Genomic DNA, 230,686 nt, shown 5'->3' on the forward strand with positions numbered 1-230,686 from the left:
CGAAGATCTTAAGGCTGCTGGAAATGTGCGAGAGCTTCAATTTGTTGTCGCCGACGTCGAGCTCGCCGTCTCAAAAGTTAAGCTTCTTACAGAAGAGACCGAAGCTTAAAATATCTCTCACGTTACCGCACCTATCCGGTTAACGAGAAGATGGGGAGAACACCGCGTTTTAGCAGGTGGTGTTCTCCCCATCTTTGTTTTCTTAGTTCTTTTCAAAATTTTGGATTTTCTTATGTCGGATTCTTCTCCTCGCCCTTTTGACGCGCAGTACCCCAAATATCGTGGAGATCCCAATAACGTCAGCAAACAACGCTATTTTATGATGAATATGGGAAAGCGAGTTCTGGAAGGGTGGGCCGATAAACTTTATTTTGTGTTTGCTGGAATCGCCTCTATCTGGCTTGCGGTGGTAGCGCTGATTGATTCGTGGTATCACAGCTGGTGGGGTATTCTCATCGCCTTTGGTTTTTGGTTCTTCTCTGCTTATCTCACGTTGCCTCGTTTTCATCGCATCATGACAGACCTGTATGTTCCCGACTATTTTATTGGACGAACTCGCACAGGCGATGGTCTTCTCGGAGACCCCGTCAATATCGGACTCCGTGGAACAGCAGACGAGATTCATACTGCGATGAAAAAAGCAGGATGGGTCAAAGCAGACCCCGTTACGTTGGCATCTTCATGGCGTATTATCGTCAATACGCTCAGGAAGCGTCCTTACCCAACGGCTCCGGTTTCGCCTCTTTATTTATTTCATCGTTCTGAGAATTTTGCCTATCAGCAAGAGGTAGATGGCTCCCCTAGCAAACGTCACCATGTTCGTTTTTGGAAAGCACCTGAAGGCTGGAAATTGCCAGGTGGCGAACCCGTTGATTGGCTTGCTGCAGCAACTTTTGACAGAGCAGTAGGACTCTCCCTATTCACTTTTCAAATTACTCATAAGATTGACGCTGAGACAGATAAAGAACGTGACTATGTCGTTGAAACAGTGTTGTACTGTAATCAGAAGGCACGCTCTGATCTTATCGAGGATTTCTCTTCTGGGTATCATTCCCGTAACGGTGGCGGAGACACCATTCTTACCGATGGAGATTTACCTATCCTCGATTTGACGTCGGTATGCAATCATCAAGATGAAAGTCACAACGCCCAACGACATGAGCGCATGCATCGTCGTAGGCCTTGGGAATTAGTAGAACAAGCGCCGTTGAGTGTGTGGCTTGCTTCTGCTTTTACATCTTTAGTGATTCTTCTGCAAGCATTCTTGAGCGTTACACATTTAGGTGTTCTGATTACCCCGAAAGATTCCTTTGAAGTAGATGTTCAAAGGTTCTGGCAGATATACATTGCGCCGGTTGTTATTGTTGTTATCTTATGCATCACAATTATTCAGATTTTCCTCGTGGTATGGACGATTCGAGGAAGTCAGTTAGCGCGTAAAATTCTCCTCGCATTATTGTGTTTTTCTTTTATCTCTAATGCGTTGAGTCTTGTTTTTGGTACGGAACAAGATATTAGTACTACCTATACCATATATGTACTCATGGCATCTCAAGTGTATGCACTCTTAGAGTTCACCTCCGATGGTGCAGTAAACTATACCTTCAATATCACTCGGCAGAAATCTCGTCGTTAAGACAAAAGGTGAGGGGTTGGGGCACAAAAGATATTGTGCCCCAACCCCTCACCTTGAGGAAAGTCGTGTTACTGGTTATTGAAAATTGGCCCGACAGTGCGAGGGCGCTTCAATTCAAAGAAACCTGGATAAGAAGCTAAGGTGAGGGCAGCGTCAAAAAGCTTTCCTGCTTCTTCTCCAGTAGGTGCGGGGCTAATCACTGGACCAAAGAAGGTTACTCCGTTAATGCTCATCAGAGGAACACCGATGTCGTCTCCCCCAGCATGTTCTAGCCCACGACGAGTAGAAGAACGCATCTGCTCATCGTATTCGTCATGATGGGCGTACTGCGCGTAGTCTTCGGGTAAACCGACAACGGCTAAAGCAGCAACAATAGCTTCTTCGTAGCGGGTACCGCCATGGTTCTGTTGGTGATGGATTTGTTCACCTAAAGCGGTGTATAGTGCATCAACTTCTTTTTGAGAGTAGTTTTCAGCGACTGCAGTGACAACTCGAGCTGGGCCCCATACTTGTTGCATGTGTTCATGGTATTTTTCGGGAAGTTCACGTCCCTCATTTAATACTGAGAGAGAAAAAGGGTTCCATACGATGTCGATGTCACGAACCTTTTCGACTTCTTTAATCCAGCGTGAAGTAATCCAGCACCAAGGGCATGTTGGGTCAAACCAAAATTCTACGGATGCTTTATCTGCCATGATGACTCCTTAATGTTGAGAGATAAGGTTTAGTCCTTATACTGTAGTCTTCTCGTTTTAAGAGAAAAATTCTTTGAACTCTTAGGCTGATTTTTGAGAGTTATCTCCTGCACCAAGCACTATTATCGGTTCTTTATCCCCTTGAACGACTTCAGCATCAATAATGACTATCGATACGTCCTGACGTGATGGAATATCGAACATGACAGGAAGTAAGAGTTCTTCCATAATTGCGCGTAGCCCACGTGCACCGGTCTCACGCTCAATTGCTAATCGTGCAATAGCCGATAGTGCAGAATCCTCAAAAACAAGTTCCACACCGTCCATGGCAAACATTCGCTTGTATTGTTTAACTAAAGCATTTTTAGGTTCTATTAGGATTCTTGTCAGGTCTTCTTCGTTCAAGGTGTTTAAGGTAGCAAGAACTGGTAGACGACCAATGAATTCAGGGATTAGACCAAATTTGAGAAGGTCTTCTGGCATCAGTTTTTGGAGTAGGTCAGTGTCCTGCCCAGCATTATCAATGCGTGCACCAAAGCCGATGCCTTTTCGTCCAACACGTCCGCTAACAATCTCTTCAAGCCCAGCAAATGCGCCAGCAACAATAAACAAGATATTTGTTGTGTCAATGTGCATAAAGTCTTGCTGAGGGTGTTTACGTCCTCCTTGTGGAGAAACTGCTGCTACCGTTCCTTCAAGGATTTTCAGTAACGCCTGCTGAACTCCTTCTCCAGAAACATCTCGAGTAATTGACGGGTTATCAGCTTTTCGTGAGATTTTATCGATTTCGTCAATGTAGACGATACCCTTTTGTGCTTTTGTGATGTCTCCATCGGCGGCTTGGATGAGTTTAAGCAAAATGTTCTCGACGTCTTCGCCGACGTATCCAGCTTCGGTAAGCGATGTTGCATCAGCAACAGCAAAAGGAACGTTCAGTTTCTTCGCGAGGGTCTGAGCAAGATAAGTTTTTCCAGAACCGGTAGATCCCACCAGAAGAATATTAGATTTAGCGATATCAACGTCTTCCCCATCGGTTGCAAGAAGTGTGTTTGCTTCGGTAACGGGGTTTTCCATCATACGGATACGTTTGTAATGATTGTAGACTGCAACAGCGAGGACTCGTTTAGCAGCTTCTTGTCCAACAACATATTCTTGAAGATGATCAAAAATTTCTCGTGGCGTGGGTAGCTCCAGCGGTTCGTTATCTTTGCGAGTTTCTGATAATTCTTCCTCAAGGATTTCATTACACAGCTCGATACATTCATCGCAAATGTAAATATTTGGCCCCATGATGAGTTTGCGAACCTGTTTTTGGTTTTTGCCACAGAAGGAGCATTTGAGAAGGTTGGTTGCCTCGCCGATTCTCGCCACGCTGCTGTTCCTTTCCGTCGGATTCTGTCAGTCTCTAGGCTACCTTGATTCTCTCAGAGTCCAAATTACACACAGTTTTAAGTCTTAACTACGGTTGTATTACAGAGTCTTGACTTCTATCATAACGACACTTGAGGTGTTTGACGTAAGACTATACTATTGTTTTCTTTTTTATTGTGAATAAAGAAGTGAGCCCCTTGAACACTCATATCAGGTTGAGGGTTCAAGGGGCTCAGCACAACTTGTTAGCTGTAGTCTTCGGCAGTATTAAATTTTGGTTTTACGGCTTTACGTGATTCAAGTACTTGATCGACGAGACCGTATTCAAGGGCAGCTTGCGCTGTCATGATGTTGTCTCGTTCAATGGAACGATCTACTTCTTCGGGGTCTTTATCACAGTGTAGTGCGAGAGTGTCTGCAAGCCATTGGCGCATACGCATTACTTCGTTAGCGTGAATTTCGATGTCTGAGGCCTGTCCACCTTGTTGTCCACCTAGCGCTGGCTGGTGAATCAGCACACGAGCGTTAGGAAGAGCTAGACGTTTTCCGGGTGTTCCAGCAGCTAGGAGCACAGCTGCTGCAGAAGCTGCTTGACCTAGGCAAACAGTTTGCACCTCAGGGCGAATGTACTGCATGGTGTCGTAGATTGCTGTCATTGCGGTGAAAGATCCACCGGGAGAATTGATGTACAGGGTGATGTCACGGTCTGGGTCTTGGGATTCGAGTACGAGCAGCTGAGCCATAATGTCATCGGCTGAAGCATCATCGACTTGGGTTCCAAGGAAGATAATACGGTCTTCAAAGAGCTTAGCGTAAGGATCTTGACGCTTGTACCCGTAGGGCGTGCGCTCTTCAAAATTTGGCAGGACGTAACGGTTGCTAGGCATGACGTGAGCAGGCATTGATGTGGGATTATAATTCATTTTCTTCTCCTCAAAATTTTGTTGATACACAATTATTTTTGTGCTGAGACCTGTGTTCCTGCGCTGGTAGCAATATGGTCAAAGAAACCGTAGGCAAGACCTTCTTCTGCGGTAAACCAGTTGTCGCGGTCATTATCTTTGAGGATAGTTTCCAAAGTTTGTCCAGTGCGCTCTGCAGTAATCTGCGATAGGCGTTTTTTCATGTCCAAGATAAGTTCTGCTTGAATGCGAATGTCTGAGGCGGTACCTCCTAGACCGCCGGAAGGCTGGTGCATGAGGATTCGAGCGTTAGGAGTTGCATAGCGTTTTCCTGGTGCTCCTGCGGTCAGGAGGAACTGCCCCATAGATGCAGCCATACCTGTTACAACAGTTACGACGTCGTTAGGGATTAGTTGCATGGTGTCATAGATTGCCATACCTGCAGTAACAGAGCCGCCGGGTGAGTTGATGTATAGATAGATGTCGGCTTCAGGGTCTTCTGCAGAGAGTAGAAGCATTTGAGAGCAGATGCGGTTTGCGTTGGAGTCACGAACTTCAGATCCAAGCCAGATAATACGTTCTTTGAGCAGACGGTTATATACGTAGTCGTCTTGTCCCCCTGCGGGAGTTTCGGCATGTGAAGTAATGCCAGCAGAGAACGACGGCAGAGGCAAAATATGAGACATAAGTTCTTTTTCCTTACTCGCTGATACCGAATGCGTCCGGTTCATTGAAAATATCGGTTACTTAGAAGATTAGCGAACTTTTCATCACTTCGGGTGTGAGTTCACGTTCAACGAAACATCTCGTGTCATGCCTGAACTGTTCATACTAATGTTTTGGTGGTGGTGTTTAGAGAATACGCTTGTGGGGCACCCTCCCGAAAGAGAATGCCCCACAAGCGTATGAGAAGATTATTCTGCGTCTTTCGCAGTTCCTAGGTAGGAAGACAAGTCAACGACGTTACCCTTGGTATCTTTAACTTCTGCTTTTTCAAGTACAGAAACAAGAGCCTTGGAACGACGTACTTCGCCAACCATAAGACCAGCTTGACCAGAGCCTTCTAGCATCTGAGCGAACTGGTTTGGATCCATGCCGTATTGAGAGGACATGGTAATGATGTAGTCGATGATTTCGGACTGTTCAACACCGATTTCTTCAGCCTCAGCAATAGCATCGAGAACCATTTCGTTCTTGAATGCTTCGGTTGCGTTCTTGCGGATTTCTTCACGGTGTTCTTCGTTATCGTGGTCAGCTTCAGTACCAGCAGATTTGAAGTGCTGTTCTAGCTGATCTTCGATGACCTTCTCAGGGACAGGAACTTCCGTTAGTTCGACAAGTTGAGCGAGAACTTTGTCGCGAGCTTGCGCGCCTTGTTCTGCAACCTTAGAGTCGAGGGCCTGCTTCTTGAGGTCTTCTTTGAGTTCTTCAATGGTGTCGAATTCTGAGGCTAGCTGAGCGAATTCGTCATCTGCTTCTGGAAGTTCACGTTCCTTGACTGCGGTTAGCTCAACTTTGACAACAGCGTCTTTACCCGCGTGCTCACCACCAGCAAGTTTGGTCTCGAAGGTTGCGTCCTCGCCAGCAGAAAGTGCAGTGAGAGCTTCGTCTAGACCTTCAAGCATGGTTCCTGCACCAACCTGGTAAGAGAGGTCGTTTGCAGCGTCTACTTCTTCGCCGTCGATAGAGGCAGTAAGGTTGATGGTGACAAAGTCTTTGTCTGCAGCGGGGCGGTCGACAACTTTGAGGGTGCCAAAGCGTGCGCGAAGATCGTCAAGAGCTTTCTGCTCATCTTCTGCAGAAACAGTTGCTTCTTCAACTTCTACGCTTAGACCAGAGTAGTCAGGAAGTTCAATTTCAGGGCGAACGGTGACCTGAATGGAAAGTTTCACATCGTTTTCGCGCGCAGATTCCTCTGGCTTGCTGATGATTTCCAATTCTGGCTGAGCAAGAGGGATAAGACCGTTCTCAGCGAGTGCTTTCTGGTAAAACTCATTGAGTCCTTCGTTGAGAGCGTTCTCTACAACAAAGTCGAATCCAGCGCGCTGTTCAATAAGCGCACGAGGAGTTTTGCCCTTGCGGAAGCCGGGAACCTGGATCTGCTGAGCCAGAGACTTGTAGGTACGGTCAAGATAAGTCTTGAACTCTGCGAAAGGAACCTCGACCTCAATTTTTGCGAGGGTCGGGTTGATCTTCTCGACGGCAGTTTTCACGTCCGCTGATCTCCTGAATATTTAGTCGGTTATCCGCAAGTATTGTTGACTCGCAGATTCTTGTAATGGTTCTTATGATAAAGCAAAACCCGTCGAAAGAATACTTCGACGGGTTCTGCTAACTCATGTCGGGGTGACAGGATTCGAACCTGCGATCTCCTGCTCCCAAAGCAGGCGCGTTAGCCAAGCTACGCCACACCCCGTTCAGCACAAGGCGTTATCCAGTGTATAACAGTTTTTTAATCCTCGCTACTCGAAAAACTTTTTTAAGCAGTTTTTAACCCCCAAAAACACCAAAAATAACTCCCGAAGACCATCATTTCCACTAGTAAAAAGCACTTTTCTACCTCGTGAAAAAATCTCAAAAAAAATTTTCTACAACCCCTCAAAGACCCTCTTTGAGAAAAGAATCAAAAAAAATTCCCTTTTCGAGTTGACAGGGCATCAAAACTAGTGTTTACTAGATTGAGTCCCACGGGGATGTAGCTTAATGGTAAAGCCTCAGTCTTCCAAACTGATTACGCGGGTTCGATTCCCGTCATCCCCTCCATATAAAATATCCTGAAGCGATAAAGCTTCAGGATATTTTTTTATGCACGGAAACCTTTATACTCTCAAGCAATCATAAAATCCCCTACACAACGCTCATAAAAGCGCTATGCAGAGGACCAAATCAACCCATCTTTACCGATAGTTTTCATCAAAAAATTCGTATTCACGATCAACAGCTTCACACCACCGAGCAATAATCTTCTCGTCAGCGCCACCACGTAATTGAAGAACACGCTCTAACTCATCCACCAAAAATTGTGCCCACTGCGCAAAATCTTCACCACGATGCAGCTCTATCCAGCCACGATGCAAACGACGTTCAGGCTCTGGAAGCCCAAGAGAACCCCAATCTAAATATAAAGCTTCAGCAATCACCAACATCACCAATAAATGCGCATAATCCTGCGACGCAACCGCAGAATACATAAGCTTCTCAAAAGCACTCGTATTCTCCGTCAGCAGTGGAGCAATACGATCTTGCTCAGAAACACCCAACTCATCAAAAGAATCCTCAAAATAAGTATTTTCAGATTCTGCCAAAAAACCTAGCTGACGAGCAAAACGCAATTTTACGGAAGCCTCATCCGCACACGCTACGCACTCCCCCAGCATCGACAAAAAAGCATCAAAGAATTGATAGTCCTGAACAAGGTAATTTCGCAAGACCTGATCTTCAATAGTCCCCGCAAACAACTCATGGACGAAACGATGTTCAACCGTTTCCTTCCAACGTTGCGAAGTCATATCTAAAAGCTTTTGGACGTTTGCCCCACAAGTAAATGATGATGTTACGGGAACGCGACAAGACATAAATCCACCTTTATTGCCAGTAGGTACCAATACCGAAAGTATAGATTCCCTCCAACCCATAAAGAATGAGCTAGGACACATAGGGGATATATGTCAAAACTATTACACCGCCAAAGAACACTGACATTGAGGACACCAATACAACTTACGCCCAGCAAGTTCTTTCATCGCGATAGAAGAGGAACACAACAAACAATTCTGCCCCTGCCTCTGATACACATAATATGCAGCGTTCGGCCACGCATCTTCTAACGGAATACCAGCACGATGCTCATCACGAGTTGTCACAATCTTCCCCAAACGAACACCGACACGAAGAAGATCTGAAAGATCCTCCCATAACAATAAGGCTTCGTCTAAGGAAAGGTCTCGAGCAGGGCGCATCGGGTCAATCCCCTGCCGAAACAGCGATTCCGCTCTAAAAATATTTCCGACGCCCGAAATAATTTTCTGGTCCATCAGCACTACCGCAATAGGGCGGGAGGTGCGTTTCAAAGACCCATAAAACGTCTCGACAGAACTGTCCTGAGAAAGAGGGTCTTGCCCTAACTCAGCACGAACGTTCGCTACTTGTTCAGGAGTCAGCACTCTGCACGTCATAGCACCAACAAGATCAGCCCAACAAGTATCAGCAATAATCCGTGCCCGAGTTGTAGGAGCAACCTCCGCAGGGGCCGTAGCAACCAAACGTTGCCCAGTCTGTTCTATCTCTTGAGCTTTACGCGGAGCACCAATAGCAGTAGAGCCTATAAAATGTTCACCACCAAAAGTCCAAGCACCATAGATTCCCAAATGGACGTTGAGTGTTAAGTCATGATCAAAACATATAAAAAGATGTTTCCCATGAGCATAAGCACCGGTGATAGTCTGCCCATCAAGCAACCGGGCACCATCACTAAAACGCCCCTGAGGACTAGTAACAGCAACAACTTTCCCCGAAAATAGCTCCGTAAATTGATGGGCAAGACGATGAATCGAATGACCTTCTGGCATAATAATCGTGCTAATTTCTCAAAACGCTAGGAGTTAATTTCTCGACCAGTAATAGCACCAGTAGCCTCGTACTCTGCCATCTGGTCGATACGGCGTTGATGACGTTCTTCACCAGTCCAAGCAGTCGTCAAGAAAACGCGAATAATTTCCCATGCTTCCTCAAGGCTGTGTTGACGCCCGCCAATAGCCACCACCTGAGCATTATTATGTTCACGAGCCAAAGCAGCAGTATCATGGTTCCACGCCAAAGCGGCACGGATACCAGTTACTTTATTTGCTGCCATCTGTTCGCCATTTCCCGAGCCGCCCAAAACAATCCCTAAAGAATCCAGCCCCTCTTCTCTATCTTTCCGAACACCAAGAGCCGCATTAATACAGAAACTTGGATAATCATCTAGCGGATCATATTCGCTTGGGCCGTGATCAATAACCTCATATCCGTTCTCTGTTAGCTTCTGAACAAAATACTGACTCATCTCTAAACCAGCATGGTCAGTCGCAATATGTACGCGCATAGTAAAAGCTCCTTGAAAGCGATAACGCCAGCAGAGACGAGGAGTTCTTCTGCTGTCGTGCAGTAGTTATTCAGGCAGCGCCTATTTCATCTTTGTGAACTAGGGCATTAGACTTTGAGAGAAGAGCTTCTAGCTCATAGTTCTGCTAGGTCTTATCTAATGATTCTAGTAACGATTGAGGAGTAGCGCATTCTACGCGTCTGCGTTGCACCCGTATTTTTGAAAAAGAGAGGGCTATATGCCGGGAATGAACCTTACACGCGCTGAGGCAATTGAACGCGCAAACGTTGTCACTCACGTTGATTCTTATACCATCACTGTGGATTTGACCCAAGGCGAAAGAATTTTTACTACCCACGCAACCATCGTTTTTGATGCAGTAGCTGGCGCCTCAACTTTTATTGATGCCATTACCGACACCGTTCGTTCCATTAACCTCAATGGTGTTGACCTTCCAGTAGACCTCGCTGATGGCGTGCGTATTCAGCTACCAGAACTAGCAGAAAAAAATACCCTCATCATTGATGCAGATTTCCTCTACACCAACACCGGTGAAGGGCTGCACCGATTCGTCGACCCCGCTGACCAAGAAGTTTACCTCTATTCCCAATTTGAGGTTCCAGATTCCCGCCGAGTCTACCCTGTCTTTGAACAACCAGACCTCAAAGCATCCTTCGTTTTTTCGGTCAAAGCTCCTCAACACTGGACTGTTATCTCGAACCAGCCTGAGACTTCTGTTCACAAACAACCAGACAGCACACTCTGGAGTTTCAAGCCCACACCTCGTATCTCCTCATATATCACCGCAATTATTGCTGGCCCCTATGAAAAGGTCACAAGTTCTTTAGTCAATTCCGAAGGACGAACCATTGCATTAGGTGCTTTTGCCCGTAAATCTCTCATGCCGTATCTAGATACCGAAGACATCTTCACCTTGACGCGTCAAGGATTTGAGTTTTACGAAAAGATATTCGACACACCCTATCCTTTCGAAAAGTATGACCAGCTATTCGTGCCAGAATTCAACGCTGGCGCCATGGAGAATGCTGGTGCAGTCACCTTCTTAGAGAACTATATTTTCCGTTCAAAACCCACTGAAGCTCTTATCGAACGTCGTGCTATTACTATTCTTCACGAACTAGCACACATGTGGTTTGGCGATCTTGTCACCATGAAATGGTGGAATGACCTCTGGCTCAACGAATCTTTCGCTGAGTTTATGTGCACTCTCGCAGCAGCGGAAAATACTCGTTTCTCCTCTCAAGCGTGGGCAACCTTCGCCGCATCAGGAAAAACTTGGGCATACCGTCAAGACCAACTTTCATCGACACACCCCATTGTTGCGCCTATTCGTGACCTCAACGATGTGCAAGTGAACTTCGACGGTATCACCTACGCCAAAGGTGCTTCTGTTTTACGTCAACTTGTTGCATGGGTTGGACAAGAGAACTTTATGTCCGCACTCACCCAATATTTTGCAAAACATTCTTGGGGTAATACCGTCCTCGATGATTTACTCGTTGAGTTAGAGGCTACCTCCGGACGTGACGTTCGCTCATGGTCTGCACTATGGTTAGAAACCGCTGGTGTTAATACGCTAACTAGCGAAGTTGAAGAAGATGAAAACGGTAACATCTCATCGTTGAAAATTCGTCAAAGCTATGCGGAAGGGTACGAGACACTACGTCCGCATCGTCTTGTCGTCGGGTTCTATTCTTTGCGTGAAGGAAAACTAACACGTACCAAGCGTATTGAGTTAGACGTTAATGGTGAACTTACAGACGTGGCTGAAGCCTCCGGCGTTGAACGACCTGATTTGATTCTTCTCAATGATGAAGATTTAGCTTATGCAAAGATTCGTCTAGACGAACGCTCTTTGCAAACAGCTATTGACCATCTTGGTGATATCGACTCCCCCACTGCCCGCAGCGTTGTATGGGGCTCATTGTGGGATACAACTCGTGATGCGCAAATGCCGGCACACCATTTTGTTGAGCTTGTTCTCAATAACATTGGTGCAGAAACAAACTCGACATCAATGCGTGTTCAGTTGCTTAACCTCGAGCACACGCTCTCATTTTATGTTGCTCGCTCTCATGCACACGATTTACGTATCCGTGTTGCAGATCGTCTATGGGACATCACACAGAAAGCCCAACCTCATTCTGACCAGCAACTACAGCTTGTGCGCGCTTTTGCGCGTCTTGCAAAGTCAGATGAACAGCTCGATCGTGTTCAGTCGTTGATGGACGGTTCAATAGTTCTTGAAGGTATCGTCGTAGACACTGACTTGCGATGGTCTTTCATTCAGTCTCTAGCTGCCGGTGGGCGATACAGCGCAGAAGAAATTGCGCAAGCTCTCGAACAAGACCGCACATCAAATGGTCAGCAGGCTGCTGCTACTGCTGAAGCGTCTATTCCTACAGCTGAAGCTAAAGCTAAGATGTGGCATGACATCGTAGAAACCGGTGAGCTCTCGAATATCGTTCAGCGCTCTGCTATTGCAGGATTCTTTACCGGTGCAGACGAACAGCTCATGGAACCCTATGTTGAACGCTATTTTGAGGCTATTGAGCAGGTTTGGCGTTCTCGCAGCCATGAAATTTCTCAGCAAATTATTGGTGGACTATTCCCCCAGAATTATTCTGCACAATTGCTTGAACGTACCGAACAGTATTTAGCATCGTTACCAGAAGATGCGGGTTCTTTACACCGTCAAGTTGCAGAATGTCGAGATTCTATGGTTCGAGCGTTGAAAGTCCAAGAAGCAGACGCTCGTTCATAAACTCAACAGCTTTCTGATCAAAAGCTTGGTCAACAAAAGACCCCTTAACGATGATTGGTGCTTCTCTTAGCATCAGCACATTGGTTGAGGGGTCTTTTGATGTTTCAACGGTTCTTTTCTCTTGGTAGGCTAGTGAACGTGAGTTCCCATAATCATCCAGCAGAACAACAATCTTTTTATCATCAAGTTGGAGGCGCCCCAACTTTTGAAAAGCTCTGTTCAGAGTTCTATCAACGCGTTGCTTCAGATCCTGAATTTCGAGCCATGTATCCGGAAGAAGACCTTGCGCCAGCGGAGCGTCGGCTACGAATGTTTTTAGAACAGTATTGGGGTGGTCCGACTACCTATCAGCAAGAACGGGGTCATCCACGTTTAAGAATGAGGCATTTCCCTTTTGCTATTGGAGCCAAAGAACGAGACACTTGGTTGCAGTATATGCGGGAGTCGGTCAAGACGCTTGGGCTATCTCCTCTTCACGAAACAGTGATGCTTGACTACTTAGAGCGTGCAGCCCATGCAATGCAAAACCGTGCTTAGCTCCCCCCACGTGTTTTCTGGAGGTGCATCACCGAGGTAGAAAATATTTTTTATGTTTTGCTTTTTCAGAGGGTTCTAGGGTTCTAGGGTTCTAGGGTTCTAGGGTTCTCAAGAAGTTTATTCTGAACTTGCAGATTTTTTACACAAGACATGTCCCATGGGGCACGATAGTCTAATCCACCCCTCAGAATGATAGATATAGACTGGCATATGCGCCACGGGTGGCAAAAATCCTAGTACTTCTGCAGCAAAAGCAATACCACTAGGAAGCGTATAGTTTTCTGGAGTGTAGCGGTATTCTTGATTCTCTATTGCTTCCCACGGCATAGGAGATGACCAAATACGAGAACGGACGGTTGCTAGAACAGCGTGTCCGGGGTTAGCCGGAAGAGCACTATCTACAGCATTCATTCCGTCAAGAGCTATTTTTTTGAGCTCTCCTACTGTGGTTCGACCGATTTTCGCCCAGTCACTAAAAGGCGGCAGCTGACCGCTCCATGATGCTGTTGTAACCACCGGTGGGATGAAAAGATAATTTTTCTGTTGATCAATACGAGCAAGCCGATCAAGTACCGCGCTGATTTCTACCGTTGTATCTAGTGTTTGGGCAGAAGCAATGTTGAGTGCTCTTAGCCCAAGGATGGTAGGTGTGGTATCGATGAGTGTTTCAGGTGCCAACGCACAGACATAGGCGCCGACAGACATGCCACGAGTAATGAGCCGTACTGAGGCTTGTGCATCTAAAGATTTTGCGCGGGCGAGATAGGTTTTGAAGTCTTTAATTTGGTTAACATCTACCAGCTGAAGGTACGAAGCATTTTCTGCTGTTTTGTTAAGCATTCTTCGGTTCTACCTCTTTATCATATGTTGTAGGTTCTAGGGTTTACCCTATACCGTAGTTTTAGCGCAATCCTTATCTATAAGAATATCGTGTACAGAGGATAAAGAACGAGAGTCTAGATAAGTTCTCTCAGCTTTTCTTCAGAAGAACTCTTCAAGAAAGAGGGGTGTCACAACACTATTTAGTGTTGTGACACCCCTCTTCTACAGTTCAGAGTCTATTGCTCGTTGTCTCAGAGCAGATGATGAACTTATCGAGTCAATTTACGGTGAATGACACGGTGCGGTTTTGCCGCTTCAGGGCCGAGACGTTCAACTTTATTAGCTTCATAAGACTCGAAGTTACCTTCGTACCAATACCAGTTATCTGGGTTTTCGTCGGTACCTTCCCACGCAAGGATATGGGTTGCAACGCGGTCGAGGAACCAACGGTCGTGGGATACGACAACGGCACAACCGGGGAATTCAAGCAACGCATTTTCAAGGGATGCAAGAGTTTCTACGTCAAGGTCGTTTGTTGGTTCGTCCAAGAGCAGAAGGTTTCCACCTTGTTTGAGGGTCAATGCTAGGTTGAGACGATTACGCTCACCACCAGAGAGCACTCCAGCTTTCTTTTGCTGGTCGGGGCCTTTGAATCCGAAGGCCGAGACATACGCGCGTGAGGGCATCTCTACTTGACCTACTTGAATGTAGTCTAGTCCGTCAGAGACAACTTCCCAGAGCGTTTTTTCAGGGTCGATGTTCGCACGGTTCTGATCAACGTATGAGATTTTGACGGTTTCACCAATTTTGAGTTCTCCACCGTCTAGTTCTTCAAGTCCAACAATTGTTTTGAAGAGGGTCGATTTACCCACACCGTTTGGCCCGATGACGCCGACGATACCGTTACGCGGCAGGCTGAAAGACAGTCCGTTAATCAAAGAACGTCCATCAAACCCTTTTTGAAGGTTTTCAGCTTCAATGACGACGTTACCTAGGCGTGGACCTGGAGGAATCTGAATTTCTTCGAAATCAAGCTTACGAGTTTTCTCCGCTTCAGCTGCCATTTCTTCATAGCGTGCAAGACGAGCTTTAGATTTTGCTTGACGGCCTTTAGTATTCGAGCGGACCCAGTCGAGCTCATCGTTAAGACGCTTTGCCAATTTTGCGTCTTTTTTGCCCTGAACTTCTAGGCGGGCGCGTTTCTTCTCGAGGTAGGTTGAGTAATTGCCCTCATACGGGTAGAGGTTTCCACGGTCAACTTCAGCGATCCACTCCGCAACGTGGTCGAGGAAGTAACGGTCGTGCGTTACAGCAATAACAGCACCTTCGTAGGATTGTAGGTGTTGTTCGAGCCAGAGCACAGATTCTGCGTCAAGGTGGTTCGTGGGCTCATCGAGAAGAAGGAGGTCTGGTTTTTCTAATAGCAATTTGCAAAGTGCAACGCGTCGTCGTTCACCACCGGAGAGTTTTGTTACTGGTGAATCTGCTGGTGGGCAGCGGAGAGCGTCCATCGCTTGTTCAAGTTGGGAGTCGAGGTCCCATGCGTTGGCTGCATCAATAGCTTCTTGCAGTTTGCCCATTTCTTCCATGAGCGAGTCGAAGTCTGCATCGGGATTTGCCATTTCTTCTGAGATGGCGTTGTATCGGTCAAGTTTTTCTTTAATCTCGCCGACGCCTTCTTCGACGTTACCTAGGACGGTTTTCTCTTCGTTTAGTGGTGGCTCCTGTAGAAGGATTCCTACAGTATATTCGGGGGAAAGACGGGCTTCACCGTTAGATGGAGTGTCTAGTCCTGCCATAATTTTGAGGATAGTTGATTTTCCGGCACCGTTTGGGCCGACCATACCGATTTTAGCGCCTGGGAAAAATGACATAGAAACGTCATTGAGGATGACTTTGTCGCCCACTGTTTTGCGGGCTTTGCTCATCGTGTAAATAAATTCTGCCATGGTCTCTAGGCTACCGTATTCGGGTTTTTCTTGCTGTTCTTTAGTGTCAGTGTGTGGAATGTTCTTGGGTGTTTTGTTCTATCAGCTTATGTTGAGTGTGGTGTGAGACGTTGATGAGAGAACTGCCCCAGATAGACGGTTCGCTATCTGGGGCAGTTTTGGTCGATATTATTTTTAGTATCCGGACTCTTCAAGCTCTGGTAAGTCAACTACTTCAAAGCTGAGCGTTCCTTCAGCTCGTGAAACAGTGGTATTTGGGTCTCGTGGGGAGCGTTTTGCTGCCCATGCTTGGAAACTTTCTTCATCCGCCCAGCGGGTAATGACGAAGTAGTGTTCTTGTCCTTCTCCAGTTGGACGTAACAGCTCGAAACCTTCAAAACCTGGTTCTTGATCGACAGAGTGTTTGCGTTGGGCAAATCGTTTTTCGAGTTCAGCAAAGTTGCCGTCTTTCACAGCAAGCTTGTTAATTTTAAGGATGGTCATGATAGCTCTCTTTCTTCGTTGTTGAGCTATTTCCAGTATATGCTTGGTGACAGATATTACCTATAGATTTTTCGCATTATAGGTACTTTCTTTTTGCTCCTCTACGAATCTGGATGTATCATACAGAAAGGTTATTTTTGACCTTATTGCCTCAGTAGCTCAGTGGATAGAGCAGGAGCCTTCTAATCTCTTGGTCGGGGGTTCGACTCCCTCCTGGGGCACCCAGCAAAAGAGGCCTTGCAACGCTATATAGCGTTGCAAGGCCTCTTTTCTTTTGAATGCAATACCTATTTAGACCACCATTAGGTAGGTAGCAGGTTGGCGTCTTTCCCGTAGAATTTGACGTGTTGCAGCGTCGATAAAGACTAAATAACAGGCATACCCGAAGGAAACAATGACGGCGAGAAGTCGCCCCATGTTGGTGTCAAAATCTTTGAGATAGGGTGATACGTCTAGCTGGTCACTTACCGCATAAATCATGAAAAATAGTGTGGTAATGAAGTAGAAGTCCAACTCCCAGTTGTTTTTGATGCCGGTGACAGCAAAGAACGGTATCACCCATAGTAAGTACCACGATTGGATCATAGGAGAGAAGACAACAACAAGTCCTAGAGATAGCCCTGCTCGTCGAACAACTTCAGGCCATGATTTACAGAACATGATAGCGACAGCACTTCCCATACCGATATATTTGCTGATACTGCCAATAGTGTCTTTGACGAAGTCTGCAGTTTCTGACGATGAGAAAAAAGCAACAATAGATGAACCCACTACCATAAGGAAGCCCATCGGCGAATACCAAATGTATTGACCTCCGGTCGTCGAGAGTGCACCAATCCACCCGAACCCGAAACCGCTGAGTAGCCCCATCACGGTCAGTTCTGTAAGGGAGATGACACCAACATAGAACCACGTAATGAAGATTCTTCTCCACGAGGCATCTTCTCCGGCCCAAAGCAGCCCGATAAACGGTAGGAGCACGAGAGCAATGGGTTTGATAGCAACAGCTAAAGTCACCAATGTTGCCCCGAGAATACCGCCTCGATAGTTACGGTTTTTTGTAGCGTAGTAAAATCCGGCTAGGGCGATACCTGTCATGAGAGCGTCGTTGTGCGCGGCGGTTACGAATTGAGCAATAAAGAGTGGGTTTGTGACAACAAGCCATAATGCACGTGTGTGATTGATATCGTGAAGAACTGCAATTTTAGGTACATAATAGGCAATTAACGCAACTCCGAAAAGTGCAATGAGCCTAAACAAGATAATGCCTAGGTCAATATTTGATCCAGCAATTCTGACAACAAATTCTTCAATCCACAAAAAGAGCGTCCCATAAGGTGGTGGCGATTGCGCCCAGAGGGGATCTGCCCCGTATTGGAAGAAATTGTTGATGGTCGAGACGCCGTTTTCGTAGGGGTTTAGCCCGGCAAGCATGACTCGTCCTTGCGCAAAGTAGGAGAAAACGTCTCGACTGAAGAGTGGGAATGCAAATAGTTGTGGCGTTGTCCAGCAGATAATGGCTCTCCACGTCCATTGGCTGGCGTCACCGTCCCAAACTCCAAGCTTTTGAGAAAGCCTGAGCCATTCCCTGCACATCATCATTCCACCGACTGCTAATAGCAAGATACAGGTGACAATGCCTGCAACGTTATATCGCAAGGCAATAATCAGCGGCTCTCTGTTCAGAGGTGATGCGTCACTAATCCAGCCAACACCAAAGGAACCTATTGTCATAAGCATAGAGCCTATGGTTCCCATGATGATCGTGCGCATTGGGTTTTTATAGACGTAACGTTTTCCGAGATTGCGCCGATACTGACTAGATGCGCGAGAAGGTTTTTCTACTGTTTGATTCATAGGGTTCCTGATAAGGGGTGCCGGTTATTGACGTTAATTTTACCTGTTATTTGTTTTTGGCAGTATGGGCTACGAGATGCGTCAGCTAATTCTTGAGAAGTTTTTAGTTAAGGTTTTCTTTTTCTTCGTTCTTGAGAGTAGATTAGAGTTTGTGTCTATTTCTAATGAACGAATTGTATGGATTGATTGTGAGATGACAGGACTGTCGTTGCAGCAGGATGCTCTCATTGAGGTAGCGGTTATTGTTACTGATGCTGAGCTGAATATTGTTGATGACGGGTTAGATGTTGTCATTAAGCCTGAACCAGAAGCATTTGAGCAGATGGACGATTTTGTGCGGAATATGCACGAAAATTCTGGCCTGCTTAAGGAGCTTAGTTCTGGTCTTTCGTTGAGTGAAGCTCAAGCTCAGGTGCTTGAGTACATTAAAAGATTTGTTCCGGTTGCAGGCAAAGCTCAGCTAGGTGGCAGTTCTGTGGGAACAGATAAGGCTTTTTTGACCCGCGATATGCCAGAGGTCATTGAGCATCTTCACTATCGGGTGATTGATGTATCTACGATTAAGGAACTTGCTCGCAGGTGGTTCCCTGCTGCTGCGTATAGTGCTCCACAGAAGACGGGGAACCATCGCGCGTTGGGAGATATTAGGGATTCTATTAACGAGTTAAGGTACTATCGTCGGACAGTTTTTGTTCCAGCTCCGGGCCCTGATTCCGTGGAATCCGCCAAAATTGCTCAAGAGTTTTCTTCGCAAACCCCTAAACAGTGTTAAGCATCACACTGTTTCAGTTTTGGTTTTATCGTATTAGTCGGTAAGCTATTATCTGTTGCTAAAACAAAGTCCTTATACAACACTTTGGGTTAGTAGCTTATGGTGGTCGTAGCTCAGTTGGCAGAGCGCCTGGTTGTGGTCCAGGAGGTCGCGGGTTCGACCCCCGTCGATCACCCCAGAGAAAGGGTCGTTATGGCATTAGCCGTAACGACCCTTTTACTATATGTTGCTATTTTCTAGGATTCCACGTTAAGGAGTTTTGATGACAACCCTTCCCATTGTTATTCATGGAAACCCTGTTCTACACCGAAGAGCAGAACCTGTCACAGCATTCGACGACACCTTAGCCGAGCTGATTGACAACATGTATGAGACTCAAGAACTTTCTCACGGTGTTGGGCTCGCTGCCCCGCAGGTTGGCGTAGGACTCAGACTTTTTACTTATAAGTTTGATAATGACGACGGAGTCCCTCCCCTAGGTGTTGTTATCAATCCGGTACTAACTCTTGGAAAAATTTCCTCTGCTGACCCTGACCCTGACGAGGAAGAAGAAGGCTGCCTATCATTTCCTGGATATGGATTCCCTCTCAAAAGAGCAGAATGGGTAGGGGTTCGAGGTCTTGACGCCCAAGGTCAGCCCCTTGAGTTTGAAGCAACTGGCTGGTTTGCCCGGGTGATGCAACACGAAACAGACCATCTAGATGGCAAACTATATGTCAATCGTCTTAATAAGAAGTGGACAGCAAAAGCTAAAAAAGTTATTAAACGTGAAGGGTGGACTATGGAGGGGAATTCATGGCTGCCGGGGGTTGACCCAGATCCTTTTGGCCATTAAAAGTGGAAATCCAACCATCTGAGCGGGGTACGAACGGGACGCTCGATAAGCCGGGTTTTGTACTTAATGTTAAGTGGCAATTATCCATCTAGACCTAGAATTGCTTCTAGGCTCAAGCAGCTTACCCGAGCACTTCAGCGCACTACTTACTACGTGCTCTATTTAGCCTTGCTCCGAATGGGGTTTACCAAGCTGTTATAGTCACCTATAACACTGGTGGTCTCTTACACCACCTTTTCACCCTGACCTAGAGTTCTAGGCGGTCTATTTTCTGTGGCACTTTCCTGCAAGTTACCTTGAGTCGACGTTATCGACCATTCTGTGCTATGGAGCCCGGACTTTCCTCGTGGTGGTTTACCACGCAATTGCCTGAACGTCCCGTTCGTACCTTGATTCTACTACACTTAAAGCATGCTTATTTTATTTCCTCCTTCAGAAGGCAAAACAGCTCAAAATACAGATCGAACTGTCGATTTAGCGGATTTGAGTTTTCCTGAGCTCACTCAGTCACGTGAGGAGTTGATGCAGCAGCTCCAGATAGTCAGCGATTCTGAGGGTGCTTTGGCTCAGCTTAAGGTAGGGGCATCCTTGACTCAAGAAGTAGAGCGCAACACACGATTATGGCGAGAGCCTGCAGCTCAAGCGTCTGAAGTTTATAGTGGCGTATTATTTGAAGCTTTTAATTTTTCTTCTCTAGATGAGCAGGCTCAAGAACGCGCTATCAATTCTGTGGTGATTATTTCTGCTCTTTGGGGAGCTGTCCGTTTCTCGGACGTTATTCCTGCATATAGGTTGTCTATGGGTGTAAAGCTTGGTGAGATTGGAGATCTTGCAAAGTATTGGAAAGGTGAACTTCCAACAGTCTTGAACCGTCACTATGACGGCGAGTTGGTTATCGATTGTCGATCTGCAGCATATGTGAAGGCTTATCCTACGCCGGTAGAGCGGACTTTAAGCGTTCGTGTTGAGAAAGTTCTTGAAGGCAATGAACGTAAGGTTGTCTCCCACATGGCTAAGCATTATCGAGGTGAGCTAGGACGATACCTTGTCCAGAAAGGCTTAACTGAGATTAATGTCCTAGACGAGCTGATAAATGAATTGTCCAAGGACTGGGAAATTGAGTTTTCCCCTGCCACAGCAAAGTCTGCAGGTATTCTCACTCTCGTAGTTCGCTAGTTTTCATGGGATAAAACACACCAAAAGAACATATCTGTTTTTACCGGACAATTTTAGTTCGAAACTATAGAATCTAAACTTTAGTTAAGTGTAAGATAAGGCTGTCCTTATCCGACACATTTCTAAAGGTAGGCCCATTTTGCCTCACTCATTCTCTTTTAAGAACTTTCAGCGCAGAGCTTGTGCGCTGAGCCTTGCTGGAGCTCTTCTTGTCCCCGCGGCTGCGGTAGCATTCGCACAAGAAAACGCCCCTGCAACAGCAGTTATCGCCAGTGACGCCCAAGTTCAGCAACTTGGTGCGATGCACTGGGGAATCCGTCCTTCATTTATCTCTTATGTTGGAGGACACTACAGCATCAGCGACGATGTTACTGAAGAAAACGGAATCTACAACTTCCCATTTAACGAAGTTGAAGAAAAAGATGGTGTAACAACCATTACTGGTTCTGGTCAGGTTCGTTTCGCATCTCATTGTTCAGATACTGACAATGTAGATACCTGCGAATTGGATCTTTCTCTTTCTGAGCCTCAGATTGTGCTCAACCCAGAAGGAACTTCTACACTCAGCTTTGTCGTGCGTACCCGCAATTATCAGTCCAAGCAAATTGAGGGCCCTTCTCGCATTGTTATGGCAGACCTCAAACTGGATGGCGCAACACAGTCTGAAAATGATGGTGTTGTCGTTTGGGATAATATCGCAACGGAACTTACTGAAGAAGGTGCTCACGCATTCTCCAACTTCTACAACGCGGGCACCGCTTTGGCTCCGTTGAGTTTTTCTTATCAGGGAAAGACTGTCAAAGTTGCAGAATCAGACTACTCTATTGGCAAGAGCTGGAATACTGGCCTAGATTACAGTGACGTTCACAAAGCTTCACGCATTGGCAAGTACGTCGTCCATGGATACGCAGAGTATTGGGGAGATTCCGCTCCTAAATTCACGGTTCTTGATACCGAAACTATGGAGCCAGTATCTTCAATTGAGGTTCCAACTGTTAAATCTTTGCCGTTCACCACTGATGCAAATCGTGGAATCTTCTATGTAGTTAACTCCGAAACTCGCGCAGTAGACAAATTCGTTGTTAATGAGTCCGGCACACTCGTAAATGATGGTGTTGTTGATGGACTTGTTGCTCCTGAAAATGAGCGTGTCTCTGCTTTGGGTTACAATCCTTTCAACGATAGTTTAGCTTTGCTCACTGTTGATGATGAAGGTAGCGGAACCATCCAGTTTGTGGATGCCTCTGGCACTGTTTCTTCTCACAAGTTGCCTGACCCTTACGAGGTTTCTCCTGCACTTAAAGGTGTAAAGGCATATTCTGTCAAAGATTATTACGGTGATAAGTGGACTAATAATTCACGCATTCTTGAGCCTCTAGCTGATGGTTCCTTCGTTTTTTCACCTTCTACCAGTCTTTACGAAGAAACAGGTAATGAGTACATTCTTCGTGGACACATTTTGCAGTTCTCTAATACAGATACCCCTGTATACGAGATAGCAGAAGCACAGCCTGCAGAAGGTCTTGGAGCGAGCATGCGCAACGTTCGAACTTCTGATGATGGAAAAACTATTTTCCGTTGGAATGGTTTCTGGGGAAGTTCTTCTCGTTGGCAAGTACTCGGTTATGAAAATGGCCAGTTCTCTGTTATTAAACCAACTGAGGTTCCTCCTGTAGATATCTCTTCCATCGCGTCAGTATTCTCTGACGGCGATCGTGTTGCTGTCTTGGACGGAACTCATAGCAAGGTTGTTTGGTTTGATAGCAATTATGAGCCTGTTATGGAGTTAAGCGTTCCTAATATGGAGCGCACTGCTCAGGATAATCCTCTTACTGTAGTCATGGAAAATGGCGACATTATTATGCCAACTGTTGTGCGTAATAGTGATTATGATGATGAGCAGTTCTTGACTCGTCTTGTCAAGAATCAAGAAGCCGTAACACCTACTGAGCCTGCAGAACCCACTGAGCCAACTGAGCCAACTGAGCCAGCTGAACCAACTGATCCTGCAGAACCCACTGAGCCAGCTGAACCAACTGAGCCAGCTGAACCAACTGAGCCAGCTGAACCAACTGAGCCAGCTGAACCAACTGAGCCAGCTGAACCAACTGAGCCAGCTGAACCAACTGAGCCAGCTGAACCAACTGATCCTGCAGAACCCACTGAGCCTGCAGAACCAACTGAGCCTGCAGAACCAACTGAGCCAGCTGAACCAACTGAGCCAGCTGAACCAACTCAGCCAGCTGAACCAACTCAGCCAGCTGAACCAACTCAGCCAGCTGAACCAACTCAGCCAGCTGAACCAACTCAGCCAGCTGAACCAACTGAGCCAGCTGAACCAACTCAGCCTGCAGAACCAACTCAGCCTGCAGAACCCACTGAGCCAGCTGAACCAGCAGAGCCAACTCAGCCAGCAGAGCCAGTTCATAGCCATGAAGCAGTTCAACAGAAGAAAAAACTTGCTTACACTGGCTCCCACGTAACAGGTCTTGCCCTGTCAGCGCTCTTTATGACTGCTGCAGGTGGCATACTCGTTGCCCGTTCACGCCGTCAAACTCGTTCATAAAATCCTAAGCGAGTAAGACAAAACGAAGAGGCCTTGTTGTAAACATGAATGTTTACAACAAGGCCTCTTCAGTGCATTCCCTACAGAATTCTGCTAAAAAGTACTTGCAGAACCAGCAACATTACCGGTAGAAACCACAAAATCCCATGGATCAGTATTTAGCTCAGAAACGTAGAAAGAAATATCGTATCCCTGTTTAGATAATCTCTGTTGTAGAACTCTTCCAACCCCCTCTAACCAAAGACTTTCACTAGCATAATGAGAACAATCAATCAGGTATGGTGAACCACCCGCCAAGGAAGCGCCTTCACGGAACTCTGAGGCAGGATGATGTCTTAAATCAGCAGTAATATACACATCCGCGCCCTGCTTGCGAACCTCACCGAGCAGAGAGTCACCAGCACCTGTACACAGTGCAATCTTCTGAACATACGCTGTTCTAGGCCCCGCTACACGCAATCCCCCAGCCGTCGCAGGAAGAAAGTCAGCAATACGATGGGATAAATCTTCTAAAGTCATAGGTTCTGGTAGCTCACCGATACGACCAATGCCTACGCAATGCTCTTGCCCATCAATCTCAACATATTGAGAGTCACTGAGCACTTGTGCCTGCTCAATGCCAAGAAGCTTCATGAAAACATCATTCGTGCCCAACGGTGAAGAATCAACATTCGTATGAGCACCCAATAAAGCACATTGTCCCTCGATAAGAGTCTGTAAAACTTCTCCTTTATACGTATCATCCGCTATAAAATGCACAGGCCGCAATAGCAAAGGATGATGAGTAATCAATACATCTGTTCCACGTTGCACAGCTTCACGCGCCACAGCAACAGTAGCGTCTACAGCAAACCCAATAGAACGCACAGGCTGTTTCATTCTTCCCGAGATGAGACCGCTAGCATCCCAACTTTCAGATAGATGAGGAGGAAACAACTCATGAAAAGTTCGAACCACATGTTCTAGCGAAGGTATTTTTTGCTCTGTCATACTCTTATCGTCTCATGAGTTCTAAGCATCAACATATACCAAAACCAACCAAAAGATACAGAACTTTAGCTCTCATCTCAGCAGTACACTAGATATAACAGTAAAAATATTGAGACCAATAAGGTGGTAACGGTGCAGACTCTCGTTCTTGGCGGAGGTTGTTTCTGGTGTTTAGAAGCAGTTTTAAGAAATTTCCGAGGAATTACCGATTGCGTTGTTGGATATACAGGAGGAATATTATCTTCCCCCACATATCCTCAAGTATGTGACGGGAATACCGGGCATATTGAAGTAGTCAAAGTACATTTTGACCCTCAGATAATTCCAGCAGATATTATCCTTGATATTTTCATGGCTTCTCATAATCCAACCAGTTGGGATCAGCAAGGTGCAGATGTTGGTTCACAATACCGTTCTGCGCTGTTTTATTCGACAGATGAAGAACATCAGCTCATAACTCAGGCTATCCAACGAGCACAAAACCTATGGGATTCACCTATCGTCACAGTTGTTGAACCGTTGGGAACCTTTTGGGAGGCAGAAGACTACCATCAAAATTATTATGCGAAGAACCCAGAACAAGGGTATTGCTCAGCCGTTATTAATCCAAAAGTGTCTAAAGCTCGACAAGCATTTTCCTCATATCTCAAAGACCAATAATAACGTTACGATATGTTTCAGAGTTGATATAAATCTATGAGTCACCCCGTAAAGTGATACATACGTGATAGAACTTCTCAAGAAAATCAGAAGAGGACCTATGTCGAAGATATACCAGAATGTTACAGAAATTATTGGTGGCACTCCCCTCATCAAACTTAACCGTCTTGATGCAGATTTGCCAGGCAATGTTGCTGTCAAGCTCGAATTCTACAACCCCGCAAATTCCGTAAAAGATCGTATCGGTAAGGCAATTATTGATGTCGCAGAAAAATCAGGGAAGTTACAACCTGGCGGAACTATTGTTGAAGGTACTTCTGGAAACACCGGTATTGCTCTGGCAATGGTTGGTGCAGCTCGTGGATATAAAGTTATCCTCACAATGCCAGAAACAATGTCTAATGAACGCCGCGTTATGCTTCGTGCCTACGGTGCAGAAATTATTCTAACTCCCGGGGCCGATGGTATGCGTGGAGCAGTAGAAAAAGCCCAAGAAATTGTTGAACAAACAGAGAACGCAATTCTTGCTTCACAGTTCTCAAATAGCGCTAATCCTGAAATTCATTACAACACTACTGGTCCCGAGATTTGGGAAGATACAGCAGGAAAAGTCGATATCTTTGTTGCTGGAGTTGGCACGGGAGGAACGGTCTCTGGTACAGGGAAGTTTCTTAAAGAAAAAAACCCTCATATTCAGGTTATAGCCGTTGAGCCAGAAGATTCTGCACTATTATCCGGTGGTACCGCTGGACCTCATAAGATTCAAGGTCTTGGAGCAAACTTTGTTCCTGATACTCTAGACCGCGATATTTATGATCGTGTCATTCCAGTAAGCACCCAAAATGCAGTCTCTACGTCACGAGCTCTTGGAACTCAAGAAGGCATTCTTGGAGGTATCTCTGCCGGTGCAGCGGTATGGGCGGCTCTTGAAGAAGCAAAGAAATCTGAAAACCAAGATAAGCTTATCGTTGCGATAGTCCCAGACTTTGGTGAACGCTATATCTCCACCATCTTATATGAGGACATTCGTAGCTAATATAAGGCTCCTCTAAAATAGCCTATCTGCAGGGAATCATATGTTTAGCGGTTCCCTCAGATAGGCTATTTTTTGTGGAACGTCCTAAAAATATTAGTCTTAGGGAATAACCTGTTATAGTACAACAGTTGTACTGAACGTACATATTTCAGCATTTCCAGAAAGACGTTCATTGAGCTTCATCAAACGGCTACAAGAAGATATACAAACCGTGCGCACGCATGACCCTGCCGCACGCAATACCTTAGACATTATCCTTAACTATTCAGGGATGCACGCAGTGTGGTTTTATCGTATTGCTCATCGTCTCTGGCAAAAAGAACACACTAAGTTAGTAGCTCGTACACTCTCCCAGTTTGCGCGGTTTCTCACGGGCGTTGAAATCCATCCTGGAGCCAAAATTGGGCGTCGTTTCTTCATTGATCACGGCATGGGTATCGTTATTGGAGAAACAACTGAAATTGGTGATGACGTCATGCTTTATCACCAAGTGACTTTGGGTGGGCGGTCTTTAGAAAAGACAAAACGTCATCCTACTATTGGTCATAGGGTCACTATTGGGGCGGGTGCAAAAGTTCTTGGGCCGATTTATATCGGTGATGATTCTGCGATTGGAGGCAATGCAGTAGTTGTCCATGATCACCCCGCAGATTCCATCATTACGGGTATTCCAGCACGTTCTAAGCCTCGTACTCCAGAGAAGAAAAAACCACTCGTTGATCCTGTAGAGTATATTGACCCAGCCATGTGGATATAAATACTTGTTATAGAAAAAATCGAGTTTAAATATCTAAGGTTCCGCACCATGTTAGTGGTGCGGAACCTTAGATATTTTATGAGGCGATAGGCCTCAATCATGATGAAGCAGCAATATACCTACTACTAGTGGGTGTGTGAATCCGCTGCATTAATCTCAGAACGGTCACCGCTCCATAGAGTGTGCCACATTCCTTCGCTGTCTACTCGTGCGTAGGTGTGTGCGCCGAAGAAATCGCGTTGCCCTTGAATGAGAGCTGCCGGTAGGCGGTCTCGTCGTAGCCCGTCGTAGTATGACAGTGATGAGGCAAAGACCGGAACAGGGATACCTAATGCTGTTGCTTGAGAAACAACGCGACGCCATGAAGGAAGTAAAGACTCCATCAGAGATTTGAATCCTGGCGCTAGAAGCATGTTAACAGGCTGTTGCTCCTGAGAGTAAGCTTGCATAATCTCGCCGAGTAGCTCTGCACGGATAATACAGCCGGCACGCCACAAACTAGCGATTTTATCGAGTTGAAGATTCCAACCGTATTCTTTTCCGGCAGCAACAATCTGGTCTAAGCCTTGAGCATATGATACAAGTTTTGATGCGAAGAGCGCTCTGCGCACATCCTCGATGAACGCGGGGTCTCCGGCAGGAATCTCCGTCGTGTTGATGAGTCCTGCTGGTAATTCTTTTTGAGCTTCTTTGCGAGCCTGCGTATTGGAAGAAGAAAGTGCGCGCGCAAAAACAGATTCTGCGATGCCGGTAACGGGTGAGCCAAGGTCTAGAGCAGCTTGAACAGTCCAACGTCCTGTTCCCTTCTGACCAGCTTCATCAACAATAACGTCAACTAGAGGTTTACCTGTCTTAGCATCAACCTGAGCTAGAACTTCAGATGTAATTTCGATGAGATAAGAGTTCAATTCAGTGTTATTCCACGACTTGAAGATCTCTGCTTGTTCAGCAGGTTCTACCCCCGCCACTGAACGAAGAAGGTCATAGGCCTCTCCGATAACCTGCATATCGGCATATTCGATACCGTTATGAACCATTTTCACAAAGTGGCCGGCGCCATCGGTAGAAATCCAAGAACAGCAGGGCGTCCCGTCAGGAGCTTTAGCTGCGATACTTTCGAGCAAGGGACCTACAGATTCATAAGATTTAGCAGAGCCACCAGGCATAATAGAAGGCCCCAGAAGAGCTCCTTCTTCACCGCCAGAGACACCAACGCCAACAAAGTGCAGACCTTGTTCGGCAAGTTCTCGTTCACGACGCATGGTGTCGGGGAAATGAGAGTTACCGCCGTCAATAATAATGTCGTCTTTATCTAGAAGTGGAACAAGTTGAGCGATCACCGCATCAACAGGAGCACCTGCTTTAACCATGATGAGGATGCGACGCGGAGATTCCAAGGAGTCAACAAGTTCTTGCAAGGTTTCTGTTCTGATGAATGAACCTTCGTCACCATGTTCTTGAAGAAGTGCGTCAGTTTTTTCAACGGAGCGGTTGTGCAAAGCCACGGTATATCCATGACGAGCAAGGTTTCGAGCAAGGTTTGCGCCCATCACAGCAAGACCTGTGACGCCGATTTGTGCCTTCTGTGCAGCATTTTTTTCAGTCATAGCTTAACTCTAAGCTCTCGACCGTGCAGATGGGTACTTATTGACTTCACTTTTTTGCAAGCGAACATTGTTACCCCTATGTCAGCACTCTACATGCACAAATTTTTGAGAGTGTTATCACTCTATCCGGTCGGTCAGCAATACCCAGAAGGATAAGACGCACCAAAGGTGCGGAGAATACTGCAAACATTGACCACATGGCCGTGTATGTATCTTGAGTAAAAAAGTATAGGGAGATGAGAAGCCAGACGAGGCCCATGATAACGGCACTGAGGTGCCGTGGTTTATAGGAGTTCACAGTATGTTCCTTAAGATACAAAAAAAGACCCTGCCATAAGCAAGGTCTTGATTTTGTGGGTCCTACCGGGATCGAACCGATGACATCCACGGTGTAAACGTGGCGCTCTACCAGCTGAGCTAAAGACCCTTATCACTGCGATTCTTTATCTCCCGCGGCGACATATAAAACTATACACAGAAAGATTCTCAGGGCGCAACTCAAAACAGCATGTTCTAGCTCACATTTACCCAAGTGTGCTTAAAACATTGCTACAACAAGCCAAAACAATCAATTCTTTACACAAAAGCGAGGTAGGCGCTTCCTTCGCACACTACCTCGCTCACCATATAAAACTAACGTTGCCTCGCAACCAAACGCGTAGCAATCCAGTCAGGACCAACCGTAATACTAGACGTCGGATACAATCCAGCAGTGCCACTCAAAGACCGAATATCCGCAGGATTGAGATGCCCTTCCCTACCAGGCTTAAGAGTGAGAAGCCAAATAACTCCCCCCTCATCTAGGTTCACTAACGTATCAACGAGAGCATCACTTAAAAAAGCGTCGTATTCTTGACGCCACCAAAGAAGAACTCCGTCAACAACGTCTTGATCATCCTCGTCAAGAAGATCCGAGCCAATATGATCCATCAACGCATCCCGTAGATCAAAGTCCACGTCATCGTCATACCCAAATTCTTGGATGAGATCCCCATCCTTGAAACCAAGTTGGACAACTGCTTGTTCCGCAGCGGTCTTGGTCTCGCTCACTGACATCCTCCTGAAAATAAACCGGACATATATCCGTCATACACTTATCAGAATCAGCTCAGTATATGTCGAAACATATACCGCTAATTCCTAAACACAACTGAACACGGCAACGAACAAATAAGCAACTAAACACGCTAATTTTCGCCACATTTCTTAGAATCAAGCAACGATGTGACTCAAACTACCCAGCGTTTTAGTGGAAGTATCCCCCCACAATGGCTAAAAAACGGTGCAGGTGTGACAACATAGAAGAAGAAAGTATCAGACCTTCGAGAACTCGATAGTCTGTACCGAGGAAGGCACGAACTGTACTAACAGTTCACACGCCACACCCTATAAACATCAACAAAGAGAGGTTGACTAGTGGGACCCTCCAATACAAACGACCATGTCTTAAGCGCACTCACCAATAGCTTCAAAGACACCGACACCGAAGAGACAGCCGAGTGGCTAGAATCTTTCGACGAACTGGTAGAAACCCAAGGCACTGAACGTGCACAGTTCATCGTTCGCTCTCTATTGCAGCGAGCAGGCAGCCGCAGTGTCGAGGTGCCAATGGTCACTACTACTGACTACATCAACACCATCCCCGTTGACCAAGAGCCTGAATACCCTGGCGACGAGCAGATGGAACGCCGATACCGCGCATACCTACGCTGGAACGCAGCAATCATGGTTCAGCGCGCACAAAAATCAACCATCGGCGTTGGTGGACACATTTCATCCTATGCCGGCATCGCGACACTCTACGAAGTTGGTCTCAACAACTTCTTCCGAGGCCCAGAACACCCCGGCGGAGGCGACCAAATCTTCTGGCAGGGACACTCATCCCCCGGTAACTACGCGCGAGCATTCCTCGAAGGACGCATCACTGAAGAGCACCTCGACGGATTCCGCCAAGAAAAAACCAAGGGCGACAAAGGTATCCCTTCATACCCGCACCCCCGTTGCATGCCAGAATTCTGGCAGTTCCCAACCGTTTCACTCGGCCTAGGCCCCATCAACGCTATCTGGCAGGCACAGTTCAACCACTACCTCCACGACCGCGGTATCAAAGACACCTCAGAACAGCATGTCTGGGCATTCCTCGGTGACGGCGAACTCGACGAAGTCGAATCGCGTGGCGCACTACAGGTTGCAGCAAACAACAAGTTGGATAACCTCACCTTCGTTGTCAACTGTAACCTCCAGCGTCTTGACGGCCCTGTACGCGGTAACGGAAAGATCATCCAAGAGCTTGAGTCCTTCTTCCGTGGCGCAGGCTGGCACGTCATCAAAGTTATTTGGGGTCGTGAATGGGATTCGCTCCTCCAAAAAGATAAGAGTGGCGAACTCGTTCGCATTATGAACGAAACCCTCGACGGCGACTACCAGACCTACAAGGCAGAAGACGGCGGATTCGTTCGTGAGCACTTCTTCGGCAAGACACCCGAAACCAAAGAACTCGTTGCTGATATGACCGACGACGAAATCTGGGCACTCAAGCGAGGCGCACACGATTATCAGAAGGTCTACTCCGCATACAAGGCTGCTTTGGAGACCAAGGGTAAGCCCACCGTCATTTTGGCTCAGGGCATTAAGGGATACGGTCTCGGCACTCACTTTGAAGGCCGTAACGCAACCCACCAGATGAAGAAACTCACCATGGAAGACCTCAAAGCTTTCCGTGATCACCTTCGCATCCCCATCTCTGATGAAGAGCTTGAAAAAGATCTTTACAACCCTCCTTACTACCACCCTGGTATGGACGCCCCCGAAATTCAGTACATGCTCAAGCGCCGCCAAGAACTAGGCGGTTTCTTGCCAGCACGTCGCCAGATTCAGCCAGAAATTGAACTCCCTGGTGAAAAGGCATACAAGGGCACTAAGAAGGGCTCCGGTAAGCAGATGGCTGCTTCCACCATGGCTTTTGTTCGCTTGATGAAAGACCTCATGCGTGAAAAAGACTTTGGTAAGCGCATCGTGCCGATTGTTCCCGATGAGGCACGTACCTTCGGCATGGATTCTTTCTTCCCCTCTGCAAAGATTTACAACCCCTTGGGCCAGAACTATCTTGCAGTAGACCGTGAGCTCATGCTTGCATACAAGGAATCTCCTGCCGGTCAGATTCAGCACGTTGGTATTAACGAAGCTGGCGGTGTCGCTGCGTTGACAGCGGCAGGCTCCTCATATGACACCCATGGTGTTCCTATGGTTCCGATTTACATCTACTACTCGATGTTCGGTTTCCAGCGCACTGGTGACGCATTCTGGGCAGCAGCTGACCAGCTTGTTCGTGGCTTTATCGTCGGCGGTACGGCAGGTCGTACTACCCTTACCGGTGAGGGCCTACAGCACATGGACGGGCAGTCACCCATCTTGGCGTCACAGAACCCATCTGTGATTCATTATGATCCAGCATATGGCTACGAAATTGCACACATCGTTGAGCGCGGTATCGAGCATATGTACGGTCAAAAAGATGAAGACCATGACGTCATGTACTACCTCACTGTCTACAACGAACCCATTATTCAGCCTGCAGAGCCTGAGAATGTTGACGTTGAAGGCATTATCGGTGGTATCTACCGAGTCAAAGAAAGCCAGCTTGAAGGACCTCGAGCTCAGCTACTAGCTTCTGGTGTTGGCGTTCCTTGGGCGATGAAAGCATCTGAGCTTTTGGCTGAAGACTGGGGAGTTTCTGCAGACGTTTGGTCTGTCACTTCTTGGACTAACCTCCGCCGTGACGGTATTGAAGCTGAGCGTGAAGCTTTCCTCAGCGGAAAAGAACCTCGCGTACCATTCGTTGCGCAGCAGCTTGATGGTGCGATTGGTCCTATTGTTGCAGTGTCTGACTACAACTCTGATTTGATGGATGGCATTCGCCAGTATGTTCCTAACGATTTCGCAACCCTGGGAACAGACGGCTTCGGTTTCTCTGATACCCGTGCTGGTGCACGTCGTTTCTTCAACGTTGACGCAGAGTCCATCGTTGTACGCACCTTGCAGATGCTTGCAAAGCGCGGAGAAGTTCCTGCAGAAGCTCCAGCTCAAGCGTTCGCTAAGTATCAGCTTGATGTCAATGCTCCTGCAACACTGGCGCAAAACGCTGAGTAATAGTGACATGTGCTAAAGGGTCATTCCTTTAATACATGAACATTCATCAAGGCGGGCTGTTCTCTCCGATTAGGGAAGAGAACAGCCCGCCTTGTCTTGTTCGTTGACTTTGACGTTGCATTGTACAGAGTTTTTGATGATAACTTTTCAAAGGCTTTAGTTGAACGGAGAGTCTAAAGAACTTAAAAAATATCCATCAGAATACGAAATATCTTGCTCTTATACAGGTAATAGGCACTCTTTTATTCGCATAACATAGGTAGGATTTTGGTGAGAGCGTGTTGAACGTTTTCTCGTATCAACACAGATTTTTAGAGGAGAGGGACTCCATGATTGCAGTTCTCTGCCCTGGACAGGGCTCACAAAAACCAGGTTTTCTTCAACCATGGCTAGAACTTCCTGGAGTGCAAGCCCATCTTCAGAAGCTTTCTGATGCAGCAGAACTCGACCTCATCCATTACGGAACAGTCGCTGACGAACAAACCATTAAAGATACTGCTATCGCCCAGCCTCTTATTGTTGCTGCTGGCATTATTGCTGGAACACGTTACCTAAAAGCCACATCTAACCTTCAAAAAAATATAGTTTTTGCAGGTCACTCCGTTGGAGAGATTACAGCTGCAACCCTCAGCGGCGTTCTAACAGAAGACGAAGCAATGGCCTTTACTCGAGTACGAGCACACGGCATGGCGCAGGCTGCCTCCGAAGAAAAAACAGGTATGGCAGCAGTTCTTGGGTCAGATGAGAAAAGCATCACTGAAGCCATTAAGGAAGCATCATTATATGTTGCTAACATGAACGGTGCCGGACAAATTGTTGCTGCTGGTGCTGAAGAAAATCTCCAGAATCTAGCGCACAACCCTCCAGCTAAAACCCGTGTTATTGCCCTTAAAGTAGCTGGAGCTTTTCACACCCCCTATATGGAACCAGCACAAACACCGCTTAACGAATACGCGCAGACTATTAGCCCGTCAGCCCCACAAGGAATCCTTATCTCAAATTACGATGGGTCAACCTTAGACACCGGAACAGAATGTATAGAGCGTCTTGTCAGACAGGTAACAGCTCCTGTTCGATGGGACTTGTGCATGGAATCTCTGAAAAAGTATGGTGTGCACACAGCTGTTGAGCTATCTCCGGCAGGAACACTTCTTGGCTTAGTTCGTAGAGCTATTCCTCAGGTTTCTCGCGTAACGTTGAATACCCCAGAAGAATTAAAACTACTAGTAGAGGCTTCACAGGCCTAAAACAGCGTAGGTGCAAAAACTTTTATGACAACTCTTAACCAATACCAGCCACAACAATTTTCACGAATTCTTGGCTATGGAGCTTTTCGCCCTGACCTGTCAGTGCCTAATAGTGAGCTAGTTGAAGCCATCGACTCTTCAGATGAATGGATTAAACAGCGCACCGGCATCTGCACACGACAACGAGCAAGTGAAGCCATTTCTGTACAAGATATGGCTTGCGGTGTAGCAGCTGATGCTCTTGAGAACTCTCACGTAGAAGGAGAGGAAATTGATGCTGTTATTGTTTCAACAATTTCGCATCCTTACGCGACCCCATCATTAGCTACCCTTGTTGCCGATAGCATTGGGTCAAAAGCCCCCGCCTATGATATTTCAGCTGCTTGTGCAGGATTCTGTTATGGCATTGCTCAGGCTGACGCATTAGTTCGCTCAGGTATGGCAAGGAATGTTCTCGTCGTTGGTGTTGAGAAACTTACCGATTTTATTGATAACACAGACAGGTCTATCTCCTTCCTTCTTGGAGACGGCGCAGGTGCAGCCGTTGTTGGACGTAGCGATATTGCCGGAATTGCTCCTACTATTTGGGGTTCAGATGGTTCCCGATGGGGAACTGTAGGGATGACGCATTCTCTTCTAGAGTTACGTAATCGAGATTTCCTTAAAAACCCCGTACAAGAGGGAGAAAAAATTTGGCCAACCCTGCGACAAGACGGCCCTTCTGTATTTAGGTGGGCTGTGTGGGAGATGGCAAAAGTTGCTCAAGAAGCGGTCAAAGCCGCAGGAATTAATCCAGAAGATTTAGGCGCTCTCATTGCTCACCAAGCCAATGAACGTATCCTCGATCAGTTAGCAAAAACTCTTAAACTTCCTGAAAACGTCATTGTTGCTAAGGACATTGTAGAAGCGGGAAATACTTCTGCTGCTTCAGTTCCGTTAGCGGCTCATCGATTACTCAAGGAACGTCCAGAGCTCTCTGGTACATTTGCTTTACAGATTGGTTTTGGAGCAGGCTTAGCATTTGCAGCTCAGGTTGTTGTCCTCCCCTAATCCCCTAGTTTTCGGATGTGCTACGGTGCAGACGATGTTAGTCCCTCCATCAGGGAGAAAAACTGCATTCATGGTTCAATAATCATGATTGCCTACTAATAAGTAAAAGGAGCCACCATGGCTAACACAGAAGAGATCCTTGCAGGTCTTGCAGAAATTGTTAACGAAGAAACCGGTGTTGAGGTTGCTGATGTACAGCGCGAAAAGTCCTTCACTGAAGATCTCGACATCGATTCCATCTCTATGATGACCATCGTTGTCAACGCTGAAGAAAAATTCGGCGTTACTATCCCCGATGAAGAAGTACAGAACCTCGTCACTGTAGGCGACGCTGTTGATTTCATCGCGAACGCAAGCTAACTAGCTCATGTCAAAAGATGGACGCGGTTCCTCCTTGGTTGATGTTCCGCGTCCGTCTTTTTCTATGAACTATCCAATTCTAGAAGAAAGTATGCACATGTCTCGAAAAATCGTGGTCACCGGTTTAGGTGCAACCACTCCCATCGGCGGAGATGTTAGCACCACTTGGAACAACGCCCTTAACGGGGTTTCGGGGATTAAACAACTTGATAAAGATTGGGTAGAACGTTACGAGCTGCCTGTCTATATTGCTGGGCAAGCAGCTGCTGCTCCCCTAGATTCAGGCCGCTTGACGAAGGTTGAAGCAAAACGTCAAGATCCCTCTGCACAGTTTGCTCTTGTTGCAGCTCGAGAGGCTTGGGAAGATGCAGGTTTTAGCGCAGATAACGCAGAAGATGCTCAGGGACTTAATCCTGAGCGCGTTGGAGTTGCTTTCGGAACTGGAATTGGCGGAGTGTGGACTCTTCTAGATTCTTGGGACACACTCCGAGAAAAAGGCCCTCGTCGGGTGTTGCCGCTTACTGTTCCTATGCTCATGCCTAATAGTTGTGCGGCAGCTGTTTCTATGGCGCTCAATGCGCGTGCAGCAGCACAAACGGTGGTTTCTGCGTGTGCTTCTTCAACTGAAGCGATGAGTCTTGCTGTTGAGATGATTCGTAGTGGAAAAGCTGATGTCGTTATCGCAGGTGGCGCCGAAGCAGCCATTCATCCACTTCCTTTAGCTGCTTTCGCTAAGATGCAGGCCCTGTCAACTCGCAATGATGATCCGGTCTCTGCTTCACGTCCCTATGATGTGGATCGTGATGGTTTTGTCATGAGCGAAGGTGGTGCAGCTTTGATTCTTGAGTCAGAAGAACACGCTCGAGCTCGTGGAGCACGTATTTATGCAGAATTAGCGGGAACGGGTGTTTCTGCTGATTCGTATCATATTACTTCTCCCGATCCGGAAGCTCTCGGAGCAGTCCGTGCATTGAATCAGGCTTTAGCTGACGGCAATATTGATGCTGAACAAGTAGTTCATGTTAATGCTCATGCGACGTCCACCCCTGTAGGAGACGTTCCTGAGTCCTCCGCTTTGCACCAAGTTTTTGGTGACCACACGAAACACATTGCAGTTTCTGCAACAAAATCAATGACCGGTCATCTTCTTGGGGCAGCTGGTGCTTTAGAAGCTGTTTTGACAGTATTAGCTGTTTTTCATCGTAAAGCACCATGCACTATTAATCTTGAGCATCAAGACCCTCAAATTGATTTAGATGTCGTTACGGAGGCACGTGATTTACCAGCTGGAAAGATTACGGCCCTGTCTAATTCTTTCGGATTTGGTGGGCATAACGCAGTAGTTGCGTTCCGTTCTATTGAAGAATAAAGCCTTATCCTGATAAAAATACGCCGGTTTTTAGCTTCACCTCATCACAGATAAGAAGCTAAAAGCCGGCGTATTTTTTGAAAAGGAACTATAGGTTAACGTGACGTTCTAGCAGGACGGGAGGTTGCCGTTCTAAGTTATTTTCTCGAAGTGGTTCAAGCTCATTATTCCAAGGTTCACCAAGTGCCTGAGAAAAAAGCTGTAAGAGTTCGTGTGGCTCCCCACCACTTTGTTCGTAGATGGAACGTACACGGTCTTCACTCATCAGAAAATTTCCGGCAGTGTCGGTAAGGGCATAGAATGTTCCAAGTTCAGGAGTGTACATCCACCAGCTTGGCAGTTCTTGTTCGTCACCGTAGAAGCTCACTTCAAACCAAATTTTTTTGAGTGGTATCAGAGCTGAGGTGATTTGCGCAGCTCGTTCTTCGGATCCGCTCCATTCCAAGGCGGCACAGTAATATTCAGGTTTTTGGGTTTGTTGTTCCCAGGTGATGGAAGATAAACCGTCAATAAGGTTTTCTAGAGACCATTTTAGGTGTGGTATAGCCACAGCAGGTACTGCATGGATATAGAGTATTCCCCCACTTGTCATAGGACACTTCCCGTAGACGGCATTTCATTTGGTTACTAGTAGTAGAGTACCTCAGTTTATGAGCGCGGATGCGCTTTTTCATAGATTGCAGTGAGTCTTTCCATCGAGACATGCGTATAAATTTGTGTTGTGGCAAGAGAGCTATGGCCTAGAAGTTCTTGTACTGTGCGAATGTCAGCGCCAGCATCAACCATATGGGTTGCTGCACTATGGCGAAAGACGTGTGCACCACGAGCATTGGTGTTTTCTAAAAGAGCTAAAAGCTGGTTAATACATTCACGTAGTTGTCGAGGATTTGCGCGAGCACCTTGCGGCCCGATAAAAAGGGCTTCTTCGATGGGTGCTTTTGAATTTTTGAGCCATTGTGGACGCCCGTAACGTATCCATTGTTCGATGGCCTCTAGTGCGGGTTTCCCGAAGGGGACAATTCGTTCTTTGTTGCCTTTACCGATGACTCTTAGGGTGCGTTGTGTTCTATCGATACTCGAGAGGTTGATGCTGCATAGTTCGAAAATTCGCAGTCCGCTAGCGTAGAGGAGTTCAATAACAGCGCAGGTTCTTAGCGTGTGTGGGTCGTGTGGGTTTTGGGTAAGTCGTTCTTCCAGCTCTCTAAAGAGCGTTTGAAGGTGTTCTTTAGTGAGGACGGTAGGTAGTCGGTGTTCTTTTTTGGCGGTTGCTATTGCTAGCGTCGGGTTTTGGTGGATGTAGTTTTCTTCTTTGGCCCATGAGAAGAAAACTCTTAGGGTGGAGAGCCTTCGTGCGGTAGAGTTGCGGGACTGGCTGCATTCGTGTTGGTGAGAGAGCCACGCACGTAGGAAGCTGAGGTCAACGTCGTTAATGTTGTGTAGGCGTTGTTCTTGGGCGTAGGTGAAGAATGCTTTAAGGTCGCTACGGTAGGAGTTGATGGTGTTTTCGGAACGAAATTTTTCGTAGCGTAAGTATCGTGTGAAGTTCTCGATTAGTTGTGAGAAGATTTGTTCTTCTAAATGTGTGGATGGTTCCAGGCGTAGGGTATCTTCCGTTTCTATGGGTTTGGTGTTCTCCATGTACGGTGTTTTCCTTTTCTGTTGGCTCTCTTCTGTTGATTCTACCGTTTCTTTTTATGCCAGAGATGATTGGTGTTTTCGATGAGTTGGTGGTGGCTAAGGTATCCGAGCGCACTCATAATATTTCGTGGGTTAGTTCCAATGAGCATACTAATTTTTTCGATGCTTATGCCTTGTTGTAATGGTAGTACGTCCCAGATGCGTTGGTGTAATTCTGTTAGTAGAGGTTCTTTTGCTAGGTGTTGTATGTTTTCGGTGTTTAATGTGGCGGAGAAATTTTCTAGGTGCAAGTCTTCGATAACTTCTTGGGCGCAGGTGATAGGTTGTGCGAGTCCCTCACGTAGTAGTTTGTGGCATCCTTGTGAGGTCGGACTAAAGATTGATCCGGGTACGGCTCGCAGTTCTCGGCCTAGTTCGAGGGCGTGGTGTGCGGTGTTTAGTGCGCCTGAACGCCAGCGTGCTTCGATGATGATGGTGAGTTCGCTGAGGGCAGCGATGATGCGGTTTCTTTGGAGAAACCGCCATCGTGTTGGTGGCGTTCCCAAAGATACTTCACTTAGGAGTAGCCCTCGGTTGATGATGTGTTCGTGTAGTTGTTGATGTTGTTTCGGGTAGGGTCGGTCTACTCCGCAGGCCATCAGCGCAATGGTTGGCAGGTTACTGAGCGAAGCTTCTAGCGCTTTGTTGTGTGCGATAGCGTCTATTCCTAAGGCTCCCCCAGAGATAATAGGTGTTTTTGTTGCTACGAGGTCTTGAACGATATGGTTAGTTGCGCTGTGCCCGTATTGGGTCGGTTCGCGGGAACCAACAACAGAGATGGCGGGTATATGCCGTAGTTCTTGTAGGCGTTTTCGTTCGCCTCGTCCCCATATAGCGTAGGGTCGTGAGCTGCCGAGGTCGTTGAGCGTTTCAGGCCAGTCCTCGTCTTCAGGTGTACAAATCCAGCTGTTGAGGCTTTGTGCTGAACGGTGTTCTTGTTCAGGGCTAAGAGTTTCGGCTCGTTGAGACCAGCGCTGAATTCTTTCTTGTAATGCTAGGTATGTTTCTTCGGAGCTTTTGTGGAGTGTTTCGCTCATAGATGAGTGGCTTTGGGACAGAGCTTTTTGCCATTCTTTAAACTTTAGTGGTGTTTTACGGCTGAGAATGTATGCGGTTTGAGGTGCCCCTAGAATCTCGATGGCGTGGTGAATATATGGGTCTTGTGGCTCTGCGATACGTAAAATTTGGGCGTAAGCGTGGTGATGTTCCATGGATATTTTTCTTGGTTGAGTGTTTTTCTTAGGTGGTGAAGGGTTCTTGGCTGAGGTGTCGGAAATATAGTGCGGTATCGATGTGCTCTGTTGTGGGACTGGTGGCTCCGTCGAGATCTGCTAGGGTCCATGCTGTTCTAAGGATTCGGTCGTATCCGCGAGCGCTGAGGTTTCCTTGATCCATGGCGTGGTTGAGTCCGGTAGTGAGTCGGGTGTCGAGTTTGAAAGTGTCGCGGAGCAGTTGTCCGTTCATGTCGGCGTTGGTGAGTAGCCCATAAGGTGATAGGCGTTCTTTTTGGAGGTTGCGTGCTTGCTGGACTCGTTGGGAGATAGTTGCACTATTTTCAGGTTTTTGGTGGTGTACTAGTTCCCGAGAGAGGATTTTAGGGATGGTGATGTGTATGTCGATGCGGTCAAGTAGTGGCCCAGAGAGTTTTCCGAAGTAATTTCTGCGTTCTTTAGAGGTGCATCTGCAGTCTAGACCTTGTCCAATGTTGTTTCCGCAAGGGCAAGGGTTTGCGGCGAGGATGAGTTGGAAACGTGCAGGGTAGGTTGCGGTTGCGGTTGCTCGGTGGAGGGTGATGTGTCCGGATTCTAGTGGTTGTCGAAGTGAGTCGAGTACCGTTCTTTTAAATTCTGGTGTTTCGTCAAGAAAGAGCACTCCCCTGTGTGCTTTAGAGATGCTTCCGGGGCGTGGTATTCCTGAGCCTCCGCCGAGTATGGATGCGGTGGAGGCGCTGTGGTGTGGGGCTTGGAAAGGTGGTGTTCGGATGAGTTCTTGGCAGGGTTTTTCTCCCATGTCTAAGGAGTGTATGGCGGTTACTTCCATAGCGCTGACATCATCTAGTGGCGGTAAAATGCTCGTTATCCGTTCAGCAAGCATTGTTTTGCCGGAGCCTGGCGGTCCTTTGAGCAGTAGGTGATGTCCACCTGCAGCTGCGATTTCTAAGGCAAGGCGGCCTTCTGTTTGTCCTGCGATATCTGCCATATCTGCGGTGAGTTGAGGTGTTGCGGTTGTGTTGTGGTGTTCTTTAGGTGGCGTTTGTGCCGATTCTTTGAGTGTTGTGGGGTCTGCCCCGAGGAAAGTAAGAACTTGGGCGAGGGAACGGCATGCTGTGATGTGAGCGCCGGGGATTAGCTGAGCTTCTTGGGCGTTTTCTTCGGGGACTACGATATGAGAGAATCCTGCTTCTATTGCGGCTTTAACAGATGGGAGTACCCCCGGTATCCTTCGTACGCTACCGTCGAGTCCGAGTTCCCCGAGGAATACGGTATTGGAGCTGCTACGTATTTTTTGGTCTGCGGTTAAGGCTGCTACTGCCATAGCTAGGTCGAAGGCTGATCCGCGTTTAGGTAAAGTTGCGGGGCTAAGATTTACTGTGATTTTTCGTTGGGCTAGTGACATCCCAGAGTTTTTGACGGCGGAGCGTATTCTGTCTTTAGCTTCGCTCAAAGAGGTGTCAGGTAAGCCTAAAAGGATGAAAGATGGTAGTGCTTGAGAGATATCAGCTTCAACTTCGATGATATGTCCGTTGATTCCTACTAATGCTACAGAATAGGTTTTTGCGTATGCCATTAGCTCACCTTTTTGAGGTGCTCAAAGGTGAAATGTTCTGGTGTGCCGGTAATAGCGATAGCGTCTAATTGGATATGTGTGAAGTCGTGTACGTCGTGTGTAGCGCACCAATAATAGGCTAGTTGTTTGAGCTTTTTTGTTTTGCCGTGGTGAATCGCGGTGAAGGGGTGTCCGTAGTTTTCTGTGCTGCGGGTTTTTACTTCGAGAAAGATAAGGTTTGCGTCGGTGTCGAGTAAAACAGCGTCGATTTCTCCACGTAGTTTAGGTTCTCCGGGGAGGGGCTGTGGTCGCCAGTTTTGTTCAAGGAGGGTGTAGCCTTGGCTGGTGAGTATCTCAACGGCGAGATGCTCGCCCCATCTTCCAGTTTCGAGGTGCTGTGCCATAAAGAATCTGGTGTCCGTTCATTGCCAGTAACATTTTCTTGGTTACTAGCATGCGACAGTAGATACTTTTGGAGTATGGAGAAAAAGATTCTGGGGATAAAAGTGGATGTTGAGAAGAATAGAGGATGTTCTCCACAGTCATATGGTGGGTGGGTTTATTGTCCGCAGTTTTAAACCAGGTTCGAGGGACTATCCTTCACCAAATCCAGGAATTTGCGGAACAACAAGTTCGGCGTCGGCAAGACGCTCTTCAACATTCACATCTTTAAAAGAATAGACGTGTACGTTTTTGACAAAACGTGAAGCACGAAAGAAATCCCATACCCATACGTCGTTCATCATCACCTCAAAGTAGACGCTTCCCTGTTGTATATGTGGGGTAACTTCCACACTATTAGCTAGATAGAAACGCCGATCGGTCTCTACCACATAGCGGAAAAGTTCATAAACCTTCTGGTATTCCTCATATAAGGCCAGTTGTGCCTGAGTTTCGTATTTTTCAAGATCTTCTGCACTCATGATGTTTCTACCATTCGTTGAATATATGCGTCTTTGAGTTGTTGCGGTTCAAGACCCAAATTCCAGCTAAGCCGGTGATGGGCGCTTGCCCCATACATTGCTAATGCTTCGCGGTGAGCTTTTGAACCATACCCTTTGTTTTTCTCCCAACCATAGGAGGGATTCTCTGCCGCTAAATTTTCCATCAGACGGTCACGATGGACTTTAGCTACGACCGATGCAGCTGCAATACATGCGCAACGGTAGTCACCTTTTACAATCGTTGTGACCGGTATGTCCCACGGTTGGTGTCGAGGATATTTTGAAGAGGCTTGTTCTTTCCACGTCTCATGAGCAAGCTCTTGGTATAGTTTTTGCGCTTCATCTAATTCGCTCAGCAAATCGGGAGTATTCGGGCTGAACCAGTTATGAGAACCATCTAAGAGAATCCTCTCAGGAAAAGAGGTAATACGCTGGTCTAGAAGAGCTTGAGATAAAGCTCGTTGACCAGCTAAACGTAAGGCCAACGTCATACCCAGTGCATCAATCTCTTGAGCTGAAGAATATCCAAGACCAGTAGCACACCAATCTTTGATGAGAGGGACGAGAGCTTCTCTCCTTTTGGTGCTGAGCGCTTTGGAGTCGGTGAGCCCTTCTACCATATGTTGCTGTTGGGCGGTAAGAATTGAGACTCCAACACCTACAGGCCCAGCTAAAGAGCCTCTGCCGACTTCGTCCATGCCTACGATGAGTTGAACACCTTGAGAGAAATATTCTTGTTCAATCTCGAGTGAGGCAGTATGCGAGATAGCGTTCACTTCTCTGAAGCTTTATTTCTGGGAACGTCTGCGAAGACATCATGCGCTCCACCAATAAATTGGAAACGGTTAAGCGGCCATGCACGTACAAAGACTTTACCTTCAACATCGCTATCACTAATAAATTCGTGCCCGTCTTCGATATGGTATCGAGAATCGGCTGAATTATTACGATGGTCTCCCATAACAAAATATGAATTTTCAGGGACAATTACGTCAAAAGGAATCTCAGAGGGCTTCGCACCTGGGTAGAGGTATGTTTCGTCAATAGCTACACCGTTGACCATGATTCGACCGTTTGCAGAACAACAGACAACGTGGTCTCCTCCGACACCGATGACACGTTTAACAAGGTACTTATCAGAGCTGTCGGGGAGGATACCGACGAAGGCTAGAGCAGAAGCGACGGGGTTAGAACGGTGAGGAGAAGAATCAATCCAACCTTGAGTATCTTTAAAGACGATAATGTCTCCACGTTCAGCTTGGCTAAACATTGAACCAGCAACATTAACAAAGACACGATCATTAACTTCGAGGGTGTTTTCCATCGAACCAGAAGGAATGTAGAACCCACGAATAACGAAGGTTTTGAGGATGAACGCAATGACCAACGCATAGAGTATGACGATACCAAATTCTTTAACTTGCCCAAGGAATCCGGTCTGCTCTGCAGGCGGGACGTCTTGATGTAAGAACGTTGCGTCTACAACATCCTCTGCGGTGTTTAGTGTTTGAGGTTCTTCATGTTCTGGAGACTGAGACATACCGTTCTTTCTGCCTTCTATAAGATTATTAAATTAAGGATACGGGAAAACACTTGAGCAATAGGCCCATATTGAGAAGGATATTTACTGAAAATCCGCTGTATATATTGGGTTAATGAGTTGCTATGTGTTCAAGAGCTCCAAAATGTTGGAGGGGAAGAATACGGTAAATGGGTTTACCGATAATTTTTTCTTCACGAATCATCCCCCCGCCCGGTGCAGCTAACAAAGCACGAGAATCTTCTGATACTGAACGGTGATCTCCCATCACCCAGATACGCCCTGGCGGCACAATAACATCAAAATTGACGGTGGAAGGGTCATCTCCGGGAAAAAGATAGGGTTCTTCAAGTTCTTGACCGTTAAGCAACAAAGTACCAGTATCTGAACAACAAGTTATTCTATCTCCGGCAACGCCGATAACACGTTTAACATAAATCGTTTGAGAACTTTTCAGCCCCACCCATTGCTCTAAAGTTCCTAGCGGGTCATGTAGCCAGGGGTTGGTACTTCGGTACGGGTCAAAAGAGCCTGTTCCGTCAAAGACAACAAGGTCTCCTCGTTGTGCTTGGGTATCTAATCTGCTGACGAGGATACGGTCACCGGTATTTAGTGTTGGTTCCATCGACGCTGAAGGTATATAAAAAACATCAACGAGGAAGCTCCTTATCAGGATGACGCACAGAAGAGCTAACGAAAAAATAACAGCGAACAGGCGCCTCCACCCGTAGCGGATGGGGCGCCTGTTCGTTGGTTGTGACCTTAAAATGTGGTCCATCCGTGAAAGATTACGCGGTCTTCTCGCGCTTTTCGCGGATACGTGCAGCTTTACCGTGGCGATCACGCATGTAGTAGAGCTTTGCACGGCGAACGTCACCGCGGGTAACAACCTCAATTTTGTCAATAACCGGGGAGTGTACTGGGAAGGTACGCTCAACACCAACGCCGAAGGATACTTTACGGACGGTGAAGGTTTCGCGAACGCCAGCACCCTGACGGCCTACAACGAATCCCTTGAAAACCTGAACACGAGAACGGTTACCTTCAACGATGTTAACGTGAACGTTGAGGGTATCGCCAGGACCGAATTCGGGGATGTCGTTACGAAGTGACTTGTTGTCAATGAAGTCAAGAGTCTGCATTGAGTTCTCCATGAGCTACCAGCCGTAGGTCTAATAGTCTCGTGATACTTCTGCCTACTATCTCTATGTGGCAGAGTTCCAAAATACGTAGACCCCGCTGGGTGGTGTCTACGGTTCATTTTGTTATGGTCGCTCATCCCCCTACGGCAGGGGCGTCCCCAAAATGAACACAAGAAATAATTATGACATAAATACGGCTCTGCGACCAGAACTTTAGAGGATTAACATATCAAGAGCTCATAAAAGATTTTTTAGTTTTGCTCTCGTAACTCTTGGAGTAAGGATAAATCCTGTGTATCTAATTGTTCTTCGGACAACGACTCAATCATGTCATATCGGCGGGTAAATGTCCGTCGAAGCTGTTCATCACGACGCCATCGGGCGATAGCAGCATGGTTGCCAGATAATAAGATGTCTGGAATATGATGCCCACGCCATTGAGACGGTTTCGTGTAGACGGGGTATTCTAACAATCCTCCCGTATGCGATTCTTCTTCTAAGGATTGGGGGTTTCCCATCGCGCCAGGAAGTAAACGCGTAATCGCTTCAATCATCGTAAGGACGGCAACTTCTCCCCCGTAAAGAACGTAGTCTCCTAACGATACAGGCATCACCTCAAAAGACGTTTCTGCCCATTCAAAGACTCTCTCGTCGATACCTTCATATCGAGCTGGCGCGAAGACAAGGTGTTCGCGTTCTGAAAGTTCTTCAGCTAAACGCTGGTTAAAAACTACTCCAGCTGGGGAGGGCACTAACAACAGAGGACGTTCTTGAGAAGTTTTTGTCGTCAAAACTTCTTCTAGGGCTAAAGCCCACGGTTCTGCTTTCATCACCATTCCTGCGCCACCACCATAGGGGGTGTCATCTACCGTTTTATGACGGTCAAACGCATAGTCACGAAGGTCATGAATGCGGATATCGACAATTCCTTGTTCTTGAGCTTTACCTAGTAGCGATAGCCGTAGAGGTTCAAGATATTCAGGGAAAATAGTGACAACATCATAGCGCATTCTATTGTTCCTCTGATTCTTCGCTACCTAGAGTTAAAAGCCCCTCTGGCGGGTCAATGAGGACGAAGCCTTCTTGTGTATCTACTTCAGGAACAATTTGTTCCACAAAAGGAATCATGGCTTCTTCCCCATGATGCAAACGAACTAAGAGTAAATCTTGAGCAGGCATTGTTTGTAATCCAATAACTGTACCGATTCCTTCACCTTCGGGAAGTTCCCCTTCGGGAACATCATGGTACAAATAGACCGGAAGATCTACTAAATCGTGTTCGTAGTATCCTTCAGAAGACTCTGCTTCAGAAGCGTCGAACGTCAATCGTGTGTTTCGTAGAGTTTCAGCCTGGTTACGTGATGTGACTTCTTCAAACCGAACCACCAGAATTTTTTTGTTCCATCGGCTGTGAGCTACGGTTAAAACACCGTTGGGGGCAATAGCACCAACGGGAGTTTCAGGCTGATAATTTTCAATGTTTAGCTGTTCTCCGCAGGCAAAACGTTCTTGAGGAGAATCAGTAAAAAGTTCGACGGTCACTTCTCCACGAATACCGTGTGGTTTACCGATACGCGCAACTAAAATCTGCATGAGGTTCTCCTCGTATTATCTTTCAATAGCAGTAAAAAATATTAGGTGTTAGTTCTTCTGTGGGTTCTAGTTTATCGTGTTTGGGTAATAACGGGATAATGCAAAGGAGTCCCAAGCCTGATTCAGGCTTGGGACTCCCCCGATAAACATGCTTTGTTTATAAAATTTTTAGCGTTGGCGATCAGTATCGACGACGTCTACACGAATGTGGTCGCCGTCGTTGATTGCGTCAATAACGGTGCGAATATTATTCGCGGTGCGTCCTTGACGCCCAATCACACGACCTAAATCTTCAGGGTTAACCCGAACTTCTAGGAAGTCACCACGACGACCGCTACGAGAACGAACTTGAACGTCGTCGGGGTTGCTGACTATTCCTCGAACGAGGTGCTCAAGGGCATCGGCCAACATAATTACTCAGCTGCTTCCTCAGTAGCTTCTTCAGCTACCTGAGCTTCTTCTTCCTTAGCTTCAGCCTTAGGGGTGATAGCTTCAGGAAGAATAACGGATCCCTTTTCAGGGACAACGAACTCAGGCTTAGCTTCTACAGGCTTTACAGCAGATTCTGCTTTTTCACCCTTGAATGCTGCCAAGTCACCGGTGAGTTTGAGCAATGCGCGTACCTGCTCGGTTGGCTGTGCGCCAACAGATAGCCAGTACTGAGCACGCTCAGAGTCAATCTGGATAAGGGAAGGGGTCTCGGTCGGATGGTATAGACCGATTTCTTCAATCGCACGACCGTCACGTTTAGTGCGTGAGTCCATAACGACAACACGGTAACGAGGATCGCGGATTTTACCCATACGCTTCAGACGAATTTTAACAGCCACTGTAGTGGACTCTCCTGTTTCTTTGTTTCAGGCGAAATCGTATTTCTGCTCCGGTGGGGCCGGCCATCCATACAATCTCTAAAATGAACACAATATGATGCGGTGAGAGGCCCGCACCTATCGGGTACCTGTGCAAGTATGCCAGAGCTGTGAACGTTAATCCAGAACTTCGCAGGTATTTTCACGATGTTATTAATAAAGTCACAGACTATTTCTGTTCTTTTTTCAAAAGAACTTGCTTCCACGTAGCGGCACTGCCCGAACGCATCACCTGATGACGATAAATCTTGGCACCCCATAAGGTCATGCCCCACGTCGCTATCAAAGCAAATACCAGAGACAGCACTGGTTCCCAGAAAAAGACATCTTCTCGCAACATCCTCATGGGCATTGCAATAGAAGACGCAATAGGAATATATGAGACAACGGTTAGGACAGCCCCCGAAGAGTAAATACCAGCAAAAAACGCAGCCATCAGAACAATGGTCAAAGGGGAAGCTAAGGAACCGATATCTTCAACGCGTGAAGACATGGCACCAACAGCAGCCCAGATAGTTGCAACTGCCGCAAAACCAACCACATAGAACACCGCAAACCAACCGGCAGACGGAAGAATCCACGCATATTCTTGGGCAAGGTTAAAGACATTCAGACCCGTTAGAGCAACAACTCCGTAGAGTAACATTTGCCCAATTGCGAGAATCACGTTACCAAGAACTTTTCCTGCCAAAAGTTGAGAAATCGGAATAGCGGTAGCAATAATCTCAACAATACGATTTTGTTTTTCCTCAACCACGCTCATGGCAATCAGCTGACCAAAAATGAGCGATGACATGTAGAAAATCAGGGCAAAAATAACACCAACCAACAAGGCAATACCACGATTATCAGAGTCCTTAAGCATGGAGACTTTCAGCGATGTCCCCTGCTGCAACTCTTGCCAAGAGACACCGGCTTGAGCAGCATTCTGTTCTATTTGTTGCGTGAAGATAGTATCTTCAAGAACACGTGTCAACGTATTCTGTGAAGAATCCTTATAAACCAATTCCCAGCCCTGTTCGGAAGAGAGTTCTTTAAGGTATGCATCTACATCATCTTCTTCTAGCGCATGCTGAGCTGACTGTTCAGAGTCAAATAGCTGAACGTCTAAAGAATCATCAGGGTCTTGGTCCTGAAGAATTTTCGTAGAACTTTCCACTAAATGTTGAGCTTTTTGGTTAGTCACAGCAACGGTATAGTGAGTATTTTTCTGCCCTAACCATATGTTAAACCCCATGCTGAGGACAATAATTACGACAGAAAAAAGCGTGCTGAAGATAAAAGTTTTATCTCGAAGCTTTGTGTTGATTTCACGTACCATGACGATACGCCAAGGTGCAGGTGCTTGATTCATTGTGCTGTCACTCCTCGATAGATATCTCCTAATGTTGGTAGTACGCGCGAGAACTCCGTCATCCCCTGATCAACGGCATAGCGAAGCAGTTCAGGTCGAACCTGTTCGATAGGGTGTACGAATTCTAAAAGCGCCTGAGTTCCTTGGAAGTCAAGCACACGTATCCCTTCATAGCTTCGAAGCCATCCCAAATCTGTTGTTGACTGCATCCTAAAGTGTTGAGGCGACTCCTCACGAAGTTGCTGAGCATTCCCCGCCGCACAAATAATGCCTTGGTGCAAAATCACAACTTCTTCACATAACCGGTCGATCAAATCCAACTGATGTGATGAGAACATCACAGGAACACCAGAGCGAGCAATCTTGTATAACAGTTGAACCATGTTCTCAACACCTTGGGGGTCAAGACCAGAAAACGGCTCATCGAGAATTAAAGCCTTCGGTCGATGCAAAATAGATGCAATAATCTGAACGCGCTGTTGATTACCTAAAGACAAAGATTCTAGTTTACTGTTCAGGTGTTCACCTAAGCCCATGAATTCTAGGTAATCGGTAGCTTCACTTTTTGCGGTACTAACATCCATTCCATGCAACTGCCCCAAGTACACTAGCTGAGACAGAAGAGGCTGTTTAGGGTATAGGCCTCGTTCTTCTGGCATGTAACCAAACGTTTTACGATGTTGGCTGGTAATCTTCTCACCGCAATACAGAATTTCACCCTGACAAGGCTCTAAAAGCCCCATGATGATACGCATTGTTGTTGTTTTACCAGAGCCATTTGCTCCCAAGAACCCCGTAAGAACACCAGCATTAACGGTGAAGTTAATGTCCTCTAGAACTTTTTTCTCTCCAAAGCTTTTACTTACATGAGAAATTTCAAGAGAACCATGAGGCGGTTTATGAGTGTCTACATGTTCGACCATAGTGACCCTTTCGTTGTGTCACCCCTACCGGTGGTCAGGGATGGCACCGTTATTATTACTCACTACGAGTCTAAAAAATTTCAGAAAAGCAGAACTCCCCCATAGGACTGATTTCTAGAAGGTTTCCCCTCATATCAGTGAACAAGACCTGTACGATACGCAAAAATTACCGCGTTCACTCGGTCTCGAGAATGAGTTTTTGCCAAAACATTAGATACGTGAGTTTTCACGGTAGATGAACCTAAAAACATCTGCTCCGCAATTTCGGCGTTGGTGAGGCCTTTCGCCAAGTAGCTAAGAGTCTCCCGTTCACGAGCGGTCAAAGACTCCACACGCAGACGATCTTCGGCAGAACATCCTGATACGTTTGAGGACGCACCAGAACTCATAGCTGAAGAAGTATTCAATGATGAAAAGTCAGAGGCGACAGTAATCTTTTGAATAACAGGTAAAGTCACCTCCGGGCTGAGCAAAGCTAAACCTCCATGCACTTGTTCAATGGCTTCTACAAGTTTTTCGGCAGTGCAAGTTTTCAACAAAAAACCACTCGCGCCAGCGTTAAGCGCACCAAAAAGATAATCATCACGGTCAAAGGTGGTCAGCACCAGAACCTTTGACTCCGTCTGTTGAACAATCTGTAATGTCGCGTTAATGCCATCAAGAACAGGCATCTGCACATCCATTAACACGACGTCAGGCTTGAGTTGAAGGCACAAATCTACAGCTTCTTGGCCGTTATGGGCCTCTCCTACGACGTGGATGTTCTCTTCGACAGAAAGAATCATCGAGAACCCGTTACGGACAAGGTCTTGATCATCGGCTAAAAGCACGCGAATAGTCTCTGCACTCATGTATTTTCACTATGTCTTTCTGGTATACGAATATAAACGAACCACCCTTGAGCATTCGTGCGGTGTCCGTAAGTTGCTGAACCTCCTAAAGCCTCAGCGCGCTCTTTAATACCGCATAAACCGTAGTTTGAGGAAGACTTATCTGCAGGTTTCTTCTGAGAGCAACCATCATCAATGACTTCTATTTCAATCCATACTCGCTGGTTGACCTCTACAGAACGAAGAATCACGTGCACTGTACGTGCCAAAGAGTGACGACGCACATTATTCAAAGATTCTTGAATCATCCGATAAATAGAATTCTGCGTCCCCTGCGGGATTTTTGCCAAAAACTTTTCTTCATGTTCAGATTTCAGATACTCTACCTGAAACCCAGAAGCTTCTACTTCAATAAAAAGTTGTTGTAGTTGTTCTAAGGTCGGTTCACTATAGCTGATATTTCCTTGAGCTTTTGACGGCTCTCTATCCTGACGTAGAAGACGTACGATAGAGCGCATCTCTGTAATAGCTGTACTCGCGCTTTGTTCAACGTTTTGTAACGCGTCAACAGCTTTATCGGGGTAACGGTTGAGAAGACGCCGAGCAGCACCAGACTGGACAGAAATAACAGAGATATGGTGACCTACCGAGTCATGCAGTTCGCGTGCTACACGTAAACGTTCGCGCACCACCCTATCTTGTGCAATCTGTTCACTTTGTTGTTCTAGCTCATGACGCTGATTTTCTAATATCTCACTTTGGTAGGCTCGAATCCACGAGATACGGCCCAATGCGATACCTGAGCCAAAATACATCCCATTATTTATGCATAAGGTCAGCAACGTGGCAAGTGAACTATCGATAGGCCCGTTCTGCGCCATCTCGTTGACGTTAAAAAGTGCAACACCGTGAAGAGTCCACGCAATAATAATCCACACAATCGTCAAGAAAATCACGATGTAAACAGACATCCAAGCAAGTTTTCGGTCTTGTCCCCAAGCAATCACCGTATACAGCAAAAATAAGTACGTCACTTGAAAAATTAACGTGAAATATATCGGTGGTGAAACCGTTAACGACGGTGGAACAAAGAATATCAACGTTGCAACAGCAAAGGCCGTTAAAGGGTAGCGTCGTCGAACGGTCAAGGGTAGCACCATCAGCTGAGCCAAGATATAAGACCACAAAATTTCTTGATGGTCATCACCAAAAAGACCTAAGCTCTGGTAGCTGGCCGAAGAGATTAAGGCCAATAATGAGGTAGCCAGAGACAACCAAAGGTCGTAGCGAAAAGACTGTTCAGAAGGAACAGGACGTTGCCAGTCAGGATCAATATCAACGCTCTTTCGCAGGTATTGAGCGATACCATGATGCTCCATCAGCCCTCCGAAAACCGTGAACGCAAAGAACGAAATAACCTTTTAACATGCTTCTTTGCACCTTGATGTTGCTGTTGTTTTTTCTCCTGTTGCTGTTTCTCTACCTCAAGGGCATATTCTCGCAGTTCTTCAAGAACAGATTTCTGAGGTTTAAAAGGTTCAGCAGTTGGCTCTAGCTTCTCCTGTTCTATTTTTTTCTGGTGAAGGTATTTCTGCCCCCAAAGAAACTCTGCGGTTCCCATTCCAGCACATGCCAAAGAAGCTAATGCTTTCAGAGGTGAAGAAACACCAGAACTTTTATCACGATAAGCTAGAACTCCTAGAACCGCTGAAATGCTCAAAGTCAGGGCAGCATCTGCCCGCAATATCCAAGGGTTCTTCTGAAGAATCTCAAACGCATCTTCTTCTATATTTTCTTCAGGTTCTGAAGAAGAGGAAGGCTCAGCAAGTGAGCTTTGAACCAGCAGAGAAAGAGACTCAACTATTTTTTGGGTTTCAACCTCGTTCATCGGTTCAGTGGTAACAAAAATTGCTCGTTGAAGGTCATCTTTTAGAGGTTCTATCTCTTGTTGATGTTCGTGAGCTCTGAAAAATGTTGCATCACATATTTCACGGAAGAATTCTTGTAGCTCCGCAGGCGCACACAAAAGTTGTATCACGGATTCGGCGCTTAGTAAGGACCCATAATCTTGTAAATATAGGTGAAGCCGGTGCATAAAGTTCTCATCGACGTTATACGCCCACATGAATTGTTCAAGTTGTTCTAAGATACGCTGTTTTTGAAAAGGTTCAGGAAGAATACCAGAAAGCTGTTGCATCATTTCTGAAAGGAACGTACCTTTTGCGTATAAGGATTCAGGCAGATGAGGGTTAATGTTTTTTGATGCCCCCCAGAAAAAATCGATAAGGTACCCTTCATGTACGTCAAACAACGGAAGTGGTCTTCTCAAACCATCACGAAGTTTCTCCATCCACGTATCCCATAGGGGGTTGTGCCAGTCATGGTTCTTTTCGTGTGCTGGGATAAAACAGGCTATATGTACGCCGTGAGCAGATGACGTCACCATAATAGCTGGTTGTTGTAGCTGGTATAGCAGTTGTGCAATCAGAAGAGATTTTCCCCAAACAATAGACCAACCAGATTCGCAGTCTTTAACGTCGAGCTGTTCTGTTGCTGACATACGATGTATCTGTTCACGAAGAACATCGGCGCAGACAGGGAAAGTAGCAGCCGTTCCCACCGCAAAAGTGTTAATTTCTAGGCTCTCCCCTAGTGAAGTCAGCTCAATAGAATAGTCTCGCTCTCTCGGTAAAATAATGCTCATCATATCCGCGTCAATACGTTCTTGTATCTGTTGAGCATAGTTTTCAAGAGTTCTCCCGAGCGAGAAGGATCCATCTTTTTCGGGTGTAACAACACGAAGGCCTTCAACAGTCTCAGAACTATCAGGTACGCAAAGAACATGAGCAACTACAGCAGTCATCGTTCTTTCATACACAATGATTTCTGGAGTGTCACTCAGAATATCAGTGAAACTTTGATCAAGCTGATCGTCGGCGTAGAAGAGTTCTTCATCATCTTCGTCTTCTGCCGTATCCTGTTCGAGCGGTTGTTCACTCTCATGTGATGGCAGTTGCTCCGCGTCAGGAATTTTCACATCATCACATTTCAATGAAAAAAGTTCAGTGAGCTGTTCATCAGTGATTCCGGCGTCAAGAGGACCATCTTGATCAAGACCGTATTCTGTTTCGTAGTCAGGCACTGCGCAGTAGCTAAAATGGATTTCTGCCCAAATAACGTTATCTTGTTCCCAAGACACGTTTCCTTCTGAATCTTTAGGAAAAATATTCGACGTCATCACGTTCTTTCTACGCACATTTATGATCGGTAACAGCACCTTCTCACAAGAATACCGTGAGAAAACACCTTCTATGAATCTTCAGAACTCAGTTCAATCATCTGGCCGGTCTCCAAAGCCTCATAACAGGTGCGAAGACGATCCGCTAAAGAGTGTTTAAAATATTGTGTGGCATCGTCTAAAGCTACCCAACGATACCCTAAAAGCTCTTCTGATTGCACGTTGATAGGAGTATCAGAGTCAATGACACCACCATCGTAGAAATAATATGAAGAATCACCCCACACACCCATTTGCAGCCCATGAAAAATGACGAGCAAACGCCCAGGGGTAAGGTCTAACCCGACTTCTTCGAGCACCTCACGAAAACAGCCTCGTTGTGGTGCCTCACCTGTTTCGACGGTCCCACCAGGAAGAGCCCACCCGTCACGGTAATTAGGTTGTACCGCGAGAAACTCATTCTTTTCATTCCGGATTAACGCCCCCGCAGCCATACGTCGTGTCGGTAAAGTCGCAATAAATTGGATAAGTTCTTCTTCAGAAAGATAAGTATCAGCCATCATCGTCTCCTGACCCTTTAGCCTTAAGAACCCTCACGTAGGTTCTTAACGGTATCTATGTCTTAGGCACAACACTACAGGCATTACCGCTCAGCTCTCTCATTTTGGTATAAGAATAACAGGTCTTATTTTTCTTGTGTAACCGTGGAGCAACAGTACGTCAACGACAAGAGCGTGTTGAGCTTTTGATAGCCAAAAACAAAGAAGTCTTTAGTGTTTTTGATATCCGTCATGATGCCACAAAACACTAAAGACTTCCGTATGAGTCACGTAACCGTAGCTCACATATAGTCAAGAAACTTTATTTATCTGAACCTAAAAATTTCTCAAAACCTTTAGGAAGGTTCAGCTCTGAGGCGTCGAAGTCTTGCCCGGTGTTTCCAAAGGCAGAACCAGCAGGCGCACTCTGTTTCTTCTGAGCTGCAGCTAATTGCTGTTCGCGCTTTGCGGGATTACCAGAACGTGCTTTCTTCGCGTTCTTGCCTTTCTTCTTATTGGCTTTACGCGCCGCACCAGCGGCAGCTGCCATCCCCGGCATTTGCATACCGCCGGGCAAACCAGCCATATTGCCAGAGGCAAGTTTCTTCATCATCTTTTGAGCCTGAGCAAAACGTTCCATCAGCTGATTCACTTCAGAAACAGTAACACCAGCACCACGAGCGATACGAGCCCGTCGTGAACCGTTAATAATTTTGGGAGCAACGCGTTCATGCGGTGTCATCGAACGGACGATTGCCTCGACTCGGTCAATTTCACGTTCGTCAAAGGCCTCAAGCTGCTGACGAATCTGAGCGGCTCCAGGCATCATCATCAGCAGTTTTTTCATGGAACCCATTTTGCGAATCTGCTGCATTTGCGCTAAGAAGTCTTCAAACGTGAAGTCCTCTTGGTCAGCAAATTTTTGGGCCATACGGTCGGCTTCAGCTTTATCCCAATTAGCTTCTGCTTGTTCAATGAGAGTGAGCACATCACCCATATCCAAGATGCGAGAAGCCATACGGTCAGGATGGAACTGTTCAAACTCGTCGAGGTTCTCACCTGTAGAAGCAAACATAATCGGTTTGCCCGTCACCGATGCAACAGAAAGCGCTGCACCACCGCGTGCGTCACCATCAAGTTTTGAGAGGACAACACCGGTAAAATCGACACCTTCGTTAAAGGCAAGTGCAGTATTGACAGCGTCTTGACCAATCATCGCGTCAATTACGAAAAGAACTTCATCCGGTTCAATCGCGTTACGGATGTCTCGTGCCTGTTGCATCAATTCGGCGTCGACACCGAGACGACCTGCAGTATCGACAATGACCACGTCATGCAACTTTGCGCGGGCCTCTGCCACACCATCACGAGCAACTTGTACAGGGTCGCCAGTGGGCACATCAAATTCAGAAGTGACGCCGGGATGTGGAGCATAAACGGGTACTCCGGCACGTTCACCAACAACTTTTAGCTGGTTCACTGCGTTAGGACGCTGAAGGTCAGAAGCCACCAGCATCGGCGTGTGTCCTTGGCTCTTGAGCCAGTGCGAGAGTTTTCCAGAAAGGGTGGTTTTACCAGCACCTTGAAGACCGGCAAGCATAATGATGGTAGGCCCAGACTTCGCCATATTGATTCGACGAGTCTGACCACCCAAGATGTTGACAAGTTCTTCATTAACAATTTTGACAATTTGTTGGCTGGGGTTAAGCGCTTCAGAGACTTCTTGCCCCAAAGCACGTTCTTTAACGTGAGCGGTGAACTCTCGTACCACCGGCACTGCAACGTCAGCGTCCAAGAGCGCACGACGGATTTCCCGTACGGTAGCGTCAATATCGGCTTCGGAGAGGCGACCTTTGCCGCGGAGGTTTTTGAAGGTTGCTGTCAACCGGTCAGAGAGTGAATTGAACACGAGTCGTGAACCACTTTCGCTATTTGGGTAGATCGAGGAGAACCTCGTAATTTTTCTGAATCAACTTCTAAGGATAACGCACTTAAAGAAGATGTGCCCTCTCATCATTCATATTCTGGTGAAGAACTTACGCTAAATAGCAAAGAATCTTCACTACCTTATACGGTAGTGAAGATTCTTTGTCTCAGATAAACCGAGTTTTAATCTAAGAGTGCGTTGACAAATTCTTGCGCATCGAAGGGTGCAAGATCGTCGGGGCCTTCGCCCAATCCAACAAGTTTGACAGGGACGCCAAGCTCTTCTTGAATAGCGACCACGATGCCACCTTTAGCGGAGCCATCTAATTTAGTCAGTACGATGCCGGTAATATCAACAACGTCGGAGAAGACTTTTGCTTGCATCATACCGTTCTGTCCGGTTGTTGCATCAATAACGAGTAGAACCTCTGTTACGGGTGCTTCTTTTTCGACAACTCGCTTGATTTTACCGAGTTGATCCATCAGTCCGGCTTTATTTTGTAGACGTCCAGCCGTATCAATCATCACGGTATCTACGCCACGAGAAACACCCTCACGAATCGCTTCATAAGCTACTGAGGCGGGGTCAGCACCGTCTTTTTCAGAACGTATCGTTTCGACGCCGACTCTATCGCCCCACGTTTGTAGCTGGTCGGCAGCCGCTGCACGGAAGGTATCGGCAGCACCCAATAAGAGTTTTTTCTCTTGAGCGACCATCACACGAGAAAGCTTTCCGACAGTGGTCGTTTTGCCAACGCCGTTGACACCCACCACAAGAACTACACCGGGTTTACCGTTCTCTCCCGTGGTGCGTAGAGAACGGTCAGTATCAACACCAACAATCTTTAGCAGTTCTTCGTTGAGCATCTGCTTGACCTGTGTGGGGTTTTCGGTGCCTTCGATGCGTACACGTTGTTGTAGATTTTCTACTAACCGCCCAGATGCATCAGCTCCTAGGTCTGCAAGAAGTAAAGTTTCTTCTACTTCGTCCCACACGTCTTGATCAATTTTGTCTCGTGAGAGAAGAGAAAGAAGCCCTTTTCCAAGGAGATTGTTTGAGCGAGCCAGACGGGCACGTAACCGCACGAGACGGCCAGCTACCGGTGCTGGACGGTCGATAGTAGGTTGCCTGTCAGCGTCTGCAGGTTCACGGTCGTTCGCGTCTCGGGTGGAGTCGTAGCCTTCTGGTGGAGCTTTTGGCCCACGCAGTAACACCGCCAAAACACCGGCGAGGACGAGAACACCAAGGACTATGTACAAGATAAGAGTCAAGGTATCGTTCACTCTTCTAGCTTCTCATACGTGCCCCGCTCATCGGAAAACTTCACCATAAGTTTTCATAAAAATATTGGGGTCAGTGCACTCCCCTTGAGGGCATCTCACATATTTTATCGGCCGGTATACCCTTTTTCAGCAAGGTCTTTCGGGAACCGTGGAGAGCGCCAAGGTAACCACCCGAGCATCATCACCAACAGCAGTGCACCGGACACCCCAAAAGCCCAGTTATAGCCCCAGTGGTCGGCAATCCACCCAGCCAGTAACGGACCAATAATTTGTCCAAGGTCAGCAAACATCTGGTAGGTGGCAAGAACGGTACCACCGGAACGTTCGTTTCCTACGATATCGGCAATAGCAGCTTGCAGGGACGGCCCTAATACGCCAGTTCCAACGCCTGTTGTAATAGAGAAAATGATAAAGAGTACGGGTGAACCAGAAACGCCCACCAAAATAGTAGAAACACCGGCAAGAAGTAGACCATAGAAAATGAGGTTTCGGCGGCCATGCTTATCAGAAAAACGCCCCGAAATGTTTTGGGTAATAGCGTTACCGCCGGCGTAGAAGGCCATCGCTAAACCTGCGAGAACAATCCCACCGTTATTTGGGTCGTAGTTTTCACCGTGATGATAGCTCGCTAAAAGGGCTACGGCAGCAAGAGGCATTAACGCCACACGTAAGCCCAAAGCTGCCCATCCAATAGCAAAGTTTGTGCCTAGACCGGCACGGAAGTTTGTAAACTTCCACGCATTTTTAAGCGATAGTTCAGGTTGTGTTTTAGGCGGAATGGAACCAGCATATTGAGCTTCTTTGAGGTAGAAGAACACCAGAATACATGCAATCAGCAATGCTACCGCGTAAATGACGAAAGGTAGACGCATCCCTAACCCCACCATGAGGGAGCCTACCACTGGCCCTAAAATATTGCCAAGAAGGAAGGCTGTTGCGTAGTACCCAGAAATTTTTCCACGCAAATGCGCAGGAGAATAACGCACTAATAGTCCCATAGCAGAGACGGTAAACATCACAGAGCCGATACCGCCTAATGCACGAAATGCCATCAGGACAGGATAATTCCATGAGATGGCAACGCCGAGAGAGCCTAAGGCAACAATGATCAACCCTGCCATATAGATGGGGCGTTCACCCCAGCGAGCAACGAGTTTTCCAGAAGCCGGAGCAAATAGTAAACGGGTGGCAGCGAACATGCTCACCACAGCAGAAGCGGCTTGTACACCCACATTAAAACTTGCAGCGTATCGAGGAAGAACGGGAGCGATGAGCCCAAAACCTAACGCAATCACAAAAGCAGCAAGAATAAGAACTTTCAAAGGCCCCGGGATGGGAGTTTTTGAACGTTTCTGGGAAGTGCCAGTTTCAGAAAGATTCTGGTATTGTCGAGCTGCTGTCGGGTGTGCCGCCGTAATAGGAATAGCGCCGGTATCAAGATGATTATTGCGTTGATAGGAATCAGACATGGTTCTTTATCTTACTCTCCTCAAAAGTGTTTAGGGTGATGTGATAGTGATAAGACAACAGGTCTTCTCTCTAGGATTCTAAAGCATCACGAATAGATTGGGCGTCTTGGCTGATGACGTTGCTAACCCCTTGAAACATCGTAATGCCGTAGAGAGTCTGGGCGATTTCCATGGTGCGAGGTTTATGCGTAATAATCAGCAGCTGACTCGTCTGACCTAGACGTTCAAAGACTGGTAGGACACGTGAGAGGTTACGGTCGTCTAAAGCAGCTTCGACTTCATCAAGTACATAAAACGGTGCAGGTCTAGCCTCAAAAATTGCAGTCACTAGTGCTAAAGATGCTAACGCACGTTCCCCGCCAGAGAGCAAAGAGAGCCTTTGTACTTTTTTGTCTGCAGGTCGCGCATGAATTTCAATTCCGCAATTGAGTAAATCTTCGTCATCAGTTAGCGCTAAGGTACCTTCTCCGCCGGGGAAAAGTTCTGCAAAGATTCGTTCAAAGGCGTCTTTAGTCTGCTCAAATGCCTCAACAAAAGCAGTTTTCATATGGCGGTTTAACTCTGCCATCAGCGAGCGCATTGAGGCTCTGGATTTCTTCAGATCAGTGATTTGGGTGTGCAGGTATTGTTGGCGTTCGTCTAGGGCTTGGTATTCTTCTAAGGCTAGAGGGTTGACGGTTCCTAGTGTTTTGAGTCGTTGTTGTTCTTGGTGCAGGTTTTTTTCGAGTTCGGCACAGTGGGGTGTGTTGTTCTGGAGGTAGTTTTGGTGGGTTTCGAGGAGTTCTTCAATGGTGCAGCCGAGTTCTTCGTTAAGACGTTGGTTGAGGTTTTCGTAGCGGATACTGCTCTGAGCTTTTTTGAGGCTGAGTTTTTGTAAGGTGTTGGTCAGTGTTTGATGTTGGTGTGTGATGTCTGCTAGTTCGTCTTCGATGTTCTGGCAGGTGTGGTTGAGGGTGCTGAATTCTTCGCTGAGGGCACGGTAGTGCTGCTGTTGTTGAGAGTGTTCTTGGGTGAGTGTTTCTAGGAGTTTTTGGGCGCATTGTGCCACAGTGTTAGCGCGTTGTTGTTGGAGTAGGCGTTGTTGTTCGTGTTGTTGTTCTTGTGCGGTGTGTTCTTGAAGTGTGTTGAGGTGGGTTTCTAGTTCTTGAAGTTTTTCTTGGTTTAGCTGTAGGTATTGTTGGGTGTGTGTGAGTGAGTTTTGGGCGATGGTGCGTTGGTGTGAGAGGTGCTCTAGTTCTTCTTTAAGGGTGTTATGTTCTTGGAGCTGTTGTGGGTTTTCAGGGGGTTGTTGTTTTTGTAGGGTGGTGATGGTTTGGTTGAGGTGTTCTAGTAGTTGTGCGTGTTCTTGTTCTTCGGTGCGGTATCGTGCGAGTTTTTTCTGTTGGTATTGGTGTTGTTCTTGTTCGTGGCGGTGTTGTGTGGTGAGTTGGGCGTGTTCTGTTTCTAAACGGTGGATAGTTTTTTGTATTTTTCCGATGTGACGTGCTGTTTCGTGTTCTTGTTCTTTGATTTGAGCAAGTTTTTGGGTGTGGCGGTCGTGTTGTTTTTGGGCTTCTTGTTCTAGCGTTTCTGCGTGGGTGAGTTCTTGGGTGAGTGCGCTAATCTGTGCCGCTATTTCGAGGTGGTTATCTTCGGGTTCTGCGGTGTTGTAGCTGTAGTTGGTGTAGCGTCGTCCCTGCGAATCGTAGATGACGATGTGTGGATGTTGTTCTAGAAGATGGTGTTGGTCTTCTGTGAATTCTGGGGTGAAGTAGATGTGGGTTAGGGCTTGTTGAAGTATTTGTTGTGCGTTGGGGTGTTCTGTGCTGACACAGTGTATTGCTGGGGTAAGCCCGTTAATGTTTTCGGTGTGAGTTGTTGGGGTGTTGTGTGGGGCGAAGAGTGTGTTGTGGGAGGTGTTGTAGGTAGGTTTTTCGTAGAGGTAGCTTTGCGCATATTTTCCTAGTGCGTGCGCTATGGCTCGTTCTTTTCCTTGCTGAATCTGAATGAGACGGTGAAGAGGGTTGCCGGTGTGTTCTGGGGTGTTCTCTTCAGGTGTTTGAAGGAGCTGTTTAAGGCTTGTAATGCTTGCTTGTAGGGTGTGTACGGCGATGGCTCGTTGTGTGCAGATGTTTCTACTGTGTTCGCTCTTGCGGGCGTATTCTTCGTGTTTTAGGCGTAGCTGTTGCTGTTGTTGTTCTTCGTGTTGCAGAGTTTTTGTGTGCTCTTGCAGGGTGTGGGTGAGCTGGTCAAGATTCTGGGCGTAGTTTTGGTGTTGTGTTTGAGCGTTTTTAAGTTCTTCTCGGTAGCGTTGGTGTTCAGCGCGGATTCTTTCATATTTGGCGCGTAGGCTGGCTCGTTCGGTAATGCTGTGGGTTAGGCGTTCTTGATGTTCTTTGCGGCGGTGTTGCTGTTGTTGTATCTGTTCTTGGCAGCGTTCTATTTTTTGGTGTTGTTGCTCGTATCGTAGGGTGAGGTCTTGCAGAGTGTGGGTCAGGTCTTCGCATTGTTGGCGGAGTTGTTGTTCTTCTGCTTTTTCTTGGGTGATGGAATCTTCGGTACGGTGAAGATGCTGTTGGTAGCTTTCAAGAGAGTTATTTTTTTCGGTGAGGCGGGTTCTCTCCTGTGCTAGTGCTCTAAGAGATTGTGTTGCTGCCATGATTTTTTCGAGTTCTTGAAGGTTCTCGTGCTGTTCTTGACGGCGTTGGTCAAGTTGTGTTTGCAGAGCGTGGTGTTGTGTTTTCTTGTTGTGGCAGGTGTTGAGAGTCTCGGTAAGTTTTCGGTGTTGGATCTGTGTTTTTTGGTAGAGGTCTTCGTCTTGGGTGTGTTCTTGGTGTTGTGTGAGTGCTTCGTGTGCGAGAAGTTTTTCGCGTAGTTCTCGTATCTGTGCTTGGATTTCGTAAGCGGTGCGGGCGTTTGTGGCTTGTTCGCCGAGTGGTTTGAGTTGGTTGGTGAGTTCTTTGTTGAGGTCTTCGAGACGGTTGAGGTCGGCTTTCATCGCGTGGAGTTTACGTTCTGTTTTTTCTGCTCGACGACGGTAAGTGAGGATTCCGGCGGCTTGTTCGATGAGGGCTCGTCGTTCGGTAGCTGAAGATTGGAGGGCTTTGTCGATGTGTCCTTGCCCGATGATGGAGTGTTCTCCTTTAGCGATGGACGCCGTGTTAAAAAGTTCTTGAACGTCGCTTAGTCGTACGGTAGTACCGTTAATTTCGTATTCTGAGCCGCCTCCGCGGAAGAGGGTTCGTGATATTTCGACGGTGCTATGAGGTAAAGGGAGTTCGTGCTCTGAATTGTCGAGAACGAGAGTGACTTTCGCTCGTCCTAGTGGACTTTTGTGGGAGGTTCCGGCAAAAATGACGTCTTGCATGGCTGATCCACGGAGGTTTTTGCTGCCTTGTTCTCCTAACACCCATAGGAGTGCGTCTACGACGTTGGATTTACCTGAGCCGTTAGGTCCGATGATGGCGTTGATACCGTCGTTAAAGTCAAAGACCGTGGTTGAGGCGAAGGATTTGAATCCACGTAAGGTCATAGAGATGAGGCGCACAGGATTCCTTTCTCCAAGGTGCTATAGGTTGGTGGTAGCCAAAAAATTTGATTCTTTACTAGCACATATAGTGTGAGATTATCCCTTGAGCTAAATATGTACTAGAGGTGTTTTTGGCACCTAGAATGTTCATAGGTTGCCATCAAGGGTTTCCTCTCCCCTGGTGTTTGTGTTGGGTTTATGAGATGTTCTCTCAATAGATAAGTCTAAGACATACACCCCGAACGTGGACGAAAGCAAGTATCGCATTGACCGCTAACTCTGATATCCGTCATTCTGATGTGGCGTTATTATCCATTGAATATGAAATCCCTTCTGAGGTTGTCACATCAACCTATTTTGATGAAAAACTCGCTCAAACATATCAAAGGCTGAGGCTTCCTAAAGGTCTGTTAGAGCGTTTAGCAGGCATTTCTGAACGTCGTTCATGGGGTGCGCAGATGACCTTTGAAGATGGTGCCGTATCTGCGGCGCAAAAGGCGTTAGATGCTGCCGGTATTTCTGGCGATCGTATTGGTTTGATGATTAATGCTTCTGTCACTCGAAGTCATTTTGAACCAGCCGTTGCTGTGGGCATTCATGATCGTTTAGGGCTTCCGGCACACACCTTAGAGTTCGATATGACCAATGCGTGTTTAGGGTTTGTTAACGCGATGACAGTTGCCGCTACCATGATTGATGCTCATGCTATTGATTATGCGTTGGTAGTTGCGGGGGAAGATCCTTCACCGTGGCATGAGACAGCATTACGTATCCTCGACAAGCCTGAAACCACACGTGATGATGTGTTAGCACAATTTGCGACGTTAACTCTTGGTTCGGGGGCGGCGGCAGCTGTTTTAGGTCGCCATAGTTTACACCCGCAAGGGCATCGGCTGGTAGGTTCTGTCTCGCGTGCAGGTACGGAGCATCGTCATCTTTGCGTCGGTGGAAATGCCGCTGAAGGGATGAACACCGATGCTGCAGGCCTGTTGAAACATGGTTTAGAGTTGGTTGCTCAGACATGGGAAGAGGCTCATCATCGAGGGTGGGATTGGACTGATATGAATTCTTATGTGACACATCAGATTTCTAATGCTCACACGAACGCCATTATTGAAGCTGTTGGTATTGATTCGGAAAAGATCCCGATGACTTTCCCCTATTGGGGTAATGTTGCGGCGGCGGCTTTGCCCATGACATTAGCGCAAGAAGCCCCAACATATCGTGTTGGGGATCGTATTTTATGTATGGGGGTTGGTTCTGGTTTGAATACGTCGCTGATGGAGATTCTCTGGTAGTTCTGCCCTGTTCTTGTATCTCAAAAAAGAATAATAGTTTTCTATCCTTCTCCTCCGTGAGAAGGTTCCTCTTTCCCTACATAGCTGGGGTGAAGAAACTCCATGAAAGGTTCCGTTGCAGTGACTCATTCCCTTTTTTCTTCTGCCGCACAATGGCCCGGTGTTGACCCTCAATGGTTGCATCGTCTTGAAGTGTGTTCTACGAGCGCTGTAGATGCTGGACAGCGTCGTTCGTGGAGTTATCTGGATAATCTTCCAACGTTGGAGAAGAATTCTTTGGAGCCGGTGGGCACGATTCTTGCCGTCCATGGAAACCCGACGTGGTCATATATTTGGAGAAATATTCTTCAAGCGGGTGCTCACCCTGAGAATAGGTGGCGTGTTATTGCCGTTGACCAGCTAGATATGGGGTATTCAGAGCGTACCGGCACGGTGCGCCGTCTTGAAGATCGAGTGCAGGACTTATCAGATTTTACGAAAACAATCGGATTAGATGATAGTACACAACCGGTAGTGACTCTTGCCCATGACTGGGGCGGGTTGGTCTCTTTGGGGTGGGCTTTAGAACACCAAAATATTTTGAGCGGAATCTTATTAACAAATACTGCAGTCTTTCATGCTGAAGGTTCAGCTATTCCAGCACCATTACAGGTTGCCCTTGCCCCTGGGGTACACCGTTGGGGTACACAAAAAAGTACCGCGTTCTTAGATGTGACTTTATCTTTGGTGGGGCAAAACCGATTATCTCAACAGGTTCGTGCCGCGTATCGTTCGCCTTATACGTCGTCGAATCTTCGTGAAGGTATCCGCAATTTTGTTGTTGATATACCCGCAACGCCTCAGAGCCCTTCCTATGCAATGATGCAGAACATTGCAGAGGGCATCCGTCACCTTCAAGTGCCAGCTTTTTTTCAGTGGGGTGTTCAAGACCCTGTCTTTACCCGTCCCTATTTAGCAGACTTGATGCGCAGAATGCCGCATGCAGATGTTCATTGTTATGAGAATTCTTCACATTTAGTGATGGAAGACCAAGATGTTGCTACCCCATTTTTTGAATGGCTTCATGAACATTTCATGCAAGAACACACGTTACGTCAGCAGCATGTTCAGCGTCGTGCAAAGAACGTTCATAGTAAGAGTTTCGTTCCCATGGGTGCACAACTTGAACAACGGCGTGAAGAAAAGACGCTAGCTGTTGTCGATATGCATCCCAAAGATTCTACGCGCATAGCACGCCACTATACGTGGGCAGAACTTGCTCAGAATGTAGAACGTGTTGCTAATGGGCTTGAAGATTTAGGTGTTCGACCTCAATCACGAGTGAATTTGATGATTCCCCCCGGCGCACTACTGACAACATGTATGTATGCGTGTCTAAAAATTGGGGCTATCGTTGTTGTTGCTGATACTGGTCTTGGAGCCAAAGGCCTGACTCGGGCGCTGAAGGGGGCAAGACCAGATTATCTGATTGGTATCCCTCAAGCATTAGCAGCAGCAAAGGCTTTCGGTTGGCCAGGGTTCAGAATATCGGCGGAGCCACTCACCGGTGTGATGAAAAAAGTTCTTGGTGTTAGAGCGACTCTGGCAGATTTTACCGATACTAGTGTTCGGTCTCGCCCCGTTCGAGATGCTCAAGAGCATGCAGCAGTGCTATACACTTCGGGTTCAACAGGGCCAGCTAAGGGAGTGCTCTACACTCAACAACAGCTGAGCGCGATGCGAGATGCCATTATGAGCACCTATCATCTGCACCAAAATACGGGACTTGTTGCAGGATTCGCACCCTTTGCCTTATTAGGACCAGCCCTTGGCGTAACAAGTGTTACCCCAACAATGGATGTGACCCAACCTAAGACTCTTACCGCCTCAGCATTAGCTCACGCGGTAGAAGCAATTTCCGCACAAACGGTGTTTCTCTCCCCTTCCGCATTAATGAATGTGGTCAGAACCTCCGTAGCATTAGGAGAGCAAGAAAAACATGCTTTAGCTCAGGTACGCACCGTACTTTCTGCAGGTGCCCCATTGAGCACCTCGCTCTTAGAAGCTGTTCATGCGATTCTTCCGCACGCAAGCATCCACACCCCCTATGGTATGACAGAGGCTCTACCCATCACAGATATATCCTATGAACAGATACAAGACGCAGCCGCTGACGCTGCATCTAAAAATGTTTTAGGTGCAGGAAATGGTGTCTGTGTTGGAACGCCGATAGCAGGTGCACAGGTGAGTATAGCGCCGCTAGACAAAAACGGTGTAGCGGGGGTAGAACATCATCAGATTCCCGGTGTGACCGGTGAGATTCTGGTGCGTGCACCTCACGTCAAAGACCGTTATGACAGGCTGTGGGTCACAGAGCACCAATCAATAGCCACACCGGGCTGGCATCATACTGGAGATGTGGGGCATTTAGATGAGCACGGCAGACTATGGGTTGAAGGAAGACTCTCACATATTATTTTGGGTGCTCAAGGAATATACACCCCTGTAGCGGCTGAGCATGCCGCCGAAAAAATTATGGGCGTACGACGTGCAGCGGTCGTGTCTGTTGGCCCTGCCGGTTGTGCTCAAGCTATTGCGGTGGTTGAAACAGACCCACAGACCCGTAAAAATGGTCTTGCCAGTGTAAAGCTGACACAAAAAATTCGTAACCAAGTGTTTGAGGAAACCGGAATTAGCCTCTGCGCGGTACTTGCCGTGAAAGAGCACCCAACCGATATCCGTCATAATTCAAAAATTGACCGTACATTACTGGCACAGTGGGCAGAGAAGGTTCTCTCTGGAGAGAAAGCGAAAGTATCGTGGTAAAAACACCGGTTTCTTTACATCCTTTACCAGATATTGCACCGGTAAGAGAACGTCAAGAGCGTGTCCTTGTGACCGGCGCTTCAGGGTTGTTAGGTCGAGAAGTTGCCCTCGACTTTTTACGACGCGGATATCAAGTGCGTCTTGTTCAACGCCGCGATGCACAGCTTCAGAAGATATTACCACCGGCTTTAGCTCAAAACCTTTCCCAGATACGCGCCGACTTAGGTGACAAGAACCGTTTAGAAGAAGCTGTTGACGGTTGTGATGGGGTGGTTCATCTAGCTGCTAAAGTATCTTTCGCTGGAAGCTGGGAAGAGTTTTATCAGACGAACGTTCAAGGCACACAGAACCTTCTTCAAGCCGCGGCACATCACTCAATCACCCGTTTTTTGTATATTTCTTCGCCCTCCGTAGCTCATACTGGGGTGTCTTTTATGGGTGCAGATAATACTGCTGCAGCACCCGAACGCACTAGAGGATATTATGCGCGTTCAAAAGCTATTGCCGAACACCTCGTACTCGCAGAAAATAGTGAACGCTTCCACACGGCAGCGCTACGACCGCATATTGTGTGGGGCCCATCCGATACACAACTTGTTGAACGTGTCTTAGAACGAGCTGCAGCAGGAAGGCTTCCCCTGCTGAACGACGGTACAGCACTCATTGACACCACCTATATTGACAATGCGGTAGATGCTATCGTAACCGGTTATGAACGGTTAGAGAATATTCAGGGACAAGCACTCGTGATTACTAATGGACAGCCGCGACCGGTGGCAGAAATAATCCACCACATGTGCACGGCCGTGGGTATTGAACCGCCCAAACGCTCTGTACCAGCAACATTAGCCCGCGCCCTCGGTAGCGTCATTGAGAAAGTATGGGAAAAATACCCTGGAGAAGACGAACCGCCCATGACACGTTTCTTAGCAGAACAGTTATCAACTGCTCATTGGTTTGACCAACGACGAACCCAAGAACTTCTCGATTGGGCGCCCAAAGTATCGTTAGAAGAAGGATACGAACGGTTAGCGCAGTTCTATCAAGACCGATACCGACACTAAAAAGTGCCCTGAAGCGTATCTGCTTCAGGGCACTTCTCTACGATGAAGTTTTCTTTTGACGCGGGGCACGTTGGCATCTCGGGCAACGATAACAGCTCCGTTTCATCATCACCTCACGAATGATGGTACTCTCTACCCCATTTTCTTGGCACCGGTAGCACAGCTGTCCTTCACGCCCATAAGCGTTCAAAGAACGATCAAAATACCCAGATTCCCCGTTAACGTTGACATAGAGGGCGTCAAAGCTAGTTCCTCCAGCTTCTAAAGCCTGTGAGAAGACCTCTTGTATTGAGTGAACGAGTTCTCGGGTCTTTGCCAGGCTCATAGTTTTTGCTTGTTTCGCGTAGTGAAGACGCGCTCGCCATAGCGCTTCGTCAGCGTAAATATTGCCGACTCCTGAAATAGTTGACTGGTCCAGTAGTAGACGTTTGATGGCGCTGGATGTTTTGAGCATTTTCTGTCGAAACTCGTCAATATCAAAATTCGTATCTAAAGGATCTCGTGCAATATGGTTCAGACTTTGCGGAATATACGGTAACGATAATGTGCTTGCGCTAGATGCGGATACAGGGTGTTGTCGTGTATCCGATACGGGAATAAGCGTATCAAGGTACATTCCACCAAAAATTCTTTGATCCACAAAACGTAGCTGTTCAGCAGCAGGTTCTGCTGTGGAGTGATGGTCTTGATTCCCTAGAGTTACCGTGATTTTGAGGTGTTTTTCTGGCGGGAACTTTGAGGTTTTAAAAAGGATTTGACCGCTCATACCTAGGTGTATGACAAGAGCTGTTTCAAGACGGGTACCATCAGCGTTTTCGAGGATGATCCAGAGGTATTTTCCGCGTCGTACGACGTCAATAATTGTCGTATCTTTGAGGGTGTGTGCAAACTCTTCAGGCGTATTCTCGCTACGGCGGATAGAGCGGGTATCGTGAACGTTCACGCCTGTAATACGTTTGCCCAGCGCGTGTGTGAGCATTCCACGGCGTACGACTTCAACTTCAGGTAGTTCAGGCATCCTGATGGTGTGATTGTAGTTCTTTACACGTTTTTTGGGCTGCTAAACGTTCTGATTCTTTTTTGGAGCTTGCAACACCTTGATGATAAGTGGTGTTAGCGATATGAACGGTAGCAGTGTATTCGGGGGCGTGTTCAGGCCCTGAGACGGATACTTCGTAGCGGATGTCCCCGAGTTTTTGGGATTGCACGATTTCTTGAAGTTCGGTTTTCCAGTCTCGTCCGGCGTCAAGGATTTCTTGATCATCGAGCATAGGTGCGATGAGTTCGAGGACGAGGTCACGGGCACGGTCACGTCCGAGGGTGATATAACACATTCCGAAGATGGCTTCGAGGGTGTCGGCGAGAATGGAATCTTTATCTGCTCCGCCAGTTTTTTCTTCGCCTTTTCCTAACCAGAGGTAAGCGCCTAGGTTTAGGGTTCGTGCAACTTTTGCTAGTGCCCATGATGAGACAACAACATGGTGTCGGCGTACGAGTTCCCCTTCAGGCTCGTTGGGGAAACGACGATAAACGTCTTCGGCAATAGCCAGTGAAAGCACGGAGTCACCGAGGAACTCTAGTCTTTCGTTGTGGGGTGTTCCAGGGTTCTCAAAAGAGTAGGAACGGTGTACGAGTGCTTGCTGAAACGTCTCGGTATCAATATTGAGACCGAGACGTTTCAACAATTCTGATGAATCAGAGTTATTCATACTAACTTTACGCGTCAGCTACCTTGCGACCCTTGTACTCGTAGAACAAGGCGTTACCTGCAGAGTCAGTAACTAGCTTTGCCTGGTGAGGCAAAGAATAGGTTACGCGACCGTTTTCAACGGTCTTAACCAGCTGAGGTACGGACGCCTTCCACTGGGAACGGCGTGCGCGGGTGTTAGCACGGGACATTTTCCGCTTGGGAACAGCCACAGCTATCTCTCTTCTCTAGAAAATACGGTTATTAAGTTTATTTATCCTCGTTGAATATGCCGGTTAAAGCACTCCAGCGCGGATCAAGCACCTCATGGTGATGCCCCGGCTCTTCTTCCAGGCGGATTCCACATTCGGAACACAATCCCTGACAAGAGTCCTTACAAAGGGGCTGGAACGGCAGTTGTAAAATGACTGCGTCCCGTAGAGCCGGTTCAAGGTCGATATAATCGTCCTCTACCGTGTACTGCTCATCTTCTTCGTCTTCTGGGCCACCAGCGGGTGCCTTCTCAAAGACGAAGAGCTCTTGAATATCTGCTGACACGGTTTCAGAAACCGGATCAAGGCATAAACTGCAGTCACCGCTCATGTCGGCGGTTGCAGTGCCACTAACCAGAATACCATCTACAACGGATTCTAGCCGGAGATTGAGTTCAATGTCCGAACCTTCTTCCGCTCCGATCAGAGCATTGCCAAAATCCTTTGGCGCTGGTATCACTTTATCGAGGGTTTCCATGGTCCCAGGTTGATGACTCAGGTTCCGAACAGAAACCTTCAGGGGCGATGAATCTTTTCGTGAAATGACGAACTCCCTTATGATAAGTTTTGACCAACTACAAACTCTAGTTGCAGTTCGGCTACATAGCAACTATTCCAGCTTCACGTATTCTATTCAAGCACCGTTAATGTGCTGTTAAGCTCACTTTTCGCGTGATATTTTCTGTGTTAAAGCACGTTGTACAGGCACAGGCACAAAAGAATCAAGCTGTCCCCCATAACGGGCAACATCACGAACGAGCGTCGACGACAGCTGAGAATACCGCGAATCCGAGACCAAAAAACTTGTCTCCACACCACTAAGATGACGATTCATCACAGCCATCTGCGATTCATACTGCCAATCTAAAGAATTACGGACACCTTTAACGATTAAATGCGCGCCACGAGACTTCGCGTAATCAGCAAGTAACATAGACGGCATCAACTCCACGCTCACGCCGTCCAAAAAACCAAAAGTCTCTTGAACGAGCGCAACACGCTCCTCATCACTAAAAAGATAGGTCTTCGCCGAATTACGAGCAACAGCAACAATCACGTTGCCATAGAGTTTGGCGGCACGAGTAATCACATCAACATGCCCATTATGAATAGGGTCGTAAGAACCAGGACAAATAACTAGCTGCATACCCTATAGCCTAACAGTGGAAGCACCCATAAATAGTATCCAGAAACTCTCTACGACACTAACTGCACATAGTACAGAATAGTCTCACCATATTTTTTCTGACGGAACTGCTCCAAACCAGAAGGAATTTCTACCGGCTCCATACGAGAAGAACGCTCCAGAACTACCACAGCGTCATCATTCAAATGTTCTTTTAGGAGGATTAACAGCGTGTGCACCTGCTCATTAGGCATATCATAAGGAGGATCCACAAAGACAACATCCCACGGCTCCCCCTGATAACGCTCCAAAAAACGTTGGGCATCCGATGTATAAATCATGGTGGACGCAGCAGAACTCAACCCTTGAGAAACACGCGCCACATTCTCACGAATCGTCGCAATAGCCGTCGAAGACGAATCTACAAAATCAACATGGCGAGCACCACGGCTCAAAGACTCACACCCTAAAGCACCAGAGCCACCAAATAAATCAAGTACACGCCCCTGCGATAACACCTCGTACCCCTCCAAACTAGAGAATAAAGACTCTTTGACGCGGTCTGTTGTCGGACGTGTCTTATTCCCTGGCACATGAGACAAGGACAAACTACCGCATTGACCGGCGATAATTCTACTCATGTTCTGACGTCCTCCGTTCTTGACCATATATGCACATATCAACCATCATATAAAACCCCGTTCCATCATCCTCGTGAGAGGAATTGTTCATGTTCAGCACCCACAAAACGTTCAATCCATCTCGCCACATCAGGATGTTTACCTAACGTGGGGTCTTCTTCAATGAGAAGACGAGCATCTTCACGGGCCTTTTCAATAATGTCGGCGTCATCAATCGCTCTTAACAATTTAAGGGTGCTCTTTTTGCCCGATTGGGCAGCACCAAGAATATCTCCCTCACGGCGCTGACGTAAATCAATCCTTGAAAGCTCAAACCCATCTGTTGTAGAAGCTACCGCGTCTAAACGATCTCGTGAAGGGCTCCCCTGCTCTTGCTCCGTGACCAAAAGACACGTTCCCGGAAGCTGCCCACGCCCAATACGACCGCGAAGCTGATGCAAACCAGAAATACCAAAACGATCCGCATCTAGAATCATCATAAGCGTTGCGTTCGGGACGTTAACACCAACTTCAACAACAGTAGTACACACTAAAAGCTGAATATCGCCTTCGCTAAAGCTCTGCATCACGTGAGCTTTTGTCTGAGTATCCAAACGCCCATGAAGCATATCGATACGCACACCAGAAAGCACCGGCATATGAGAAAGTTTCTCGAGAACTTCTATCGCCGAATGAAGCTTCTTCTGAGAACTACCCTGATCTGTCGAGAAAAGATGTTCGGCCTCAGAAGACACCTCATCTTCTGAAATGTCCTCACCAACTTTAGGAACAACGACATACACCTGATGCCCCGCATCGATTTCTTCGCGAGCGCGTTCCCAAAGACGGTGCTCCCAGTGTGGGTGTTCTGCTAAAGGAACAACAATACTTTTAATTTTTTGGCGACCTGCTGGTAGTTGGTCGAGTATAGAAATATCGAGGTCGCCAAAAACTGTCATAGCGACGGTACGCGGAATGGGTGTTGCTGTCATGACTAAACGGTGCGGCAGTTCTCCGTCTGCGTTGCGTAAGCTATCACGTTGTTCAACGCCGAAACGGTGTTGTTCGTCAACGACAGCTAAACCGAGGCGCGCAAAGTTCACGTCAGAACTTAGTAGCGCGTGAGTGCCGATGACGATATCAGCTGCACCAGATGCGATGTCAAGAAGAACCTGTTTTTTCTCCGAAGCGGGCATGGACGCTTTGAGCAGACGCACGCATACAGGTGGTTCATCGTCGTTGTGGCTGGTGAGCGGGCGTAGGATTTCGCACACCGATTGGTAATGTTGTTCGGCAAGGACTTCGGTGGGGGCAAGCATTGCGGCTTGTCCGCCGGAGTCTATGACTTGAAGCATGGCTCGTAGCGCCACAACGGTTTTTCCGGAGCCGACGTCGCCTTGTAATAGGCGATTCATGGGGGTGCGTTGGCTGAGGTCTTGACGTATTTCTTCTCCTACATTTTTTTGTCCGTCTGTTAGTTGGTAGGGCAAGAGTTCGAGAAGACGTTGTGCGTACCCGTTTTTGAGGTATGGCCACGAGTCGGTGGTGTGTTCTGCGCGTTGAGCGCGGATACGAGCCAGCGCGCTTTGGAGGATGAAAGCTTCTCGATAGCGTAAGGAATGTTGAGCTTGTTTCCAGGTGTCGTCACTATCGGGGGTATGTAGAGCACGGTACGTCCATGCCAGTGTCGGTATTTTTCGTTTGTGTCGTGTTTCTGGTGGGAGTGGGTCTTCTAGTTCAGATAATGGCGCGTGGTCAAGGAGTTCTGCGATAGCGGCGCTGATTCTATCGGTTGGAAATTTAGCGTTTGCGCGGTAGACGGGAATGGGTGCGTGTGCTTGAGTGTAGGCGTGTGATGAGACGTTGTCTCCGGTAGCACGATGATATTCGCCGATCACAGCATAGTGGGGGTTGGTGAGGGTCAGTTCTCCTTTGTAGGCACCTACTTTTCCAGAGAAGAGGACATGATCTCCTGTTTGCATGTCTCGTGCTGCAGACCACGCGTTGAAGAAGGTGAGGGTCATACGGTGGGCGTTACTGGGGTGAGCGTATCCGTGTAGTTGGTGTGCCGGTGAGGGTAACGTACCGTAGCTGTCAGAGTATCCGCTGGCAGAACCTGTGAGCAGCGGATGGCTGGGTTTTTGGGTTCGGTAACTGTAGACAGTGCCAAGGGGCGCTTCGTCGTTATGGTCTTCTTCGTCAGAGAGTTGGTCACTAATAATAATTTCGGTGATAGAACCTCGACGAGAACGCATGGATCGGGTACGGACGTCGACCACTTGTGCCATGAGTGTGACGTCTTGTTCGTATTCTAGTTCGGAGAAGGGCGTGAGTTTGCCTCGTGGGAGGTATTTTTTGGGGTGGTAGTTGAGCAGTTCTTCAACGGTGTGCACGCCAAGGTGTTTTGATAATTGCGCGGCAAGAGTTTTTCCGAGGTAGACGCTAAGTTTTGTGTTCTCGAGGCGTGCTTCTTGGTGGTATTTTTGGTGAATTTTTTGGGTGAGTTCTTGATGTTCGGTGGCGGTTTGAGCCGTATTTTGGGGTGTTCGACGAGTCTTAGGTGTTTTTTTCGCCGGTTTTTTGGTGCTTTTCTTGGGTGTTGTAGCCGATGTTTGTGAACGTTTTGGTGTTGATGAGGTTGTTTTCTGTGTTTCTGCAACAGCGTCGAAAAGTGTTTGGTCTTTGGGTGTTTTGGTCATAGTGCTAGGATTTCGAGGTTCTCAACGGTGCCGTATTGTTCGAGAAGTTCTTTCACTTGTTGTGGGTCTTTCACGTGAATGTGGATACGCCAATGAGGGATGTCCGCTGTTTGATCAATCATAGCGACAGCTAGACTCTGACCAGATACTTCTAATTGTGAACGCAAAAACATCATTTTTTCTAGAGGTAACGCTATTTCGCAAAGGAGTTCGCGCAGTTCATCAGGCGGTGTATCCGGCTCACCGAGTAGTTCGGCAGGTATTTGAAACAGGTCGTTCGTCGTTGTCTCGTCGATGCTTTTTCCGTTTAACACGCTACTGAGCGCGTTGATGACCAAGAACAGTCCGACTGCCCCAGCATCTGCACTACCGTGTACGTGGCGGGTTGAGGCGGCGCTCTGATAGGCACATTCGGCGAGGAAGAACATGTGTTCTTCAGTATGCGAGGTTGTAATAGGTGCCCGCGCAATATCCGACATGACCGTGAGCATAGTTGCTTCGGCAGGTTCTATCATGGTGGCATGGGCGTGTTCTTGAGCGATAAATAATCCAAGGTGCAACGCTTCGGGGGTGAGTTCTCCGTCGTTTCCTAGTGAGCGGGTCAGAGCGTTGAACCATGCTGAGAGTAATGTTCCGGAGTTGCCGCGGCTTGTCCGTAAGGTTTCTTGTGCTGCGTCAGTGGGGTCGCATCCGTTGTGTAGATGTTCGCAAAGAGTACGGCAGGTAGCTAGTAGGTTAGAACCAGTATCGCTATCAGGGACGGGGAAGAAATTAATGTCGTTGAGTTGTTGGCAGTATTTGCTCAATATTTGTGTAGATTCTTGACACCATTGAGGCCACACAGATATGACGTTGAGAGTGTTCTTCATCGCGCTCATTGACTCTTCCTCATGTGTGGGTGGTGCGTTATCTAAGAGACATTATAGAAACGTATCAGGCAGAACCATAATCTTTATTTCGCATAAGGTGCAAGGTTATGAGAAGTGATCCCACCCGTATTCTGTTGCAGGTTCGTGATTAATAAAAAGTTGTGGTGTGGAGGTGGCAATAGTGCATGTGCCAACGGCTCTAAAACCTTGAGGGAGCTTTTCTGACGATGAAAAAGTTGCCAGCATAGAGTGGTTTTCTCCCCCGTATAGAACCCATTGTTTCGCCAGGTGCTCGGGGGTGGATGTTGCGTATTTTTGAGTATGTTGGCAGAGCCACTGGGCGGCGGGGAGAAGCTTCTTCAGGTCTTTTTCTAGAAGGTGAAGAGAGAAATCCATCGAGACTTTTGACGCTTTGGCGATACGTTGCCCGTCACGTATAAGCCCATCTGAAATGTCCATCATGGAATGAGCATTTTCTGCAGATAACCCAAGTGTTAGAGGCGTGCTGGGACGTTTTTGGGTATATACAAGGTCTAATAATTCAGGGTTATTAACCCCTAAAAATTCGGGACTATCAAGGAGGGCAAGCCCCGCCGCGGCAGTGCCAAGTTCACCGGCAACGGCGATAACGTCGGCAGGACGTGCGTTATTACGTCGTACCGGTTCGCCTAGACACCGTCCTACCGCGGTGACGGTAATAGATATTTCTGTTGATGCGCCAAGGTCTCCCCCAGAGATTGTGCATTCTTGAGCTTCGTTATGGGATAAGGCATCGACAACTCCGTGTGCGCAGTCTTGTAGCCATTGGCAAGGTGTCTGTGGTGGAAGGCTAAGACTTATCAATAGCGTTTGAGGTACTGCACGCATGGCCACAATATCTGCAATGTTTTGGGTGACGAGTTTCCAGCCGACATCGTATCCGCTACTTTGGTGGCCACTCACCCATTGGGTGCGAAAGTCTTGATTCTCTGTTTGAGTATCAATACTCATCACGGTTAGCCCCTGGTTAAAAGAGAAGATGGCGCTGTCATCTCCTGCACCAAGAATACAGGGGTTCGGTTTGTGAACCTTTTCGAGTCTTTGTGCAACACGTTGATTGTGTTCTTCAAAGATGGGTAAGAACATTTCTAAGAGTTGTTCTTCGTTAAAGTCTTTGACGCGCGAGGTAAGGTTCATAGGTCTTTAGCTGTTGATTCGCGCATAAATTGACGGATGACGTAGAAGATTCCGCCAAGCCCAAAAAGAGAGAATAGGACGGTGGGTATATATCCTTCGATGATGGCTTTACCGCGGGTGCGTGCGCTTGAAGCAGTCACCGTATTTGAGCTATGTTCTGCAGATTCAGTGCCGAATACGCCTAAACGTTGAGCGTTCTTTTCAGTATGAGCAGTTTTATGACTGTTATTGAGGTAGTCTTCCACCCATTCTGCAGTATTAGGTTGAGCGTTTTTTCGGTCATTATTGGCGAAGTTGGGTGAGTTGTTTCCCGTAGAGTTTGTCTCTGCGAAAGAGGATGGCTCTAGTGGTGTTCCTAAGCTATTGAGCTGTTCTTGCATAGAGAAGGTTCTATCTTGAGTAGCTTCTTCAGGTAGCTCGTTTTGAGGTGTGTTGTTAGGAAGTTCGGGTGTAACGGTCTCGTATTGGTGAAGTTGCTGATAAGTTTCTTCACGGTCAGCTGTGGTATTTCCTTCTTGCCCAGTTGCAGGTGAGTTTTCACGTTCAGGTGTTGTTGGTGCTGGTGATGGGGCAACTGTCGGTTCTGATGTTTGAGGTGGCGCAGGAGTAGTGTTGGCGCCAGCGCCAATTCCCTCATCAGGCTTTTTGGGTGTTGGATCTTGAGATGGGCTAGGTTCTGTTGGTTCACTAGGTTGAGTCGTCTCAGGTGTTGGTGTTTGAGGTGCACTAGGCTCTGATGAGGCGGAAGGTGTGGGTGCTGGTGATGAGGAGGGACTGGGGGAAGGAAGAATGCCCCCTCCCTCAGCGGGGGCAGATGGTGTTGTTGTAGGCTCAGAATTTATGGGTGGTGTAGGTTCTTCTCGGTCCGCTGGCACGGTAGGTTCTGCCGTTGGTGTTTGCGTGGTAGGAGGATTGAGCGGAGTCGATGGTAGCGCCGTTGGAGAGGCTATTGATTCATGAGTAGGAGGTAAAGCGTCTTGGGCATCTGCCGGAAATGTCATAAAAGATGTAGCCAACGCGCATAGAGCGCTTGCGGTAACAGCAAGAATACTGTGTTGTTTAGCCATGTAAACCTCCTTCATTCTTCCATAAAATGTCAAGCTTTTTACCCACACTATCAGGTGTCTGGGAGGGTACGCGAGTAGTGTGAAGAGGTATTTTCGTGAGTACGACGATAGAATGAGAACGTGAGTATCTTGAAGAAAACCTCTGTTCGTGTCACCTCTGCACTCTGCCTAGCGACTATGCCGCTCAGCGGATGTGGTGCTGGTGCGGTGTACCTGACCCCTGCAGAAGATGCAGCGAACCCACGTTGTGCGTATGCGATGGTGGCGATGCCTCAAGAACTTGGTGGTTTTTCTCAACGGGAGACTACCGCTCAAGCGACAACAGCGTGGGGGAATCCAAGTGTTGTGGTTCTCAAATGCGGGGTGAGTGTACAGGAGCCGGTGTCAGACCCTTGTGTTTCTGTCAATGGCGTAGATTGGATTCTTAAACCTTCAAAAGAACAAGAACAGGCTCAGCAGTCGGTTCAGCAGCCAACAGGAACGTGGGATGCTACAACTTTTGGACGTTCTCCAGCCATACGTGTCACTTTTGACGCCGAAAAAATTTCTTCCTCGACGTTATTAGTTCACCTTAGTTCGGCGGTGAAACAGCTCCCCCAGACTAAGGTGTGCACGAACCTTAGTGACGAGCTCCGTTTAGATTCTTAAACATCATCAGGAGTTTGGCTAACGTCTCTGTGTTAGCCAAACTCCTGATTAAAAGCTTGTTGCCATGATGAGAGGAATTCTTAGGTTTTAGCGCAAGCCTAGTGGGCGCTCAAGGGCCAATGCAATAAGACGATCTACGAGATCTGTGTATTTGAGTCCAGTTTTCTCCCACATTGTTTTATACATGCTGATAGGAGTAAAGCCAGGCATCGTGTTCACTTCGTTGATAACGAGCTTTCCTTCTTGAGTGTAGAAGAAGTCTGCACGAGCAAGACCTTCGCAGTCTAGGGAGAGGAAAGCCTGAACTGCTAGAGCACGAAGACGTGTATGGGTGTCTTCATCTAATGTGGCAGGACAAACTGTTTTGGTCTTGCTCTTAGGATCATATTTTTCTGTGCTGTCATAGAATTTTTGGTCCTCATTGATAATTTCACCAACATATGAGCTGATGGGAAGTTCCGTAGAAGACACTTCAAGTACGGCACATTCGAGTTCGCGACCGTCAATACCTGCTTCAATAATAATTTTGGGGTCGTGTTTTTGTGCTTCGGCAATAGCGGCGTCTAGGTCTGCTTCACATTCAACTTTGCTAATTCCGTAGGAGGAACCAGCACGCGCTGGTTTGACGAACACGGGGTATCCGAGTTTGTTAATCTCTTGTCGAGCTTGTTCAGGGTTCATTTTCCATTGGCGGTGTGTGACGACGACGTAGGGTCCAACATCCAGTCCAGCAGATTCAAACGCAACTTTCATGAAGTGCTTATCCATACCGATAGCAGAAGATGCAACACCACATCCAACGTATTTGAGGCCTGCACTTTCGAGGAGACCTTGCACCGTTCCGTCTTCGCCAAAGGGTCCGTGCAGGACGGGGAATACGACGTCGATGCTAGGGCCTAGACGAAATTCTGTAGCGCCTTCTGAGCATAGACGAAGTTTTGAGTCGCCTTCACCGAGGGGAAGGAAAACTTGTTCTTGTGAACCGCGGAAGTATGCTTTGACTTCTTTGCCTGTTTGAGCTGTTTCTTGTGCCGCTTCGTTCACGAGTTTGTTGATTTCTTCAGGAGAGCTTAAATACCAGCGGCCTTCTTCGGTGATGCCGATAACGACAACATCGTAGGTTTGAGTATCAATGGCGTTGAGTACACCCGATGCGCTCACAAGAGACACGGAATGTTCTGAAGATGTTCCACCGGCAAGTACTGCAACGGTGGGTTTGGTAACGGTGCTATTAGACATGTAACTCTCTCAAAGTCTCTTTTAGGGGTGTCGGGGAAAAGTAACAACACTTATTCTAGCGTTGTGTATGGTTTTCGTGTTTGAGGGTTCTGCCAAGAAGTCGTGGGGCAAGAGTTTCAACGGTCAGGGTTCCGTTCAATACTGCCACGACAGCTTCACAGATAGGCATTTCAACGTGGTGTTGATGGGCAAGTTCGACGACGGCTGCAGCCGACTTGATAGATTCTGCAGTTTGTGTCATCACTTCATTGAGTTGTTCTGGTCGTACTCCCTCAGCCAGTAGTCGCCCGGCAGTGTGGTTTCGTGAGAGAGAAGAGGAACAGGTTGCGATGAGGTCGCCCATGCCGGCTAGTCCGCTCAATGTTTGGGGGTCTGCACCGAGCGCTACTGCTAAGCGGGTAGTCTCGGCAAGGCCACGGGTCATCACTGATGCTTTGGAGTTATCTCCGTAGTCTTTTCCTTCGCAGATTCCCACGCATAAGGCGATAATGTTTTTGACAATTCCGCCTATTTCTACACCAATAATATCGGTTCCTGTGTAGGGGCGAAAATATGAGCAGTTGCATAGTTCAGCCAGTAGCGCTGCAGTAGTTTCGTGGTGTGCGGCGATAACAGAAGCTGTCGGTTGTTCTGCAACAATTTCTCGGGCGAGGTTGGGGCCTGAGAGCACAGCTACGCGTTCGATGGCGTGAGGGTCTCCAGCTTCTTCAAGAACTTGAACAATCACTTCGGACATTCTTAGCCCAGTGTTTTGTTCTAACCCTTTAGCAAGTGATATCAGAATCGCATGTGGAGGGATGTGTGTGATGAAGTTTTTGAGCTGTTCGCGCAATGATTGTGCTGGTATTGCTAGCACAATGATGTCGGCGCCGGCTAAGGCTTCCAAGATGTTGGAGGTGTACTCTAGGTTCTCCGGCAACACGAGCTGTGGAAAGTATGCGGTGTTCATCCGTGTAGCACGGCATTGTTCCATACGTTCGGGGTTTCGTCCCCAGAGGATGGTTTGTATTCCGCTGTTCTTTTCGCGTGCGGTGTCTGCGGTGATTTTAGCAAAAGCAGTGCCCCAGCTACCGGCGCCAAGAACAGCAATTTTGCGGATGTTGTTGGTGTTTTGGGCTGTGGTAGCTGGGGCAACGCTCATGGTTCTCCTAATGTTTTTCTCCGGGTAGTTCGCGCCGTCTGGTGATGGGGTTCCATCGCCCTTCTGGCTCTTTTTCACCTCGGATGTCTTCTAATAGTGCGGTAATGGCTGAGACCATACGCTCTGTGGCAGTGGTGAGGTCTTCTCTAGTGGGTGCCGCTGCTGGGCTGCTTCCTTGAAGGTCAGAGAAGTCGATGGGGTCACCGATTTTAACCTGCACTTTTTTACGAGGGAAAGGGCGGAACTTACCTGTTGGGGATAGAAATTCTTGGTCTCCCCAGTGGGCGATGGGGTAGACAGGAACTCCTGTTGCGAAGGCGAGTCGTGCGGCGCCGGTTCGTGCTGCAATCATCCACCCTTGGGGGTCTTCGGAGAGAGTTCCTTCAGGGTAGATGACCACAGCTCCCCCAGATTCGAGCACGTTTTGCGCGGTCTCTAATGATTTACGCGCGTCGATGGATCCTCGTGCCACGGGGATGTGAGCAAGTTTGCGAAGAATCCAGCCGATGACGGGTGCTCTAAAGAGTGATTCTTTTGCTAAGAATCTGGGTAAAGTTCCGGTGAGGAACACAGGGTAGGCAATCGTAATGGGGTCTACTTCTGAAAGGTGGTTAGAGACGACGAGGTATCCGCGGTCTCGTGGGAGTTTTTCAATTCCCTCGATTTTCAGTCCCATTAAGCAGTGGTAGAGCACTCGTGCACTGTGTCCTAGTACGCGGTATAGTGCGTCACCAGAAGGAGTGGGTTTAAGTCCTGTCAATGCTTGCCGTGGCTGTGAACCTGCCATTTTAGTCGATAACCTCAAATTTTGCGCCAAGGGCTGTGAGCTTGTCACCAAAGTGTTCGTAACCGCGGGAGATGACAGATACTCCGGTGACGTTTGAGGTGCCTTCTGCAGCAAGTGCAGCGATAACGTGGGAGAAGCCACCGCGGAGGTCTGGGACGTTGATGTCTGCGCCACGAAGTTTTGATTTTCCGGTGATGATTGCGGAGTGGCGGAAGTTCTTATTTCCGAAACGGCATTCGGTAGGGCCAAGGCAGTCGCGGTGAACTTGTACGGTTGCGCCCATCTTGATGAGTGCGTCGGTGAAGCCGAAACGGTTTTCGTAGACGGTTTCGTGAAGTACAGAGACGCCTTGTGCTTGGGTCATCGCGACGACGAGGGGCTGTTGCCAGTCTGTCATGAAGCCAGGGTGAACGTTGGTTTCGAGGAAGAGCGGGTTCAGCTCAGTACCGGGGTGATAGAAGCGGATACCGTCGGTGCGGATGTCGAGGCCACCACCCATTTTGCGGAAGACGTTGAGGTAGGTGCTCATGTCTTTTTGGTGTGCGCCACGGACGAAGATGTCGCCACCGGTTGCAAGAGCGGCGGATGCCCATGATGCTGCTTCGTTGCGGTCTGGTAGTGCGTCGTGCGTGTATCCTTCGAGACGGTCGGTGCCTTCGATGATGATTTGTCGGTCTGTTTCGACGGTGATGACCGCGCCCATTTTCTGTAAGACGGCAATAAGATCCATGATTTCAGGCTCAACGGCAGCGTTTTTAAGCTCGGTTTTACCTTGTGCGAGGACAGCGGTGAGCAGAACTTGCTCGGTGGTGCCTACAGAAGGGTAGTCGAGTTTGATGGTGTTACCTTTGAGACCGTCTTTAGGGGCTTTAATTGAAATGCCGTTTTCTTGCTTATCGATTTTTGCGCCGAAGTCTTGAAGTACTTTGAAGTGGAAGTCTACGGGGCGGTCGCCGATACGGCAGCCGCCAAGGTCTGGGATGAAGGCTTCGCCGAGGGTGTGTAGTAGTGGTCCGCAAAGCAGGATGGGGATGCGGGAGTCTCCTGCGTGTGCGTGGATGTCTGCGTTTTCGGCGCGGGAGACGTTGCTTGGGTCGAGTGTTAGTTCACCGGTTTCGCGGTTGTGTTCGACGGTGACGCCGTGTAGTTCTACGAGGTCGGTAACGACCTTGACGTCTTTGATTTCTGGAACATTGCGCAATAGAGAAGGTGAGCTGCCTAAGAGAGCAGCAACCATTGCTTTAGGTACGAGGTTTTTAGCTCCGCGTACTTTCACTTCACCTACTAGTGGGGTTCCACCTTCAATTCGCAGTGCGCTGATCATATGCTTCCAATCGTATAAGTAAGAACCGGATGTTCTTTATGTGCGAGCGATCCGGCATAGCTTGGTGCTGTGCCTATGTTTTTGGACTCTCGTATGAAGAGTCGTCCACATAAAACTACAGTGAACTTTACTTAACAATAAGTCATGAGAGCCCTGTCTTTGTGTTTAGTTTGAGTGTTCAATATCAAAAAGCGGTTCTCATGACATTTTTTCACGAGTTTTTAGGGGTTTTGGGTGCTATTCGGTACACTGTGAACTTTATCAAGAGGGTAAAGCTTGTCCCCTTTTATGTTGGCACAAAATGGTGTTACCTATTTTATTGGGTTTTAGGTAGCCATGCTGGACGGTTTTTTTCGTATTCGGTGATGGCGTCCTCGTGTTGGAGTGTGAGCCCGATATCGTCGAGTCCTTCCATGAGACGCCACCGGACGTAGTCGTCGATGTGGAAAGGTACGGTCAGTGCCCCGCAAGTAATGGTTTTAGTTTCGAGATCTACGGTAATTTCTGTACCGGGTTCGTTATCGAGGGTTTTCCAGATAAGTTCAACGTCATCTTGACGTACTTGGGCGGCGACCAGTCCTTGTTTTCCGGAGTTTCCGCGGAAGATGTCGGCAAAGCGTGCGGAGATAACGACTTTGAACCCATAGTCTTTGAGTGCCCATACGGCGTGTTCACGGGAAGAACCAGTGCCAAAGTCGGGGCCTGCAACTAGTACGCTGCCGTGTTTGTAGGGTTCTTGGTTGAGGATGAAGTTTTCGTCTTTGCGCCAGTTGGCAAAGAGTGCGTCGTCGAATCCTGTTTTGGTGACGCGTTTGAGGTAGACGGCGGGGATGATTTGGTCGGTGTCTACGTTGGAGGCGTGTAGTGGTACTCCGATTCCGGTGTGTTTGATGATGGGTTCCATCGGTGTTGTGTTCCTTGTGCGTTGGGCGGCTTATTTGTGTGGTGTTGGGCTTAGAGGTCGCTGGGGCAGCTAAGTGTACCGCGGATGGCGGTGGCTGCTGCGACTAATGGTGAGACGAGGTGGGTGCGTCCACCTTTGCCTTGGCGTCCTTCAAAGTTTCGGTTGGAGGTGGAGGCGCAGCGCTCCCCTGGTGCGAGTTGGTCGGGGTTCATGCCGAGGCACATGGAGCATCCGGCAAAACGCCAATCTGCACCAAAGTTTTGGAAGATTTTGTCGAGGCCTTCGGCTTCTGCTTGTGCACGTACTTTTTGGGAACCGGGGACGACCATCATACGCACACCGGGGGCAATTTTTTGTCCGTTAATGATGTCTGCTGCGGCGCGTAGGTCTTCGATGCGGGAGTTGGTGCAGGAGCCGAGGAATACGACGTCTACAGGGATGTCTTTCATGGGGGTGCCTGCGGTGAGTCCCATATATTCGAGGGCTTTCGCTGCGGCTACTTTGTCGTTTTCTTCTGCGAAGTCTTCGGGGTGTGGCACGTTGTGTGATAGTGGTACGCCTTGTCCGGGGTTGGTTCCCCAGGTGACGAAGGGTTCTAGTTCGTCTGCGTTGATGAAGATTTCTCGGTCAAAGACAGCGCCTTCGTCGGTGGGTAGGGTTTTCCAGTAGGCGAGCGCTTCTTCCCAGTCTTTTCCGGTGGGGGCGTGTTCGCGTCCTTTGACGTATTCGAAGGTGGTTTCGTCGGGGGCGACCATTCCGGCGCGTGCTCCGGCTTCGATGGACATGTTGCACATGGTCATGCGTCCTTCCATCGAGAGTGAGCGGATGGCGGAACCGCGGTATTCGAGGACGTAGCCTTGTCCTCCGCCGGTGCCGATTTCGGCGATGACGGCGAGGATGATGTCTTTGGCGGTGACTCCTGGTTTGAGGGTGCCTTCGACGTTGATGGCCATGGTTTTGAAGGGTGCTAGTGGCAGTGTTTGTGTTGCCATGACGTGTTCGACTTCTGAGGTTCCGATACCGAAGGCGAGTGCGCCGAATGCTCCGTGGGTGGAGGTGTGGGAGTCTCCGCAGACGATGGTCATTCCGGGCATGGTGAGTCCGAGTTGGGGGCCGACGACGTGGACGATGCCTTGTTCGATGTCTCCGAGTGAGTGGATGCGTACGCCGAATTCTTGGGCGTTTTTGCGGAGTGTTTCGATTTGGGTGCGTGAGGTGAGGTCGGCGATGGTGGTGAAGATGTTTTCGGTGGGTGTGTTGTGGTCTTCGGTGGCGATGGTGAGGTCGAGTCTCCGTAGGGGGCGTTGTTCGAGTCGTAGGCCTTCGAATGCTTGGGGTGAGGTGACTTCGTGGACGAGGTGGAGGTCGATGTAGAGTAGGTCTGGTTTTCCGTTGTCTCCGGTGACGACGGTGTGGGCTTGCCATACTTTTTCGGCGAGGGTGCGGGGTGTGTGTATGTGGGCGTCTGGGGTGCTTTCTTTCATGGTTTTTCCTTGTGCTGTGGTGATGTTGTTTATATTTTGTCGAGAAAGAGTGGAACTTTCCATAAAATGAACTTGCATATCACATATTGAGAATGTAATAATTTTACCTACACATGCATAAATATCTATCATGGTGCTGATTAAGTAGCATCTACCTATGAAGCACCTATCAAGCGTCCCCCACGCTACACACTTGGAGGAATCCATGACCAACGACAAACCAGAACTCAAAACATCCTCAGGGGTAGGAGTTCTCGACAAAGCAGCAGCCATCCTCAACCGACTCGAGTCTGGCCCTGCATCCCTCTCCCAACTCGTTGAAGCAACCGCGCTCGCTCGCCCTACCGCACACCGCCTAGCAGTAGCACTCGTCCACCACCGGCTCGTCTCACGAGACTCCCAAGGACGATTCGCCCTCGGCCCACGTATTGGCGAGCTCTCCTCCGCCTCCGGCGAAGACCGACTCATTAGTGCCGCCGGCCCTATCCTCAACAACCTCAGAAACGTTACCGGCGAAAGTTCTCAGGTGTACCGCCGTCAAGGAGACTGGCGTGTATGCGTCGCCTCAGCAGAACGCCCCATCGGACTACGCGACACCATCCCCGTAGGAACACAACTTTCCATGAAGGCAGGCTCCGCCGCACAAATACTCACCGCATGGGAAGATCACTCTCGACTTCTTGAAGGCCTACGCAACGCACGCTTTACCGCCACCATGTTAGCGGCAGTTCGTAGACGTGGCTGGGCACAATCCGTAGGAGAAAGAGAACGCGGCACAGCCTCAGTTTCGGCACCTGTACACGGACCAACCGGTAAAGTCATCGCCGCTATCTCTATCTCTGGCCCCATTGAACGTCTCACCCGTCAGCCGGGGCGACTCCACGCAGAAGTTGTCTGCCAAGCCGCAGCACAACTAACTGACGCGCTACGCAACGCCTCCTAAAACACTACGAGACAAAAAACTACGGCACCCCCAAGGGTGTATCTTCCAAGAAACTTTCACAAAGGAAAATACACGCCAACAGGGGCCGTAGCGTTATCAAAAAGTTTTAGCACACCTCTACATATTCGGTGAAGTCTCAGGTTGTAGATTCAACTCATAGCCACGCACCTCATGGATACGGTAGCTGAGCCGCTCTAACTCTTCACGCGCTTCACAAGGGGCCTCAAAGTTCAGCGAACGAATATGCGGAAGATACTTCCACGAATCTTCAATACCAGGTAGCAAGTCACTCATCTGTCCCTTGCTTATAAGGCCTCGCGCAAACACATTCAAATGCGCGGTAAATTGTTCAAATCCTTGAGTACGGTACCAAGAGTTCGCGGGAACATCGTCTTGAGTCCACGCTTGAATACGAAAAACGCCGACAGCGCGTAAACGTTCACACGCGAACTCAAACATTTTCGTGGCAACACCCATCTGACGGTATTCTGGCAAAACACCAAGATGCCACATCACACCGCCACGCTCCCCCTCGGTGCTACACACTTGCCCAGCGACTTCTTCATACTCAATATCTAAAAATCCCACGATCTGTTCACCACGAGTGGCAACCACACAGACGGCAGGGTTTTCGTAGAGTTCACGGTAGCGGTGTACGTCGTCAAAATAACTGCAATCTAAAAAGGAGAGGAGACGACAACGCACCCAAGAAAGCTCATCGCGCTCTTCATATAAGCGGATAGAAAGCTCCTTCGGTAACGTTATCTCTTGTTCAGGCACGACGGCTCCTCAATATTTTTAGCGTTGCCCCTGCTCTAAAGATTCACAGAACAAGGCATGTCTGCTGACCTCCGAACGTACAGGATCAACAATGTACTCTTCAGAGACATGGGCAATGTTACCAGCAATCTGACGAGACACTTTTCGCGCATAGAACTTCTGCCCTATCCACGAGAAGAAACGCCCCAATAACCCAACACACAAACCCAAACCAATACCGGTCAACACTAATAATGTGGGGAGCGGGAACGGGAACCCTTCCACATAGGGTGGGGCTGGTAAGCGTAGCTGAAAATATCCGGCACACGCTAAAACGGTAAGCCACAGCAGACCAGCAACCGCGCTAAAGAGCGCAAGCCACTGCACTATGTTCAGCAGATGCCACCACCATTGTTTTTTCTGAGCCTGATAGTCGGTAGTGGCAATACACCGTTCAAGCGCTTGAGGAAGTTCTTCTTGACGGGAGCGAGCCGCTTCACGAATACTATGACTCCACGGCTGCCCAACCCCTTCCGAGACGCCATCTGCAAAACGGCGAATCCCCGAACTCATCACTGACTTTTGCGTCTCATTCATCGGTGGCAACGATGAACGGGTGAGCGTTTTCTCTTCACCAGCACGATGCAAGTTGAGTCGTTTGAGAGGGTCTGGTTTGAATTTGAGCATCCAACGGGTTGCAATCCAACCGGTATGTGCGCTTGCGTGCAGTCGATAAGATTTTTCAGCAACTTTCACAACAGCAGGTGCACCACTAGCTTCGTAGAGCGCATGATCTAGCAGACGTACACCAGTGCCGGTCACACCGTCGGGGTATCCTCCACCGTCGTATTCACCAAGTTTTTGGTGGACAGCGTCGAGGTCTGCGTCGATACGTTCTAGAGCCGCTGATTTTTCGGCAGCAACTCGCCCAAGCGCCCCGCGTAACGATTCGATACCATAACCGGTTCGTGCCGAGACCGCCAAGGGTTTGCTCAAGAATGAACGACTCAGCCCGTCTTCTGCAAGTAGACGTTCGAGAGAATCGAGAACAGCAGGTATTTCTTCAGCATGTAGCTTATCGGACTGGTTCATCACAGCCATCATGACCGCGCCGTGTTCTGCCATGGGTGCAATGAACTCGTGGTGAATGACGGCGTCAGCATATTTTTGTGGATCAAAAACCCAGACGAGCACGTCCACGCACCCTGCCATACGTTCCACGATACGGCGGTTTGCTTTTTCGACGGAATCAAAGTCTGGTAGGTCAAGGAGGATGAGCCCGCCAGAGCGTTTTTCGGTGGCGCTTTTACCGATGGCAGAGCGCACTTTATTCCACAGCCCGTGCGATAGCGGAATATCAGCTTGGTTGAGTGCTTGCACAGCGTGTTCGGGGTGGGTGTCCATCACGACACGGTGTTCTACTTCTAGCCAGTTCAGTAGTTGTTCGCTGCCTTCTTCACCCCAGATAGCTGCTTGCGCGGTGGAGGTGGTGGGGCGTCGTGCTGCACTACGGGCAATATCTTCACCAATGACGGCATTGAAAAGGGATGACTTTCCCGAACCTGTTGCCCCAAAGAACCCAACGACGGTGTGTTCTGAGGAGAGTTCTCGGCGGCGTTTAGTGCGGTCGAGAACGTCTTGGGCGTAGGTGAGCGTTTCGGGGGCGACCCTTCCGGTGCCTTGTTCTACAGCATGGTTGAGTGCGTCAACTCTAGCGGAGAGTGTGGTCATGTGGTTTTCTCGTGTTGCGGGCATCGTTTAGCGTCCCCTTTTGAGTTGTTGAGCAACCTGCGCAACAGTGCGTGCGGCTTCTTGCACTTCGTTGGTGGATGCTCCGAGGTGGTTCTCATCAATTTTTTGGATGAAGGTGGTGGCGTGTTCTGAGAAGATTTTTTGGATACGTAGTTCGAGGTTTTTACGTGCCCCTTGAGCCATACGTCGTACGGCGTCTTCTCCGAAGACTGCTTCGAGGAGTTTAGTGCCAACCACGCCAGAACCGCCGGCAATACCGGCTTCAATTCCGGTCAGTCCGCCGGTCATAGAGAAGACAGCAACCATGAGAATAACGGCTGTGGCGTTGATTCCAAGTGAGAGGAAGCGGGCGCGTTGTCGTTTGCCTGCGCCTTCTTCTGTCATCATTTTCATGATGTCTTGTTGCCATTGGCGGATTTCTTCGGCAACAGTTGCGGGGAGGTCTTCAGGGAGTTTTCCGAGGTCTTCTCCGGCAAGGAGTGCTCGCCCTGCGCGTTCTTCGTTCCAGCGGCGTTGCACGTTTTCTGCCGCTTGTGCGCTCTGTTCTACGATCACTGAGTGCAAGCCGACTTCGAGTGCTTGTTCAACGACGATGGCTTGGCTGGGTTTTCCTCTGAAGATCCCTGAGACTCTGTCGCGCAGTCGTCCGATACTGGTTTCGATGTTGCGGAAGAATTCTCCGGTGCCAACGAAGTCTTGCCAGCGTGAGAGTACTTCTCCGCGAAGGAGTGCGCCGTCTTGTGTGGATTCTATGACGTTTTTGACGGCTTGAATATAGGAGTCTTCGACGATGTAGGTGAGCCGTTGAGCGGTGTCGTGTTGTTGTTCTTGGGCGTGCGCGAGGGTTTTGATGCGTTCACCGGCGGTGCGTACTGCCCCTTCGAGGGTTTGTTGTGCGATGCGGGTGCGTTCTTCGGAGTTTGCGCCGAGTTCGCTGAGCCAGTAAATCAGTGAGGTGATGCTCATGCGTGAGAGCATGCCCTGTTCGTCGCGTTCTTGTTCGTTGACGGTTAGTAGGTGTGCTGGGGTGATTCCGGCACGTTGTAGCATGTGGCGGAGGTCTTCTTCAATTTCTTGTTCCGCGCCTTCTGGTACACGGTTGAGTACGACCGCGATAGTGATGTCGCGTGCAGCGGCTTCGGTGAGTAGTTCCCAGGGTACGGCGTCGGCGTAGCGGTTTGCGGTGGTGACGAAGAGCCAGAGGTCTGCGGCGGAGAGTAGTTGTTTTGCGAGTCGGCGGTTGTCTTCGCTGACGGAGTCTACGTCGGGTGCGTCGATGAGGGCGATACCGGCGGGTATGTTCTCTGTTTGGACGGTGTAGATTTGGTCGGTGAGTGTTGGGTCTGCGCCGACGAGTTTTCCGTCGTGGGTTTGGATGCGTTCGAGGTGTGGCAGGATGCGTTCTGGGGCCAGTGCCGGTGCGTCTTCTTCGCGGTGGATGAGGACGGGTTGGCGTGTGGTGGGGCGTATTGCGCCGGAGCGTGTGATGGCCTGCCCGAGGAGGGTGTTAACTAGTGTTGATTTGCCGGCGCCTGTGGAGCCGCCTACGACGACGGTTAGTGGTGCGTCGAGTGTGGCGAGGCGTGGTAGTACGTAGTCGTCGAGTTGGGTGCGTGTTTTTTTCAGTAGTGCACGGTGTTCGTCGACTTCGGTGGTTTCTAGTGGCAGTGTGAGGTTTTCGAGTGTGTCTCGTGCTCGGCGCATGGCGTCGAGTTCTGCGGTGATGTTTGGTGCGGTGCGAGGTGTTGTGTTTGTTTTTTCCACAGCTTTATCTTACCGGCTGTTGAGTGTTCTGCTGTGGTTCTTGGGTGGAGGTTTTTTGTTTGTTAAAACATATAAGAAAAACCCTCCAACACTATGGTTGGAGGGTTTTAGTGTGTGACCCCAACCGGATTTGAACCGGTGTTGCCGCCGTGAGAGGGCGGAGTACTAGGCCGCTATACGATGGGGCCGTATGGTCTGTGACCTACCTGTGTAGTCTACTAGGTGTTTTGTGTTTGCTACAACTCAGACCCTCATGAACTGCGTCACAAGATGTTAGGTGTTGTGAGGCGTGCCGTTTTTTAGGGGTATAGAAAAACCCTCCAATGAGAACATTGGAGGGTTTTAGCCTGTGACCCCAACCGGATTTGAACCGGTGTTGCCGCCGTGAGAGGGCGGAGTACTAGGCCGCTATACGATGGGGCCGAAAATATTTTCTTTCACAAAGGATAGAAAATATCGCTGGGATACCAGGACTCGAACCTAGAATGACGGTACCAGAAACCGTAGTGTTGCCAATTACACCATATCCCATTATGTGTTACTCGGATGAACTCATCTTTGCAACGAGTAATAACTCTATACGAGTTTTTGTATCCGCGCAAATCAAAAAGCATAGACATGTGTCACATTTTAGCGGTGAAGGTGAACAGCCCCTCATAACAGGAGTGCCCTCATGCCAACGTAGGCATGAGGGCACTCCCCTATTACCCGCACTTATTCGCTGTGCTGTGCAATAGGTGCGGTTGTGTTTTTATGCGCTGAGGTCTGTGTGCAAAGCACGCAAACGATTCAACGAAGATTCTTTACCAAGAATCACCATTGACTCAAATAATGGTGGGCTAACACGCGCACCCGAAATGGCGGTACGTAACGGGCCGAACGCCAAACGAGGCTTAATCTCAAGGCCCTCGACGATGGCTTCACGAAGCACCTGCTGAATGTTCTCAGCCGTAAAATCTTCGAGAGGTTCGAGCACCTCTAGCGCAGCCTGCAACACGGTGGGGGCAGACTCTTTGAGCTGTTTACGAGCATCCTCAGCAATAGTGACCTGCTCATCAGCAATGAACAAGAACCCGAGCATACCGGGTGCTTCGCCGAGCAACTGCATACGCTCTTGAACCAGTGGCGCAGCTTCGGTCAAAATGTTCTGCTGTTCTGCTGAAAGCTCTGCAAACGTTTCAACGGGTAGCACTCCCCCAGCGTGTAGGTATGGGACAAGTCGGTGGCAGAAGTCTTCGGCGTCGAGACGGCGAATATGCGTACCGTTAATGGACTCAGCTTTTTTCACGTCAAAACGTGCCGGGTTAGCGAGAACATCTTTAACGTCGAAGTGTTCTACGAGCTGATCAATGGTGAAAATGTCTTCATCGTGTGAGAGCGACCAGCCGAGCAGGGCAAGGTAGTTGAGCAGGCCTTCTTTGATGAAGCCGCTATCGCGTAGCAAGAACAGGTTTGACTCTGGGTCTCGTTTAGAGAGTTTCTTATTGCCTTGACCCATCACGTATGGAAGGTGCCCAAATTCGGGGATAAACTGTGCCACACCAACCTGCACGAGCGCACGATAAAGCGCAATCTGACGCGGTGTGGAAGAAAGCAAGTCTTCACCACGAAGCACATGAGTAATACCCATAAGAGCGTCATCAACAGGGTTAACGAGAGTGTAAAGCGGTTTACCGTTGGCGCGAACCACCACATAGTCGGGTACGGTGCCGGCTTTGAACGTGATTTCGCCACGTACGAGGTCGTTGAAGGTGATGTCTTCATCGGGCATACGCAAACGCAGAACAGGCTGGCGCCCTTCAGCACGGTATTGCTCTTTTTGTTCTTCAGTGAGGTTGCGGTCGAAGTTGTCGTACCCAAGTTTTGGGTCTTCACCGCGTGCACGGCGACGTTCTTCTACTTCTTCTGGGGTGGAGAAGTCTTCATAAACGTATCCGCCGTCTACAAGTTTTTTGATGACGTCTTGGTAGATTTCTCCACGTTCTGATTGACGGTAGGGGGCGTGCGGGCCACCGACACCAACGCCTTCGTCCCATTCGATTCCGAGCCAGTGCAAGGATTCGAGTACTTGGTTGAAGGATTCTTCGGAGTCGCGTGCGGCGTCGGTGTCTTCGATACGGAAGATAAGTTTACCGCCGGTGTGGCGTGCGTACGCCCAGTTGAATAATGCGGTGCGCACCATGCCGACGTGGGGCGTGCCTGTTGGTGAGGGGCAGAATCGTACGCGGGTTTCGGTGGGGTTGTTGAGTTTGACGGTCATATCTGTCATGGGGTGTTTTTACAGTTCTTTCTTAGTCGATACAAGATGGTGAATATACCGCGAACAGTGTGTGTTAGCGGCGAACGATGTTAATCAGTGAGCCGATACCTTCGACTTCAATCTCAATTTCGTTTCCTTCGTGCAAGGTGCCAACTCCTTCGGGTGTTCCGCTGAGGATGACGTCGCCGGGTAGGAGCGTGAACATTTCGGATGCTGCGCAGACGAGTTCGGTGGCTGAGAAAATCATGTCTGAGGTGGTGCCGTCTTGTTTGAGGTCTCCGTCAATCCACGTTTTGATGGAGAGTGCGTCTGGGTCGAGGTCGGTTTCGATCCATGGGCCGAGTGGGCAGGAGCCGTCGAATCCTTTGGCGCGCGCCCATTGCAGGTCGGTTTGTTGTACGTCGCGTGCGGTGAGGTCGTTAGCGACGGTGTACCCAAAGATGACGTCACGTACACGTTCTGGGGTGACAGATTTGGCGATACGCCCAATGATGATGGCGAGCTCCCCTTCGTAGGAGACGTCTTCGGACCATTCTGGCAAGGTGATGGGGTCTGAAGGGCCAATGACGGAAGTATTAGGCTTGAGGAAGAATTGTGGGCTGGTGGGGGTGCTGTTGCCGAGTTCGGTGGCGTGGTCGTGCCAGTTTCGGGCAGCACCGATAATTTTGGAACGCGGAATGATGGGTGAGAGCAGGCGAACGTCTTGAAGCGGGTAGCTGGTGTTAGAGCGTTCGATTCCGCGGTAGAACGGGTCTCCGAGGAGTTCGGTGATGGTTTCTTCTCCTTCGGCACCTTCTACGACGCCGAAGTGTAGTTGGTCTTCTTTGGTGTATCGAGCAATGCGCATAGTTTATAGGCTACCGCGTTTGAGGCGCGTGCGCATAGTGCTACGAGTTTTGAGGAGGATTATTCTTCCGTACTTCTTGAATTTTTAGGGCTTCTTGGATGAGGTTTTTGAGAGCGCGGTCTTCTTCACCGTATTCATAAAAGTCCCAATCCCATTCTCGCGTTTCAACAGATTCGATATTCTGAGCTTGCGCAAGCTGTTCAGAACTAAGCCGTTCGGCCGTTCCATAGAGGTTTGCGTCCTGAAGGTCTGCACTCTGAAGGTCTGCGTCCTGAAGGTCTGCACTCTGAAGGTCTGCACCCTGAAGGTCTGCACTCTGAAGGTCTGCACCCTGAAGTTTTGCGTTCTGAAGGTCTGCGTCCTGAAGGTCTGCACTCTGAAGGTCTGCACTCTGAAGGTCTGCACCCTGAAGTTTTGCGTTCTGAAGTTTTGCGTTCTGAAGGTCTGCACCCTGAAGGTCTGCATTCCAAAGTTTTGCATTCCAAAGGTCTGCATTCCAAAGTTTTGCGTTCTGAAGGTTTGCGCGCCAGAGGTTTGCGTCCTGAAGGTTTGCGTACGGAAGGTCTGCGAGTAAAAGTTCCGTGTTCTGAAAGTTTGCACCTCGAAGGTTCGCGCCCTGAAGGTCTGCGCACAGAAGGTCTGCGTCCTGAAGGTCTGCGTCCTGAAGGTCTGCACGCCAGAGTTCTGCGTTCTGAAGGTTTACGCCTTGAAGGCGTGCACATTGAAGGTTTACGCCTTGAAGGCTTGAGCAAATGAAATCTGCATGAGATAAGATTGACCTATCAGGAAAAAACACCTCATCGAAGGTCAACCCTGACAAATCAGCATACTGTAAATCAAAAGGCTCAAAAGACTCCTTATACTCATCAGTATCACTGACCTTTGGGAAAATATCAGCAATAACAGAGTTCAAAGTCCTTATCTCAAGAAAAGAACGAGCATTCTTCTTTTGCTCTTGTTCTTCCGTCTGCGAGACCGTACCAAAAATCAGCTTCAATATGTTCTTTTGCTGAACCTTCCGCTGAGCCTCAATAATTTTAGAGTTCTTCCCTAACAGTCCCCAGTCTTTATACAACCCTGCTAACTGGAAGTAGCTTGAAGCGCGCACACCATCATCGCTATCATGCCTATTTTTCAGAATCTCGTGCAAACGTTCATTGAGATCTTTAATCGTCTCGTTATCGCGCCGAGTGTTCTCTATTTTTTGTTCAGTCTTGCGTCGTTTACGTTCTATCTCAGATTGAATGTTGCGATTTTGTTCATGGTTTTCGTAGTTTACGGCAACTGTTACAAAAACACCGATAGCGCCGATAAGACCAGCAAATACAGTAATAATTCCTTGCTGGATATTTGACCACGTTCCATCATATTTTGACCAGACAAGAGTCCAAATACCGATAGAAATAATAAAGGTGAATAGAGGAACTATGTAGTAAATAATTTTACCAATATAGTTTAGTTTTTCTTTCTGACTTATAAAGAATAATTGTAGAGTACATCCTATAACACCAAGACATACAATCCGAATGTCACTAAACCAAAACTGCAAGTCAGACCACGGTTTTTGATTTTCTCCACCCCTGCTGGAGAATACCCATATTCCCCCTATAAGAATTCCACTAACACAGGATAGAACCGAATAAAAAACATCAGATAATGATAATCTTTTATTAAGATAGAAAATGAACATTAGTGGTATAACACCTACACCACTAAACATCCAAATCCTATCGTCACTAAACCAAAACTTCAGGTCAGACCACGGCTTTAGACCTTCTCCACCCCTACTAGAGAATACCCATATTCCTCCTATAAGAATTCCACTAATTAAGGATAGCAACGCATAGAAAATATAAGACAGCTTTATCTTGCTAAAAGATTTTTTTATGCACAGAACAGGGTTCTCTCTGAAATTTTCGTACTTTTCTTTTATTGTTTTACGATTTTTTTCTACCATGGTTTTATTTTCTACGCATCAGGCTGACTATTTTTATGTTGTTTTTGGATTTCTAAGGCTTCTTGGATGAGGTTTTTGAGAGTTTGGTCTTCTTTGCCATATTCACCAGTCTCCAAGTTCCATGCTCTTGTTTCAACAGACTCGATATTGTTAGCCGAGATAAGTTGGTCCACAGTCAGAGATTGCCCTGTGCCGTGGAAGTTAGCCTCCCAAAAATCTGATTCGTGAAAATTAGCTTTGTAGAGATTTGCAGATTGAAGATTTACGCCCCAAAATTTTACACCAGAGAGATTAGCATACTGAAAATCCGAAAAACTAAAATCAGCACCCCGAGCGTCGGCATATTGAAGGTCCGCATTCTGAAAATCTACATTTTGGCATAGTGCGTCCCAAAGGCAGGAATTCTGAAGATTTACATTCCACAATTTTGCATATTGGAAACAAACGTCCTGAAAATTCGCATACTCACATTTTGAATACAGAAATACTACATCTCGAAGAGTAGCCCCACTAAAGTTTACACAAGTCAAATTCGCCGATCTAAGGGTTGCATGAGTCAAATCAGCATGGGATAAATTAGACTCTTTAGGAAAAAACACACCATCAAAATTCAGCCCCGACAAATCCGCATACTGCAAATCAAAGAGCTCAAAAGACTCCTTATACTCATCAGTATCACTGACCTTCGGGAAAATATCAGCAATAACAGAATTCAAAGTCGTTATTTCAATAAAAGAACGGACACTCTTCTTTTCTTCTTGTTCTTCCGTCTGCGAAACCGTACCAAAAATCAGCTTTAAAATATTTTTCTGCTGAACCTTTCGCTGAGCCTCAATAATTTCAGAGTTCTCACCCAGTAGCCCCCAGTCTTTATATAGCGCCGCTAACTGGAAGTAGCTCGAAGCGCGCAGGTTCTCATCGGTGCTATGCCTATTTTTGAGAATCTCGTGCAAACGTTCATTGAGATCTTTAATTGTCTCGTTGTCGCGCCGTTCTTGTTCTGTTTTATATTGTTGTTCTCGCGTCTTACGTTGTTCTTCAAGCTGTTTTTCTATATTTTCTGCTTGAGCAATACGGTTTTCTTCATGATTTTTATAATTGACTGAAACCGTTGCGAGAACACCTACCGCGGCAACAAGACCTGTAAAGCCAGTAATAATGCCTGGGCGCACATCATTCCACTGTTCGTTGCCACCGTAGGTTGCCCAAATGAGCACCCAAATGCCAATAGAAATAGCCCATAAAAAGATGGGAACAATATAGTTGAGCACCTGCGGAATATAACCGAGCTTATGCGGGCGAGAAAGAAACTTATACTGCCCAAATGCAAAAACACCAAAGGCAAGGAGGAGAATAAGCCAAGACCAGCCCCAATAGCTGAGGCTTTCCCACGGCTTATCACCTTCGCCAACACCGCCACCAGAAAAAGCAAAAACAACGATACCCGCGAATAATACCCCACTTATACCCGTCATCAGGGTATATAACCATTTTCCCCAAGGAGGTAACAGCTTTGTGGTAGAGGAGTTATCTTTAGTTTGGTTATTCATCAGTTTTTACCTTGATTGATGTGATGTTCTGAACCTCAGAAAATTTAACTGTATAGATATTTCTGTTGTTTCCGTATACCGTGCTGGTTAAATCCGCCCCACGGAGGTCTGGTTCGGACCGCCACTCCCCCCCACGGAAGTCTTCTTCGGTCAAATCCGGCCAACAGGGCTCTGTATCAATCAAATCCAGCAAACAGGGCTCTGTATCAATCAAATCCAGCAAACAGGGCTCTGGCTCGGGCCAATCTTCCTCATCAACGTCTGCATTGGTCCAATCCGTCCAATGGAGGCCTGTCGCAATCAAATCCGCCAGGTCGAGCTTTCTGTCAAACAAATCTACCCAAAAGCGCTCCGTGTCGGTCAGCTCTGCCTCAGGGAAGGTTATGTCGGGCAAATCCGCCTCAACGAGGTATGCGTCGGTCAAATCTGCCTCATAGAGGTTTGCGTTGGTTAAATCCGCCCAATAGAGGTTTGCGCTGGTTAAATCCGCCTCAACGAGGTATGTGTCGGTCAAGTCCGCCTTAGAGAGGTTTGCGCTGGTTAAATCCGCCTCAATGAGGTATGCGTCGGTCAAGTCCGCCTTATAGAGGATTGCGCTGGTTAAATCCGCCTTAGAGAGGTTTGCGCTGGTTAAATCCGCCTCAATGAGGTATGCGTCGGTCAAGTCCGCCTTATAGAGGGTTGCGCTGGTTAAATCCGCCTTAGAGAGGTTTGCGCTGGTTAAATCCGCCTCATAGAGGTTTGCGTTGGTTAAATCCGCCTTATACAGGAAGACACCGACCAAATCCGCCTTAGAGAGGGTTGCGCTGGTTAAATCCGCCTCATAGAGGGTTGCGCTGGTTAAATCCGCCTCATAGAGGATTGCGTCAGTTAAATTCGCCTCATAGAGGATTGTGTCAGTTAAATTCGCCTTAGAGAGGTTTGCGCTGGTTAAATCCGCCCAATAGAGGATTGCGTCAGTTAAATTCGCCTCATAGAGGATTGCGTCAGTTAAATTCGCCTCATAGAGGATTGCGTCAGTTAAATTCGCCTCAACGAGGTATGCGCTGGTTAAATCCGCCCAATAGAGGATTGCGTCAGTTAAATTCGCCTCAGAGAGGATTGCGTCAGTTAAATTCGCCTCAGAGAGGTTTGCGCTGGTTAAATCCGCCCAATAGAGGATTGCGTCAGTTAAATTCGCCTCAGAGAGGATTGCGTCGGTCAAATACGCCCCAACGAGAATTGCGTTGGTTAAATCCGCCTCAGAGAGATTTGCGTCAGTTAACTTCGCCTTATAGAGGATTGCGTCGGTCAAATTCGTCTCGATGAGAGTTGCATCGGTCAAATTCGTCTCAATGAGAGTTGCATCGGTCAAATCGGCATGAGATAAGTTAGACCGCTGAGGAAAGAATACTTCACTAAAAGTCAGCCCTGACAAATTAGCATACTGTAAATCGAAAGGCTCGAATGACTCCTTATCGTTGTCATGAATATTCGGAAAAATATCAGCAATAACAGAATTCAAAGTCGTTATTTCAAGAAAAGAACGGACTCTCTTCTCTTGTTCTTGTTCTTTCTGTGGAACAGTACCAAAAATCAGCTTGAGAATGTTCTTCTGCTGAGTATTCCGTTGCTTCTTAATAATTTCAGAATTCTCCCCCAATAGCCCCCAGTCTTTATATAGCCCTGCTAACTGGAAGTAGCTCGAAGCACGCAGGTTCTCATCGGTGCTATACCTATTTTTGAGAATCTCATGCAAACGCTCATTGAGATCTCTAATCGTTGTATTATTCCTCTCCTCTTCATCGCTTTTATACTTGACTGAAACTGTTGCAAACACGCCAATAGCACCAATAGAAGCACCCAACGCCTTAACGATAGACTCACGCATACCACTCCAGTCACCATGCAAATTTGCCAGAGCTAAGAGAAAAGAAAAAATAGAAATCACAAAAAGAATAAATGGAATTATCAGACGTAAAACATATACAACATACCCTTCAGATATATCAGCAGTTTTACTATTTTTATTACCAAAATCATTTTTGGTTTTATAAATACAAAAAACGGCTACAGGCAGTAATGCAAGAATTACATATAAACACAATCCACAAATAACTCTCCCAAAGAATATTAAAAAAAGAGCTAAAGAGAACAGGAGTGCAGTAAAATAGTTTATTTTCCTAGAATTATCATTTATCACAATAACACCACACTAAAAACATATATTTATTTTATTTATTGACAATATTGCGCAATCTGTTAATTTCTTCTACATCCTTACCTATTGAACTTTCAATAGATGACATTTGAGATAATCCATGCACCTTCTTCTCGTGAATCTCCACTGCTTTCTTGAAAGAATCGTTACCTTTTATGGAGCCATTCCCGTCAATACCTTGGATGTACATAATATTGGCACCGTCAAAATTAACACCCTCAAGTTGTGAATTAGAAAAATCTGCACCGTTAAGATTAGCCTTGGCGAAATTTACACTGATTAAACGAACGCCGGAAAAATTAGATCTATTGAGATTAGCACCAGCAAAAGTGCAGTTAGACAAACTCTTAACCTTAGAAAAATCAAAGTTATTTAGATTCAGTCCAGAAAAGTCAAAGTTCTCAATTTCTTCAACATCTATTTTTGACCATATTTTCTTAAGGAAAATATTTATGCCTCTACGATGAAGCTCGTCATTTTTTGCTTTTGTAACAAGACCCTCTTTTTCATCAAGTATTTTCCCTAGCAGGTGTTTACGTGACTCTTGGTAGTTGCCTAACATATAAATTCTAGAAAGCTCAAGGTAACACCTGATTGCTTCTGAAACCGTTGAGCCGAAGGACCTCCAGATATTTATTTTTAGTGTCGTTGATTCCCCCAGGTCCTTACCAATCTCTTCTAAAATCTCCTTAACCCTATTTTTCAAGTCCTCATGGGTACGAGCGTCTTCCTTCTTCGCCACAACACATCACCTTTCTCAAAAAACAATAATAAGAACTAGAAATAATTATCGCCCACCACCAGCAAAAACACCACATACTTTCACTAATATGACGCATAAAAATGTGGTGTGCCCTTGCCACCCCTTCAGTCACAAGAACACACCACAAACCTCACACAACACCCTCCCCAATAAGAAGGGTGCTACTACTATTTTGGGTGTTACACCAAACGTGTTAACCAACCATGACGGTCCTCAACCACACCAGTCTGAATACCCACCAGCTCCTGACGCAAACTCAACGTCACCTCACCAGCAGCACCATCACCAGGGGCAGCAATCACACCATCAGCAGACTTCAACGCACCCACAGGAGAAATCACCGCAGCAGTACCACACGCAAAAATCTCAGAAATAGCGCCAGAAGCAACACCCTCACGCCACTGATCAAGAGTAAACTTACGCTCCTCCACCGTCATGCCGCGGTCTTTCGCCAACTGAATAATCGACTGACGAGTCACACCCTCAAGAATGGTTCCCGTCAGCTCAGGGGTTACCAGCTTATTCTCATCACCAAAAACAAAGAATACGTTCATGCCGCCCAGCTCTTCAATCGCATCATCACGGTGAGGATCTTTAAAAATGACCTGCTTGCAACCATGCTGTTCACCCTCAAGTTGAGCAATCAACGACGCAGCATAGTTACCGCCACACTTAGCGGCACCCGTACCGCCCACACCAGCACGCGCATACTGGGTAGACAACCAAATATCTACCGGCGCAACCGTACCAAAATAGTTACCCACCGGAGAACCAATCACCAAATACTTCACCTCATGGGCAGGGCGAACACCCAAATACGCCTCGGTAGAAATCATGAACGGGCGCAAATAAAACGCCTCGCCCTCACCGCGAGGAACCCACTCACGGTCAATACTCACCAACTGTTTCAAAGACTCTACAAAAAGCTCTTCAGGTAGTTCTGGCATGGCAAGGCGACGAGCAGAACGCTGCAAACGCTGAGCGTTAACCTGCGGGCGGAACGTCCAAATAGAACCATCGGCATGACGGTATGCTTTAACACCCTCAAAAATTTCTTGCCCATAATGCAACACGCAAGAAGCAGGGTCAAGGCTCAACGGTGCGTACGCGCTCACTCGCGCGTTAGACCACTCTCCGCCGTCAGCATATGTGCCTTTCCAATCAATGCTGACCATGTGGTCAGAGAAAAAGTCACCAAAACCAGGGTTAGCGAAGACTTTTTCGCGGTCAGCTTCGGTAGCTGGTGAGGGGTTGGGTTCAACACTAAAAGTTAAAGACATCGTCGTTTCTCTTCTCTCAAATTATTCTTCATGCCACACCGGCAGTTAGCCTGCTCGTGTGAGGGGTTGTAGGTTCTTCACGTTCACAAGCGGAGGACGCCCTGTGCGAAGTGCCTCACATACGGTGTGTTCTCTCTATCAAAGCACACCGCACCTACTCAACACTAGATTTTCTCTAAAGCCGTCACAATATCTGCACCAATCACATCCGTGTTACGGCTCTGACCGGCATGTTCTGCCAAGTCATGCTCCACTGCCCGTTCAATACGCGCCGCAGAATCCTCTAACCCAATATGTCGTAACAACATGGCAGCAGCAAGAATTGTTGCCGTAGGGTTCGCAACATTCTGCCCCGCAATATCTGGTGCAGAACCATGAACCGGCTCAAACATGGACGGGTACTGCCCCGAAGCATTGATATTTCCGCACGCCGCATACCCAATACCACCGGTAATAGCACCAGCCTGATCAGTCAAAATATCACCAAAAAGGTTATCGGTTACTATCACATCAAAACGTGACGGGTCAGTTGTCAAAAAGATAGTTGCCGCATCCACATGGCAATAATCCACGCTCACCTGCGGGTATTCGGCACTCAATTGTTCTAAAGTGCGAGTGTATAAACCGCCCGCATGCACCAGCACGTTATTCTTATGTACCAGCGTTAGCTTCTTGCGTTCACGCTGTGCCGCCAGTTCAAAGGCATAACGCATTAGCCGTTGCACACCATACGCCGTGTTCACCGACACTTCGGTTGCGATCTCAGCATCCGTACCAGCACGAATCACACCACCATTACCCACATACGGGCCTTCAGTGCCTTCACGTACCACCACAAAATCAATGTCACCAGGGTCAGCTAAAGGAGAGCTCACACCCGCAAATAGTCGTGAAGGGCGCAGATTAATAAAATGGTCAAACGAAAACCGTAATTTTAGGAGAATCTCACGTTCAATCAGCCCAGAAGGCACCTGAGCAGAACGGGGGTCGGCACCTACCGCGCCAAAAAGAATCGCATCATGCCCACCTAGTTGTGTCAACGTCTCGTCAGTGAGAGTTTCGCCGGTAACGAGCCAATGCTCTGCACCTAAAGAATACGTAGTTTTGGTGAGGGTAAAACCGTCTCGTGTAGCAACAGCGTCAAGGACGCGTTCTGCTTGTGCCACAATTTCTGGGCCGATACCGTCGCCCGGAATAATCGCAAGGTTGAGGGTGCGTTGTTCAGTCATACTACTTAAAGTAGTACGCCGGTTCGTAGCATGGCAGAATACCCACCCAACGTTTCATAATATGAAATAGTACGAACCGGCGCACCCACACGAAGCGGAAAAACTACACCCTAAAAATCAGTACCAAGACACTGCACAATATACTCCTGCACTGCCTGAACACTACACGGCATATCCTTCACGCGACGCTCAGCCTCAAGAATAGAGGCAAAACGTTCAGGAACCTCCGGCTCCGTACCAGTCGCCTCATAAATCGTTTCAGCAAATTTCACCGGCAACGCCGTCTCAAGGCACACAATCGGAGTAGACACCTGCTCACGAAGCCCGCGAGCAACCTTCACACCGTCTGCCGTATGAGGGTCAAGCAGCACACCGTAGCGTTCATAACAATCACGAATCACCGCAATACGATCCTCATGAGTAGACTTCCCAGAGAGGAAACCATAACGGCCACTCACCTCAGAGAACGCCTCATCATCAGCAAGGCAGAACCCGCCAGAAGCAACAGCCGTACCAAACAACTCCCCGACCCTTGCCGCGTCACGGCCCAACACGTCAAAGATAAAACGCTCAAAGTTTGACGCCCGAGAAATATCCATCGACGGGCTAGAGGTCTTATACGTATCAGCCGAAGAACGCACACGGTACTGCCCCGTACGGAAAAACTCGTCTAATACGTCATTCTCGTTGGTGGCAACGATAAGACGGTCAATAGGTAGCCCCATCTGACGGGCAATATGCCCGGCACAAATATCACCAAAATTACCGGTTGGCACGCAGAACGAAACACGCTCAGTGTTCTGGTCGGTAAGGCGAATCCAACACGAAACGTAGTACACAATCTGAGCCAGAAGACGAGCCCAGTTAATCGAATTGACCGCACCAATACGGTACTTCTCTTTGAATGGTGCGTCAGCAGAAATTGCTTTGACAATATCCTGACAATCATCAAAAACACCATCGAGCGCAATATTAAAAATGTTCGGCTCATCAAGACCAAACATTTGAGCCTGCTGAAACTCTGTCATACGTCCAGCAGGAGTCAGCATAAAAACGTTAATGTTCTCACGCCCACGCATCGCATACTCGGCAGAAGAACCCGTATCCCCCGAGGTTGCACCCACAATGCTCATGCGTTCGCCACGGCGTGCAAGCTCATATTCAAAAAGCTCACCCAAAAGTTGCATTGCCATATCTTTAAACGCCGCCGTTGGCCCCTGAGACAAATGCCCCAAGAAAATACCGTCTTCTAACGTGGAGACAGGAACAATCTGCTCATCAGAAAACTTAGGGTACGTGTAGGCGCGGGCTGTGATGGCACGAAGATCCTTGGCAGGAATATCGTCCACAAACAGTAGAAGCACCTCAGCGGCGAGTGCCGCATACCCTTCAGTGTTAAGGACGGTACGCCAACGAGTCAAGGTAGCGTCATCAAGCTGTGGGTATTCGGTGGGTAGGTAAAGCCCACCATCAGGTGCTAGCCCGCTAAGAAGAATATCGGTAAAACGGGCAGGAGTTCGGGTGGTATCTCGCGTCGATATGTACTGCATAGTCTCAAGTCTAGGGGTTTTTATCAGGTTTATGGGTTCTCTTATCTCTATCGGTGAGATATTGCGTTGCATGTCGTGAGGTTACACGCCCTCACAAGAGTCGCTAACCGTGTGCAGTAGCAGAAGCTCCCGCTGAGGCAGTATCAGGCTGTGCCGTAGTATCTGTCATGCTGCTACTTGGTGTTGGAGAAGGCTGTTCAATCGGAGAAGAATTCTGAGGGTTCTCACGGTCATGAGCAACATTCTCTAACGCTCGCTGGTGAATCTTTTTAATCTGAGAAGACACCTGCTTGAGACGCTGATACACCGCCTCATAATACCCGTTCTCAATATCATGAGTTTTCTGATCATAACTAATATCGGTACGGCATCGGGCGTCAGCTTGCGCAATATCTTTTTGTTGCTGCTCAGTACTAGAAGACGCTACATCTTCTGCAGCCTCTACCGTATGCAAATCAGCATACCCAGCTTTTTCCATGCACACAGACCACTGTTCCACCAGTTTTTGATAGTCCTTATCCTGATGGACATCATCACGAATAGTCTGCGCAAAAGTAGGTGCTAATAAGGCAACATTCATGCCATCTTGAACAGTGCCATAAATATACTGGTAGCTTTGCGCCATGCACCCATCACGAGGAATATCCCCACTGTGATAATCCATAAAATCGGTGCTAACCGTACCATTTTGAGCATCCCCAAAGAATGCCGCTTTACCAGCCGTATCATAGTGTGCTTGCGCTAATTCTTGTGAGCTTGGACGGTAGCCACGTTCACTAATTTCTTGTGCGGTCAGTCCCCCAGCAAAAGATATTTTAAGCTGGTATTCTCGTGCTGGTTCTTCGTACACTCCGCCACGTGCTTGCACGCATCGTGCCGTAAATTTACGGCGTGCCTGTTCTGCTTCGTGAGGAGGGAAAATCCACTCTTTAAGTTCGTTGAGGTGTTCTTCTTGAGCTGGAGTATATTTCAGTTCTTCAAAATTTTGTGGTGGCGGTGTGCAACCAGTTAAAACCGTCAGTACAATAGTAGACAGGATGATAAGGCTTCGTTGTGAAGTCTTAGGGTTTTGGGACACGCTCACTCACTCTCAAAAATTTTTACTATCTTAGTATAGTGACAAACTCATTCCGAAACATACTACTCACACCCATAGAAAGGGTGCTTTAGGCAATACCTATGCACAATACACCAGATTTTTCGTCCTCTCGTCGAGGTTTGTTCCGTATGGGCGCGCTAGGTGGCGCTGTCGCTGGGGCAACTGTTCTCACAGCCCGCAGCGTTGCACCCGCACAAGCTACACCTACGGCACACAACTTCCCTGAGAAATTCATCTATCCGGCTATTGCAGGCCCCTCCTTAGCGTTATGGGGTAGCTCCTCTATTGAGGGGGCACGAGCCACAGAAGGTGTTGTTGCCGGTTACGATGTACGCCTGAGCACCCTACTCACACGATACCTTCAAGTGCCCGTCCTCAACTTTGGTCAAGGCTCCGAAACCTCCACCAACATTCTGGCGCGTCGAGGTGCACCACAGTTCACCATGACACTCAAATTCCCTGAAGACCTCATCCCCGCAGAAGGTTCTGTCACCGTACAACAAACAGAATCTACCGCCGTCGAATGGAATGACGCCTCCTACTACCCCGGCTATATTCAAGATATCCCCGGCACATTACAAGCTATCAAAGGCGCACCCGGCTCATATACGTTCACACGCACCATCGCCGGAGAACCACGCTACGCACCCGCAACAGTAGCTAAAGCTTCAGTATTTTCCTCCTATCAGCAGATGATTTCTTATTCATCGCACCACCTTGTGCAGATAGGACGCAACAACATCACCGAACTCGACCGCATCAAAGAACACACCCAACTCGCTGTTGATATGGCACCAGAACGCACCATCATTCTCGGGCATTTCGCGGTAGATGGAGACGGCCCCGACTCAGGGCGTGCCAAAGCAGTTCGCGCATACAACGAGTGGGGACGTCAAACCTACGGTAACGCATTCATCAACCCTCAAGAATACCTACGAGAAGTCACCCAACAACCGTGGCTACGCTACGGCGACTTGAACGGTTCTGGGGTGTGGAACAGTAAAGAAGACGCAGACGACTACCAACAAGGCAGACTCCCCCGCTCCCTCTACGCCACCGACGGTATTCACCTCAACGGCTGGGGCTATCTCGCATTAGCCCGACAAATTCAAGCTGTAGTCACCGAACTCAAATGGTTTAGCTCCTAAACCCCTACATATTAAGTATGGTGTCTCTCATGTTCTAGAACATGAGAGACACCATACTTTCTACGAGCTTTCTATCGCCAGTACTTTACTCTTTGTCGTCCTCATAACGAGGGAACACAGGAGAAGGCTTCGGCAACTGAGCACCAGCAACCAGCACCTGATCAAAGAAACTAAAAGTACGCTCCGACTCGGCAACACCCAAAAGGTCAAGCATTTTAGACATCGACTCTGGCATCACCGGCTGAACCAACAACGCCACACGACGCAACGTCTCAGCAGTCACATACAAAACAGTGTTCATGCGTTGCGGGTCAGCCTTCTTCAACTTCCACGGCTCTTCAGCAGTGAAATAACGGTTACAATCAGCAACAACTTTCCAGATACTCTCCAACGCACGGTGGAAAGCCTGCTCCTCAAAGTCAGCACGCACACTTTCATATAAAGCAGAAGCATCATCAAGCATCTTCTGGTCAGTATCCGAGAACTCACCAAATTCAGGAACACAACCGCCACAATTCTTTGCAATCATCGACAAAGAACGCTGCGCCAAGTTTCCTAAATCATTCGCCAAATCAGCGTTAATACGGTTCTTAATCGCCTCAGGAGAATATGAGCCGTCCTGACCGAAAGACACCTCACGCAACAAGAAGAAACGGAACGGATCAAGACCAAACGTCTTCACCAAATCAGCTGGACCAACCACATTACCAACAGACTTCGACATTTTCTCACCATCAACGAGCAAGAACCCGTGCGCAAAGACACGCTGTGGTAGCTCAATACCAGCAGACCACAAGAAAGCAGGCCAATAAATAGCGTGGAAACGAGAAATGTCCTTACCAATCATGTGAACGTTAGCAGGCCAATACTTTGTGAACATCTCACTATCAACATCGGGGAAGCCTACACCCGTCAAATAGTTGGTGAGAGCGTCAACCCACACATACATCACATGTCGATCATTACCGGGGACAGGAACACCCCAGTCAAAAGTTGTACGAGAAATAGAAAGATCGTTCAATCCCCCACGAATAAAGCTTGCTAGCTCATTACGACGAGTCTCAGGATAAATAAAACCTTCATTCTCATATAGTTCAAGCAAACGATCCTGATACTTAGACAAGCGGAAGAAATACGACTCTTCTTCCGTCCACTCCACCTCAGTGCCAGTCGTCTTCGCATAACGCTGACCGTCACGAAGCTCCGTCTCGTCCTCCGCATAATAGGCTTCATCACGCACAGAATACCAGCCAGCATATTTATCAAGATAAATATCGCCATTTGCTTCCATACGCTTCCAAATAGCCTGTGAAGCCTCATAATGATCTGCGTCAGTAGTACGAATATAACGGTCATACGAAACGCCCATCATATCGTCCATCGCACGGAAACGAATAGCGTTCTGATCAGCAAGCTCTTTAGCGCTCATACCAAGCTTAGCTGCGGTAGTCTGCATCTTCTGACCGTGCTCATCAGTACCAGTCAAAAAACGGACGTCATAACCGTCAAGACGTTTAAAACGCGCCATGGCGTCAGTAGCAATATGTTCGTATGCGTGACCAATATGAGGGTCACCATTCGGGTAAGCAATAGCAGTGGTGATGTAATACGGGGTTGAACTCATACCCATTACTTTATATGGCGCTACAGATAAAACGGAACTTTTCACAGTCTTTATCCATAAATAGCCCATAATTCACATCAATATACAACAGCACCACCAACACAAAGAAGGGAGTGAACACCCAAAATGGTGCCCACCCCCTTCTACTGCTAACGCTTAGCTATTGTGCAAGGTTCACACACGCAGCACGTGAAGCATTCACAATATTCTTAATGCTATTGACAACTTCTGCACTAGGAGCAGAATCAAGCGCCAACACAGCCACCGCCTGATCGCCCTTATCCCCACGAGAGACCTGCATACCAGCAATATTGATTGATGCCGTACCCAAAAGCGTACCCATCGCAGCAATCATGCCTGGGCGATCTTCATACTCAAGGATGAGCATATAATCCGTAATCGGAATCTCAAGGTCATAGCCACCAATATTTGTCAGCTTCTCAACAAGTTTAGGGCCAGTAACCGTACCCGAAACTTTAACAGTGCTACCTGATGCAAGTACCGCCGAAAGAATCGTCTCATTACGGAAGTATTCTGTCTCCTCCGTAGTAGTAAGCTCCACCTCAATACCACGTTGTTGAGCAATCATCGGCGCATTCACATAAGACACCTTCTCCGAAACAACATCAGTGAAGACACCCTTCAACGCCGAAAGCTTCAACGAAGTCACATCTTTTGTAGCAATTTCTCCAGCAACCTTAACCTCAACATGAGTCATCGCCTCACCACTGCTAAGCGCCGTCACAATACGCCCAAGCTTCTCAGCCAAAGGCACACCTGGGCGAACATCCTTATCGATAGCGCCACCGGCAACGTTAACAGCGTCAGGCACGAGGTCACCTTCAAGCGCAAGACGCACCGAACGAGCCACCGACACACCAGCTTTTTCTTGAGCCTCAGCGGTAGACGCACCCAAATGCGGGGTACACACCACGTTCGGCAACTCAATAAACGGAACGTTCTTTGCAGGTTCTTTCACGAACACGTCAATAGCGGCACCAGCAATCTGGCCAGAACGCAACGCAGCATCTAACGCAGCCTCATCAATAAGCCCACCACGAGCAACGTTAATGACGTAGGCGGTGTTCTTCATCTTCTTAAAAGACTGCTCATTAATCATGCCCATAGTCTCTGGTGTACGTGGCATGTGAATCGTCAAAAAGTCAGCACGCTCTAATAGTTCATCTAGCTCAACAAGTTCAACACCCATTGTTGCTGCACGAGAAGAGGTCACAAATGGATCGTACGCAATCAATTCAGTGCCAAAACCTTTAAGACGTTCTGCAACCAGACTGCCGATACGTCCCAAACCAATAATGCCAATGGTCTTTTCGTAAAGTTCTACACCAGCATATTGCGAGCGCTTCCATTGGCCTTCTTTCATGGAGGCAGATGCTGGTGCGATGTTGCGGGCTAGTCCGAGGATGTGTCCGACGGTGAGTTCTGCGGCGGAGATGACGTTTGAGGTGGGTGCGTTGACGACCATTACGCCGGCGGCTGTTGCTGCTTTGATGTCGACGTTGTCGAGTCCTACTCCGGCGCGTGCAATCACTTTGAGGTGTTTTCCGGCGGCGATGGCTTCGGCGTCGACGTGGGTTGCTGAGCGGATGAGGATGGCGTCAACGTCGGCTAGTGCTTTGAGTAGTTCAGGGCGGTTGGTTCCATCGACGGTTCGGATGTCGAAGTCGGGGCCGAGTGCTTCGATGGTTGCTGGGGAGAGTTCTTCTGCGATGAGAACGACGGGTTTATGAGTCACGAAAATGTTCCTTAAGGGGTATTCAAGGCAGTCTTGAAGGGGCGGTACCGTTCACCCGATACGGCGGTAACGCTCATGGTATGTTGGTGAGCTTTTGCGCTCATGTTTGTTGTGGAGACGGTGCTGTCAGTTCACCCTGACGGCCAACAGCACCGGTTAGTAGACTATCTTACCGTTGAGTTTCTTGATGGTGCTACTGTGTCTTAGCCGTTACGTGGGATGTTGCCAAGACCATGAGCAGAGCCGATGAGGGCGGTGGCTCTCATCGGCTCTACTTTTTGGGGGGTGTTTATGGTGTGTTAGCGTTGGGTGCTTCCGTCGGTGTAGTCGTCTTGGACTTTGTTCCAAGAGAAGAGTTTGCGTAGTTCACGTCCGGTTGCTTCGATGGGGTGAGCTTCACCTTTGGCACGTAGTTCGAGGAATTCTTGTGCACCGTTGGCTTGGTCGTCCATGAAGCGTTGTGCGAAGGTTCCGTTTTGGATGTCGTTGAGCACCGCGTTCATGTGTTCTTTGGTTTCTGGTGTTACAACGCGTGGGCCGGAGACATAGTCGCCGTATTCTGCGGTATCGGAGCAGGACCAGCGTTGTTTGGTGATGCCGCCTTCGTTGATGAGGTCAACGATGAGTTTGAGTTCGTGGCAGACCTCAAAGTAGGCGATTTCTGGTTGGTATCCGGCTTCGGTGAGAGTTTCAAAACCATATTGGATCAGTTGTGATACGCCACCGCAGAGTACTGCTTGTTCGCCGAAGAGGTCGGTTTCGGTTTCTTCGGTGAAGGTGGTTTCGATGACGCCTGCACGGGTTGCGCCGAGACCTTTTGCGTAGGATAGCGCTAGTTCTTGGGCGGTTCCGGATGCGTTGACTTCAACGGCTACGAGTGCTGGTACGCCACGTCCGGTTTCATATTCGCGACGTACGGTGTGTCCGGGGCCTTTAGGTGCGACCATGGCGACGTCAACGCCTTGGGGTGCTTGAATGTAGCCGAATCGGATGTTGAATCCGTGTGCGAAGAAGAGGGCATCGCCTTCTTCAAGGTTGGGTTCGATGTCCTGGGTGTAGACCTGTGCTTGTACTTGGTCTGGAGTGAGGATCATGATGACATCTGCGTCTGCGGTTGCTTCTGCAACGGTCATGACGGTGAAGCCTTCTGCTTCTGCTTTAGCTCGTGATTTGGAGCCTTCTGCGAGTCCGATGCGTACGTCAACGCCGGAGTCGCGCAGGTTTTGTGCGTGCGCTTGACCTTGGGAGCCGTAGCCGATGATAGCGACGGAGCGTCCTTGGATGATGGATAGGTCTGCGTCATCGTTGTAGAAGATTTTTGCTGCCATGAGAGGTGTTCTCCTTGGTGTTAGTGTGTGGTGACTGTTCTGGTGTTGAGCAGTCGTATCTAAAAACTTGCGTCGGGGTGCGCCCGTGTTGGGACGCCCCCCTGTGGTGGTAAGTGGTTTAGCTTCTGAGAGCTTTTTCACTCATGGAACGTGGCCCACGTGCGAGTCCGAGTGTTCCGGCTCGGATAATTTCTCGAATGCCGAAAGGTTCTAGCACGTCGAGCAGGGCACCGAGTTTTTCGGCGGATCCGGTTGCTTCAATGATGACGGACTCTGTAGAGACGTCAACCACTTGGGCGCGGAAGAGGTCTGCTGCTTGGGTGACTTGCAGACGTGTTTGCGCATCAGCTTTAACTTTGACCATGATGTGGTCTCGTTGCACTGAGGTTTCTGGTGTGAGTTCAACAATTTTGAGGACGTGAATGAGTTTATTGAGCTGTTTGGTCACTTGCTCTAATAGGTTTCCTTCAGCGTCTACCACAATGGTAATACGTGAGATGCCGGGAACTTCTGTATTACCAACGGCGAGGGACTCAATGTTGAACATTCTTCGGGCGAAGAGTCCGGAGACTCGTGCCAGCACGCCGGGTTTGTCTTCAACTAAGACGGAGAAAGTGTGGCGGCTCATGGCTTAGTCCTCTCTTTCAAAGATAGGTGAGGTGTCTTTGGCGATTTGGATGAGGTCGTTGGAGACGCCGGTGGGCACCATGGGCCAGACCATGGCGTCGGGGCTGACGGTAAAGTCTACGACGACGGGGCGGTCGTTGATAGCAAGCGCCTGTTGGATGGTTGCATCAACATCGGCGTCTGATTCGCAGCGTAGTCCGACGCAACCGTAGGCTTCTGCTAGTTTGACGAAGTCTGGGATACGTACGGTGCCGGCCCCCGTGTTGAGGTGGGTGTGTGAGTAGCGTCCGTCATAGAAGAGGTTTTGCCATTGGCGCACCATGCCCAGTGAGGAGTTGTTGATAATAGCAACTTTGATGGGGATGTTGTTTTGTGCGCAGGTGGCTAGTTCTTGGTTGGTCATTTGGAAGCAGCCGTCTCCGTCGATGGACCAGACGATTGCGTCGGGGTGTGCTACTTGTACGCCCATGGCGGCGGGCACGGAGTAGCCCATGGTTCCGAGGCCTGCCGAATTGATGAAGTGGCGTGGTTTTTCGTGTTTGAGGAAGTGGGCACTCCACATTTGGTGTTGTCCAACACCGGCAACGTAGTAGGCTTCGGGTCCGCTCAACGCTGAGATGCGTTCGATGGCGTATTGGGGTGAGCCGAGTCCGTCGTCGGTGGTGGTGTATCCCAGTGGGTAGTTTTCTTTGAGGGCGTTGAGGGTTTGCCACCAGGGTTCGAGCGGGCTGAGTTCTGTTGCGTAGTCGGTTTCGAGGAGGCTGTTGAGTTCGGGTAGTACTTGTGCGAGGTCTCCTACGATGGGTACGTCTGCGTAACGAATTTTTGAGATTTCGGCGGGGTCGATGTCGATATGAATGACTTTCGCTTCGGGTGCGAAGGATGAGAGGACGCCGGTGACGCGGTCGTCGAAGCGCGCTCCGAGTGAGAGCAGTACGTCAGCTTTTTGGAGTGCGGTGACTGCTGGTACGGTGCCGTGCATGCCGGGCATTCCGAGGTTTTGTGGGTCGGAGTCGGGGTATGCGCCGCGTGCGGTGAGTGTGGTGACGACGGGTGCATGGGTGTTTTTTGCGAGGCGTTGCAGTTCTTCTGGTGCGTTGGCGCGTACCATTCCCCCGCCGACGTAGAGTACGGGACGTTGTGCTTGTGCGAGCAGTTTTGCTGCTTCACGGATTTGTTTGGAGTGTCCGCGGGTGACGGGTGTGTATCCGCGGATTTCGACGGTGGGTGGCCATGAGAAGTCCATCATGCCTTGTTGTGCGTCTTTGGTGATGTCTACGAGCACGGGGCCGGGGCGTCCGGTGGAGGCGATGTGGAAGGCGGTGGCGATACAGCGCGGGATTTCTTGGGGGTCACGGACCATAAAGCTGTGTTTGGTGATGGGCATGGTCATGCCGACGATGTCTGCTTCTTGGAAGGCGTCGGTGCCGATGACGGAGCTTGAGACTTGTCCGGTGATGGCAACGATGGGTACGGAGTCCATGTTTGCGTCGGCGATGGGTGTGAGGAGGTTGGTGGCTCCGGGGCCTGAGGTGGCGAGGCAGACTCCTACTTTTCCGGTGGATAGTGCGTATCCTTGGGCTGCGTGTCCTGCGCCTTGTTCGTGGCGTACGAGGATGTGGCGAATTTGGGTGGAGTCAAAGAGTGGGTCGTAGGTGGGGAGGATGGCTCCTCCGGGTAGGCCGAAGATGTCGGTTACGCCGAGTTTTTCGAGGCTGCGAATAATCGCTTGTGAACCGGTCATGCGTTCGGTGTGGGTTTCGGTTGCGGTGCTGTCGTTGTGTTTGCCAACGTTTTGAGCGAGTACAGCTGGTGTCATCGATGGACCCGTGGTCATTTTCTTTTGCCCTTTGACGTTTTAGTGGTGGTGATGCTTTTCATGGTCGTTGACGGGTGTGTCTGCCGATCATGTTCGCAACAGGTTTTGGTGTTTTCCTGATACGAAAAAACCCTCCGCCTGAGTGGAGCGAAGGGTACGCATGCATGGAACACAACAAAGTTTTGCCTAGGCTAGCGCGCCCTATCTGACGACTAGAAGGCTAATAATGTGTTGTGAACTGCGTTGCATTTGCATAGCTATAATATTTGTCGTGATGGGCGGTAAAAGTCAAAGACATCTCATCATCCGACACGTTATTGTGAGGTCTTTCGTCTTTTTGGGCGGATTATGCGCTGTTTATGTCGTCTTTTAACGAGCGTGACCTTATGTTAAATATGACGTGCAAAACATCAATAATGTTTTAATAGTCGCGTTAGAGGGGCGTTTACCCTAGACTGGGGTTCATGACCACACATACGCTTTCTAGCGAGTTCATTACGGCAGCTTTGCACCCAGTATTTGATGAGCAGATTATCAACTATGGTGCTTATAACCTTATTTTTGCTACAGGTCATGCGTTGTATCGCAATCCTGATATTGCTATTCAGCAGCAGGATTCTCAAGAGTATTTCATTATTGGGTATCGTGACACTCCGCGAGAGGTCATTGTGGCTCCCGTACTTTTGCCGCAGGCTTTACCGGCGGGGACTCCTACCTCTATTGATAATACAAACGCGATTCGTGCCTATAGTTTGAATGAAAATACTTTTGGTTTGGAGTCTACGACGGGTACGTCTTTTATTTTGACGATTCCTCAGAGTATTGAGATTGTTTTAGAGAATGGTTCGGGTGTCTTAGAGCAGTCTAGTGATATTCATGATTTTCAGAGTTTTCTGAGTGAGTCGTGGCTTGAGGACTAATATTTTGATGTTTTCTGCGTGTTGATACGCTCTACAGATGTAGAAAAGGGTGGTTACCGTTTTTGTTGGTAACCACCCTTTTTGTGTGGTGCGCCCCGTGGGACTTGAACCCACAACCCATTGATTAAGAGTCAATTGCTCTGCCAATTGAGCTAGAGGCGCATTCTCGTTGCCGAAGCAACGAATAAAAACTATACCTCGGTGAGGAGGAAGACGCAAATTTTCAGACAAGAGATATGTGGCACACCGCGTATCGGGTGAGTCAGCGTTAAAGCATTGAGGGCCTGACTCGTTCGAGTCAGACCCTCAATATTATGTGGTGCGCCCCGTGGGACTTGAACCCACAACCCATTGATTAAGAGTCAATTGCTCTGCCAATTGAGCTAGAGGCGCATTCTCGTTGCCGAAGCAACGAATAAACTATATCCGACATTATGAAGATATAGCAAACCCTACACTCTCAATGTTGCATAAAACACAGTTGATGGGGTTTATTTTTCTCGTTGAGCACGAGCAGCGTCAAGAAGTTCAGGGGTAACAATGTCAAGCACCGCAGTTGTTGGGCCAACAACTTGAGACACCTCGACGGGAGCTTCCCCTTCAGGTTGTACGGGTTCAATGTCTCCGGTGAAGTCGGCAAGTCCTACGGCGGCACGATGTTCTTCGTGAGCACCGTGAAGAACGATATCGTTGCCTTCTTCCTCCGAGAGTTTACGTACAATATCGACGAGCATCTCACGAAATTCAGGGTTAGCTAATGCACCCAAGGAGGCGAGATTCTTATCAATTTTTTCAGCGCGTGCAAGTACGTCTCGTCCCTCGTCAGTAATATCTAAAAGATAGCTACGCCGATCATTGGCGTTGCGCACCCTGTAAACATAGTGATGAGACTCTAGACGGGATAAAGTCTTTCCCATGGTTTGAGCCTGCACTCCAACAATGGAGGCGATACGAACTTGTGAAGTTTTTCCTTCACGAGCAATGACACCAAGAGCAGTAACTCCGGCGTGAGTTAATCCCAACTCACGCAGGCGGTTATTCCAGCTATGTTCAAGCATACGAGCAGACGTAGATAACAAACGATTAATTGACCAATTACCAATATCAGGCATGTATCCAGTATAGGTAAAGTCTTTACATATTTTGACGGAATCTATACTTTGGCAAGCAAAGAATAATCACATTCAGACCTCACACACGGCCTGTGTACATAGTTTCATCAAGCAAACCTCAGGTTTTTAAGAACGCTCTCAGAACACCGAGAAAAACCGTAAAGCCTCAAGAGATGAGAACATCACACCTAAGCGTTTCACATATTGGACACAGGTTTGGTTTTAGTGACTCCCCCACCCTAAACAATCACCCACGCGCACCTAGTGCAAAACATCTGCCACCCGATAAGATAGACCCCTAAACAACACCCACCCCCTATAAATAGTAGGAGCATTCAATCATGGCAGAACGCCTCGACATTGGAACACCAGCACCAGCATTCTCACTCAAAAACAGCAACGGAGAAACCGTCTCCTTAGAACAATTCTCCGGACAAAAAGTCGTACTCTATTTCTACCCCAAAGCAAATACTCCCGGCTGCACCAACCAAGCCTGCGACTTTCGTGACAACATCACCTCACTACAAAGCCACGGATACGTCGTACTCGGAGTATCCCCCGATTCCCCTCAAGCACTCCAGAACTTCACCCAAAAACAAGAACTCAACTTCGAACTCCTATCAGATGAGGACCACACTGTAGCGGAGTCTTATGGTGCATGGGGAGAGAAAAAGAACTATGGAAAAACCTATATTGGGCTTATTCGCAGCACCTTCGTCATCGACGAAAACGGAAACATCAGCCTCGCTCAATACAATGTGAGAGCTAAAGGACACGTTGCAAAACTACGCCGTGACCTCGGTATTGACCCCAGCTAACGCACATTCCAGCGCCCTCATCTCAAAAATTCTGCATTATTTTCTCTGCCGATTTGCACAGCCAAAATATATCGTGTACTATTTCTAGAGTTCGCTCAGCTGAACATGCGCGAGTGGTGAAATTGGCAGACACGCAGGATTTAGGTTCCTGTGCCTTCGGGCGTGAGGGTTCAAGTCCCTCCTTGCGCACTGCATAACATCATAGAAAAGATAAAGCCCGGTATATACTGGGCTTTATCTATATCTACAGGTCAATACAGCTCTTTCGTCGACCTTACCGCTCACAAGGGAAGTGTGTTTCTGTGTCTTCTGGTCTCAACCGCCGCAAACTTTTCCGCTACGGGTCACTCTTTGCTGCCGCAACAGCATTCAGCGCCTGTTCTGCACAAGAGCACCAAGACACCACAACACCACACACCAACGACACAAGTACCTCCCCCACACCCACCAAACACCAGCCGGTCACTCTTCGATTCGCAAACGCAGCACCCACCTCATCATTAGATGTCGCCACCAGTGGCACACTCGAAACAGCACGCATCTCAGCACAAGTTCTCGAGCCCCTCCTCAGAGCAAACGTCGACACCGGACTACCCGAAGCATCCCTTGCAACCAAATGGGACGTATCCTCAGACAGACTCAGCTACACTTTCACCCTACGAAACAACGTCACATTCCACGACGGAACACCCTTCAACGCAGATGCCGTCCTCAAAAACTATCAACGATGGGTCCACGCAGCAGCCGACACCACAGCATACTCCCACACCGATTACCTACAACTTTTCAGTGGAGTCACCGCACCAGACCAAAGAACACCGCTAGTCACAGACTGCAAAGCCGTCGACGAAAAAATTATCTTCACACTTTCACGCCCCTCAACATCTTTTATTAAGGCACTCACCCAACCAGCATTTGGCATTGCCTCCCCCGCCTCACTCAATGACGAATACCATTTCAAAAAACTACCCGTAGGAACAGGCGCATACACCCTCAAAGAATGGGACGGGTCCACAGCAACCCTCGAAGCTTCCCCCACCTATTGGGGAACAGCACCTGTTATTGAACGGCTCATCATCAGCACCATCTCCGATTCTGATAAACGCTACTATGCTCTACGCAACGGAGACATCGACGCCTACGACCTCGTAGCCATCGACAACTATGTTCCGCTAGCACGCTCTGGCAACCTCATCCAACCACGAGACCCTTACGCCATCTGCTATATCAGCATTAACACGGATCACCCCGTCCTCAACAAGGCGCTCATGCGTCAAGCCATAGCTCACGCCCTCGACCGCCACGAAGTGGTACGCAATAACTTTCCTCAAGGAACAAACGTCGCAAACGACTTTTTACCAGCGCTATTCATGATGAAAAATGATGACACACGCGCCTACTATAACTACGATAAAAACCGCGCCAAAGAACAACTCGAAGCAAGTGGATACAACGGCGAAGAACTCACCTTCTACTACCCCACAGGTGTTTCTTTAGCAACCATGGAATCTCCCGAAGCCATCTATGCCTCTTTAGCCGCAAATCTCGTCTCTATTGGTCTCAACATCAAACCAATGCCCGTCCCGTGGAACGAAGGGTACCTCGACGTTATTAGTCAACACAGCACAGAACGTGCCCTAGCATTGACCGGGTTCGTAGGCTCCTACCGCGACCCAAATGCCTTTATCTCAAGAGTTCTAGCGCCCACCTCAGAAATCGTGCATTCAGCCGAACACAGCGAAGCCACCTATATCGAAAACGGCGAATTAGAAATCCTCGAAGAACCAGCACCCGAAAACCACAAACTCGACGCACCAACTGACGAACAACCCAAAGACGATACAGAAGCTCCAACAACAGAAAAAGACGACGCCCCTGCACCAGATAGCACTTCACTGGCAGAATTACCGCGAGAAAAAATAACCTATCCACAAATTCTCAGCGCGATGAGAGCAGCAGATCAAATCAACGACGTTGATAAACGCCGTATCGCATACCAAGCAATTAATCTGCACATCGCATTATTAATGCCTGCTATCCCTATCGCGTACCCTATTTCTTCGGTAGCTCTTGGCCCACGCGTCGATTATTACCCGCTCAGTGCCACAGGCATCGCAAATTTTGCGTCGGCAAAGGCTCACTCCTAAAAATTATCGTGTCTTTTTCAGGTTGCAAGCAAAAGGGTTCACCGTTGAAGGCACCGAATAAGTTAGTCTAAAGCTCAGAGGTTTTTGTGCATCACCATATGCCTCAAAAATCTTTGTGGTAAGTCAAAGAAGACTTACCTCGTATTGACTTATCATCTCTTGGGAGTAATAACCGTGGCTACAACGGAATCGACTGACGTCGTACTCGTCGGTGGTGGCATTATGAGCGCAACCCTTGGTGTTCTGCTCAAAGAATTAGAGCCATCATGGAATATCATCATGTTTGAGCGTCTAGACCGCGTAGGTCAAGAATCTTCTAGCCCGTGGAATAATGCCGGCACCGGACATGCTGCACTATGCGAACTCAATTACGCACCAGCAGGTGCAGATGGTACCGTCTCTACCGCAAAAGCATTAGGCATCAACGAACAGTTTTACACTTCTCGACAACTATGGGCCTCGCTCGTCGCCGAAGGAAAACTCACAGATGCCTCCTTCATCAACTCTGTACCGCATATGTCTTTAGTCTTTGGTGAAGAGCACAGCGCCTACCTCAAGGCACGTTTTGAGGCGTTCCGTCGCGAAAAACTCTTTGAGAGAATGCAGTTCTCTACAGACCACCAAGAAATACACCAGTGGGCGCCACTGACCATGCAAGGACGTCATGCTGAACAAAAAGTAGCAGCAAACTGGTCCCCCGAAGGAACAGACGTCGATTTTGGGTACTTGACCGAACAGCTCACCAACTACCTCACCTCACAGGGAGTGAGCGTACGATACGGTCACCACGTCACTCAACTCGTCCAAGACACCAACGGGCAATGGAAAATTACGGTCAAAAACCGTTTGAACTCCGAAGAACACCTTGTGGTTAATACTCGTTTTGTGTTCTTAGGTGCTGGCGGTGGAGCATTAAAACTCCTCCAAAAATCTGGTATCCCAGAAGGAAAAGGCTACGGAGGGTTCCCCGTATCTGGCCTATTCTTAAGAAACACCAACGAAGCCACCGCAACAGAACATTGCGCCAAAGTGTACGGTCAAGCTTCTGTCGGCGCCCCACCTATGTCGGTGCCTCACCTTGACACCCGCTATGTTCGCGGGCAACGTTCCCTACTCTTTGGGCCTTACGCCGGTTTTAGTACAAACTTCTTAAAACAAGGATCATTTTTAGATCTTCCGCTATCGGTACGCCCCGATAACCTCTACCCCATGATTCGTGCAGGCCTCGATAACCTCTCTCTCGTAAAATACCTTGTAGGGGAACTTGCAAAGAATCAGTCAAGCCGTATTGACGCGCTACACGAATATTATCCGTTAGCTCAAACCGACGAATGGGAACTAATTCAAGCAGGTCAGCGTGTACAAGTCATGAAACGTGACAACGCTAAAGGCGGCATCCTCCAATTTGGTACAGAACTCATTTCTGCTCACGATGGCTCTCTTGCTGCGCTTCTTGGCGCTTCCCCCGGTGCATCTACAGCTGTTCCTATCATGTTGAACCTACTGCAACAATGTTTCAAAGAACAGTTCCCAGCATGGGAGTCTCGTATCCGTGAACTGATTCCGGCTTTCGGCGTTCGACTCAACGAAACACCAGAACTTGCCGACGAAGTACTAGAACACACCTCAAAGGTTCTAGGACTCTCGTACTAACACCCACAAGATACAGACGATCCATGTATATCAGAGTAGAAGGCGTGCAAAGATTTTTTGCACGCCTTCTACTCTATTGCCACTTGTCATAACCCTTATCAACATAAAAATACAGTATCCCAGTATTTTTGAGGGAAGCTAACAGCTAAAGCCCAAGAGTTCTAGAAGCACACTGAACAAACATGTTAAGCTTACGTAGCAACTCATTCGCATCGACTAGGAGTTCGGATGTCTTTAGAGGAACAAACAATCACTCGCGCTCAAGAAGCCCCCGCACCAGAAAAAGTTCATAAACGCTACACCATCAAAGAAGTCACCAAATTTAACTGGGGGTACGTCATCAAACGCGCCTTTAACAAGTTTGGTACTGACGGTTGTACCGATATGGCAGCAGCGCTCACCTACCATGCAGTGCTCTCTATCTTCCCTGCTCTACTAGCAGTAGTTTCTCTCCTCGGTGTCTTCGGACGTGGACAAGAAACCACACACGCTATTATCGATTTCATCAGTGGTATCGCACCAGCAGAAGTTCTTTCTATCGTCGAAGGACCCATTTCACAGCTCACATCTTCTAGTGCAGCTGGTTTAGCTCTAATCACTGGTGTTGTCGGTGCGCTCTGGACAGCTTCCGGATACATCGGCGCTTTTGGACGTGCACTCAACAGGCTTTATGGCGTAGTTGAAGGCCGTCCCATCTGGAAACTCCGACCGCAAAATCTCTTAGTCACTACAATTCTCGTCTTCATGCTTGTTCTCATGCTCATGGTACTGCTCATGAGTGGTGGAGTCCTCACCTTCATATCAGATAGCGTCCCAGGGCTCGACCTCACCGCCTTTACCAGTGTATGGCTCTGGTTCCGTTGGCCTATTATCCTCTGCCTCGCCGTTGCACTCGTAGCATTGCTCTACCACGGCACGCCCAACATCAAACAACCCAAATTACGGCTCTTCTCTGCTGGTGCAACCTTCGCACTTGTCTCTATGGGACTTGCCGGTTTAGGCTTCTCATTCTACGTATCAAACTTCGGTAAATATAACGCCACCTATGGTCTAATCGGCGCTGTCATCGTCATGCTCTTATTCATCTGGATTATGAACAATGTGCTACTTCTCGGTGCAGAAATTGACGCAGAAATTGAACGTATGCGCGAACTACGTGCCGGTATTTCGGCAGAAGAATTCATTCAGCTTCGCCCACGCGATAATACTCAAGCCATCAAAATTATTGAGACAAAAGAGAAATTTATTGCTGAGGGGAAAGCGATTCGCCTATCCCAAAACGGTTTAGATTATCAGGCGCTCGCTCAAAAACTTGAGAAAGAGAAATCTTCACCTCAACAATAGGTGCTTATTTTCTGCCCTCGTACACCCTGATAAAGGGATGGGGTGTACGAGGGCAGAACGTTATCTTCCTCATTTTCTTTGGTCACCTATAGCGGTGCGCACTACAGTGGACTGGTGACTATTTTTCCTCCTCTTTCGTATCGGATATTCCCTGCTGCACAAAACAGCCCAGAACATTCCCCTATCATCTTTTTACACGGCTTCGCCGCAACCGGAGAACAATTATGGGTGCGCACCGGATGGGTCAAACGGTTCACCGCTGAAGGGTATCCTTGCATCATCGTTGATTTGCCATATCACCGCAATGAAGACCTCAAAAATCCAGACCCATCACTAACCTATACGGGTGATATTCCATTATCTGAAGAACACGGATTCTTCGTATCAGCAGCTCACGCCGTGGCACAATTTATTGACGAGCTTGACTCCCCTGCCCACCTTGTAGGGTTTAGCGCTGGTGCCCGTATCGCGTGGGAAGCTAGCTCCTACGCAGGTCATAACGTGCTCTCTACAAGTATCGGTGGGCTACCTCAGCACGATCATCTACCGCTCATCGCACAATATCTTTTAGGTTCCTTAGAGCAAGAAAATATTAATCCGACATTCCCCGCCGTCATCAATCATTCGCTCATACGAGAATCATCACTCAAACATTTTGCGTGTTTGCCGTTAGCTTTTGATTTTGACCCAACACTTTTACACCCGCTCTGCCCTATTCTGCTGGTGCGCGGCAGTGAAGATAGCGTAGCCGGTGATTATTCGTGGCTTACTGAGGCTCTGACCGAAGCCCACGTTCCCTATGAACAGCTCATCTTAGACGGACGTAACCACGTCAATGCTCTTACCAGCGGAGTCTTTAAAAAACGTGTGTTAGCGCTCGTTCAAGAAAGCGAAGAAGCCTTTATCATCTAGAGCAGATTCTCTATCTCTTAGTACAAGAAACATGGGTGTGCCCCTGCCGAACAGAAAAGCTCAGCAGGGGCACACCCATATTTTATGGGGAAGAGCCTTATGAGGTTGTCGACGACGGAGGGTCAAAATCTTCTAAGAGTGGAAGACGTTCTTCGTAGGTTGCTCTCCATTTGGCACCATATACGTGAGATAAGAGCGCAAAAAGAACAGCAGCAAATAGCGGAATAAGCATCGCTGATTGTTGCCCTAAACGCTCACCCACGGTTGCCGCCCACACATACCCTAAAGCAAGCCCGCCAATATAGGTGGTTTGTATTGCAGATAAGGCTAAGCCCACGTTGGCACGCGCCGCAATAGCAGTCATAATCGACTCCATGCACATCAGCGATGCGCCAAGTAGTCCACCGTAGATGGCAAGAACAACAGTAATCCAGAATTGAGATTGTGGGATAGACAGAATCAAACCCACCAATAACAGTAGATGAGCGTCTAAGAGCCAGCCCTGCCATGTGCCTAAACGTAACCGTAGAACCGTCAAAATAACGCAGGTGCAAGCGCCAGCAGTTCCCATCATGCCAATATAAAACCCCACAAATTCGAGGGTGTCAGAATGTAGACCACGAATCACCAATGCGGTCTGTGTCGAGCCGATTGCTGTACCAATGCAGGCGATACCAAGCATCGGCAAAGCCCCCAAAGGAGGTGGATTACGTACAGTAATAGGTGTCGTCTCAACAGACGAGTGCGAAAATTTGAGCGTTACGATGGCTTTAGGAAACCATAGAATAAAGAAGATGGCGAAGACGTCGATGAAGATAACAGCATACAGTGACGATAATGCTCCCGAAAAAATAGCAATAGCGCCCACACTTGCTGCAGCCAGAGGCAACGCAATAACATCAAGCATAGATTCTAAAGCGATAGCAGAGTTTAGAAGCCTACGATCTTGAGTAGCCGTATAACGTTCACTCCAATAACTGCGCATCGCAGCGCTCAAGGGGATGGTAGTTGCCCCTGCTAATGCAGAAGCTATCAAGAAGATAGGTATTGATCCGCTGGCACGGTTAGGAGCAAATTGCACCGTTTGCACCATCAAGAACGCTACGGCCGGAATATTCAATGTTGCCGTAATACACACCACCGAGCGGTAGCCAAAACGTTGAGCCACACGCCGGTGAGTTCTTTGCATCACCGCTGAGCTCATGGTGATAAGCCCCGCCGCATACGCTCCAAGAGTAATCTCGCTCGTACGTGTTCCCATACTAATGAGCACCGCGAGCGCCACCATGTAGGTGGGAAGTCGTCCAAAAAGTGAGAAGATGATAAATTTTTTGCCGACAATTGAGGTGAGGTAGATGAGGCGGTTTTGCAGGTAGCGTACGGAGTGTCGTATACGCAGTGTTCTGGTGTAGCTCGGTGTTTCGGTCTGTTTAGGATATTTGGGTGACAATATCTGACCCTTCTGGTGAGCTGACCAAGGTGATGTGTTCTGGTATTCGGGTTTTGAGTTCGTTCACGTGTGAGATGAGTCCGATGACGCGTCCTTGTTCGCGTAGTCCGTCGAGTGTTTCCATGACGTTGTTGAGAGTGTCTTCGTCTAAGGTACCAAATCCTTCGTCGACGAAGAGGGTGTCTATTTCTATTCCTCCGTGTCGGTGTTGTACGACGTCGGCTAGTCCGAGTGCGAGGGAGAGTGATGCCATGAAGGTTTCTCCTCCTGAGAGTGTTTCGGGTGAGCGTTGTCTGTCGTGCCAGTGGTCGTATACGGCTAATCCTAGACCAGATTTGCTCTGTGTTTTGTGGTCGCTGTGTTGGAGTTGGTATCTTCCGTGTGTCATGGCTTGGAGGTGTTCGCTGGCTGCTTGTGTGATGTCTTCAAGTTGTGCAGCAAGGATGTAGGTGGTCAGCTGCATTTTGAGGGTGTTGTCGGTAGATGTTGCGTGCGCAATTTTAGCGAGTTCTTGTTTCATCTGTGCTTGAGATGTGAGCTCTTCGCATGTTGCACGGTGTTCTCGGTATTGTGCGAGGAGTTGTGTGGTGGTGTTTTGGGCTTGTTCAAAGGTGAGGGTGTGTCCGAGGAGGACGTCTTTATAGGTGCTCAGGTTTTTGGTTTTGTGTTGTTGGTGTTCGAGGTCTTTGGCGCTTGGTGGTTGGTGTCCTTGTGCTAGTTCGTTGGCGACGGCAACCATGTGTTCGTGGGTGAGGGCTTGTGTAATGTAGTGGGTGTTTGCATCGTGGTTTGCGATGTCTTCTTCCCATTGTTGTAGTTGTGTGGTGGGTATGGTGGCGTCTTGTATTGTGTGGATGCTGGTGAAGGATGATTCTTCTAGTTTTTGGTGCCATTCATCCTGATTTTTTTGGTGTTGTTCGCTGATGTTTTGTGCTTGTGCATGGGCTATTTTGAGTTCATCGAGAATACTGTTGAGTTTGTTGAGGTTTTGTATTCTTTCATTCAAGGTGTAGTCGGTGTGGTGTTGTTTGAGGGTGTTTTCTTGGGTGGTGATGTGTTGGTGTTGTTCGTTGAGAGTTTTTTGGTGTTCTTCGTAGCTGGTGTGGTGTTGGATGGCTTGTTCTTTGAGTTCTTGAAGCTGGTGTTCTAGGGAGTCGAGTTGTTCTTTGAGGGTGTTGCGTTGGTGTTGGCGTTGTTCTGCTTGGTCTTGTTGTTCGCGGTGTGTGGTGAGGTTTTCGTGGGCTTGGTGGATGGGTAGTGCGCCGTTGCGGGTGAGTTCTTCGAGGTGTTGGGTGATACGTTGAACGTTTTGGTGGCTGTTTTTGGTGTTTTCGGTGGAGTGGTTTAGTTGTTGTTGTGCTTGGTCAATGTCTCGTTGTTCGACGAGTTCTTCGGTGGCGTTGTGGTGTGCTGGTGCGGGGTGTTCGCAGGATCCACAGACAGGGCAGGGTTCGTTGGGTGTGAGGTTGATTGCGAGGCTATAGGCGGCTTGGTTGTAGCGTAGTTGTTGTAGTTTTTCGAGCTGTTGTGCGTCTTTTCGTCGTTGTGTTTCGTAGGTTTTGTAATGTTCTTGTTCTTTGTTGAGGTGTTCTTGTTCTTTTTCGTGTTCTTGGGATAGCGCAAGGATGTTTTGTGCTTGGGTGTATGCCTGTTGGGCGTGTACGAGTTCTTCTTCGGTGTCTGCTAGTTGTTGGTATTGTTCGTTGAGTTCTTCGTAGCGTTGTTGTGTTTTTTCGTGTTGTTGTTGGGTTTGTTCAACGGCTGCGCTCAGTGTTTTTTGGCGGGTGAGTAGCTGTTGGTAGTGTTTTTTGGCGTGGTTGAGTTGTTCTTCTTCTCGTGCGAGTTCGTGCAGTGTTTGGAGTAGGTGTGGGAGTTGTTCACCATATTTTTTGAGGTTGGTGTTGTGTTTTAGTGGGTGTTCGCAGAGTTCTGTGATGAGGGGCAGTTCAATGCTTTGAGGGTTGTGGTGGATGTGTTGGTGGTGTTCGGTGCAGAGTTGTTGTATATGTTGGGCGAGTTTTTGTTGATGTTGGGTGTTGTGTTCTTGTTGCTGTTGGGTGTCGATGAAGCGACGGTAGAGAGGTAGGAGTTGTTGTGCTTCTTGTGCTCGGCGTACTTTTTGGCGTTGTTCCTTGATGTGACTGGTTTGTGCGCTAAGTTGCTGTTGTTGTTCTTGTAGCTGGGTGTAGTGGTGGTGGTGTTCTATACGGCGTTGGAGCTGGGTTTTGTGTTCGTGGTTGCGTTCTAGTTCTTCTGCAATGTTTTGGTGTAGTTGACGTACTAGTGGCAGTACACGTTGGATGATGGTGTGGTGTTGTTCCATGTGTTCTTGACGTTGGTCAAGAGTGTATGTGTCGTCATCTTTTGGGGTGGTTGGGGTGTGTTGTTGGGTGAGTTGTTTGAGCTGTTGTAGGTAGGTGTTGTGTTGTTCTTCGGAGAGTTCGTCTATGAGGTTTTGTGCAGCGTGGTTGAGTTCTTCTTCGAGGTGTTCGATACGGCAGTGTTGGTAGGTGTTGAAGAATTGTTCCTCAAGGTGGCGGAGTTGTTCCGTTATCTGTGTGGTGTGTTCGTTGGCTTGTTGTGCTTGTTCTTTGAGGAGTTCTTGTATTTTTTCGAAGGTGTCGATGGGAAATAGTTTTTTGAGGAGGGTTTCTCTTTCTGCTGATTTTGCGTTGAGAAACTTCGCAAATTCGCCCTGTGGTAGGAGCATGATTTGGGTGAATTGTTTTTCGTCGAGTCCGATGAGCCCGGTGATATAGGTGGCAGCGTCGTTGATTCGTTCGGCGAGGGTGTCCCATTGGTGTGTGGCGGTATTGAATTGTTGGACGTGAACTCGGTGATGGTTTTTTGTTTTTTTCTGCGGGTTTTGCCATTCGGGGCTACGCCAGATTTTTAGTCGAGTGTTGCTGATAGTGCATTCTAGTTCGACGGAGGGAATGGCTTCTGGTGTGGCGAAGTGGCTTTTGAGGTCTGCTCGTGCGCTAGAGGTTTTTCCGTAGAGCGCGAAGCAGATAGCGTCAAAGATAGTGGTTTTTCCTGATCCTGTGGGCCCTGTAAGGAGGAAGAGTCCGCTTTCGTTAAGTTTTTCGTAGTCGATGCTGACGGTGTGCGCAAACGGGCCAAAGGCGGTCATTTCTAGTCGATGTAGTCTCATCGTTAGCCTTCTTTCGCTTCGAGTTCTCGCTGTGCTTGTTGGACGATGCCGTTGACGTATGTTTTTTCTGTTTCGGTCAGTGGATTTTGTCGGACGTGTTCGAAGAATTCGGTGCAGGTCGCAACGACGTCGTGACTTTTTTTGATACGTTCGCGGTATGTTTTTGGTTCTGTTTCGCTGCGTTGTTCTGGTTCAAAATGGAGCTCAGCGATACTCTGATATTTTTGGCGTAGTTGTTCAAGAGCACCAGTGGGGCGGGGTGTGTCGGTGATGTAGATTCTGCAATAGTGCTCATAGTAGGCGCTGTATTCGGGGTTGTTGAGTAGTTCGTGTAGTGTGCCTCGAAGGGTTTTGAGGTTAACTGTTGTGCGCCAGTGATGTTCTTGGATGTTTAGTGCCCCGTCGTCAGTAATGTCGAGAATCCACGCCCCTTTACGATGTTTTTCCTCTGAGTAGGAGTACGCCAATAGTGATCCGCTATAACGGATGGTGTCGGTAATTTTTTGGGGACGGTGTAGATGCCCTAACGCGATATAGCTGAACCCTTTAAAGGTTTGAGCGCCTACGGTGCCTAACCCGCCCACATGGATGTTGCGTTCTGATTCTGAGGGTTCTGCGCTGGTCACAAAACAGTGCGCCATCATGATAGAGGCCGTGATGTTTTGTTGTTTTTGTAGATTTTTTTGGGCTTGTTTACTAGCATATTCGAGAACGTGCGCGTGGGTTGGTTCCACCTCAAAGCGTGCGCTGGCGCTTCGTGGTTCGAGGTATGGGATAGCGTAGATAGCTACTTTTTGGTTGTCACGTTCGATGATGACCGGCTGGTCAATGTTGTCGATACTGGTGCGCATGTAAACTTCGGAGCGTTCAAGAATTTTTGTTCCAAACCCTAAACGGATAGAGGAGTCGTGGTTACCGCTAGAAATGACGATAGCGCACCCTAAAGCGTTAATAGTTTCGAGGGTTTGCGACAGCATTTTGACGGTATTCACACGTGGCTGAGCCTGATCGTAGACATCTCCACTGAGAAGAAGCACGTCGATAGATTCGGTGCGGATAGTATCTATCAGTTCTTTCAGAAGTTCTTGGGTGTGTTCTTCTAGGGAGAACCCGTGGAATGAACGTCCAAGATGCCAGTCAGAAGTGTGCAGAATACGCATATCCCCTAGTTTACCTATTGGCGCTTAACACTGCAGAAGTTTTTCTTCAAAGTAGTTCACTGTTGAGTTATCTAGAGTTTAGAATGGCAGTTATGATTTCTGCAGAAGGTATTATTGCCCCTAGCCCCGAGTCGCCTACGTATCGAGATTCTCTTCGAGGTGTCTTATGGGGTACCGCTCTAGGAGATTACGCTGGTAGGCAGGTTCTCTCCCCCGAGTCTTCTTCAGAAGAGGACATTTTAGAAGATGCGGTGGTCCGTCATGAGATTTTACGTTCACTCTTCTCGCATCACATCACCTGTTTTACTATCTCTCAAGATACTCAGTTGACTCTTGTCACATTAGATGCTCTTACAGAAGTTCTTGAATGGAATAATGAGGGTTCTTCAGCGGATGAACTAGCGTGCCTGTGGTTAGCGTATTTGCGGTGGTATCGTGGTACCGGACATGTTCTCGAGTCTGAGGCGCCGGTATCTTTACCACGTGAGATTGATAGCCACCCAGCCTTACAAAAAGCTCATGCTATTGACCCTGCTATTTCTCGTTCTTTGAATACCGGTCAGATGCAAACTGTAGACAAGCATGTTTGCCCCGATGAGCAAACCACCGGTGCGTTAGCACCTTCTGCTGTTTTTGGTTTTCTTCCGATTGAGCAAGAAAGTACTGTCATCTCGTTGAGTGCACGAGCTGCAGCTCTTACCCACGGGCACCCCGAAACAATAGTTTCTTCTATTGCGTATGCATTGTTAATTCGTTATGCCATTGCGTATCGTGACGTGGTGGAGCAACCCATTCGGCAGGCGGTTCTTTCGGTCTTGGAATGGATTGATTCTCTTCCGCAGCGCGGTATTCCCTCTGACGGTGAGAAGATTCGTTGTGTGTTACGCCAGGCAAAAGCATTATCTGAGCAGGAAGTTCCAACACATCTTTTAGACGAGGCGTTTCGTCATGAGCAGGTTTCTTCTGCGGTGCTCGGTCGTGGTGTGTTGTCTGCTTTGGTTGCGGAGAATCGTGAAGAAGTTTCTGCTCTTGACGCGATTGCTCATGCGGTGCGTGTGCCGTTGGTGTCTGATTCTTCTGCAACGATTACGGGCGCTCTTTTGGGTGCTGGTTATGGTTCGAGTATTTTTTCGCCAGAATTTACGTCGCGTCTTGAAGTGCTTGATGTGATAGATGAGGCGCTCAATCGTTGGTGTGCCCAGTTGGGTGGTTCTGCTGTTCAGCAGAAGAGCTAGATTACAGTTCTCATATTTTTGAGTTGATAGTGGCTTGTTTGTGGGTTTGTCTCATCGACAAGCCACTATTTTCATAGTGAACGGCTCTATGTACGTAGGTTCTGATGTTTTGTGAGGTTTAGTTCTGTTGTATGAGGCTTTGACGGTGCGTTTGTAACCAGTGGTCGGCTCTTTCGACGGCTAAACGGATAATACCGCCGCCTTTACCGTTATGAATGGCGTACGCTACCGCTTCTAACGCCACCAGACGAGAGATAATTTGTGCCCGATGAATCTCATCTTCTCCTAAGAATGAGCTGAGGCAGTCCCACCCGTACCAGTTCCCTAAGGACGCGTAATCGTAGGCGGGGTCGGCAAGAGTCGCGTGATCCCAGTCGATGACGCCAGTAAGTTTATCCCCGTTCCAGAGGATGTTATGCCCTGCAAGGTCATTATGGATGAGTACGGGTTCAACCTCGGGAAGGTCATGTACTTGTTGAATAATTTTCTGCGCTGTTGAACGGTTCGTTTTGAGAAGACGCGGAAGCACATCGTGTTCGAGGGCACTCAGCCCGTCTTCTCCGCCCCAATGCTGGTGTGCAGAATCAAGGTATGGTTCCATCCCCTCATAATCAACACGGTGTATTTCGCGGACGAGTTGCGCTAAATATTTTGCTGGTGCAGGCCCGGGGTTTCTTGGTTCGCCTTTAATCCACCGTAGCCCTACTGCGGTAAAGCCTTGGCGGGTGATGGTTCGAGTAATGGGGCGAGGAACTTCAAAAGAAAAATGGTGCGGTAAACGGCGAAGCACTTCTGTACGACGCGCCACATTGCGGGCAACTTGGTCACTTTTTGCCACGCGAATACTCAGTTCTCCACCCATATTAATCACAATATGGGCGGAGCCGCTGGTGCGAATATCCCACCGATCTTGTGAGATATTCAGACCGGCTTGAGCCATCACAGCTTGAACCACTGGCAGGTATTGTGCCTGCTCTAGATACCCGTGATGTGGTGTCATCGTTTACTCCTACGCCGCTAACATCTGAAGAACTATTGTTCGTCTGAACCGTGTTCGTCAGATAACAGTGCAATCAGGTGAGGAATCAGCGCTTCAAATGCGCGAGCGCGGTGACTCATCGTGTTTTTGACCTCGCGTGGTATTTCTGCGCAGCTTTGCCCCACGTATGGTGCTTCGAGGTCTTCGGGTACGAGAATGGGGTCGTATCCGAAGCCTCCTTCTCCGCGTGGTTCACGTAGTAGCGTTCCGCGCATGTACCCGTGTTCGACGTGTTCTTCGCCGGTGGGTGTGACGACGCTTGCGGCACAGCAGAATTGTGCTCCACGATGTTCGTCGTCAATATCGGATAGTTGGGCAAGTAGTAGGTTGAGGTTTGCGGTGTCGTCGCCGTGGTGTCCGCACCAGCGTGCCGAGAAGATACCGGGGGCACCGCCGAGCACATCAACGCTTAGTCCGGAGTCGTCGGCGATGGCGATAAGCCCTGTTGCCGTTGCAACGGCGCGCGCTTTTTTGAGGGAGTTTTCTGCGAAGGTTACGCCGTCTTCGACGACGTCAACAGCACCTATGGTTGAGGCGTCGACGACGTCTTCGTCGACGTTGAGTCCGCTAATTTTGTCGCGCAGAATCTCTCGTAGTTCGCGTAGTTTTCCGGTGTTGTGTGAGGCGAGGACGATGCGGGCTGGCATGTTTATTCTCCTAGTGTTTCACGCTGAATACGGGTGAGTTCTGCTGTTCCTTCTAATGCTAGGTCAAGGAGTGCGTTAAGTTCGTCTCTGTCGAAGGGCGCGCCTTCTGCTGTTCCTTGTACTTCGATGAATTTTCCGTCACCGGTGACAACAATATTCATGTCGGTTTCGGCGCGGACGTCTTCTTCGTAGGGTAGGTCAAGCATGGGTGTTCCGTCGATGATGCCGACGGATGTTGCGCAGACGCTTCCGGTGATGGGTTGTGCGTTGCGGTTGATAATGCGTTCTTTTTTAGCCCATTCGATAGCTTGTACGAGGGCGATGTATGCGCCGGTGATGGCGGCGGTGCGGGTTCCGCCGTCTGCTTGGAGTACGTCGCAGTCGAGGACGATGGTATTTTCGCCGAGTGCTTGGGTGTCGATGACGGCGCGTAGGGAGCGTCCGATCAGTCGTGAGATTTCGTGGGTGCGTCCACCAATTTTTCCTTTGACGGATTCGCGGGTGGAACGGCTGTTGGTGGCGCGTGGTAGCATTGCGTATTCTGCGGTGACCCATCCTTTGCCTTGTCCTTTGAGCCAGCGTGGTACGCCTTCGGTGAAGGATGCTGTGCAGAGGACGCGGGTGTTTCCGCATTCGATGAGGGCTGAGCCTTCTGCGTTTTGTGACCATCCGCGGGTGATGGTGATGGGGCGTAGTTCGTTGTGTGCGCGTCCGTCTTTGCGTGTTGTCATGAGTTGTTCTCTTTTCTTGTAGGTGGTTGGTGTGCGGTTTTTAGAGTCGTTTTCCGATGACTTTGAGGGTGGTGGTGTGTGCTGGTATGTGTTGTGGTCTGGGGTGTACGACGTAGGTTGCGCTGGCTTCTGCTATTCCGATTCCGCCGTCGTATACGGTTTCGGCTTCGGCTCGTATGGTTTCGGGGTTGTTCCATACGGGTAGGTGTGTGAGGAGGAGGTTGCGTGCGCCGGCTTCTTTGGCGGCTTCTGCTGCGCGTTTTCCGGTGAGGTGGATGCCGCGTAGGTGGTCGTCTCGTCCTTCTTGGTAGGCGGCTTCGCAGAGGAAGAGGTCTGCTTGGTGTGCGGCTTTGACGAGTCCGGGGCAGGAGTCTGTGTCTCCAGAGTATGCGATGATGGTGTGCCCTTGGTCTGAGTCGCATTCGATACGTAGCGCGTAGGGTGCTACGACGGGGTGGACAACATCATAGGGTGTGACGGTGAATGGGCCGATGTTGACGGGTTGTTCTGCTTGCCATTCGTGGAAGGTGAATTCGGTGTCCATGCTGGTTTCCATGGTCAGTCCGTGCGTGTTGAGGAGGTATTCGTGGATGCCTTCGGGTGCGTAGAGTGGGATGGGTGGTTTGTTCCATCCGCGGGGGTCCCATTTGACGGCGACGTGTACGCCGGAGAGGTCGATGCAGTGGTCTGGGTGGAGGTGGGAGATGAGGATTGCGTCGATGTCTTCGAGTTTGACGTGACGTTGGAGGACGCCTAATGCCCCGTTGCCCATGTCTACGAGTATTCGCCAGGTTTTGCCGTTGAGGTCTGTTGCTGAGATCATGTAGCAGGATGCTGGTGATGTGGCGCTAGGGAATGAGCCGGAGCAGCCGATGACGGTCAAACGCATAGATGATGAACCTTATTTGTTGTGCTCGTTCATGGCGGGTGAGACGCTGAGACGCGGGGTTTCTGGTGTCATCACTGCTAGTGAGCCGGTGGGGTATTGGTGTGCGATGGATTCTGTGTGTCGGACGCTGGTGACTTCTGGGCCGAGGAAGCGTCGGGCAAGTTTTTCGAAGGATTCTGTTTCTCCGGTGGCAAGGAATTCGTGGGAGGTGCTCAGCCCTGCTTCTCGTTCCATGCCGTGGTGTACGAGTGCACGGTAGACGTCTTTTGCTGATTCTTCTGAGGATGAGACGAGGGTGACGTCCTCCCCCATGATGTATGAGATGACGCCGGTCAGTAGCGGGTAGTGTGTGCATCCTAGGACGAGGGTGTCGACGCCTGCTTCTTTGAGGGGTGCGAGGTATTTTTGTGCGGTGGCGAGGAGTTCTTCACCAGAGGTGATACCGTTTTCGACAAATTCAACGAATCGTGGGCAGGGCACGGAGTAAATGTCGCAGGTGCTCACGGCGAAGGTGTCTTCGTAGGCTCGTGAGTTGACGGTTGCTTCGGTGGCGATAACGCCTATTTTTCCGTTGCGTGTTGCTGAGACTGCTCGGCGTGCTGCTGGTTGGATGACTTCTACGACGGGTATCCCGTATTTTTTGGTATAGCGTTCGCGTGCGTCACGTAGTACGGCTGCTGATGCGGTATTGCAGGCGATGACGAGCATTTTGACGCCGGAGTCTACGAGTTCGTCCATGATGCGTAGGGCGTTGGCGCGTACTTGTGCGATGGTCAGTGGCCCGTATGGGCCGTTTGCGGTGTCTCCGACATAGATGATGTTTTCGTGTGGGAGCTGGTCCATTACTGCGCGTGCGACGGTGAGTCCGCCGACTCCGGAGTCGAAGACTCCGATGGGTGCGTTGGAGGTGGGGGTTGCTGGTATGCGAGTTCCCCAACTCGTTTGTATGGTGGCGTGTTTTTGGTCAGTCATGGTGTTTTCGAGAATACTGTGTGTGGGTGTTGTTGTGGTGTTCCTGAGTGTTATGTTGTGGGAAAGAGGATAAATCTCACGCTGTGGTGTGAGCCGGGTTAGTTTTCGTCGGGTAGTTGGCTGAGCATTGCTTCCATGAGGGTGTCTTGGAGCCATGTGATGAAGTTGTAGACGAAGGACATGTATTCTTCGACGGTTTCGACGGTGTTGTTGTTGGTGTATTCGCCGATTTTCTCGGCTTGTTCTTCACTGTGGATGTTGAGTCTTTCGCCGAGGGTGAGGCGTACGTCGTTGAGTGCGGAGGCCCATGCTTGTGCGTGTTCGTCGTTGAGGGTGATGTTTTGGTGTTGTACTTGCATGTGTGCAAGTTTGAGGTTGCCTATTTTGTGTTGGCGTAGTGAGAGTTCGGTGTAGCGTCGGTATTCGTCGGCTACTTCTGGGTCGTCGGATGCGACGGGGAGCATGCGTGCGACGGCTGGGTCTTCGGGGATGTCGGTGTTTTCGGTGATGCCGATGAGTGCGGCGAGGGGGTCTTTTTCTGGTTGTTCGTCGGGGGTGAGTGCGGTGGCTACGTCGTTGAAGAGTTTGCCGAGTAGTTCTGCTTCGGTGGCGGAGAATTGTGCGGTGTATCCGCGTGGTGTGGCTTTGAATCCTTGTGCCATGTTAGTTTTCTGCCCTTTCGAAGGTTGCCCAGAGTCCCCAGCTGTGTAGTGCTTGGGTGTGTTTTTCGGCGGTTTCTTTGGTGCCGGTGTAGACGATGGCTTTTCCGTCGTTGTGTACTTGTAGCATGAGGGTTTTGGCTTTGTTGGTGCTGTAGCCGAAGTGTACTTTGAAGACGTATGTTACATAGCTCATCAGGTTGACGGGGTCGTTCCAGACGATGACGTTCCAGGGGGTGTCTGGTTGTTGGTGGGTGCTGGCCTCTTGGTGTGGGGCTTCTTGTGGGGCAATTGACATGGTTGCTCCTTACGTCCTGGGGTGGGTGAGCTCTCGTGTGGATGGGTGGTCGGTAGCTACTGGTCTATCCTATCGGTTGAGCTGTCTTTGGCCAGTGTGGTGTGGAGTGTGGTGTTGTTTTGTGTCCAGCAATCTACTTACATGCAATTTTACCTTATGTATTTAGCATAAAGTTCGTGCTAGAGGTTATATAACGTTCTTTCAGGCAGTAAAGTTAGTGTCGTGTCTACTTCAACAGCTTTATTAACTGACCATTATGAATTGACGATGCTTCAGGCAGCGCTTAAGTCTGGTACGGCGCACCGTCACAGTGTTTTTGAGGTCTTTACTCGCCGTCTTCCTGCAGGCAGACGCTACGGTGTTCTTGCCGGTACAGGACGTTTCTTAGAGGGCCTTGCAGATTTTCGTTTTACCACCGCAGAGCTAGATTATTTAGCGGATGCGCAGGTGGTCAATGATGAGACGCTCTCGTATTTAGAGAATTTTCGTTTTAGCGGAAACATCTATGGTTATGCTGAGGGTGAGGTGTTCTTCCCTCATTCTCCAGTGTTGCAGGTGGAGGGCACTTTTGCTGAGGCCTGCATTTTAGAGACGTATCTGCTGTCTATTTTGAATTATGATTCTGCGGTGGCTTCGGCGGCGTCTCGTATGTCTGTTACCGCAAACGACCGCCCGTGCCTTGAGATGGGTAGCCGACGCGCCCACGAACAGGCGGCGGTGGCGGCTGCTCGTGCCGCCGTCATTGCCGGTTTTGAGGGGACGTCTAACCTTGAGGCAGGCAGACGCTACGGTTTGCACACGATTGGTACGAGCGCTCATTCTTTCACTCTTTTGCACGATAGCGAAGAGGAAGCGTTCCGCGCACAATTAGCTTCTCTTGGTAATAAGACCACTCTTTTGGTGGATACCTATGATGTGGAGAAAGCTGTTCGTTTAGCAGTTGATCTTGCTGGTCAGGAGCTTGGCGGTGTTCGTCTCGATTCTGGCGATTTGGTGGTTCAGGCGCGTTGGGTGCGCGAACTTCTTGACTCTTTAGGAAATACGAACACGAAGATTACGGTCACCAGTGATTTAGATGAGTACGCTATTGCGTCCTTAGCTGCTGCCCCTGTTGATTCGTATGGTGTGGGCACTAAGCTGGTGACTGGTTCTGGTGCTCCTACCTCATCAATGGTGTATAAGGTTGTTGCCCGCGAAAATAGTGATGGTGTGATGGAGCCTGTTGCTAAGGCTTCTCGGGGTAAGGGTTCTCATGGTGGGCGTAAGTCTGCTGTGCGCCAGTTGAATTCTCGTGGTGTTGCTACGGCAGAGCTGATTGGTGTTGGGCCGACCCCGTTGAAGGTTGAGAGTTCTCGTGAGCTACTTGTCGAGTTCGTCAAGGACGGGCAGCTTCTGCCTGGTTTTGTGGGTGCTGAGGGTGTGCGTCGTGCGGCGGAGCGTCATCAGCGTTCTATTCAGGAGCTTCCGTATGCGGCGCATCGTCTTTCTGCTGGTGATCCGGTGATTCCTACCGAGTTTATTGACCAGAAATAGGGTTTTTGCTTTTTTGATATGGTGTTGCCTCACCTCCGTAGCCGGCTGGTTGTGTGGTGAGGCAACATGTACACACAGCATAGATGTCTAGAAAAGAAACGGGTTTATACCATGTCTAAAGCGTTGATTATTGTCGATGTTCAGAACGATTTTTGTCAGGGTGGTTCTTTAGCTACTGAGTCTGGTGCGGAGGTTGCGTCTCTCATTAGTGAGTATGTGGAGAACAATCATCATAAGTACAGCACGATTGTGGCGACCTTGGATTGGCATATCTCCCCTGGTGAGCATTTTAGTGATACTCCTGATTATCAGGTGTCGTGGCCGGTGCATTGTGTTGCCGATAGTGAGGGCGCGCAGACCCACCCTAACCTTGATACCGATTATATTGACGGGTATTTCCGTAAGGGTGCGTTTGAGGCTGCTTATTCTGGTTTTGAGGGGCTTCTTGCACCGGAGGATACTGTGATGACCGGTGAGCGTGATGCTCAGGCTCAGCAGGTGGATGATTCTCCGAAGGTCTCTCTTGATGATTGGCTTCAAGAGCATGAGATTGCTGAGGTTGATGTGGTGGGTATTGCCACCGATTTTTGTGTGAAGGCTACGGCGCTTGACGCTATTGATGCCGGCTATGACACTCGTGTTCTGTTGGGTTTGACAGCACCTGTGAGTGAGCAGGGTTTGTCTGATGCTGTTGAGCAGTTAGAGGACGCGGGCGTTACCGTCGTAGAAGACTAGCACTCCCCCGCTTTTTCTGCCGTTAGAGGCTTTTACGGTGAGCGTACTACGCACCCCACATAGGATGGTGTGTAGTATGCTCACCGTATTTTCTTTAATGTTTTATGGTCGCTCTACACTTATACCCGCCTAGTGGGTGTTGTTATTTTCTTCCAATAAACCAGTCAGCCAGCTTATCGATGCGTGCCCTAATTTGGTCGGCAGTTGCTTGTGCAACCGCTGGCCCACCACAGGCGCGACGTAGCTCGTTATGAATCACCCCGTGCGCTTTTCCAGAACGAATAGCGTAGGCAGAAACATTCTTCGCTAACTGATTTCTGAGGTTCTTGAGCTGCCGGTGATCAACCACGGTGGGTGTGCTGCCTTGTGGTTTACGTGCAGCGTGTTCTTTTTGGCGTGCTTGAAGTAGCGTGCTGACTTGTTCGGCGTCTAGTAGCCCGGGGATGCCGAGGAAGTCTTGTTCTTCTTCGGAGCCGAGTGCTACACCGCCGGTGCTGTATTCTGCGCCGTCATAGAGCACCCCATGAAAAGACGCTTCAGAGCCGAGTGCCTCAAATTTTCCGCGGGTGAGTTGTTCGCTGGCGCGGTCTTCACGGTTGGCTTCGTCAATGAGGTGGTCATCGAGTCCTTCGTTGAGCGGGTCAGCGGGTGTGTTTGCGGTTTTTCTGTCGAGTGCGTGGTCTCGTTCGGTTTCCATTTCGTTGGCGAGAATCATCAGTTGCGGTACTGATGGGAGGAACACCGACGCGGTTTCTCCTCGTTTGCGTGCACGCACAAAACGTCCGACGGCTTGTGCGAAGAAGAGCGGGGTGCTGGTTGATGTTGCGTAAACACCGACGGCGAGGCGGGGTACGTCGACGCCTTCGGATACCATGCGCACGGCAACCATCCAGCGTTGGTTTCCGGCAGAGAATTGGTCAATTTTTTCGGATGCGGTTTTGTCGTCGGAGAGTACAACGGTGGGTTTTTCGCCGGTAATGGCGTGGAGTTTTTCGGCGTAGGCGCGTGCATCTTGGTGGTCTGTGGCGATGACGAGTCCGCCGGCGTCGGGTACAGTTCGGCGTACTTCGGTGAGGCGTTTGTCGGCGGCGGTGAGCACGGTGGGTATCCATTGCCCTTGCGGGTCTAATGCGGTGCGCCATGCTTGTGCGGTGACGTCTTTGGTGAAGCCTTCACCGAGTTGTGCCGCCATTTCTTCGCCGGCGGAGGTGCGCCATTGCATTTTGCCGGAGTATGCCATGAAGATGACGGGGCGCACGACGTGGTCTTTGAGTGCTGGGCCGTACCCGTAGGAGTAGTCGGATGCGGAGCGTCGTATACCGTCTTGGTCTTCTTCGTAGCGGACGAATGGGATGGGTGAATCGTCGGAGCGGAAGGGTGTGCCGGTGAGGGCGAGTCTGCGTGTGGCGGGTTCGAATGCTTCGCGTAGCCCGTCTCCCCATGAGAGAGCGTCGCCGGCGTGGTGGATTTCGTCCATGATGACGAGGGTGCGCCCGTTTTCGGTGCGGGCACGGTGTAGTAGGGGTTTGTGTGCTACTTGTGAGTAGGTCAGTGCTACGCCTTGGTATTCTGCCCCGTGTGAGCCGTCGGAGTTTTTGTAGTTGGGGTCGATGGCGATGTGTACTTTTGCGGCGGCGTCTGCCCATTGTTTTTTGAGGTGGTCTGTGGGGGCGACGACGGTGAGCCGGTTGATGACTCCGCGGTTGAAGAGTTCTTTGGCGACGGTGAGCGCGAAGGTGGTTTTACCTGCGCCGGGGGTTGCTACTGCCATGAAGTCGCGCGGATTTTCGCTGAAGTATTTGTTCATGGCTTCTGCCTGCCATGCGCGTAGTTTGGTGGCGGTGCCCCATGCTGCACGATTGGGGTATGCGGGTGAGAGTTCGGTGTTGGGTGTGTTATGTGCGTCGAATAGTGATTCTTGTTCGTTGTTTTCGCTCATGGTGTTCTCTCCCCCTGTGTTTGTGGTGGCGCCCGTGTGCTTTATGTGCGTGGGTGCTCTGTTGAGTTTAGTGCGCTTGGCTTGTTTTCTCTACTTGCGCACGAGTTCACGTACATCACAAGGGAAGGCAGGTGGTGTGTTTTTGTGGTGTACGTGAACTCTTCATAGGTGGTGAGATTCTGTGCGTTTACAGGGGTGAGCTGGAGTTTAGTTGGTGTGTTGTGTTGTGCTCCGGTTCAGCCGTTCCTTTATTGTTCGGATGATTTTCTGAAGTCTTTTTTCGGTAGTTTCTGGCTCCATCCCAGAGGCTTGGTTCTCCGCTTGGTTCTCGAGGTGATGATTCGTTTCCCTTTTCGTGGAGGTTCCGCGGCAATAATTATCTCACGGTATTGTTCACATAAATTCTTTTTTTCTAGAAAAACTTTATCATCTAGAGCTGAGAATCTATTTATGGAAATAAACAAAAGGAAAATAGAAAAAATATAAAATAAGGAAAAAATAAGAACTCCAAAACCTATTTCTCTTAAAATTTCACTACCCAGGCTTGGAAGACCAAATCCTATAGATAACAGTATACTAATTAAAAGCGGGTGAATCACGAAAAAAATTCCCTGCGCGACCTCAAAGACAATTCTTTACCGACAGACCACACCAAAAAATACAGACCCACAGTTAACAAGATTAACACCCCAGTTAATATCAAAAAGATTAACAGCCCAGTTAATAGATTCCATTTTAAACAACCATAGATTCCGAATAACATAACGGCATAAAAAACATCCCTAGAACTATTGTAAAAAAAAATATATAAAAAATTTCTCAATCTTAGGATGCTTTTTAACCTTTTCTACAAGAAACTTATCCACCCCTTTTTCTGGCAGATTATCAGAATAATAATAATCCAACACAGAAAAACATGCGAAAAATTTAGAAACGAACCAGATAGAAATTATCACATAGAAGATTATCCAACACAAAAAATGAGGGGTACTTGCTGATATTATTAGGAGTAATATTAATAGAAATAAAGTAGAAACAAAATTAAGAAAATCCCATGCAAGATAAACTAAACCTTCATTTCTCTCAGAACATGTTTTCGCATTTAAATGCAAATTTTGCACAGAGGGAAACTCTTTAGTCCAAAAAAATGGAAATTCCTTAGTCGGCAAATAAGATTTTTTTAGAAAAGACCGAAAATTTCTCCAGAAATAAATCTTGCAATAATTGTTCGAATTATTAATGGTGACATTTTCATTTATTTTCCCTTCAAGAAATTTCCATACTTCATATTGGCTAACCCTATATTTATCTGCTTTATTCTTGATATACTTCCGCATAGCAGTAAGACCTAAGAACTCAGCATTAGCAGCCTGTCCTTCTTCTATGTATCCACTCTTTTTAGCTTTATCTATTTTTTCTTTATCGCGCCCAGAAATAATCTCAAAATCAGTTTTCGCATTAAACTCTTTTTTGAGGTCTTCTTTCCAGTCTTTATGTGCAGAATCTGCCATAAGAACTCCTTACTAGAAATATAGCGAAACCTGCAGAGAACACACCGCCTCCACCTAACCAGCCTTATTATAAGCTGAACTAAAATTTTCAGCACCTACACTTCGTCACAAAAGCGCACACAAAAAATGACCCTACCCAGCCACATAGCTAGATAGGGTCACCTCACAGCTTCAGCTAATTCTCGCCGTCGCCATCATCCTTACCCGGACGCAAACCATCATAAATTTCCTGACACTGCGGGCACACCGGAAACTTCTCAGGGTCACGCCCCGGAGTCCACACCTTACCGCATAACGCACGCACAGGATTACCCGTCAGAGCAGACTCCATAATCTTCTCTTTACGCACATAATGGCTAAAACGCTCATGGTCACCCGGCTCAACAGTCTCCGTCAGCTCACGCTCCAACAACGCAGTGCCACCACGCGTATCCGGCGCAAAAGGATCTTCAACTCCAGGAATAGAAGACATCTCTCCTCCTCACAAACAGCAATACATCAATAACCACATACTACACAAAAGAAAAGTATGTTACCTCTTCAACTGAGCAAAACACTCAGGAGCATGACGCTCATACCGGCGAGCGCTCACACGCATCACACACCACACGCACAGCACACCATACACCAGTGACACTGCGCCCGTGCACCATGCCCACATGTCCTGCCCCGTCAACAAGTAGACGCCGTACAGCACAAAGGTTGGTATCAGCGCCGCAAAAGTCAATAACGAGACACCTAAACGTGCCAGAACCAAACCAGCACCGCCCGTATTCTGCGGTGTTTTGAACGGGCCAGAACCAGGTGGCGGAGTCGGCGGCGGCAACGTCACATCAAATAATGAGCTAATAGCAGCAGCCGTACAAAAAGCACCAACAGAACCACCAGCAAGAGCGAAGAACTCCACAAAACTAGCGCCACGATACCATAAGAAAAATGTTAAACAGAAGAGCAGAATCGGTAAGAAGAGAATGCTCAAACCATAGAAACGGCCCCAGCGGTCATCTTTTCCGCTCAGTGGAGAAATAAGATGCGTGGCCAATGCAGAATCATCATACGCCACCAAATAATAGAACGTAGAGCCTATCATCAACGCAATAAACAATGGCCCAATATCAGAAAAAGCGCCACTATCCCTGCCGGCAGAAGCTGAGAACGCTTCACCAAAAGTCATCAACACATAGAATGCAGGCGGAATCACCAAAAATGCACTCATGCGAGAATCGGTGAAGAAAGAATGTATGGTGCGAGCGGCAACAACCCAACGTGCATGAGCTGGAAAATGCGCAAAAATACCGATATTCCCTGCTTCTTTAGTGCGTGTACCGGTTTGCGCTGTTGAAGCACCCAAATATTCCATCTCATGGGTGAGCAACTTATTCCATAGCGTCCAACCAGCCACAACATACACAGCAGTCAGAGCACAACGACCGGCAGCTAACCCCCATGCGCCGTCAAGAACATCACCGGGAACAGCCCATATAACGCCCAGTGGGCTCCACGCCAAAATGTTAAAAATGGTTGGAAGATAATCCCAGATAGACGCCACAGCACCAGCAATCAGCATGAGAAACGGGACTAAACAAATCATCAGAATAACCGTGACTACCGACATCACGTTACGCAGCATACGATTCTGGTAAATGCGCTGTCCCACCATATTAATCAGGCGAGACATCATCATCATTAACAGTAGCCCCACCGGAGCACACAAAACATAGCTAACCAGCACTAACGGCTGATGAATGAAAGCACCAGCAGTCACAAGTGTGGCAAGAGCCGTTAAAAATCCGGGAACACCTATGAGGTTGCCCCACAATTGCGCCCATTGAATATCTCGTGCCGACAACGGGTACGGGGCAAGCTTATCGAGGTCAAGGGCATTATCAACCCATGCAAAGAACAAGGGCACCACCAGCCAGATAAGACTAGCCACCACACCAAAGCACAGCGCCCATATCTGCTGTTGGGGTGATTCTGTGCCGGCTGTCAGTGACGCAAAAGCCCACACGGCAAGAAGACCAACCCCATAGAGCAAGGCGATAACGGTGCCAACGATAGCCCACGTATTACGTTTAAAAGAGGCAAGAAAATCTGCCCATTTTAGTTTGAGGAGGACTTTAACCATGAGATTCCCTCCGAAACAACACGTCCGCCAACCAGTTCAATAAACCGCTCTTCTAAAGTCTTGCCGGCACACACATCATCTAACGTGCCAGAAGCAACAATACGTCCCTCGTTCATCACTGCCACGTGGTCGCATAGGCGACCCACCAAATCCATCACATGTGACGAGAGCACAATCGTTCCACCCGATTGGATATACCCGCGCAAAATATCCTGAATATTCGACGCAGAAACAGGGTCTACCGCCTCAAACGGCTCATCAAGAATCAGAAGTGAAGGGGCGTGAATCAGCGCGCACCCTAACCCAATTTTCTTTGTCATACCAGCAGAATAATCGCATACGCGACGCCCACCAGCATCACCCATTTCAAGGACGTTCAACAAGTCGGCACTACGTTCTTTAACCGTCTGACGGTCTAAACCATGTAACATGCCCGCATAATATAAAAGTTGTTCGCCGGTGAGCTTATCAAAAAGACGCACACCATCAGGAAGAACACCCACCTGCTTTTTAGCGGCAATAGGGTCTTCCCAAATGTTTATTGCGCCAATATGCGCTGTTCCAGCGGTAGGACGCAACAACCCTGTTGCCATGTTCAGAGTGGTCGTTTTACCAGCACCGTTACGTCCCACCAGCCCAAAGAAGGAGCCACGAGGAACGTCCAGATTAATACCGTCTACAGCCACCTTGTCTCGGTATTCTTTGACCAAATAGCGTAGGCTCAACGCCATGGACTGTGACGGAGCAGAATGCTCTGGTGTTGGAATCTGCTCGCTCACTTGGGTAAGGTCGCGTTCTTCGGTGTCTGGTTGAGAAGGTGTATTCCACGGAATCTGATCTGTCATGAAGCGTTCCTCTCGTTGCGAGCGCATACTATTTCGGCACATCATCTAACAGTTAAATAATAAATGCTGTGGTTCACAGTCTAGGTGTTCTTGTCAACCACAGCAAATATTCGTCGCTCATACTACGCGCCCAACACCGTACCGGTGCAAGCGGTTAGGCGGTGTGTGGCGCTCTCTTTTAGAAGAGGGCGGTCATTAAAGCAGTGCGCGCTTTAACCACACGAGGATCAGCAGAACCAACCACATCAAAGAGCTCTACCAGACGTTCACGCACCGTGTTCTGAGCAGAGGCATCCACCTGTTTAAACACGTTAATAAGACGGTTAAACGCATCCTCAACATGCCCACCCGAAATATCAAGGTCAGCAACAGCCAACGCCGCATCAACATTCAACGGCTCTTGTGCCGCCTGAGCACGCACCTGCACCGTATCATAGGCAGACACCCGTGATAGCAGATTCACCTGAGACAACCCCAGCTTAGCGTCCTTATCCCCTGGGTTCTCGGCTAAAGCACGCTGATACGCTTGCTGAGCAGAAGCATAATCACCACGGTCAATAGCGTCTAACGCCTCTTGATGTAACGGAGGTAAAGGCTTCTCGGCAACCTCACCCGCCGAAGGAGCGAAACCGCCTGGAAGCTGGTGCTCTGCAGCAATCTGAAGAACCTGTTGCAACAGCTCTGTCGCCTGCGCAGTATCAATCGGAGCGTTAAACAAAGGTGCCGGACGCCCAGCAAGAACTGCTACACCTGCCGGAACGCTCTGCACCTGAAATGCCTGAGCAATCTCAGGGTGAGCACCCACATCCACCGACGCCAACAACAAATTACCGCCAGCAGAATTGACGACTTCCTCAACGGCACGCAACGTCTGCTCCGAAGCGGCAGACTGTGCAGACCACAGCACAAAAATAACAGCACCTTGCGAAGACATCTGAACATACTTCTGAAAATCCTCGCCACTGGTAACCTCATACCGGTAACTCACCACAGTATCACCAGCAGGTGCAGAAGACTCAGCAGAAGCCGGCTGTTGAGCCAACTGAGATAAGTCAGGTGCACGACGTACCGAGGACGGAATAAAAGGTTCATGAGAAGAAGCCACAGTTTACCTCCTACAAATAAAAGAATGTTGCGTTATCTAAAATCTACCGTTTTTTCTCGTCATAAAGCAGTGTTTCTAGCCGTCGGCTGAATCCTACTCTCAGGAATAAGGTATAAAGTTGTCTCAGATACACCGTACATCAAGACGAAAATAAAAAATTATGCCCAAAGAATCTGCAGTCGAGAAAACTTTCAAACATCTCAAAGAAAAACTCAACCAATGCAAAAATAAACGCGTAGGCTTACCCAGCCCACAACCTCGCCCACGCTTTGAACCACCAGAAGAGCCCGAAACGTTAACAGAAGAAACTAGCATCGACACCATCGAAAACACGGCAGAAGAAACCGACTCTTCACCCAACACCTTCGAAGCGCCCGCTATCGCTATCGCTAACCCAGTCCGTGTCGGCTTCCTCCTAACCGTCGGTGTCGGTGCAGCACTACTAGCACTCTACTTCCTCACCAATATCGGTCCACTCGCCGGCTGGATTGTTGGGGCGCTCTTTATCGCCCTCGGACTCGACCCCGCCGTACGCAAGCTAGAAAGTCTCGGCCTTCCACGTGCAGCCGCCGTACCCGCCGTCGTCGTCACCTTCGCCCTCATCGTTGTCGGACTCATCTCATGGGTTATCCCAAAAATTGCGCGACAAACCATCCAATTCGTCAATTCTTTCCCCAACGACTTCGCAGACTTCCTCAACTCACCACTTTTCACCTCCATCGACGAAAAATTTGGTATACGTAACTGGGTCACACACGAAGTATCAAAAACATTCCAAGGACTCACCTCAGACTCCAACGTTGTCAGTTCCTTCTTCAACACCCTCGTCAACGCTGGCTCAACCGTTGCCAACATTCTTACCGGAACAATTATTGTGCTCTTCTTGAGCCTCTACTTCCTCTCATCACTACCCCTGATGAAAGCATGGTTTGTTCGACTCACTCCCGCCTCAAAACGTGAAACCGTCAGCAAACTCACCGACAAAATCACCGAATCCGTTGGTAACTATGTTCTCGGGCAAGCAGCCGTAGCCTTACTCAACGGCACTTTTGCACTAACCGTCATGCTCATCGTAGGGGTTCCTTTCCCCGAGCTCTTCTCACTCATCGTCGTCATCCTTGCCTTTATCCCCCTTATTGGTGGAGTCTCCGCAGGAATTATCGTCTCCGTATTCTCGCTCACCGCTGGATGGCAAGTCTCTCTAGCATTCGCTATCTGCTACTTCATCTACCTACAAGTTGAAGCGTACTTCATCTCACCGCGCATCATGTCTAAAGCTGTTGCAGTCCCCGGCGGTATCGCCATCATTGCAGTGGCTGCAGGCGGAAGCCTCTGGAGCGTACTCGGTGCACTCATCGGCATCCCTGTTGCGGCGTCTTGTCTCATCCTCGTTCAAGAAATACTCGTACCGAGACAAGACAAAAACTAAAACCGTATAACACCAATACAACGGGGTGTGGGGTATGAAGAACGATTCTTCATACCCCACACCCCGTTCTATTGCAGGATTACACCTAAAATATCAACGGCGACGAGTCTGCCAACACCGCTGATGCCAATGCCGACGCTCAGCAATAGCCTGAGCCTTACCAAAAAGATGATTTTCTTGCCACACCACCAAATGTGCAACACCGGGGCTAATAGTTCGCCCACATTCAGGACAAATATAATTCTTGCGAGCGTTCACCGCAGGCATATACTGCACATACCAGTGACCATCTGAAGCGACCTCAACCGTCGGAGACGGATCAAGAATCCTCGAAATATCACGGCCAGAAGAAACAGCGGCACGCTGCCACTTACTAGGAGCACGGCCAGAATTGCCATTACGGCGACGAGAAGAATTGCGGGACATAAATACTACTATCGTACATATCCGGCTCACACTCAAATACACGCCCACAGAATCGACACCCAGCGCCTGCACAAACTGTTAGAGTTATGTGCGTGCGACTTGTTATAGCAGAATGTTCCGTAGATTATGAGGGCAGATTACGTGCCCACCTCCCCCGTGCCACACGCCTACTCATGCTCAAAAATGACGGCTCGGTACTCATCCACTCCGACGGAGGCTCCTATAAGCCCCTGAACTGGATGAACCCACCGGTCAATATGCACGTCCTAGAGGGAGAAAAACTCACCCAAAGCAGCCAATTCACCGAACTGGCAGACCCCGAAATACAACAATTATGGACGGTACAAGCAGCCAAAAGCGACGACCGTCTTCTCATCAGAATCTACGAGGTCATCGGAGAACTCTCCCACGACCTCGGCATCGACCCCGGACTCGTCAAAGACGGCGTAGAATCCGATCTACAACGCCTCCTTGCCGAACAAATCGAAACCCTCGGTGCCGGATACACTCTCGTCCGCAGAGAATACCCCACCGCTATCGGCCCTGTTGACATCATGGCACGAGACGCCAACGGCGCATCCATTGCCGTAGAACTCAAACGTGTAGGCGACATCGACGGTGTTGAACAGCTCACCCGATACCTCGAACTACTCAATCGTGACCCGCTACTTGCCCCCGTCAAAGGTATATTCGCAGCTCAACGCATCAAACCGCAAGCGAGAACCCTCGCAGAAGACCGCGGTATCCGCTGTATCAGCCTCGACTACGACGCCATGCGCGGAGTAGACCAATCAGAAAACCGACTCTTCTAAACCCCAAAATATAACACCATATAAAAATTCATCAGGCTCTTAGACTCACTGTGTTAGAGCACCACCATTAAAAACAAGAGGTGTTTGTTTCTTCGCCATTCTGAACAGAAGGAGAAGAAACAAACACCTCTTCTCATATGAGGTTTATTTAGACCTTCGCGTGCTTAGCAGCAATAGTGACGCGGTCATTAGAAACCGTCAAAAACCCCTCTTGAAGAGTGGTCGTCATCGGCTCACCAGAAACCGGCTCAATGTACAGCTCACCATCTTCAGCAAGAAGAACACACGTCGGGATATGCCCCGGAAGGATACCCAAATCACCGGTGACAGTGCGAGCACGAACATATTTCGCCTCGCCCTCCCACACACGGTGTTCACGAGATACAACCTCGACTTTTAGTGCCGTCATTACTTGGCTCCAGTCTGTGCCTTGATTTCCTCGTAGCGGCGGAAGACATCGTCCATACCACCAATGTTGTAGAACGCCTGCTCAGGGATGTGGTCTACATCGCCGTTGCAAATCATCTGGAAGGACTCAATGGTGTCCTTCAACGGAACAGTTGAACCCTCAACACCAGTAAACTGCTTCGCAGTGTAAGTGTTCTGAGAGAGGAACTGCTCAATACGACGTGCACGAGAAACAACAACCTTCTGCTCTTCAGAAAGTTCGTCCACACCAAGAATCGCGATGATGTCCTGAAGTTCCTTGTTCTCCTGAAGAATAGCCTTCACACGGATAGCAGTATCGTAGTGTTCGTTACCGATGTACTGCGGATCCAAAATACGTGAGGTTGAAGAAAGCGGGTCAATAGCAGGGTACAGACCACGAGAAGCAATCTCACGAGAAAGCTCAGTTGTTGCATCCAAGTGAGCGAAGGTTGTCGCTGGAGCAGGGTCAGTGTAGTCATCCGCAGGAACATAAATAGCCTGCATAGAGGTAATAGAGTGACCACGAGTTGAGGTAATACGCTCCTGCAACAAGCCCATCTCATCAGCAAGGTTAGGCTGGTAACCCACAGCAGAAGGCATACGACCGAGAAGGGTGGATACCTCAGAACCTGCCTGAGTGAAACGGAAGATGTTGTCGATGAAGAGCAGAACGTCCTGATTCTTCACATCACGGAAGTATTCCGCCATGGTCAAACCAGTCAAAGCCACACGAAGACGAGTTCCCGGAGGCTCATCCATCTGACCGAACACAAGCGCGGTGTCTTTAAGAACGCCGGCTTCTTCCATCTCAACCCAGAGGTCGTTACCCTCACGAGTACGCTCACCCACACCGGTGAATACAGAAGTACCACCGAAGTTACGAGCCACACGGGTAATCATTTCCTGAATCAAAACAGTCTTACCAACGCCCGCACCACCGAACAGACCAATCTTACCGCCCTTAATATAAGGGGTCAGCAAGTCAATGGACTTAATACCGGTCTCAAGCATTTCGGTAGAACCTTCAAGTTCTGCGAAGCCAGGAGCAGTACGGTGAATAGGCCAGTAAGTGTCAGCCTTAATCTCGGAGTTATCGACGTCAAGAGCGTCACCGAGAACGTTGAAGATGTGTCCTTTCACACCGTCACCCACAGGAACAGAAATAGGTGCTCCAGTGTCAACAACAGCCTGTCCACGCACCAAACCGTCGGTCTGCTTCAAAGAAATTGCGCGGATGATAGAGTCGCCCAAGTGCTGAGCGGTCTCGAAAGTAATCGTAGTAGTAGTGCCACCGAGAGTTAAATCAGCGGTGAGCGCATTGTAAATATCCGGTACCTGACCGGCAGGAAACTCAACGTCGACAACAGGGCCGATGACGCGCACGATGCGGCCAGTAGCGCCCTGAGTCGGCGTAGCTGCCGATTCATTTACAGTGGAGGTCATAGTTCTCACTTACCTAATAAGAGAAAGTTATTGGTTGGTCTTCTGCTAAGATGCGGCGAGGGCGTCAGCGCCACCGACAATCTCAGAAATCTCGTTAGTAATCTCAGCCTGACGAGCGTTGTTCATCAAACGAGTGTACTTCTTGACAAGTTCATCTGCGTTATCACCAGCAGACTTCATCGCACGCTGGCGAGAAGCAAGTTCACTAGCAGCAGCTTGCAATAAGCAGGCGTACAGACGAGACGCCACATAACGAGGCATCAACGCGTCCAGCACTTCCTGAGGGCTAGGTTCAAACTCGAACATAGCATCCTGTTCAAATTGCTCTTCATCAAGGCGAACACCTGGAACAATTTCTTCACCCATACGACGTGCTTCTTTAACAGCAATCGGTAGTAGACGAAGAATCTTTGTTTCCTGAGTTACCATCGACAAAAATTCGGTGTACACGATATGTAATTCATCGACACCGCCCTGTTCGTAAGGACGTGAATATGCATCAAGCAAAGCTTCACGCATTTCAACAGCCGTTTCGACGTTAGGGTTATCAGTGTTACCCTCCCATGCACGCTCATAAGGGCGTTCACGGAATTCAAAATATGATTTTGCTTTACGGCCAACAAGGTAAAGCTGAACCTCGCGACCTTCGCTACGCAACTTCTCAATCAGACCCTCCGCTTTTTTCAAAACGGATGAAGAGTATGATCCAGCTAAGCCACGGTCACTCGTCATCACCAAAATAGCTGAACGACGATGCTTAACAGACGTATCAGTCAACAACGGGTGTTGAATGGGGTGCTGAGTAGCAATAGCAGTAACAGCCTTTGTCAAAGCAGCAGCATAAGGGCTTGCAGCATCTGCGCTCTTACGTGCCTTATTGATACGAGAGGTCGCGATCATCTCCATCGCCTTGAAGATTTTTTTCATCGACGACGTCGAATTAATCTTCTGGCGGTAAACCCTAATTTGGGCTCCCATAGAGCTTCCTTTCAGTCCTAGCAGTTGTGCTGTTCTACGCTGTTAGGCTCAGAACAGCACAACCACATCAGGATTATCGCTAACCGATGGTTTCCTGAGATACGTCCGCATCAGATACTGGCTTATGCTCCTCATGACCAGCGTCTACGAGGTGGCTAGTACCTTCAGAGGAAAAGTTACGCTTGACCTCAGCGACCGCATTCTTCAATGCAGCTACAGTGCTGTCTTCAAGCTTTCCGGACTCGCTAATAGCGGTCAAGACGCCAGTGGAACGACGGAGGTAGTCGATGAACTCTTTCTCAAAACGGAGTACGTCAGAGACCTCAACGTCATCAAGGTATCCGTTCGTACCTGCCCAGATAGAAACAACCTGCTCTTCAACCGCGTACGGGGTGTACTGAGGCTGACGCAAAAGCTCCGTCAAACGAGCACCGCGGGTGAGCTGCTGTTTGGACGCATCGTCCAAGTCAGAAGCGAACATTGCGAAAGCTTCCATTGCGCGGAACTGTGCAAGGTCGAGTTTGAGCGTACCGGAGACTTTCTTCATGGCCTTGGTCTGTGCGGCACCACCCACACGAGAAACCGAGATACCTACGTCAACTGCAGGACGCTGGTTTGCGTTGAAGAGGTCAGACTGCAAGAAGATCTGTCCGTCGGTAATGGAAATAACGTTCGTAGGAATGAACGCGGAGACGTCATTTGCTTTGGTTTCGATGATGGGGAAACCAGTCATCGAACCAGCGCCTAGCTCGTCAGAGAGCTTTGCGCAACGCTCGAGCAAACGAGAGTGCAAGTAGAAGACGTCGCCGGGGTATGCTTCACGTCCTGGTGGGCGGCGTAGAAGCAAGGAAACAGAACGGTATGCTTCTGCCTGCTTTGACAAGTCGTCAAAGATAATCAAAACGTGCTTACCACCGTACATCCAGTGCTGTCCAATAGCAGAACCGGTATAAGGTGCTAGATACTTGAAGCCTGCTGCATCAGATGCAGGAGAAGCAACGATGGTGGTGTATTCCAAAGCGCCGCGTGCTTCAAGGGTGCTACGTACTGCAGCGATAGTCGATGCTTTCTGACCGACAGCTACATAGATACAACGAACCTGCTTTTGAGGATCGCCAGATTCCCAGTTAGCTTTCTGGTTCAAAATGGTGTCGACGGCAATAGCGGTCTTACCGGTCTGGCGGTCACCAATGATGAGCTGACGCTGTCCGCGACCGATAGGAATCATTGCGTCGATAGCTTTAAGACCGGTCTGCAATGGTTCGTGCACAGACTTACGCTGGGTAACACCAGGCGCCTGTAGTTCTAGCGCACGGCGACCTTCAGCTTCGATAGGTCCCATGTCGTCGATGGGGTTACCCAGAGGATCAACAACACGACCAAGGTATGCGTCGCCTACGGGTACGGAAAGAACTTCACCGGTGCGGTGTACTTCTTGTCCTTCTTCGATACCGGTGAAATCGCCAAGGATAATAGCACCAATATCGCGGGTGTCTAGGTTCTGCGCCAAGCCAAGAGTGCCGTCTTCAAAACGAAGCAACTCATTAGCCATGACGGAGGGAAGACCCTCAATGCGGGCGATACCGTCAGATGCTGACGATACTCGACCTACCTCTACTCGTTCTACTTTGCCGGGTTCGTAAGACGCTGCAAACTCGTTTAGCGCGTTACGGACGTCGTCGGCGTTGATGGTCAAATCGGCCATCTTTTGTCCCTGCTCTCCTAATGTGTGGTTCTCCCCCACAGGTTGTGGGTGAAAACCGAAACTTGCTTTACGGTTGGCACGTTCTTCTAACCACCATGGTGAGAAGAAACGCACCTTCCATCTGTATCTGCTAAATCACTATTGCGTATGCAATCCGTAGTCTTAGGCAACGATAGAGCGGTTGAGCTCGTTCAGACGTGACTGGACGGTGCCGTCAAGAATCTCGTCTCCAACTTGAACCTTGAGTCCACCTATTACCTGAGGATCAACGGTGATGTCTAGCTTCAGTTCTTGTCCATAGGCTTGTGAAAGCCCACGGCGCAACTTTTCGATGTGTGCGTCGGTTAGAGGTCGGGCTGATACAACACGTGCAACCGAGCGTTTTTGACGTTTGACGATAATTTCAACGAATTTTTCTGCCAAACGTGCAGGTGTCATTCCGCGAGGTGCGACGCTCACACGTTCAATCAACAACTGGCCTTCAGCTGTTGCTGGAGAACCAGCAAGAGTGAGGGCAAGTTTTTTCTTTGCTTCTGGTAGTGCACGGTCGTCGGTAAGAGCGATCTGTGCTTGTGCAGAAGAATTCAAAGTGTTGATGAAAGTGAGTAGTTCATCAAGAACCGTCTCCAAAGTGTTGGTGCCTGCGCGTACCTCTGCAGCTTGAGCTGTTGCATCAACAGCCACGTGCTCGAGAGCATCAGCTAAATCACGTTCAGCAGACCAACGTGCAGTTGCAGCCGCTACAAAAACGTTCAGTGCTGACTCTGAGACCTTACCGCGAAATACTTTCTGAACAATTCCTTCGCGTGCTTGTTCACTACGAGAAGGGTCGGTCAGAGCGCGTCGCAGACCGCCATCAGCGTCTAAGACGTCAACAACAGCAAACAGCTCTTTAGCAAGATAGTCAGGACTTACTGCACGCTGTGCAGTAAGAACCGCTTCCACCTTCTTCAGTGATTCAGTAGATACTCCTGCCATTACCGAGCTACACCTGCGTTCTGTTGCTCGGTTTCAAGGTCAGCAAGAAAACGATCTACTACACGAGCTGATCGCTCATCATCGTTAAGGGATTCGCCAACAATTTTGCCAGCCAAAGATGTTGCTAAAGTTCCTACCTCAGAGCGAAGAGAAACTAGAGCAGCTACACGTTCGGCTTCGATAGTCTTCTGTGCATTATCGGTAATGCGCTGAGCCTCAACAGTTGCACGTTCTTTGAACTCAGCAAGAATTGCTTCACCCTCAGTACGAGCTTCTTCGCGAATCTTCTGTGCTTCCAAACGAGCGCTTTCAAGCTGTTGGTTGTACTCTTCGCGTGCTGCGGCCGCTTCTGCCTGAGCTTTTTCAGCTTTAGCAAGACCGCCCTCAATAGCCTCTTTACGTTCCTGATAGATCTCTTCGAACATCGGGATAACGTATTTGGTAACGATGAGGAGGAGGATCAGGAACCCGATGAAGACAATGACCATTTCCCAAACGCTCGGGAAGAGAGGGCTAACGCTGTGCTCCTCTCCAGCAGCCATCAAATATGACATAGGGAAAATTCCTGTTCTATAGATTAGAGAATAAGGCCTGAGCCTTTATTACATAATGAACGCGAGAATGAGACCCAAAACTGCAAGTGCTTCAACCAAAGCGAAGCCCATGAAGAGCATTGGCTGAAGAGTGCGCTGTGACTCAGGCTGACGAGCAACGCTAGTCATGTAAGCAGCGAAGATTAGACCAACGCCAATACCGCCACCGATAGATGCAAGACCGTAGCCGATAACACTCAGGGAGCCTGCGATTGCCATGTTGTTTCCTTTCAACAGTGCTCGTTTGTGTTCTTGTTTCAACGAGCAGAGTTTTGATTATGTGGTGATTACCCGCATGTTACGGGATGCTATATCCTTCAAGCTCTTGATGAACTTGAGAAAACTTTTTTAGTGTCCTTCTGAAACTGAACCCTGAAGATAGACAGCTAGAAGCAACGTGAAGATGTACGCCTGAATGCACTGAATCATCAATTCAAGGAAGTAGAAGAACAAACCGAGAGCACCAGAACCGATAGCTGCAAGAGAACCAAATCCCCCCACCTCAACAATGAGGTACTGAGTCAAAGAAGCAGCAACCAAAATTGCCATATGCCCACCGAACATCGTCGCAAAAAGACGAAGCGCGTGTGTAACAGGACGAATCAGAAGATTTGAGAGGAACTCAATCGGCACAAGAATGATATAAAGAATGGGAGGAACACCAGAAGGCATGGTGAGATCTTTAAAGAAAGCCCCAAAGCCCTTGCGCTTAATACCTACACCAACCCATGTAAACCATGCGAAGCCTGCCATCACATAGGCTGCACCGGCGTGAGACATCGGAGGTAGCTGAATACCAGGAATAGAACCAAACAGGTTATTAACTAAGATGAAGAAAAAAGCAGTAAAAAGCAAAGGAACAAAGGGCTTATATGCCTGAGCACCGATGAGTTCTTTTGCTAGAGAGTTCCGAATAAAAAGATAACCACTCTCTGCAATGAATTGTTCACGTCCAGGAACCATCGCACGCTTGCGACCTGCATGCATAAAAAATGCTGCAACGATGACAACGGAAAGTATCACCAGCAGCATCTGCTTGCCGAAACCAAACGAACCAATCGTGAAAATATCGGGAAGATGAGTATCTTCAACCGTGGGAGGAACATATCCCGCGGCGGTAACAAGCCCGTTTACGATCAAGGCAAGTCCTTTCTTGCATCAAAGTATTTAGTCAAAATGACCGTGTACATATAAATTATGTTATTGAAAAATAATGTGTGACTCAATGAGGTAGCTAGCCACGGTTCGTCATGTGATACCAAACGAGGTAGAACCCTCCGGAAGCACCTACCAAGGCACCAGCAAAAACTAACCATCGAGTTCCTAAAAAGTGATCCAGCACAAAGCCTACCAAACTCCAGATAGCAATACCCAATATGACATAGAGCAAAGTCATGATTGCCCCAGCAATTCCGCCACCTGCAACAAGCTCTCCCGTAGTACGAAGCTTTTTATCGCCACGCCACCAAGGATTCTGTGCCTTACTCACTCTTCATTTCCTTCACACTTATTCCGACATTTACCTCAATCATGATCAGCAAAATACAAAATGCGCATTGCCATAATGCTCTTCATTGTCATCACTAACCACACCAACGTAACCATCAAAGCGCCAGATAACATCCAACCATTCGTCATCGTTTGCGGCAAAGGAACAACCAGTAGCAACATTGCACCAATCATTACTTTAATGACGTAACACACCACCATTTGGCGTGCCACGTTTGCCATCGAAACACGTTCAGCACGATGAGCCACAAGAACATCTACGCTAAACCATATATGAACGATGAGACTACCTACCAAAAAAGCTAGAAAACCCCAGCGCCCTTGAATAAGTGCTCCCACCATAATACCTGTGATCGTTACTGGAATAACAATTTTACTCACCGAAAAGAAAATGTTTTTCCAGACAGAGCTACTTTTGTTCATGAACAGAACCCTGCTCTTGAATCTCCTCACGAGATTCTTTTTTAAACTTCCTAATCAACTGCGGAGAAAACAAATACACACCAAGCAACACAAAAGTCAACAAACCAGCCCAGATAGCTTCCTGAGTTTCATACGGCAACGTCACAATAGCAAGCACTGAAATAAAAATAGTCAACAACGAAACGACTAAAGCACTCTGAACATGAGACAACCCAACATCCGTTAAACGCTGATAAGCATGCTGACGGTGAGGGCAATACCACTTCTCTCTGCGATAGATACGCAACCAAAGAGTCACACCCGTATCTGCCAAATACACCAAAACAGGAGATAACAAATACTCTAAATACACTCCAGAGAGAAAAGCGCCAACAGCCATTGACGCAATAGAACCACCTAAAAAGTAAGAACCAGAATCCCCCAAGAAAACATTATTTACACTTCTAAGATTCCACGGTAAAAATGCTAAATACGCCAGTGATAAAGCAGACCCACCAATAAACAACCAATTGAGATCATTCACCCAACCGGCATAAGCATAAAATCCGCCAACAATAAAACCGTGCAACCCAGAAATACCGTTCAGGCCGTCCATAAAGTTTGCAACGTTGATATAAGCGGCAATGGCCAAAACCGCTAGAGGAACCCACACCCACGATGTATGCAAAGAATAGGTCAGCAAAGATGTCACTACCACGCCGATAGCAAGTTGAATACCAAAACGCCAAAGAATAGGAACGCCTCGATAATCTTCGAGCCAACCAAGAATTACTGAACCAAGCATTCCCGCCAAAACAGAAAGTGCAACAGAACGGTCGATAGAAATCATGCCGAAAACAATCGCGAGAGTATAAGCGATACAGGTGCCAGCAGCAGCGGCAATACCCATCCCCCTCAATGTCTGACGGTGATGCGAAGAACGTTCAGTTGGAATATCCACCATGTTCCATTTTTTCAGCAAAGGAATAATTGCCCGTGGCAAGAAAAGACTCACCATAAAAGCGACGAAGGCAGGAACCCACATCATAATGTTTTCCACGACAACACCCCATTCTGAAAAGGCACGAGAGGATAACAGGTCATCCTATTTTCGCCCATACCCACGGTGATCAATATAGTTTTGACGCCATTGCGCATAGTCTAAATCTGCTGGTGCAAACGGCGGAACATGAGCATGAGAAATATGTTTGTTCTTCTCGTTCGAAACGTTTTTCTCTTCTTTACTAAAAAGAACTTCCTCTAACTTTTCGCCGTCCCGCAACCCGGTGTATTGAATATCAAGATCAGGGCGCTTATACACATCAAGTATTTGCCGAGCAATTTTCTCGATGGGAACAGGCTGTCCCATATCCAGAACGAGAACTTCGCCACTATTGCCCAAGGCACCAGCAAGAAGGACCAACGCACATGCGTCATCAACCAACATGAAAAATCGGGTGGCTTTAGGGTCTGTCACCGTTAAAGGCTTACTATTACAAATCTGTTTCATAAATAGCGGTTTAACAGAACCTCTGGAACCAAAAACATTTCCAAAACGAACGGAAACATATTTTTTTCCGGTAGTTTTCCCGTACCAGCTACACAGTCTTTCAGCTGTACGCTTAGACTGTCCCAAAGCACTCTTCGGGTCAGCAGCTTTATCAGTAGAGATATTCACAAAAACATCAACCTCTACTTTAGATGCAGCTTCAAGAATGTTAAGTGTTCCTTGAACGTTAGTCTTCCAGCCCTCTTTCGGATTCGACTCAAGAGCAGCCACATGCTTCAACGCAGCAACATGAAAAACCACATGTGGACGATGTTCTTCAAAAGCCTTGTTCACAGCCTCAACGTCACGAATATCAGCAATCACGATACCGTCATCAGCTAGAGAACCAGAATATTTAATTCCATAAAGGGCCTCTAAAAGCAACGTCTCATCACGATCGAGCATGATTAATTTTTCTGGCTCATACTCCATAATCTGACGGCACAGCTCAGATCCAATAGACCCACCAGCACCAGTTACAAGAACACGCTTACCCTGTAAATATTGAAAAATGTCCTGGCGATCAACGTTATAATCAACTTTTCCGCGTACAGACTCAATAATTCTACGATCTATTTCAAGCTCAGGATTTCTCATTAAAGGGTATTCATAATGGAGATTCCCATTCATTCCAGCCGTCACTCCAGCATAATGCAAAAAATCCACACCCAAACTTCGCATCTCCTCCGCAACCGTCTGATACCCCAGCGGCAATTCTTTCTTTGCACAAATAACGGCAGATGCGCCAAGCCTCGTCACCAAATGACGAAGATCTTCACGGGTTCCTCGAATAGGAATACCCTGAATACGATGATTACGTAACGAAGGATCATCATCAACAAGTGCAACAGGATGATAGAGAGAGCTCGGGTCCGATAACAGGTTCGTCACTAATTGTTGCCCAAGAAAACCTGCACCATACACAATCACAGGAACTGCCTTATCAACAGGCGAACGATTCTGATATTCCTGAAGCATCCTCTTAAAATAACGGAACACTGACATAATAATCAGAGCAAAAGGCGCAACAATTAATATTGCTGAGCGAGGCACACCAATATGCCACGAAAACTGAATAAGAACAGCCTGAATAACTGCCACAGCAGATAAAACGGTATACCCCAGAAGCTTCGTCTCTGCAAAAGAACCATACGGTAAACGATTACTGTACAAACCAACGGCATACCCAAATCCAAGCTGAATACTTAGAGCTATCACAGCAACGACAGAAAAACCGAATGGGTTAATCAGCTCAAAACTTCCATACCTCAAGAAGAACCCAATGAATAAAGCAGCAATCCAAGCACCAGCGTCCAAGGCCATACGGTAATAAATCCACCGCTGTTTATGGGCGTGCTCAAGGCGTGCAGAAGAATCATGCACCATATCACTGGACATATCCGTCATGAACATTTTTCCTTCCGCAGGTTATTATCAGCCTGCCCGCTACCAATCAACGACCGAAAAGCCTTTTTACGTAATCCAACAGGAACAAAACGATACACTAGACGAACACCTAAATTCGTCACAAAATCAGTCTTGTTAATCATACCGCCGTTATAAAGAGTCTGTTGCACTTTCACATCCTTAGTAAAAGCGCCCACACCACCACGACGGGTATACACACCAGCACCAGTACGATATTTCACCAAAGAATCAGCAATATTCTGGAACACAAAGCCAGCAGCATTCATACGGCTCCACAACCAATAATCCTCAGCTCCGGGGACTTCCTCATAACCCCCAACAGCCTCCACTGCAGACTTACGAAAAATCACCGTAGGATGAAACATCGGATTTCGATGAGCAAAAGCAGAACGAATCTGCTCAGAACCAAGAACAGCATGCCGTTCAGACTCAATATAAGAAGCATCCAAAGATACTTCAAACATCGACGAACCAAGCACCGCAACATTCTTGCCAACCAACTCAGGAAGCTGACGTTCAAAACGATGCGGTAAAGAAATATCGTCAGCATCAGCACGAGCCACTACATCATAGGAACATTCTTTAAGACCCTCATTCAAAGCATTTGCAAGACCCGCATTACGAGGTAACGAAACCACCTTAATCGGACACACCTCACCTTTTCGAGAACGAGCACACCAACGCTCAATTACCTCATCTAACTCAGGTGTTAGAACACCATCTTTGACCAAAACAAACTCATCAGGAGCTCGATTCTGCTCAACCGTATTCGAGGCAATAGCACGGTCAAGGAAACGTGCATCATCACGAGAATAAGTGCTCATCAACACCGAAAACTTCTGCTCAGGCGAAGAACACGACACACACTGCTGACGAACATCTGAAAAATCATACGCCCCAGCAAGCACGTCCTGATTAGAACGAAAAGGCTTCAAAGAACTTTTAATACCATGATAGAAATAGCCGGCATATTTTTTTTTCTTTGAAGTACGCAATAAAGTACTACACCACAGTCTTACCGTAGAACCGCTGTACAGCACTTTTTCTAAAGGAGTGAGCGTACGACAACGTGTAAACACCCATATCTTATTACGCACATCATTATAAAAACGTTTCCCGGGGTCAGCATCTGTTGTGCCGAAAGTCTTAGTATGGTGAACCACCACAGAATCATCCACAGCAATAGCATGCCGATGATGAGCCAAACGCGTAGAATACTCAAAATCATCATTCCAGATGAAAAAATCAGCCCAAGGCAACCCCACACGACGCATCACAGCAGCATCCATGAGCAACGACACAAAAGACCCAGAACGAATTGGACGCCCACCCACTTTTTGCGCCAACTGATGTTGACGACGAGTAGCCCCAAACATGGTACGCATCGTATTCATCGGATGGTCAAGACCGTTCTTCCACACCACACGAGAAGCAACAAAAGCAGGGCGTTCCGAACGAATCACCGAATAATCACGCCACGCGCGATAACTGGCTAAAAGAGTATTTTCTAAAGGCTGAGTATCGTCGTCCATCACCCACACCAAATCTGCCTGATGAGTAAACAACGCACGATCAATACCAACAGCAAAGCCACCAGCGCCACCAGTATTTTTAGATAAATGAATAATATCTAAAGGAATGTCATATTCAAGGTTATCTAAATATGCAGCCGTCCCATCAGTAGAATCATTATTTACCACCACAACACAATCAGGACGGCAAGCACCCTGTCGTATTCCCTCCATGGTCATACGCAGAAGATCCAACCTGTTATAGGTCACAACGACCGCTACAATATGGTCCTGAGAACTCGTCGCTGAGTTAGGTACTCGTTGGGAGCTATGAAGATGCGACATTACCTCTAGACCATAACCTTTCTAGGATTCATACAACTCTAAGCACCTGCTAAGAGCTCAAATCGTCGATGCCCTCTACTTATCAGTATTGAACAACTCTAGCTAGTTTACTGAACATCAGACGGTGATACCCCTTTTATCACCCATAAGATACCTAAAAGGTTGCTGTGTCTGTTAGTGATTTTGCACCACTTATGATTATGTTAGGTATATCAGCCCGTCATTAACCTTATCGACGGGTCTAGAAAGGGGACATTGTGGCTGAGGCAAGCTGGAAAGTTATTGGAGCAAGCGGATTCGTCGGGTCGTCCATTATTGCACGTCTACAAGCAGACGGCATCGACAGCGACCCTATCGAAGCTCCTCGTCTTGCAACATCACAGACAAATCCGCAAGCACTCATCAAAGAAGCCTATAGGCTCGAAGGAATCATCAACTCTCTGGCTGATTCTTTTGCTGGAGCAGACGTCGTCATTAACGCATCAGGATTAGCTGCCCCACACCAACAAGAGTTAGCACCTCTCATCGGAGCCAACGCCCTGCTACCAGCAGTTATCGCTATTGCAGCCCAACGTACCGGTGTCAAAAGAATACTTCACATGTCATCTGCCGCAGTACAAGGTTCCTCCCCCGTACTCAACAACGAAATCAAAACCTCACCCTTCTCGGCATATTCTTTCTCAAAAGCACTCGGAGAAAAAGTACTCCTCATGCTCTTAGAAGAATCACAACAACACGCTCGCACACCAGAAATATGTATTATCCGTGCAACCAGTGTGCAAGGCTCAGGACGTAAAACCACAGAATCCTTTGCAAAAATTGCGTCTTCATTCCTCGGCTCAGTTGCCGGAACAGGTCAGCAATCCTCACCTGTTTCATCATCCTACGCATTAGCAGAATTCGTGTCCATGGTCGGTCAATTCCCTCAACGACTACCAGCAATCGTTGTTCAGCCGTGGGAAGGAAGCACCTGCTCCTCCGTTCTCATTGATGCTGGTCGACGACGCCCATTCACCCTACCTCATCAACTATGCCAAGGCATCGTTAGAAGCGGCTACGCTTTCTCACGCCTTTTAGACGACCGTTTTCAAGGCACTGTACGCCGTGTAGAAGTCATGTGGTTCGGACAAAGAATAGATGACTCTTGGGCACGTCATCATGGGCTCATTCCAGAACCAAGAATCCAAGAAGTCCTCAGAAGCGCTCATCTTGCCCTTGGACGCAAAAAAGACCGAAAATACCACTCCTCTTAAATGCCATAAAAACCCATAAGTATGGGGGGGCTTCTCACCTTGGTTACCTTGGTGAGAAGCCCCCCATACTTTTATAAGTACAACAGATTATTCTGTTGAATCCTCGTCTTCGATACCGTCAAACACCAACGAATGAGCCTGAGCAGTACTCAACGGCTTCGTCACCGTCGTATCTAACGGCTGACGGACAGAACGCACCGGCTGAGCCAAAGAACGACGCTGATCAATACCAGATACCGGTGAAGACTCCGAAACAAGACGTTCATGTAAACTACCCGAAGCCGGCACTGGTGCTTGACGATAACTAGGAGTATCCGACGACTCATCAGGCTCTAAAAAGTCATCATCAAGTTCAGAGAATTCATCATGATTCTCCTGAGGATCTTTCAACTGGCTACGAGACTCTAACTCAGCTTTCGTGACAATCTCCGGAACAACTTCACGTAAAGCATCAAGAGAAATAGCACCCTCACGAACAACGACAGCCTGCTCCCCCGTGCAATCCACAATAGTAGAAGCCACCGGAACAGTATGCTCAGCACCCTCACCGTCAAGAGCACGAGAACCAGCATCAAGAATTAGCTCAACATCGTCACCTAACTGGTCTAAAGCTTCTTGCGCGTCCACCGCGGCAGGACGACCTGTCTTATTCGCAGAAGACACCGCTAACGGGCCCGTTAAACGAAGCACATCAATAGCAACCTCATCGTCAGGAACACGAAGAGCGACAGTTCCTTGAGTATCCCCCAAATCCCAGTTCAAAGACGGCTGAGAGTAACAAATAATGGTGAGTGCACCGGGCCAAAACGCTTCTGCCAAAGCAGAAGCATCAGCAGAGAGCTCATCAGCAAGGCCAGGTAAAACAGAAGAACTATAAATCAACACCGGCGGAGGCATACGCCGTGAACGCCCCTTAGCAGAGAGTAACTTAGTAACCGCTTCAGGAGAAAACGCATCAGCGCCGATACCATACACGGTATCGGTAGGAAGAACAATCGTTTTCTTCTCTTTAATAGCTTTCTGAGCAGCAGCAAGCGCCTCAGTACGGTTCTGTTCGGTATCGGTTGAATACAGGGTAGCTTTCACGTGGTTTATTCTCTCATGTTCTCAAAGAACTCTACGGATATTCTCTTAATTATTCTGCGAATAATTCGGTTTCTCACCGGCAGTATGTCGTGCACGAGAGGCTAAATCGTCAATAGATTCAATAGCGTTGAACCCTAAAGACTCAAAAGTCTCAACCATCACCTCACGCTGAGTCTGAGCATGCTCCATGATGCAATACCCACCAGGCTTCAGAAGTTCAAAAGCCCGAGAGGCAATAGCCCGCGGAATTCTCATACCGTCCTCACTACCACCATAAAGCGCCATATGAGGGTCGTGTTCACGGACTTCCACATCACACGGAATAGCGTTCTCAGGGATATACGGAGGATTACTAACAACAATATCGTAGCTCCCCTCTTCTCCCTCGAGAGCATCTCTGGCATCAGCTTGCACCAAGCGAACGCCCGTTCCTTGAAGATTACGCTCTGCCCAAGCATACGCCAAATCGCTCAGCTCAACAGCTGTCACCTCTACATGAGGTCGTTCTGTTGCCAAAGCCGCCGCAATAGCACCAGAACCAGTACACAAATCAAGAATACGGATAGGAGAATCTATAACAGAACGTAACCTATCTACACGCCCTAAAGCGTGTTCGACAAGAAGTTCTGTTTCAGGACGAGGAATAAAAACACCAGGCCCAACAGACAATTTAAGAGAACGGAAATACGCAACACCGGTAAGATGCTGCAACGGAATCCGCTCAGCCCGTAAAGACACCAGTTCCTCGTATCCGGCAGGAACAGGCGCACCCACTAACGCTAAGGCTTGAACTCTCCCGCGAGAAATAACCTCTCCGGTTTCTTGTTCCAGAAGATGCGCTACAAGTAGCTGAGCATCAGCCTCAGCCTGATCGATTCCAGCTTCTGCTAAGTGCGCCGATGCCCGACGAAGAGCGGAATCAAGCTCCTCATCGGGCATAAGCATAAACTCTGAACTCAAGAATCTAGTTCTCTTCCTGACCTAACTGCTCCAGACGAGCCGCTTCGTCCATGGCAATAGCAGACTGAACTACCGCTTCGAGGTCTCCGTTAAGTACCGCATCAAGGTTATAGGACTTATATCCAGTACGGTGATCAGCAATACGGTTCTCAGGGAAGTTATAGGTGCGGATACGTTCAGAACGATCCATGGTACGCACCTGAGAATGACGCTTTTCAGCATTCTCAGCATCAATCTGTTCTTGCTGCCATGCCAGAAGACGAGCACGCAACACACGCATCGCCGCTTCACGGTTTTGAATCTGAGACTTCTCATTCTGCATAGCTACTACAATGCCAGTAGGCAAGTGAGTAATACGCACAGCAGAGTCTGTTGTGTTCACTGACTGACCACCAGGACCAGAAGAACGATACACGTCAATCTTCAAATCATTCTGGTTAATCTCAATTTCTTCAGGCTCATCCACTTCAGGGAATACCAAAACACCGGCAGCTGAGGTGTGAATACGTCCTTGAGACTCAGTAGCGGGAACACGCTGAACACGGTGCACACCGCCTTCGTACTTGAGATGTGCCCAAACACCCTCTGCAGGGTCTGTTGACTGCCCTTTAATAGCAACCTGAACATCTTTATAACCGCCGACGTCGGTGCTCGTCGAAGAAATAATCTCTGTCTTCCAACCCTTAGACTCAGCATAACGAGAATACATGCGTAACAAGTCTGCAGCGAAAAGACTTGCTTCGTCTCCGCCTTCTCCGCCTTTGACTTCAAGGATGACGTTACGTCCATCGTCAGGGTCACGAGGAATGAGAAGACGGTGTAATTTTTCGGAGGCCTCGTCAAGTTGTTGTTGTAGAACAGGGACTTCTTCAGCGAAGTCTGGGTCTTCGGAAGCCATTTCTTGAGCTGCTTGCAAGTCTTCAGTCAAAGTGTTGACACGATGATAAGCCTCAACGATACCGTTCAACTCAGAATAGCGTCGCCCCAGTTTACGGGCTTTACCCTGATCTGCGTGAACTGCTGGGTCTGCTAGTTGTTTCTGAAGATCAGCATGCTCATCAAGCAGAGACTGAATTTCGTACAAAATATGCCTTCTTTACTATCCGCGAGAGCGTCCATCCCTCGACTTTTAGTGCAAATAATAGTGGTCGATATGATACGTGTGTGCCGTCTCATCAAAAGACGGCACACACCAACTATCTCTAGTCTCCTGTATTCGTTCCCAAACCGGACTTTTGAACGGTCAAAAGGAACTCAACATTTGATTGGGTTTCGCGTAGCTTTGAGGTGAGTACGCCAAGAGCCTGCTCTTGTTCCAGACCAGCAAGAACACGACGCAAACGCCACATAATCTTAATTTCTTCTGGTGAAAGAAGATTCTCTTCACGGCGAGTACCCGAAGAGGTAACATCCACCGCAGGGAAAATTCGCTTATCTGCCAGCTGACGAGATAGACGCAATTCCATGTTGCCAGTGCCTTTGAACTCTTCGAAGATGACCTCATCCATCTTAGAACCAGTCTCAACCAATGCGGTGGCAAGAATGGTCAAGGAGCCGCCTTCTTCAATGTTGCGTGCTGCACCGAAGAATTTCTTAGGTGGGTACAGTGCCGCAGAGTCTACACCACCAGAGAGGATACGACCAGAAGTCGGCGCTGAAAGGTTATAGGCACGTCCCAAACGAGTCATCGAGTCAAGTAGAACAACAACATCCAGCCCCTGTTCAACAAGGCGCTTTGCGCGTTCAATAGCGAGTTCAGCAACGGTTGTGTGGTCATCTGCGGGACGGTCAAAGGTCGAAGCAATCACTTCACCCTTGACAGTGCGCTGCATGTCGGTGACCTCTTCAGGACGTTCATCAACAAGCACCATCATCAAGTGAACTTCAGGGTTATTAGTCGTAATCGCATTAGCGATGGACTGAAGCATGAGAGTCTTACCTGCTTTAGGAGGTGAGACAATCAATCCACGCTGTCCTTTACCAATCGGTGCAATGAGGTCAACCACACGGGTGCCCAGTTTCTTCGCATCGGTTTCAAGACGTAGACGTTCTTGAGGGTATAGCGGGGTAAGTTTGCTAAAGTCACGACGGTTCTTTGAAGTCTCAGGGTCAAGACCATTGATAGAGGTCAGCTGTAGTAGCGCGTTAAACTTTTGACGGTTGTTGTGCTTATCGTTTTCACGAGGAGCGCGGATAGCACCGACGATAGCATCGCCTTTACGTAGCCCGTATCGTTTGACTTGATTGAGTGAAACGTAGACGTCAGAAGGTCCGGGGAGGTATCCGGAGGTACGTACAAACGCATAGTTTTCGAGGACATCTAAGATACCGGCGACAGGAACGAGTACATCGTCTTCGCTGATTTCTGGTTCGTCGTAATCATTGTGATGGCGTCGGTTGTTCCGGTTGCGACGTTCGTTTTGGCGTTCGCGTCGGTTGTTTCGGTTGCGTCCACGGCGGTCTTCATCAGGACCATGTGAATTTTCGCGCTCGCGGTCGTTACGGTCACGGTCTCCACGCTCACGGTCACGGTCGTTACGGTCTCCACGGTCACGGTCGTTACGGTCATGACGATTACGAGTACGCTTACGCTGAGGACGCTCATCATCCTCAAAACGTTCTGAACTCTCATCAGCAACAGAAACATCCTCAGCAGAAGTATTCTCTACCTCTTCAGAAGAAACATTCTTCTTCTCATCATGCTTCTGCTCAGAACCCTTACGGCGACGATCAGTACGAGTACGAGTACGGCGAGTAGTCTTCTCAGACTCCCCCGCCTCCCCATTCTCTTGCTCCTGAGCTGAAGATTCTTCAGAAGACGGTGAAAGGCTCTTCTCCTGAGCGTTACGGGAAGAACGACGACGCGTAGTTTTCTTTTCACTCTTCTCGGTCTTTGACGGCTGAGCAGAATCTGCTTCACCCGCTTCGCTAGAAGTCTCTACCTCAGCAGCAGAAGATTCCTCAACCTTCTTTGCACCACGGACGGTACGCTTACGAGTAGTTTTTTGAGCTTTAGCAGGTTTCTGCTCCTGAGATTCAGCACTTTGCTCTTCGCGCTCAGCCATTGCACCACCACGCTGATGGTTAGAAATAGCTTCAACAAGATTAGATTTACGCATACGTCGTGCACCCGTAATACCTAGCTGTACTGCTAGAGATTGAAGCTGAGTAAGTTTGAGAGTGCTCAAAGACGGCGATTTAGTTTCCTCCGCACCAGCGGTACGGTCGGTAGTTTCAGCCAAGAAGGTTCCTTCCCCCTCGATATTCGAAATAAGATTCGGTAATGATCGGCACAACAGAATAAGTGCCACACCAGACATCAGATAGCCCAGTGAATAGTTAACCCACATGCATCCGCACACACCACACACCGACATCGAAAAAGTTGGTGATAGGGCAGACACAATATTCCAAGAAAACAAGGAAAAGAGTTTCTCAAGAGAATGTCATGTGAAAGTTAGACGTCCAAGCGCACGGCTATGCACATGCTTGAAAACGCATACGAATCGTAAAGTCTTCCATTACAAAATATCAGCACTTTACAACATAAAACACGAAATAGCTGCTTCTTAGCTATCCCGCCTTGTGTCAAAGAAACACCATTTTTCTTCACCATAAGAGGTCAGATAACGGTTTCTTCTCCAGTAACTATAGCACCTTCTCTATCAATATCTACAGGTAATACACGCCAAAAAAGCTTTTCTGACCCATATTCGCCAATATCAGAACGCTCAAGGCCCTCAGCAATAGCATCCATCACCTCACTACGCTCCGACATCGAACGGCCCAAAACCATCACCGTCGGTCCAGCACCAGAAATCACCGCACAGTACCCACGCTCACGCAAAAAACACACCAGTTCATACGACGGATGCATCGCATCAGCACGATACTGCTGATGCAACAAATCCTCGGTCGCCGCAAAAAGATGCTCCGGATAAGCATGCAAAGATTGAGTCAATAACCCCGTACGCGCAGAATTTACCGCAGCATCACGATGGCTCACAACCTCCGGAATCAACGCCCGAACACTAGCAGTAGACACCTCATACTCTGGAATCGCAACCACCGGAAAAATTTCTTCATGCACAGCAACATTCAACGTATGCCACTGCCCCAACTCACCATACGACAACGCAAAATTACCCTCTAAACAAGGAGCAACATTATCGGGGTGCCCCTCCATATCCGAACAAATCGTCAAAAGTTCGGCAGCACCCTTACGCAAAGACTCCGGCAACAACGCATTAGCCGCATACACACCAGAAACAATGGCAGCAGCAGAAGAGCCCAAACCTCGAGAATGAGGAATATTATTCTTCGCCCGAAGATGAAGACCAGGCAACCCCTCTAAACCGACAGCCTCCCACAGCCTCATCATCGCTCGAACCACTAGATGAGAACTATCACGAGGCACACTCTGAGAACCAGCACCACAAATATCAAATTCTAAGCCCTCAGAAATGCGGGTCACCTCCAACTCATCGTAATGACACAATGCCACACCCAACGAGTCATAGCCCGGCCCCAAGTTAGCACTCGTAGCAGGAACACGAACACTAACGCGCCGACCCACCGGAATATAATCCGCCACGAAACCACGTGAAATACCAGAAGAAACAGGCATAGAAGTCACACTTTCTCCACAAACACAACAGCACACAAGGAAAAATTACTCCCCTTCTACCGCCACAACAGAAATAATCTCGCGAACACTCTCAAGAGAATCCACAACAGCCATCGTCCGGCGTACCGAAATATCACTTGCACGGTGAGTAACCAAACGAATCACCGCAGAATCCCCCGAACGATCTTTCACCTGACGCACAGCCTGCAACGAAACCCCATGCTCAGCAAAAATACGCGAAACATTAGCTAGAACACCGAGCTTATCTTCAACCCGCAAACCAATAGCAAAACGAGTCACCACTTCGTCCATACCAACAGCACACAAACCAGCATAGGTAGACTCTGGGACGCCTGATCCTCCAAGAACCATACGTCGCGCTAACGACACAAAATCACCTAACACGGCAGAGGCAGTCGGAGCACCGCCTGCACCAGGCCCATAAAACATCAGCTCACCGGCGTCACGAGCCTGAACAAACACCGCATTATACGCATCATGCACAGACGCTAAAGGATGCTCACGCGGAACAAGCGTAGGACTAACACGAATATTAATCCCCTCACCTTGACGCTCACAAATAGCCAAAAGTTTAATAACATACCCATCTAATGCGGCAGCCTGAACGTCCTCCGCAGTGATAGCACTAATACCCTCACAATGTACATCTGCCAGCGTAAACTCAGAATGAAACGCCAACGACGCCACAATTGCAGCCTTAGCAGCAGCATCAAGACCTTCAACATCAGCCGTCGGATCAGCCTCTGCATAGCCAAGCTCTTGTGCCTGCGCTAAAGCATCAGAAAATTGCGCCCCAGTGGTATCCATCTGATCAAGAATGTAGTTAGTCGTCCCATTCATAATGCCCAAAACACGTTGAATCTGATCCCCCGCAAGAGAATCACGTAACGGACGCAGAATAGGGATAGCACCAGCAACGGCTGCCTCATACGAAAGCTGAGCGCCGCTAGCCTTCGCTGCTGCTTGAAGCTCAGCACCATGCTGCGCCAATAAAGCCTTGTTGCCAGAGACCACAGACTTACCAGCGTTAAGAGCACGAAGAATACGAGTACGCGCCGGCTCAATACCGCCGGTAAGCTCAATCACAACATCCGCAGCGTCAATCAATGATTCCGCATCAGTTGTATACAACGATGCAGGAGCATTCCAATCACGAGAACTCGTTACATCACGTACAGCAATACCAATAAGCTCAATATCAGCACCGATACGCTGTCCTAAGGAAACAGCGTCCTCTAAAAGAATACGAGCAACTTGAGAACCAACAGTACCCGCTCCTAAAAGGGCTACCTTAATCTTTTTCATCGGGTACAACTCACCAATCTTTCTATGGATAAGGGGTGTATCGTCTCCTTCCCCATCACAGGAGAGAAGCGCTCATCAACTATCGTTATTCTTGCAGGTTCTACAAAAGAACGCACGCCTTAGCTTAGAGATATCCAAGCGTTACGGCAGTGCGTTCTTTTATGTCGTTATATGAATCAACATCAACTATTGTGTTATTCCTACATCATAAGAAAGCATCTCATCTTCGCTTTGACCGCGAACAATCACAGATGGCTCTCTATAAGTCGCTGTAGAAACCACCGGCGGACGCGTCAAATAGTTGTAGTTTGAGCTCAACGCATAGCAATACGCACCAGTTGCCGGAACAGCCAACATGTCGCCGGAACGGATATCTTGCGGAAGATAAACATAACGCACCACAACATCTCCCGATTCGCAATGCTTACCGACCACACGAGAAAGCACCTGCTCCCCCATGGGAGCACGATTCGCTAAAACTGCCGTATAGTCTGCTTCATACAAGACTGGACGAGCGTTATCACTCATACCACCGTCTACCGACACATACCGGCGGACACGCGTCTGACCATTCTCGTCTTCAACAGCAACGTCTTTGACCGTTCCTACCGTGTATAAAGTCATTCCAGAAGGACCAGAAATAGAACGTCCCGGTTCAAAACTCATATGAGGAATAGGCATCGACAGACGCGCACACGTTTGCGCAATAGAATCTGCTAGTTCTTGAGCAATATGTTCAGCTTCACGCGGAGTATCTGAGCAGGTGTACCCAATACCGTAACCGCCACCTAAGTCAAGCTCAGCAAGGTTGATACCTAGACGCTGATTCAGATATTGCATATATTCAAGCACCTTTGTGGCAGCAGCGATAAAACCATCTGCCTCAAAAATTTGCGACCCAATATGGCAATGCACACCACGAAAATCAAGGTGTTGGCTTTGATGAGCTAACACCGCTGCAACCGTGGCATAAGAATCTTCTTGGCCGATACCCAAACCGGTTAACGTCTGCGAATCTAACCCGCTCAGTTCAGCTGTTCCAGACACCAACGACTGACCAAATTTTTGATCTTCGTGTGCGGTTGCAATGAAATCATGAGTTGAGGCATGAACACCAGGAGTCAAACGCAAAAGTACCGGCGCAATAACACCCATCGATTCAGCAATCCGAGCAATCTGCTGAACTTCAGGCACAGAATCAGCGACGATACGACCAACACCGTACTCTAAAGCACGACGAATCTCAGCGTCAGACTTGTTATTACCGTGTAAAGCAACTTTATGTGCCGGCACACCGGCACGGATAGCTAAAGCAAGTTCCCCGCCCGAAGCAGTATCAAGGTAAAGCCCTTCGTCATCTGCCCAGTGAGCAACAGCGCTACACAGAAAAGACTTACCAGCATAGTAGATAGATACCGGCGCCCCGACTGCTTCAAAAGCTTGCTCAAAAGCAACTCTAAAGGTGCGAGCGCGCCGACGAAAAACAGACTCCGAAAAAACGTATTGTGGAGTGCCGAAACGTTCACGCAGCTGTTCAACCGGTGTTCCGTCGACGAGGAGTTCGCCAGATTCTGCCCGTGAAAAGTTTTGCTCCCAAATGGTAGGTTCAAGAACTTCTGGGTGTTCGGGCATTTGTAGCCACGACGGCGCGTAGAGAGGTGTTTGGTCGCTCACGTTACATTCTTTCTGGTGCGGTTACACCCAGCAGGTATAGCGCGTTGTGAAGCACCTGTGCGGTGGCGTTGTTAAGGAGCAAGCGACTGCTATGTACGGCGGTAATTTCTTCGTCACCACGTGGTGCGACACGTGAAGCACCGTACCAGCGATGGTATGTTCCAGCCAATGTTTCGGCGTAACGTGCTACACGGTGAGGTTCACGGAAGAGCGCTGCTTCTTTGACGGTGTTAGCGTATTCTCCGAGCACGCCAAGGAGCTGAGCGTCGAGTTCAGAGTCAAGCGCTTGTGGGTCAAAGAGGTCGGTGTTCACCCCGGCAAGTTCTGCGTTACGTGCGACAGCGCAGGTACGAGCGTGTGCGTATTGAACGTAGAATACGGGGTTTTCGTTGCTCTGCTTGGTGAGTAGATCAAGGTCAATATCAATATTTGAATCCACAGAGTAGCGTGTCAGGGTGTAGCGTGCGGCGTCTACTCCAACTGCTTCGACGAGGTCTTCAAGGGTGACGATGGTTCCGGCACGTTTAGACATACGTACAGGTTTTCCATCTTTGACGAGATTGACGAGCTGGCCAATCATCACTTCGACGCGATGTGGATCATCGCCAAGTGCGGCGGCAGCAGCTTTAAGACGTGCAGTGTACCCGTGATGGTCTGCACCAAGCATGTAAATGGCGATGTCTGCGGGGTTTTGTGCACGGTGAATCTTATCTTGGAAGTAGGCGATGTCTCCGGCGATATAGGCGGCGTTCCCGTCAGATTTGATGACGACGCGATCTTTATCGTCACCGTAACTGGTAGATTTGAGCCACCATGCACCATCAGCGAAGTACAGGTTTGATGATTCTTTGAGCTTTTCGAGGAGCTCATCGACTTTTCCAGATTCGAAGAGGGAGTTCTCGTGGAAGAACACATCAAATTCCACACCAAACTCTTTCAGAGAGCGTTTGATTTGGGAGAACATGAGTTCGACGCCTTCAGCGCGGAACACTTCTTGGGGGTCTTCACTCTCAAGAGCATGAGGATGAGTTTTGAGAATGTCCTGAGCAATTTCAGAGATGTAGTTTCCACCGTAACCGTCTTCGGGTGCAGGTTCGTTTCGTGCGGAAGCAAGAAGGGAACGTGCGAAACGGTTAATCTGGTTGCCGTGATCGTTGAAGTAGTATTCTCGTACAACGTTTGCGCCTTGAGCTTCGAGAATACGTGCGAGAGAATCTCCTACCGCAGCCCAACGGGTACCACCAAGGTGGATAGGTCCAGTGGGGTTAGCGGAAACATATTCGAGGTTAATGGTTTTTCCGGCGAGGGTGTCGTTGTGTCCGAAGGCTTCTCCAGCTGTGACGATGGTGCGTGCAAGTTCTCCTGCTGCGCCTGCTTCGAGGACAATGTTTAAGAATCCGGGGCCTGCGATGTCTACTGATGCGACACCTGAAATATCTGATATGGGTTGAGAGAGAATCTGTGCAACTTCTCGAGGATTTTTACCCACTTTTTTAGCAAGTTGCAGAGCGATATTGGTCGCCCAGTCGCCGTGTTCACGGTTCTTTGGTCGTTCCACTTTAACGGTGGGAAGTTGTTCTTCACCGTTGAGGGTTAGTTCACCAGCGTTAACGGTGTTAGAGAGGATTTGTGCAATTGCCGTTGAGAGTTCTTCAGGTGTCATGCTGATAAGTTTACCTAAAAGTATCGGTGAGCCAAGTTTCTCTATAGGGTAAATCGTAGATTCGGCGTCTCCTCCCCACTTTTAGATGTTTGGTGTTGTTGATATTGCACCTAAATTGTTCATCGCAAATATCGTCTTCCTCGGGTGCTTCTGGTATCGTGGATAGTCGTTGCATCCATCGTCCGTAGACGATGTAGCACCGTGCCCCCGTAGCTCAGTGGATAGAGCACCAGTTTCCGGAGCTGGGTGTCGAAGGTTCGAATCCTTTCGGGGGCACTTTTTTCTTCCCCAAAGATACTTCTCTCAACCACAAAAAACTATCCAATGTGATTCACCGTTACAAAGAATCAAGCTGTCAAGGTTTCTACCGCCCCACTTTGAACATCACCTAAAGTTGCGTACCCATGTCTGAGAAAAAAACTTCGCCTCAAGCCCCTTCTTTAAGCGCTCTTGCCGCTACTATTCATCACGCCCCGACCCGTATGAGCAGCTCATCGGCACAAGAGTCACACAAGAACGTTCATCGTTCATCTCGCGGTACAAGTAAATCTGGTGCCCCAAAGAATACACGGCGTTCCCGCCGTTCATCATCGCAGGGGGCAAAGCAGCCACCAAAGCCACGGCGAGTTATTGCACCAGAAAGTATCACCTACCCTGCAGACCTTCCAGTTTGTACGCAACGACAAGAAATCATCGATGCCATTCGCTCTCACCAAGTTGTGATTGTTGCTGGTGAAACTGGTTCAGGTAAAACAACTCAGCTACCTAAAATTTGTTTAGAAATGGGATTAGCAGAATACGGCATGGTCGGTCATACCCAACCACGACGTATTGCAGCGCGCTCGGTAGCAGAGCGTATCGCCGAAGAGTTAGGTGAAGAGCTCGGTCACACCGTCGGTTATCAGGTACGTTTCACCTCACAGGTGAGCGATACTTCTGCCATCAAATTAATGACTGACGGTATCCTCCTTGCAGAGATACATCACGATAAGCTGCTAACAAAGTATTCTGTTATCATCATCGACGAGGCACACGAACGTAGCCTTAACATCGACTTTATCCTCGGGTATCTCAAACAGATTCTTCCCAAACGGCCAGATTTGAAGGTGATTATCACCTCGGCAACTATTGACCCAGAACGTTTTAGCCGACACTTTTGTGCAGAAGAACTCAGCGCCGACGACGAGCTACCCCCTCATGCGCCACCAATTATCGAAGTCTCGGGAAGAACCTACCCTGTTGAAATCAGGTATCGCCCGTTATCAGAAGAGGCAGAACACCCTGACGAAGACTCCGAAGACCTAGCAACAGAAGATAGAGACCCTATCGACGGTATTCTCGACGGCATCGTTGAGCTATCACGTGAAGGGAACGGGGATATCCTCATCTTTTTCGCCGGAGAACGAGAGATTCGAGATGCTCAAGAAGCTATTGAACAGCTTGTCCGTAACACCCCTCAACTGCCCCGCTACGAAGTTTTACCGTTATATGCTCGGCTCTCTTTAACAGAGCAAAATCGTATTTTCCGTACCGGTTCAAAACCTCGTATTGTACTGGCAACAAACGTAGCAGAGACATCGCTAACAGTACCGGGTATCACCTATGTGATTGATACGGGCACGGCAAGAATCTCACGATACTCAGCACGAACTAAAGTGCAGCGTCTGCCCATTGAAAGAATATCGCAGGCGAGCGCACAACAGCGTTCTGGTCGTAGTGGCCGTACCAGTGCCGGTATTGCGATACGTCTCTACTCTGAAGAGGATTTTCTTTCACGCCCAGAATTCACAGACCCCGAGATTCTACGCACTAACCTCGCCGCCGTCATCCTCAATATGAGCGCTATGGGTGTAGTTCAGTCCATTGGGGATATTGAGCGTTTCCCATTTGTCCAGAAACCTGAGAGTCGAGCCATCAACGACGGCGTCGCCTTATTGAGAGAGCTCGGCGCGTTAAGTATGAAACATTCTCATAGCCGACGTCGCGGTTCCTCACCACTGACCGCTATCGGGCGTGCCATGTCTAAGCTTCCTTTAGACCCGCGTTTGAGCCGTATGATAGTTGAAGCTCAAAAACGTGGATGTGCTAAAGAGATGATGGTTCTTGCTGCTGCGTTGACCATTCAAGACCCTCGAGAACGTCCCTACGAACAGCGCGCACAAGCAGATACTTTCCACCGCCGTTTTGTCGACGATAACTCTGATTTTTCCAGTTTCTTACTGTTATGGCAGTATCTGCATGAGCAGCAAGAAGAACTTTCCTCATCACAGTTTAGAAAGCTTTGTCACCGCGAACATATCAACTTTTTGAGAGTTCGAGAATGGCAAGATCTCTTTGCGCAGCTACGCGATATTGCCCAAGAAGCAAAGATTAAGGTCAGCGCTGGGCGCATCATTGAGCCGGCAGCACATGAAGAGAATTTGCACAAGAGTGTTCTTTCGGGTTTGCTCTCTCATATCGGGTTAAAAGATGAGCGCACACGCGGAGAATATCGTGGAGTCAGAGGAACACGTTTCCATATTTTCCCTGCCTCGTCACTATTCTCAAAAAAACCAGAATGGGTGGTTGGTGCAGAACTTGTAGAAACATCAAAACTATGGGCTCGAACCAACGCCAAAATATCCCCAGAATGGGTGGAAGAAGTCGGCTCGCACCTCGTTAAACGACAATATGATGACCCTCATTGGTCAGCTGCTGCTGGTGCCGTCCTCGCTCACGAGAAAGTAACATTACTGGGGTTGCCTATTATTGCTGACCGTAAAGTTCAGTACTCTCGTATTGACCCAGAATTATGTCGCGAGATATTTATTCGCTCAGCACTTGTTGAAGGCGACTGGAAGACACGACATCGTTTCTTCAAACGTAATCAACGCGCTTTAGCCGATATTGAAGAATTAGAGACGCGTCTTCGACGACGAGATTTACGTGTCGATGACCAAGCTCTCTTTGATTTCTACAACCAGCGTATTCCTGCCCATGTGGTCTCAGCACGACATTTTGATCGGTGGTGGAAAGAAGAACGTACTCGCAACGAACACCTTCTCGATTTTTCGACCGACCACCTCATCGACCACGAAGCAGCCGATTACGATGAAAGCCAGTTCCCCCGAACGTGGACCGTCACCACAGACGGTGGTGAGCTACACCTCGATTTACGATATGAGTACGCCCCTCACCCCGTCGATACAGCATCATCTGCGCATACTGATGGTATTGCGGTGCAGATACCGTTACTCTTTTTGAACCAGCTCACCCCAGAACCTTTCCAATGGCTTATTCCCGGTCTTCGTGAAGAACTAGTCACAGCATTAATTCGTTCATTACCAAAACAGATTCGCAAGAATTTTGTTCCAGCACCAGACGTTGCTCGCCAGGTCATAAAACTTTTAGACGAAGAATTTTCTCCGATAGAAGATGTTTTTGACCAGTCCGTGGCGCGGTGTCTTAAACAGTTGCGTTCAGTGCCTGTGCAGCCCGAAGACTTTGATCAGCAGAAGATACCTGAACATCTACGTTTCACGTTCCAGGTGCGTAATCATCAGAACGTTATCGTAGGAGAAGGAAAAGACCTTCTTGCTTTGCAAAGCTCTCTTCATGAACAGGTACGAAACGCGTTAGCCCAGTCATTAGGAGCTAGTGTTGAGGATATTGCGGCACTTACTGCTCTAGGCAAAACGGCTCATACGGTTGCACAATCTTCAGTGCCCAAGCCATCATCACAGAAGAAAGCTGGCGCTGAGAGCCAAGGAGATTCGACAGCTTCTGATAGTTCAGTTCGTGAACGTTCAGGTCTGTTGCACTGGCCAGAAGAAGATTTTCCGCGAACAATAACTCGCACTATTGCAACCCAACAGGTTACGGGGTATCCGGCTCTTACCGATCAGCACAAGAGCGTTGGTTTGCAGATTTTTTCACAGGAGGTGGAGGCCTGCTCCTCACAACGTCAAGCGGTCATACGGCTTCTAAGTCTTGAGTTACCGTCGGTACTTCGTTATGTTAGCGATCATCTTTCGCATCAGGAGAAACTGATTTTTACCCAGAATCCGCACGGTTCGGTAGATCAGTTGGTTCAAGATTGTTTAGCAGCTGCTATCGATTATCTCACCCCAGAAAACCCGCCATGGACGAAAGCTGAGTATCAGATACTTTATGATCGTGTACGAGCCGATTTAATAGATACTGTCTTTGAGGTTACGAAGCTTGTTGCAGATATTCTTCGTGAGTCTACTGCTGTACAGAAAATGTTAAAGAAGGCTACCTCTTTATCGGTCATCCATGCTGTGAGCGATATGAAATCTCAGCAGGAGAATCTTGTTTACCCGGGGTTTGTCGCTCAAACGGGGTATCAGCATTTAGCGCATATTCCGCGCTATCTTCAAGGTATTTCACGCCGTCTTGAAAAGTTAGGGTCTCAGCTACATCGAGATCATCAGCAGATGCTCATTGTACAAGAACTCGAAGATGCCTATGATGAGGCAGTTAAATCTTTACCAGCTGGTACGCACGTTACCCAAGAGTTAAAAGATGTTGGTTGGATGACCGAAGAGCTACGCATCAGTTTCTTTGCACAAAATTTGGGCACAGCATATACGGTCTCCGAAAAACGTATCAAAAAAGCTTTACGTGAGGCGTTAGAAAAATCCTCTCGAAACTAGCTCATCCACGGTTGTACCGGTTCGTGCTGTTCAATGCTGTGGGGTGTGGGTAAAACTAGTGTCAGTTTTACCCACACCCCACAGCATATATGGACGCGAGTTATTTTGCTAAGGCCTCACGTAAGGACTGTGCATGTTGTGCTAGTTCTTCTGGCGGAACGTCACGTTGGATAGCTTCGGGTGAGAAGTCTGCCATGCTATTGGCAGGGTATACGTGAAGGTGAGTATGCGGAACTTCAAAACCAGCAATCATCAAGGCGCTACGTTCTGAGTCAAATACTGTACGTTGAGCTTGTGCAATTTTCTGTGCCACAGCAAAAAGGTGGTTACGTAGACCATCAGGCAAGTCGACCCAATGGTCTATTTCTTCTCGAGGAACGACAAGCGTATGTCCAGGGTTCACTGGTTCAATCGTCAAAAATGCTGCGCATTGGTCATCTTCATAGACGATGTGTCCAGGTAGTTCGCCGGTCATAATTTTTGTAAAGATGGTGGTCATCAGGTGTTCTGCCTTTCTTTGAGCAGTTCGTCAAAACTTTAGGAGATTTCTACGCTCTCTTTGGGTTCAAGTAACGAAAATTCTGTTCCATACCGTGCGGCAAAGTTCTTCGTGTGTGTGCCAATCATGGTTCGACCAGAATCTGCTAACAAAGAATCATGAATCTGGTAGGCACGTGGAGCACGTACTGAAGCCACAAAGTCAATAACCTCACCAATTTTATTCCACGGTGCGTGGATCGGAACAAGGAGCGTTTTAACGTTGACTCCATCAGGAACAACAAAATTGTCACCGGGGTGGTATAAGTTATCGTTGATAAAGTACCCAACGTTGGGAATCATTGGGATGAGCGGATGAATCAACGCATGCTGACCACCAAATGTTTTGATATTAAAACCGTCAAGAGTGATGCTTTCTGCACCAGCTACAGCCTGTATCTGGGAGTTAGGTAGGGTGCGAGACATCTGTTCTGCAACAGGCGCCGGCGCGTAGATACGCACCTCAGGATGTTCTTGAAGATAAGGGTCAACACGTTCAGGGTCATAATGGTCAGGATGCCCGTGGGTAATCAATAAATAGTCGGCGCCCTCGAGAGCTTCAGATACTTCCGAGAAGTTTCCGGGGTCAAGAACTAGTGTTTTTCCTTCGTGTTCAAGACGAACACAAGAATGAGTATATTTCGTAAGTTTCATGTATCCACCCTAATATGAGTGTGCTTTATAGTCTCTCAGATTATTCTAGAGATGGGGATAAATATCGTAATATAGCGTATCTATATCCCCTAGTGTAAGGTGTTGAAAGTATATTTTCGGTGATATGAAGGGCTAGAGCATGATGGCTGAATCTCAGACCGCTAAACCTGAGGTGCGTAATACAAAGCAGCGTCGCATTGTTAAAGCAACGTTAGAGGGCTTAGACGATTTTATCTCAGCCCAAGAATTACATATGCTCATGGTCTCACGTCAAGAGTCTGTTTCTTTAGCAACAACGTACCGTATTTTGCAATCTTTAGCAGAATACGGTGAGGTGGACGTACTCAAAACCGAAGATGGAGAATCTATCTACCGTAAATGCGAAGTAGAGCATCACCATCATCATTTACTCTGCCGCCGTTGTGGTGCTGCAGTTGAGTTAGAAGCGCCTTCTATTGAGGATTGGGCCACAGCTGTCGGTGCACAATACGGTTATACAGATATCGACCATGTTATTGAGGTAACCGGTGTTTGTTCCTCATGCCAGAAGAAAGACCTCCCCTAGCAGAGTTCTCGTTTTATACGATATTTATACCCGTGATGGTACGCTCACGGTTCGACGTCCAGAGCCACTATAACGGCGGCGTACTGCGCTGATAGCACGGCTGACGAGATACAAGATGAAGGAAATGCTTGTAACGTATGGGCTAATCGGTAAAGAGCCAGCAAGCGCAAGCATAATGCCACCAACAATAGATATCTCGGCAAAAAGAATAGATAATGCTAACGCTTTTAACGGGTTAGCGCTTAGTTGCAAAGCTGCAGCAGCAGGAGTAATCAGTAGCGCTAGCACCAGTAGAGACCCTACAATCTGCACAGATAGAGCAACTGCGACTCCTAAAACTAGCATAAAAACCATGGACAAAAATTGCAGTGGTACGCCTTTAGCACGAGCAACGTCAGGGTCTAAAGAAGCAAAGGTGAGAGGCCTCCAGATAGCGATAAGAATACCGATAATAAAGATGGCGCCCACTATCATGTAGTTCAGTTGTGACTCATCAACAGAAACAATTTGTCCGGTCAGAAGAGAAAACTTGTTACCAGAACGTCCAGGGTATAAGGACAAAAATAAGATGCCCATTCCTAACCCAAATGGCATCAATGCACCAATAACGGAGTTTGTACTATGTGTTTTCGAACCGAGTACGCCCATCAATAAGGCAGAGAGTACTGAGCCAACAAGAGATCCGGTGACGACGTTATATCCCAGCAGGAGAAACAGCGCTGCACCGGCGAATGACATTTCAGCGATACCGTGAACGGCGAATGCATGGTCACGCATCATGACGAAGGTGCCAACAAACCCTCCAATGAGTCCTAGTACTGCACCTGCCAGAATAGAAGGCATGAGCAGTTCAACCAGTTCTCCATACCTGTCGAAAACAAAGATTTGTGAGAACAGGGAGGAACTATATGCAAGAGTGGTGATCATGAAAGTTCTCCCGAGTTAGTGCAATGGGTGTGTTCTTCAACGGTTGCCCCTGGCGCATGGTTTTCTCCACCAACGACGATATATCGCCCATTTGTTTTGATGACGCTCACCGGAGTCTGATAGAGGTTGGTCAGCACTTCACTGCGCATGACTTCTTCGACTGTTCCAATCGTAAAACGCCCGTTAGCAAGGTAGAGGACTCTATCAACATGATCAATAATGGGGTTTATTTCGTGGGTTACGAAGATGACAGTCCCTTGCTGTTGGCGATTATATTGGTGGATGAGTTCAGCAACAGCGTATTGATGGTTTAAGTCAAGAGAAAGTAGGGCTTCATCGGCGAGAAGAATTTTTGGGTTATGTGCGAGTGCTTGGGCTATGCGGATACGTTGTTGCTCACCGCCAGAGAGTAGTCCTACGGGAACGTTTGCGTATTCTTCTGCGCCGACAGCTTCTAAAAGTTCTTCGACTCGTGCTTGTACTTTTCGCCGCCCGTGGGTCAGTATTCCCCAACGGTGCCCGTCGATACCTAAACGAACAACGTCACGGGCACGTAACGGGGTGTGTGCCGGCATCATTTTTTGTTGTGGAATATATCCGACGCCGGGGTGTCCGGTGCGTGCTGGGGAACCAAGGATGCTGATTTTTCCTTGGCTGAGGATTTCTAGTCCCAAAACAACTTTGAGGAATGTTGATTTTCCGGAGCCGTTGGGTCCAAGTACTGCAAAGTATTCTCCTTGTTCAACTGTGAGGTCAAGGTCTTTCCAGAGAGTTCTTTGCCCGTAGGAAAGTCCGCCTCCGCGAATGGTGATAGCAGTCTTAGAGGCGGACTTTGTGATGTTGTTGTGCATATTTTTAGGAAGTTAGCGATTCTTTGATGTTCTCAATGTTTTCTTTCATCCAACCTAGGTAGTCTTTCCCTTCAGGTAGGGTTTCGGTGAATGATACATGAGGAATCTGTGCTTCCTGAGCGTCTTTGAGCAGTTCTTCTGTTTGTGGTGAAGAGGTCTGTTCATTATAGGCGAAGAATCCAACCTGTTTTTCTTGGAGTTCTTCTTTAACCTGGTTCATGATTAATGGTGCAATGTCGCTACCGGATTCTACAGCTGAGGTTAGTTCTGAAGGTGTTGCGTCAGAGAATCCTGCCATGGTGAGTAGGTATCCGGGGACAGGTTCTGTTGCAATATATTTTTTGCCTTCAGCATTAATTCCTCGAGTTTGTGAGATGAGTTCTCCCAACTCTGATTTAAATTTTCCGGCTGCTTGGCGGTATTGTTCAGCGTGCTCGGGTGCTTCTTCTGCGAGGTCTTCTGCGATAGCTCCCGCAAGTTTTTGCATGGCCACAAAGTCATACCAGACGTGCTCGTTAAAGTCCCCGTGATGGTGGTGATGGTGTCCGTGCTCGTCGCCGTGTTCGTGGTCATGCTCGTCGCCGTGTTCGTGGGCGTGGTCATCGCCGTGTTCGTGGTCATGCTCGTCGCCGTGTTCGTGGGCGTGGTCATCGCCGTGTTCGTGGTCGTCGCCGTGTTCGTGGTCGTCGCCGTGTTCGTGGTCGTCGCCGTGTTCATCATCTTTATGAAGACCAGAAATCTCAACAGCATTCAGCACTTTCTGATCTTTATCATCTTGACCAGCCATATTTTCAAGGAACTGATCGTAGCCACCACCGTTAAGCACCACCAACTGCGCATCTTTAACACTCAAACGGTCAGCACTAGTTGCCTCATAAGAATGAGGATCCTCGCTCGTTGAGTTAATAAGAGGAGTTACCTCAACAGTATCCCCACCAATACTCTCAACAATATTTGCATACACATCAGTGCTCGTCACAACTTTAATAACGCCTTTTTCGGAGTTCTTCGCCGACTCTTCATTCTTTTCGACGGTGTTTGAGCACGCGCTCAAACTAAGTGACGCAATAGAAAGAAATGCCATTCCTGTCAAAAACTTTTTCATAGTGAAAGCTCCAAACTCTATAAACCTCTGAAAATGGTTCTCATTTAGCATACTCTATTATCAGCTAAACATTGCTCATCACAACGAGTACTACATCACTTTTACTCCCACACCCCTCACCAACATATAGCAAAAGGGGTAAACCACTACTGGTCTACCCCTTAAACTTTTATACCAACTTACGAACGACGCGAAGACATATCACGCTTACGCACATGTTCCTGAGTCGTATCTCTAATCTCACCTACAAGCTGTTCTAAAACATCTTCCAAGAACAACACACCACACGACTCCCTATCTGGAGTCGCAACATGTGCCACATGACAGCTCTTACGTTGCATCACAGCAAGAGCATCATCAATTTCCATCGACGGAGGAACAACCGACATCGGCCGAATAGACCCCCACGGTATAGCCTCCTTACGGCGCTCCCCCACCACTGACAACGCATCTTTAACATGCACATACCCCAGATACGGGCCACCCTCTGACGATTCAATCAAAAACCGAGAATAACCAGTATGAGCAACAGCGCGCTCAATATCTTCAGGAGTACTCGAACGAGGTAACGTCACAACAGCAGAAGGCAGAATCATAATCTCCGAAACCTTCTTCTCAGAAAACTCTAACGCCCCAGAAAGCACACCCGAACCGTCAGCAACAGTTCCTTCAGCCGTCGACTCTGCAACAATATTCTGCAACTCATCCAACGTAAAAGTAGAAGATACCTCGTCCTTCGGCTCAACCTTCATCGCCTTAAGCGCACGGTCTGCAATGCTATTTAAAAACCAGACAATAGGCCCAAAAAGCTTTGAAAACCATACCAAAGGTGGAGCAATCCACAAAGCTACCCCCTCAGCCGCCAACGACACCGCAGCATTCTTAGGAACCATTTCACCAAGAATCACATGCAAAAACGTCACCAACACCAAAGCAAGCAAAAACCCTAAAGTATCCGCCACAGCAAGAGGAACACCCCAATGCTCCAACGGGCCAGCAACCATATGGTGCAAAGCAGGCTCAGAAACGTTAAGAATCAACAACGAACAAACAGTAATACCCAGCTGACAGGTTGCCAACATCAAAGAAACGTTTTCTAACGCATAAAGGACCGTTTGCGCTCGCTTATTACCAGCTTGCGCTAAGGGCTCTACCTGAGAACGACGGGTAGACATAATCGCAAATTCACCGGCAACAAAGAAAGCGTTACCGGCTAAAAGCAGTACTAAAAGCAACATTGCGGTAATATCATTCATTATTTTTTACCCTCGTTAGCAGCTGCCAAAGTAGTTTCACGGTAGGAATCTTGCGGGATAAAACGAATCCGGTCTACTCGCCGCTGTTCCATCGCCTCAATTTTAAAAGAGCCCTGTTCGACAGCAAGACTATCTCCCACTTTGGGGATACGCCCCAGACGATCCATCACATATCCGCCCATCGTTTCGTAGGAGGCGTCGTCCTCGATATGGAGAATGTTAATATACTCGTTGAGTTCGTCCGGTCGAAGTAGCCCCGAGAACAACCAGTCTCCGTTACTGAGCATGAGCGGCCTGTCTTCGGTTTCAAGAAGCTCATGTTCGTCAGATACTTCTCCAACGATTTCTTCGATGAGGTCTTCTAAGGTAGCCATGCCAGCGGTTCCCCCATATTCGTCTAAGACGATAGCTAACTGGAGTGCACCATTGCGTAGCTGTAACAGTAAAGAATCCAGATGAACAGTCTCAGGAACTTGAAGTATATCTTCCATCAAAGTTCCCGCTTGCAGAGTTTCACGAATTTCAAGAGGAACACTTACCGCACGTTTAATGTGAACAACACCCACAACATTATCTTGGTCTCCTCGATAGAGAGGAAAACGCGAGTATCCTGTTTCGCGTGCAGCTTTGACGACGTCAGCAACACTAGCAACGTCTTCTAGCATGACGACTTTACGTCGTGGTGTCATCACGTCTGCAGCGGTGAGTTCAGCAAATGAAAGAGTTTTATCAACAAATCGCGCAGTGTCAGAATCCAATACGCCTTGTTCAGCTGAACGTCGCACCATAGAAGAAAGTTCTTCAGGTGAGCGAGCGCCAGAAAGTTCTTCTTTCGCTTCCATCCCAAAGAGGTGAAGAATTTTATTGGCAGAGCCGTTCATCAACCGCACGAAAGGCGAGATGATTTTGGTGAAAACCAATTGTGCGGGGGCTAATGCGCGAGCCACTTTGTAGGCTTCGGCGATGGCGAGGTTCTTGGGGATGAGTTCTCCGAGAATCATCGAAAGTAAGGTGGCAATGGCCATCGCAAAAATGAGTGTGAGAATATTTGCCAGGCTATCAGGTAATCCCCACGATGAAATGGTGTCAACAACAAGGCTCTTCATCGCGTAGTCAAGTGTGTAGCCAGTAAGCAGTGTCGTGATGGTGATACCAATCTGACAGCTTGAAAGCTGTGTAGAAAGCGATTTGAGGCAACGGAGTACTTTTTCGCCTCCAGAATCACCGCTATCGATTTCTTTTTGTACGGTGGATTGGTCCAGCGCAACGAGGGAAAATTCTACGGCAACAAAGAAACCTGTACCAAGGATTAGTAGAAGCCCTAGTAAGAGTAATATCCACTCCATCTCTAACGCACCACCGGCTTCATTGCACGGGCGCTTTGAGATAGTAGGGCCAGATGATGGGCTTTAAAATATTGGTCGCTCATAGTGTTATATTCCAGCGTGAAAACGTCGGTCATATATCTATGGCGATAACTAGAAGGTTCGTCCATGACACAAGATTCTACCAAAGCAGTTGTCTTAAGATTGTTGAGAACATCCATTCTGTTTCAAAGTGAGAGGTAGCTATCTACTTGAGGAAACAGAGCATACATACACGTTCAATATGCACCAGTTCACATTTTATTGCGAAATGATTAGCGTCAAGGTGGAAAGTTCAGGTAAAAAATTACTAAACTGAGTTGAAGCACACACCACCAAGGTTTTTGGTGGTGCAAGCATCCCACAATACAACAGTGAGAAACCACCACTGACACTTCAAAACCTTTGAGGTTTTAGCGCGAGGCTCTCGCTGCTCTGTATGAAACATGACACTTATGGAAGAGGCGTAGAGACTGTGCCCACACTGCCAGAGCACCACGTGCCCGAAGAATTTGCTGGCAACGAATGGCTCGTAGAAGAGTTGTTTGAACAATACCAGCACGATAAAAACTCAGTATCACAAAGCTGGTGGCCTATTTTTCAGGCAATGCAGGCTGAACAAACGAACACCACCCCAGCTCAAACAACTCAAAAACCAGTAGCACAAGCTCCTGCCGCTACACCATCTCACCCCACACAACGTGCTACAACACCAGCACCAACTGCTTCCCGTCCCACACCTCAAGCAACTAAAAAACTCCCCCATAAGACAACAACTGAACCTGCAAACGACGCCCCCAAAGAGGACAAAGAAGTTCCTTTGCGAGGACCAGCAAAAGCAGTTGTCACCACGATGGAAGAATCGCTAAGCGTCCCAACTGCAACGACGGTTCGAGCAGTGCCAGCAAAGCTTCTGATTGATAACCGTCTGGCCATTAACGAGTACCTTAAAAGAACTCGTGGCGGAAAAATTTCTTTCACGCACATCATCGGTTATGCCGTTATCCGAGCCGCTGTTGCGTTACCTTCAATGAACGTCCTCTACGGAACGAACGATAAAGGTAAGCCTGTTGCTATCCACCCAGCACATATTAATTTTGGTTTAGCCATCGATATTCCTCGCCCTGACGGCTCACGAAACCTCGTCGTACCCAACGTCAAAGGCGCCGAAGAACTTAGCTTCAGCGAATTTTGGGAAGCCTATGACGACATCGTCAAACGAGGTCGTGACGGGCAACTAAGCGTCCAAGATTTTCAAGGCACAACCATCTCATTGACAAACCCCGGCGGTATTGGAACAGTCCATTCTGTGCCACGTCTTTCCAAGGGCCAAGCATGCATTATTGCAGCTGGTGCACTCGATTACCCTGCCGAGTACCGCGGTTCATCAGAAAAAACTATCGCCCAACACGGTGTCTCTAAAATTTTGACCCTTACCTCCACCTATGATCACCGCGTTATTCAAGGTGCCGGTTCAGGTGAATTCCTACGACAGATTGAACACTATCTGCTCGGCGGAGACGGATTCTACGACCAAATCTTTGAAGACCTCCGCATCCCCTTTGAACCAGTTCGTTGGGCAGTAGATAACCAAGTAGACCCTTCAGCGGAAGTATCTAAAGTTGCTCGTATTCAGCAACTCATCCACGCATACCGTGTACGCGGACACCTCATCGCCCAAACTAACCCGCTCGGCTATGAGATGCTCTCACACCCCGACCTACGCATCGAAAATTACGGCCTCACTCTTTGGGATCTTGACCGCATCTGGCCAACAGGCGGTTTTGGCGACAAGGATTCGCTCACTCTACGAACCATTCTCCACCTCCTCCGCGAAGCGTATTGCTCCACGATGGCGGTTGAGTATATGCACATCGAGAACCCACAAGAGCGCCATTGGTTCCAAGACCACCTTGAGCACGGGTACACCAAACCATCACGAGAAGAACAATTCCGTGTTCTTGCGAAGCTCAACGCAGCAGAAGCATTCGAAACGTTCCTTCAAACCAAATACCTTGGGCAGAAGCGTTTCTCTCTCGAAGGTGGAGAGTCACTCATTCCTCTGCTAGATTCTGTCATCTCCGAAGCAGCCAACGCCGGACTCTCTGGTGTTGGTATCGGCATGGCACACCGTGGACGCCTCAACGTTCTCGCAAATATTGCTGGAAAGTCCTACGCACAAATTTTCCGTGAGTTTGATGGGGAGCTTGATCCTCGTCTCAGCGGCAGCTCCGGTGACGTCAAATATCACCTCGGCACCGAAGGCATTTTCAGCTCTGACGACGGTAACCAAACGCAAGTCTATTTAGCAGCCAACCCTTCACACCTTGAAGCCGCAAATACGGTACTTGAAGGCATCGTCCGAGCAAAACAGGATGTTCTTGAAGAACACGGCATCACAGGTTTCCCGGTGCTACCTATTCTCGTGCACGGTGACGCTGCATTTGCTGGTCAAGGTGTTGTGATGGAGACACTACAGATGTCCCAGCTTCAGGGGTATACCACAGGCGGCACGGTTCATATCGTTGTTAATAATCAGATTGGTTTTACCACCTCGCCTGATGATGGACGTACTGCCACCTACTCAACGGATATTGCCCGTATGGTCCAAGCACCTATTTTCCACGTCAATGCAGATGACCCTGAAGCGGTAGTTCGTGCCGGACAAATGGCTTTTGAATACCGCCAGATGTTCCATAAAGATGTTGTTATCGACCTCATCTGTTACCGCCGTCGTGGACATAACGAAGCTGACGACCCGTCAATGACTCAGCCTAAGCTCTACCACGAGATTAATTCTCATGAGTCGACCCGTAAACTCTACACAGAAGCTCTTGTTGGACGTGGAGATATCTCCCATGACGAAGCCGAACGAGTACGTAAAGATTATCAAGACCTTCTCGAACAAATTTTCACGGAAACTCACGCAGCGTTAGCGTCCACAACGCCTTTGGTCACTGCTGATGCGGCAGCAGTATCTAATATTGAACGCCCCGCCGCTCAACAAGGTGAAGATGATGTTCGTGTACCGGGGTCAACTGCTGTTAGCACTGAAGTCATTGAACGTATTGGTGCGTCTTTTGTCGCTTTCCCTGAAGGTTTCACACCTCATAAGAAGCTCAAAAAGCTGATGGAACAGCGTCAAGCGATGGCTACAGACGGTGGTATTAACTGGGGCTTTGGTGAGCTGGCAGCTTTTGGTTCATTGTTGTTAGATGGCGTTGATGTGCGCATGTCTGGTCAAGATGTTCAGCGTGGCACTTTCGTGCAACGACACACTGTCTTACATGATGTGCACAACGATAGTGAATGGAACCCACTACAGCATCTGTCCAGTACACAAGGACGTTTTAGCATCTATAATTCTCTGCTCTCCGAATACGGAGTTCTTGGTTTTGAGTACGGTTATTCGGTAGAACGCCCTGATTCCTTAGTAGTCTGGGAAGCCCAATTTGGTGACTTCGCTAATGGTGCACAAACCATTATTGATGAGTTTGTTAGCTCTGCAGAGCAGAAGTGGGCGCAACGTTCTTCACTCGTATTACTTCTACCGCACGGTTTTGAAGGTCAAGGCCCAGATCATTCTTCGGCACGTCAAGAACGTTATTTGCAACTTTGTGCAGAGAACAATATGACGGTGGCTATTCCTTCAACACCTGCTTCGTACTTCCACCTATTACGGCGTCATGCACTATCTCGCCCGCATAAACCGCTTGTTGTCTTCACGCCAAAACAGCTATTGCGTCTCAAGGCAGCGAACTCTTCGGTGGAAGATTTCACGCAGGGTAGCTTCCAGCCGGTCTTAGCAGATACTGCAGGGTTGAGTCCTCAGGATGTTAAGCGTGTGGTGTTTGTCAGTGGACGTCTCTATTACGATCTTGAAGCAGAACGTGCCCGACGGGCAGACCGCACCACTGCAATTATTCGTGTAGAACAGCTCTATCCTTTGCCGTTAGAAGAGATTCAGGCTCAATTAGCTCAGTATTCTCAGGCAGAAGATATTGTGTGGGCTCAAGATGAACCAGCTAATCAGGGTCAATGGCCGTTTATAGCGTTATACCTGTTGCCAGAGATTGGGTATCGTATGCGGTTGGCTTCTCGTCCAGCTGCTGCGGCTCCTGCTGCTGGTACAGGTAAACGCCATACGGCAGAGCTTGATAGCCTCATCGAAGATGTTTTTGACAGCTAAACATATCTGTCAGTCGATGAGACACGTCCTCAAGGTGTGTTCTGAAGCCTGCAGATAAGTAGCAAAAATGCCATCAGAATAGTATTTTCTGGTGGCATTTTTGTTCTTTTTCAGGTTCTTTTTCTCAACTCACCTCTATTTAGAACACAGAAGTGCGTATAGAGTTTATTCTTAGTAACAAGAGAGTGAACCTCTAAAGAGGTTTACGCCCATAGTTTTGACAGAAAGATTCTTGTGGATCAGCGAAATATTCGATTAGTTGCCGTTGGTGACGACCTCTTAGCTGGCGTAGGCGATCCGCGTGCGCTGGGCTGGTTTGGTCGTGTTCTTGCCCGCACACCTCAGCACACTGCAAAGGTTTCTGCATATAACCTTGCTGCCCCGGGGGAAGGTTCTGAACTGCTTAACGCACGTTGGTTTGATGAAGCTAGCCGTCGTTTTGCTCAAGGTGCAGATAACCGTTTGGTGATTGCACCTTCTACCTACGATATCGACCTTGATATTACAAGTGCGCGAAGCCGTTTGAACTTGGCAAATATGGTAGATATGGCTTCCCAAAACAATGTGAAGGTTTTGGTTGTAGGCCCTCCTCCATCCTTAGATACTGAACGTAACCGTCGTATCGCCGACCTCAACGCTGCGTATGCTGATGTTGTGACCCGCCGCAATCACGTCTACGTTGATACTTTTAACCCACTTTTGCACCATGAGCAGTGGCGTAATGACTTAGCGGCTAATGACGGGCGCCCCGGGCAGTCTGGTTACGGTCTTATTGCGTGGCTTGTCCTTCATCGTGGCTGGTATAACTGGTTGCAACTACCAGAACCTATCTAAACCACGTTATACCCCCCGCTTTTGCCCCCTTGAGAGAATATGTGATGTTCTTTTCCTTAAGAACATTCTTCGCCTGAGGTGCATTTAGCGGTGGAGTATGCCAAAATAGAAAACGGTGTCTCTTGTTGAGACAGGACATAAACACAAGATTTTCTTAAATCATTTGTGTTGAACTTTTATAAGGAGGCTCTCATGAGCAAGCGCGGTCGTAAGCGCAAGGACCGTCGTAAGGGCGGCGCAAACCACGGTAAGCGCCCCAACGCATAAGGTACCTTGATACTTTTCAGCTCCTCAGCTTATTACAAGCTGAGGAGCTGTCGTTTAAGCTGACACAGCAGATACCACTTTCGCGCGGATTTTATTCAGATTTTTCGGAGCATTCAAGGATATGCCCCTGTTTGAGGTTATTGATAGTCCCTAGAATACGAGCTTTTAAATCAGACGGTGCGCTCTGCCGGCAAGAACGTTTCACCACAGAACGAATCACGCACTCAAGATCGTATTCTTGTGCACAATCGTGGCATTCTGCTAAATGATTTTGCAGTTCTTGCAAATCTTCGCAGGAAAGAGCGCCATCAAGGTATTCGTAAATTCTAGTGAGTTTTTCGGAACAAGAAGAGTGAGACATCTTATGCTTCCTTTTGAGTGGGGGTCTTTAAACCTTGGCTATGGGCATATTCGGCGAGAGAGTCTCGCAGGAGTTTACGTCCACGGTGCAAACGAGACATCACTGTTCCCACGGGAGTATTCATAATCTCCGATATCTCTTTGTAGGAGAAACCCTCCACATCGGAGTAGTACACCGCCATACGAAAATCTTCTGGCAGGTTTTGTAATGCGGTAATCACGGCACTATCTGGCAGGTGTTCTAGAGCTTGTGCTTCTGCAGAGAGCAGCCCCGTTGACTGGTGAGAGCTAGCCTTTGCAAGCTGCCAGTCTTCAATAGTGTCACTGTGCGTCTGATACGGTTCACGCTGGCGTTTGCGGTACAAGTTAATATACGTATTGGTCAGAATACGATATAACCAGGCTTTTAGATTGGTGCCATCAGCGTATTGATGGAAAGAAGAGAAAGCTTTAGCATACGTTTCTTGTACGAGGTCTTCAGCGTCAGCAGGATTTCGTGACATTCGTAAAGCGGCAGCATACAGCTGGTCCACATACATCATGGCTTCTCGTTCAAAGCGTACCTTATGCTCTTGAAGATTCCCCTCGCTAGGAGGAGGTGGAGAAGCCGTCGCTTCTGGTGTTATGGGCATGTTCATCAATGACTTTCTGAGTGTGTTGCTCTTTTGTCTCTTTTCTAGCATATCGAGTCACTTTATGACGGAACATTATTTTTATGCGCGTCATTTAGCAGGTATATCACTTCGTGTGCTTAGTATCGTTATGACAGACTTTTAGCAAAACTCGGAAATAATTCCGCTCCAAGGAGGAAAAATGTCTTTTGTACGTCGCCTTGCACGCCCACTTTTGGCATCAAGCTTCATCATCTCCGGTGTTGAGCGTTTACGTGATGCAGACTCAACCGTACACCTCAACCGTGCTCTTGAGCTCAGCTCCAAAGCTGTCCCTCAGCTAGAGTCATTCAAAGGGCAAGAAAAACTAGTTGGACAGGTCATTGCAGGAACACAGGTTGTTGCTGGAACTCTTTTCGCTCTCGGCAAGTTCCCTCGCCTATCCTCCGTGACTCTTCTGGGCACCGGCATCCTTAACGCATACGTTGAATACCAAGCAACAGAAGCAAACTCTTCAGAAGAACGTGCTTCTCGCCGCCGCCACGCACTCACCAATGGTTCTCTTCTTGGTGCTATCGCTATTGCAGCAGTAGACCGCGATGGCAACCCCTCCCTCGCATGGCGCGCTAACCAGCTCAGCGAAAAAATGGCAAAGAAATCTGAAAAGATTTCTGCTGATGTTCGTGAACGCACCGAAGAATTCCTCAACAACTAAACTCTAAACTTTTTCATAAAATGTACCTCGCCTCACCGTAGGTGAGGTACATTCCGTTAAACGAACATCCCCCCCCCCGTTCAACAGGCAGTGGTATTTAGCATGAACCTGCGTAGAATGGTGAAGACAGGTTTGAAGAATATCACCAGCCCCATCCATAGCATGAGCTATTCTTCTATCAACAATTGTTAACGAAAGTGTGTCTGTGACTGAGAAAAACATCCCCGGTACGTCTTCAGAATCTCCTCATATCTGGAACGCCCCCTACGGTGGTTCTCATCCGCACGCCCAAGCAACCGTTGCCATCCCCGGTTCTAAATCTCTTACCAACCGTTACCTCCTTCTGGCAGCAATAGCAGACTCCCCCAGCACTCTTCGAGCGCCCCTTCATTCTCGTGACTCCGCACTGATGATTGCGGCACTCGAACAATTAGGCGCCAAATTCGAAGAAATTGCAACAGACTCCCCTTTCGGCCCAGACTTGCACGTCACCCCCATCAACTTTTCTAGCACTACACCCTGCCACAAAAATATTGATGTCGGTTTAGCCGGCACCGTCATGCGTTTTGTTCCACCATTAGCTGCGCTGCTATCTGGTTCCTTCTCTTTTGACGGTGACCCGCATGCACGCAAACGCCCCATGGCACCTGTTATCGAAGCGTTACGCTCTCTCGGTGTCAGAGTAGAAGACAACGGCACTAACGCGTTACCTTTTACCGTGCACGCCACCGGAGATATTCACGAACAAAACCTCCATATCGACGCCTCCTCCTCTTCACAATTTGTCTCCGCATTGCTCCTTGTCGCATGCCGTTTCACTCATGGGTTACGTCTTGAACACTCCGGTGCTTCACTTCCATCAATACCTCATATTCAAATGACCGTTGAAACCCTCAAAAATGTTGGTGTTAACGTCGAATACCAAGAACCAGCAGCATGGATTGTTAAAGCAGGATCATTTGCAGGTTTTGATGTTCTCATCGAACCAGACCTTTCTAATGCTGGGCCTTTCCTCGCTGCAGCAGCAGTTCTCGGAACACAGGTTGCTATCCCGCATTGGCCTAACAAAACCACCCAAGTCGGGGCGCACTGGCAAGAAATTCTTCCCCTCTTTGGTGCAAAAACAAGGCTTCAGGAAGGCACTCTCATCGCCCAAGGCACACCACAATTTATTGCCAACGATCACTCTGAACTAACAATTGACCTATCACATGCCGGTGAACTAGCACCCACAGTTGCCGCTTTGTGTGCACTTCGCCCAGGAACAAGCGCGCTACACGGTATTGCACACCTAAGAGGTCATGAAACCGACCGGTTAGCAGCTCTCGTCACCGAAATTAACCGTGCTGGTGGTTCTGCAACAGAACTACCCAACGGAATACGCATCCACGAACCCATCCATGAACCTGCGCTCATCCACAGCTATGACGACCACCGTATGGCAACAACCGGCGCAATCTTTGGGTTAGCGGTTAAAGGTACACAAGTGCATAACATCCAAACCACAGCAAAAACACTCCCCGACTTTGCGTCCATGTGGCACAACATGCTTGAAGAATTTGCCCAAGAGGTGAAACGCAATGGCTAAAGAATACCGCACAAGCTGGGACGAACACGCGGTACGTATCCGCCCCAATAAAAAGGGTTCCCGCCCACGTACCAAAGAACGCCCCAAATATGAGGACGCGATGATTGGTCGTATCATCACCGTAGACCGTGGACGGTACACCGCCATAGTTGATGAAGGCACCACACAAGAACGTTCAGTACTTGCAGTACGAGCTAAACAATTACACCGTCAAGCGATCGTTGTAGGCGACAGGGTTGCCCTCGTCGGTGATACCTCCGGCCATGAAGGGACGCTTGCACGTCTTGTTCGCATTGAAGAACGCGACACCGTACTACGTCGTAGCGCAGACGACACAGACCCCTATGAGCGAGTTGTGGTCGCAAATGCCACCCAACTCATTATTGTTGTTGCAGCAGCAAACCCCGAACCTCGCACAGGCTTTATTGACCGTTCTATTGTTGCCGCATTCGATGCAGGTATCACGCCCATCCTGTGCATCACAAAAACTGATGTGAAGCATCCGCAAGAAATTCTTGACTACTACGCTCACACCTCATTAAAGATTATGCTTTCAGGCTCTTCTGATGGTCTAGCACCTAGCGAAGAAAACGCCCAAGGGCTCGATACAACGTTGATTGAACCTCTCACACAGGTTTTAGACGAACATGTCTCCGTGCTTTTGGGTCATTCTGGTGTCGGTAAATCTACACTTGTTAATGCTCTCACCGGCGCCCAGCGAGACACTGGGCATGTTAACGCGGTAACAGGGCGAGGGCGACATACCTCATCCTCAGCTTTAGCATTACGACCTTCACAGTCTTCAGAAGGTACGTGGATTATTGATACCCCCGGTATTCGCTCTTTCGGGTTGGCACATATTCCCGCTGAAAATATTGTGTCAGCCTTTGAAGATTTATCGCCAGCGAGCGCCCACTGCCCTAAAGGTTGCACCCACGGTTATGATGCTACAGAGTGCGCTATAGCAGAATACGTCCAACAGGGGCATGCTGGTGAAGCGGGTGAGGCTCGCCTTGAGTCTCTTCGGAAGCTTCTTGGTGTTGCAGAAGATTCTTCTGCAAACGCCGATAAAGAACTTGGCGTTGTGTACTAACAGTCTCTTCTCAGAAAGACAGAATTTTTATGGCTAATGTTTCTTATACTGACGATTTGCGTTTAGCGCATATCCTCGCCGATAGTGTTGATAGGTTGACGCTGTCACGTTTTCAGGCTCATGATTTTACCGTTGAGACAAAACCTGACCTTACACCGGTAACCGACGCAGACCGTGAAGCAGAGCAGCTGATTCGTTCTCAGCTTTCTCGTGTGCGCACTCGTGATGCTGTTCTGGGTGAAGAATTTGGTCAGAGCGGTTCGTCCCCTCGCCAGTGGGTTATTGACCCTATTGATGGGACAAAGAACTTTGTGCGTGGGGTGCCAGTATGGGCGACACTGATTGCTCTGATTGATCAGGGGGAGCCGGTGGTTGGTGTTGTTTCTGCGCCTGCATTGCAACGACGCTGGTGGGCTGCACGCGGTACAGGTGCTTATACGGGGCGTTCGTTAGCGAAGGCTACCCCGATTAAAGTGTCGCAAGTATCGACTCTTGCCGATGCGTCGTTCTCGTATTCTTCGATGACGGGGTGGAAAGAAGCCGGCAAACGCGAAAAGTTCCTTGAACTCACTGATACGGTGTGGCGTACCCGCGCCTATGGTGATTTTTGGTCGTATTGTATGGTTGCCGAGGGCGCTGTCGATATTGCTGCCGAGCCAGAACTCAACCTCTATGATATGGCGGCACTTGTGCCTATTGTGCAAGAAGCTGGTGGGCGGTTTACCTCTTTAGAAGGTGTTGATGGCCCATTTGGTGGTAATGCGATGGCGACGAACTCTCTCTTACATGATGAGGCGTTGAAATATTTAGGTACACAATAGTCTTTAGACAATACGTTCTAACACATGTACGCCATCTTAAAAAGAACACCTGCTGTTACCCTCTCATTGATGGGGAATAACAGCAGGTGTTCTTTATGCATATGAGGTTATAGGTCTTGTGACGAGTCGTCATAGCTTTCGCAAATAATTTCGTCCACGCTACCAGGCTCGACGTTATCGCAGTCTGGGTCAAGGTTTCCTAGCTCTGGGAAGACAATCAAGAAGATCGTCGTGCAAATCGCTGAAAGGATGGCGAATCCTAACCCAAGGTTCGCGTAAAGTTTTGATTTGCTTCGATAATATGCTGTTTGCGGACGCTGCTTAAACCGTTTAAACGCAATCGTTGCATAGATAGTTGCAACGATGCACGGAATATAAGCTAGACCGCTTGCACCAAGAAGCATAAAGGTTAGCACCAGCGCAAAAACACCACTGGTGAGCGATACTACAGCCGGAAAATATGAGATTCCGCGCTTGTCCGCAGGGTGCGCACCGTAGGGTCGCCGGTATTGTTCTGGTACTTGGTATTCTTCGGGCACATCACCTAACCGTGGTGCACCATACACAGGCTCTGCCGGTGCTGGTGGAACAGTATTCTCAGGTTGTGGTGTGTTCTGGTCGGTAGCTACGTTCATCAGTGCCCTTCCCCTGCTTTCCGACATGTACGATAAGTCGTCTAGCAATCATTTTTCTTTGAAACCATTTAACCACACTCCATAACCAGCAAACCAGAACTAGACGAAGTTTTATCTGGTCAGATGAGTCCTGACAACGGTTCTCTCTTCATCAACACTGCTCCACGTAGTAAGAACATACATAAACCTTAGGCTCAACAGCACCCTATCAAAACACTTATTAAGTATGAAGCACTGTAAGACTTTCCTAACTAGCATCCTTCCATAAAACACCTTAGAGTTCGATATATCAGATACACTGCGACAACGAAAAGGTGACCCACCATGTTCCTTGCATGGAAAGAAATCATTCACGAGAAGAAGCACTTCGCACTCATCACCATCATGATTACGCTCATTGGAGTACTCGTCTTCTTCCTCACTGGATTAGCAATCGGCCTACAATCTGCCATGTCCCAAGGCGTCACCAACCTCAAAGCAGAAAACATCCTTCTCTCCCAAGACTCCAACCAGAATATTCAAGCATCTCTCATACCAGAAGACACACTCAACGACGTCAAAACCTTCAAATCCGCTCCCCTAGGCTTCGGCGCACTCACGCTCAATCACAACGGCCAACAGACCAGCGCCACCGTCTTCGCCATCAACCCAACAGACTTCACCGCCCCAACCATCACAAAAGGGCGCATGTTTAACGCCCCGTGTGAGATAATCGTCGACGACTCGCTCATTCGAAAAGGCTACCAACTTAACGACATCATCTACGCACCCCAACATGACGAGCCATTTACCATCGTCGGATTCACCCACCACGCCACCTACGCGACAGCCCCCATCGTCTATATGAGCATCCCTGACTGGCAAGACACCGGAATACAATACCAAGGCACCATTTCTGCCATCGCCACTACCGAAAATATCAGTACTACAACCCTTGCTCATACAAAGCTCAGCTCACAAACACTCCCAGAATTTATCAAATCTATTCCCGGCGTTACCGCACAAAACCTCACCTTTGGGATGATGATTAGCGCGCTCGTCCTCGTGTCAGCTGTGATTCTCGGAATCTTTATCTACGTACTAACTCTGCAAAAGAAACACCTTTTTGGGGTCATGAAAACACAAGGAGTTAGCAATTCTGTGATTGGATGGTCCGTTATCTGGCAAACCCTCATCCTTGCCGTTACAGGCTCAACCGTTGCCGGATTACTCGTCGTCATCATCGGGCTAGCACTACCAGAAGCAGTGCCATTCACTATCCCATGGTTACTCTTCACCGCAGTTGGTGCGATGATGGTGTTCTTTAGTCTGTTGGGGGCATTATTCTCCGTCCGAACAGCCACCGCCATCGACCCACTCCTCGCACTCAAATAGGAGAACAACCATGAACCCAACGCACCATACAACCAGCAACACAACGCCTGAGCATAACGTCATCATCCAACTCAAAGACGTCTACAAGACCTTTACACAAGGTGACGAAACTATATACGCACTCAACAGCACCAACTTCACCGCCCGCCGAGGAGAATTTATTGCACTCCTCGGCCCCTCCGGCTCCGGAAAATCCACACTGCTCACCCTCATTGGTGGATTACAACAACCCACCGGCGGAAGCATCCACATCGACGGCACAGAACTCAACAGCCTCAACGAAAAAGAACGCGCACACACCCGACTCAAAACCATCGGATTCGTCCTACAATCATCAAACCTTATCCCCTACCTCACCGTCAACGACCAACTAACGCTTTTCGACCGCATCGCAAAAACACGCAACACCGCAGGATACACACAAGCTGACAAAGACGAACTCCTTGAAACCCTCGGCATTCTGCACATCAAAAACAAATACGAAACAAAACTATCCGGCGGTGAAAAACAACGCGCAGCAATAGCACGCGCACTCTACGCACAACCAGCAGTCATCCTCGCCGACGAACCAACGGCCGCCCTCGACACCAAAAAAGCATATGAAGTAGCAGCACTACTCAAAGAACAAGCACAAGAACACAACACCTGCATTATCATGGTCACCCACGACGAACGCCTCACCCAGCACGTAGACACCGTCTACAGAATGGAAGATGGAATCCTTAATAGAGAGTAGAGAAGAGAAGATAATGCAAACAAAAGATTCCTAGAAGTTAGAACTGTACCTCGAAAGTTCGGGTTACAGCCTTAAGGCAACAAACCTAGATATTTATACAACTAATTTTTAACAATCTTTGTCTAATTCGAGACTTCCAGTCTAGAATAATCCGCAACAAGAGTCGTAATATGGCAGGCTCTAGTCATCATCGACTCATAGGCAAATGTAACACCAGAACCCCATCTTCTAGTCGTGGCTAAAGTTAAACCGCCATACCGACTGGAGCGTTCCAGGTACTAAGCATCCCCAAAGTTCAGCGCGAAACGCTACGTCGTGGTGCGCTAGGTCGCGGAATAAGCCGGCTCACAGCACGTATAACAGTAACAGCTTTTTAGCATACCGCCCCTATCATCGGTTTCTAGCGCTAGCCGGAGCGCTTCCGCGCTGTTGGCGTGGATGTCATCTCACTAGTAGTTAGAATCTCACCAGAGTAAATGACGGATTGTGGACGGTCCTAGTCATTTCAAAAGCTAGATAGTGCCGAGATTGTTGATTAAAACTACAAAAATAAGGGATTTTACACTATTATATGATTGCCGGAGTCGGTTGAAAGCGCCACCCCTCCGAGGGGTGAATGCACTTTGCACTATCCAAATCTAGCTAAAGGAAACTGCTATGAGCCTACGACGCTTTCGCCGGTATCGAAGTCGTAGAACTTGAGAAGATGATGACGCCCCTTCGAAGCTGCTGCTTCATCGGGCTTTTCTTTATGCAATAGTTGCTTTGCTGAGTCTTGATTTCTTCCTGCAACGTTCACATCCACAGCTGGTGCAACAGCAAACCGTCCGGTCTGCCTTCTTTTTTTCGTCGGCAAACCAAATACCTAAGAGATTACTGGTCGAATGGACATTCAAAACCTATCGAAAAGCTTCGGCTCCGTCAAAGCACTGGACTCAGTCTCCTTCTCAACGCCTACCGATGCGACTGTCGCGGTCATCGGGCATAACGGTAGCGGAAAGACAACGCTCCTTGAGATAATAATGGGGATTCAGCAACCAAGCGAGGGGAAAATTGACCTCTCTGCAGAACTATCAGGCGCTCCGTTGAAAGAGAAAATTGGTGTCGTCTTACAGAAAAACAACTTCTACGAATCAGCCACAGCCTTAGAGCTGTTGCGCCTATTCTCCACCTACTATTCAGGGCCGGTACTGCCTATTGACGATCTCGTTGATCTTCTTGACATGCGTTCGTTCATTAATAAACGATACGGCGCGCTCTCTGGCGGTATGCAACAGAAAGTCAACCTTGCCCTCGCCTTTCTCAATGACCCCTCCGTAGTGGTTCTTGACGAACCCACGACAGGTCTAGACCCGCTTGCCCGCCTCGATTTCTGGACCACACTACGTGACCTCTGCATCGGGCGACTGGTTCTGGTCTCATCGCATTATATGTCTGAGGTTCAAGAAAATTGTACCCATTTAGTACATTTAGACCGAGGCAAGCTTCGTTACGCGGGTCAGATTGATCCTCTCCTTGAGCAAACCGGCGCACCAGATTTGAATAGTCTCTACATACGTATCGCACAGGAATCGAGGTCCGCTCATGCTTCTCGAGCAACTCAAAATTGAACTTAAAATTTACCTTCGGCAACCGCTTTACCTCTTATTTAGCGTGGTAATGCCCGCTATAAGCTTCGGAATATTTGGATCAATTTACAAAGATGCTTCTTATGGCGGCCTAGACTTCTTTGCTGCCTATATTCCAGGGTTTTGTGTCATTATTTTGTTTGCTACCGGTGTGTTCAACGTTGCCAACCAAGTAGTTTCAGAACGAGAGCGTGGGATATATCGTCGCCTATCAGTCACTCCAGTAAGTATGTTCAGAGTGATGTGTGTTCTTGTGCTCAAAGTATTTCTCATTTCTGTGCTCTCTTTCATGCTAATACTACTCTTAGCCTATTTTGTTTTTGATATTACCCCTCCAGCCCTGTGGTCTTTCATTCCAGCTTTCCTCGGAACAGTAATCGTTGCCCTGGTATTCGGATTCACCTTCGGAGCGCTATTCGACGAAACCGCCAAATTCTCAGCCGTAGGCATGGCAATATTTACTCCCCTGATGCTTTTGAGTGATGCCACGCTTCCTCTGCAAATAATGCCAGAATATCTCAAGACAATTGCTCAGATAAACCCGCTCTATCGGCTCAATCTTCTACTCAGAGCAGCTTGGGATCCAGCGGCTCATGCCGTTTCCGGTGGTGTTCTGTTGGAGTCTGCGGCGGTCCTGGTGGTGCTTCTAAGCGCAATATCAACTGCCGCATACCTACGTTGGAAGGCATAAACCTGACTCCGTTTGGTTCTTCATCACGTGCTAGGTAGATAGTCCGTATCTGTGAGTGAGGACCAGCAGTCACCATCGCATCCTAGCCAAGGCCTATTACTCCCAGAAGATAGCAACACGCTACCCCACAAACCCCGATATTTATGCCTTCGGGTATGAGAAAGAAGATGCTGGTTTGGATTGTATCCAAACCAGCATCTTCTTGGTCATAACACGTCAACCTCAGTGTTTTTCGAGCATCAGCGTGTTATTGCTGATTACCTGCATCTGAGGGGGGGGTGACACTGTTACTGTTAGGAGCGGAAATACTATGAGGCAGTGCCAGGTCCAAATTCGATGACAGCACACCCCTTCAAATTTCTCTGTCCAAGAGCTCTGCCAGCCCTGTTGAATACGTGGGTTGAATACATGGGCAAGATTAGGTAGATCAAATCGTTATAAAACGCCTGAACTTTACCGTAAATATTCATTTATCTGCCTCTTAACATGAAGTACCGGACAGATATTTCACCGGTTGACGTGAAGTATCGACCTGTCGGACTCGTTGTGATGTGAACTATTTGGATCCCTGAGCAACCTCGCGGGCTAGGTAGGTAGCTACCTTTAAATCCATGCTGGGGTCTGCTTGACGAATCTCGCGAAGGAGCCTGACCTGATTCTTTTTCACGTCAAGTCCGGCTCTCTGTGCTACATTCCTTGCCCAAGCAAGTGCTGCATCCATCGGCTGATCCGAGTCTAAGAAAAGATTGATAAGTTCAACCTTCGGGTTCTTGCCATTAATCCAGCTCATCTGAGCCCCTTTCTGTCACTGCGAACTTCTCTCTCAAGAAGCTCACAATCTAGTAGCCTGCAACGAGAGCAGTCCCAACCGAAGCTACCGGATGCGCCAAAGCTGAACGAAAAGCACTCAAGCGAGGAAACCGCGATAAAAATCCAGGTCGACGGCCTCAGCTACACTGCTGGTGCTTCGTCATACTCAGATATCATGAAATCTAACAGCATAGCCTAGATTTCATATACTACGATGAGAGGATTCCGAGAAGTCATCTGCACAGAGATGATAGATTTCCTCGAGGCTCTTCATAGACCTTGATAGTTGGCATCCTAACGGGATTTTCGTGTCCCGGTCAACAGCAACAGGCTAATATAGTTGAGTATCTCATAAAAAGGCTCCAGCGATATTGCTGACCTGCGTAGCCCAATCAAAGCGCTCAAAACTGGCTCGAGCGTCTCTCCCCTGCCCAACCAAAGCCACGATAGAAGCACATCGGGCTTCGGAGTCTATCAGGTGTAAAGCCCAAAACTCAAAGGGCTCGTTCCATCATACTTTTGTATCCAAAAGTGGGTACTAATAGTTGCCTCCACACAGACTATGGATACGTTTAAAGAGCGGTGATAGTTTTTCGTGAGAAGGTTGCACTCTATAGGTAGAGGCGGAATACATCTCGCATGCGAACGATTTTGTCGATAATCTCGTCAATGAGTTGCGGATAATTGGCTGGTTCATCAAAATTCAGACCTTCGATGATGTATTTGATGCGTGAGGCTTTCTTGTCATCCATTCGATACCAGCTCAGTTCGAACCCTAACGCGTGGTGGATATCCTCGGCCTGCTCGTAGAACTGATCGAACAATTCTTTGTTGTCATTAATATAGACTTCTAGCCCGATTTCACCAGAGACACTCAACAAGGTGATAGACAAGTGTGCTTCTGAAGTTCCCATCGCTACGTCGTACCAGTGATCGGTTGACGCCTTACGCGGATTGAATGGTTTACCTTTCTCAACCAGCGCTTCATTGAGTGCTGTCCAAAACTCTAACCGAGCTGCTTGTAGTCGGCTTTGTTCTTGACTTCCTGCTTTACGGTTGGTAGCTTTCGTGAAGTCGTTAGGTTTTTCTATCACTTCAAACTTCGGCGCAGGTAGTGAATCGCCAATCTTGTAGGCATGAATCTCAATCAAGAAGAAAGAGATCCCGTCGATGGTTTTCAGGTTCAGCCACTCGATAGCGGCGCGGTGTTCTTCTCGTGCTTCTTTGACGATCCACACGATGACGTCAGCGTCCAGCCCGGAAGCATAAGTGATGATTTTGCCGAGGTGGTCATGGTCTGTTACTTCGAGCTGGTTTTCAATGATTACGTTAATATTCGATGTTTCATCTCGCGCAACAAGATCGGCTCGGTATGCGCCAACGAATGCTTCTTGCTGAATATCTGTGAGTGTGAGCCCGATGGCGTCATTGAGATCTTCAATGTTTTCTGGTTGCGCTAGCCAGTTTGAAAACCCGTATTGTTCGTGTCTCCATAATTCTCGAACGTTGACTTCTACAAGTTTTCCGAACACATCTATCCCTCTGATTAGTTTCATGCATGCGGGGACGCCATTGCCCCGTAGGAATTTTCTCACGCGGGTGAAGTAACCACAAGTTCCAACGGCTAGCAGGTCTTTGAACATCAATTTACCAAGGCAGGTCAGTCAGCCCGGTAAATGTTTTGACTACCCTATGCATTCCGACGCGAGGCTACGCCTCTTGACACTCCCCAGATACACGCCCAAAAATCCTGCCAGACCCGCACGCAACGAACATTGAAGCTCCCACAGGTGCTTCGCGGAGCTCCTAATACCGCGTCAGCAGTAAATCCGAATGGTTAGCAGGGAAAACCCACCTATGGACATGAAAAAAAGATGCTGGTTTGGACTGTATCCAAACTAGCATCTAGGTGGTGGAGTTCAGGGGCAGATGTCGAACTCCGTGCCTACGGGGATTATTTGTTACCTGTTGTATTGGAATATATTCGTCGCCATTGGCAATACTTGTAATCATCACGACCATACTCATTTGAAGAGACTGTGAACCAAGAATCAGAAATAGCGGTCTCTTCATGAGATATAAGCGAATGCTATGATGAGGGTTATGGCAAAGAGCGGTGTTGTGTTACCCCTCGAGGTTGGGTTATTGCGGATTTGCGCCCAGGGGCTTGTGCCACGCATGTTATCATCTGATGTCGTTGGTGTGGTTGAGCATTTATTGGCGATGCAAGGTCAGCAAGTTTCGGCTTTTCCGCATGCCTTGTTGGTGCGTAGCCGCGGTACTACTGGAAGAGATGTAGCCGCGGCTTTTGAACAAGGTGTTTTAGTTCGTCATCGTCCGATGCGCGGAACTGTACATATCACCCATGCCCGCGATTTTCATTGGATGCGTATGGCATTAAAATCAGAGTATTCCTCCTGGGACCAGAAACACTACGACCATCTCGGTATTAATGAGCACGTAACCAATCAGGCTGTTGAAGTTGCTCGCCAAGCCATCAGGGAAAGAAATGGGGCAATTTTCCGTAAAGAATTATTCACTACTTGGAGTACTAATCTCAATACTTCTCATCTTGACCTCAAAGATATGCGGCGCTGGTGTCAATGGCTGATGTTCCGCCTAGCCCATGATGGTCAACTAATCGAAGGTCCGATGCGAGCCAACCAACACCTGTTCATTGATGCTTCCGTACTTCCCGCTGCTGACAGCCCCGAATCAGGTTTCCGCCTCACCACAGATAGTAAAGATAACGGCCGAAGAGAAATAGCTCGCCGTTATATCTACGGGCATGGGCCCGTCGGCATTGACGACCTTTCATGGTGGGCTGGAATAACCAAAACAGCAGCTGCTGACTACCTTGAAAAAGCATTAGAAGCTGATACATCACTAAGTCGCTACCAGGTCGAAGAGGACCGGCTTATCCCAGCTAAGGCAACAACTGACGTTAGAGAGCGCAAGCGCCTGCTTTATATGCGCCGGGACCTGCCAGATTTGCTTGCAGGCCAAAGAAAAGAAGCCCAAGAACTCATGTTCTTACCCTCTTTTGATGAATTGTACGTAGGGTATTCCAACCGCACTTGCCTGACTGACTCTGCAGGTGATGACTTGATTTGCCCATCCCATAACGGCATGTTCAGACCTCTTATCATCAGCGAAGGGAAACTAATTGGTGTGCGCCCGGTAGCCCAAGGACTGCAATGGCTGGCTAAACCTCCAAAACGACTTGCAGACAAGACTGAACGCCTCGTACAGGATACTCTAATTCGCGTTAACGGCTAACTCCAAGTCAACGTTAACTCACCTATAATTTTCTACCGGATGAATCTTAGTACGTCATTACTCAGGGATTAGGCAATAGCCTAGTGAAAATGCCATCGCTAGAGGCGGTGATGTTGGTGTACCATTAAGCGTGTTTAAAAGGTAATGGTCGGTATCCAAATCCGCGACCGCTACTTGCAAGACAGTGCCAATTTCACACATCGTCGCGGTGATATTACGTGAGATTCTACGATTTAAAGCAAACTTGTAGTATTCGTTAGTATCAACTAGCCGCCGATAGGCCCGGCTATTGTTAGGGGTTAGAGTAGCTATGCCCTTAGCTTTTGACGGGCTTGTTTATTTTGGAGTTCGCACCGCTAGATTATATCTCGGCTTCTCCTAAAAGGTTGCGTGCTTCTAGGAGCTAAGTTGCGATGAAATTATGTACGACTTTTTGCGCTTCTAGCTCGTTTTCTTCTCACACCCCGTCGCAGTAAACCAGCCATTTGGTAGCAATGGAGTAACGGATTTTATGAAGATATTCGGTGGCAAGAATGTCTGCTCACCCCCACGTTCGTATAGTCGTCTGGGTGCAGGCTGGTTAGTTGCTCCCATTTTTGCGAATCAATATAGCTAGGACTAGACGCGACTTTCTGAGCGAATTTATAAACCGATGCCACCCCGTTTCCAGTTACTATCTGGTAATGGTGGGTGCAAATAAGAGCTTTACGGTCGAAAAATTCTTGTCCTAGCACACCCCATAACGCACCAGTATCCGGGGTATCTGTGACACTTCTTATCTTCTCTCTCATACCCCTACGCAGCTCATAAGTATGCGTTATTTATACTTCTTGTTTACCGTAATCAAGTCCTTATCGTTATCCTTATACGTGCTGACAATTCCGCGTTTTATCAAACATTCAAGCAGTGCTTTGTCCGCTGAAGTATTCGGAACGCGTGGATGTTCTCGTCCTGTTTTTGTTAACTTCGAGTACTCGCCACCCATCGCATTTAAGATTGTGAAAAGTTTGTCGCTCGGGAGATTCTCGAGGTGTGGCTCAAGAAGAGATACGATGTCCCTTGTGTCAGTCCCTGCCTCTGCCATCTTTTGTAGGACAGAGTGAGGAATAGTGCATTTATATTGCACAGCTAGTCGTGCCAATACTTTGAGTTCTTCTTGCCCAGCATCCTCGACATACTTTACAGACTGCTTAACGATTTCCAGCTTGATTGAATCGTTAATTTTATCGTCGGTCAGGATCGCCATTAGATCCGGTTTCACTAGTTCCGGTGTCATGTAGTTTACGAAGCCCGTTGACTCACGGATGAATGCCTCTCGCGTTGGCCAATCAGTTGTTGCAAGGCACTCGTAAGATTCTACGGTATCTGCAATAATGCTGTGCTTTAGCAGTAACGCAAACAAGTCGCCCTTCTCTGCAGTAATATTGCTAATATCGACAGTCTCATCCAATTTCAAGCTTGCAACAAGGTTTGCTCGCGTCGTTGCGTCCGGTAAAGTTTCCCGCGATGTAAGAATCTTAATTGCCACCGTGTTTTTCTTATCTTCTTCAACCGACTCCACCTCAGTGATTGCATCTTTTTTAGACAGTAGCTGAGCAAGGTTCTCATCGATTCCAAAGGTATCAACGTATAGGCTCACGTTATTGAATGTTTCGGGGAACCGCTGGTACGATGCCAACACCGGCCACACTTTCTTAGAGATATCACTCAGGTTGGAGACCTGACATGCTGGCGCAGCGTTCTCAATTACACGGGCTAGGACATGTATATCATACTCAGCTACTTCAGACGCCCCTTGCCCGAGTAAATCCTTAAGCAAGGATACGAGTTGTTCACACGTGTTGACCGTTGTGGAAGTTCCTTCGACCGCACGCAGATAGGTATCTATATGTTCGAGGACGTAATAATAGACCGTCTCATTTTCCTCTCGGATAACGTCTAGTGCCACAGTCTCTTTATTTTCAATTGCGAGTGTCAGGTTCTCATACGTAATGTCATACAGACTGCGTGAGATAAACAACGAGCGCACATTTGGAGAGAGAGGCATTAGACTAGGTAGCTTGATATTCGCCTTATCGAAGAACTCACCAACTTGCTCTATTTGAGAAGGTGTTCCGTCAGTTGTGAGCACTGAAAATTCCGCGTAATGCATTCGCAAATAATCAATAACCTGTTCATCAACACATTGTACCTGTGATGAGAGGTTCGCTAGTGCAACATCCATTAGCTCCAGCAACGAAGCTTCGTCTAGTTCTACCGTGTTCACAAGATAAACAAGCACTCGCGAAGAGAGCTCCGTAAATCGCCGAATAAATTGCGGGCAATGCTCACCTGCGGCCAAGTATGCTTGCAGAAATTGTGTCTGTCTCTCTCCCGCACTATCTAATGAAGAAATCATGATATCGGCTGCGTCTTCGTCAGTCTCAAGAATCCGATCAAGAATCGCGATGTTGTAGAGTGCCGGATCTTTTAGCGCGTTCTTGCTACGTTCTCTTATAACTGCGTCGACGTCCTCCGTGCTAAGTTCAAAGTGCATATCCATCAGGTCACGTTCAACGTGGTGGATGATAAAGTTAGTCGCTGCTGGACTTACTCGGTCACCATGGAATGTGGAGGTGTAAAGGGTGAAGTTACGGTTAATATACCCTTCTCTCACTAGCTGATATACGAGTCCAAGCTTCAGCAGTTTCTCAGCTACAAAGTTAAACGGTTGTTCCTCTCCCTCATAGGTGACACAAAACTCAGTATGTTCCATGAGTTCACCAATATCGGCGCTACGAAGGAATTTAAGATTCTCGGTCTTCTTTTCGATATCTTTGTTTAGTGTGTCACGGATTGAGACATCCCACTCCTTAGCATCGAGTGAGTACCCCAGCTCTTTTTCCAAATAACTCCGAGTAAAAGACAGCCTTTCGCCAGAATAATTACCACGCCAATTTAATACGGGATTCCCATTAGCCGTGACAAAACTATTCCAAAATTGGACGCTCTGAAGCTCCTCGGTGGAAACAGCCTGGTCATTGTATCTATACTCCTCACCATAACGGTGGTAAGCGGCAGCATCCGTGACCCGTTCAACATGCGCTAATAAGCGTTCTCCCAATTCAACACTTCGGTTTGTCACCCCATCGATTTGTGTAAGCTGATTCTGGAGTTCTCGACGTTCGCCCTCAATCCGCTTGATATTCTCAGCTATAAATTTCCGGCTGAAATCGTATAGAGTGTCTAAGTTACTCTTGCCAAGTCTAATCATCTCAAAGTCCGTGAGGTGCGTACTCTTATAGAGCATCATCGCAAACAGTTCAGTCTCGCTCAAATCGAGTTGCTCACCATCGCCTGAAAAGATTCGATCTCGAAAGACAATAAACTCATTGCGGATATTCTTCAACAACCGCATATCAGGAACATATTTTATAGCTAAATCGAGCAACTCCAGCTCAACCTTATGTTCAATCTCTCCTAATAACTGTAACGCTAAGTTTCGAGCACTGCGATGCGTGATGAAGGGAACCACCGGAATAACGAGATCGAAGAACTTAGTCCGATTCGCACGCACCACCTCCGCTTGTGCAGGATCGTCACTTGAAAATGAACTTACCTCAAGATTACGGCCTTCCATTTCTAGACCAATTCGGTCGAAGATGCTGTCTTTAATCGCGTAGATGAAACGGACCGGCTTCCTAATCTGAGGTGAGGAGTTAAGCAAAGTATTGAGAGCACGCAACGTCTCAAAAATATACGAATTGTTGAAGCGATCAATATCCTCGAAAATTACAACATCACAACCAGACACATCAAAAAAGTAGACAATCTCATCAAGGTACTGGTCGAAATATGAAACAGAGTTATCAGCAAGTGTAACCGTCGCCGCCCCCGTCGAGAACTGCTTGATGTGCATCTTCCCGTGGAACAACCAGCGGAATATCAGTATGGCAATCGCCATAATTACCCAAATCATTAAGTGTATGCGATCCGCTAGAGTCTTTAGCACGGTGAAGGTCTCTGCAATCTGGTCAGTCCACCCAGTTAACAGGAAAACGACGGTACCCAGGAGCCCCAACAAGATCGCAATACCAGATTCTCTCCGCCACTGAAAACCTTGTATTCGACGAAACCGCGATGCCGGAGTCTTACCAGGTTCCTCTCTATAAAGCAGCTGTTTCACAATCTCCTGTTGGATACGATTAGTTGGGGTCATTGCTTGCTTAGGCACTGACTCCTCATCATCTGGTACCTCAATCGGCGCAAGCGTCGATAACGAAAGTTCGACAACGCGACCATCAAGCCGATTCCCGAGCTCACGCAAGATACTACTTTTGCCGACGCCGTAGTTACCAGACAACGCAATGTTACGGATTTTATCGTCTTCAAGCGATCTCTCGAGCGCCGCGACATAAACACTGTGCTCAGCTTCAATATATTCAGGGACGAGTGGAATAAGACTCCACTGGGACTTTTCAGTCGAATCCGTCGAGGCGTGTCCTATCACTACGATTCCTCCCATTGGGTAGACAACCTTAAACATCATTGTCGGTTTCAGCTCATGTCGCAAACCACGCTGGGTGTCTCCTCCACCCCATATGACGCAACATGAGTTATGCCCCTTGGAATGTGTCCTATACTACCGACAGACGCGGACAATCCAAGAAGCCACACCACACGAACTCGACCGAGCATCACGATCTAATCCCGATTACCTGACAACCAATACTTTCCGCGAACAGCTACCTACCCCACGCCATTTCAACCAAGAAGTCTGCACCACCAAACACTACGTAATTCACTTTGCCAATTAGAACCTGAGTAATCACTTCGTCACACATACTACGTGAACAAGGGGCAACGCCATCAAAGTAATCAGAAAGAGTCGTTTCTGCATGCAAAAATACCCGCGCCTTGGCATGGCAACAAAAGGACTAACTCCCACCGAGTCAAAAGTGTGCCCATTAGTAGGATTACGACACCAATGTAATCCTGGGCCAAGCATATAAAAAGGGGAAGTACGAACCCTCCCAAAAGAGTTCGACACTTCCCCCTCAAGTGGAGATGCGGGGAATCGAACCCCGGTCCGACGTGGCCTTGTCAGGGCTTCTCCGTGCGCAGTTTACGCTTCGGTGTTTTCGGCTTCGGTACTTGCGTAAACACATATACCGCCAAACCTATTCGTATAAAAGTCCTTCACTCCCCTACGACGAGGAAGTGAAGCAGTGGCCTTATAAAGCTGATACTAGAAACTCTGAGCTTAAGGCAAGCTCAGGCTAGCAGACTGGACTCGCGCTTAGGCAGCGAGTGCGAAGTCAGTGCGGTTATTAGTTTTTGCACTTATTTTTTGCAACGGGTATTAACGAGTATCCGCTACATCCTCGGCACGCTTCACCTGTCTCAACTCACGTCGTCGAAACCGATCATCCCCAATATTCTTTTATCAAAGAACTCCATGAAGTGAAAGTTATCTGCTGGTGCGAGCCTAAATCACACTACAGGACCATTCACTCATGGAAACACCATCCTACACTATAGGTTGAGTGTTTAGCAAAGGTTTAGGAGTTAGAAATTTCTACGTCAACGCCTTTGGACTTTGAATCAGTGTAATCGGTGATGCACTGTTCTAGCTGGGTGGGGTTGTCTTGGTATTCTTTGCAGTGTTCTGCTGCTTCAAAACCGATGTTGATAGCCACACTCCAGAAGAATGCCATCACAATAGCAGCAAGGATGGAGAGCACACCCAAGATGATGCCGGCGATTGCTTTACCGCGTCCAGCCATGGGGTATGGCTTGAGCTTACGCAACGCCATAATACCTAGGATGAGGGCGATGAGGCCCAGTAGACCGCCGATGACGAGCCATCCGCTCAAGAAGCCGAGAATACCGAGAATTAGAGCGGCAAGTGACATTCCTTCGCCGGGTACTTTCTGCCCGGGCATAGGTGCGTACGCGTTAGGCTGAGGCATCTGGTATCCGCCTTGGGGTGCTTGGTTGTTATACCCGTTGTGTGAGTTTTGCTCAGGCTGAGGGGTGTTGCCATAAGGATTTTCAGACATGATTGTTCTCCCGTTTTTTGTTATGTGTTTGTTCAGCTATCCGAGGTTTTTGTATCGCATAGCTCGACGTGCTTCGAGACTATCTTGTTTCTCTCGTAGCGCTTGACGTTTGTCGTACTCACGTTTACCGGTTGCTAACGCGATAGAGACTTTGACCTTGCCCTTTGTGAAGTAGAGTTTCAGCGGAATCACTGCATACCCTGTTTCACGAAGTTTTTGGTCAATTCTGTTGATTTCACTGCGGTGCATGAGGAGTTTTCGTCGCCGTTTCGCGGCGTGGTTCGTCCATGAGCCACGTCCGTATTCGGCAATGTTGACGCCTTCTAACCAGAGTTCGTTGCCGTACATCTGGCAGAAACCATCGACAATAGATGCTCCACCGTCACGCAATGATTTCACTTCTGTACCTAACAATACAATGCCGGCTTCATAAGTATCAATGATGTTGTAGTTGTGTGTAGCTCGACGGTTTGAGGCAATGACATGGTTATTTGGGTCTGCCCCTGAGCTTTTCTTTTTCTTCGCCATCTAAATGTTCACCTCCTATCCTTCTGCGCGTTCGGTAGCGCGCCATCGAATACCCGCATCGATAAAGCCTTCTAACTTTCCATCGAATACGGCACTGGGGTTACCTTCTTCGTAGTTTGTTCTGAGGTCTTTGACCATTTGGAAGGGGTTCAGAACATAGGAGCGCATTTGGTCACCCCATGTTGCTTTGACGTCTCCTGCGAGTTCTTTCTTCTTTGCGTCTTCTTGTTCTTTTTTCAGTAACAAGAGTCGGGATTGAAGAACGCGTAAAGCTTCAGCTTTGTTTTGAAGCTGAGATTTCTCATTTTGCATGGAGACAACGATGCCCGTAGGGATATGAGTGAGGCGAACAGCGGAGTCTGTTGTGTTAACGGATTGTCCGCCGGGCCCAGAGCTACGGAATACATCAATCTTAATGTCGGAGTCGGGAATGTCAATATAGTCGGTTTGTTCGATGAGTGGAATAACTTCTACCGCGGCGAACGATGTTTGACGACGTCCTTGATGATCAAATGGGGAGATGCGTACGAGTCGGTGTGTACCGGCTTCTACCGAGAGTTTACCGTAGGCAAAGGGTGCTTGCACTTCAAACGTTGTTGATTTGATGCCGGCTTCTTCTGCGTAGGAGGTGTCGAGTATTTGGGTGGTAAACCCGTTTTTCTCAGCCCAGCGAAGGTACATTCGTTGAAGCATTTGAGCGAAGTCTGCTGCGTCTACTCCTCCTGCGCCAGAGCGAATCGTGACGACTGCTTCACGCTGGTCGTATTCGCCGGAGAGTAGCGTGACGACTTCGAGATCAGCAAGTTTTTGTTGAATATTTTCTAGCTCTGTTTGCGCGTCGTCAAGCATGGTTGGTTCGTCTTCTTCTTCAGCAAGTTCGACGAGGGCTTCAAGGTCGTCGATGCGTGAGTGAAGACGTTCTAGACGTTCTAGTTCAGATTGTTTATGTGACAGTTGTGAGGTTACTTTTTGCGCTTTTTCTGGGGAGTCCCATAGGTCGGGCGCGCCTGCTGCTTCAGATAGCTCTGCGATAGAGTTTTTGAGCGCGTTAATATCGCTCACCTCGGCAATTGATGCGTAGGTTGAGCGTAATGTTTTAATCTCTGCAGAAAAATCTAATGAAGCCATGACTCTTAAGCCTAACTGAAAAACAATAATTCTGCTGTATGTTTACTGTTCTAGACGGCTACGAGCAGAACTTGTTGCGCTTATTTCTACTCCTTCAGGGACGACAACGCTCACAAGAGGGAGTTTAACCCGCGCACGCAAGGTCACAAGGGCGGTCTCGGGTGTAGATGCTCCTGTTGGTGAGGACAGTATCAAGGCCTCAAATTGTGTGTATGCAGAACTTTCTCGAAGAAAATTTTGTGCACTCTCTCGTACAGAGGCGTCGCTTAGAACGACTCGAGGTTTTACCCCACCACGATGTAATGCTCTAATCTCTTGTGCAGCAGCAGAGCTAGTGCGGTCCGCAAGAACTTGCAATTTTTTATGTTCTACATATACGGCGCTAATTCCAGCAGTAACAGAAGCAATGAGTAGAAGGACTAGACATAGCCCGATCAGCAGGAGCGTGATACTCCCCTGCTCTTGTTCCACATGAGCTGGTGTAGAGAGGCTAGTGGCGTCTTGTGGTTTTCTTATCAACGGTATTTTCCTATCCATACAGAACTTGTGGAATTCATCGTTGCAATAGAACCAACATCAAGTAAGGGCATCAAAGGTAGTTGGACGTCCACACTAGCTGTTACATCAATCCGTTGTTGGCTGTGGCAGTCATTCACACAACTTAGTTGAAAATGTATTTGTTCACCGTTGAGGTTATAGTCTTTCCCTACAAGTTCTGCAATATTGCGTAAGGCTCTAGGGTTGAGCTCTTTCCCACCTGCATCATGAATGGTCTGCCCCAGTTGTGCAGAGATGGAAGAGGCTGCTAGAGCACCAGAATGTAGGGTAAAAACGGTGAGAAGAAAATAGACGGTAGGGATAAAGAGCATGACGCTTAATCCCACGAATTCGATCAAGGCGTTGCCGTCTTCTCTTGTGTTCTTTTGAATGAACTTTGTGATGATGGCTTTAAGGCAAGAAGATGCGTTCATCTTTTATGTTCCTTCTGGTGTAGGAACTATTGCGTGTGCCGCTACATCAATACCATGTTCAAACCCGAAAGGTCCTACGACCGGTAGGGCACCATGCACACGAATTTCGAGAGTCTGATACCCATCTACCGTAACGAGTTGATAACTCACCTCTGATGAGTAAACGGCTGGAAGTTCAGAGGCGATGATGTCTCGTGTGCGTTGTGCACCGTCAGAGTAGTTACGGTCGAGGAGGGCGCCATATCGTGCACCTGTTGAGGCAGCATCAATCAAAATATTGCGAGTATAAATCGCAAAGGTTATTTGTAATACCAGCGCAAAGAACAAGACAGCAAGAGAACTGACCATCACAAATTCTGCGGTGGCGTTACCGTCTTCTGCGGTGTTGCGTATTTTTTCTTTGGACAAAGGATGCTACCTCAACGGGGTGTGAAAGAATCTGAGTTCTTTTGTGCTCATCAGCTTAAGCTCACGCTTACTGACCAATCATTCCGATAGCGTTATTGAACATGTTCAGCAACGCATCTTTTGCGACGACGAGCAGCGCGGCAACAAGGATTGCGGTCATCATCGTAATCATCACCCAGCCGGGGACGTCTCCACGTTCTTCTTCTGTTTTAGCTTGTAAAGTCCAGATAAATGCTGTGACGGTGGCAAGAATTTTTTGGATGAGCTCTTTCATGAGTGTTCTCCTTAGGTAGTTTTTTGGTCGTAGAGACCCGTCTTTTTTAGAAGTTGAGGTTGATAAGCGATAGTCCTGGGAAAATCGCGAAAACAACCGTCAATGGCAAAATGAAGAAAATAATGGGTGCCATCATGGCAATCTCTTTTTTTCCTGCAATTTCCATTAACTCTCTTTTTGCGTTGTCGCGTACGTCTTGTGCTTGTGCTCGAAGAACATCAGCCAGTGGTGTTCCTCGTTCGATGGCGACGACAATACCGTCCACAAAACGTGATAGCGGTGGTAAAGAAGTACGCTGCGAAAAATCTTGAAGGGCGTTCACGAGGCTGTCTCCTGAGCGCATTTGGGAAAGAATCTTTTGGAACTCTGTTGCAAGTTCGCCAGAGGAACAGTTGCAGACTCGTTCGATGGCGCCGAGGGCTGATTCTCCTGCGGTAACCGATAGTGCCATGAGTTCGGCAAGGGCTGGGAACTCTGCAATCATTTGGGATTCTCGTTGTTTGATGTTTTGAGTCAGCCACCAATCTCGTGCAAGGAATCCGGTGATGGCGCAAAAGATGGAGAGTAAGAAGGCTGCGATAAAGTCTATATTTCCTCGTAATGCGCCCGTGCCAAAGATGAGTATGCTCAATAAAAGTGACGTAGTTGCCCATACGAGTTGTTCAGCTCTAAAGGTTGTGACGTCCATGGAACTGCCACTGTGAATAAGGCGTTTTTGTAAGGCTACGCTGTTGGCGGTTGACGAGTTGAAACGTTGCTGTATGGATTGGGATATGGGTCGGATGAGTTCAACGCTGCCGCTGATGAGGCCTAGATGTTGGTTTCTCGCGTGGAGGTGCTGGGTTTTCATCTCGATGGCTTTGAGTTGCGGGGCGATACGATCGCTAAAGTCTGTTGTGTGCCCTCGATAGAGTGCATCTCCTACGAGCCAAAGGCCGGCGGCTAAGATCAGGCTGAGTATGAGGAGGATGCTCATACGAGGACTCTTTTCTCTTCGGGTAGCTCGCCAAGTTTGAGCATAAGACGGTAAGCAATAATTGAGATGATGAGACCACTAAGCATGACCATAAATCCAGAAAAGCTATTGTAAATATGGACAGTTCCTGGTTGGGTTGCCATGAGGCAGAGTACGACCCAGGGTGCTGCGACAGCAAGTTTTGCGGCGTTGATGGTCCATGACTGTCGGGCTTCAAGTTCGGATCGGGTTCGGGCGTTTTCTCGTAAGAATTCGCTGAGTGTTCCTAGAAGTTTGCTGAGGTCTGTGCCTCCGACTTCGCGTGTTACTTTGAGCGCTTCGACGATGTTATCTGCGGTGGGGTCTGAGAGTCGTTCTTTGAGTCGGTTAAGGGATGCGACGAACTCGCCGGTAGAACGATAGTCAGCAGAGAATTGTTCGAAGGATGGACGGAGTTCTTCTGGTCCACGGTATTGGAGTTGCATCAGAGCCTCTGGCAGGGAGAGTCCTGCGCGGATGGCAGAGCGTAGATGGTCTACGACGTCGGGCCAGAGTTCTCGCATGAGAGCTACACGTTTCTTTGCTCGCTGACGAATCATCATCCATGGTGCTATACATCCTAGGCAGGTACTCAATAGTGCAAGGTTATATAGTGCAGTCAACGCAAAAATCACAAGCCCCAGAAACAGCGCAAAGCATATGCTAATAAGGTAGAACATTTTTGCGGAGACTCGGTGTACGTCTGCTTGGTGAAGTAAAAGTCTTATTTTTGAGTCAAAAGTATTTTTTCGTGGTTCTTTGGCTGGTTGTTCCCAACAGGATAGCCAGATGAGGAATACCCCAATGCCTAAGGTCAAACCCAAAATAATGTTCATGAGAGTTCCTTAGCTTTGCCCTAGTACGTTCTCAAAGGTGTAACCCTGTTGAGCAAACTTTTCTGCTGCAGGTAGTTCAGATGCGTATAAGGTGAAGTCTTCTCCGTCTCGTTTAAAAATAGTGCTTGTTTCGATAATCCCGTTTTCTACGCGATTTCCTAGCGCAATAATTTCTTGAACGTGGCGTTGACCGCGACGTGTTCTTGTGCAGTGCACAACGAGATCAAAACAGGATGCAACGGTTGGAACCACAAATTGCGAGGAGATATTTTCCCCTGCAAGAAGGGGTAGAGTGCACATTTTGGTGACGGCATCTCGTGCAGAATTAGCGTGGATGGTGCACATACCTGGTAGACCAGAGTTTAGCGCGATAAGCATGTCGAGGGATTCTGCTTCACGGACCTCTCCGATGAGTAGCCGGTCAGGGCGCATACGTAGCGCTTCTTTGACGAGCCTACGTAGGTGTATTTCGCCTTTTCCTTCGAGGTTAGCTTGCCGACATTGCATACCAACGACGTCTCGTAGTGGGACGTTGAGTTCAAAGATTTCTTCGCAGGTGATGACGCGTTCTCGTGCTCCGATGCTTGAGCAAAGACAGTTGAGCATGGTTGTTTTCCCTGCTTGCGTTGCACCGGAGACGAGAATGTTCAGTCCGCTGGCGACAGCCGCATCAAGGAATCGAGCGGCAGCGGCGTTCAATGACCCTAAACGGACCAGGTCGTTGAGGCTTCTAGCGCGCGCAATAAATTTTCGGATGTTGACGTTCCAATGTTTCTTGGTGATGTCGGGGATGACCACGTGCAGGCGGCTACCGTCGGGCAATGAGGCGTCGACGAAGGGTGTGCTGAGGTCTAGCCTGCGTCCAGATATTTTGAGCATGCGTTCTACGAGAGAGCGGATTTGTTCACTATTGAGTGTTATTCCGGTTAGTTCAGATTCGCCTGCTCGAGCAACAAAAATTTCGCTGGGAGAGTTAATCCAAATTTCTTCAACGCTGGGGTCTTCAAGGTATGGCTGTAGCGCACCAAACCCACAGATTTGGTGGATGAGCCATTGTCGTGCGTTCGTCAAATCTTCAATGCGTGGGAGAGTTCCACGAACCATGCGTGTTTCGTAAGCGTTAAGAGCTTGATCGATGAGTTGATGCGCTTGTTGGGTGTTGTTGAGAGGGTCAATTCCACTTTCACGGATGAGCTCTCGAACATCGTCTTCAAGGATTTGATGCCCTGAGTTGCGTTGTTGTGTTAGGTGCATGGTTTTCTTTGCGTTTGTATGGCAGTGGTTAGCCTAAACATCAGTTCAGACATAAAAAATCTAAATCTACAACATTTTTATTTCAACTAAATATTATTTTTGTGGATAAGTTGAAGACTTTTGGGCACCTTGGAGCATATGTTTTTACCCAAATGGCCCACTAATTTTCACTAAACGTTTAATGAAAGTGCTAGTCAAGAGTTCTTTCAAGAAATAAACATGTTAAGTTGTCTACAGAAGACCCCACAAGAAGTAATAAAACGTTATCCCTTGCCATAACGCAAACATGCGGGTAACCTGCCCGAGGTTACCCGCATGAATATCTATCACAAGATGAAATTATTGTTTAGGAGTCGAGACTCTCACCGCGCATAATTTTCACGGCATCGTCAACAGGCCCGTCAAAAACCATATGTCCACCGTCCATGATGATGCCACGATCACAAATCTTTGAAATCATATCTAGCTCATGGCTCACCACGACGAGAGTCTTTCCCGCCAAACACAACTGGCGGATACGTTCCAGACACTTCTTCTGGAATTTTTCATCACCAACAGCAAGAATCTCATCAACTAAGAAAATTTCTGGATTTGTGTGTACTGCTACCGCAAAAGCAAGTCGAAGATACATGCCTGAAGAATAAAACTTCACTTCAGTATCCATAAAATCACCAATTTCTGCGAACTCTTCAATAGAGGCAAATTTTTCGGTAATTTCGTCTTTGCTCATACCAAGGATAGCGGCATTCAAATAGACGTTATCGCGTCCGGTCAAGTCAGGGTGAAAACCTGCGCCTACTTCAATCAGTCCTGCGATACGTCCACGAGTCAGCACCCGGCCAGAATCAGGAACCATCACACCAGATATCAGCTTAAGCATGGTAGATTTTCCAGAACCGTTTTTACCTAATAAGGCAACACGCTCCCCCTCACGAATATCGAAAGTCACTTCGTTGACGGCATTAAACTTTTCGTTCAGGTCACCTTTACGTCCGCTGACAAGCCAAATAAAAGCTTCTTTCATGGAACGCGTATGACGCAGCACAAAACGTTTGATAAGCCTATCAATGCGGATGACTACAGTGCCGTGAGGGTTGACTGGAGGTAAGTCAAACTTTTTAACTTTCATCAATAATCAGAGCTCCTGAGCGAAGTTGCCTTCACAACGACGGAAGAAAATATCTCCCAGCCACAAGAAGAACAACGACACTAAAATCGCTACAGGCGTCCAAAACGTCAGTAGATGAGGTGGAATCTGTGCAGCAACCGAAGATGCCAGCTCTGTTTCATCAAGAGTTGGCATCCAAAAAGCATAGTGATAAAGCTCTACAGCAATAGTCACAGGGTTCAGCAAGTAAAGGTTAATGACCCATGGATAAAGAGTGTCACGCACCATCGTCCACGAATACAGCACAGGAGAAATCCACGTTGCAATCATCAATAACATATCAACGATGTTTTCAGAATCTCTAAAGAAAACATTGGCAACGCCGAAAATCAGCCCCAGCCCCGAAGAGAAAATCATAATGATAATCGTGGCGACGATAACCGCACCGAGCTGTTTCACATCTGGTGACCAGCCTGCAAAAAAACAGGCTACTAAAAGCACTACCACTTGCGGAACAAAATGTATTAGTGCCACCCAAACTGTTGAGACAGAGAACAACTCACGCGGTAGGTAAATCTTTTTAATCAAAGCACCATTAGCGATGAGCGCCCGCGCACCATTACTAAACCCCTCGGAGAAGAAGTTAATAATCACCATTCCAGAAAAGAGGTAGATGGCGTAGTTGTGCATTCCTCGTTCTAGGCCCAAGAACACGCCAAGGGCAATATAGAAAACACTAAACTGCACGGCAGGTTTAATGTACGACCATAAAATACCTAACACAGATCCGCGATAACGAACCTGAATCTCCTTATCAACAAGAAGTTTAAGAAGATATTTATGGGATGGTATATCGCGTAGACCGCGACCTGAGCCCGGAACGCTTAAAGGAATATCAGCAAGTTTTTTCATCGAGTAATTTCAGATTCAGTATGTTGATCAAACGTTTTCTTCCATGACTCAAAAGAAGTCAATTCAGTAGCAGCTGCGCGGTATTGCTGACGTAGCTGAGGCCAGCTCTTAAGAATCTGTGCCGTCAGTTTTGTTGATTCAACAAGTTTAGAGCGCAACTGCTGCGGGTCACGTTTATACCATGAAACGGCAGAACCTTCTGCGTTAGAAACCAAAACAGAATCATACTGGGACATACGCCACCAACGGTTATCGAGGTGAGCAATATGTGCCTGTGGGCGGTTCTTATATGTATCTTCAACCGGTTTGACAATCTGCTTTGCAAGGGTTTTAACAGCCCAAGGAACTAAGCTCTTATACGATGGTGGCGCAAAACCACGGCCATTACGCGGAGGCTTATGCATCTTTGGTTCGGGGAAGGACTCGATGTCTTCTTTGAATTGTGCATCCGAGTACTGTTGTACAAGTTCACGAATCTGGGGAAGACGCTCAGACAAAATCGTATGTAGCTGTTCGGGGCCTTGAAGAATATCGCGTAAAGCCATAATTCTTCCATGCTCGGTAAAGTACTGCATCGAAATAAGATGTTTCACATCCGCAAACGAAGATTCTTGTAAGAGCTTTCCTCCACGCTCATAAGGTGAGTGAAGCAATGAAGTGATGATGCGGTTACGAATGTGGAAGTATGCCTGCCAACCAACAAGATCATCTTTATCTGCCCATGAGACGTGCCAAACAGCTGCACCAGGTAGAGATACAGTGTGGTATCCAGCTTCTTTAGCTCTTAGACCGTACTCCACATCATCCCATTTGATGAAGATGGGTAGAGAAAGACCAATTTCTTTGATGACTTGCGTTGGGATAAGGTCCATCCACCAACCGTTGTAATCGACGTCGGTTCGTCGATGCAACCATGGGGTGTTGCGTAAGCTACCGTGCAAGAAGTCATGTCCAAGGAACTGATCTGCGTGAGGTAATGAGGGTTGGAAACGGTAGCGGTTTACGACTTCACCGAAGGTGTGTAAGACCGTACGGTTGTAGAGGTCAAACATGTGTCCACCCACAATAGTAGGTTTACGGCACATGTCGGCAAAAGTGAGTAGACGAATAATAGATTCTGGTTCAACGACGACGTCGTCATCTAGTAGAAGGGCGTAGTCGCTACCGTTTTCTACTGCTTCATACATGCCGCGAGCAAAACCACCAGAGCCGCCCAAGTTACCTTGATTAATGATGCGCAGTTTTCCAGGAAGCTGCGCTGCAACTTCTTCAAAGCCTTCAGCATCTTGAAGTTTTTGGTTACCTTGGTCAACGATAAGAATTTCTTGAAGGTTTTCCAAAACTTCTGGATTTTTTGCCAGCAGACGTAGGTTATCTAGGCAGAAGTCTTGTTTATTCATAGTGGTAATCTGCAAAGTAATTTTCCCTGCAGTTTTACCGTTATCTTCACCTAACCACTGAGCAGAGTGAAGAATCAGGTTATCTTCACCGCTAGCAATAAGCTCGAACCAGTACCAGCCGCCGTCACCAAAGGGTTTAAGCGTCAAATCGAATTCTGTAGTTTCTTTACCAGAAAGGCTCTTTGAATCAACACGCTGAATAGACCCGCGTGCATTGGACTTATACACAACGATAGTTCCAGTACCGTTCGTACGAGTTTGCAAACGCACAGAGGTCAGAGGCGTCCAACGTTTCCAATAAGAAGCGGGGAAAGCATTGAAGTAGGTGGCGAAAGAAAGTCGTGTTCCAGAACGAATCAAGGTAGAACCGCGACCGATAAAATCCTCAATCTGAGTTTCTGATACCTGAGAACCGAGATGCGCAGAATCGGTACGTTCTGTTGTTTTTACGGTATCTAAGGAATCGTTCGAGGTAAGTGCCCCTGAGACGTGTGAAAGTTGCACGCCGGTTGCGATACCAGAATCTACGTATAGCGGAATCGTATCGGTCTGGTCTCGTTCTGGGAAGATGACACGTTGTAGGGTCTTCATCGTTACAGTTTCAGTGCTCATCATTTATACCTCGACTCCGCCAGAAACAATCTTCTGGCCTTTTTCGAAGTGAGGTCTAATTTTGTTATCAAACATGGATAGTGCAGAGCCAATAGCCATGTGCATATCAAGGTACTTGTAAGTTCCAAGACGTCCTCCGAAGAGTACGCTCTTCTCCCCCGCAGCGAGATCACGGTAGGCAAGAAGCTTTTGACGATCGTTGTCAGTATTAACGGGGTAATACGGTTCGTCGCCTTTTTCTGCAAAACGAGAAAATTCACGCATGATGACGGTTGCATCTTTGGTGTAGTCACGTTCCGGATGGAAGTGGCGGAACTCGTGGATACGGGTGTAGGGAACGTCTTCATCGGAGTAGTTCATGACAGCGCAGCCTTGGAAATCTTCCATTTCGAGGACTTCTTCTTCCAAATCAATAGTACGCCAGGACAAATCACCTTCTGCGTAATCGAAATATCGGTCGACAGGGCCAGTGTAGACAACAGGAATCTGCCCAAGAACTTTTGAACGGGAGTACTCATGTCCGTCTTCAAAAAAGTCCGTGTTCAGGTGAACCTCAATATTTGGATGTGCTGCCATACGCTCTAACCATGCAGCATAACCGTCTACAGGAAGACCTTCATATTTATCGCTAAAGTAGCGGTTATCGTAGTTATAACGCACAGGAAGACGAGAAATAATAGACGCGGGGAGTTCCTCGGGGGAAGTCTGCCACTGTTTTGCAGTGTAGTGCTTAACAAATGCCTCGTATAGAGGGCGACCAATCAAGGAAATACCTTTATCGTTAAGATTTTGAGGGTCTGTTCCAGCAAATTCTCCAGCTTGTTCTTGGATGAGAGCCTTAGCTTCTGTGGGAGAGTATGCGGCGTTGAAGAACTGGTTGATGGTTCCTAGGTTGATAGGTAGGGGGTAAACGATGCCCTTATGCTGTGCGTATACGCGGTGTTTATAATCCGTGAACTTTGTAAAACGGTTGACGTATTCCCAAACACGTTCATTTGAGGTGTGGAATAGGTGCGCACCATATCGGTGTACTTCAATGCCAGTGCGCTCTTCTTTTTCGCTGTATGCATTACCGCCAATGTGAGAACGACGGTCCAGAAGCGCAACCTTCAGTCCCAATTCAGTAGCGGCTTGCTCTGCGATTGTCAGTCCGAAAAGACCTGAACCTACGACAACAAGATCAGCGTTCACAAATACTCCTGTACTTCTCGCTTGAGTTATGAGCCGCTCAAGCTTTCTTTATTATCTTGGCGTAGCCCTCAACAGCGCTACAACGGGTGGTTCTTATGATGCTTTTATTAAAAGACATATCAACAAAAACATTCAGTAAACAAACTACCTGAATTTCTATTGTATCTCTCGTGTTCGCGTAGTGGTTCATTCACTTGAAAATGATTATTCCGTCAAAAAGTGGTGTGTACATCAAAATGTGTCTTATTTTTGGGGAAAACTTTCAGGAAATTCTCCGATACGACCTTAGTTATCCACATATTATGATGGGCTATTGAGCCCTTCTGGTGTCAGCAGCTCTAATGAACCTATGGAGCGCTTTTTCTTGATATATCACCACATCAGTGGCACGTATACCCCTATCTATGTTGAAACTACCGAAGACACGTGTGGGGCGTCATTACAAACCGTTCTAGAACAGTTCTCGCAGGTACCGCCACTATATCTTCACAATATTGCTCTCTCAAAAGTTGCTGATATTAGTTCATTGCCTTCTGGAACTATCCTAAGCACTCAGCCGGAAAAGACTCCTCACCCATCAAAGATTATCTGTTATCTTTGTGTCGAAAACGGACCAGACTGCGGCATGATATACCCCTTAACACGTGGCACATACATTATAGGACGTTCTGATTGCGATATCACTATCAAAGATATGGCTCTATCCCCGCATCACGGGAAAATAACGATTTCGCCTACACAGCTATTTTTTCATAACCAATCTCGCCCAGCCATCCCGTTATCTCTAAATACCCCGTTCCGGATTGGTAATTCATTCTGTGTACTAACTCAAGATTTATCGTGCAGGCATAGTACTCTCACACCCGAGATTCTCGCTCCTCTTGAAATCACGCCACCAGTAACTGCCAAGCATACTCTGCAACGCGCATTGATGACTCTCCTGCCATTAGCGATTGGAGTACTCATCGCGTGGTTAATGCATACATGGATTTTTCTGCTCTTTTCAGCCGCGACTTCTGTGCTCATGGGTGTGCATTGGGTCAAGAGCAGACACGAAAACACGCAATACCGTGAATTTATACAAAACAAAGCACAAGAAGATGCAAAACAATCTAATAATGTCCATCATGCAGGATGTCCTGGTTATCGTCCTGAACATCAGCCAAGAATCTTGTGCATCGGAAAAACTCAGCGTTACGCAGCACTAACTCACAAGAGCGCACCACTAACACGCTTACCTTTTATGCATGATATCGGGTTCTTTTTGAGATACCACGAAGAAGATACCGTCCATATCTATACGCATACCGCGGCAGGAACTCTACGTTCGTTACTCATACAAATATGCTCTCAACACAAACACGCCATTGTTTTCACACCAGAGTTTATTCACGAATATCCTGAAGAATATGCACTATTAAAAGCACTGACGCTGATAGCAGATACAGACACCAAGACCCCTCATAAGCCGTGGGTTATTGCAATTTATTCGTCAGAACAACCGTATCGTGTGCAAAAAGAAAAAAATTATCTCTTCATCTGCACTACGGAAAAGACCCTCTCGCCGACCCCATATACCTCAGAAAAAAGCATTACTCTGCGACAACAAAACCCCTATACTCCGCTACTAACGGCATATGTCCCGAACTGTTTCTCCCGACAATTACCAGAACACGACCAGCAAGCTATAACAGTACTTGCCAACCAGATGAGCATCCAGTCCTTCGCAAACTCTATTAGCAGACAATTGCAACAACATACACAATATAAACGTCAAATCTCATCTAGCAGTATTGAGTCTTTCCCTCTCTTTACACAGGTAAATTCCACGAATAAAACAGCTGAGGGAGGAATTCCCTTAGAGATTGAAGTACTTATCGGAGTTGTTGACGGAAAAGAACATTACCTAGGGCTCAATCAGGATGGTCCGCATTGGCTTATTGCAGGAACCACAGGTTCTGGAAAATCACATTTGCTGCGGGCTTTGCTCCTATCAATGGTCTACCGCTATGCTCCAGAACGTCTTGGGCTTATCCTCATCGATTTCAAAGGGGGAAGTACTTTTAGCCCGTTTGCGCAGATACCGCATACAAGAGCTTTTTTAACAGATCTTGACTCATCTAGCGTGCAAAGAGCATTTCTTTTCATACGGGCGGAGCTACAACGCCGAGAAGAATACTTTGCAACGTTAGGTGTTAGTTCCTATAGCGATTACATCGGCCAATATGATCCAAATTCTCAGCTACTTCCAGAACTTATCATCGTTATTGATGAGTACAAAATGCTCATAGACGCCCACCCAGAGGCTCATGCGCATATCGTTACTCTTGCTACTATTGGGCGTTCTTTAGGTGTTCATCTCATTCTCGCAACCCAAAGACCGCAAGGAAGTGTTGCATCAGATATTCGAGCAAACATCACGACCACATTGTGTCTTCGCGTTTCGTCGGCGCAAGAATCCATGAGTCTTATTAATAGTGATGCAGCATCAAAAATATCAACTTCAACACCAGGTGCAGGGTTTATTTACCAGACAGACGAACAGCTGCTGCCATTTCAAGGGGTATCTATTGACGTTCCGGCGAGCGCTCCGAAACCACCCCTACATATCCAATATGTTGGCTCTTCATATCAGTATCCATTCCCTGCCGAACAAAGCCATGATGAAGACACGATACTCCGTAGCTATCTAAAAAATCTTGAAGATGAGAAAACTTTCACTAGCCCCATTCTTCCAAGCCCCGAAAAACATAGTCTGCATTACAAGAATTCTCGCCCTCAGGAATATTTTGCTGGAATATTAGAGCTCCCTGCTCAAGGGGCACACCATAGATTACAGTTTTGTTCGGAGGAAGGAACTTATGCTCTTATCGGAGCACCTGATGAAAAAGAAACGCATCTTTATTCTTTCCTCAGACAAGGTGCACAGATGGGTGCTGAACTCTACGTGTTTACGGCAGATACACGCTTTTATGAAAAGATGAAAGCACTTCAAGGACAAGGAAAGACACCACGTTTTACAGTTTTGACAAGCCCTTATGACCCAGAATTTTTGCGCCATATTATCGAATATCTTATGAAACATCCACCTCAGGATAGTCCGCAAGTCATCCTCTTTGACGCACTTGACCTTTGGCTCGAAAATTATACTCGCGAACGGTCCTTAGAAAATCTCATTCTTGCGCTATTGCTCGAGCAGATACCGCAACGTACAGTATTAGTCACTGCACATCAGATGTTAAAGGGCAGATTCTCTAACATTGCACGTACGTCCTTGTATTCGGCACACACTGTTGAACACGATCCGTTACGTGCTCACCAACGCCATTACCCCGTACCAGGTTCTGAACAGTTCACGGTAGAAGGCGAAGCACTGCACCGTATCAAAGGAGCAGAAAACGTCAAAGCAGGGTTGTTCTACCCCTCCTATTGTTCTTATGAAGAATTAGAACAAGAACTTCCTATAGCAAGACCATTATTTACGCAGGTTCCGGAGCATATCTGTTGGGAACGATGGGAAGAGGGTCTCAAGGATTCTTCCCATTATCCAGATGATAAACACCTAGCTGTTGGTATGAGCACTACGCAAGATGCTGTATCTATTGCAATAGAATCCGGACAATACACTCCTATTGTCGGGGGTGTTCGCAGTGGAAAAACAAATGCGCTCAGGGTGCTCCACAATAGCAACCGAGACTATGATAGTTTGCTCATTCATGGGCAAAAAGTGGGGTCTGTTCAAGAGGTTAAGGAACTTTTAGAAAAAATATCAGAGCCAGAACAACTCATTCTTTTTGTTGATGACGCCCATTACCTTAGCGCAGAAGCACAGAACATACTGATAGATTTTAGTGCTCAAGCTCAGCATATATTCTGTGTTTATAGTGCAGAACCTCGTTGGTCTCATACGCCACTAGCATTAGCGTGTAAAACGGCGAAACAAGGCATACTTCTACAGCCGCAGGGACATGCTGAGCTACAGTTCTACCCGCAACTACGACTACCCTATAACGTTATGACAGAGGGCAAGATACCTCCAGGTAGAGCAGTGATTATAGAACCTTACCAACAGTTCTGTTGCCAGTTGCCTCTGGCTACTGAAGATACTTAGACACCGTAGAGCTAAATAATAAGATGATGTTTATCCCAGCAGTTAGAACTGTTAAAAGAGCGAGGATATGCCCCGAAGCAATAACGGCTTGAACCGCAATAATGATGATAAATAGTTGCCATACAAGAATCATCGAACGAGCATATCTACGAGCCTGTAGAAGTGCGTAAGCGCTCCATCCAAGGCACCCTGCAATAGCAATGAAGCAGAGAGTCAGAGGTAACCCAATGGTAAGGTTTGTTGCAAAGACAGTCAGTAATATGGCGTATATGCTGATGCATAGAGCTTGAAAAAAGACCAGCGCTGAAACTGTTTTAACAGCTGCTGGTGCGTGATGTTCTAGCATCAGGGCTCCTTGCGTTATAGAACTATTAACCGGATGATATCCTATCTCAGTTTTAGGTCCCTCAGAAGAGCCCCTTTTACGCTCTGTGATAGAACACTCAAGTTTTATTGACATTTTTCCGGTTAAAACTCTTGTCTATGAGTTCATTACGTGCGAACCTTATTGAGGTTTGATATGGCCCCTAACGTTAGGGGCCTTGATTTGTTGTAGAAGCATCATTGAACTCTTAGTTGGGTGCTTCAGGTCTATAAGGAGAACGTGCTCATGGATTGGCGTAGCCGTGCTGCTTGTTTGGAAAAAGACCCGGAACTCTTTTTTCCCGTAGGAAATAGTGGTCCGGCTCTTCTCCAAATTGAAGAAGCTAAAACGGTGTGCCGCAACTGCACGGTTATGGACACCTGTTTGCAGTGGGCCATCGAAACTAGCCAGGATTCTGGTGTGTGGGGTGGAACAAGCGAAGACGAGCGCCGTGCCATTAAACGACGTGTCGCCCGAGCTCGTAGGGCTTCCTAAACATACCGCATCTAGTAGCGAGGTTTCTTATCTCTAATCAATGATTAGAGATAAGAAACCTCGTTTTTTATGAGGACCTCAAAGGACTGCTCCCCCATTGGGCGATGGCAGGCTATGCACCTGCGTCGATAAGGACTGCATCGATAATGACCTCAGTGCCTCTTGGCTCAGCTGAACGCCAACGGATAGATCCGTTCAATTCGCTTGCGACAAGAGTACGAACAATTTGCATGCCAAGTCCCTCATCATTGCTAATCGTTAAAGAACCTGCGTTGTCTGAAGCTGGAATACTCCTATCTCCCATACCAATACCGTCATCAGTAATCGTAATTTTTAAAGTATCTTCATGGGCTTTGTTATGTCCCCTCTCCCCACGGAGGGTGACAGTTCCTGCCTGACCAGCTAATCCATGTTCAACAGCGTTAGCAACAATTTCGTTGATAATGAGCGCTAGTGGGGTGGCGAATTGGCTCGGCAGTTCTCCAAAAGTTCCTTCAAGGACGGTTCGTACTTCTTGTCCGGGAGATGCGAGTTCTGCGGCAAAACGAAATTGACGCTGAATTAGTTCATCAAAATCTACGCTTTGAGTCAGCCCTTGAGAAAGAGTCTCATGTACTAACGCGATAGTTGCTACTCGTCTCATAGCTTCTTCAAGACCTTGTTTAGCTTCTTCGGTGTGCATGCGACGAGATTGCAAACGGAGTAAAGCAGAAACTGTTTGAAGATTATTTTTAACACGATGGTGTATTTCTCGGATGGTGGCGTCTTTGGTCATCATCTCTAATTCACGCCGGCGCAGTTCCGTAACGTCACGGCATAGTAGCACTGCGCCGTATCGTTCTTCGCCAAGTGCGGTAGGACGCCGGAACGGAATTGCACGAAAAGTCACGCTTGTATTGTTTGCTCGTACCTCACCACGCCATGGCATTCTGCCCGTCAGCACTAGGGGAAGAGTTTCGTCTGCTTTTTCGCTACAAGGAATGAGTTCTCGTGTTTTATCGACAAGACGCGTGTCTTCTAGTTCTTCTTCTAAGCCTAGTCTTTTATAGGTTGAGGCGGCGTTGGGGGACGCAAAAAGTACTTTTCCTTCGGCGTCAAGAGTAATCACCCCGTCACTAACTCGTGGGTTGCCACGAGAACTTCCTACGGGAGCTGTAAACTCGGGCCACGCTCCGCGAGTCACCATTTGTAAAAGATCCATAGAAAACTTTTGACACATCAATTCAACTTTGGGCGGAATACGCGCATCAAATAGCTCAGTGTGAACGGTCAATAGGGCGATAACACGTTCTTCTCGCACAAGAGGCACCATACAGGTGTTGGTTCGCGTACCAGTTTCTGGAAGCACATGAGAAAATTTTTCGACAGTTTTATGAAGCCATGCTTTCTCTGCATGAGGGATGAGGTCTTCATACATTGCTTTGTTCACCATATCGCGGTGAAACAGTGTATGTACGGTGGAGGGACGTACTTGCGCCACGCTAATGAATTGATGTGGCGGTTCTATATTTTGAGGTAACCACAGGACGAGGTCTCCGTGTGCAGCATCAGCGATAATCTGCCAGTCGCCAAGAAGTAAATGTAGCCATTCAGAGTCTCGTGGACTAAGGTTCTCAGAATAGATGGTGGCTTCTCTAAGCATTCTTCTGCCCCTTGATGTGCAGCTCGTCTTGGTTATCTACACACATGACGATACCACCTGTTAGGTGGAGTTTTTCTTCCTCCACCACCGTTTTTTCGGAGGTTCTGGACTGTCGTCATGGCGCTTAACACTGACTAGTGTAGGTTCTTCCTGGTTCTTATCTTTTTTAGAGCTTTCTTCAGGTGTACTCAGTTCCGATAGCATGGTGCGTATTGATTGCGTTATAGGAGATTGTGAGGATAGTTCAACAACGGTTTTCCCGGAGAGAGAGCATTTATCGACGATAGCCGGTTCGTAGGGGATGAAACCTTTGATAGGTTTTTCAGGGCCAAATCGTTGCCATGCTTGTAATATTTTTTCTTCAGGATGATTTCCAACTGAGGTTGAGCGAACTTTGTTGACCCATATATCGGTGGCGGTTTCGAGATTCCGTCGTTGTTGGAAGTCTTGAAGTTCTTCGTATGAACGTAAGAGTCTGGGGATTCCTAGTACATCAGCGCTACCAAGCAGAATAATTTTGTCTGCAGATTCTAAGGCGACGTGGGTTGCGGCGTTACGACTTGGTGCTACCCCGTCAAAGGTAATTTCTTCATCTTCTTCTAGGCAGAATCCTGTGTCAATAATGATGAGGTCATAGTTCTTGCGCAGGGTTGTGAGCAACAGTTCAAAAGCTTGAGAGCGGATTTCTGGCCAGCGGTCGCTGCGGGTAATTCCGGTGACGACGTCGAGGTATCCTCCTTCAATTTTGATGGTACTTATGATTTCGTGAATATTTTCTGCCTCTAGTGTTGTTCTATCAGCAAGGTGACATAGCTGCGCTAAGCCAGAATAATCTTCTAACATTCCTAAGAGCGCGCTCACAGCTGGGGCGTAGGTGTCAGCATCGATAAGACATACTTTTTCTTCTTTTTGGGTTGCATAGGCTGCGAGGTTTGTGGCAATTGTTGATCGCCCGGGTGAGCCTGCTCCACCCCAGACGGTAAGAATTTTTGCGTGGTGTAAGGTTTGTGGTTGGGGTTCTTCTTCAGTTCTGTGTTGAGAAGTTATCTGGGTTTTTTCAGTCTCTATGTGGTTGTTATTGTGTGTTTTGTGGTCTTCTGTAGAGGTGATGTGCTCAATATGTTTGAGAAGTTCTTGTGTTTCGGTTAGAGAGCTGATGGTATGCGCCCCGGCAATATGGCGGCTTTCTCCGGGGTCTACGATGATGAGGGTGATGACCTGAGCTTCGGAGAGCTGATGCACTAAAGATGCTGTGAGATCTTCATATCCGCTGACGAGCAGGGCAACACGTGCAATACCGCTGTGTGCGATGCCGATGAGGTCACTGAGCTCTTGAACGTGTCGCACAACGCTGATGGCGCCGCGTTGACGTTCGATTGCTTGGATGTATTGTCCAGCGGTATCACCTAAAACGACTACGGGGATATTCATAGTTTTTCCTAGAAAGATGGAACTAACGATATTTTGCTGTCGTTAGATGTGGCGTGAAGGATAGAGGATAAGACGTCTTCGCTCACAAGTAGTTGCAGTGCAGTCTTTCCGGTTGATCCGAGAACGGAATCTTCACTATTGATACGGGCAATTTCAGCTTGTTCCATGAGACGCACGGGGGTTGCGTATCCGTTACCGTTTTCGTTTTTCGAGGAAACCCAAACGTCTACTAGATCTCCGGCTTTGTACCCTGATGCGACGGTGGCGTCAAGAACGATGGTTGTTTTCTTACGGTCATTTTGTTCAGCTTCTCCTAGAGAGTTTTTAGGGACGAGCTGATGAGCACCAATAAATTGGGTTGCGATATGCGCTGACCCGTTTTCGTCGGTAGAGAGATATTGTGAGGATGCTTCGCTAAGGCGAACGTCTACTTTTTTGAGGTCTTTTTCGGTGATTTCTTCTCCGACATAGATTTCTCGGGTGGTGACCCAATAGGGCTTTGTTTGGTTTGATATGTTGACGACGGCGATAACTCCTGTGAGCGAGAGCAGAATGAGGAAGAGCCCAATCAGCAGCTTCGGGTCTTTGAAACCGGGTTTTTGTAGGCGTGAAGTAAGTGTTTTAGAAGCTTTTGGGTCTGTTTTCATGCGGGAGTTCTATCAGTTCTCTAGGAGGTTTTGGGATTCGGATAACAGCCTACTGAATTTTCAGATTCTTAGCATCTCAAAAGCGAAAGTTTCATTTCTTTACTATGAAACTGTGGATAAAGCTCCTTGTGTCAGTCAAAAGGCAACATATCTGAACGTTTACTATCAAAGAACACGAATAAGGGGTTATAGTAATGAACAACTATCACCTTCTTCAAACGTCAACAAGGATACTTCTATGGTTAAGCAACGTTTTTATACACTGACAGAAGTTGGAGAAATCCTCAATATTTCCTTAGCTCAGGCACGCGCTATCGTACGCTCAGGTGAACTTCCTGCCATACAAATTGGTGGACGAGGCCAATGGAGAGTCGAAGACGTCAAACTCGAAGAATATATTGCTCAAGCGTATAAGAAGACTGAACAAGCTATTGAACATCACCAGATAGCCTCATCGTTTTAATCCCTACGCACTGCGCAGAGAACAGGCTGCCCCAATATTCTCTAACCCAACGGTTCGCATACCTGTAATATGTCTTGAACGATATTGCCCGTCTAAGGGGTGTAAGGCTACCTCGATAAAATCGAGTCCTACTTTTTCAATCGTCCCTTCAGTTGTTGTCACAAAATCGCGATGAAAAATACGTAGGGGTGTTCTAGCTATGCTGAGCGCTCGAAACGCATAAGAAAAGTTAAGTTTCCGCATCAGAGTTCCGGTATCGACCTGCGCATGATGGTTGCCTCCTTCCCACCACATAATAGAACGCAGGGGCAGGAGTATATTTTCTGTACCCGAGCGTAGCTGCACCCAGCCGTTACCGACAGTCTCAAGTTCAGCGTTCCATGAGATAGATGAGCTGCAGCAAATACGAATATTTTTTCCTTGTTGAGCCGCTAAACGATCTAGTTGCTGGACTTTCGCAAATTCTGCACGTTGCAATTCATGCGCAGAAGATTCTAGCTCTTGCTGT

Annotated in this window: 198 protein-coding genes, 12 tRNA genes and 2 other RNA genes (2 of these 212 only partly in view); 56 read left to right on the forward strand and 156 right to left on the reverse strand. The window is 48.1% G+C overall.

All coding sequences use genetic code 11. From position 1 onward, the window contains the following. Together valS and ACN083_RS02995 are read left to right on the forward strand one after the other, a co-directional pair. Positions 1 to 109, forward strand: partial view of a valine--tRNA ligase gene (gene valS, locus ACN083_RS02990; RefSeq protein ID WP_419101348.1) — the 3' portion only. It extends 2,519 nt beyond the left edge of the window; 109 of the gene's 2,628 nt are visible here — the last part of the coding sequence; its start codon lies beyond the left edge, outside the window; its stop codon occupies positions 107 to 109. 123 nt (positions 110 to 232) lie between these two features. Next, on the forward strand, positions 233 to 1,636 hold the full coding sequence (locus tag ACN083_RS02995; protein ID WP_419101349.1) for an LssY C-terminal domain-containing protein: 1,404 nt from the start codon (positions 233 to 235) through the stop codon (positions 1,634 to 1,636). Between the two features lie 68 nt (positions 1,637 to 1,704). Here the strand turns inward: ACN083_RS02995 and ACN083_RS03000 are convergent, their stop codons facing one another. The 6 genes from ACN083_RS03000 to ACN083_RS03025 form a co-directional block, all read right to left on the reverse strand. Then, positions 1,705 to 2,331: a DsbA family protein gene (locus ACN083_RS03000; RefSeq protein ID WP_419101350.1), complete on the reverse strand. Its 627-nt coding sequence runs from the start codon at positions 2,329 to 2,331 to the stop codon at positions 1,705 to 1,707. A gap of 81 nt (positions 2,332 to 2,412) precedes the next feature. Beyond that, entirely contained in the window at positions 2,413 to 3,702 is a 1,290-nt protein-coding gene (clpX, locus tag ACN083_RS03005) for an ATP-dependent Clp protease ATP-binding subunit ClpX (protein WP_419101351.1), read from the reverse strand. 245 nt (positions 3,703 to 3,947) lie between these two features. Beyond that, positions 3,948 to 4,625, reverse strand: a complete 678-nt coding sequence (locus ACN083_RS03010) for an ATP-dependent Clp protease proteolytic subunit (protein ID WP_419101352.1) — start codon at positions 4,623 to 4,625, stop codon at positions 3,948 to 3,950. 32 nt (positions 4,626 to 4,657) lie between these two features. Continuing rightward, the gene (locus tag ACN083_RS03015; protein WP_419101353.1) at positions 4,658 to 5,290 is read right to left on the reverse strand and encodes an ATP-dependent Clp protease proteolytic subunit; all 633 of its coding nucleotides are present in this window, start codon (positions 5,288 to 5,290) and stop codon (positions 4,658 to 4,660) included. 228 nt (positions 5,291 to 5,518) lie between these two features. Then, positions 5,519 to 6,817, reverse strand: coding sequence for a trigger factor (tig, locus tag ACN083_RS03020; protein ID WP_419101354.1), 1,299 nt, complete (start codon positions 6,815 to 6,817; stop codon positions 5,519 to 5,521). Positions 6,818 to 6,945: 128 nt separating this feature from the next. Continuing rightward, positions 6,946 to 7,020 (reverse strand) — tRNA-Pro (locus ACN083_RS03025). A 273-nt stretch (positions 7,021 to 7,293) separates the two neighbouring features. Between ACN083_RS03025 and ACN083_RS03030 the strand changes: the two genes are divergently transcribed. Further along, positions 7,294 to 7,367, forward strand: a tRNA-Gly gene (locus ACN083_RS03030). Between the two features lie 134 nt (positions 7,368 to 7,501). Here ACN083_RS03030 and ACN083_RS03035 read toward each other — a convergent pair. The 3 genes from ACN083_RS03035 to ACN083_RS03045 form a co-directional block, all read right to left on the reverse strand. Beyond that, on the reverse strand, positions 7,502 to 8,179 hold the full coding sequence (locus ACN083_RS03035; protein ID WP_419101355.1) for a TenA family protein: 678 nt from the start codon (positions 8,177 to 8,179) through the stop codon (positions 7,502 to 7,504). A gap of 102 nt (positions 8,180 to 8,281) precedes the next feature. Continuing rightward, positions 8,282 to 9,172: an Fpg/Nei family DNA glycosylase gene (locus ACN083_RS03040; protein WP_419101356.1), complete on the reverse strand. Its 891-nt coding sequence runs from the start codon at positions 9,170 to 9,172 to the stop codon at positions 8,282 to 8,284. A gap of 26 nt (positions 9,173 to 9,198) precedes the next feature. Continuing rightward, positions 9,199 to 9,687, reverse strand: coding sequence for a ribose-5-phosphate isomerase (locus tag ACN083_RS03045; protein ID WP_419101357.1), 489 nt, complete (start codon positions 9,685 to 9,687; stop codon positions 9,199 to 9,201). 238 nt (positions 9,688 to 9,925) lie between these two features. Here ACN083_RS03045 and pepN point away from each other — a divergent pair, with 238 nt between their 5' ends. Both pepN and ACN083_RS03055 read left to right on the forward strand, forming a co-directional pair. Next, positions 9,926 to 12,472 (forward strand): aminopeptidase N, encoded by a 2,547-nt coding sequence (gene pepN, locus ACN083_RS03050; protein WP_419101358.1) that lies wholly within the window; start codon positions 9,926 to 9,928, stop codon positions 12,470 to 12,472. A 138-nt stretch (positions 12,473 to 12,610) separates the two neighbouring features. Further along, complete coding sequence (locus tag ACN083_RS03055; RefSeq protein WP_419101359.1) at positions 12,611 to 13,009, forward strand: globin; 399 nt, start codon at positions 12,611 to 12,613, stop codon at positions 13,007 to 13,009. Between the two features lie 117 nt (positions 13,010 to 13,126). Here ACN083_RS03055 and ACN083_RS03060 read toward each other — a convergent pair whose 3' ends face one another. The 3 genes from ACN083_RS03060 to ACN083_RS03070 form a co-directional block, all read right to left on the reverse strand. Further along, entirely contained in the window at positions 13,127 to 13,849 is a 723-nt protein-coding gene (locus tag ACN083_RS03060; RefSeq protein ID WP_419101360.1) for a transcriptional regulator, read from the reverse strand. A gap of 251 nt (positions 13,850 to 14,100) precedes the next feature. Next, the gene (gene ettA, locus ACN083_RS03065; RefSeq protein WP_419101361.1) at positions 14,101 to 15,780 is read right to left on the reverse strand and encodes an energy-dependent translational throttle protein EttA; all 1,680 of its coding nucleotides are present in this window, start codon (positions 15,778 to 15,780) and stop codon (positions 14,101 to 14,103) included. A gap of 174 nt (positions 15,781 to 15,954) precedes the next feature. Then, positions 15,955 to 16,263 (reverse strand): antibiotic biosynthesis monooxygenase family protein, encoded by a 309-nt coding sequence (locus ACN083_RS03070; protein WP_419101362.1) that lies wholly within the window; start codon positions 16,261 to 16,263, stop codon positions 15,955 to 15,957. A 148-nt stretch (positions 16,264 to 16,411) separates the two neighbouring features. Between ACN083_RS03070 and ACN083_RS03075 the strand changes: the two genes are divergently transcribed. Beyond that, positions 16,412 to 16,484 (forward strand) — tRNA-Arg (locus ACN083_RS03075). 70 nt (positions 16,485 to 16,554) lie between these two features. On the opposite strand, the gene mptB is transcribed toward ACN083_RS03075, so the two are convergent. Then, the gene (gene mptB / locus ACN083_RS03080; protein WP_419101363.1) at positions 16,555 to 18,120 is read right to left on the reverse strand and encodes a polyprenol phosphomannose-dependent alpha 1,6 mannosyltransferase MptB; all 1,566 of its coding nucleotides are present in this window, start codon (positions 18,118 to 18,120) and stop codon (positions 16,555 to 16,557) included. A gap of 151 nt (positions 18,121 to 18,271) precedes the next feature. Here mptB and orn point away from each other — a divergent pair, with 151 nt between their 5' ends. The 3 genes from orn to def all read left to right on the forward strand — a co-directional run bounded on the left by orn (position 18,272) and on the right by def (position 19,727). After that, a complete protein-coding gene (gene orn, locus ACN083_RS03085; protein ID WP_419101364.1) occupies positions 18,272 to 18,892 on the forward strand; it encodes an oligoribonuclease in 621 nt (206 codons plus the stop codon). A 102-nt stretch (positions 18,893 to 18,994) separates the two neighbouring features. After that, positions 18,995 to 19,070 (forward strand) — tRNA-His (locus ACN083_RS03090). An 84-nt stretch (positions 19,071 to 19,154) separates the two neighbouring features. Continuing rightward, a complete protein-coding gene (def, locus tag ACN083_RS03095) occupies positions 19,155 to 19,727 on the forward strand; it encodes a peptide deformylase (protein WP_419101365.1) in 573 nt (190 codons plus the stop codon). Positions 19,728 to 19,757: 30 nt separating this feature from the next. Here the strand turns inward: def and rnpB are convergent. After that, an RNA gene (gene rnpB / locus ACN083_RS03100) (RNase P RNA component class A) lies at positions 19,758 to 20,108 on the reverse strand. 30 nt (positions 20,109 to 20,138) lie between these two features. On the opposite strand from rnpB, the gene ACN083_RS03105 reads away from it, so the two are divergent. Together ACN083_RS03105 and ACN083_RS03110 are read left to right on the forward strand one after the other, a co-directional pair. Continuing rightward, positions 20,139 to 20,903 carry a YaaA family protein gene (locus ACN083_RS03105; RefSeq protein ID WP_419101366.1) on the forward strand — a complete coding sequence of 255 codons (765 nt, stop codon included), beginning with the start codon at positions 20,139 to 20,141 and terminating at the stop codon, positions 20,901 to 20,903. Between the two features lie 139 nt (positions 20,904 to 21,042). Then, on the forward strand, positions 21,043 to 23,469 hold the full coding sequence (locus ACN083_RS03110; protein WP_419101367.1) for an HtaA domain-containing protein: 2,427 nt from the start codon (positions 21,043 to 21,045) through the stop codon (positions 23,467 to 23,469). Positions 23,470 to 23,562: 93 nt separating this feature from the next. Here the strand turns inward: ACN083_RS03110 and ACN083_RS03115 are convergent, their stop codons facing one another. Beyond that, a complete protein-coding gene (locus ACN083_RS03115) occupies positions 23,563 to 24,459 on the reverse strand; it encodes a Nif3-like dinuclear metal center hexameric protein (RefSeq protein ID WP_419101368.1) in 897 nt (298 codons plus the stop codon). Positions 24,460 to 24,591: 132 nt separating this feature from the next. On the opposite strand from ACN083_RS03115, the gene msrA reads away from it, so the two are divergent. From msrA to epsC, 3 genes are all read left to right on the forward strand, one after another. Continuing rightward, positions 24,592 to 25,119: a peptide-methionine (S)-S-oxide reductase MsrA gene (gene msrA, locus ACN083_RS03120; RefSeq protein ID WP_419101369.1), complete on the forward strand. Its 528-nt coding sequence runs from the start codon at positions 24,592 to 24,594 to the stop codon at positions 25,117 to 25,119. Positions 25,120 to 25,219: 100 nt separating this feature from the next. Next, positions 25,220 to 26,155 (forward strand): cysteine synthase A, encoded by a 936-nt coding sequence (cysK, locus tag ACN083_RS03125; RefSeq protein ID WP_419101370.1) that lies wholly within the window; start codon positions 25,220 to 25,222, stop codon positions 26,153 to 26,155. 172 nt (positions 26,156 to 26,327) lie between these two features. Continuing rightward, a complete protein-coding gene (gene epsC, locus ACN083_RS03130; protein ID WP_419101371.1) occupies positions 26,328 to 26,912 on the forward strand; it encodes a serine O-acetyltransferase EpsC in 585 nt (194 codons plus the stop codon). Between the two features lie 125 nt (positions 26,913 to 27,037). On the opposite strand, the gene gndA is transcribed toward epsC, so the two are convergent. The 3 genes from gndA to ACN083_RS03145 form a co-directional block, all read right to left on the reverse strand. Continuing rightward, positions 27,038 to 28,519, reverse strand: coding sequence for an NADP-dependent phosphogluconate dehydrogenase (gene gndA / locus ACN083_RS03135; protein ID WP_419101372.1), 1,482 nt, complete (start codon positions 28,517 to 28,519; stop codon positions 27,038 to 27,040). A gap of 354 nt (positions 28,520 to 28,873) precedes the next feature. Then, a tRNA-Val gene (locus ACN083_RS03140) sits at positions 28,874 to 28,946 on the reverse strand. 206 nt (positions 28,947 to 29,152) lie between these two features. Further along, complete coding sequence (locus ACN083_RS03145; protein WP_419101373.1) at positions 29,153 to 29,569, reverse strand: DUF3052 domain-containing protein; 417 nt, start codon at positions 29,567 to 29,569, stop codon at positions 29,153 to 29,155. 366 nt (positions 29,570 to 29,935) lie between these two features. On the opposite strand from ACN083_RS03145, the gene aceE reads away from it, so the two are divergent. The 5 genes from aceE to fabF all read left to right on the forward strand — a co-directional run bounded on the left by aceE (position 29,936) and on the right by fabF (position 36,694). Continuing rightward, on the forward strand, positions 29,936 to 32,668 hold the full coding sequence (gene aceE, locus ACN083_RS03150) for a pyruvate dehydrogenase (acetyl-transferring), homodimeric type (RefSeq protein WP_419101374.1): 2,733 nt from the start codon (positions 29,936 to 29,938) through the stop codon (positions 32,666 to 32,668). 329 nt (positions 32,669 to 32,997) lie between these two features. Beyond that, complete coding sequence (locus tag ACN083_RS03155; protein ID WP_419101375.1) at positions 32,998 to 33,915, forward strand: ACP S-malonyltransferase; 918 nt, start codon at positions 32,998 to 33,000, stop codon at positions 33,913 to 33,915. Positions 33,916 to 33,939: 24 nt separating this feature from the next. Further along, positions 33,940 to 34,965, forward strand: coding sequence for a beta-ketoacyl-ACP synthase III (locus ACN083_RS03160; RefSeq protein ID WP_419101376.1), 1,026 nt, complete (start codon positions 33,940 to 33,942; stop codon positions 34,963 to 34,965). A gap of 117 nt (positions 34,966 to 35,082) precedes the next feature. Then, on the forward strand, positions 35,083 to 35,325 hold the full coding sequence (locus ACN083_RS03165) for an acyl carrier protein (protein WP_419101377.1): 243 nt from the start codon (positions 35,083 to 35,085) through the stop codon (positions 35,323 to 35,325). Between the two features lie 97 nt (positions 35,326 to 35,422). Then, positions 35,423 to 36,694 carry a beta-ketoacyl-ACP synthase II gene (fabF, locus tag ACN083_RS03170; protein ID WP_419101643.1) on the forward strand — a complete coding sequence of 424 codons (1,272 nt, stop codon included), beginning with the start codon at positions 35,423 to 35,425 and terminating at the stop codon, positions 36,692 to 36,694. 88 nt (positions 36,695 to 36,782) lie between these two features. On the opposite strand, the gene ACN083_RS03175 is transcribed toward fabF, so the two are convergent. The 24 genes from ACN083_RS03175 to smc all read right to left on the reverse strand — a co-directional run bounded on the left by ACN083_RS03175 (position 36,783) and on the right by smc (position 62,314). After that, entirely contained in the window at positions 36,783 to 37,286 is a 504-nt protein-coding gene (locus tag ACN083_RS03175; protein WP_419101378.1) for a DUF3145 family protein, read from the reverse strand. Positions 37,287 to 37,342: 56 nt separating this feature from the next. Continuing rightward, positions 37,343 to 38,332 carry a tyrosine recombinase XerC gene (locus ACN083_RS03180; protein ID WP_419101379.1) on the reverse strand — a complete coding sequence of 330 codons (990 nt, stop codon included), beginning with the start codon at positions 38,330 to 38,332 and terminating at the stop codon, positions 37,343 to 37,345. A gap of 41 nt (positions 38,333 to 38,373) precedes the next feature. Next, positions 38,374 to 39,582, reverse strand: a complete 1,209-nt coding sequence (gene dprA, locus ACN083_RS03185; protein ID WP_419101380.1) for a DNA-processing protein DprA — start codon at positions 39,580 to 39,582, stop codon at positions 38,374 to 38,376. 28 nt (positions 39,583 to 39,610) lie between these two features. Further along, positions 39,611 to 41,158 carry a YifB family Mg chelatase-like AAA ATPase gene (locus ACN083_RS03190; protein WP_419101381.1) on the reverse strand — a complete coding sequence of 516 codons (1,548 nt, stop codon included), beginning with the start codon at positions 41,156 to 41,158 and terminating at the stop codon, positions 39,611 to 39,613. Then, positions 41,158 to 41,541: a YraN family protein gene (locus ACN083_RS03195; protein ID WP_419101382.1), complete on the reverse strand. Its 384-nt coding sequence runs from the start codon at positions 41,539 to 41,541 to the stop codon at positions 41,158 to 41,160. The genes ACN083_RS03190 and ACN083_RS03195 overlap by 1 nt, the downstream gene beginning before the upstream one ends. A 189-nt stretch (positions 41,542 to 41,730) precedes the next feature. After that, positions 41,731 to 42,060, reverse strand: coding sequence for a DUF2469 family protein (locus ACN083_RS03200; protein ID WP_419101383.1), 330 nt, complete (start codon positions 42,058 to 42,060; stop codon positions 41,731 to 41,733). Next, a complete protein-coding gene (locus ACN083_RS03205; RefSeq protein WP_419101384.1) occupies positions 42,057 to 42,857 on the reverse strand; it encodes a ribonuclease HII in 801 nt (266 codons plus the stop codon). The genes ACN083_RS03200 and ACN083_RS03205 overlap by 4 nt, the downstream gene beginning before the upstream one ends. Next, positions 42,854 to 43,621, reverse strand: a complete 768-nt coding sequence (gene lepB, locus ACN083_RS03210; RefSeq protein WP_419101385.1) for a signal peptidase I — start codon at positions 43,619 to 43,621, stop codon at positions 42,854 to 42,856. The genes ACN083_RS03205 and lepB (ACN083_RS03210) overlap by 4 nt, the downstream gene beginning before the upstream one ends. Before the next feature lie 112 nt (positions 43,622 to 43,733). After that, complete coding sequence (gene lepB / locus ACN083_RS03215; RefSeq protein WP_419101644.1) at positions 43,734 to 44,390, reverse strand: signal peptidase I; 657 nt, start codon at positions 44,388 to 44,390, stop codon at positions 43,734 to 43,736. 19 nt (positions 44,391 to 44,409) lie between these two features. Next, entirely contained in the window at positions 44,410 to 44,763 is a 354-nt protein-coding gene (gene rplS / locus ACN083_RS03220) for a 50S ribosomal protein L19 (protein ID WP_419101386.1), read from the reverse strand. 251 nt (positions 44,764 to 45,014) lie between these two features. Beyond that, complete coding sequence (gene trmD / locus ACN083_RS03225; RefSeq protein WP_419101387.1) at positions 45,015 to 45,773, reverse strand: tRNA (guanosine(37)-N1)-methyltransferase TrmD; 759 nt, start codon at positions 45,771 to 45,773, stop codon at positions 45,015 to 45,017. 1 nt (position 45,774) lies between these two features. After that, the gene (gene rimM / locus ACN083_RS03230; RefSeq protein ID WP_419101388.1) at positions 45,775 to 46,356 is read right to left on the reverse strand and encodes a ribosome maturation factor RimM; all 582 of its coding nucleotides are present in this window, start codon (positions 46,354 to 46,356) and stop codon (positions 45,775 to 45,777) included. A 168-nt stretch (positions 46,357 to 46,524) separates the two neighbouring features. Further along, positions 46,525 to 46,767, reverse strand: coding sequence for an RNA-binding protein (locus ACN083_RS03235; RefSeq protein ID WP_419101389.1), 243 nt, complete (start codon positions 46,765 to 46,767; stop codon positions 46,525 to 46,527). 2 nt (positions 46,768 to 46,769) lie between these two features. Then, complete coding sequence (gene rpsP, locus ACN083_RS03240; RefSeq protein WP_419101390.1) at positions 46,770 to 47,186, reverse strand: 30S ribosomal protein S16; 417 nt, start codon at positions 47,184 to 47,186, stop codon at positions 46,770 to 46,772. Between the two features lie 208 nt (positions 47,187 to 47,394). Continuing rightward, positions 47,395 to 48,579, reverse strand: a complete 1,185-nt coding sequence (locus ACN083_RS03245) for an ABC transporter permease (RefSeq protein WP_419101391.1) — start codon at positions 48,577 to 48,579, stop codon at positions 47,395 to 47,397. Next, complete coding sequence (locus tag ACN083_RS03250) at positions 48,576 to 49,502, reverse strand: ABC transporter ATP-binding protein (protein ID WP_419101392.1); 927 nt, start codon at positions 49,500 to 49,502, stop codon at positions 48,576 to 48,578. Before ACN083_RS03250 ends, ACN083_RS03245 begins: the two co-directional genes overlap by 4 nt. Before the next feature lie 134 nt (positions 49,503 to 49,636). Beyond that, a complete protein-coding gene (locus ACN083_RS03255; RefSeq protein ID WP_419101393.1) occupies positions 49,637 to 50,353 on the reverse strand; it encodes a response regulator in 717 nt (238 codons plus the stop codon). Beyond that, positions 50,350 to 51,711 (reverse strand): sensor histidine kinase, encoded by a 1,362-nt coding sequence (locus ACN083_RS03260; RefSeq protein WP_419101394.1) that lies wholly within the window; start codon positions 51,709 to 51,711, stop codon positions 50,350 to 50,352. The genes ACN083_RS03255 and ACN083_RS03260 overlap by 4 nt, the downstream gene beginning before the upstream one ends. Further along, on the reverse strand, positions 51,711 to 53,570 hold the full coding sequence (locus ACN083_RS03265) for a hypothetical protein (protein WP_419101395.1): 1,860 nt from the start codon (positions 53,568 to 53,570) through the stop codon (positions 51,711 to 51,713). Before ACN083_RS03265 ends, ACN083_RS03260 begins: the two co-directional genes overlap by 1 nt. A gap of 71 nt (positions 53,571 to 53,641) precedes the next feature. After that, a complete protein-coding gene (locus ACN083_RS03270) occupies positions 53,642 to 54,130 on the reverse strand; it encodes an NUDIX domain-containing protein (RefSeq protein WP_419101396.1) in 489 nt (162 codons plus the stop codon). A gap of 301 nt (positions 54,131 to 54,431) precedes the next feature. Further along, the gene (ffh, locus tag ACN083_RS03275; protein ID WP_419101397.1) at positions 54,432 to 56,018 is read right to left on the reverse strand and encodes a signal recognition particle protein; all 1,587 of its coding nucleotides are present in this window, start codon (positions 56,016 to 56,018) and stop codon (positions 54,432 to 54,434) included. A 200-nt stretch (positions 56,019 to 56,218) separates the two neighbouring features. After that, entirely contained in the window at positions 56,219 to 57,319 is a 1,101-nt protein-coding gene (ftsY, locus tag ACN083_RS03280) for a signal recognition particle-docking protein FtsY (RefSeq protein ID WP_419101398.1), read from the reverse strand. 104 nt (positions 57,320 to 57,423) lie between these two features. Continuing rightward, positions 57,424 to 58,788 carry an MFS transporter gene (locus tag ACN083_RS03285; protein ID WP_419101399.1) on the reverse strand — a complete coding sequence of 455 codons (1,365 nt, stop codon included), beginning with the start codon at positions 58,786 to 58,788 and terminating at the stop codon, positions 57,424 to 57,426. Positions 58,789 to 58,858: 70 nt separating this feature from the next. Further along, positions 58,859 to 62,314: a chromosome segregation protein SMC gene (gene smc, locus ACN083_RS03290; RefSeq protein WP_419101400.1), complete on the reverse strand. Its 3,456-nt coding sequence runs from the start codon at positions 62,312 to 62,314 to the stop codon at positions 58,859 to 58,861. A gap of 248 nt (positions 62,315 to 62,562) precedes the next feature. On the opposite strand from smc, the gene ACN083_RS03295 reads away from it, so the two are divergent. The 3 genes from ACN083_RS03295 (at position 62,563) to ACN083_RS03305 (ending at position 67,463) form a co-directional block, all read left to right on the forward strand. Continuing rightward, the gene (locus ACN083_RS03295) at positions 62,563 to 63,594 is read left to right on the forward strand and encodes a 3-oxoacyl-ACP synthase III (protein WP_419101401.1); all 1,032 of its coding nucleotides are present in this window, start codon (positions 62,563 to 62,565) and stop codon (positions 63,592 to 63,594) included. Positions 63,595 to 63,714: 120 nt separating this feature from the next. After that, positions 63,715 to 66,399 (forward strand): alpha/beta fold hydrolase, encoded by a 2,685-nt coding sequence (locus ACN083_RS03300; protein WP_419101402.1) that lies wholly within the window; start codon positions 63,715 to 63,717, stop codon positions 66,397 to 66,399. After that, complete coding sequence (locus ACN083_RS03305) at positions 66,393 to 67,463, forward strand: NAD-dependent epimerase/dehydratase family protein (RefSeq protein ID WP_419101403.1); 1,071 nt, start codon at positions 66,393 to 66,395, stop codon at positions 67,461 to 67,463. The genes ACN083_RS03300 and ACN083_RS03305 overlap by 7 nt, the downstream gene beginning before the upstream one ends. Positions 67,464 to 67,500: 37 nt before the next feature. Here ACN083_RS03305 and mutM read toward each other — a convergent pair whose 3' ends face one another. The 10 genes from mutM to ACN083_RS03355 all read right to left on the reverse strand — a co-directional run bounded on the left by mutM (position 67,501) and on the right by ACN083_RS03355 (position 76,979). Next, positions 67,501 to 68,481, reverse strand: coding sequence for a bifunctional DNA-formamidopyrimidine glycosylase/DNA-(apurinic or apyrimidinic site) lyase (gene mutM, locus ACN083_RS03310; protein ID WP_419101404.1), 981 nt, complete (start codon positions 68,479 to 68,481; stop codon positions 67,501 to 67,503). Continuing rightward, positions 68,474 to 69,172: a ribonuclease III gene (gene rnc / locus ACN083_RS03315; RefSeq protein ID WP_419101405.1), complete on the reverse strand. Its 699-nt coding sequence runs from the start codon at positions 69,170 to 69,172 to the stop codon at positions 68,474 to 68,476. Before rnc ends, mutM begins: the two co-directional genes overlap by 8 nt. A gap of 7 nt (positions 69,173 to 69,179) precedes the next feature. Continuing rightward, a complete protein-coding gene (gene rpmF / locus ACN083_RS03320; RefSeq protein ID WP_419101406.1) occupies positions 69,180 to 69,383 on the reverse strand; it encodes a 50S ribosomal protein L32 in 204 nt (67 codons plus the stop codon). Positions 69,384 to 69,420: 37 nt separating this feature from the next. Next, the gene (locus ACN083_RS03325) at positions 69,421 to 69,900 is read right to left on the reverse strand and encodes a YceD family protein (protein ID WP_419101407.1); all 480 of its coding nucleotides are present in this window, start codon (positions 69,898 to 69,900) and stop codon (positions 69,421 to 69,423) included. Positions 69,901 to 70,083: 183 nt separating this feature from the next. After that, positions 70,084 to 70,569, reverse strand: a complete 486-nt coding sequence (gene coaD / locus ACN083_RS03330) for a pantetheine-phosphate adenylyltransferase (protein WP_419101408.1) — start codon at positions 70,567 to 70,569, stop codon at positions 70,084 to 70,086. 50 nt (positions 70,570 to 70,619) lie between these two features. Further along, on the reverse strand, positions 70,620 to 71,189 hold the full coding sequence (gene rsmD / locus ACN083_RS03335; RefSeq protein ID WP_419101409.1) for a 16S rRNA (guanine(966)-N(2))-methyltransferase RsmD: 570 nt from the start codon (positions 71,187 to 71,189) through the stop codon (positions 70,620 to 70,622). Between the two features lie 65 nt (positions 71,190 to 71,254). Continuing rightward, positions 71,255 to 73,867, reverse strand: a complete 2,613-nt coding sequence (locus ACN083_RS03340) for an ATP-dependent DNA helicase RecG (RefSeq protein WP_419101410.1) — start codon at positions 73,865 to 73,867, stop codon at positions 71,255 to 71,257. Next, on the reverse strand, positions 73,864 to 74,745 hold the full coding sequence (locus ACN083_RS03345) for a DAK2 domain-containing protein (RefSeq protein ID WP_419101411.1): 882 nt from the start codon (positions 74,743 to 74,745) through the stop codon (positions 73,864 to 73,866). Before ACN083_RS03345 ends, ACN083_RS03340 begins: the two co-directional genes overlap by 4 nt. A gap of 96 nt (positions 74,746 to 74,841) precedes the next feature. Further along, positions 74,842 to 75,912: a thiamine-phosphate kinase gene (locus ACN083_RS03350; RefSeq protein WP_419101412.1), complete on the reverse strand. Its 1,071-nt coding sequence runs from the start codon at positions 75,910 to 75,912 to the stop codon at positions 74,842 to 74,844. Then, positions 75,909 to 76,979: a hypothetical protein gene (locus tag ACN083_RS03355; RefSeq protein WP_419101413.1), complete on the reverse strand. Its 1,071-nt coding sequence runs from the start codon at positions 76,977 to 76,979 to the stop codon at positions 75,909 to 75,911. The genes ACN083_RS03350 and ACN083_RS03355 overlap by 4 nt, the downstream gene beginning before the upstream one ends. Before the next feature lie 120 nt (positions 76,980 to 77,099). Between ACN083_RS03355 and ACN083_RS03360 the strand changes: the two genes are divergently transcribed. Then, a complete protein-coding gene (locus tag ACN083_RS03360; protein WP_419101414.1) occupies positions 77,100 to 77,627 on the forward strand; it encodes a DUF3515 domain-containing protein in 528 nt (175 codons plus the stop codon). Positions 77,628 to 77,714: 87 nt separating this feature from the next. Here ACN083_RS03360 and ACN083_RS03365 read toward each other — a convergent pair whose 3' ends face one another. The 6 genes from ACN083_RS03365 to leuC form a co-directional block, all read right to left on the reverse strand. Then, the gene (locus ACN083_RS03365) at positions 77,715 to 78,866 is read right to left on the reverse strand and encodes a D-alanine--D-alanine ligase family protein (RefSeq protein ID WP_419101415.1); all 1,152 of its coding nucleotides are present in this window, start codon (positions 78,864 to 78,866) and stop codon (positions 77,715 to 77,717) included. A gap of 55 nt (positions 78,867 to 78,921) precedes the next feature. Then, on the reverse strand, positions 78,922 to 80,007 hold the full coding sequence (locus ACN083_RS03370) for an NAD(P)H-dependent glycerol-3-phosphate dehydrogenase (protein WP_419101416.1): 1,086 nt from the start codon (positions 80,005 to 80,007) through the stop codon (positions 78,922 to 78,924). A 7-nt stretch (positions 80,008 to 80,014) separates the two neighbouring features. Beyond that, complete coding sequence (locus ACN083_RS03375; protein ID WP_419101417.1) at positions 80,015 to 80,794, reverse strand: lysophospholipid acyltransferase family protein; 780 nt, start codon at positions 80,792 to 80,794, stop codon at positions 80,015 to 80,017. Between the two features lies 1 nt (position 80,795). Further along, complete coding sequence (gene murA, locus ACN083_RS03380) at positions 80,796 to 82,118, reverse strand: UDP-N-acetylglucosamine 1-carboxyvinyltransferase (protein ID WP_419101418.1); 1,323 nt, start codon at positions 82,116 to 82,118, stop codon at positions 80,796 to 80,798. A 316-nt stretch (positions 82,119 to 82,434) separates the two neighbouring features. Continuing rightward, a complete protein-coding gene (leuD, locus tag ACN083_RS03385; protein WP_419101419.1) occupies positions 82,435 to 83,022 on the reverse strand; it encodes a 3-isopropylmalate dehydratase small subunit in 588 nt (195 codons plus the stop codon). Positions 83,023 to 83,072: 50 nt separating this feature from the next. Continuing rightward, the gene (leuC, locus tag ACN083_RS03390) at positions 83,073 to 84,506 is read right to left on the reverse strand and encodes a 3-isopropylmalate dehydratase large subunit (protein ID WP_419101420.1); all 1,434 of its coding nucleotides are present in this window, start codon (positions 84,504 to 84,506) and stop codon (positions 83,073 to 83,075) included. Positions 84,507 to 84,711: 205 nt separating this feature from the next. On the opposite strand from leuC, the gene ACN083_RS03395 reads away from it, so the two are divergent. Next, a complete protein-coding gene (locus ACN083_RS03395) occupies positions 84,712 to 85,449 on the forward strand; it encodes an IclR family transcriptional regulator (RefSeq protein ID WP_419101421.1) in 738 nt (245 codons plus the stop codon). Between the two features lie 117 nt (positions 85,450 to 85,566). Here ACN083_RS03395 and ACN083_RS03400 read toward each other — a convergent pair whose 3' ends face one another. From ACN083_RS03400 to ACN083_RS03475, 16 genes are all read right to left on the reverse strand, one after another. Next, the gene (locus ACN083_RS03400; RefSeq protein WP_419101422.1) at positions 85,567 to 86,229 is read right to left on the reverse strand and encodes a GNAT family N-acetyltransferase; all 663 of its coding nucleotides are present in this window, start codon (positions 86,227 to 86,229) and stop codon (positions 85,567 to 85,569) included. A gap of 18 nt (positions 86,230 to 86,247) precedes the next feature. Continuing rightward, positions 86,248 to 87,963, reverse strand: coding sequence for a dynamin family protein (locus tag ACN083_RS03405; RefSeq protein WP_419101423.1), 1,716 nt, complete (start codon positions 87,961 to 87,963; stop codon positions 86,248 to 86,250). Between the two features lie 3 nt (positions 87,964 to 87,966). Next, positions 87,967 to 89,724 (reverse strand): dynamin family protein, encoded by a 1,758-nt coding sequence (locus tag ACN083_RS03410; RefSeq protein ID WP_419101424.1) that lies wholly within the window; start codon positions 89,722 to 89,724, stop codon positions 87,967 to 87,969. 115 nt (positions 89,725 to 89,839) lie between these two features. Further along, positions 89,840 to 89,912: transfer RNA gene (locus ACN083_RS03415), tRNA-Glu, on the reverse strand. A gap of 162 nt (positions 89,913 to 90,074) precedes the next feature. Then, a tRNA-Glu gene (locus tag ACN083_RS03420) sits at positions 90,075 to 90,147 on the reverse strand. Positions 90,148 to 90,183: 36 nt separating this feature from the next. After that, positions 90,184 to 90,255 (reverse strand) — tRNA-Gln (locus ACN083_RS03425). 220 nt (positions 90,256 to 90,475) lie between these two features. Further along, positions 90,476 to 91,993, reverse strand: coding sequence for a glutamate--tRNA ligase (gltX, locus tag ACN083_RS03430; protein WP_419101425.1), 1,518 nt, complete (start codon positions 91,991 to 91,993; stop codon positions 90,476 to 90,478). Positions 91,994 to 92,057: 64 nt separating this feature from the next. Further along, positions 92,058 to 92,831 (reverse strand): fumarylacetoacetate hydrolase family protein, encoded by a 774-nt coding sequence (locus ACN083_RS03435; protein ID WP_419101426.1) that lies wholly within the window; start codon positions 92,829 to 92,831, stop codon positions 92,058 to 92,060. A gap of 40 nt (positions 92,832 to 92,871) precedes the next feature. Beyond that, positions 92,872 to 94,380 carry a pentapeptide repeat-containing protein gene (locus tag ACN083_RS03440; protein ID WP_419101427.1) on the reverse strand — a complete coding sequence of 503 codons (1,509 nt, stop codon included), beginning with the start codon at positions 94,378 to 94,380 and terminating at the stop codon, positions 92,872 to 92,874. Between the two features lie 419 nt (positions 94,381 to 94,799). Further along, positions 94,800 to 96,338: a pentapeptide repeat-containing protein gene (locus tag ACN083_RS03445; protein ID WP_419101428.1), complete on the reverse strand. Its 1,539-nt coding sequence runs from the start codon at positions 96,336 to 96,338 to the stop codon at positions 94,800 to 94,802. Then, positions 96,331 to 98,208: a pentapeptide repeat-containing protein gene (locus tag ACN083_RS03450; RefSeq protein ID WP_419101429.1), complete on the reverse strand. Its 1,878-nt coding sequence runs from the start codon at positions 98,206 to 98,208 to the stop codon at positions 96,331 to 96,333. Before ACN083_RS03450 ends, ACN083_RS03445 begins: the two co-directional genes overlap by 8 nt. 343 nt (positions 98,209 to 98,551) lie before the next feature. After that, positions 98,552 to 99,280: a pentapeptide repeat-containing protein gene (locus ACN083_RS03455; RefSeq protein WP_419101430.1), complete on the reverse strand. Its 729-nt coding sequence runs from the start codon at positions 99,278 to 99,280 to the stop codon at positions 98,552 to 98,554. A gap of 200 nt (positions 99,281 to 99,480) precedes the next feature. After that, positions 99,481 to 100,581: a branched-chain amino acid aminotransferase gene (locus ACN083_RS03460; RefSeq protein WP_419101431.1), complete on the reverse strand. Its 1,101-nt coding sequence runs from the start codon at positions 100,579 to 100,581 to the stop codon at positions 99,481 to 99,483. Between the two features lie 164 nt (positions 100,582 to 100,745). Beyond that, entirely contained in the window at positions 100,746 to 101,810 is a 1,065-nt protein-coding gene (locus ACN083_RS03465; protein ID WP_419101432.1) for a 3-isopropylmalate dehydrogenase, read from the reverse strand. A gap of 110 nt (positions 101,811 to 101,920) precedes the next feature. Beyond that, positions 101,921 to 103,360, reverse strand: a complete 1,440-nt coding sequence (gene thrC / locus ACN083_RS03470) for a threonine synthase (protein ID WP_419101433.1) — start codon at positions 103,358 to 103,360, stop codon at positions 101,921 to 101,923. 103 nt (positions 103,361 to 103,463) lie between these two features. Next, positions 103,464 to 104,438: a hypothetical protein gene (locus ACN083_RS03475; protein WP_419101434.1), complete on the reverse strand. Its 975-nt coding sequence runs from the start codon at positions 104,436 to 104,438 to the stop codon at positions 103,464 to 103,466. Positions 104,439 to 104,539: 101 nt separating this feature from the next. Here ACN083_RS03475 and ACN083_RS03480 point away from each other — a divergent pair, with 101 nt between their 5' ends. Then, positions 104,540 to 105,607 carry a hypothetical protein gene (locus ACN083_RS03480; RefSeq protein WP_419101435.1) on the forward strand — a complete coding sequence of 356 codons (1,068 nt, stop codon included), beginning with the start codon at positions 104,540 to 104,542 and terminating at the stop codon, positions 105,605 to 105,607. Between the two features lie 85 nt (positions 105,608 to 105,692). Here ACN083_RS03480 and metG read toward each other — a convergent pair whose 3' ends face one another. From metG to ACN083_RS03505, 5 genes are all read right to left on the reverse strand, one after another. Further along, positions 105,693 to 107,231, reverse strand: a complete 1,539-nt coding sequence (metG, locus tag ACN083_RS03485) for a methionine--tRNA ligase (RefSeq protein ID WP_419101436.1) — start codon at positions 107,229 to 107,231, stop codon at positions 105,693 to 105,695. A gap of 160 nt (positions 107,232 to 107,391) precedes the next feature. Then, positions 107,392 to 108,987 (reverse strand): phosphoglycerate dehydrogenase, encoded by a 1,596-nt coding sequence (gene serA, locus ACN083_RS03490; protein WP_419101437.1) that lies wholly within the window; start codon positions 108,985 to 108,987, stop codon positions 107,392 to 107,394. 299 nt (positions 108,988 to 109,286) lie between these two features. Beyond that, positions 109,287 to 110,315 carry a ketol-acid reductoisomerase gene (gene ilvC / locus ACN083_RS03495; RefSeq protein ID WP_419101438.1) on the reverse strand — a complete coding sequence of 343 codons (1,029 nt, stop codon included), beginning with the start codon at positions 110,313 to 110,315 and terminating at the stop codon, positions 109,287 to 109,289. Between the two features lie 118 nt (positions 110,316 to 110,433). After that, positions 110,434 to 110,943: an acetolactate synthase small subunit gene (gene ilvN / locus ACN083_RS03500; RefSeq protein ID WP_419101439.1), complete on the reverse strand. Its 510-nt coding sequence runs from the start codon at positions 110,941 to 110,943 to the stop codon at positions 110,434 to 110,436. Between the two features lie 3 nt (positions 110,944 to 110,946). Beyond that, positions 110,947 to 112,779, reverse strand: coding sequence for an acetolactate synthase large subunit (locus ACN083_RS03505; protein WP_419101440.1), 1,833 nt, complete (start codon positions 112,777 to 112,779; stop codon positions 110,947 to 110,949). Between the two features lie 446 nt (positions 112,780 to 113,225). On the opposite strand from ACN083_RS03505, the gene ACN083_RS03510 reads away from it, so the two are divergent. Continuing rightward, complete coding sequence (locus ACN083_RS03510) at positions 113,226 to 113,681, forward strand: hypothetical protein (protein ID WP_419101441.1); 456 nt, start codon at positions 113,226 to 113,228, stop codon at positions 113,679 to 113,681. 86 nt (positions 113,682 to 113,767) lie between these two features. Here the strand turns inward: ACN083_RS03510 and ACN083_RS03515 are convergent. From ACN083_RS03515 to ACN083_RS03525, 3 genes are all read right to left on the reverse strand, one after another. After that, positions 113,768 to 113,843 (reverse strand) — tRNA-Lys (locus tag ACN083_RS03515). Between the two features lie 155 nt (positions 113,844 to 113,998). Next, positions 113,999 to 114,074, reverse strand: a tRNA-Lys gene (locus tag ACN083_RS03520). Positions 114,075 to 114,172: 98 nt separating this feature from the next. Continuing rightward, positions 114,173 to 114,793, reverse strand: a complete 621-nt coding sequence (locus tag ACN083_RS03525) for a MarR family winged helix-turn-helix transcriptional regulator (protein WP_419101442.1) — start codon at positions 114,791 to 114,793, stop codon at positions 114,173 to 114,175. 341 nt (positions 114,794 to 115,134) lie between these two features. Between ACN083_RS03525 and bcp the strand changes: the two genes are divergently transcribed. The 6 genes from bcp (at position 115,135) to ACN083_RS03555 (ending at position 121,667) form a co-directional block, all read left to right on the forward strand. Then, positions 115,135 to 115,611, forward strand: coding sequence for a thioredoxin-dependent thiol peroxidase (gene bcp / locus ACN083_RS03530; RefSeq protein ID WP_419101443.1), 477 nt, complete (start codon positions 115,135 to 115,137; stop codon positions 115,609 to 115,611). Between the two features lie 107 nt (positions 115,612 to 115,718). Next, positions 115,719 to 115,800: transfer RNA gene (locus ACN083_RS03535), tRNA-Leu, on the forward strand. A 113-nt stretch (positions 115,801 to 115,913) separates the two neighbouring features. Then, positions 115,914 to 117,758, forward strand: coding sequence for an ABC transporter substrate-binding protein (locus ACN083_RS03540; protein WP_419101444.1), 1,845 nt, complete (start codon positions 115,914 to 115,916; stop codon positions 117,756 to 117,758). Positions 117,759 to 117,926: 168 nt separating this feature from the next. Then, on the forward strand, positions 117,927 to 119,411 hold the full coding sequence (locus ACN083_RS03545; RefSeq protein ID WP_419101645.1) for a malate:quinone oxidoreductase: 1,485 nt from the start codon (positions 117,927 to 117,929) through the stop codon (positions 119,409 to 119,411). A gap of 228 nt (positions 119,412 to 119,639) precedes the next feature. After that, a complete protein-coding gene (locus ACN083_RS03550; protein WP_419101445.1) occupies positions 119,640 to 120,755 on the forward strand; it encodes a YihY/virulence factor BrkB family protein in 1,116 nt (371 codons plus the stop codon). Positions 120,756 to 120,869: 114 nt separating this feature from the next. Beyond that, positions 120,870 to 121,667 (forward strand): alpha/beta fold hydrolase, encoded by a 798-nt coding sequence (locus ACN083_RS03555; RefSeq protein WP_419101446.1) that lies wholly within the window; start codon positions 120,870 to 120,872, stop codon positions 121,665 to 121,667. 97 nt (positions 121,668 to 121,764) lie between these two features. On the opposite strand, the gene ACN083_RS03560 is transcribed toward ACN083_RS03555, so the two are convergent. Genes ACN083_RS03560 through ACN083_RS03570 form a run of 3 tightly spaced genes read right to left on the reverse strand, consistent with a single transcriptional unit; the run spans position 121,765 to position 127,431 of the window. Next, a complete protein-coding gene (locus ACN083_RS03560; RefSeq protein ID WP_419101447.1) occupies positions 121,765 to 123,117 on the reverse strand; it encodes a hypothetical protein in 1,353 nt (450 codons plus the stop codon). Then, positions 123,098 to 126,271, reverse strand: coding sequence for an AAA family ATPase (locus tag ACN083_RS03565; RefSeq protein ID WP_419101448.1), 3,174 nt, complete (start codon positions 126,269 to 126,271; stop codon positions 123,098 to 123,100). The genes ACN083_RS03560 and ACN083_RS03565 overlap by 20 nt, the downstream gene beginning before the upstream one ends. A gap of 2 nt (positions 126,272 to 126,273) precedes the next feature. Beyond that, positions 126,274 to 127,431: a metallophosphoesterase family protein gene (locus tag ACN083_RS03570; RefSeq protein WP_419101449.1), complete on the reverse strand. Its 1,158-nt coding sequence runs from the start codon at positions 127,429 to 127,431 to the stop codon at positions 126,274 to 126,276. 83 nt (positions 127,432 to 127,514) lie between these two features. On the opposite strand from ACN083_RS03570, the gene ACN083_RS03575 reads away from it, so the two are divergent. Beyond that, positions 127,515 to 128,666, forward strand: coding sequence for an ADP-ribosylglycohydrolase family protein (locus ACN083_RS03575; RefSeq protein ID WP_419101450.1), 1,152 nt, complete (start codon positions 127,515 to 127,517; stop codon positions 128,664 to 128,666). Between the two features lie 118 nt (positions 128,667 to 128,784). On the opposite strand, the gene ACN083_RS03580 is transcribed toward ACN083_RS03575, so the two are convergent. The 7 genes from ACN083_RS03580 to clpS form a co-directional block, all read right to left on the reverse strand. Continuing rightward, positions 128,785 to 129,666, reverse strand: coding sequence for a phosphotransferase (locus ACN083_RS03580; protein WP_419101451.1), 882 nt, complete (start codon positions 129,664 to 129,666; stop codon positions 128,785 to 128,787). A 32-nt stretch (positions 129,667 to 129,698) separates the two neighbouring features. Further along, the gene (gene rdgB, locus ACN083_RS03585) at positions 129,699 to 130,352 is read right to left on the reverse strand and encodes an RdgB/HAM1 family non-canonical purine NTP pyrophosphatase (RefSeq protein WP_419101452.1); all 654 of its coding nucleotides are present in this window, start codon (positions 130,350 to 130,352) and stop codon (positions 129,699 to 129,701) included. A gap of 2 nt (positions 130,353 to 130,354) precedes the next feature. Then, a complete protein-coding gene (rph, locus tag ACN083_RS03590) occupies positions 130,355 to 131,083 on the reverse strand; it encodes a ribonuclease PH (protein WP_419101453.1) in 729 nt (242 codons plus the stop codon). 40 nt (positions 131,084 to 131,123) lie between these two features. Next, on the reverse strand, positions 131,124 to 131,972 hold the full coding sequence (locus ACN083_RS03595) for an MBL fold metallo-hydrolase (protein WP_419101454.1): 849 nt from the start codon (positions 131,970 to 131,972) through the stop codon (positions 131,124 to 131,126). Positions 131,973 to 131,984: 12 nt separating this feature from the next. After that, positions 131,985 to 132,944, reverse strand: a complete 960-nt coding sequence (murI, locus tag ACN083_RS03600) for a glutamate racemase (RefSeq protein ID WP_419101455.1) — start codon at positions 132,942 to 132,944, stop codon at positions 131,985 to 131,987. A 98-nt stretch (positions 132,945 to 133,042) separates the two neighbouring features. Beyond that, complete coding sequence (locus tag ACN083_RS03605; RefSeq protein WP_419101456.1) at positions 133,043 to 133,606, reverse strand: DUF2017 domain-containing protein; 564 nt, start codon at positions 133,604 to 133,606, stop codon at positions 133,043 to 133,045. Between the two features lies 1 nt (position 133,607). Next, entirely contained in the window at positions 133,608 to 133,901 is a 294-nt protein-coding gene (gene clpS / locus ACN083_RS03610) for an ATP-dependent Clp protease adapter ClpS (protein ID WP_419101457.1), read from the reverse strand. Positions 133,902 to 134,168: 267 nt separating this feature from the next. Here clpS and ACN083_RS03615 point away from each other — a divergent pair, with 267 nt between their 5' ends. Further along, the gene (locus ACN083_RS03615) at positions 134,169 to 135,434 is read left to right on the forward strand and encodes a nicotinate phosphoribosyltransferase (protein WP_419101646.1); all 1,266 of its coding nucleotides are present in this window, start codon (positions 134,169 to 134,171) and stop codon (positions 135,432 to 135,434) included. A gap of 111 nt (positions 135,435 to 135,545) precedes the next feature. Continuing rightward, positions 135,546 to 136,169 carry an isochorismatase family protein gene (locus ACN083_RS03620; protein WP_419101458.1) on the forward strand — a complete coding sequence of 208 codons (624 nt, stop codon included), beginning with the start codon at positions 135,546 to 135,548 and terminating at the stop codon, positions 136,167 to 136,169. Between the two features lie 142 nt (positions 136,170 to 136,311). On the opposite strand, the gene ACN083_RS03625 is transcribed toward ACN083_RS03620, so the two are convergent. The 6 genes from ACN083_RS03625 to ACN083_RS03650 form a co-directional block, all read right to left on the reverse strand. Continuing rightward, positions 136,312 to 138,108, reverse strand: coding sequence for a DEAD/DEAH box helicase (locus ACN083_RS03625; RefSeq protein WP_419101459.1), 1,797 nt, complete (start codon positions 138,106 to 138,108; stop codon positions 136,312 to 136,314). A 788-nt stretch (positions 138,109 to 138,896) separates the two neighbouring features. Beyond that, positions 138,897 to 139,619, reverse strand: coding sequence for a hypothetical protein (locus ACN083_RS03630; protein WP_419101460.1), 723 nt, complete (start codon positions 139,617 to 139,619; stop codon positions 138,897 to 138,899). Between the two features lie 175 nt (positions 139,620 to 139,794). Beyond that, positions 139,795 to 140,091 (reverse strand): DUF3039 domain-containing protein, encoded by a 297-nt coding sequence (locus tag ACN083_RS03635; RefSeq protein ID WP_419101461.1) that lies wholly within the window; start codon positions 140,089 to 140,091, stop codon positions 139,795 to 139,797. Between the two features lie 60 nt (positions 140,092 to 140,151). Next, positions 140,152 to 141,747 (reverse strand): hypothetical protein, encoded by a 1,596-nt coding sequence (locus ACN083_RS03640; protein ID WP_419101462.1) that lies wholly within the window; start codon positions 141,745 to 141,747, stop codon positions 140,152 to 140,154. Further along, positions 141,723 to 142,592 carry an ABC transporter ATP-binding protein gene (locus tag ACN083_RS03645; RefSeq protein ID WP_419101463.1) on the reverse strand — a complete coding sequence of 290 codons (870 nt, stop codon included), beginning with the start codon at positions 142,590 to 142,592 and terminating at the stop codon, positions 141,723 to 141,725. The genes ACN083_RS03640 and ACN083_RS03645 overlap by 25 nt, the downstream gene beginning before the upstream one ends. Positions 142,593 to 142,770: 178 nt before the next feature. Next, complete coding sequence (locus ACN083_RS03650) at positions 142,771 to 143,697, reverse strand: tetratricopeptide repeat protein (protein WP_419101464.1); 927 nt, start codon at positions 143,695 to 143,697, stop codon at positions 142,771 to 142,773. A 160-nt stretch (positions 143,698 to 143,857) separates the two neighbouring features. Here ACN083_RS03650 and ACN083_RS03655 point away from each other — a divergent pair, with 160 nt between their 5' ends. Then, a complete protein-coding gene (locus ACN083_RS03655) occupies positions 143,858 to 145,126 on the forward strand; it encodes an AI-2E family transporter (protein ID WP_419101465.1) in 1,269 nt (422 codons plus the stop codon). A 93-nt stretch (positions 145,127 to 145,219) separates the two neighbouring features. On the opposite strand, the gene ACN083_RS03660 is transcribed toward ACN083_RS03655, so the two are convergent. Continuing rightward, a complete protein-coding gene (locus tag ACN083_RS03660; protein WP_419101466.1) occupies positions 145,220 to 145,552 on the reverse strand; it encodes an ATP/GTP-binding protein in 333 nt (110 codons plus the stop codon). A gap of 92 nt (positions 145,553 to 145,644) precedes the next feature. On the opposite strand from ACN083_RS03660, the gene nucS reads away from it, so the two are divergent. Continuing rightward, complete coding sequence (nucS, locus tag ACN083_RS03665; RefSeq protein WP_419101467.1) at positions 145,645 to 146,364, forward strand: endonuclease NucS; 720 nt, start codon at positions 145,645 to 145,647, stop codon at positions 146,362 to 146,364. Between the two features lie 148 nt (positions 146,365 to 146,512). Here nucS and ACN083_RS03670 read toward each other — a convergent pair whose 3' ends face one another. The 13 genes from ACN083_RS03670 to ACN083_RS03730 all read right to left on the reverse strand — a co-directional run bounded on the left by ACN083_RS03670 (position 146,513) and on the right by ACN083_RS03730 (position 159,234). After that, positions 146,513 to 146,773, reverse strand: coding sequence for a F0F1 ATP synthase subunit epsilon (locus ACN083_RS03670; protein WP_419101468.1), 261 nt, complete (start codon positions 146,771 to 146,773; stop codon positions 146,513 to 146,515). Then, a complete protein-coding gene (atpD, locus tag ACN083_RS03675; protein ID WP_419101469.1) occupies positions 146,773 to 148,236 on the reverse strand; it encodes a F0F1 ATP synthase subunit beta in 1,464 nt (487 codons plus the stop codon). Before atpD ends, ACN083_RS03670 begins: the two co-directional genes overlap by 1 nt. Positions 148,237 to 148,281: 45 nt before the next feature. Continuing rightward, the gene (locus tag ACN083_RS03680) at positions 148,282 to 149,214 is read right to left on the reverse strand and encodes a F0F1 ATP synthase subunit gamma (RefSeq protein ID WP_419101470.1); all 933 of its coding nucleotides are present in this window, start codon (positions 149,212 to 149,214) and stop codon (positions 148,282 to 148,284) included. Between the two features lie 79 nt (positions 149,215 to 149,293). Then, a complete protein-coding gene (atpA, locus tag ACN083_RS03685; RefSeq protein WP_419101647.1) occupies positions 149,294 to 150,919 on the reverse strand; it encodes a F0F1 ATP synthase subunit alpha in 1,626 nt (541 codons plus the stop codon). Positions 150,920 to 151,081: 162 nt separating this feature from the next. Further along, entirely contained in the window at positions 151,082 to 151,897 is an 816-nt protein-coding gene (locus tag ACN083_RS03690; protein WP_419101471.1) for a F0F1 ATP synthase subunit delta, read from the reverse strand. Beyond that, positions 151,897 to 152,451, reverse strand: a complete 555-nt coding sequence (locus ACN083_RS03695; RefSeq protein WP_419101472.1) for a F0F1 ATP synthase subunit B — start codon at positions 152,449 to 152,451, stop codon at positions 151,897 to 151,899. The genes ACN083_RS03690 and ACN083_RS03695 overlap by 1 nt, the downstream gene beginning before the upstream one ends. 48 nt (positions 152,452 to 152,499) lie before the next feature. Next, a complete protein-coding gene (gene atpE / locus ACN083_RS03700; protein ID WP_419101473.1) occupies positions 152,500 to 152,709 on the reverse strand; it encodes an ATP synthase F0 subunit C in 210 nt (69 codons plus the stop codon). Positions 152,710 to 152,838: 129 nt separating this feature from the next. Beyond that, a complete protein-coding gene (gene atpB / locus ACN083_RS03705; protein ID WP_419101474.1) occupies positions 152,839 to 153,630 on the reverse strand; it encodes a F0F1 ATP synthase subunit A in 792 nt (263 codons plus the stop codon). Positions 153,631 to 153,724: 94 nt separating this feature from the next. Further along, on the reverse strand, positions 153,725 to 153,979 hold the full coding sequence (locus ACN083_RS03710; RefSeq protein ID WP_419101475.1) for a hypothetical protein: 255 nt from the start codon (positions 153,977 to 153,979) through the stop codon (positions 153,725 to 153,727). 35 nt (positions 153,980 to 154,014) lie between these two features. Further along, positions 154,015 to 154,380 (reverse strand): hypothetical protein, encoded by a 366-nt coding sequence (locus ACN083_RS03715; RefSeq protein WP_419101476.1) that lies wholly within the window; start codon positions 154,378 to 154,380, stop codon positions 154,015 to 154,017. Positions 154,381 to 154,408: 28 nt separating this feature from the next. Next, entirely contained in the window at positions 154,409 to 155,461 is a 1,053-nt protein-coding gene (locus ACN083_RS03720) for an MraY family glycosyltransferase (RefSeq protein WP_419101477.1), read from the reverse strand. A gap of 45 nt (positions 155,462 to 155,506) precedes the next feature. Next, positions 155,507 to 157,357: a polysaccharide biosynthesis protein gene (locus ACN083_RS03725; protein ID WP_419101478.1), complete on the reverse strand. Its 1,851-nt coding sequence runs from the start codon at positions 157,355 to 157,357 to the stop codon at positions 155,507 to 155,509. Continuing rightward, a complete protein-coding gene (locus ACN083_RS03730) occupies positions 157,354 to 159,234 on the reverse strand; it encodes a glycosyltransferase (protein ID WP_419101479.1) in 1,881 nt (626 codons plus the stop codon). The genes ACN083_RS03725 and ACN083_RS03730 overlap by 4 nt, the downstream gene beginning before the upstream one ends. Before the next feature lie 257 nt (positions 159,235 to 159,491). Between ACN083_RS03730 and ACN083_RS03735 the strand changes: the two genes are divergently transcribed. Then, positions 159,492 to 160,487 (forward strand): NAD-dependent epimerase/dehydratase family protein, encoded by a 996-nt coding sequence (locus ACN083_RS03735; protein WP_419101480.1) that lies wholly within the window; start codon positions 159,492 to 159,494, stop codon positions 160,485 to 160,487. Between the two features lie 87 nt (positions 160,488 to 160,574). Here ACN083_RS03735 and ACN083_RS03740 read toward each other — a convergent pair whose 3' ends face one another. From ACN083_RS03740 to argS, 8 genes are all read right to left on the reverse strand, one after another. After that, a complete protein-coding gene (locus ACN083_RS03740) occupies positions 160,575 to 161,573 on the reverse strand; it encodes an L-threonylcarbamoyladenylate synthase (RefSeq protein WP_419101481.1) in 999 nt (332 codons plus the stop codon). Between the two features lie 45 nt (positions 161,574 to 161,618). After that, positions 161,619 to 162,533 carry a peptide chain release factor N(5)-glutamine methyltransferase gene (gene prmC / locus ACN083_RS03745; RefSeq protein ID WP_419101482.1) on the reverse strand — a complete coding sequence of 305 codons (915 nt, stop codon included), beginning with the start codon at positions 162,531 to 162,533 and terminating at the stop codon, positions 161,619 to 161,621. A 4-nt stretch (positions 162,534 to 162,537) separates the two neighbouring features. Then, positions 162,538 to 163,617, reverse strand: coding sequence for a peptide chain release factor 1 (gene prfA, locus ACN083_RS03750; RefSeq protein ID WP_419101483.1), 1,080 nt, complete (start codon positions 163,615 to 163,617; stop codon positions 162,538 to 162,540). A gap of 118 nt (positions 163,618 to 163,735) precedes the next feature. After that, positions 163,736 to 165,775, reverse strand: a complete 2,040-nt coding sequence (gene rho / locus ACN083_RS03755) for a transcription termination factor Rho (protein ID WP_419101484.1) — start codon at positions 165,773 to 165,775, stop codon at positions 163,736 to 163,738. A 380-nt stretch (positions 165,776 to 166,155) separates the two neighbouring features. Further along, positions 166,156 to 167,160, reverse strand: coding sequence for a homoserine kinase (gene thrB / locus ACN083_RS03760; protein WP_419101485.1), 1,005 nt, complete (start codon positions 167,158 to 167,160; stop codon positions 166,156 to 166,158). A 45-nt stretch (positions 167,161 to 167,205) separates the two neighbouring features. Next, entirely contained in the window at positions 167,206 to 168,486 is a 1,281-nt protein-coding gene (locus ACN083_RS03765) for a homoserine dehydrogenase (RefSeq protein WP_419101486.1), read from the reverse strand. Between the two features lie 186 nt (positions 168,487 to 168,672). Further along, a complete protein-coding gene (lysA, locus tag ACN083_RS03770; protein WP_419101487.1) occupies positions 168,673 to 170,160 on the reverse strand; it encodes a diaminopimelate decarboxylase in 1,488 nt (495 codons plus the stop codon). A gap of 1 nt (position 170,161) precedes the next feature. Then, positions 170,162 to 171,823: an arginine--tRNA ligase gene (argS, locus tag ACN083_RS03775; protein WP_419101488.1), complete on the reverse strand. Its 1,662-nt coding sequence runs from the start codon at positions 171,821 to 171,823 to the stop codon at positions 170,162 to 170,164. A gap of 203 nt (positions 171,824 to 172,026) precedes the next feature. Between argS and ACN083_RS03780 the strand changes: the two genes are divergently transcribed. Both ACN083_RS03780 and hrpA read left to right on the forward strand, forming a co-directional pair. Then, positions 172,027 to 172,099, forward strand: a tRNA-Arg gene (locus ACN083_RS03780). Positions 172,100 to 172,227: 128 nt separating this feature from the next. Next, positions 172,228 to 176,478, forward strand: coding sequence for an ATP-dependent RNA helicase HrpA (gene hrpA / locus ACN083_RS03785; protein WP_419101489.1), 4,251 nt, complete (start codon positions 172,228 to 172,230; stop codon positions 176,476 to 176,478). A 100-nt stretch (positions 176,479 to 176,578) separates the two neighbouring features. On the opposite strand, the gene ACN083_RS03790 is transcribed toward hrpA, so the two are convergent. Together ACN083_RS03790 and ACN083_RS03795 are read right to left on the reverse strand one after the other, a co-directional pair. Then, a complete protein-coding gene (locus ACN083_RS03790) occupies positions 176,579 to 176,977 on the reverse strand; it encodes an HIT family protein (RefSeq protein WP_419101490.1) in 399 nt (132 codons plus the stop codon). A 38-nt stretch (positions 176,978 to 177,015) separates the two neighbouring features. Next, positions 177,016 to 177,669 (reverse strand): MBL fold metallo-hydrolase, encoded by a 654-nt coding sequence (locus tag ACN083_RS03795; RefSeq protein ID WP_419101491.1) that lies wholly within the window; start codon positions 177,667 to 177,669, stop codon positions 177,016 to 177,018. 139 nt (positions 177,670 to 177,808) lie between these two features. Here ACN083_RS03795 and ACN083_RS03800 point away from each other — a divergent pair, with 139 nt between their 5' ends. After that, complete coding sequence (locus ACN083_RS03800) at positions 177,809 to 178,234, forward strand: Fur family transcriptional regulator (protein WP_419101492.1); 426 nt, start codon at positions 177,809 to 177,811, stop codon at positions 178,232 to 178,234. A 24-nt stretch (positions 178,235 to 178,258) separates the two neighbouring features. On the opposite strand, the gene ACN083_RS03805 is transcribed toward ACN083_RS03800, so the two are convergent. The 6 genes from ACN083_RS03805 to ACN083_RS03830 all read right to left on the reverse strand — a co-directional run bounded on the left by ACN083_RS03805 (position 178,259) and on the right by ACN083_RS03830 (position 183,868). Continuing rightward, positions 178,259 to 179,161, reverse strand: coding sequence for a metal ABC transporter permease (locus ACN083_RS03805; protein WP_419101493.1), 903 nt, complete (start codon positions 179,159 to 179,161; stop codon positions 178,259 to 178,261). Beyond that, complete coding sequence (locus ACN083_RS03810) at positions 179,158 to 180,012, reverse strand: metal ABC transporter ATP-binding protein (protein ID WP_419101494.1); 855 nt, start codon at positions 180,010 to 180,012, stop codon at positions 179,158 to 179,160. Before ACN083_RS03810 ends, ACN083_RS03805 begins: the two co-directional genes overlap by 4 nt. A 4-nt stretch (positions 180,013 to 180,016) precedes the next feature. Then, a complete protein-coding gene (locus ACN083_RS03815) occupies positions 180,017 to 181,117 on the reverse strand; it encodes a metal ABC transporter solute-binding protein, Zn/Mn family (RefSeq protein WP_419101495.1) in 1,101 nt (366 codons plus the stop codon). A 179-nt stretch (positions 181,118 to 181,296) separates the two neighbouring features. Next, on the reverse strand, positions 181,297 to 182,373 hold the full coding sequence (locus tag ACN083_RS03820; protein WP_419101496.1) for a hemolysin family protein: 1,077 nt from the start codon (positions 182,371 to 182,373) through the stop codon (positions 181,297 to 181,299). Next, positions 182,373 to 183,719 (reverse strand): hemolysin family protein, encoded by a 1,347-nt coding sequence (locus ACN083_RS03825; protein ID WP_419101497.1) that lies wholly within the window; start codon positions 183,717 to 183,719, stop codon positions 182,373 to 182,375. Before ACN083_RS03825 ends, ACN083_RS03820 begins: the two co-directional genes overlap by 1 nt. A 2-nt stretch (positions 183,720 to 183,721) precedes the next feature. Then, positions 183,722 to 183,868, reverse strand: coding sequence for a hypothetical protein (locus tag ACN083_RS03830; protein ID WP_419101498.1), 147 nt, complete (start codon positions 183,866 to 183,868; stop codon positions 183,722 to 183,724). A 344-nt stretch (positions 183,869 to 184,212) separates the two neighbouring features. On the opposite strand from ACN083_RS03830, the gene ACN083_RS03835 reads away from it, so the two are divergent. The 3 genes from ACN083_RS03835 to ACN083_RS03845 all read left to right on the forward strand — a co-directional run bounded on the left by ACN083_RS03835 (position 184,213) and on the right by ACN083_RS03845 (position 189,027). After that, positions 184,213 to 187,926, forward strand: a complete 3,714-nt coding sequence (locus ACN083_RS03835) for a multifunctional oxoglutarate decarboxylase/oxoglutarate dehydrogenase thiamine pyrophosphate-binding subunit/dihydrolipoyllysine-residue succinyltransferase subunit (protein WP_419101499.1) — start codon at positions 184,213 to 184,215, stop codon at positions 187,924 to 187,926. Positions 187,927 to 188,160: 234 nt separating this feature from the next. Then, complete coding sequence (locus ACN083_RS03840) at positions 188,161 to 188,760, forward strand: GDSL-type esterase/lipase family protein (protein ID WP_419101500.1); 600 nt, start codon at positions 188,161 to 188,163, stop codon at positions 188,758 to 188,760. 192 nt (positions 188,761 to 188,952) lie between these two features. Continuing rightward, positions 188,953 to 189,027, forward strand: a complete 75-nt coding sequence (locus ACN083_RS03845; protein WP_095343185.1) for a 50S ribosomal protein bL37 — start codon at positions 188,953 to 188,955, stop codon at positions 189,025 to 189,027. 91 nt (positions 189,028 to 189,118) lie between these two features. On the opposite strand, the gene rsrA is transcribed toward ACN083_RS03845, so the two are convergent. Both rsrA and ACN083_RS03855 read right to left on the reverse strand, forming a co-directional pair. Beyond that, positions 189,119 to 189,388: a mycothiol system anti-sigma-R factor gene (gene rsrA / locus ACN083_RS03850; protein ID WP_419101501.1), complete on the reverse strand. Its 270-nt coding sequence runs from the start codon at positions 189,386 to 189,388 to the stop codon at positions 189,119 to 189,121. 1 nt (position 189,389) lies between these two features. Then, positions 189,390 to 190,019, reverse strand: coding sequence for a sigma-70 family RNA polymerase sigma factor (locus tag ACN083_RS03855; RefSeq protein ID WP_419101502.1), 630 nt, complete (start codon positions 190,017 to 190,019; stop codon positions 189,390 to 189,392). 181 nt (positions 190,020 to 190,200) lie between these two features. Here ACN083_RS03855 and ACN083_RS03860 point away from each other — a divergent pair, with 181 nt between their 5' ends. From ACN083_RS03860 to hisN, 4 genes are all read left to right on the forward strand, one after another. Then, the gene (locus ACN083_RS03860) at positions 190,201 to 190,713 is read left to right on the forward strand and encodes a DoxX family protein (protein ID WP_419101503.1); all 513 of its coding nucleotides are present in this window, start codon (positions 190,201 to 190,203) and stop codon (positions 190,711 to 190,713) included. A 205-nt stretch (positions 190,714 to 190,918) separates the two neighbouring features. Next, positions 190,919 to 192,301, forward strand: coding sequence for a 3-phosphoshikimate 1-carboxyvinyltransferase (gene aroA / locus ACN083_RS03865; RefSeq protein WP_419101504.1), 1,383 nt, complete (start codon positions 190,919 to 190,921; stop codon positions 192,299 to 192,301). Continuing rightward, the gene (gene rsgA, locus ACN083_RS03870; RefSeq protein ID WP_419101505.1) at positions 192,294 to 193,394 is read left to right on the forward strand and encodes a ribosome small subunit-dependent GTPase A; all 1,101 of its coding nucleotides are present in this window, start codon (positions 192,294 to 192,296) and stop codon (positions 193,392 to 193,394) included. The genes aroA and rsgA overlap by 8 nt, the downstream gene beginning before the upstream one ends. A gap of 29 nt (positions 193,395 to 193,423) precedes the next feature. Continuing rightward, complete coding sequence (gene hisN / locus ACN083_RS03875) at positions 193,424 to 194,215, forward strand: histidinol-phosphatase (protein WP_419101506.1); 792 nt, start codon at positions 193,424 to 193,426, stop codon at positions 194,213 to 194,215. A gap of 107 nt (positions 194,216 to 194,322) precedes the next feature. On the opposite strand, the gene ACN083_RS03880 is transcribed toward hisN, so the two are convergent. Beyond that, positions 194,323 to 194,850 carry a hypothetical protein gene (locus ACN083_RS03880; protein WP_419101507.1) on the reverse strand — a complete coding sequence of 176 codons (528 nt, stop codon included), beginning with the start codon at positions 194,848 to 194,850 and terminating at the stop codon, positions 194,323 to 194,325. 324 nt (positions 194,851 to 195,174) lie between these two features. On the opposite strand from ACN083_RS03880, the gene ACN083_RS03885 reads away from it, so the two are divergent. Both ACN083_RS03885 and ACN083_RS03890 read left to right on the forward strand, forming a co-directional pair. After that, positions 195,175 to 196,224 carry an ABC transporter permease gene (locus tag ACN083_RS03885; RefSeq protein WP_419101508.1) on the forward strand — a complete coding sequence of 350 codons (1,050 nt, stop codon included), beginning with the start codon at positions 195,175 to 195,177 and terminating at the stop codon, positions 196,222 to 196,224. Positions 196,225 to 196,234: 10 nt separating this feature from the next. Further along, positions 196,235 to 196,960 (forward strand): ABC transporter ATP-binding protein, encoded by a 726-nt coding sequence (locus ACN083_RS03890; protein WP_419101509.1) that lies wholly within the window; start codon positions 196,235 to 196,237, stop codon positions 196,958 to 196,960. A 655-nt stretch (positions 196,961 to 197,615) separates the two neighbouring features. On the opposite strand, the gene ACN083_RS03895 is transcribed toward ACN083_RS03890, so the two are convergent. Next, positions 197,616 to 197,816, reverse strand: a complete 201-nt coding sequence (locus tag ACN083_RS03895) for a hypothetical protein (protein WP_419101510.1) — start codon at positions 197,814 to 197,816, stop codon at positions 197,616 to 197,618. A gap of 28 nt (positions 197,817 to 197,844) precedes the next feature. On the opposite strand from ACN083_RS03895, the gene ACN083_RS03900 reads away from it, so the two are divergent. Beyond that, on the forward strand, positions 197,845 to 198,570 hold the full coding sequence (locus ACN083_RS03900) for an ABC transporter ATP-binding protein (RefSeq protein ID WP_419101511.1): 726 nt from the start codon (positions 197,845 to 197,847) through the stop codon (positions 198,568 to 198,570). Then, positions 198,545 to 199,279: an ABC transporter permease gene (locus ACN083_RS03905; RefSeq protein WP_419101512.1), complete on the forward strand. Its 735-nt coding sequence runs from the start codon at positions 198,545 to 198,547 to the stop codon at positions 199,277 to 199,279. Before ACN083_RS03900 ends, ACN083_RS03905 begins: the two co-directional genes overlap by 26 nt. A gap of 556 nt (positions 199,280 to 199,835) precedes the next feature. Here ACN083_RS03905 and ACN083_RS03910 read toward each other — a convergent pair. Both ACN083_RS03910 and ACN083_RS03915 read right to left on the reverse strand, forming a co-directional pair. Beyond that, positions 199,836 to 200,069: a hypothetical protein gene (locus tag ACN083_RS03910; protein ID WP_419101513.1), complete on the reverse strand. Its 234-nt coding sequence runs from the start codon at positions 200,067 to 200,069 to the stop codon at positions 199,836 to 199,838. Positions 200,070 to 200,700: 631 nt separating this feature from the next. Continuing rightward, positions 200,701 to 201,621 (reverse strand): DUF4268 domain-containing protein, encoded by a 921-nt coding sequence (locus tag ACN083_RS03915; protein WP_419101514.1) that lies wholly within the window; start codon positions 201,619 to 201,621, stop codon positions 200,701 to 200,703. Between the two features lie 646 nt (positions 201,622 to 202,267). On the opposite strand from ACN083_RS03915, the gene ACN083_RS03920 reads away from it, so the two are divergent. Continuing rightward, positions 202,268 to 203,368 (forward strand): DNA glycosylase AlkZ-like family protein, encoded by a 1,101-nt coding sequence (locus ACN083_RS03920; RefSeq protein ID WP_419101515.1) that lies wholly within the window; start codon positions 202,268 to 202,270, stop codon positions 203,366 to 203,368. A 57-nt stretch (positions 203,369 to 203,425) separates the two neighbouring features. Here the strand turns inward: ACN083_RS03920 and ACN083_RS03925 are convergent, their stop codons facing one another. From ACN083_RS03925 to glf, 17 genes are all read right to left on the reverse strand, one after another. Continuing rightward, a complete protein-coding gene (locus ACN083_RS03925) occupies positions 203,426 to 203,680 on the reverse strand; it encodes a hypothetical protein (protein WP_419101648.1) in 255 nt (84 codons plus the stop codon). A gap of 505 nt (positions 203,681 to 204,185) precedes the next feature. Continuing rightward, positions 204,186 to 207,872 (reverse strand): DNA-binding protein, encoded by a 3,687-nt coding sequence (locus ACN083_RS03930; protein ID WP_419101516.1) that lies wholly within the window; start codon positions 207,870 to 207,872, stop codon positions 204,186 to 204,188. 534 nt (positions 207,873 to 208,406) lie between these two features. Beyond that, positions 208,407 to 208,781, reverse strand: a transfer-messenger RNA (tmRNA) gene (gene ssrA, locus ACN083_RS03935). 127 nt (positions 208,782 to 208,908) lie between these two features. Next, positions 208,909 to 209,409, reverse strand: coding sequence for a DUF4190 domain-containing protein (locus ACN083_RS03940; protein WP_419101517.1), 501 nt, complete (start codon positions 209,407 to 209,409; stop codon positions 208,909 to 208,911). 36 nt (positions 209,410 to 209,445) lie between these two features. After that, entirely contained in the window at positions 209,446 to 209,937 is a 492-nt protein-coding gene (gene smpB / locus ACN083_RS03945) for an SsrA-binding protein SmpB (RefSeq protein WP_419101518.1), read from the reverse strand. 15 nt (positions 209,938 to 209,952) lie between these two features. Then, positions 209,953 to 211,065 carry a peptide chain release factor 2 gene (gene prfB / locus ACN083_RS03950; protein ID WP_419101519.1) on the reverse strand — a complete coding sequence of 371 codons (1,113 nt, stop codon included), beginning with the start codon at positions 211,063 to 211,065 and terminating at the stop codon, positions 209,953 to 209,955. A 42-nt stretch (positions 211,066 to 211,107) separates the two neighbouring features. Continuing rightward, positions 211,108 to 211,584, reverse strand: a complete 477-nt coding sequence (locus ACN083_RS03955) for a pilus assembly protein TadG-related protein (RefSeq protein WP_419101520.1) — start codon at positions 211,582 to 211,584, stop codon at positions 211,108 to 211,110. Further along, the gene (locus ACN083_RS03960) at positions 211,581 to 212,036 is read right to left on the reverse strand and encodes a hypothetical protein (protein ID WP_419101521.1); all 456 of its coding nucleotides are present in this window, start codon (positions 212,034 to 212,036) and stop codon (positions 211,581 to 211,583) included. Before ACN083_RS03960 ends, ACN083_RS03955 begins: the two co-directional genes overlap by 4 nt. Positions 212,037 to 212,039: 3 nt before the next feature. Continuing rightward, positions 212,040 to 212,444, reverse strand: a complete 405-nt coding sequence (locus ACN083_RS03965) for a TadE/TadG family type IV pilus assembly protein (protein ID WP_419101522.1) — start codon at positions 212,442 to 212,444, stop codon at positions 212,040 to 212,042. A gap of 67 nt (positions 212,445 to 212,511) precedes the next feature. Then, positions 212,512 to 212,718, reverse strand: coding sequence for a hypothetical protein (locus tag ACN083_RS03970; protein ID WP_419101523.1), 207 nt, complete (start codon positions 212,716 to 212,718; stop codon positions 212,512 to 212,514). A 46-nt stretch (positions 212,719 to 212,764) separates the two neighbouring features. Beyond that, the gene (locus tag ACN083_RS03975; RefSeq protein WP_419101524.1) at positions 212,765 to 213,694 is read right to left on the reverse strand and encodes a type II secretion system F family protein; all 930 of its coding nucleotides are present in this window, start codon (positions 213,692 to 213,694) and stop codon (positions 212,765 to 212,767) included. Beyond that, positions 213,691 to 214,548, reverse strand: a complete 858-nt coding sequence (locus tag ACN083_RS03980; protein WP_419101525.1) for a type II secretion system F family protein — start codon at positions 214,546 to 214,548, stop codon at positions 213,691 to 213,693. The genes ACN083_RS03975 and ACN083_RS03980 overlap by 4 nt, the downstream gene beginning before the upstream one ends. A gap of 9 nt (positions 214,549 to 214,557) precedes the next feature. Beyond that, positions 214,558 to 215,802, reverse strand: a complete 1,245-nt coding sequence (locus tag ACN083_RS03985; RefSeq protein ID WP_419101526.1) for a CpaF family protein — start codon at positions 215,800 to 215,802, stop codon at positions 214,558 to 214,560. 346 nt (positions 215,803 to 216,148) lie between these two features. After that, positions 216,149 to 216,931 carry an ABC transporter ATP-binding protein gene (locus ACN083_RS03990; RefSeq protein WP_419101527.1) on the reverse strand — a complete coding sequence of 261 codons (783 nt, stop codon included), beginning with the start codon at positions 216,929 to 216,931 and terminating at the stop codon, positions 216,149 to 216,151. Positions 216,932 to 216,937: 6 nt separating this feature from the next. After that, complete coding sequence (locus ACN083_RS03995; protein ID WP_419101528.1) at positions 216,938 to 217,822, reverse strand: ABC transporter permease; 885 nt, start codon at positions 217,820 to 217,822, stop codon at positions 216,938 to 216,940. Further along, entirely contained in the window at positions 217,819 to 219,834 is a 2,016-nt protein-coding gene (locus ACN083_RS04000) for a glycosyltransferase (protein WP_419101529.1), read from the reverse strand. Before ACN083_RS04000 ends, ACN083_RS03995 begins: the two co-directional genes overlap by 4 nt. Positions 219,835 to 219,837: 3 nt before the next feature. Then, on the reverse strand, positions 219,838 to 221,025 hold the full coding sequence (gene glf / locus ACN083_RS04005; protein WP_419101530.1) for a UDP-galactopyranose mutase: 1,188 nt from the start codon (positions 221,023 to 221,025) through the stop codon (positions 219,838 to 219,840). A 349-nt stretch (positions 221,026 to 221,374) separates the two neighbouring features. On the opposite strand from glf, the gene ACN083_RS04010 reads away from it, so the two are divergent. Further along, positions 221,375 to 225,136, forward strand: coding sequence for an FtsK/SpoIIIE domain-containing protein (locus tag ACN083_RS04010; RefSeq protein WP_419101531.1), 3,762 nt, complete (start codon positions 221,375 to 221,377; stop codon positions 225,134 to 225,136). On the opposite strand, the gene ACN083_RS04015 is transcribed toward ACN083_RS04010, so the two are convergent. Continuing rightward, positions 225,120 to 225,482, reverse strand: coding sequence for a hypothetical protein (locus ACN083_RS04015; protein WP_419101532.1), 363 nt, complete (start codon positions 225,480 to 225,482; stop codon positions 225,120 to 225,122). The two genes, ACN083_RS04010 and ACN083_RS04015, sit on opposite strands and share 17 nt — an antisense overlap. A gap of 264 nt (positions 225,483 to 225,746) precedes the next feature. On the opposite strand from ACN083_RS04015, the gene ACN083_RS04020 reads away from it, so the two are divergent. Beyond that, the gene (locus tag ACN083_RS04020) at positions 225,747 to 225,995 is read left to right on the forward strand and encodes a WhiB family transcriptional regulator (RefSeq protein WP_419101533.1); all 249 of its coding nucleotides are present in this window, start codon (positions 225,747 to 225,749) and stop codon (positions 225,993 to 225,995) included. 112 nt (positions 225,996 to 226,107) lie between these two features. Here the strand turns inward: ACN083_RS04020 and ACN083_RS04025 are convergent, their stop codons facing one another. From ACN083_RS04025 to ACN083_RS04035, 3 genes are read right to left on the reverse strand one after another with little or no spacing between them, the layout of a single operon-like run. After that, complete coding sequence (locus ACN083_RS04025) at positions 226,108 to 227,637, reverse strand: sensor histidine kinase (RefSeq protein ID WP_419101534.1); 1,530 nt, start codon at positions 227,635 to 227,637, stop codon at positions 226,108 to 226,110. 60 nt (positions 227,638 to 227,697) lie between these two features. Further along, positions 227,698 to 229,068, reverse strand: coding sequence for an AAA family ATPase (locus tag ACN083_RS04030; protein ID WP_419101535.1), 1,371 nt, complete (start codon positions 229,066 to 229,068; stop codon positions 227,698 to 227,700). An 8-nt stretch (positions 229,069 to 229,076) separates the two neighbouring features. Beyond that, complete coding sequence (locus tag ACN083_RS04035; protein ID WP_419101536.1) at positions 229,077 to 229,715, reverse strand: SAF domain-containing protein; 639 nt, start codon at positions 229,713 to 229,715, stop codon at positions 229,077 to 229,079. 238 nt (positions 229,716 to 229,953) lie between these two features. Here ACN083_RS04035 and ACN083_RS04040 point away from each other — a divergent pair, with 238 nt between their 5' ends. Further along, positions 229,954 to 230,178 (forward strand): helix-turn-helix domain-containing protein, encoded by a 225-nt coding sequence (locus ACN083_RS04040; protein ID WP_419101537.1) that lies wholly within the window; start codon positions 229,954 to 229,956, stop codon positions 230,176 to 230,178. Positions 230,179 to 230,181: 3 nt separating this feature from the next. On the opposite strand, the gene ACN083_RS04045 is transcribed toward ACN083_RS04040, so the two are convergent. Beyond that, positions 230,182 to 230,686 carry the 3' portion of a hypothetical protein gene (locus tag ACN083_RS04045; RefSeq protein WP_419101538.1) on the reverse strand. The gene runs 47 nt beyond the window's last position, so the window shows 505 of its 552 coding nt (coding positions 48-552); the start codon falls outside the window, past its right edge; the stop codon is at positions 230,182 to 230,184.

The sequence above is a fragment of the Rothia sp. CCM 9418 genome (assembly GCF_048512825.1).
In the GTDB taxonomy this organism is placed as follows: domain Bacteria; phylum Actinomycetota; class Actinomycetes; order Actinomycetales; family Micrococcaceae; genus Rothia.

Excerpts from the sequence above, each read along its gene's own strand:
- ACN083_RS02995 (WP_419101349.1), top strand. The coding sequence starts at position 233 with ATGTCGGATTCTTCTCCTCGCCCTTTTGACGCGCAGTACCCCAAATAT.
- ACN083_RS03000 (WP_419101350.1), bottom strand. The coding sequence starts at position 2,331 with ATGGCAGATAAAGCATCCGTAGAATTTTGGTTTGACCCAACATGCCCT.
- ACN083_RS03010 (WP_419101352.1), bottom strand. The coding sequence starts at position 4,625 with ATGAATTATAATCCCACATCAATGCCTGCTCACGTCATGCCTAGCAAC.
- ACN083_RS03015 (WP_419101353.1), bottom strand. The coding sequence starts at position 5,290 with ATGTCTCATATTTTGCCTCTGCCGTCGTTCTCTGCTGGCATTACTTCA.
- ACN083_RS03035 (WP_419101355.1), bottom strand. The coding sequence starts at position 8,179 with ATGTCTTGTCGCGTTCCCGTAACATCATCATTTACTTGTGGGGCAAAC.
- ACN083_RS03040 (WP_419101356.1), bottom strand. The coding sequence starts at position 9,172 with ATGCCAGAAGGTCATTCGATTCATCGTCTTGCCCATCAATTTACGGAG.
- ACN083_RS03045 (WP_419101357.1), bottom strand. The coding sequence starts at position 9,687 with ATGCGCGTACATATTGCGACTGACCATGCTGGTTTAGAGATGAGTCAG.
- pepN (WP_419101358.1), top strand. The coding sequence starts at position 9,926 with ATGCCGGGAATGAACCTTACACGCGCTGAGGCAATTGAACGCGCAAAC.
- ACN083_RS03060 (WP_419101360.1), bottom strand. The coding sequence starts at position 13,849 with ATGCTTAACAAAACAGCAGAAAATGCTTCGTACCTTCAGCTGGTAGAT.
- ettA (WP_419101361.1), bottom strand. The coding sequence starts at position 15,780 with ATGGCAGAATTTATTTACACGATGAGCAAAGCCCGCAAAACAGTGGGC.
- ACN083_RS03070 (WP_419101362.1), bottom strand. The coding sequence starts at position 16,263 with ATGACCATCCTTAAAATTAACAAGCTTGCTGTGAAAGACGGCAACTTT.
- mptB (WP_419101363.1), bottom strand. The coding sequence starts at position 18,120 with ATGAATCAAACAGTAGAAAAACCTTCTCGCGCATCTAGTCAGTATCGG.
- def (WP_419101365.1), top strand. The coding sequence starts at position 19,155 with ATGACAACCCTTCCCATTGTTATTCATGGAAACCCTGTTCTACACCGA.
- ACN083_RS03105 (WP_419101366.1), top strand. The coding sequence starts at position 20,139 with ATGCTTATTTTATTTCCTCCTTCAGAAGGCAAAACAGCTCAAAATACA.
- ACN083_RS03115 (WP_419101368.1), bottom strand. The coding sequence starts at position 24,459 with ATGACAGAGCAAAAAATACCTTCGCTAGAACATGTGGTTCGAACTTTT.
- cysK (WP_419101370.1), top strand. The coding sequence starts at position 25,220 with ATGTCGAAGATATACCAGAATGTTACAGAAATTATTGGTGGCACTCCC.
- gndA (WP_419101372.1), bottom strand. The coding sequence starts at position 28,519 with ATGACTGAAAAAAATGCTGCACAGAAGGCACAAATCGGCGTCACAGGT.
- ACN083_RS03155 (WP_419101375.1), top strand. The coding sequence starts at position 32,998 with ATGATTGCAGTTCTCTGCCCTGGACAGGGCTCACAAAAACCAGGTTTT.
- ACN083_RS03160 (WP_419101376.1), top strand. The coding sequence starts at position 33,940 with ATGACAACTCTTAACCAATACCAGCCACAACAATTTTCACGAATTCTT.
- ACN083_RS03165 (WP_419101377.1), top strand. The coding sequence starts at position 35,083 with ATGGCTAACACAGAAGAGATCCTTGCAGGTCTTGCAGAAATTGTTAAC.
- fabF (WP_419101643.1), top strand. The coding sequence starts at position 35,423 with ATGTCTCGAAAAATCGTGGTCACCGGTTTAGGTGCAACCACTCCCATC.
- ACN083_RS03175 (WP_419101378.1), bottom strand. The coding sequence starts at position 37,286 with ATGACAAGTGGGGGAATACTCTATATCCATGCAGTACCTGCTGTGGCT.
- ACN083_RS03180 (WP_419101379.1), bottom strand. The coding sequence starts at position 38,332 with ATGGAGAACACCAAACCCATAGAAACGGAAGATACCCTACGCCTGGAA.
- dprA (WP_419101380.1), bottom strand. The coding sequence starts at position 39,582 with ATGGAACATCACCACGCTTACGCCCAAATTTTACGTATCGCAGAGCCA.
- ACN083_RS03190 (WP_419101381.1), bottom strand. The coding sequence starts at position 41,158 with ATGGCATACGCAAAAACCTATTCTGTAGCATTAGTAGGAATCAACGGA.
- ACN083_RS03195 (WP_419101382.1), bottom strand. The coding sequence starts at position 41,541 with ATGGCACAGCACCTCGAAACTGGAAGATGGGGCGAGCATCTCGCCGTT.
- ACN083_RS03200 (WP_419101383.1), bottom strand. The coding sequence starts at position 42,060 with ATGAGTGCAGAAGATCTTGAAAAATACGAAACTCAGGCACAACTGGCC.
- lepB (WP_419101385.1), bottom strand. The coding sequence starts at position 43,621 with ATGTCTCAGTCTCCAGAACATGAAGAACCTCAAACACTAAACACCGCA.
- rplS (WP_419101386.1), bottom strand. The coding sequence starts at position 44,763 with ATGCAGACTCTTGACTTCATTGACAACAAGTCACTTCGTAACGACATC.
- trmD (WP_419101387.1), bottom strand. The coding sequence starts at position 45,773 with ATGCGCTATGATGTTGTCACTATTTTCCCTGAATATCTTGAACCTCTA.
- rimM (WP_419101388.1), bottom strand. The coding sequence starts at position 46,356 with ATGCAGATTTTAGTTGCGCGTATCGGTAAACCACACGGTATTCGTGGA.
- ACN083_RS03235 (WP_419101389.1), bottom strand. The coding sequence starts at position 46,767 with ATGTTGGCCGATGCCCTTGAGCACCTCGTTCGAGGAATAGTCAGCAAC.
- ACN083_RS03245 (WP_419101391.1), bottom strand. The coding sequence starts at position 48,579 with ATGAATCAAGCACCTGCACCTTGGCGTATCGTCATGGTACGTGAAATC.
- ACN083_RS03250 (WP_419101392.1), bottom strand. The coding sequence starts at position 49,502 with ATGGTCGAACATGTAGACACTCATAAACCGCCTCATGGTTCTCTTGAA.
- ACN083_RS03255 (WP_419101393.1), bottom strand. The coding sequence starts at position 50,353 with ATGAGTGCAGAGACTATTCGCGTGCTTTTAGCCGATGATCAAGACCTT.
- ACN083_RS03260 (WP_419101394.1), bottom strand. The coding sequence starts at position 51,711 with ATGGAGCATCATGGTATCGCTCAATACCTGCGAAAGAGCGTTGATATT.
- ACN083_RS03265 (WP_419101395.1), bottom strand. The coding sequence starts at position 53,570 with ATGACGTCGAATATTTTTCCTAAAGATTCAGAAGGAAACGTGTCTTGG.
- ACN083_RS03270 (WP_419101396.1), bottom strand. The coding sequence starts at position 54,130 with ATGGCTGATACTTATCTTTCTGAAGAAGAACTTATCCAATTTATTGCG.
- ACN083_RS03285 (WP_419101399.1), bottom strand. The coding sequence starts at position 58,788 with ATGTCTGATTCCTATCAACGCAATAATCATCTTGATACCGGCGCTATT.
- mutM (WP_419101404.1), bottom strand. The coding sequence starts at position 68,481 with ATGCCTGAACTACCTGAAGTTGAAGTCGTACGCCGTGGAATGCTCACA.
- rnc (WP_419101405.1), bottom strand. The coding sequence starts at position 69,172 with ATGAATAACTCTGATTCATCAGAATTGTTGAAACGTCTCGGTCTCAAT.
- ACN083_RS03325 (WP_419101407.1), bottom strand. The coding sequence starts at position 69,900 with ATGGAAACCCTCGATAAAGTGATACCAGCGCCAAAGGATTTTGGCAAT.
- coaD (WP_419101408.1), bottom strand. The coding sequence starts at position 70,569 with ATGCAGCTAGTTATTTGTCCTGGTTCTTACGACCCTATTCATAATGGG.
- rsmD (WP_419101409.1), bottom strand. The coding sequence starts at position 71,189 with ATGAGTAGAATTATCGCCGGTCAATGCGGTAGTTTGTCCTTGTCTCAT.
- ACN083_RS03340 (WP_419101410.1), bottom strand. The coding sequence starts at position 73,867 with ATGACCAAAACACCCAAAGACCAAACACTTTTCGACGCTGTTGCAGAA.
- ACN083_RS03345 (WP_419101411.1), bottom strand. The coding sequence starts at position 74,745 with ATGAGCGCGATGAAGAACACTCTCAACGTCATATCTGTGTGGCCTCAA.
- ACN083_RS03350 (WP_419101412.1), bottom strand. The coding sequence starts at position 75,912 with ATGAACCTTACCTCGCGCGTCAAAGACTTTAACGAAGAACAACTCTTA.
- ACN083_RS03355 (WP_419101413.1), bottom strand. The coding sequence starts at position 76,979 with ATGGCTAAACAACACAGTATTCTTGCTGTTACCGCAAGCGCTCTATGC.
- ACN083_RS03365 (WP_419101415.1), bottom strand. The coding sequence starts at position 78,866 with ATGTCTAATAGCACCGTTACCAAACCCACCGTTGCAGTACTTGCCGGT.
- ACN083_RS03370 (WP_419101416.1), bottom strand. The coding sequence starts at position 80,007 with ATGAGCGTTGCCCCAGCTACCACAGCCCAAAACACCAACAACATCCGC.
- ACN083_RS03375 (WP_419101417.1), bottom strand. The coding sequence starts at position 80,794 with ATGGCAGGTTCACAGCCACGGCAAGCATTGACAGGACTTAAACCCACT.
- murA (WP_419101418.1), bottom strand. The coding sequence starts at position 82,118 with ATGATCAGCGCACTGCGAATTGAAGGTGGAACCCCACTAGTAGGTGAA.
- leuD (WP_419101419.1), bottom strand. The coding sequence starts at position 83,022 with ATGGAACCCATCATCAAACACACCGGAATCGGAGTACCACTACACGCC.
- leuC (WP_419101420.1), bottom strand. The coding sequence starts at position 84,506 with ATGAAAGAAAGCACCCCAGACGCCCACATACACACACCCCGCACCCTC.
- ACN083_RS03395 (WP_419101421.1), top strand. The coding sequence starts at position 84,712 with ATGACCAACGACAAACCAGAACTCAAAACATCCTCAGGGGTAGGAGTT.
- ACN083_RS03405 (WP_419101423.1), bottom strand. The coding sequence starts at position 87,963 with ATGCCCGCAACACGAGAAAACCACATGACCACACTCTCCGCTAGAGTT.
- gltX (WP_419101425.1), bottom strand. The coding sequence starts at position 91,993 with ATGACAGATATGACCGTCAAACTCAACAACCCCACCGAAACCCGCGTA.
- ACN083_RS03435 (WP_419101426.1), bottom strand. The coding sequence starts at position 92,831 with ATGCGCATTGCTCGATACACCAAAGAAGACCAACTACACTTCGGCGTC.
- ACN083_RS03445 (WP_419101428.1), bottom strand. The coding sequence starts at position 96,338 with ATGAATAACCAAACTAAAGATAACTCCTCTACCACAAAGCTGTTACCT.
- ACN083_RS03450 (WP_419101429.1), bottom strand. The coding sequence starts at position 98,208 with ATGCGTGAGTCTATCGTTAAGGCGTTGGGTGCTTCTATTGGTGCTATT.
- ACN083_RS03460 (WP_419101431.1), bottom strand. The coding sequence starts at position 100,581 with ATGTCTTTAACTTTTAGTGTTGAACCCAACCCCTCACCAGCTACCGAA.
- ACN083_RS03465 (WP_419101432.1), bottom strand. The coding sequence starts at position 101,810 with ATGACTGAACAACGCACCCTCAACCTTGCGATTATTCCGGGCGACGGT.
- thrC (WP_419101433.1), bottom strand. The coding sequence starts at position 103,360 with ATGCAGTACATATCGACGCGAGATACCACCCGAACTCCTGCCCGTTTT.
- ACN083_RS03480 (WP_419101435.1), top strand. The coding sequence starts at position 104,540 with ATGCACAATACACCAGATTTTTCGTCCTCTCGTCGAGGTTTGTTCCGT.
- metG (WP_419101436.1), bottom strand. The coding sequence starts at position 107,231 with ATGAGTTCAACCCCGTATTACATCACCACTGCTATTGCTTACCCGAAT.
- ilvC (WP_419101438.1), bottom strand. The coding sequence starts at position 110,315 with ATGGCAGCAAAAATCTTCTACAACGATGACGCAGACCTATCCATCATC.
- ilvN (WP_419101439.1), bottom strand. The coding sequence starts at position 110,943 with ATGAGCCGCCACACTTTCTCCGTCTTAGTTGAAGACAAACCCGGCGTG.
- ACN083_RS03505 (WP_419101440.1), bottom strand. The coding sequence starts at position 112,779 with ATGACCACGGGTCCATCGATGACACCAGCTGTACTCGCTCAAAACGTT.
- ACN083_RS03510 (WP_419101441.1), top strand. The coding sequence starts at position 113,226 with ATGACCACACATACGCTTTCTAGCGAGTTCATTACGGCAGCTTTGCAC.
- ACN083_RS03525 (WP_419101442.1), bottom strand. The coding sequence starts at position 114,793 with ATGCCTGATATTGGTAATTGGTCAATTAATCGTTTGTTATCTACGTCT.
- bcp (WP_419101443.1), top strand. The coding sequence starts at position 115,135 with ATGGCAGAACGCCTCGACATTGGAACACCAGCACCAGCATTCTCACTC.
- ACN083_RS03550 (WP_419101445.1), top strand. The coding sequence starts at position 119,640 with ATGTCTTTAGAGGAACAAACAATCACTCGCGCTCAAGAAGCCCCCGCA.
- ACN083_RS03565 (WP_419101448.1), bottom strand. The coding sequence starts at position 126,271 with ATGAGACTACATCGACTAGAAATGACCGCCTTTGGCCCGTTTGCGCAC.
- ACN083_RS03570 (WP_419101449.1), bottom strand. The coding sequence starts at position 127,431 with ATGCGTATTCTGCACACTTCTGACTGGCATCTTGGACGTTCATTCCAC.
- ACN083_RS03575 (WP_419101450.1), top strand. The coding sequence starts at position 127,515 with ATGGCAGTTATGATTTCTGCAGAAGGTATTATTGCCCCTAGCCCCGAG.
- ACN083_RS03580 (WP_419101451.1), bottom strand. The coding sequence starts at position 129,666 with ATGACACCACATCACGGGTATCTAGAGCAGGCACAATACCTGCCAGTG.
- rdgB (WP_419101452.1), bottom strand. The coding sequence starts at position 130,352 with ATGCCAGCCCGCATCGTCCTCGCCTCACACAACACCGGAAAACTACGC.
- rph (WP_419101453.1), bottom strand. The coding sequence starts at position 131,083 with ATGACAACACGCAAAGACGGACGCGCACACAACGAACTACGCCCCATC.
- ACN083_RS03595 (WP_419101454.1), bottom strand. The coding sequence starts at position 131,972 with ATGCGTTTGACCGTCATCGGCTGCTCCGGCTCATTCCCTAGCGCCACA.
- murI (WP_419101455.1), bottom strand. The coding sequence starts at position 132,944 with ATGACTGACCAAAAACACGCCACCATACAAACGAGTTGGGGAACTCGC.
- ACN083_RS03605 (WP_419101456.1), bottom strand. The coding sequence starts at position 133,606 with ATGGCACAAGGATTCAAAGCCACACCACGCGGATACACCGCACAATTC.
- clpS (WP_419101457.1), bottom strand. The coding sequence starts at position 133,901 with ATGTCAATTGCCCCACAAGAAGCCCCACACCAAGAGGCCAGCACCCAC.
- ACN083_RS03615 (WP_419101646.1), top strand. The coding sequence starts at position 134,169 with ATGCTTCAGGCAGCGCTTAAGTCTGGTACGGCGCACCGTCACAGTGTT.
- ACN083_RS03620 (WP_419101458.1), top strand. The coding sequence starts at position 135,546 with ATGTCTAAAGCGTTGATTATTGTCGATGTTCAGAACGATTTTTGTCAG.
- ACN083_RS03625 (WP_419101459.1), bottom strand. The coding sequence starts at position 138,108 with ATGAGCGAAAACAACGAACAAGAATCACTATTCGACGCACATAACACA.
- ACN083_RS03630 (WP_419101460.1), bottom strand. The coding sequence starts at position 139,619 with ATGGCAGATTCTGCACATAAAGACTGGAAAGAAGACCTCAAAAAAGAG.
- ACN083_RS03635 (WP_419101461.1), bottom strand. The coding sequence starts at position 140,091 with ATGTCTTCTATTCCTGGAGTTGAAGATCCTTTTGCGCCGGATACGCGT.
- ACN083_RS03640 (WP_419101462.1), bottom strand. The coding sequence starts at position 141,747 with ATGGTTAAAGTCCTCCTCAAACTAAAATGGGCAGATTTTCTTGCCTCT.
- ACN083_RS03645 (WP_419101463.1), bottom strand. The coding sequence starts at position 142,592 with ATGACAGATCAGATTCCGTGGAATACACCTTCTCAACCAGACACCGAA.
- ACN083_RS03655 (WP_419101465.1), top strand. The coding sequence starts at position 143,858 with ATGCCCAAAGAATCTGCAGTCGAGAAAACTTTCAAACATCTCAAAGAA.
- ACN083_RS03660 (WP_419101466.1), bottom strand. The coding sequence starts at position 145,552 with ATGTCCCGCAATTCTTCTCGTCGCCGTAATGGCAATTCTGGCCGTGCT.
- ACN083_RS03670 (WP_419101468.1), bottom strand. The coding sequence starts at position 146,773 with ATGACGGCACTAAAAGTCGAGGTTGTATCTCGTGAACACCGTGTGTGG.
- atpD (WP_419101469.1), bottom strand. The coding sequence starts at position 148,236 with ATGACCTCCACTGTAAATGAATCGGCAGCTACGCCGACTCAGGGCGCT.
- ACN083_RS03680 (WP_419101470.1), bottom strand. The coding sequence starts at position 149,214 with ATGGGAGCCCAAATTAGGGTTTACCGCCAGAAGATTAATTCGACGTCG.
- atpA (WP_419101647.1), bottom strand. The coding sequence starts at position 150,919 with ATGGCCGATTTGACCATCAACGCCGACGACGTCCGTAACGCGCTAAAC.
- ACN083_RS03690 (WP_419101471.1), bottom strand. The coding sequence starts at position 151,897 with ATGGCAGGAGTATCTACTGAATCACTGAAGAAGGTGGAAGCGGTTCTT.
- ACN083_RS03695 (WP_419101472.1), bottom strand. The coding sequence starts at position 152,451 with ATGTCATATTTGATGGCTGCTGGAGAGGAGCACAGCGTTAGCCCTCTC.
- atpE (WP_419101473.1), bottom strand. The coding sequence starts at position 152,709 with ATGGCAATCGCAGGCTCCCTGAGTGTTATCGGCTACGGTCTTGCATCT.
- ACN083_RS03725 (WP_419101478.1), bottom strand. The coding sequence starts at position 157,357 with ATGACGGATATGTCCAGTGATATGGTGCATGATTCTTCTGCACGCCTT.
- ACN083_RS03730 (WP_419101479.1), bottom strand. The coding sequence starts at position 159,234 with ATGTCGCATCTTCATAGCTCCCAACGAGTACCTAACTCAGCGACGAGT.
- thrB (WP_419101485.1), bottom strand. The coding sequence starts at position 167,160 with ATGCCTGTTTCTTCTGGTATTTCACGTGGTTTCGTGGCGGATTATATT.
- ACN083_RS03765 (WP_419101486.1), bottom strand. The coding sequence starts at position 168,486 with ATGAAAAAGATTAAGGTAGCCCTTTTAGGAGCGGGTACTGTTGGTTCT.
- argS (WP_419101488.1), bottom strand. The coding sequence starts at position 171,823 with ATGACACCTGAAGAACTCTCAACGGCAATTGCACAAATCCTCTCTAAC.
- hrpA (WP_419101489.1), top strand. The coding sequence starts at position 172,228 with ATGTCTGAGAAAAAAACTTCGCCTCAAGCCCCTTCTTTAAGCGCTCTT.
- ACN083_RS03790 (WP_419101490.1), bottom strand. The coding sequence starts at position 176,977 with ATGACCACCATCTTTACAAAAATTATGACCGGCGAACTACCTGGACAC.
- ACN083_RS03795 (WP_419101491.1), bottom strand. The coding sequence starts at position 177,669 with ATGAAACTTACGAAATATACTCATTCTTGTGTTCGTCTTGAACACGAA.
- ACN083_RS03800 (WP_419101492.1), top strand. The coding sequence starts at position 177,809 with ATGATGGCTGAATCTCAGACCGCTAAACCTGAGGTGCGTAATACAAAG.
- ACN083_RS03805 (WP_419101493.1), bottom strand. The coding sequence starts at position 179,161 with ATGATCACCACTCTTGCATATAGTTCCTCCCTGTTCTCACAAATCTTT.
- ACN083_RS03810 (WP_419101494.1), bottom strand. The coding sequence starts at position 180,012 with ATGCACAACAACATCACAAAGTCCGCCTCTAAGACTGCTATCACCATT.
- ACN083_RS03815 (WP_419101495.1), bottom strand. The coding sequence starts at position 181,117 with ATGAAAAAGTTTTTGACAGGAATGGCATTTCTTTCTATTGCGTCACTT.
- ACN083_RS03820 (WP_419101496.1), bottom strand. The coding sequence starts at position 182,373 with ATGAATGATATTACCGCAATGTTGCTTTTAGTACTGCTTTTAGCCGGT.
- ACN083_RS03825 (WP_419101497.1), bottom strand. The coding sequence starts at position 183,719 with ATGGAGTGGATATTACTCTTACTAGGGCTTCTACTAATCCTTGGTACA.
- ACN083_RS03830 (WP_419101498.1), bottom strand. The coding sequence starts at position 183,868 with ATGGACGAACCTTCTAGTTATCGCCATAGATATATGACCGACGTTTTC.
- rsrA (WP_419101501.1), bottom strand. The coding sequence starts at position 189,388 with ATGTCTCACTCTTCTTGTTCCGAAAAACTCACTAGAATTTACGAATAC.
- ACN083_RS03855 (WP_419101502.1), bottom strand. The coding sequence starts at position 190,019 with ATGCCCATAACACCAGAAGCGACGGCTTCTCCACCTCCTCCTAGCGAG.
- ACN083_RS03860 (WP_419101503.1), top strand. The coding sequence starts at position 190,201 with ATGTCTTTTGTACGTCGCCTTGCACGCCCACTTTTGGCATCAAGCTTC.
- rsgA (WP_419101505.1), top strand. The coding sequence starts at position 192,294 with ATGGCTAAAGAATACCGCACAAGCTGGGACGAACACGCGGTACGTATC.
- hisN (WP_419101506.1), top strand. The coding sequence starts at position 193,424 with ATGGCTAATGTTTCTTATACTGACGATTTGCGTTTAGCGCATATCCTC.
- ACN083_RS03880 (WP_419101507.1), bottom strand. The coding sequence starts at position 194,850 with ATGAACGTAGCTACCGACCAGAACACACCACAACCTGAGAATACTGTT.
- ACN083_RS03885 (WP_419101508.1), top strand. The coding sequence starts at position 195,175 with ATGTTCCTTGCATGGAAAGAAATCATTCACGAGAAGAAGCACTTCGCA.
- ACN083_RS03890 (WP_419101509.1), top strand. The coding sequence starts at position 196,235 with ATGAACCCAACGCACCATACAACCAGCAACACAACGCCTGAGCATAAC.
- ACN083_RS03900 (WP_419101511.1), top strand. The coding sequence starts at position 197,845 with ATGGACATTCAAAACCTATCGAAAAGCTTCGGCTCCGTCAAAGCACTG.
- ACN083_RS03905 (WP_419101512.1), top strand. The coding sequence starts at position 198,545 with ATGCTTCTCGAGCAACTCAAAATTGAACTTAAAATTTACCTTCGGCAA.
- ACN083_RS03910 (WP_419101513.1), bottom strand. The coding sequence starts at position 200,069 with ATGAGCTGGATTAATGGCAAGAACCCGAAGGTTGAACTTATCAATCTT.
- ACN083_RS03920 (WP_419101515.1), top strand. The coding sequence starts at position 202,268 with ATGTTATCATCTGATGTCGTTGGTGTGGTTGAGCATTTATTGGCGATG.
- ACN083_RS03930 (WP_419101516.1), bottom strand. The coding sequence starts at position 207,872 with ATGGGAGGAATCGTAGTGATAGGACACGCCTCGACGGATTCGACTGAA.
- ACN083_RS03940 (WP_419101517.1), bottom strand. The coding sequence starts at position 209,409 with ATGTCTGAAAATCCTTATGGCAACACCCCTCAGCCTGAGCAAAACTCA.
- smpB (WP_419101518.1), bottom strand. The coding sequence starts at position 209,937 with ATGGCGAAGAAAAAGAAAAGCTCAGGGGCAGACCCAAATAACCATGTC.
- prfB (WP_419101519.1), bottom strand. The coding sequence starts at position 211,065 with ATGGCTTCATTAGATTTTTCTGCAGAGATTAAAACATTACGCTCAACC.
- ACN083_RS03960 (WP_419101521.1), bottom strand. The coding sequence starts at position 212,036 with ATGAACGCATCTTCTTGCCTTAAAGCCATCATCACAAAGTTCATTCAA.
- ACN083_RS03970 (WP_419101523.1), bottom strand. The coding sequence starts at position 212,718 with ATGAAAGAGCTCATCCAAAAAATTCTTGCCACCGTCACAGCATTTATC.
- ACN083_RS03975 (WP_419101524.1), bottom strand. The coding sequence starts at position 213,694 with ATGAGCATCCTCCTCATACTCAGCCTGATCTTAGCCGCCGGCCTTTGG.
- ACN083_RS03980 (WP_419101525.1), bottom strand. The coding sequence starts at position 214,548 with ATGAACATTATTTTGGGTTTGACCTTAGGCATTGGGGTATTCCTCATC.
- ACN083_RS03985 (WP_419101526.1), bottom strand. The coding sequence starts at position 215,802 with ATGCACCTAACACAACAACGCAACTCAGGGCATCAAATCCTTGAAGAC.
- ACN083_RS03990 (WP_419101527.1), bottom strand. The coding sequence starts at position 216,931 with ATGAAAGTTAAAAAGTTTGACTTACCTCCAGTCAACCCTCACGGCACT.
- ACN083_RS03995 (WP_419101528.1), bottom strand. The coding sequence starts at position 217,822 with ATGAAAAAACTTGCTGATATTCCTTTAAGCGTTCCGGGCTCAGGTCGC.
- ACN083_RS04000 (WP_419101529.1), bottom strand. The coding sequence starts at position 219,834 with ATGAGCACTGAAACTGTAACGATGAAGACCCTACAACGTGTCATCTTC.
- ACN083_RS04010 (WP_419101531.1), top strand. The coding sequence starts at position 221,375 with ATGGAGCGCTTTTTCTTGATATATCACCACATCAGTGGCACGTATACC.
- ACN083_RS04015 (WP_419101532.1), bottom strand. The coding sequence starts at position 225,482 with ATGCTAGAACATCACGCACCAGCAGCTGTTAAAACAGTTTCAGCGCTG.
- ACN083_RS04020 (WP_419101533.1), top strand. The coding sequence starts at position 225,747 with ATGGATTGGCGTAGCCGTGCTGCTTGTTTGGAAAAAGACCCGGAACTC.
- ACN083_RS04025 (WP_419101534.1), bottom strand. The coding sequence starts at position 227,637 with ATGCTTAGAGAAGCCACCATCTATTCTGAGAACCTTAGTCCACGAGAC.
- ACN083_RS04030 (WP_419101535.1), bottom strand. The coding sequence starts at position 229,068 with ATGAATATCCCCGTAGTCGTTTTAGGTGATACCGCTGGACAATACATC.
- ACN083_RS04035 (WP_419101536.1), bottom strand. The coding sequence starts at position 229,715 with ATGAAAACAGACCCAAAAGCTTCTAAAACACTTACTTCACGCCTACAA.
- ACN083_RS04040 (WP_419101537.1), top strand. The coding sequence starts at position 229,954 with ATGGTTAAGCAACGTTTTTATACACTGACAGAAGTTGGAGAAATCCTC.